We start from the raw sequence: 177,173 nt of genomic DNA, 5'->3' as shown, positions 1-177,173 counted from the left end.
CACCTTCAGCGGCACGGCAGGAGTCACCGGCACCTACCCCCTCGATGCCACCGGACAAGCCTGCGCACCCGCCAGCACCACCCTCACCAGCGGCACCATCACCGCCACCTACACCCCCACCAACGTCTGCTTCACCGCATCCACGGCAACCGACACCCTCACCGTCAACGCCGCCGCGACCACGACAACGGTCACCGCCACACCCGACCCCGCGATCTGCGGCGAGCCCGTCACCGTCTGCGCCACCGTCACCAACGACGACGTCCCCGCCAACACCCCAACAGGCAACGTCACCTTCAGCGGCACGGCAGGAGTCACCGGCACCTACCCCCTCGATGCCACCGGACAAGCCTGCGCACCCGCCAGCACCACCCTCACCAGCGGCACCATCACCGCCACCTACACCCCCACCGACGCCTGCTTCACCGCATCCACGGCAACCGACACCCTCACCGTCAACGCCGCCGCGACCACGACAACGGTCACCGCGACGCCCGACCCATCCGTCTGCGGCGACTCGGTCACCGTCTGCGCCACCGTCACCAATGACGACTTCCCGGGCAACACCCCTACAGGCAACGTCACCTTCGGCGGCACCGCGGGGGTCACCGGCACCTTCCCGCTGGTCGGAGGAGAGGCCTGCGCGGCGCCGAGCACGATGCTCGCCAGCGGCACCGTCATCGCCACGTACGACCCCGACGACGCCTGCTTCGCCACCTCCATCGACACGGAAGAGCTCACCGTCAACCCGGCGGCGACCTCGACCACGATCACGGCGACGCCCAACCCGGCCGTCTGCGGCGACTCGGTCACCGTCTGCGCCACCGTCACCGGCGGACCCTCCACACCCACCGGCAACGTCACCTTCGGCGGCACGGCAGGAGTCACCGGCACCTACCCCGTCGACGCCACCGGACAAGCCTGCGCACCCGCCAGCACCACCCTCACCAGCGGCACCATCACCGCCATCTACAACCCCACCGACAGCTGCTTCGCCCCATCCACGGCCACACCCGTCGACCTCACGGTGACTTCGGCCGCGACCACCACGACCATCGATCTGACACCGCCCGGGCCCTACACGTGCGGTGACTCCATCACCGTGTGCGCCACCGTCGCCAACGACGACGTCCCCGGCAACACCCCCACCGGAACCGTCACGTTCGGTGGTACGGCAGGACTCATGGGCACCTACCCCGTCGATGCAACGGGACAGGCCTGCGCACCGGCCAGCACCGCCCTCGTCAGCGGCACCATCACCGCCACCTACGACCCCACCGACGCCTGCTTCGCCGCATCCACGGCAACCGACACCCTCACCGTCAACGCCGCCGCGACCACGACCACCATCAGCGCGACACCCAACCCCGCGATCTGCGGTGAGTCCGTCACGGTGTGCGCCACCGTCACCAACGACGACGTCCCGGGCAACACCCCGACAGGCAACGTCACGTTCAGCGGTACGGCAGGAGTCACCGGCACCTACCCCGTCATCGCCGGACAGGCCTGCGCACCCGCCAGCACCACCCTCGACAGCGGCACCATCACCGCCACCTACAACCCCACCGACGCCTGCTTCGCCGCATCCACGGCAACCGACACCCTCACCGTCAACGCCGCCGCGACCACGACCACCATCAGCGCAACGCCCAACCCGTCCATCTGCGGCCAGTCGGTCACCGTCTGCGCCACCGTCACCAACACCGGCGCCCCGGGCAACACCCCAACAGGCAACGTCACCTTCGGCGGTACGGCAGGAGTCACCGGCACCTACCCCGTCGACGCCACCGGACAAGCCTGCGCACCCGCCAGCACCACCCTGACCAGCGGCACGATCACCGCCACCTACAACCCCACCGACGCCTGCTTCGCCACGTCCACCGCCACCCCGGTCACCCTCACGGTCAACGCGGCGGCGACCACCACGACGCTCAGCGCGACACCCAACCCGTCCACCTGCGGCCAGTCGGTCACCGTCTGCGCCACCGTCGCCAACACCGGCGTCCCCGGCAACACCCCAACGGGCAGCGTCACGTTCGGCGGTACGGCGGGAGTCACCGGCACCTACCCCGTCGTAGCCGGACAGGCCTGCGCACCGGCCAGTACGGCGCTCACAAGCGGCACCGTCACCGCCACCTACAACCCGGACACCGCCACCTGCTTCGCGACCTCGACCGCCACCCCGCTCACCCTCACCGTCAACCCGGCGCCCACCACCACGACGCTCAGCGCGACACCCAACCCGTCCACCTGCGGCCAGTCGGTCACCGTCTGCGCCACCGTCGCCGGCGGACCCTCCACACCCACCGGCACCGTCACCTTCACCGAGCCCAACGGCACCCTGCACTCCAACGTGCCGCTCACGGCCGGGCAGGCGTGCTTCACCAGCACCACCCTGACCAACGGCAACCTCCAGGCCACCTACACTCCCGACAGTCCCTGCTTCGCGACGTCCACCGCCGCACCGCTGGCGATCACCGTCAACGCCGCCGCGACCACGACCACCGTCGTCGCGACTCCCAACCCCTCCACCTGCGGCCAGTCGGTCACTGTCTGCGCCACCGTCGCCGGCGGATCCTCCACACCCACCGGCACCGTCACCTTCACCGGCCCCGGCGTCAGCACGACGGTTCCGCTCACGGGCGGGCAGGCCTGCTTCACCTCGTCAAGTCTGAGCAGCGGAACCATCACCGCCACCTACAACGGGGCCGCGTGCTTCGCCACGTCCTCGGGCACGGTGAACATCGTCTCGACCGCCGTCAACACCACCGTCACGGCGCCGCCCGCGCAGATCCGCAGGCGCACCAACGGGCAGTTGGTGATCCAGACGATGAACGCGACGCTCAGGAACAGCGCGACGATGGCCCCCATCGCGGGCCAGACGGTGGTCTTCACCGCCAACGCCGCCGGCGGCCCGATCGTTCTCGGCTCGGCGATCACCAACGCCAGCGGGGTCGCGACCCTCGCACCGCCGACGTTCACCGTCCCGGTGTCCATCGTGTCCGCCACCACGTATACGGCGTCCTTCGCGGGAGCGCCCTGCGTCAACCCGTCCTCGGCAACGGCCACTTTGACCTTCGTGCCGGTGCCGTCCGTGCCCTGATCCGTCTCTCCCTGCCCGCGCCGGGCCGCCTCGTGCGGCCCGGCGCGGCCCTGTTCCCGGCCCTGTCCCCGGCCGTGTTCGCGGCGCGCGCGACGGCGGGCCGCACCCCCGTCGCGAAGTCACCGGCGCCGCGCATCTTGCACGGGCGCATCAAAGGGCGTATATCCTTCATCGCATTCATTTCGCCCATGTCCGTCTCTTCGTTCAGGGCACACCAATCCACCGGTCTCTTCGTTCCTTTTGGTGGCGAACGCCGTAAGCGGTCGCTCGTCAACCGCGACTCACGAGTAGATTTTTACGTCGCATTGCGCCACAACCGTTTGCCAGGGCTACCGATTGCACTACGTTGTCAGTCGCGTACACCCCGCGAACCGGTCGGGTCAGACCAGCCCGTCTGACGGTTCTCCCGTTAGGGCAGATCTGCGCCGTGAGCGCCGCCCGTACGGAGGGCAGCCTGCGCTCGCTGAGGACGCCCGCCGCAAGCTCCAACCTTCGCGTGGCGACGGACAGTTGAACAGCGAGCACAAGCACCGCCCCGGACCAGGCGCCCCGCTGCTCCAAGCTCCTGACCCGCCGGCGGCTGCTCCGCGACAGCACTTCCGGCTCCACTGCGAATTGGTGGATCGGCGACTTCAGCACCCGCGTTAGCTGCCTTGAAAGAGAAATCATGAGAAGACCTCGCATTGCGGTATCACGCCTTGCGGCCGCCGCCGTCGCACTAGCCATAACGGCGACTGCGTGCAGCGGCCTGAACAACGCCTCCGGTGAACAGGAGTTCAGCGGCCAGACCCTCACGGTCGCCGGCACCTGGAACGGGGCGGAGGGGAAGAACTTCAGAAAGGTGCTCGACGGCTTCACCAAGAAGACGGGCGCCAAAGTGAAGTTCGCCTCCAGCCGCGCGCAAGGCCGTGACGATTTCGGCCTTTTCATCCGCGACATGCTCAAGAGCGGCAAAGCCCCCGATGTGGCCATGGTGCCGCAGGTGGGCGTGCTCCAGCAGTTCGCCCAGAAGGGCTGGCTCGAACCGCTGCCGCCGCGGGTCGAGCTCGAGGCCGCGCGCAACTTCGCGCTGGTGTGGCAGAACTACGGCAGCGTCCGGCGGATCTTCTACGGTCTCTACTTCAAGGCATCGCACAAGTCGACCGTCTGGTACAACCCGAAGACCTTCGACAAGGCGGACGTGCTGCCGCCGAAGGACTACAAGGAGCTGGTCGAGTCCGGCAAGAAGCTCGCGGACGCCGGCACCCCGGCCTTCTCGGTGGCCGGCAAGGACGCCTGGCCGCTCACCGACTGGTTCGAGAACATCTACCTCGCGCAGGCCGGGCCCGCCAACTACGCCAAGCTCGCCACGAACGAGATCGGCTGGACGGATCCCACGGTCATCAAGGCGCTGAAGACGTTCGGCAAGCTCTTCGAGGACAAGGACATGGTCACCGGCGGCGGGAACGAGGCGCTGCGCACCGACCTGAACGAGTCCGTCGGCGCCGTCTACGGCAAGGACCCCAAGGCGGCGATGGTCTACGAGGGCGACTTCGTGGCCGGGATCATCTCCGGCGAGTTCCACAGGAAGGTCGACGACGACGCCGACTTCTTCGAATTCCCGCCGATAGGCAAGGGGAAGCAGGCGCCCGTGATCAGCGGCGGCGACGCGGCGGTCGCCATGAAGGCCGGAAAGAACAAGGACATGGCCATGTCCTTCATCGAGTACCTGGCCAGCCCGAAGGCCGCCGAACTGTGGGCCAAGGAAGGCGGATTCCTCTCGCCCAACATCAACCTCGATCTCGACGCCTACCCGGACGAGACGACCCGCAAGGTCGCCAAGTCGCTCGTGGACGCGGGCGAGGCCGTGCAGTTCGACATGTCCGACCAGGCGCCGGGCGACTTCGGCGGCACCCCCGGACAGGGCGAGTGGCAGCTCCTCCAGGAGTTCATCCGCGACCCGTCGAACCCGGAGAAGACGGCACAGAAGCTCGACCAGGCGGCCGCGAAGGCCTACTTGGACGCGTCGGCCACGGGGACGTCGGGCTGACGCGTACGTACGGAGCGCGCACCGCGCGCGCCGCACACCACGCACCACCGCACTACGCATTACGCATTACCCGCACCACGCACCACGCACGAACCAAGCGAGAGCCCGCGGCAGACGACCGGAGCCGCGGCGCCCGGCTGACCGGCCGGGAGCGGATCTCCGCGGCCAGTGACGGGAAGACCACCCGCCCGGGCCGCGCCCGCTCCCGGCCGAGCCGTCTCCCGGAGCGCTCGCCGCGCGGGCACCCACCCCCGGCCCCGGCCCCGGCCCAACGGACGGACGCCGGCCGGTACTTCACGGTCACGGTCATGTCCGGGCGACCGTCAACCCGTCAACTGCCGTGAAAGGGGGCGGACGTGAAAGGGAGCGGAGTCGTGGAGCACACGCTGAACCTGTGGCGTCACCAGCTCGGAGAGGTGCCCCGGTCGGTCTGGGAGCGAACGGAGCTGCGTGTGCTGATCCTGGCGGAGAACGGGCTCACGTCCCTCCCACCGGAGATCGGGAGACTGGACCGGTTGCGCACCCTGGATCTGGGCCACAACGCGCTCACTTCGGTGCCTGACGAGCTGGGGGATCTGTCGGGGCTCCGCGACTGCCTCTACCTGCACGACAACCGCCTGAGACGGCTTCCGCGGACTCTGGGGCGTCTGGCACGGCTGCGTTACCTCAACGCCGGCGAGAACCTCCTGGCCGAACTGCCCGAAGCCATCGGCGACATGGTCGGCCTCGTCGAGCTGAGAGCACAGCACAACCGGCTGACCACGCTGCCCGGCTCGATCGGCCGGCTCCGCGGTCTGCGTGAGCTGTGGCTCCGCGGAAACGCCGTCGAGTGCCTGCCGCCGTCGGCCGCCGGCCTCCACGAACTGCGGCACCTGGACCTTCGGGAGAACGCCATCGCCGAGCTTCCCGAGCCTCTGGCCGGCCTTCCGCTGCTCCGGCAGATCGACCTACGGAGCAATCGGCTCGGCCGCCTGCCCGGCTGGCTCGCCCGCATGCCGTCGCTGGAGAAGCTGGATCTGCGCTGGAACGGGATCGACCCCTCCCTGCCGCTGCTGACCCGACTGGAACAGCGCGGATGCGTGGTCCTGGCGTGAAAGCGCTTCGCCGCACCGCACGAAGCGCGGCTGCCGCGTGTGACGTGTCACAGACAACGCGTACATGGATGTGGGAGCTTCAACTCCGTTACTCATCAGTAGAGTTGGTGGGATTCCGAGCGTGAGGCCCGGTCGGGACGCGGGCCACGCCGGACTCGGGACGGCCGGCCCGCAGGCGGGAGAGGATCGGATGAGCACTTCGGAAGCGACCACACTGGACGAGCTGGTCGACACGGACCGCTACCCCCTCGCGGACCTCGACGGAGCCGGAGGGCGGTCCGTCCTCTCCCAGGCCAGGAAGGGCTTGCTGGCCGAGGGGTGCACCGTGCTGCCGGACTTCATCCGCCCGTCGCTTCAGCGGACGCTCCAGCAGGAGTGCGCGGACATCGCCCCGCGGGCGCACTACGACGTCGCGACGGTCAACGTCTACAACATGGCCGTCGGCCCCGACCTCCCCGAGGATCATCCGGGCCGCACGGCCTTCGAGCGGGGCAACGCCTTCGTCGCCCGCGACCGGATCCCCGGCGGCTCCCTCATCAGCCGCCTCTACTCCGACGAGACCTTCCAGCGCTTCATCGCCCGCTGCTTCGACCTGGACGAGCTGCACGAGCTGGAGGACCGGCTCTCCGGACTCGTGCTCAACGTCGTGGAGCCGGGCATGGAGCACCCCTGGCACTTCGACACCAACGAGTTCACCGTCAGCATGCTCACGCAGGAGGCCGAGGAGGGCGGGGTCTTCGAGTACTGCCCCAACATCCGGTCCGCGCAGGAGGAGAACTTCGACGGCGTGCGCGACGTGCTCCAAGGCCGGGGCGACGCCCGCACGCGGCGGCTGCTGCTGCGGCCCGGCGATCTCCAACTGTTCAAGGGCCGCTTCTCACTGCACCGCGTGAGCCCCGTGCGGGGGCGCCTCGCACGCCATTCGGCGATCTTCGCCTACAGCGAGCGGCCCGGCGTGGTGGGGAGCGTCTCGCGTACGCGGCAGCTCTTCGGGCGTGTGCTGCCGCAGCACCTGCAGGCCGAGGGCCGCGCCGTGCGGGGGGACCGGCTGCTCGACTGACTCCGGCGGAGGCGGAGCCGGAAACGGGTGTGCCCCCGGGGCCCCGGTACCCCGTGCTCCGCCTCGCACGCCACGCCCCGCCACGCCCTCCGCACACGCCCGCCGTGAACTCCCCCGCCACCCCCACAGGAGCAGTCCGTGCGCTTCGACGCCACCGGAAAAGTCACGCTCGACCACATCTACAACCAGCCCGATCCGCGGGCCTACTTCAGGGAGTTGCGCAAGCTCGACTACTGCGTGCCGCAGCAGGCCAAGCCCTACTTCGCGAAGCTCGTGGAGGAGTACCGGGACACCCGGCAGGTCGCCGTGCCCAAGGTGCTGGACATCGGCTGCTCGTACGGCATCAACGCCGCGCTGCTGAAGTACGACGTGACCATGGACGCGCTCTACGCCCGCTACTGCGACGAACACCTCGCCCCCGGCGCCGGCCCGGGCCACCACGCCGAGGAGACCCCCGAGGCCCTGCTCGCCCGCGACCGCAGGCTGGCCCGCTCCCACCGGCCGGTGCGGCCGGTCCGATTCACCGGTCTTGACACCTCGTCCAGCGCGCTCTCGTACGCGCTGGAGGCCGGTTTCCTCGACGACGCGGTCCACGCCGACCTGGAGAAGGACGAGCCTTCGCCGCGCCAGCGCGAGCAGTTCGCCGGCACCGACCTGGTGATCTCCACGGGCTGCATCGGATATGTCACCGAGCGCACCCTTACGCGTATCGTCCGCTCCATGGGAGACCGGCGGCCGTGGATGGCGCACTTCGTGCTGCGCATGTTCCCGTTCGGTCCGGTCGAACGGGCCCTGGAGGAGCTGGGATACAGCACCGTACGTGCCGACGACGTCTTCCGGCAGCGCCGGTTCGCGTCGCCGCAGGAGCAGGCGCAGGTGCTGGAGACGATGAAGGAGGCCGGGGTCGACGCGGACGGGCTGGAGGCCGACGGCTGGCTGCACGCACGGCTGTATCTCTCCCGTCCGAACGGCACCGCCGGATGGCCCTGGTCACCGGAGCGCCTCGCGCGGGAGACCGCGCCCCCGCCCGTCGAACCCTCCGGGCCTGCCGCACCGTCCGTACCCGTCAGACCGTCGGCCCCTGCCACACCGTCCGCCCCTGCCACACCGTCCGTACCTGTCACACCATCCGTCGACGAGCCGAAGTGAGAGCGGAATTGAACACCAGTCAGCCCAGCGCGTCCCAGGAAAGCGGAAGCGCGACGACCACCCCCACCTTCGCGCTGGAGGACTCCCTGCCGCGCGTGCCGCTGCCCACGCTGGAGGCCAGCTGCGAACGGCTCGTCGAATGGTGCGCGCCACTGCTCTCGCCGGAGGAACTGGCCGCGACGGAGAAGGAGTTGACGGCCTTCCTCGCGCCGGACGGTCCGGGCCGTACGCTGCACGCGGCGCTGGAGGAGTACGACTCCTCGGCGGGCGTGCACAGTTGGCTCGACACCTTCTGGCCGTACCGCTACCTCGGGCGGCGTGACCGCATCGCGCTCAACGCCAACTTCTTCTTCCTCTTCAGGGATTCGGACGAGCCGCAGGTCGAGCGCGCGGCCGGACTCATCGCGGGCGCCCTCCACTTCAAGCGGCAGATCGACGAGGAGACGATCCCGCCCGCCGTGCAGCGCGGCAGGCCGCAGTCGATGCAGCAGCTGAAGTACCTCTTCTCCAGCACCCGGATCCCGGGGACCGAGCAGGACTTCTCCCGTACGCCGTACTCGGACGACCGGCCCGGCCCGTCCCGTGCCCGCCACATCCTGGTCTTCTTCCGCGGCAACACCTTCCGCATGGACGTCGTCGGCGAGGACGGCGCGCCGCACAGCCTGGAGGACCTGGAGGCCGGGCTGCGCGACGTGATGAAGGCCGGAGCCGAACCGGCCGCCGCGGACGCCCCGGTGGGCCACCTCACCACCATGGCCCGCGCGGACTGGGCGCGGGCGCGCGCCTCGCTGCTGGACGTGGACCCGGGCAACGCCGGGGCGATGCGCACCGTCGAGGACGCGCTGTTCTGCGTCGCCCTGGAGGACTTCGCGCCCGCCGGCATCCAGGAGGCGTGCGACGAGCTGCTGCACGGGGACCGCGGGAACCGCTGGTTCGACAAGTCCGTCTCGTTCGTCGTCTTCGAGGACGGCCGCGCCGGGCTGAACGTGGAGCACTGCGAGCTGGACGGCACCACCATCCTCACCTTCGTCGACGCGCTGCTGCCCGTACCGGCGCAGGTGCACTCCGAGCAGTCGGGCGCCCGCACCCAGGGCCCGCCGGCGACCGAGCCCGTACGGTTCCGGCTGAACGACGCGCTGCGGGAGCAAGTGCGGTCCGCCGCCGAGGAGTTCGCCCAGTACGGGCGCGACACCGCGACCCGCACGGTCACCTTCGACGACTTCGGCAGCAACCACGCGAAGGCGCTCGGCGTCTCGCCGGACGCCTTCGTGCAGGCGGCCTACCAGCTGGCGCACCGCCGCGCCAAGGGGCGTCTGGGCGCCACGTACGAGTCGATCGCCACGCGCCAGTACAAGCACGGCCGTACTGAGGCGATGCGCGTCGTCACACCGGAGATGTTCGCGTTCGTGGACGCGATGGAGGACCCGGAGGCGGACGCGGCGACCCGGCGGGCGGCCTTCCGCGCGGCGGCGGACCGGCACGTCCGGCGCGCGAAGGAGTGCCAGGAGATCGAGGCGCCCGAACAGCACCTGTGGGAACTGGAGTTGATCCAGCGCCGCCGCGGCGACGAGCTGGGCGTGCCGGAGCAGCCCTCGCTGTACCGCAGCCCGGGCTGGCTGACGATGCGCGACGACTACCTGAGCACGAGCTCGGCGCCGTCCACCAACATCCAGTTCTTCGGCTTCGGTTCGACGAGCAGCCGCTGCATCGGCGTGGCGTACGTGCTGCTGCCGGAGCGCTTCAACCTGTATCTGAGCACCCCCCGCGGGGTGGCCGGCCAGATGCACGCGTTCGCGGAGAGCCTGCGGGGGGCGGTCGCCGAACTGCGGGCGCTGCTCGCGGAGTAGCCCCCGCACCCGCCGCGCCCCCGGGCCCCGGCCTTACCCGGCGTCCGCACCCCGGGGGGCGAGGGCCCGGCGCAGGATCGACGCCCGGGACCGGCACCGGCACGACCGGTGCCGGTCCCGTCGTGTCTCCGGCGGTGTCTCCAGTGGGCGCGCCGCCTGACGGCTCGTCATGATGACCGCGGGTCACGGCAGCGTCCCGCCCGCGTGACGGAAGACCCCCGAAGAGCCGGTACTGTACGGGCAGTTCAGTTCGGGGGGGTTGTGACGGATGCCGGACTCTCAGCGTTCACGGGCGAGTCGTGGCCGGGTGCCGGATGAGTGCTGACGCCGACCAGGGCGTGGACCCGCACCGGGTCGCCGAGATCCTCGTCGACTTCCGCGGCGACGGCGCACGGCGCGGTTCCGGATACCGCATCCACGGGACGGCGGTGCTCACGGCGGCGCATGTCGTGGCCGGTGCGAAGTCGCTCCGCGTACGGTTCGACGCCGGCCTCCCCTCGGAGTGGAGCACCGAGGCCACGCTGCGCTGGTCCTCCGCCCGGCACGACCTCGCGGTCCTCCGGATCGAGCCGCGGGCCGGCGAGGGGCACGAACACCTCCCCGGCGCCCGCTTCGGCCGCGTCACCGACCGGGCGGCGGTGCTGAACGTACAGGCGGTCGGCTTCCCCAGGTTCAAGCTCAGGTTGACCGGCGACGGTCCCCGCCCGGACGGCCCGCATCCGCCGGAGGCGGGGAACTGCTATCGCGACACACACCAGGTGGACGGCTCGGTCGCGGTGCTGTCCAACCGTCGGGGAGGCACCTTCGAAGTCACCGTGCCGGTGCCGCCCGCCGACCCCGGCGGGCACGTGTCGCCGTGGGAGGGCATGTCGGGCGCGGCGCTGTGGTGCGGCAGCCGCATCATCGGCGTGCTGGCCGAGCACCACCCGGGCGAGGGTCCCGGCCGGCTGACCGCCCGCCGGGTCGACCGCTGCATCGCGGATCTGCCCGCCGAGGACCGGGACGGGCTGGACGCGCTCGGCCCGGCGGTGCTGGATCCGCCCGGCGACGGCCTTCCCGTCTCCGGGTCAACGGCGGCCTGGCGGGCCCGACTGGCCGCCGTACGCGAGCTGTTCGCGCCCGCGCGGCTGCTCGACCGGGAGGAGGAGCTCTCCGAGCTGGTGGACTTCTGCGCGGGCGACCGGCCCTATCTGTGGTGGCAGGCGGGTCCCTGGGCCGGGAAGACGGCGCTGATGTCGTCGTTCGTGCTGGACGCGCCGAGCGGCGTCGACGTGGTGTCGTTCTTCGTCACGCGGCGGCACGGGCCGGGTGAGGCGGACAGCACGGCGTTCACCGAGTCCCTCGCGGCGCAGCTCTCCGCGCTGGCGGACCAGGAGGCGCCGGAGTCCGGTGGGTCCGGGCCGCGGCCGGGGGACCTCCGGCTGCTGTTCCAGGCGGCGGCCGACCGCGTGCGCGAGGCGGGGCGCGTGCTGCTCGTGATCGTCGACGGCCTCGACGAGGACTCGCCCGCCGACCCGGCCTCGCCGAGCATCGCGTCGCTGCTTCCCCGGCGTCCTCCCGCGAACATGCGTGTGCTGGTCTCCAGCAGACCGCACCCGCCGCTGCCCGTCGACGTGCCCGGGGACCATCCGCTCCGGTCGTGCCCCGTACGGGAGTTGCCGCCCTCACCTCACGCGCGGGCCCTCCAGGACGCGGCGGAGCACGAGCTCGGCACGGTGCTGCGCGGTACGGGCGTGGAGCGGCGGGTGCTGGGTCTGATCGTCGTCGCAGGGGGCGGGCTGAGCCGTACCGACCTCGCACAGCTCACGGGACGCGCGCCGCTGGAGATCGCCGACGTGCTGAAGGGCTCCGTGGGGCGCAGCGTCTCCGGGCGGCCCGTGCCCGCCGGGCAGACCGTCTACTTCTTCAGCCACGACACCCTCCGCGACACGGCCGAGCAGAGCTTCCGGGACGAGGAGACCGACGAACTGCGGGCACGGCTCCACGACTGGGCCGGCGCCTGGCACGAGCGGGGCTGGCCGGAGGACTCCCCCGGTTACCTGCTGCGGGACTATCCGCATCTGCTGCTCGCCGGGCACGACCGGGACCGGCTCGCGCGCTGCGCCACCGACCGGCGGCGGCACGAGCGGATGCGGCTGCGCACGGGAAACGACTACCTGGCCCTCACCGAGATCGGCATGGCGCACGACGTCAACGTACGCGCGGACGCCCCCGATCCGTCCCTCGCCCTGCGGCTGGCGCTGCTCCGGGACGAACTGGCCCGCCCCTACGAGGACATGCCGGTCTGCCTGCCCTCCGCGTGGGAACTGCTCGGCGAGCACACCCACGCGGAGGCGCTCGTCCGCTCCGTCGGCGACGAGACCCGGCGGCTGTGGGCGATGGGCAGGCTCGCGGAGACCATCGCGGGCGGCGGCGACCACGAGCGGGCCGAGACGGTGGCGGGGCTCATCGAGTACCCGAGGACCCGTACGGACACCCTCGCCCGGATCGCCCTGCGCGCCGGGGACCACGAGCGGGCAGAGGCGATCGCCATGAGCGGCGGAGAGTTCCCCGGGGAGCTGCTCACCGGTCTCGCCGTGGACGCCGAGTCCTCGGGCGACTGCGCGCGCGTCGACAGGCTCGCCTCCCTGAGCCGCTGGCCGTATCTCAGCGGCCTGCTGGCCCGTTGCGCCGTGGCCGCCGCCCAACGGGGCGACCACGAGCGGGCAGAGGCGCTGGCCCTGTCCATCAGCGGGGAGGACGCGGCCCTTTACCGGGCGGAGGCGCTCGTGGACGCGGCGACGGCCGCGGCCGGGCGTACGGACCGCGCCGGACGGGAAGCGGCACGTTCGCTGCGTGCCACGGCGGCGGGTCTCGTGCGGTCCGTCGAGGACGAAGGACCGCGCCTACACGTGCTGGCGCGGCTCGCGGCGTACGACCACGACTGGGACCTGGCCGAGAGGTACGAGGAAGAGGCCGAGACGTACGAGCATCTGCCGGAGGGCGAGTTCGACTGGCTGGTGGAGCTCGCCGCACGGGCAGGCGACTACGAGCGCGCGGAGGAACTCGCCCACGCACACCCCTCGTTGACGTCCCCGAGGCCGTTCGGACCGGTCCTGGTGGCCGAGTCGATGGCCGCCAACGGTGACTACGCGCAAGCCGAGCGGCTGGCCGGAACCCTTCCGAAGCCGACGGCGGCCGAGGCCTTCGCGCAGATCGCGCTGCGCGCCGCGACGGCGGGCGATCACGGCGACGCACGGCGCTCCCTCGCGGCCTGCGAGGAGGCGATGACCCCCGCCACCGACCCCGTGCTGCACGCCGACGGGATCGTCTCCGCCCTGCGGGCCCTGGACACGCCCACGTCCGCGACCGGCCAGGACGCGACCGGCCGGGACGCGACCGGCCAGGACGCGACCGGCCAACGCCGGGCCCGTGCACGGTCGTTGACCGGACTGGCCGAGGAGAAGGTGCGGCAGATCGCGGACCGGGAGCGCAGGAGGGCCGTGCTCGACCGGCTCGTACCGGCCGCGTGCGCAGCGGGCGAGGGCGAGCGGATGGAGCCGCTGCTGAGGTCGCTGGCCGCGCCGGTCGACGTGGCGCGCGGACTGTGCGTGCTCGCGGAGGACGCCGCGCGCTCCGGCGACCCGGACCGCGCCAGGACACTGCTCGGCGAGGCGCGTTCTCTCGCTCACGCCGCACCGGGGTCGGGCGCGCGGGAGGACGCGCTCGGACGGCTCGTGCGGGCGGCCGCCGCGGCCGACGAACCCGGCCTGGCCCAGGAGGCGTTCACCGCCCTCAGCGACCCGGAGGTGATGCAGAGAGCCGTCTCCGAGCTGGCGGAGTCGGCGCCCGACGCGGGCGCCCGGCACCGGCTGGAACGCTTCGCACGCACCGTCCCCGACCCGTACCACCACGGCATGGCCCACGTCGCGCTGGCGCGGGCGGCGGTCCGCGGCGACGAGCCCGACAGGGCGCGGCTGCTCCTGGACACCGCCCAACGCTCGGCGCGCATCTGCCTGGAGCTGCTGCTCCCGATCACGGACCCGCTGGACCGGATCAGCCCCGGGGTGCGTTGCGAGATCATCCTGACGGAGCTGATCAAGGCCGCGGCGGAGCTCGGCGAACGCCGGCTGGCCCGCGGCTTCATGGCCGAGGCCATGGACCTCGCGGCGCAGAACGACAACGCAATCACGCGCAGCAGCGACATCCGAAGTCTGCTGGCGGCCACGGACGGTGTGTGCGACGAGAAGGAGATCGCCTCGATGACCCGCCAGGCCCGTGCCGTCCTGACCCGCGTGCATCCCGCCGACCGGGACCGCGAACTCTCCTTTCTCGTACGGGATTTGAGCCGCATCGGGCAGTACGGTCCCGCCAGGGAGCTGACGTACGCCGTGGAGAGCCCCCACGAGCACGCGTACGCGCTCGCCGAACTCGCCACGGCCGTGGCCACCGCGGGCGGCACCGGCACCGGACGCCAGCTCCTCGGCGAGGCACGGACCGCGCTGGACGCCCGTACGGTCACCAACCCGGCCCACGCGCTGAAGACCATGGCGAAGGCCTACGCGCTCGTCGGCGAGCACGAGCTGGCGGACGAGTCCGCGTTCGCGCTGCACTCACGGCACGACCGGGCGGCGGCCCTCGTCGAACTGGCCGCCTTGGACCTCCGCGCCCGCGACGAGAGCAGCGCTCCCGCCGTCCGCGACCGCTGCGCCCTCCGGGCCACCCGGCGAGCGGCCGAGGCCCTGGCCTTCGAGGTCTGGACAGAGATCCACTGGATCTTCCAGGACGGCAGCGGCCCACTCTCGTTCGCGGTGGGCCTGGACCCGCGCTGCGCCGACGTCCTCCTCGAACTCGGCTCCACGCCGGGGCGCTGACGGGCGCGGCCTGCCCCTCGTACCGCCGGGCACAGCCCCGGACTCCGCTCCGAACTCCGGTCCGGCCTGCGGACCGAACTCCGGTACGCAGGCCGGAAGTCGGCACCGGAAGACGGCAGGTCACGCCGTGTTCCAGTGCGCCGCCCAGCGACTCTTCCAGCGGTACGCCCAACCCGGCCGGCCACAGTAGTCAGGCAGGGGGAAGCGATCGTCTCCGCCGAGGACTCTCTTCGCCGAGCGAGGAGAGCGGTCGGGGGGCTGCCGAGGCGGAACGACGGTCGCGCCGGGCCTGCACCGCTGCGTAGAGCGGCACGATCAGCGAGTGCAGGCCCGGCAAGTCCCGCCTACGGTCCGCCCCTACGGGCGCCGCCCCGCCCGTCCCCCGCGGTCAACTTCGCGTGCAGCGGCTCGAGTCCGGCGAGCAGGCTGCCGAGGGCGAGTTCGAAGCTGTCGCTGTCGATCTCCTCGGCGTGCGCCGGGATCAGATGCGCCTGCACGAGGTTGGGGTAGCGCTCGAAGTAGACGCGGGTGTCGTCCGCGAAGCCGCTCGCGAACGGCGTGGTGGTGGCACCGACGACCAGGTACTTCACCGAGGCGGCGATCATCGTCGCGTAGCGCGGCGGCCAGCCGTCCCCCACCAGCCCGCCGTGCACCGCGTCGGCCATGGCCAGGAAGTCCTCGCGCCTGCCCGTGCCCGCCGCCACCACGGGTGCTGCGTTGGGGTGCCTGCTGAGCGCCGCGTGGTACGACCTGCCCCACGCCTCCAGCCCCGCGCGCCAGCCCCTGCTGAAGGCGGAGGTGTCCACCTGCCGCGTGAGCAGGTTGGCGACGGCGTCCAGGACGGCGTCCTTGTTGGGGAAGTGGCTGTAGAGGGAGGCGGCCTTCACATCGAGCCTCAGCGCGAGGTTCCGCATGGAGAGGGAGCCGATGCCTCCGGCGTCGATCAGCTCCAGCGCGGCGTCCCGGATGCGCTCGCGGCTGAGGAGGGGCGATTTCGGACGTGGCATCGGTCGTGGGCTCCTTGTGAAAACTAACGCCGTAAGGTTAGCGTGCGCGTACGAGGAGACCTGACGCCGTTCGCGAACACGAGGAGATCTCCGTGCCGCCCGTCACCCCACAGACCCCGCTCGGACTCTTCGGCACCGAGGCCCTGATCGGCGAGGAGGACCGCGCGATCCGGGACACCGTACGGCAGTACGTCGCGGACAAGGTGCGCCCGAAGCTCGCCGGCTGGTACGAGGCGGGCTCCGTCCCCGCGCGCGAACTGGCAAAGGAACTGGGCTCGTTGGGCGTCCTCGGCATGCACCTGGAGGGCTACGGCTGCGCGGGCACCAGCGCCACCGCCTACGGACTGGCCTGCATGGAGCTGGAGGCGGGCGATTCGGGGCTGCGCTCCCTGGTCTCCGTGCAGGGCTCGCTCGCGATGTTCGCGATCTGGAAGTACGGCAGTGAGGAGCAGAAGCAGCAGTGGCTGCCGCGCATGGCCGCCGGCGACGCCATCGGCTGCTTCGGCCTGACCGAGCCGGACTTCGGCTCCAACCCCGCCGGCATGCGTACGCGCGCGAGGCGCGACGGCTCCGACTGGGTGCTCGACGGCACCAAGATGTGGATCACGAGCGGCTCGGTCGCCGACGTCGCCGTCGTATGGGCCCGTACGGACGACGGCGCGGGCAAGGTCCGCGGCTTCCTCGTACCCGCGGGCACGCCCGGCTTCTCCGCGCCGGAGATCAAGCAGAAGATGTCGCTGCGCGCGTCGGTGACCTCCGAACTCGTCCTGGACGGCGTCCGGTTGCCCGAATCGGCGGTCCTTCCGGAGGCCTCCGGGCTCTCCGGCCCGCTGTCGTGTCTCAACGAGGCGCGCTACGGCATCGTCTTCGGCGCGCTCGGCGCGGCACGCGACTGCCTGGAGACGACCCTCGAATTCGCCCGGCAGCGGGAGATCTTCGACAAGCCGCTGGCCGCCTACCAGCTCTCCCAGGCCAAACTCGCCGACATGTCACTGGAGTTGGGCAAGGGCATGCTGCTGGCCCTGCATCTGGGCGCGCTCAAGGACGCGGGCACGCTGCGGCCCGAGCAGGTCAGCCTCGGCAAGCTCAACAGCGTCCGCGAGGCGATCGCCATCGCCCGCGAGTGCCGCACGCTGCTCGGCGCCGCCGGGATCACCCTGGAGTACCCGGTGATGCGGCACGCCAACAACCTTGAGTCCGTGCTGACTTACGAGGGCACCTCCGAGGTGCACCAGCTGATCGTGGGGCAGGCGCTCACCGGCGAGGCGGCGTTCCGCTGAGCCTGCCCCGCCCGGCACGCTCCGGCACCCCGGCACGGGTCCGGCACCCCGGCGCGCCCCGGCGCATGGCCCCGCATCCGCCCGGCGCGTCCCGCCTACCCGGCGGGCACCCGGCGGGCGATCACCTGCACGCTGCGGGTGGTCTCTCCCTGATGCAGCGTGGCGGTCGGCGTCGAGCGCTCCTCGACGGCCTCGAAGCCGTGCGCGTGCAGCAACTCCCGTAGCTCCTCGGGCCGGTGGTGCCGGAAGAGCCCGCCGTCGGGCGTGGAGAAGACGCCATAGGGACGGTTCGGGTCAGCGGCCGACGCCGCCTCGTAGCGCCGCACATGGTGCTCGTCGCTCTGCAACGGCACGTCGCTGAGGTAGAGCACCCCCGACGGCCGTACCAGACGGGCCAGTTCGGACAGGAGCACCTCCTGGTCCTCGTCGCCGGTGACGACGCCGAGGATGACGAAGAGCAGCGCGGCGTCGAAGCTGCCGGCCTCGAACGGCAGCGGCAGCCCGTCGATATGGGCGAGCGGCAGCTCCGGATGCTCCTGCCGTCCGCGCTCGATCAGGGCCCGGGACGGGTCCGCCCCGTGCACGTCGCGGTAGCCCAGCTCCACGAGCTGCGCCGTCAGCCGCCCGTAGCCGCATCCGTAGTCGAGGATCCGCGAGTCGCGCGGCACGTACTGCTCCAGCAGCCCGCGGTCGAGGGGATGGGTGAAGGTCTTCGTCGCGCCGGTGCCCTCCCAGAAGCGGTGCACGGCGGGGCGGGCGGATCGCTCGGATCGGGACATGCCGGAAGGCTACCGGGGCGGCTCGCCCCTCCGACGCGCGAAATCCGGCCTCGGCGGGACGGTGCAGTGCCGTGCAGTGCCGTGCAGTGCCGTGCCGCCCCCCGCCGCAACTGCCGCGGGCCGCACCCCCGTTGACGGGAGGCGCGGCCCGCGGCGTCGCTTCGGCCCGGGTGCCGGATCAGCCGAGCGCCGCCAGCGCGTCGTTGAAGGTCTTCGACGGACGCATCACCGCCGACGCCTTCGCCGCGTCCGGCCAGTAGTAGCCGCCGATGTCCGCCGGCGAGCCCTGCACCGCGATCAGTTCGTCGACGATGGCCTGCTCCTGCTCGCCGAGCGTGCGGGCGAGATCGGCGAAGGCCGCGGCGAGCTGCGCGTCCTCGCTCTGCCCGGCCAGCTCCCGCGCCCAGTACAGGGCGAGGTAGAAGTGGCTGCCGCGGTTGTCGAGGCCGCCGAGCCTGCGCGTCGGGGACTTGTTCTCGTGCAGGAACGTCGCGGTCGCCCTGTCGAGGGTGTCGGCGAGGATCTGCGCGCGTGCGTTGCCCGTCTTCTGCGCCAGGTGCTCGAAGCTCACGGCGAGCGCGAGGAATTCGCCGAGGCTGTCCCAGCGCAGGTAGTTCTCCTTGACGAGCTGCTGCACGTGCTTGGGCGCCGAGCCGCCGGCGCCGGTCTCGAAGAGCCCGCCGCCGTTGATGAGCGGCACGACCGACAGCATCTTGGCGCTGGTGCCCAGCTCCAGGATGGGGAAGAGGTCGGTCAGGTAGTCGCGCAGCACGTTGCCCGTCACGGAGATCGTGTTCTCACCGCGGCGGATGCGCTCCAGGGAGAACGCGATCGCCTCGACGGGCGACATGATCTCGATGCGCAGCCCGTCCGTGTCGTGCTCGGGGAGGTACTGGCGCACCTTCGCGATGAGGTTCGCGTCGTGCGCGCGGCCCTCGTCCAGCCAGAACACCGCGGGGTCGCCGGTCGCGCGGGCGCGGGTGACGGCGAGCTTGACCCAGTCCCGTACGGGCACGTCCTTGGTCTGGCACATGCGGAAGATGTCGCCGGCGCTGACGGCCTGCTCCAGTACGGCGTTCCCGGCGGCGTCGAGGACCCGCACGGTGCCGGTGGCGGGGATCTCGAAGGTCTTGTCGTGGCTGCCGTACTCCTCGGCCTTCTGCGCCATCAGGCCGACGTTGGGCACCGATCCCATCGTGGCCGGGTCGTACTGGCCGTTGGCGCGGCAGTCGTCGATCACGGCCTGGTAGATGCCGGCGTAGCTGCTGTCCGGGATGACGGCGAGGGTGTCCTGCTCCTGGTCGTCCTTGTTCCACATGTGGCCGGACGTACGGATCATCGCGGGCATGGACGCGTCGACGATGACGTCGCTCGGGACGTGCAGGTTGGTGATGCCGCGGTGGGAGTCGACCATCGCGAGGTCCGGCCCCTGGGCCAGCTCCGCCTCGAAGGACTCCTTGATCTTCGTGCCCTCGGGCAGGGACTCCAGGCCCTTGAAGATGCCGCCCAGCCCGTCGTTCGGGGTGAGGCCGGCCGCGGCGAGCGTCTGCCCGTACTCGGCGAACGTCTTCGGGAAGAACGCGCGGACGACGTGGCCGAAGATGATCGGGTCGGAGACCTTCATCATCGTGGCCTTCAAGTGCACCGAGAACAGGACGCCTTCGGCCTTGGCGCGGGCGACCTGCGCGGTGAGGAACTCCCGCAGCGCCGCGACGCGCAGCACCGCCGCGTCGACGATCTCGCCCGCCAGCACGGGCACCGACTCGCGCAGCACGGTGGTGGTGCCGTCGTCGGCGGCCAGCTCGATGCGCAGCGAGCCGTCCTCGGGGACGATCACGGACTTCTCGGTGGAGCGGAAGTCGTCGCCGTCCATGTGCGCGACGTTCGTCTTCGACTCCGCGGACCAGGCGCCCATGCGGTGCGGGTTGGAACGGGCGTACTCCTTCACGGACGCGGGCGCCCGGCGGTCGGAGTTGCCCTCACGGAGCACCGGGTTCACGGCGCTGCCCTTGACCTTGTCGTAGCGGGCGCGGATGTCGCGCTCCTCGTCGGTCTTGGGCTCGTCCGGATAGTCGGGCAGCGCGTAGCCCTTCTCCTTCAGCTCGGCGATCGCCGCCTTCAGCTGCGGGATCGAGGCCGAGATGTTCGGCAGCTTGATGATGTTGGCCTGCGGGGTGCGGGCCAACTCGCCGAGGTTGCCGAGCGCGTCCTCGACGCGCTGCTCGGGCTCCAGCCACTCGGGGAAGTGGGCCATGATCCGCCCGGCCAGGGAGATGTCGCGGCTCTCGACACCGACCCCCGCGGTCGAGGCGTACGCCCTGACCACGGGCAGGAACGAATACGTCGCCAGGGCCGGGGCCTCGTCGGTGTCCGTATAGATGATGGTCGAGTCAGTCACCGGTACTCCGCTCCACGTGCTCCATGTCTACATCGTCTCGACGTCAAGATATCCCGTTCCGGAGCGGGCCCGGAAACCAGCCCCCGGGACGGAGGGGCCTCGGCCGCCCCTCCTCGGCGGGCACGCCTGGCACGGCACGACCGGACACCGGCTCATCGAGGAAAGCAAGCGTGACCCCTTCGCGGGGATCGGCAAGCCGGAACCGCTCAAGGGCGATCTCAGCGGCTACTGGTCCCGGCGGATCGACGACGAGCACAAGCTGGTCTACCGGGCCGAGGGCGACGAACTCATCGTGGTCCAGGCCCGTTACCACTACTGAGCCGGGCGGCTCGTCCGATACGCACCGTCGCCATGGAGACCGTCGCGGCGAGCGGCGTGCGAGACAACTCGGCGGCGTCTCCGGCCGGTTGGCGTAAACGGTCCCGAAGTGGCCTGCGCGCGGGCCGAAACGGAGCGTGCAGCGGTCGAAACGGCTCCGCTCGGAAGTTGACAACTATCGCACTGGTACCTGACAGCACGGCTACATTGGTATCGACCAGCCGACTGCGCGCCCGGGAGCCGCGCGCGGGCGGCATCGCGAGGGAACACGTCGCGACGGATTCCACTGAGGGGGCCGGCGATGGCAGGACTGAGATGCTCCAGATGCGGTGCCCGCATCCAGGTGGACGGCACGTCGACGTGCTCGTGCGCGCCCATAGCCGCCGGCGACGTCGTGCCGGCGACCTTCGAACCCTTCCGTCCGCGTCCCGAGGACGCCCCGTCCGGGCACACCGTGGACGCCACGGACCCCAAGCGGGGAGGACTCCGGCACGGGACGGGCCGCCCGCGTGACAAACGGCGCGGCAGGAGCCTCGCCGTGGGAGTCGCAGCGGCGATGACGCTCGGGGCGGTGGGCTTCGCGCTGGATTCCATGGGCTCGGGCCACGAGGCAGGGGGAGGCGGCGGCCGGCCCGCGGTCTCGGTCTCGCCCGACCCGGACGTCGTGGCACGCAAGGTGACCGAAAAGGCGAACAAGACCCAGCCCGACGAGGATCCGGGCACGGTCCGGCCCTCGCAGTCCGGGGACCACGGCATGTGGCCCATGGGCAAGGGACACGGGAAGCACCCCGGGCCCGCGCCCCGGCCCTCCGCGCCGCACGGCGGCGGTCCCGCGCCGTCGCAGCCCGGCGACGAGGCGGCAGGCGGCGCCTCGCAGGGCGGTGGCACGGGCAACGGCGGTACGGCCGACGGCGGCAGCTCCGACGGCGGCTCCACCGGCGCCCCGGGCGGGGACGACGGCGGATCGTCGGACGGCGGCGGTGGCGACGACAACGGGTCGGGCGGGCTGCTCGGCGGACTCTTCGGCGCACTCTTCGGCGGCGGAGACGACGACCAGCACCAGGACGACGGCCACAGCGACGGCAACGGACACGGCAACGGACACGGTCACTTCCCGGGTCACGCCCCGGGCGGCGGCCACGGTCACGTCGGCCATGGCAAGGGTCCCGGCGGGGTCCACGGACATCACTGAGCCTGCCCGGTGAGGGCTACGGGGACGGGGCCCCGCCGTTCGGCGCCCACCAGTGCCGACCAGTGGCGTTCGGCGCCCGCCGGTGCCGTTCGGCGCCGATCAGTGGCGTCCGCTGCCACCCACTGCCGTCCAGTGGGCGTTCTGCCGCGTCCGCGGTTCCGAATCAGGCTGCGCGCACGGTGAGTTCGGCGGAGGTTCCGGCACGTGTGCGATGCGGCGCGGTCGCCCGCCCTCGCGCCCCCACGAACGTCACGGCCGGGCCCGGCCCGACTCCCTCCCGCACCCCGCGCACGTCATGGCCGAGCCCGGTCCTGCCCGTCTGCCCGCCGGGCACCTGCCCGTACATGGCATCCTTGCGCACTGGCCGGGCGGGCCCGCCACGCTCGACCACGGCCGCCGTTCCCAGCCCGAAGGACCTTCTGCCGGAGCCCGTATGACGTACGACATCGAATTGTTCCGAGCGCAGTTCCCCGCTCTCGCGACCGGAACGGCGTTCTTCGACGGGCCCGGCGGGACCCAGACGCCCCGCCCCGTCATCGAGGCGATGGCGCACGCGCTCGCGGGCCCGCTCTCCAACCGCGGCCACGGCAACCCGGCCGAGCGCAACGCGGAGACGATCGTCGCCGAGGCCCGGCACGCGCTCGGCGATCTGCTCGGCGCCGACCCTTCGGGCGTCGTCTTCGGGCGCAGCGCGACGCAGCTCGCCTACGACTTCTCCCGTACGCTCGCGAAGTCCTGGTCGCCGGGCGACGAGGTCGTGGTGACACGGCTCGACCACGACTCCAACATCCGCCCGTGGGTCCAGGCCGCGGAGCAGGCCGGGGCCACGGTGCGGTGGGCCGGATTCGACCCGGACGACGGCGAGTTGAGGGCCGAGGCGATAGCGGAGGTCCTCTCACCGCGGACCCGGCTGGTCGCCGTCACCGGCGCCTCCAACCTCATCGGCACGCGCCCGCCCGTCCCGGAGATCGCGCGGCTCGTCCACGAAGCGGGCGCGCTGCTGTACGTCGACGGCGTGCATCTCACCGCCCACTCCCTCGTCGATCTGGACGAGCTGGGCGCGGACTTCTACGCCTGCTCCCCGTACAAGTTCCTCGGCCCGCACATGGGCGTGCTCGCCGCACGGCCGCAGCTGCTGGAGACCCTGGCGCCCGACAAGCTGCTGCCCTCGACGGACGCCGTTCCAGAGCGCTTCGAGTACGGCACGCTGCCGTACGAGATGCTCGCCGGCGCCCGCGCGGCGGTCGACGTCCTCGCGGCACCCGGCGCACACCCGGAACGCGACCGCCGCGAGCAACTCGTCGCCGCCTTCGAGCTGTTGGGCAAGCACGAGGAGTCGCTGCGCTCCCGCATCGAGGACGGTCTGGCGGGGCTGCCGGCGGTCCGTGTGCACTCGCGGGCGGCCGTGCGCACGCCGACGCTGCTGCTGACCCTCGACGGTCGCGAAACCCGTGACGCCGCACACCACTTGGCGCAGCGCGGCGTCAACGCGCCCTCCGGGTCCTTCTACGCGCTGGAGGCCTCCCGGCACCTCGGCCTCGGCGACGACGGCGGACTGCGCGTCGGGCTCGCCCCGTACAGCAACACGGAGGACGTGGACCGGCTGCTGGAGGGGCTGGCGGACTTCCTGCGCTGACCTGCCGGGCCGGGATCCCGCGCCGGCGCGCTCCCCCGGCTCCTCCGGCTCCCCGACCCCTCCGACTCCGTTGGCTCGTAAGGCCGTTGCGCCGCCGGCGGCCCGGCTGCCAGCTTGGAGTGCAGGCGACGCTGTGCCCGCAGGGGGATTGGAGCCGCCGTGTTGCTTCGCAGTACGGGGAATACGGGGAGTACGGGGTGTACGGGTCCCGGCCGCACGCCACGCGTGACGGGAGCCCGGAGATGAGGCCGCACCGGGAGGCGGCGGGCGGCGGCGACCGCGACGGCGCCGGAGACGACGGGGACGCCCCAGGCGACGGGGACGGCAGGGACGGCGAGGGCGCCGGTGCGGGCGCCGGTGAGGGCGGGCCGGACCGGTCGGCACCCGAGGACACTCGCTACTCGGCGAAGGCCTCGGGACTGGCCCACGCCCAGCTCCTCCGCTATCCCGACGGCTCCCCCGTACCCGGCGACGGCCCCGGGATCGGGACCGGCAACGGCCCCGACGTCGGACACGGCATCGGCCGCGACGTCGGACACCGCGTCGGACACGAGCCCGAACGCATCCCCGTGACCGGCCACAACGTCTACGTCGACCTCGCCGCGAGCGGCACCGCCGAGCTCGTCATGGAGGGCCTGCGCGCCGAGGTGCTCGCACGCCGCCCCCTGGAACCCGGGACGGTGGGCCCGGCTCCCGGGCCCGCGTCCGCGCCGGACCGCTGCGAGCCCGTGGTCACCCCGGACGTCGAGGTGTTCCTCGACGAGGACCCGCCGCTGGTGCGCCGGGCTCTCGACGGAGACGGCGCCCCCGCGTGGCCCGAGTTCGGGCTTCCGCTGCGGCTGGGCCCCGGCCGGGAGACGCGCGTGGTGCTGGCCCCCCACACCGGCGACCGCGGACTGGTCGACTGGCGGCTCATCGCCGACGTCACGTGCGGCGGCCGCCGCAGCAGCCCGCAATGGGACTTCCAGGTGACCGCGGAGACCGGCCGCCGGTCCTTCCGTACGGACGGCGGCGAGGAGCCCGCGCCCGCGCACGACGCCACCGCGCACTGGAAACCGGCCTGGCCGCCGGGGAGTTCGCCCCGCCCGGGCGGCGACGGCCCGTACGGCGGTGAGACCTACGGCAGGGACCCGCACGAGGCCCGCTATCTGCGCTCGCGCCGCGAGGGGGACTTCGTACGGTCCGTGAGAGAACTGCTGGGCATGCGCGTCTGGTTGCCGCTCGGCGGGCACGGGCGGGACTTCACCGTGGCCCACCGGGACGGCGAGAGGCTCGTACGCGCCTATACGTCGGCGGACCGCGCCGGAAGGCTGCCGCGACCGCCGGACGAGCCCGCGACCGTGCAGGTGCGCCGTTTCGCAGATCTGGTGCGGCTGTGGCGCCATCCGGAGATCGGCCTGGTGATCAATCCGGACGGCGAATCGGAACTGCGGATCCCGCGGAGCCTGTTCCACCGCGTGATACGGATCCAGGACGGCGGCACCGGCTGAGCTCGCCACCGCGAGCGGCGCAGGGCGGGCGGCACAGGTCGGCGGAGACAGTGCGGTCGGCACAGAACAGTCGGCGCAGGACCGCGAAAACAGGGCGGCTGAGGTGATCCGGGTCGTGGTCCGGCTGACGTAGCGCATCGGCCCGGATGCCGGGCGTGACGCCCGGCCGCGGATCGTCGCTTTTCGCGGCGTCCGATCCGTCGCGATGCGCAGCCGCAGCTGCCAGGCTCCTGCCATGAGCAGACACACACCTTCCCCGCTCTCCTCCGGCTCCTCCGCCGGGACACCGGAAACGGAACGGGACTCGGAGCACGGCACGGAGCCGGACTCGGAGCCGGGCACGGAGCGGGACCGAGCCGGAGCCCGGCTCTGGCGCCGCCCGCACCCGCACCCGCGCCCGCACCTCCGTCCGCACCTCCGTCCGCGCGCCCGTCTCGGTGCGAGGATCGTCGCCGTCGCCGCCGGGCTGGCGCTGGTGCTCGGCACGGGCGGCGCCGCCGGGGCCCGTACCGCCGGGCCGCCGCCCACCTGGGACAAGGCCGTCGACCGGGCCCTCGCCGACAAGCGGCTGAAGGGCGCGGCGGCGAGCGTCGTCATCAGCGACGCGAAGAGCGGCCGGGTGCTCTACGAACGCGACCCCGGCAGGCGGCTGATGCCCGCCTCCAACACGAAGCTGCTGACCTCGGCGGCCGCGATGGACGTGCTCGGTCCCGGCTACCGCTACCGGACCGACGTGCTCGCCGACGGCGACCGGGACGGCGGACGCCTCGACGGCGACCTGTACGTACGAGGCACCGGCGACCCGACGCTGCTCGCGAAGGACTACGACGCTCTCGCCGCCGACGTCGCCGACTCCGGCATCGAGGAGGTGACGGGCCGGCTCGTCGCGGACGACACCCGCTTCGACTCGGAGCGGCTCGGGCGCTCCTGGGCCGCAGACGACGAGTCCGCGTACTACTCCTCGCAGATCTCCGCGCTGAGCCTCGCGCCCGATACCGACTACGACGCGGGCTGCGTCATCGTCGAGATCGTCCCGGGCAGCGGGCCGGGTGAGAAGCCGAAGGTCGAGGTCACGCCGTCCAATCGCTACGTCGACGTGGAGAACGCCGCCACCACCGTGGACAAGGACGGCTCGGACACGCTGACCGTGCAGCGTGAGCACGGCGGCAACAAGGTCACGGTCAGCGGCGGCATCCCCGCGGGCGCCGACCCGAAGAAGGAGTGGACGAGCGTCTGGGAGCCCACCGGCTACGCCGCCTCCGTCTTCGCGGACGCGCTGAAGCGGCACGGCGTACGGGTCGGGGGCCGCACCGAGCTGGGCAGGGCGACGCCCGCCGGCGCGCGCCGCGTCGGCCGCCATACGTCGATGCCGCTGGCCGAACTCAGCGTGCCTTTCCTGAAGTTGTCCAACAACAACCACGCCGAGGTCCTCACCAAGACCATGGGCCTGGAGACGAAGGGCAAGGGGCACGGCACGTGGAGCGCCGGACTCGCGGCGATCCGCGGCTTCCTGAAGAAGGAGGGCGTGGACACCCGGACGCTGCGCCAGGTCGACGGCTCGGGGCTGTCCCGCATGGACAACGTCTCGGCCGGGCACATCGCCACGCTTCTCCACTCGGTGCGGAAGAAGCCGTGGTTCAAGCAGTGGTACGACGCGCTGCCCGTCGCCTGCGCCGGGGACCGGATGAAGGGCGGCACCCTGCGCTCCCGCATGTGCGACACACCCGCCGAGGGCAACGCGCACGCCAAGACGGGCTCGCTGACGGGGGCTTCGGGACTGTCGGGCTACGTCACCGACGCCGACGGCCGCGAACTGGCGTACAGCATCGTCACGAACAACTATCTCGCCGAGTCGGTGAAGGACATCGAGGACGAGATCGTGGTGACGCTCGCGTCGTACGGCAAGGACGGCAAGGTCCGCGGGACCCCGGAGAAGCGAGGCGCGGGCCGGGACGACGGCGACCATGCGCCGTCGCCCACCTTCGGCCTGGAGTGCACCTGGACGAAGCCGGCGCGCTGCTGACGGCGGACGTACGGAGCGGGTGTCGCGCCCCCCGACGCGGCACCCGCTCCAGCTCCGCGGCCCCGGCGCCGCTCAGCCGGTGAACGCCTTCGTGAACGCGTCCGACTTCTCCTTCAGACCCGAACACGCCGCCTGCGCCTTGGACTTGGGGCCGCCGGGGCACGGCTGGTCGCGGGTCGCCGACCACATCGACAGGCCGCCCATCTCCTTCTGCTTCGCGAACTTCCGCAGCTCCGCGGCGTCTTGGGGCCGGAAGACCTCGCCCTTGACGTCGTTGACGCCGATCATCGGTGTGACGGAGAGGGAGTCCCATGCCTCCTCCTCGTCGCGGATGCCCAGCGCGGGCATGATCTGCTTGTGCGCGGCGGTGGCGGCGCTCACCGCGTACCGGCCCATGTCGCCCGTGAACGAAGTGCCGTAGTCCATCGCCATGATGTTGACCGATTCGATGCGCGCGCCGCTCTTCTGCGCGTTCACCAGCACCCCGCGGGCGTCGGCGCCGAGACCCGAGGGCATCACGGGCAGCGTGTAGGAGATCTTCAGGTTGGGCTTCTGCCGCTGGAGCCGGACGATGGCCTGGTTGCGCAGCCGGCTGGCCTTCCTGTCCTTGAGGGCGGGGCCTTCGAGGTCGAAGTCGAGCCGCGTCAGGCCGTATGCGTCGACGACCTTCGTGTACGCCTGGGCCAGCCGGTCCACCGAGCCGCATACGCGGGCGAGTTCGTTGCCGCTCTGGCCGCCGAAGGAGACCCGTACATCGCCGCCCTGGTCGCGCAGGTCGGCCACCTGACCGGCGACCGGGTCGGACTTCAGGGCCTGCCGGCCGCCCCAAGCGGGCGAGCACTTCCCCCCGTTGGGGGCTATGAAGGCCAGCGTGAAGTCCTTGATTCCGGTCTTCCCGGCGCTGTCGAGCAGGTCGTAGGAGGGCCTGAGCGAGGTGTCCACATACGGCGAGAAGCCCTCGGCTCCCGGCGGGGCGGGCTTCTGCGTCTGCTCGGGCGGGGTCGACAGCGGCGGCGGGGCCGTGGGGTCCGACGAATCCGGCTCCCCCGAGCACCCGGTGAGCAACGACGCCGCAACTGCCGCCGCGGCCAGTGAAGTCAGGGCGGGCCTCACGGTGCGGCTCGTACGGGAAGGCTGCGCTTCCGCGCGGTTCCTCATCGTCGGACTTCCTCCTTCGGAGGGAGAGAGGTGGGGAGTTGGGACGTCGGGGGGCGGGGTCTCGGGGAGTCGGGCAGCCGGGGCGGTGCGCTCGGCCGCCGGCTTGCGGGGTCGCGGTTCGGGGTGCGACAAAACTAGCGAGCCCGCCTCGGACAAACACCACGATTGAGGGTCACCGCCGATGGGACTTAGGCCACAGTTAAGGAAACGGAAGACCGCGGTTAAGAAAGCGGACCGGCCGCGACCCGCAACGCCACCGGCCTTCGCCGTGCGCCGCGGAACGCGGACCGTACATACGCCCCTATATATGGCCGAGGGCCGGGTTCATTCACCACCCGTGAGCGCGCTAGGGTCGGCAGTCGCCCTGCGGTGGGTCGCCGACCGTATACGGGGCGAAGGGGTTTCTAGCTAGGGGTAGCGTTGCGCCGACCGAACTGGTGGCACCGGAGTCGAGAGCTGAAACGGATACGCCGCGAAAGCGGAAAACTCTTCGCGAGTCTGGACCTCCCGGACCAGTGCGACATCGCCGACCTGTGCGACCAGCTCAGCCAGAGACGCGGGCGGCCGATCCGCCTCATGCCCGTCAACGTGCCCGGCTCGCACCCCTGCGGCGTGTGGATCATGACGCGGACGGTCGATTTCATCGTGTACGAGGCCGAGACCAGCAAGCCGCACCAGGACCACATCATCGCCCACGAACTGGCCCATATGGTCTGCGGCCACCGCAGCGGTGCGGGGACCCCGGTCGACGACGGCACGGCCCGGCTGCTCTTTCCCGACCTCGCCCCCGAACTCGTACAGAAGATTCTCGGCCGCGGAAATTACTCGAGCGTCGAGGAAAGGGAAGCGGAAGTGACCGCGTCCCTCATTCTCGAACGCATCAACCGCCCCGTGCTGGAGCCGGTCTCGGCCGTGCCTGCCGAGGACGCGGAAGCCATGGAACGCATCGAGCGTTCGCTGCGGCGCGCGGTCCCGCCGGTACGGCCGCCCGCCGACCACGGCGAGGACGACGAGGGCGACCAAGGCGACGAGACACGGGCCCCCGGCGCGGAGAGTCGATGATGGACCTGAAAAACGTCTTCTTCCCCGCGAGCGCCGGAATCTGCGCCCTCGCCTTCCTCTACAAGTCCCGCGATCTGCGGCCCGGCCGTCGTGATCCGGCGCTGCTGGCCCTTCTCATCGCCTTCCTCTTCAAGGGGATCTCCTTCACCCTGTCAACGGCCGTTGTCTCGGCGGCGGTCGACAAGTATTCGGGCGTGCCCAATCTCGGCGCCCTGGGCATTCACATCTCGGGCGGGGTCACTTCGAGCGCGGCCTTTCTCTCGGCCCTCGTCTTCTGGGTCTATCCCGCCGAGCTGGCCTGGCCGAAGGTCCGCAGGCGCATCGTGCTCTTCGGGCTGGTCGCCGTGACCATGTTCGTACTCTGGTACGCGGCCGGCAGCGGAGCCCAGGAACGGTCGCCCCACTATCTGCTCCAGAACGTCCACCGGCCCGTCGTCGCCGCCTACTTGCTGCTCTACGTGACGGCCTTCGCGGCGGGAATGGCCGAGATCGTACGGCTGGGCGCGAAGTACTCGAAGTCGGCGGGGCGCGCCTGGCTCCGGCGCGGCCTGAGGACGATGTCCGTCGGCGCGGCCATCTACATCGCGTACTGCGTCAACCGCGCCTGGGCCGTCATCGCCGTGCAGTTCGACCTGAACCCGCTGGAGTGGGAGTCGGTGACGCCGCTGTCGAACGGCATCGGCGTCCTCCTCGTCGCGACCGGCTTCACCATGCCCTCGTGGGGTCCGCGGCTGTCGGCGGCGCGCATGTGGGTCTCCAACTACCGTGCGTACCAGCGGCTTTATCCGCTCTGGAGCGATCTCTACCGGGCCGTGCCCGAGATCGCGCTCAGCCCGCCGGCGCCCTCGTTCGTGGAGCGGATCAGGCACGGCGACCTGCGGTACCGGCTCTACCGCCGGGTCATCGAGATCCGGGACGGGCTGCTCGCGATGCGCCCGTACATGACGGCCGAACCGGCCGCCGCGGCCGCGGGGGACTCACCCGGCGCGGAGCGGGCGGGCGATGCGAATCCGGCAGGGCAGGCGTGGCGCGCGGCCGCGGAGGCGGCACGGCTGAAGGCCGCCCTCGCCGCCAAGGCCGCCGCTGTCGGGGCGGCGCCCGCGAACGCGAACACGTCGTCGGCCGCCTCCGCCGCGGAGGCCGCTCCCCCTGCCGCGCCCGGCCAGGACACGGGCACACAGGACACGGACACGGGCGCGGGAGCGGGGGCGAGCGCGGGCGCAGGCACAGACGCAGACGCAGACGCAGACGCAGGCGAGGACGCAGAGCACGGCGCGGGCGCGGGCGCGGACGCGGACGCCGGCGACGACGGCAACGGCACGGACGCCGCCTCCGGCATCAGGGACGACTACGCCACCGAACTGGGCTGGCTGCTCCAGCTGGCGAAGGCGTACGCAGGCGTACGGCGCGGAAGCGGAAGGGCGCCTGACCCGACGCGCGATCAGGGCCGCCGGGAGGACCGCCGACGGGACCGCCGGCAGGCCCGTGACAAGGAAGAGGTGGCAGATGAAGTTCCGTCCGCTCGGTGACGCGGCCACGCAGGTGTCCGCGATCGGCCTCGGCTGCATGGGCATGTCGATCGCCTACGGCGCCGCCGACGAGCAGGAGAGCCTGCGCACGCTCGACCGCGCCGCCGAACTGGGCGTCACCCTCCTCGACACGGCCGACGTCTACGGCGTCGGCGCCAACGAGGAGCTGCTCGGCCGCTGGCTGCACGGCCGCGACCGCGAATCGGTCTTCCTCGCAACGAAGTTCGGCCTCAAGCGCAGCGCCGCCACCGGCAGGGTCGACGAGGTCGACACCTCAGCCGGGTACGTCCCGGCCGCCTGCGACGCCTCGCTGGCGCGGCTCGGCGTCGAGCACGTCGACCTGTACTACGCGCACCGCCGCGACCCGGCCGTACCCGTCGAGGAGACCGTCGGCGCCATGGCCGCCCTCGTCGAGGCGGGCAAGGTCCGCCACCTCGGCCTGTCCGAGGTGAGCCCGCAGACCCTCCGCCGGGCGCACGCCGTACATCCCATCGCCGCGATCCAGCTCGAATACTCGCTGTTCACGAGGGACGTGGTCGAGGGGGAGATGCTCGCGACCTGCCGTGAGCTGGGTGTGGCCGTCGTGGCGTACTCGCCGCTCGGGCGCGGCATGCTCGGCGGCGCGCTGGCCTCCCGCGAGGCGCTGTCCGAGGAGGACAACCGGAGGCGCTGGCCACGGTTCGCCGACGGCAACATGGAGGCCAATCTGGCCCTGGTCGAGGCCGTGAGGAGCGTCGCCGCCGAAATCGGCTGCACGCCCGCGCAGGCCGCTCTGGCCTGGCTGCTGGCCCAGGGCCCGGACATCCTGCCGATCCCCGGAACCAAGCGTGCGCGCTATCTGGAGGAGAACGTCGCAGCAGCCGACGTGACCCTGACTCCCGCTCAGGCGGCGCGACTTGGCGATGCGGTGCCGGCGCGGGCCGTGGCCGGAGGGCGCTATCCCGATCAGGCGCTGGCCCGCCTCGGCCACTGAACGTACGAAGCGGACGGGACCGGACGGGACCGGACGGGACCGGAGGCGACGGTCGGGAGCGGACGGGACCGCGAAGGGCGGTCAGGCTCGCCCCTGCGTCCCCTCCCCCGCCTCCCCGTCCGCCGTCGCCCCGTCCCCTGACTTCCCGTCCCCCGGCTTCCCGTCCTGCCGCCTGCCGTTCGCCGTGTTCGCCGCCCCCGTGCCGGACGACTGGAGCCCGGTGACCTCGGCGATGATGCGGAGCAGCGACGCGCGCCCCGCGTCGTCCATGCTCATGGCGCGGAGGGCGATGTCGCGGACCTCGGCGTTGCGCATCGCGGAGGCGAGGGCGATCTGGGTGTCGATGCGCTCGGCGGTGTCCTCGTCGAAGAAGTAGGCCACCGGCACGTGGAAGTACGCGGCGAGCGCCTCCAGATGCCGCTTCGTGGGGTTGTCCCGCTGCCCCGTGCGAAGCTGCCAGATGTACGTCTTGGAAAAGGTGCCGCCGGACAACTCGCTGCAACCCCGGGCGACTTCCTCGTAGGTGTACTCCCTACCACCTGGCGTGATGCTCTTGAAGAGCTTGTCGATCTTCTCGGCCAGTGAAGGCACAGGGACCCCTTCGTTCGCTGAGATGATCTCCAACTCAGGCTGCCGTACATCGTAGTTGACATGATCGGGCGCGGACGGTTACCTTCGTCATGTTCGCTGAGATGAACAGAGAGTACCTCATCGGCCATCCGAGCGGACATACTCAGGGAGCCAGGCCGTCGTGACGCAGGCAGGCAGCCAGAGGGGGCGCCTGCGGGACCGGCGGCCATGTTCAGCCGGTGCACCCGCCTTCCACGGGGGAAGGGCGGGCGCACCGGCTGACACCCCTTCCACGGAGCGCATGCCGCGGGGACGTCGTCCGGGCCCGGGCCCCGACCGTCAGGCGTAGGTCCAGCGCCAAGCCCTCGCGCTGTAGACGCACTTGATCTTCGTGCCGCTCGCATCACTGGTGACGGCCCCGTGGTCGCTCTTCCGGCAGAACTGTCCCGCCGAGTAGCAGTTCCCGGAGTTGGAGACGATCGTGCACGTGCCGGCCTGACCGCCGCTGCCGCTGCCGCTGCTACCACCGCTGCCGCCGCTGCCGCTGTCCGTGTCGGAGGACTCGGCGGCGGCGGTCTTGGTGACGGTGACCGTGGGAGCGGGCTTCCTCTTGGCCTTGACCGTCTCGGTGACGGTCGGCCCGGGCTCGGGCGTGGCCGTGACGCTCGCCGTGACGGTCGTCGCGGGCTTGACCCGGGCCTGCACGGGCTGCTGTTCGCCGTTCCCCGCGGTGCCGACGACGGTGCCCGCGACGAAGAGCGCCGCACCTCCGAGCCAGACGGACACCCGCTTGCGCAGCGGGCGTCCTCCGGGCGGGGGCGGCGTCGGCGGTATGGGAGCGGTGTACGGGTTGGTCATCTCGCCCTCCCGGGTTCTTCAAGAGGAAATGACCGTAGTACCGAACTCCATGACTTTTGAGAGGTTCGCCCGTTTTGACGCCCGTTCTGTGACCATTGCCCGCCTGCCGAACAAGCCGCGCCCAACCCGGAGTTGGCCCGGCGCCCGCCTCAGCCCCGCTCGCGGCCCGGCAGCGGGGAGCCGAGCAGGAACGCCTCGTAGGCCTCGCGGGCGTCGGCGTCGATCTCCGGCTCGGTGCGGCCGTACCGGCCGTCCGTGCGGTCCCGTTTCGGGCCGGAGACCCAGAACTCCTCCCCCGTGTCCACGTCTTGGAAGTTGGCGTCGGACATCCCCGGACCGCGGCGCAGCGTGCGGCCGCGGAAGTAGGCGGTCTTCCACGTCTTGGAGAACCGGATCCAGCCGATCCACGACGGACCCTGGTCGGTGTCATGGCCGGTCTTGAGCTGTACGTACATGATTCGCCGGGGCATGAAAGCCCATGGTAGTGAACTACCGCCGGAATCAAGGCAGTTACGGACCGAACGCCGGTCGCGGACGTTCGCGGCCGTTCCCGGGCAGGACGGGATCAGGACGACGCGACGGGATCAGCACGGGATCAACGACGGGATCGGGACGGGATCGGGACGGGGATCAGGACTCGGCCGCCTCCAGGAACCGCTCCAGTTCGGCACGCGTGTCCGGCCCGCAGGGCTGGAACACGATCTCGGTGACGCCCTGTTCGGCGAATTCGTCCAGCCGGCGGCGGATCTGGTCGCGGGTGCCGCTGACCGTCACGTCGTGGAGCATCCCGTGGCCGCCCGCCTCCCACGCCGCATGGTCGGCCTCGTTGAGTTCGACGCAGTGACCCTCGTGGACCGCGAGGTGCCGCCGGTTGTCGGGGGTGCGCTCCACGACGTCCATCCACTCCTTGCCGCCCGGGAGCTCCCGCACGGCGGCGGGACCGCCGAACTCATAGGCCCCGTGGTAGGCCAGGGCCCAGCCCGGTCCGCCGGACTCCCGTGCGTGCTCGGAGCCGGAGGCCTCCCCCTCGTCGAGCACCGTTCCCCACACGAGGTACGGCACCCAGTCGTACTCCTTCATGAACTCCGGCAGTTGGAGCGTGACGTAGAGCCCGTCGGCACCGAGCTGCTTGGTGACGCCGTGCCCCTTGGGCCCGAGGGCGCTGACCAGGACGGGAACGTCGACGGGGCGGGCGGGGGCGTGCCCGTCGGGGTGCAGCATCTGCATCTGCGCGCCCTCCCATTCGACGACCTCGCCCCGCAGCAGGGCGCGGAAGGCGCGTATGTAGGAGTCCATGTAGGACCAGGTGATCGCGCGGTATCCCATGGCGCGGCGGCCGGTGAACCCGGTGCCGAACGCGACGGCGACGCGGCCGGGGGCCAGTTCGGCGAGGGTGGCGGTCGCGGCGGCGTTGACCATCGGGTGGCGCAGGCTGGGGATCAGCACGCCCGGGCCGAGGCCGATCCGCTCGGTCCGCTCGGCCGCGAGCGCCAGGGTCATCCAGACGTCCGGGCTCTGCTGAGGCGTGTCGTACACCCACGCACGCGCGTACCCCAGCCGCTCGGCCAGGGCGATGTCGTCCGGGGAGTCGAGGGCGGTCGGGAAAGCACAGGACACCTCCACGGCCCCTCCATTTCTGAGCTGTTCGGATCGGATGGATCGGGCGGGCGGCCGTGCCGCGTGGACGGTTCGGCCGGGGGCCGCGGAACCTTCGGCAAAGCCGGAGCGGCGGAGCTTCCGGTCGGGGGGGGGACGGGACCCCAGGGCGTCTACGGCAGACCGGCGTGCGGGACTTCGACGCGTACGGCCAGCAACTGGGCCTCGCGCACGGGCCGGCGCTCGTGCTCGGGGAAGGAGGGCGCGGCGCACAGGAAGAGGGTGCGGCCGTCGTCGCCGCCGAGCATGCACGCGAAGACGCCGGTGCCGGTGGGTATCTCGTCCAGGATCGCGCCGCCCTCGGCGACCCGGATGACGCGGGAGTGGAGTGCGTCGGCCACCCATATCGCGCCGTCGGCGTCCGCGCAGATCCCGTCGGGGCCCACCTCCAGGCGCTCCACGGCCTCGCCCACGTCCTCGGTGTCGGGCGTGGGGCCGAACTGCGCCCATACGCGCCTGTTGTTCAGCTCGCCGTCCGGGCCGATGTCGAAGGCGGTCAGCCGCCCTGCGAACGTCTCGGCCACGACCAGCACTCCGCCGGGGAGGATCACCATGCCGTTGGGGAAGCCGAGGTCCTCGGCGACGGTCGTCACCGTGCCGTCCGGGTCGACGCGGGTGAGGGTGGTGTAGCGCAGCGCGGCGCCGCCCATGAGGTCGAAGCCGAAGTTGCCCACGAAGGCGCGACCGCGCTCGTCCACGACCATGTCGTTGAGCATTCCGGAGACGGCCCCGCTCAGGTCGGCGTGCTCGGCGAGCTCTCCCGTCTTCTCACGCACGAGGACGCGGTGATCGCGCATCGACACGATGAGGGCGCGCCCGTCGGGCAGGAAGCCGAGACCGGACGGCTGCCCGGGCACCTCCGCCACGACCTCGGTGCCGTCCCGGCCCCCGGTCGCCACGACCTGGTCGGTGTAGAAATCCGAGACCCACAGCCGGCCGTCGTGCCACCGCGGGCACTCCAGGTAGGAGTATCCGTCCAGTACGACCGTCAACTTCCCGGTCTGCGGCTGTCCTTCCTCCATCGTGACCTCGTTCCCGTACGTCGTTCCCGTACATCGTCGTCGGCAGTTCGGAAGGCCTGGCCCCGTGGCCGCTCCTCGGAGCGGCCACCTCCCCACGGCGCGAGGCTGTGTGTCGGCAGCCGCCGGGGGCGCAGTGACTAAGCGCATAGTCATTCCGTTTTCGAGCTCCCGTCAAGGGGTCGGAAGGCGAATTGAACGGACGCGGCTGCTGCCGCCCGGGGCGGCCGCCGCGGAGAGGGTGCGGCCGGTTCGCACTCGTCGCCGGACAGGGCCGGGAACTGTGCGTGGCCGGTACCCGATCGCCCGGTCGGACACCCGTGGTACACATTTGAGGGCACTCTTGGGACGGGGCGTCACCGGACGGTCGCCGGACCGTCGCCCGGCGGTCGCCGCATGCGAGCCCCAGCCGAGCCGGATGCGAGGCCAGAGGTTCAGTACCGGAGGGGCAGGAGGAGCGACTCGGCATGGCGAAACGGCAGGCCCGCTTCACGCCGCAGGAGATGGAGGACGATCCCCGCCTCCAGGACCAGTCGCCGGACCTGTGGAGCGGGGAGTTCAGGGACGTCACGCGCGGGCTGCTCGCCTCCGCCGTGCGCTGCTTCGCCGCCAACGGCTTCCACGCCACGACCACGCGCGACATCTCCGCCGGTGTCGGCCTCAGCCCCGCCGCGCTCTACGTCCACTTCCCGTCCAAGGAACTCGTGCTCTACGAGATCATGCGCATCGGCCACGAGCGCGCGCTGGCCCATGTGCGGGGACCGGAGATCGAGGCGGCAGCCGGCGCCGAGGAGCGGCTGCGCGTGCTGATGAAGCGTTACACGGCCTGGCATGCGCGGCATCATGTGGCGGCGCGGGTCTGCCAGTACGAGCTGAACGCGCTCACCGCGGAGCACTACGAGGAGATCCGGGAGCTGCGCCACCGGACGAACGAGGTGTTCCGGGACGCCGTCGCCCGCGGCGTCGCGGACGGCACCTTCCCACAGGTCGACGTGAACCGGGTCGTGCGCGGCATGCTCTCCCTCGGCATCGACCTGGTCCGCTGGTACCGGCTTGACGGGCCCGACTCCCCCGACGAACTGGGCGAGTTCTACGCCGGTCTGGCGCTGAGGATGGTGACGGGGACCGTGCCCGTACCGCGGCAGCCCGGTTCCGGGGAGAACGGCCGGTCCGGTCCGGGCGGGCGGACTCGTCCGGGCGGCCGGTCCAACTCCCGTTCGGGCACGTTCACATGACGCCGGGTCACGAAGGCGCCCCGAGCAGGGCCGGGCCGCGCAGGCCTTCGTGGGCCGGACGCAACTACACGCTGCTGACGACCGCCGCCGTGGTCACCGGCTTCGGAAGCTCGGGCGCCCTGATCGCGTCGGCGTTCGCGGTGCTGGAGGCAGGGGGCGACGGCACCGACGTCGGACTGATCGCCGCCTCCCGTACGGTCCCGCTGGTGCTGTTCCTGCTCATCGGCGGCGCGATCGCCGACCGGCTGCCCCGGCACCGCGTCATGGTCGCGGCCAATGCGCTCAACTGCCTTTCGCAGGGCGTCTTCGCCGTCCTCGTCATCTCCGGGAACGCGCGGCTGTGGCAGATGGCCGTTCTCTCGGCGATGGGCGGCGCGGGGCAGGCGTTCTTCGGACCGGCCTCCGAGGGCATGGTGCTGGCCACCGTCGGCGGCGAGCAGTCGTCGCGGGCCTTCGCGGTCTTCCGTATGGGCATGAACGGAGCGCAGATCGGCGGTGCCGCCCTGGGCGGTGCGCTCGTCGCCGCGTTCGGGGCCGGCTGGGTACTGGCCGTGGACGCCGCGGCGTTCGCGCTCGCGGGCTCCCTGCGGGGTCTTCTCGACCTGAGCGGCATGCCCGAACGGGCCCGCGGCGCCGGGCTGTTGGCCGATCTCCGCGACGGCTGGCGGGAGGTGACGGGGCGGCCCTGGCTGTGGTCGGTGATCGTGCAGTTCGCCGTGGTCAACGCCGTCGTCGCCGCGGCCGAGGCGGTGTACGGGCCGCTGGTAGCCGAGGAGCACCTGGGCGGTGCCGGGCCCTGGGGCATGGCACTGGGGGCGTTCGGTGCCGGCACGGTCTGCGGTGCCCTGCTGATGACCCGCTGGCAGCCGCGCCGGATCCTGTTCGCGGGCGTGCTGTGCGTCTTCCCTCTCGCGCTGCCTTCCGCGGCGCTCGCCGTGCCGGTGACGCCCGGCCCGCTGACCGTGGTGATGTTCGGCAGCGGGCTCGCCGTCGAGGTGTTCGCCATGACCTGGATGACGGCGCTGCACCAGGAGGTGCCGGAGGAGAAGTTCTCCCGCGTATCGGCCTACGACTGGCTGGGGTCCGTCGCGATGATCCCCGTGGCCACGGCCCTCGCCGGGCCCGCCGAGGCCCTGACCGGACGGTCCGCCGCGCTGTGGGGCTGCTCGGCCCTGATCGTGCTCCTCACCGCGGCCGTCCTGTGCGTCCCCGGGGTGCGGAACCTGGAGCGCCGCACGCCGGCTGCGCCGCTCGTGGTGCAGCCGGTGCGGAAGGACCCCGCGTCCCCGGAGGACGCCGCCCCGTCCCCGTCCTGAACGGCCACGCCGCCCGTCCCCAACGGCCCAGTACGCAGCGGGTTCCGCGATCGGCACGGCCCGGGGACGAGCCGCCGGATCAGTCGATCAGCGATTCGTACGCGGCCGTGAGGGAGCCGCCCGCCTCTCCGGTGTTGATCACTCCGCGCGGCTCGATGAGTAGGGCGCTGACCTCCTGATCGGCCTTCGGGCAGTGCTCGACGCCGCGTGGAACGGTGAACATCTCGTGCGCCCCGAGCACGACGTCACGGTCCCGCAGCTGGATGGTGAGTTCGCCGTCCAGGACGATGAACACCTCGTCCGTGTCGTCGTGCGTGTGCCAGACGAACTCGCCCTGGAGCTTGACCAGTTTCATCTCGTAGTCGTTCAGCCGGCCGACGACTTTCGGTGCCCAGTGGTCCGAGAAGCGGTCGAGCATCTCGTCGAAGTTGACTTTGCCGCTCATGCGGTCACGATGCCGACCGGACGGAACCGCACGCAAGGCCCGGCGAAAACGCTCCTCCGACCGTCGCCGCCTCCCGCTGGCGCTCCCTGTGCGCCCGGGCGGTCGCCATGACCTCGTCGAGCGTGTCCCGGGTGCGCATCAGCTCCGTGATGAACCGCGACAGCCGGTCGCGCTCCTGCACCATCCGCTCCAGGGAGGCCTCGGTGTTCTCCTCGCTGGGCGACTCGACGCAGGGCAGCAGCCCGGCGATGGTGCGGCTGGAGAGGCCCGCGGCGTACAACCGCTGGAGGAGCGCGACCCGTTCGGCCTCGGCGTCCGTGTAGTGCCGCTGCCCACTGGCGCTGCGGGTGCTGCTGAGCAGTCCCTGCTCCTCGTAGTACCGCAGGGACCGGACGCTGGCCCCGGTCCGTGACGCGAGCTCTCCGATACGCATCCGTACTCCTGACTGTGGCCCGGCGACTGTGATCCGCGACTCAGGCCTTGCCTCTGACATCGATGTGAGGTTTTAGCGTAACTGCCGTGCCCGGAAAGCCGGGCGCTTCGCTTCGGATGGAGTCCTGACGTGACGACGCTTTTCGACGGCTACCGGCTCGGAGACCTGAGACTGCCCAACCGGACGGTGATGGCGCCGATGACGCGGGTGCGGGCCGCCGCCGGTGGTCTGGCGACCGCCTCGATGGCCACGTACTACGCCCAGCGGGCCTCGGCCGGTCTCATCGTCTCCGAGGGCGTGCAGCCCAGCCTGATCGGGCAGTCCAACCCGGGGACGCCGGGACTGCACACCGAGGAGCAGGTCGCCGCGTGGCGCCCGGTGACCGCCGCCGTGCACGCCAACGGCGGCCGGATCTTCGCGCAGCTCATGCACGGCGGACGGGTCTCGCATCCCGCCACCACCGGCATGCAGCCCGTCGGGCCCTCGGCCGTCCCCGCCGTCGGGGAGGTCTTCACCCCGGCCGGGCTGCGGGCCGCACCGGCACCGCGTCCCCTGGAGAGCGCCGAAGTGCCCGAGCACGCCCGGTCCTACGCGGAGGCAGCACGCCGCGCCGTCGACGCCGGGTTCGACGGAGTGGAGCTGCACGGCGCCAACGGCTACCTGATCTCGCAGTTCCTCTCTTCGAACGCCAACCTGCGCACGGACCGCTACGGCGGCTCGGTCACCAACCGGATCCGCTTCGCCGTCGAGGCGGCGGCCGCGACCGCCGAGGCGGTCGGCGCGGCCAGGACCGGCATCCGCCTCTCCCCCGGCGGTACGTTCTGGGGCGTCGAGGAGAGCGATGTCCCCGCGCTGTACGCGGAGTTGCTGGGTGAGCTGACCCGCCTCGGGCTGGCCTACGTCCATCTCGAAGCCACCGCCGACGAGGAGGTGCTGGTGGGTCTGCGCCGCGCATGGCCGGGCACCCTCGTGATGAATCCGGTGGTTCCGATGGGACCGAAGCAGACGGGGCGGGCCGAGGCCGACCACTGGCTCGGGCTCGGCGCCGAACTCATCAGCTTCGGCCGCGCCTTCATGGCCAACCCCGATCTGGTCGAGCGGCTGCGCACCGGACTGCCGATCGCTCCCGTCGACGAGACCACGTACTACCAGGGCGGCGACGCGGGTTACCTGACCTACCCGGCGTACCAGCACACGGCCTGACGCCGGCTCGGGGCGTTCGCCGGCCGGGGTGGCCGGTGACCGCCCCGGGGCGCGGCGCCGCCCACCGGTTCCCCGCACGGCATGCGCCCCCCGCGAGCAGGAGGGGTGTCACCGCCCGGGAAGGTCCAGGTGCCGGGTGGTGACGAAGCCGCCGTCGTGGTGTACGAGTGCCGACCCCGGCGAGTCGCCGCCGGGCGCGCCCCCGGCGTCCACCTCCCCCACGACCAGCAGGTGGTCGCCGATCTGCTGGCGGTGCGTCAGCCGCGCGGTGAGCCAGGCCGGCACTCCGTCCAGCAGGGGCAGCCCGTCATCGGCTGCGGTCCAGGGGACACCGTCGAACCTGTCGATGCCGCTGCGGGCGAACTGCCGGGCGAGCGCCGTGTTTTCGGCACCCAGCACGTGGACGGCGAAGCGGTCGGCGCGGCGCACGGCCTCGGCGGTGGAGGCCGTGGTCCCGAGGTAGAACGACACCAGCGCCGGGTCGAGGGAGACGGAGGTGAACGACGTCGCCGTGAAGCCCGCGGGTCCCGGAACCGTGATCACGGTGACGCCTGCCGCGTGCTGCCGCAGCGTGCGGCGCAGGATCCCGTCAGGGGCGGCCGGGTTCTCGGCGTGGGCCTCGGCGTGGGGCTCGGCGTCGGGCTCGGCCTGGCTTTCGGCATGGGGCTCGGCGTGGGGCTCGGCATCGGTCTCGGCGTGGGTCTCGGCCCGATGCTCGGCGCCGGTTACGAGGGTCATCCCGCGTCCTTTCTCGGTGCGCAGTTGAGTGCCGGGCGAGCGTCCACGCCGCGTACGGCAGCGGTGGAGGCTCACAGGCTGGGATCGGACTCGACGGTCAGCAGCGGGCTCATCGAACGGTCGGTGCGCAGCCGTTCCAGCCACTGGACGACCGCCGCGGCGATGGTGCGGTGTGCGGCTTCGTTGAGGACGTCGTGCAGTCCGTCGTGCAGAACCGCCAGAGTCGCCCTGGGCAGTTGGTCCGCCAGTTCGCGTATCTGCTCCAGCGGTGTCACCGGGTCGCTGTCACCGTGCAGCAGGAGGGCCGGAAGCGCGGGGCGTGCCGCGGACAGCAGATGCGAGGGGACGGCCTCCTTCAACTGCCCCCGTACGAAGGCCGCGTCGTCGCTCAGGCGCCGGCGGTGAGTGGGGCAGGCGCTGCGGGCGGCGAGTTCGGACTGCCAGTCGTCCTGCGGCCCGGATCCGCCCTCGTGGTCCTGCGGCCCGGATCCGCCTTCGTCGTCCTGGAGTTGTGCGCCGGGCGATACGGCCGTCGGCGCGGTCCCCGCGAGGATGACGCCCTCGACGGGAAGGCCGGGGTCGGCGGTCGCCGCGGTCTGCAACGCCTGTAGGGCTCCGGTGTCGCTGCCCTCTGCACCAGGCCTCTGCACCGGGCCCTGCAAGCCCGCAAGTGCAACTCACCGTCGCAGCAAGCTCTATCTGTAAAGTTTATTGACGATTCCCGCGGGCCGTACTTAGAGTTGCCGCACTTTGGACCAGACCTGGCGAGTCCGGGTCCGGTCCCCTCCCCCACACACACGACTCTGAGCGCCGGAGGCCCCATGAAGTCCCGGTCCAAACTCATCGCCGCTCTCACCGCCGCGGGCATGGCGGGCACCCTCGCCGTTCTGGGCAGTGCCAGCGCCCACGCGGGCCCCGCGGCCGGCACGAAAGCCGCGCCGAAGGGCGCCACGAAGGCCGCCCCGGGCGGAAACTTCGACCTTTCGACCTGGGAGCTCCAGGAGCCGGTGGGCTCCCCCGGTTCGCCGACCACCATCCCCTCCTCGAAGCTCCAGGGCGCGGACGGCTTCCAGGACTCGTACTTCTACACCGACGACAAAGACGGTGCGATGACCTTCTGGGCGCCGGAGAAGGGCGTCACCACCCCCAACTCCAAGTACGCCCGCTCCGAGCTGCGCGAGACCAACAAGGACGGCAGCCCCGCCGACTGGTCGCTCGGCGGCTCGCATCGCCTCGATGCGAAGCTGCGCGTGGTGTCGGTGACGTCGAACGTGTGCGTGGGGCAGATCCACCTCGGCAGCGGCGGCCCGTCCACCAAGCCGCTGGTGGAGCTGTACTACCGCTCCAACGGCGACATCGCGCTCGGCACCGAGAACTCGCCCGACGGCGGCCAGACCCTGCACGACGTGGGCAACGTGCCGGTCGGCAAGACCTGGAGCTACTCGATCGGCGTCTCCGGCGGCGACACGATCGACCTGAAGGTCAACGACAGCACCACGCACTACAAGATCCCGTCGTCCTTCGACAAGTACAAGCAGTACTTCAAGGCCGGCTCCTACAACCAGTCCTCCTCCGACAGCACCGAGAAGGGCGCGCGCGTCGGCTTCTACGCCCTGGACGTCTCTCACGGCTGACCGCCCTCGGCGGCCCAACGGTCCTGCGCCCAGGACGAGTTGGAATCGCGGCGCGTTTCCGGCGCGCGAGTTTCCGACGCGCTCCAGGGTGGAAACAGACGGTGACCCGCGGCAGACACCGGAAGGTGTCTGCCGCGGGTCACCGCTTCACGCAGGCACGAGCCCGACCCGGGGCGTAGACGCCTTGTGGCCGGAGTCATCCGAGGGGGCGTCTTGGCACGCGGACGAGGACAAGGTCTCGCGAAGGCTCTACAGACGATGATGCGAGCGGTGCTTGCCGGAGTGGACCTCCTCAACTTCGGCCCGGCCGCGCATCTGCGCAGGTTCGGCCGGGGCGCAGGCGCGGCCAACGCGACGCTTCCCGACCGGCAGACCCCGGCCGCCGCACCGGACCGGCGCCTCCGGCCTCCCGTGGCCCGCCGGACGCATGCATGTCGCATGATGGCCTGGTGACAAGCACCGGCCCCGCAGTCCAGCGAACTGCATGCCCTCCGCACACCACGGGTCTGCCTACCCCCCCCCCCGTCTGTTTTGGAGTGGAGTCCGTATTTGGAGTGCCTGCCGCTTAGCGGCCCGGGAAGGGCCCGGTCGTGACGGCTCGGGACCGTCCGGAGGCCGCGTGGGACGTCTTCGTCAGTTACAGCAGCTCCGATGCGCAGAAGATCCGGGTGCTCGTGCCCGCCCTGGAGGCCGCCGGACTGCGCGTGTTCGTCGACGACACCGCTGTCGACGACTTCACGTCCATCACCGCCACGATCACCGAGGCCCTGGCCCGGAGCAAGATCCTGCTCGCCCTGTACTCGGCCGGCTACCCGCAACGGCGCGCCTGCCAGTGGGAGCTGACCTACGCCTACCTCACCGGCCAGTACGAAGGCGACCCGCGGCAACGCATACTGATCGTCAACCCTGAGCCGTCGGCCGACCACGTACACCCCGTCGAGCTCCGCGACGCCCGGCACTGGCACTGGTCCTCCGCTCAGTCCGCGGAACGCCTCGCCGAACGCGTGGCCTCCTACGCCGCCTCGGTCACCGCACCCATGGGGGACCTCGCCCACGAGCCCACCGTCCGGTGGCTGCCGGCACCGGCCCGCACCGGTTCGGTGCACTTCACCAGCCGTCTCGCGGAGCAGTGGCGCATCCACACCGCGCTCCACCGCCATCGGGCTCCCCTGATCGCCCAGGCGGGCACCGGTCGATCGGCACAGCTGCGGGGCATGCCCGGCATCGGCAAGACCCTGCTCGCGCAGGAGTACGCGCTCCACTTCAGCTCCGCCTACCCGGGCGGAGTGTTCTGGTTCGACCTACAGCACTGTGCGGGTGCGAGCCCGCCGGAGGTCATGAAGTCGTACGCGGAACAAGTCGCCACCGCCGCCTCCGCGCTCGGACTGGAAGTCTCCTCGGCCTCGCTGCCGGAGCTGCTCAGCCACCTCGCCGTCGCGCTGGGAGAGGGAAACGCGCACTGCCTGTGGGTGGTGGACGGCGTCCCGAACGGTCTGCCGGACGAAGAACTGCACCTTCTCCGCGGACCGCACCTGCTGAGCGCGACGCTGATCACCACACGGTCACAGCACTACGCGTCGTTCGCGGAGTGCGTCGATCTGCCGCCCCTCGGCGACGCGGAGGGCATCCGGCTGCTCACGGCCCACCGCAAGCCCGGGAACGAGCTGGACCGCGCGGCGGCGACGGCCCTCGTCCGCGACGTGGACGGTCATCCCCAGGCGCTCGGGCTTCTTGCGGAGTCGGCCGCGCACAGCGACTTCACCCACCTCCGCAACAGGCTCCACGCCCCCGGAGCCGACGTCCTCACCACCTGGCGGCCGCCCACCGGCAACGGCTCCACGACCCCACGCCCGTCATCGGCCGGGCTCCTGTCGCAGCCCCTGTCGGGCCACCTCCCCACCGACGACCTCCTCCGCTTGTTCGCCCTGTCCAGTCCGGCGCCGATGTCGCAGTCCGCGCTGGAGAACGTGCTGTCCGCGCTCAGCTCCTACGACCCCTGGGAAGTGACCGCCCTCGTCTCGGAGGCGATCGAGTCGCTGCTCGGTTCCGGCACGCTCCGGCCGGACCCGATGCAGTACGGGTCCTGGACCGTCCATCCCCTCACCGCCCGGGCGGTGCGCCGTCATGACACCGACACGGCCAGGCAGGAAGACCTCCGGCGCCTACTGCTGCACACGCTCACGCTCACACCCGTACCGCCGACTCCGGGCCCGGGCGGCCCGGGCCCGGTTCGATCCGCCACGGTGCTGTCCCCGGCCGCCCCGCGGCCCGCTCCGGTGGAAGCCTCCGCTCCACGGGACACCGCCGAACGTGCCGCGGCCTTCGACTTGCAGGTCGAACTGGTCACCAGGGTCGGAGTCCAGCCGCTGGCCGCCGATCAAGGTTCGCTCCGAGAAGCCCTCACGTCACTGCACTCGGTGTTCGCGACCACGCGCAGCGTGCTTCACCGGGTGGCGGGGGAAACGGCCGGCCCCATCACGCTGCCCGGAATCGCCGCCGGACTCGCCAACGAGCACCTGCGCCCCTTCCTGGCGACCTGGCATCCCGCACTCCAGGAGCACGAAGCCGGCCGCCCGCCCGGCATCAGCCCCATCGCACACGAACGACTGTGGGAACGAGCGGCAGAGATGCGCGCTGAACTGGCGGAACTCCGCGGCCCGCTCACCTCCGCGGCCAAAGAACTCGCCGCCCTGTGCGGAATCGATCTGCTCGCGGATCCCTCATCGGCTCAATGACCCATTGGGCAAACATCTGGGCAAACACCCGGACAAACACGTGCGCAAACACATGCGCAAACACAAAGGCGTCCCCGGCCCGGCCACGCGACGCTGAAACACGACCGCAATTCGATTGTCACGATCCCGGACCTGCTTCCGTGAGCGGGATTCCCGCGTACGCCTTCCGTTCCCGGACGGCAGAATGCGGGAGCGCCGATGAGCGGTGTCCAGTCCTGGACGACTGCCGGGGCATTCAGCGGTTCGTTATCCGGTCGCAACTCTTTCACCAGCGACAACGTCGGCGCGTGATGCAAGGATGCAGCGGAACTCGCCCTTTCGGGTGCGGCTTTGCCGAACAATGCTCCTGGAGGCTCAAAGGTGTCTGCGCGTATCCCGCTCCGTCCGGTCGCAGTGGCTCTCCCCTTTGTCCTGGCGTCCGGCCTGGTTGCCGGCTGCACCAGCACCAAGTCGTCCGGTGCGGGAGGCTCGGAGGTCCAGCTTGTCGCCAAGGGCAAGCTGACGGTGTGCACGCATCTGCCGTACGCGCCCTTCCAGTTCAAGAAGTCGGGCAAGATCGTCGGCTTCGACGTCGACATGATGGATCTCGTGGCCGACAAGCTCAAGGTCGACCAGAAGATCGTGGACACGCCCTGGGAGGGCATCCAGTCCGGCGAGGACCTCAACGCCAACAAGTGCGACGCGGCCGCCGCCGGCATGACCATCAACGACGTGCGCAAGAAGAACCTGGACTTCTCCGCGCCGTACTTCGACGCCACTCAGGCCCTGATCGCCAAGAAGGGCGCCAAGCACTCCTCGCTGAAGGACCTCAAGGGCAAGAAGCTCGGCGTCCAGGCCTCCACCACCGGTGAGGAGTACGCCAAGAAGAAGGCACCGAAGGGCGTCGAGCTCGTCCAGTTCGAGGATGTGGCCCTGCTGCTCACCGCGGTCAAGTCCGGCCAGGTCGCCGCGGGCATCAACGACAACGGCGTGCTCTACGACTACGTCAAGAAGAACCCGGACACGGACGTCACGGCCGAGTTCGACACCGGCGAGCAGTACGGCTTCGGCGTGCGCAAGGGGAACTCCGCCCTGCGCAAGCAGATCAACGAGGCGCTGAAGAAGGCCAAGTCCGACGGTACGTACGACAAGATCTACAAGAAGTGGTTCGGCACCGCGCCCGAGAAGAAGTAGGCCCCCGATCCGAAGACCGGGTGCCGAAGACCGGGTGCCGAAGACCGGGCCCCGAAGACCGGGCCCCGAACAGCGGGACCGGAGGACCGGGCCCCAAGACCGGGAAGTGCCGCCGAGCAGGCCGCAGTTGAGGAGTTGCACACCACATGTCCATGTCCCGCCGGCAGCGGACGCGGGCCGTCCGGGGCGTCCAGTACGGGTTGCTGGCTCTCGTCGTGGCCGCCGCCGCCTTCGGCGCGAACTGGGGCGAGATACGCCGCGCCTTCTTCGATCTCGACGTCGCGCAGGCCCAGTTCCCCGACATCATCACCACCGCCCTGGTCAACACCGTCGTCTACACCCTGCTCGGGTTCGGCTTCGGCCTGGCGCTGGGCCTGATCCTGGCGCTGATGCGGCTGTCGTCGGTGCCGCCCTACAGGTGGCTGGCGACCGCGTACATCGAGTTCTTCCGCGGCGTACCGGCGCTGCTGGTCTTCATCGCGCTCGGCTTCGGCGTCCCGATCGCCTTCCAGGTCGTCATCAACCAGTACGTCACGGTGATGCTCGCCCTCGGCCTCGTCGGCGCCGCCTACATGGCGGAGACGATCAGGGCCGGCATCCAGGCCGTGCCCAAGGGGCAGGTGGAGGCGGCCCGTTCGCTGGGGATGTCGCAGGGCCGCGCCATGCGCTCGATAGTCATCCCGCAGGCGTTCCGGATCGTACTGCCGCCGCTGACCAACGAGTTGATCCTGCTGACCAAGGACTCCTCGCTGGTCTATCTGCTCGGTCTCTCCCTCGGCCAGTACGAGCTGGCCAAGTTCGGCCGTGACGCGCTCAACGAGAACCGCAGCCTCACGCCGATCCTCGTCGCCGGGCTGTGCTACCTGATCATCACCCTCCCGCTCGGCCACCTGGTCCGGCGGCTAGAGGCCCGTACCGCGAAGGCCAGGTGAGCGCGGTGACCGAGCACAAGACGACGGCGGCCGGCCAGAAGACGACAGCAGCCGGCCAGAAGACGGACGAGGCCGCGATACGCGTCGAGGGGCTGCACAAGTCCTTCGGCGAGCTCGAAGTCCTCAAGGGCATCGACTTCACGGTGCGCCCCGGCGAGGTCGTATGCGTCATCGGCCCGTCCGGCTCGGGCAAGTCGACGCTGCTTCGGTGCGTGAACCTCCTGGAGGAGCCGACGGCGGGCACCGTCGCCCTCTCCGGCACCGAACTCACCGACCCCGACGTGGACATCGACGGGGTCCGGCGCCGCATCGGCATGGTCTTCCAGAGCTTCAACCTCTTCCCGCACCTGACCGTGCTGCACAACCTCACCATCGCCCAGCGGCGCGTCCTCGGGCGCACGAAGGACGAGGCCGAGCGGATCGGCCGGGCCAATCTGCGGCGGGTGGGGGTCTCCGAGAAGGAGTCGGCCTACCCCGTCCAGCTCTCCGGCGGCCAGCAGCAGCGCGTGGCCATCGCCCGCGCCCTGTCCATGGAGCCGGAGCTGATGCTCTTCGACGAGCCGACGTCCGCGCTCGACCCCGAACTCGTCGGCGACGTCCTCGCCGTCATGCGCCGTCTCGCCGACGAGGGCATGACGATGATGGTCGTCACCCACGAGATGAGCTTCGCCCGCGAAGTCGCTGACCGCGTGGTCTTCATGGACGGCGGCGTCATCGTCGAGGAGGGCACCCCGAGCCGCGTGATCGGCGACCCGCAGCACCAGCGCACCCGCACCTTCCTCTCCCGCGTACTCGACCCGGCCGCCGCGGCGGTCACCGAGGACGACGCCGCATCACCGTCCTGACGGATCCGGGGGCCGCGGGCCCGGGGCTGCGGCACGCTCAGCCGCCGCCTTCGACACCCCTCAGACGGCGGTCTCGGAGACCAGCGTCGTCCGCATGCGCCCGACGCGGACGGACTCGGCGGTGAATCGCAGCGATGAGCCTCCGCCCTCCGCCACCACGCTCACCCCGGCCGCGGCCGGGGTGAGTTCGAGAGTGGGCGCCGGGAGTTCCCAGCCGTTCAGCGCGACTTCCGCGATCTCCTCGCACACGAGGTAGAAGGTGAGGCTGTTGAAGGGCTTCGCTTCCCACTCCGGGAGGGGGTGGTCCGGCATGTCGCCGGTTGTGAGTCCGAGTGTGGCGGAGGTGCCGCGCTCGTCGAAGTGCAGGTAGTGGAGCTTGCAGCGGTCCAGCGCGGGGACGGTGGAGTACACGTCGGTCAACCCACTGGCGTCGGCGAGGAGTTCGGTCCAGTCAGCGGGCATAGAAGGTCTCCGTGGTCGTCGCGGGCTCGCTGGTGCCGTGCAGCTTGGTGTCCAACCGGCTCAGGTGGTGGTGTTCGGGCTCGTCGGCAGCGGCACGGCATGCGCTGATGTGGCGGATGAGGAACTGCGGGTGTGTCTGGAACGAGAGAGCAATTCCTGTGCCCATAACACGGACTTCGGTTGCCAGGCGGCTGACCGACCAAGCGTTGAAGCGAGCCTCTGCCGGAGGTTCCCAGCGGGACAGTGCGAGGTTCTCTACGGCCTGGAACTGAAAGTGGCACTGGAGGGTGTCGCACTCGGCAGCGGCCCATTCCTCCGGTGGTTCGGCGGGGAACTCCGGCAGATCGATTCGTAGCGTCAGCGTCGGCCCGTACGGGCTCGCGTTCACCGACCTGATCCGCAGGCGGTCGTAGCGGGGGAAGTGGCCGTACAGATCGGTCAGTTGCTGAGGGTTGGCCGGCTGGAGTGCGAGGGCGATGTCAGCGGGCATGGTGGTAATGCTCCAGGACGCCGCTGACCGCCGCTGACAGATTCAGCCTTCGTGCTACGGACGCGCGCGCAGGAAGCCGGCCGGGGGTGAGCAGGTCCCCCGTGTGGGGTCTGGCTCCCCGAGCAGTTCGCCGTAGAAGGCCAGGTGACGGGCGGCGGCGGACGGCCAGGTGTGGCGGGCCGCGAGGGCGTGGCCCGCCGCCCGCCTGCCGGGGTCGGGCGCGGCCATCGCCGCGGCCAGTTCGTCCGCAAGCTCGTGTGCCGTCGCTCCGAAGCGGGCGGCGGAGCCGAAGACCTCGCGCAGCACGGGGAGATCACGTACCACCAGCGGTACGCCCGCCGAGAGCGCCTCCATGGCGGCGAGCCCGAAGCCCTCCTTGGTCGAGGGGAAGGCGAAGGCGTCGGCTGCCGCGACGAGTGGGGGCAGTTCGCCGTCGGGTACGGCGCCGAGGACGACGGGTTCGACACCGAGCTGCGCCGCGCGTTCCTGCCAACGGGCCCTGTAGTCGCGGTAGTCGAAGAGGGTCTCGCCGCCCGCGATCACCAAACGCAGCCCGGGGAGCCGTTCTTGCAGCAGCGCGTACGCCTCCAGCAGGTCGAGGGAGCCCTTCCGGGGTTCGATGCCGCCGACCGTCAGCACGTAACGGCCCAGCCGCTCCCGCCAGTTCGCGCGGGCGGCGGGGTCCGTGGCGGCGAAACGTTCGTGGTAGACGCCGTTGGGGATGACCTCGGCCTCGATGCCCCAGCCGTCGGCCAGTTCGTCGGCGACGGCGCGGGAGACGCAGATGTGCGCGTACGGGTCGACGATGGCCCGCTCGTGGCAGGCGGCCAGTTCGGGGGTGGTGAAGCGGTCGAGATGGTGGACGGTGCGCACGCAGCGCCCGGCCGCGTTGGCGCTGATGCAGTCCTGCGCGTGGACGATGTCGTAGCCGCCGGGGTCGAACGCGTCGCGGAGCACGTCGATGGAGCGCAGGACGCGCTCGCCGACGGTCTCCTCCGGCGGCCCGTCGGGGAAGGGCACGATCCGCAGCTCCACGGAAGGGTCCACGGGCCGGAAGAAGCCCTCGTCGCCGTTCCGTCCGAGGGTCCAGACGGCGACCCGTGCTCCCGCGGCCGCCAGCGCCTCGGCGAGGGCGAGCGTGTGCACCACGCCGCCGCGCGGCTTGGTGGAGTAGCTGAGCAGCGCGACCGAGAGCGTCATGTGTGCTCCCCGTAGGCGCGGTAGGCGGGCGGCCTTCGCTCGTCGAGGTGGCGCAGTACGCGGCGGGCGGTGTCGATCTCAGCTGCGACGTCGAGTTCGGCGACCGCGACGCCTGCCTTGGACCAGGTGCGGGCGAGGACGTCGCCGCCGGGCCCGACGACCTTGGCCTGGCCGAGGAAGCGCATGCCGCCCATCGAGCCGGTCTGGTTGGACGAGGCGAGACAGACCTGGTTCTCGGCGGCACGCGCCATGTCGTACAGGTCGAACAGCTTCGCCTGGCGGTCCTGGTGCATGCGCGGCGCACGGTTGGTGATGCTCGTCGGCCAGGCGGACAGGCAGGCGAGGATCTGCGCGCCGTCGAGGGAGAGGCTGCGGGCGGACTCCGGGAAGGTCTTGTCGTAGTCGATGAGCATGCCGACGCGGCCCGCCGGGGTGTCGAAGGCGTCGAAGCGGTCGCCGGGCGCGTAGGCGGTGGTCTCGCCGGCGGGCAGGTGGACCTTGCGGTGCCGCCCGAGCACGCCGTCGCCGCTGACGCAGACGGCCGCGTTGTAGCGTTCGTCACCGCCGTCCTCGCAGTATCCGACGCAGACCACCATCTCGGCTGCGAGCCGGGCGACTTGGAGGATCAGCGGGTCGTCCGGCTTGAGCGCGGGGGGCAGCGCCTCCGGGTCGGGGTGGCGCAGGTCGGCCAGGTAGCCCCCGAGCGCGGCGTCGGGGAGGACGAGCAGCGCGGCGCCGCTGCTTCGCGCGTCGTCGATCAGCTTGGCGATCCTCGTCAGGTCGAAGTCCAGGTCGCGGCCGAAGTGCGCGGCGGCGGCCGCGATCCGGATCGTGCTCATCGGGCGGCAGCTCCCGTGGTTGCGGAGAGGGCGGCTCCCGTGGTTGCGGAGAGGGCAGCTCCCGTGTTTGCGGAGAGGGCCGGGTAGGCGTCGGGGCGGCGGTCCCTGAGATGGCCCATGGAGCGGCGGGCGGTCTCCAGGGCCTCGGCGACGTCGAGTTCGGCGGCGGCGATGCCCGCCTCGACGCCGGTACCGGCCAGGAGTTCGCCGCCGGGGTCGACGACCTTGGCGCTGCCCACGAACCGCAGCGAGCCGAACGTGCCCGACTGGTTCGCGGAGAGCCACACCATCTGGTTCTCCAGGGCGCGCGCCCGGTCGAAGAGGTCGAAGCGCCGCTTCCAGCGGTCCTCGGTGAGGTCGGGCGCGGGATTGGTGCGCGCCGCCGGCCAGGCCGAGACGCAGACGCCGATCTCGGCCCCGTCCAGGGCGAGTTCGCGGGCGGCCTCCGGGAACGCCTTGTCGTAGCAGATCAGCATGCCGATCCGGCCGACCGGGGTGTCGAAGGCCGCGAAGCCGTCGCCCGAGGCGTAGTCGGCGTCCTCGCTCAGCGGCTGGTGGACCTTGCGGTGGTTGCCCAGGACGCCGTCGCCGCTCACGCACACCACGCTGTTGTAGCGGGAGGTGCCGTCCGTCTCGCAGTAGCCCGCTATCACGGTCATGTCCTCGGCTAGGGCCGCCAGCCGCCGGATCTCGGGACCGTCGGGTGCGAGCGGCGGCGGCCCCGGGTCCGATCCCCGCCCGTCCGCGTCGCAGCTTCCGCCCCCGTCGAGGCTGAGGAGGTAGCCGCCGAGGCAGGCCTCGGGCAGCGCCAGGAGCTGGGCCCCGTCGGCGCGGGCCTCCTTGATCAGCCGCTCGGCGACCGCGAAGTCCTCCTCCAGGTCGCGGCCGAACTCCGCGGAGACCGCGGCCAGTCGTACGGTGCTCATGTCGTCTCCGTTCCGGTTGCCATGCCGGTCACCGCCCCGGTGACCGCCTCGGTGGTCTCTCCGTCCGGCCAGCGCAGTACGACGCCCGTCCCCGGCCGCAGGCTGCCGCAGGCGCGGCTGACGGCGGGCCCCGCGTCCAGTGGGGGCGAGCCGGGGGCGTCGGCGGTGAGCATGGCGAAGCCGGGGAAGCACGTCAGCCAGTCGCCGGCCGTGGCCCCGGCGGGACGCGGCACGTCGGCGACGTCGAGCACCGCCCCGCAGCCGCTCGCCTCGGCGAGCATGCCGAGGGTGCCGACGAGCCCGGCCATGGAGACGTCCTTCGCGGCGGCGGGCCGCGCGGCGGCGACCGCGCCGAGCATGGCCCGCAGTTCGTCCGTCCGGCGGCCGGTGGTCGAATCCCATTGGCTGCCGCGGTAGTTGGCGCGCCAGTCGCCTCCGAGGTCGGCGGTGAGCCGGACGGTGTGCCCGGGGCGTCCGCCCGCTCCGGGCACCGGGTTCCGTGTGTGTCCCAGTGCGGTGACGGACAGGGCGGCAGGGACGCCGAGTTGGGTGTGGCCGCCGAGGACCGGGACGCCGTACGCCTCGGACGCGGACCGGAGACCGGCGAGGACGCGGGCGGCGTGCGCGGCGTCCGGGGCGGCCAGGGCGTCGAGCAGTCCCGTGGGCGTGGCGCCCATGGCCGCGATGTCGTTGACGTTGACCAGGACCGAGCACCACCCGGCCCATTCGGGGTCGCGCTCGACCATGGACGGCACGATCGCGTCGCAGGCCGCGATCACATCGGAGCCGGGCACGGGCGCGCCGTCGTCTCCGACGAACCCCGGTCCGCCCGGCCGCAGTTGGGCGAGCAGCGGACCGAGGGACGACTTGACCGCGGTCTGTGCGGCGAACCGCCGGGTGGGCCGGCGCATCAGCACGTGCGGTGCGCCGCCGACGGTCACGGGACGTACGCGCCGCCAGCCCAGCCGCGTGAACATCCGCTCGTTGCCCTGCTGCACGGTGGCCTCGAACCGCAGCACGCCCTCCGCCTCGGCGCGGGCGTCGGCTGCCCGTACCAGCGCCCGGCCGATGCCGCCCGAGCCGCGTTCGCCACGGCGGACCGCGAGCCGTCCTCCCGTCCACCAGCCGATGTCGGGGCCGTCGACGGCGGGTGCGAGCCGGACGCCGCCGACGACGGCTCCGGAGTGATCGCGGGCGACGAGGACGACGGTGCGCGGATCGCTGTCCCGCTCGTCGAGGTCGTGTCGCGCGAACAGGCCCTGTTCGTCGACGAAGACGGCGTGCCGCAGCCGCCGGTAGGCGCTCAACGTGGCCGCGTCCTCGGCCTGTTCGATACGGAAGCGGGGCCGGGCGGCCAGCGTCGACCGGTCGCCGAGGAGCAGCAGGATGTCCGCGGGCGCCTCCGGTGCCTCGGGTGCGTGCGGTGCCTCGGCCGCGTGCGGTGCGTGCGGCGGCGCCGGTGCGTGGGGTGCGTGCGGTGCGCCGTGCCCGCGGTCGACGCCGTGCGCGGGACCGGCACCGTGCGCGGGACCGCCGTACCCGCCGTCCAGGATCGTCACCGTCCTCACCCGCCCGCCGCGGACAGGACGCTGCACGCTCCGCACGCGGCGCAGCCCGCCTGCTGATCGGCGCCGCTCATGCCCGCCGCGCGCAGCTCCGCCGCCACCGACTCGGTGACGTGGCGCAGCACTTGGGCGTCGGGAGCGCCGACCCCGTCGCGGGCGGCGAGGGTGCCGCGCATCGGACGGAAGGGCACGACGAACGGATACACACCTCGTTCGATCAACGCACAGGCGCCCGCGACGAGTTCGTCCGGGTCCTCGCCGAGGCCCACCAGCAGATACGTCGACACGCGGTTGTGGCCGAAGACTTCGACCGCCTCGTCCCAAGCCGCCTCGTACTCGGCCAGCGGCACGGTCGACTTGCCGGGCATCCAGCGGCGCCGTACGTCCTCGTCGAGGGATTCGACGTGGATGCCGATGGACACCGCCCCGGCGTCGCGCAGTTCGCGGATCCACGCGAGGTCTCCGGGCGGTTCGCACTGCACCTGGACGGGCAGTCCGGGGACGGTCTCCCGCACGGCCCGCACGCAGCGGGCGAGGTTGCGCGCGCCCCGGTCGGGACCGGTCGTCGTCCCGGTGGTCATCACCATCTGCCGTACGCCGTCGAGCCGTACGGCCGCCTCGGCCACCTCGGCGAGCTGCGCCGGGGTCTTGGCGGCGACGGTGGCGCCCGAGCGCAGGGACTCCTCGATGGTGCAGAAGCGGCAGCGGTCGGACTCGGCGTAGCGGACGCAGGTCTGCACGACGGTCGTGGCCAGCACGTCCGCGCCGTGCAGCCGCGCGATCTTCTCGTACGGGACGCCGTCGGCGGTGGTCAGGTCGTAGAAGGCGGGCCGTCGCACGGGGGTCAGGGTCAGTCCGGTGTCCTCGTCGCCGAGCCATACGCGGCCGTCGCGGACGGTGTAGGGGCTGGCCGGATTGCTGGGGAGCGCGGCGTTGGCACCGTCGACGAGCACATGGCCGTCGTCGCTGGGGCCCGCGCCGTCCGGCCGCCTGACCTCCGTGTCCGATCCGAGGCCCCGCAGGGCGAGTTCGGCCCTGGTGAGGAGCTTCACGTCCACCGCGGTGCCCTTCCCGGGACGTACGCGGTGCTCGTGCTCTCCGGTGCCAACGCTCACGTCACACCTCTCAGAGCTGGTAGGTCGAGTTGATGATGGCGCCCTTGCGCGCGTAGTGGATCAACGCGTCCTGGACGTCCAGCGGATGGGTGGGGATCACCCCTTCGATGAGGTCCTCCTCCCTGGCGCCGTGCAGCGAGAGGCCGAAGCGGCAGCAGTACGCCTTGCCGCCCTCCGCGATGAAGGTGGCGAGCTGGTTGTTGATGTTGTGCTCACCGGGGAACGCGGAGCTTCCCGTCGTCGGAAAGCCGCGGGTGGCAAGGCAGTTGAGGGATCCCGGCCCGTAGAAGTAGATGCCGGTCTCGAAGCCCTTGCGCAGTGCGCGCGTCGCCTGGAGGACGGCCACGAAGCTGACGGAGGACTCGTGGGCGATGCCGTGGACGAGGGTGAAGTACGACTCGCCGTTCTCTGCCTGGTAGTCGGGGAAGACCTTCGTTGACCCGTAGATGCTGGAGCCCTCGGGGAGCGAGGGGTGCGGGATCTCGCCGAGGCTCTTCTTCTCGACGTCGGTCAGTTCGGGGACTGTCTGGGTCATGGTGCTCTCCTGGGAAATCGCTGCGGTACGGCGTGAGTTGAGGGACGGGGACGGGATGGGGACGGGACGGGTACGGGGACGGGGCTCCGCGCGGGGGCGGGGAGCGTGGCCGGGACGACGGCGTACCGGCCGGACGTTGGCGCTCAGTCGTAGAGCGAGGCGAAGGTGTCCCGGAAGACGCGGTCGCCGAGTTCGCCGCCGCCGGCCGCCGCGCTCATCCGGGCGAACTCGCCCGCGAAGTCGCCCCACGGCTGGTCGCTGGCGAAGAGCACCCGGTCGTGTCCGAGACCGCGGCGCTCGATCTCCCGGGCCAGCCAGTACGGCGCGAAGCCGATCGCCCAGGAGAGGTCGGTGTAGACGTGCTTTCCGGCCTCGATCCAGTCGAAGAACCGGGAGCCCGCCAGTTTGATGTGGCCGCTCATGCCGCCGCCGAAGTGCACCAGGTGCACGGGCACGCGGTCGGCGTACCGCTCGACGAGGAGGCCCACCTCGTCGATGTCGGACGCCGCCCCCGGAGAGGTGTGCACGTGGACGACCAGGCCGTGCTGCTCGGCCGTACGGAAGATGGTGTCGAGCAGGGGCAGGCACTCCGGGTCGGTGGCGCGGCCGCCCAGCAGGAAGCTGAGCTTCAGCGCCCGTACGCCGCTCTCGCCCGCCAGCGCGAGCGCCTCGGCCGTGCGGACGGAGTCCGCGGGACGCGGCGAGACCCACAGGCCCGCCCGGATCCGGTCGTCGCTCTGCGCGGCCTCGATGACCAACTCGTTGAAGCCGAAGGAGACTTCGGGGTCGGGGACGCCGTAGTTCGGCAGTACCAGGGCGCGTTCGGTGCCCTCGGCGTCCAGGTCCTCGATGAGCTGCTTGACGCCGGCGCGGGCGCCGCCGCCCGGGTTGACGGGAGGCCCGCCGTAGTAGGGGTGATCGGGGAGCACGCCCAAGTGCCGGTGGGCGTCGAAGTGGTGACGGGTGGTCATCGGGTCGCTCCTTCCTCCTTCGGCGGGGCGGGGGCCTTGCCGGGCGGCCGGGGTACGGGGGTACGGGCCGGGGGATACGGGCCCGGGCGTACGGGCCGGGCGTCAGCCGACCGGGACCGCCGGGGACAGGTGCAGCGGAGTGCCGGTGAGGGTGTCGCAGACGTCGGCGAGCCGCCGCGAGGCGTCTATGTGACCCGCGAGGAACTCCGCGTCCCGGCCCACGCCCTCGAACCGCCCGGACCCCCACGTGTGCTGCCAGGGCAGGCCGAGGAAGTACAGCCCCGGACAGTTCGTCACGCCGCGCCAGTGCATGGGGTAGCCGCGTCCGTCGAAGACCGGCGCCCCGATCCACTGGTGATCGCGGACGAAACCCGTCGACCAGATGACGGTGCTGATCCCGGCCTCGCGCAGGTCGAGCGTGCCGGGCTCCTCGTCCGGCTCCCACACGGGCACGTAGCGCGCCTCCTCGGGGGCGTCGATGCCGTGGGCGTCGATGTGCGCGTCGATGGAGTCCTTGATGCCCTCGGCGACGGAGTCCGCATGGTCGAGATCGGCCTTGAGGCCGGCGGCGAACTCCAGGCGTGTGCCTGCGACTTCGGTGAGCCTTCCGTACAGGTGCATGCCGTCGCGGGCGAAGGCCCGCAGGTCGATGTCGCGTCCGCCGTCGCGTCCCGTGACGTAGTGGTTGACGCGCATCCGCACGGCCTCGCTGTCGGCGAACTCCCCGACCTCCTTCGCGTAGTGCCCCATCTCGTCCAGCCAGGCGACGCAGTCGCGGCCCCGGTAGAAGCGGGCGACGCGCGGGGCGCTGCCGACGGCGAGATGCACCCGGCGTCCGGCGAGGTGCAGGTCCTCGGCGATCTGGCATCCGGACTGGCCGGTGCCGATCACGAGTACGGCGCCCTCCGCGGGCTGGCCGGGGTTGCGGTACTGCGAGGAGTGCAGCTGCGCGACGTCCGCAGGGAGCCGCTCGGCGAGCCGCGGGACGGCCGGACCGTGGTACGGGCCCGTGGCCACCACGACCTGTTCCGCGGTGAAGTCCCCCGCGTCGGAGGCGAGTTCGAAGACGCCGGTGGCGGACCGCCGAAGCCCCGTGACCGTCACGCCCTCGGCGAGCGGCGGCCGGAAGTAGGAGACGTAGTCCTCCAGGTAGCGCAGGACCTCGTCCCGGACCATGAATCCGTCCGGGTCCGCTCCCGCGTACGGGAAACCGGGCAGCTTGCACTGCCAGTTGGGGGTGACGAGGCAGAAGGAGTCCCAGCGGCGCTCGCGCCACTCGCGTCCCACCCGGTCGGCCTCCAGGACGACATGTTCGATGCCGCGCTCGCGCAGGCAGTAGCTCATCGCGAGCCCGGCCTGTCCGCCGCCGATCACGGCCACCGGATGGTGCGTGCCCGAGAGGTCCCGCGGCGTCACAGCTCGCTCCCGGCCGCGTACGGGAGGGACTTGGCGGGGAGGGGCCCGTCCGGCGCGGGACGGCGGCCCCGCACCTCGCCCTCGGGCGGGCGCATCCGGCGACACACCTGTGGCATGAGAACCTCCATGCGGTACACAGGGGTTCGGGCCTCCGAACCCCGTCGTCGTGCATGAGGACCACTTCAGTCCGGCCTCGTTGCCGAACGAAGTCATCCGGAACAAGGCCTCGTTAGCGTGTCCTCACACCGGGTCACCGCGCCTGCCGTCCCGGCCGCCGCCGGCCTCCTCATGCCCGCCGCAGGCAGCGGGCCCGCGCTCGCCCCGCGCACCGGAGCCGTGCGGACCCCGCTCGCCTCCCGCCGTGCAACAGCCCCGTAACCGATGGCCGCGTCATGCAACAACTCGCCCACGCGGGCCTGTGCTCGCTCCCGGCGCTGTGCAATTGCCCGATGACGACCAACTACCAAGCCCCCCACCGCGGTTCGGGCCGTCTGCGACGCCTCCTGCTGGCCCTGAACTACGAGCCCCCTCGCCCCGAGACGCGCCGCCTGCGACTCGCCTTGCTGGCCCTCGCCGTCGTGGCGGGAACGACCGCCGCCGTCGCGTACTACTGGACGTACGTGCACAGCGAGGCGAAAACCGTCTTCCCCGCCTCCGACGCCGTCGAGAAGGCGGAGCAGAAGAACGCCGACCTCGACGGCGACGGTTCCCCCGACGTCGTCTACAAGCACGACCCGAGCGATACCTCGGACCCGTCGAGCGCCGCCTACCTGGTCGTGGTGTACGGGTCGAAGAACGGCCCCGACCCCGGGAAGCGCGTCGTGTTCAAGGAGAAGGACCTCGACCTGGGCCCCCTCAAAGGCAAGGTGCCCCCCTCGAACCGCTACGACCCGGACGACAACGGCCCGCTCAGGGGCGACGGTCAGCCCGCCGTCGCCGACCTGGACGGCGACGGCAACTCCGACATCCTTCTGGGCGGCAACGGCGTGGTGCTCTGGGGCAGCCCGAAGGGCCCGCAGCCGGGCAGCCCCGGCGAACTCGGCCTGGTGAAGCGTCCCGACGCCGGTGAGGAGTACGCGACGACCTCCCAGCCCGTCACCGGCGACTTCGACGGCGACGGGCACGACGACCTGGCCACGTACGACGGGAGCGCCGACGGGCTCTCCACCTCCCTCGCCGTCCTGAAGGGCCCGTTCAAGCGCGACGGTTCACCTGCGGCGACCGTCGAGCGGAGCAACCCCCTGGAGAATACGGAAGAGGGCTTCCTGACCACCGGCGACGTCAACGGCGACAGGGCCACTGACCTGGTCGTCCACGAGATGGCCGAGGAGGACGCACCCTCCGTCCTGCTCACCGGCGGCGCCAGAACCGAGACGGGACTTAGCAACAACGACCGGGAGCTCCCGGAGGGCAACGAGGTCGTGTTCGGCGACTTCGACGGCGACAAGCGCCGCGACATCGCCATCGGCAACTCCGGCATCCCCGACGACGAGGACGTGGACGCCCCGTCGGTCAGGGGCTGGGTCGACGTGATCTACGGCAAGGCCCCCGACAAGCCGAAGAGGATCGTGGGCGGCCGGGTCGGCCAGGGTTTCGGCTACGGCCTGGCCACGGCGGACGCCGACGGCGACGGCATCGACGACCTGACTGTGGAGCTCTCCACCCCCATCTCGCAGAAGTCGAGCTTCCAGGTGCTGCACGGCAGCGCCGACGGCCTGAGCAGCAAGCCCTGGCGCACCACGGAACGGAAGACGAAGTCGGACAAGCACAGCGCTTCCGAGATCTTCGGGGCGAGGAACTACGACACCGACGAGAACACCGAGATCGTGCTCGTCAAGAGCCTTACGGGCGCCCCGGAGAGCCACTGGTGGTTCACCGACGGCACGGACCGGAACGAACTCTCCTTCACGATGGGCGACTTCACCTGACGGGCTGAAGGGCGGACGGGCCGACGGCACAACCCCGGGTGTTCGACCCGTACTTCAGCGCCGGGCGAGGATGCGTCCGCCCCCAGCGAGGACCACGGCTCCCAGCCCGGCGCTGACGGCAGCGGTGATCAACACGAGCCCTGCACCGGCATCTTGGGCCTGCACTCCGGCCGGCATCGCTCCGAGGGCGATGCCGAGTTCTTCGCTGGAGACCATCCACATCAACGACGAGACCTCCGTGCCCCTCGGAGCATGCTGGTCCAAGAGCTCGAACAAGCAGATGGTGATCGGGGCGAAGGCTCCACCGGCGATGAGGAGGACACCCGCCAGCGGAAGTCCCATCGGCGCGACCGCTGCCACGGCGAGCACAAGACCCAGCCACGCGAAGCCGGCGATGTATCCGCGAACGGGTGCGCCCTGACGCCGGCTGCCGAACCAGATGCCGGAGAGGGCGCTGCCGAGGCCGAGGCAGGCGAGGAGCCAGCCGGAGCCGGCTGCGGACCCGTGCTCAGCAGCACGGGCGGGCAGCCCGACTGTCAGTGCACCGAGGCAGAATCCGAGTGCGGCATTGGCCAGAAGAAGCAGCCGCAGTGCGGGGCGGAGTTGCACTGCGGCCCGTGCGCCGGCGACGTTCGGCGGCGCCGGATCAGACGTGGCGGTGGGCCGTACGACGAGCAGCATCGCACCGAGGATCAGCAAGGTGCCGGCAGCGGCCACGCCGATCTGAGGAGACCAAGCAGCCGCACCTGCGGCAAGGAGCGGCCCGCAGATCTTGGCAGCCTCCGTGAGGATCGCATCCATGGCATACGCGGTACGCACAAGACCAGCGCGTACGGCGTGCTTCCACAGCGGCCGGATACTCGCAACGATCGGGGGAGCGCTCGCGCCGGCGACCGCCCCGAAAATGACCAGCGCAGTCGTGTCCGACGCGGTAGCCAGTCCCCCAACGGCAAGAAGCGTGACCGACGTAAGCACCGTCAAGGGGATACGAGGCCCGTGGCGATCGACCAGGAACCCCCGGACCGGCGCCGTCAACGTACCGCCGATGCCCCAGGCTCCAGCCGCCAGTCCCGCGTCCACGAATGAGCCCGACTCGCCGTGAGCCAGCAACACCGTCGCCAGCGGGAAGGCGGCGAAGCCGAACTTCCCTGAGCCGGTGGCGATGACGAGTCTGCGAGCCGCCGGGCTCCGCAGGACGTCGCCATAGGCGCTCATCTCAATACGTTCGCATCACGTTTGACCCCGCGGAAGCCACCGGCGCCCACGCCCACGACCGGCCCGCTGCCTAAGCGGGTGCCATCGTCGCCCTAGATCAGCTCCTTCGGCCCGTAGACCGCGCTGCCCGCGCCGACGGTGAACGCCCAGTACCGGTCGCCATAGGACCAATGCCACCATTCCGTCGGATAGTTGACCAACCCCATGCTGCTCAGGGCTTCGCCCATGACTGCCCGGTTCTGCCGCGCCGGCCGAGTAAGCCCTCGCGCGTTCGTGTAGCAGGCACCGCCGCTCTCCTCCGGCGTCGCGGCTTCCGGGCAGCCCATGTCGACCTCGGTCCCGCTCGCCGTGCACATCGTGAGATCGACTGCCGCTCCGGCCACGTGGCCTGCCGTTGCCAGTGGTGCGACCCAGCGCGTCGCCGCAGTCGTCAGCTCGCTCTCCGAGGCACCCGGGCGGAGCTCGCGCAGTGTCGCCAAATAGCCGTCGAAGATGCGCTGTTGCACCGCGGGCGGGCGATGCCCCTCCACCAGGAGCCACCGCCAGCCCGCCGGAAGCAGTTCCTCCGCGCGTACAAGGCGTTCCACGACACCCGACCGCAGATGCGCCCAACTGCCGGTCGTGTCCGAACGACGCTCGTCGACCCGGAGCGTGCCCCGGCAGTCCACCAGCGGTTCGCCGCAGTCTTCGACCGCGACGGCAGCCACCCTCGGATCCGACATCAGCACGATCTCCTCCACGAGCACCTCCCCTCGTCCCGGGCCTCCACGAAATGCGGCTTGCAGCCGATGCCGGTTCACTCTTGTCATCCTCTAACGCCATGTCAGTCAACTGGTGCCGTGTCAGGCCACGGGGTTGGGCCGGGGGGGGCTGGCATCAGCGGAGGCCGCAGCGCGGATCACGGTCCCGGTGGAGTTCCTGATGCAATGGGACGATGAGCGTGTGCCGCGGGCCCACGGCTTGGCGCTGTTCGACGCGTTGACCTCAGCAGAGAAGACCCTGCACGCCAACCCTGGCAAGCATTGCGAGATCCCGGCATTCGAACTCGACAGCACACTACGGTTCTTCACCCGGCACCTCGGCTGCCGGCTACGCCTGCGCTCCGCGATGCGCCGATCTCAGAGCCCACGGAACGCCGTACTCACTACCCGTCACCTAATCCGGCGCCCGGCCCCCGCCTCCTAGATGTCGAAGTAGGGCTCCGGAACGCCCTTGCCCCGGCGTACGAAGCTGGTGTGCGGTTCCGGTGCACAACGGGAGCACATCGCTGGCGAAGTCAACGATTGCGGGTCAGCAGCACCCGCAATCCGCTTCCGCAGCATTGCTGTTGACGGGGCCTCAGCCGTCACCGTGCCCAGGCCCAGCTCCATGGTCCGCAGATGTATGGCCTCCGCCATCTCTGGGAACGGCCTGGCGTGTGCCCGGATTAGTAGCACTCGCTGAGTGTTCCCGAGAGCCCGAATCGGTACCACCACTCAGCTCCTGCCGTACCCGCCGCCATGCACGGATTATCTCTGGCAGCTTCGACAACATCTCGTTGACCTGCGTCAACAGCAGCGTGACGCAACCAAATGCAGCGAGGATGGCGAGGGTCACTTCGTCCCACTTCATGGCGTGATCTCCGCGTTCTGCCGACCGGGGCGCGCTGCGCGGACGGACGCAAGCCTGTGCCACCAGGTTGGGTTCCGATGTGGGTCAGCCGAGTAGGGCATGGCGCGAGATCCAGTCGAGGACGTCTGCCCCCAGTCGGTCGGGCGCTTCGAGCAACGCGGCCTCTACCACCGCGAGATCGGTGAGCACCTCGGGTGCCTCTGAGGTATCCGTCAGAGCGAGACGCTCCATCGCCACGGCGACGGCGCGGGACCAGCCTGGCATGCCGAAGTGGTCGGGAGCCTTGAACGCGGCCGATAGGGCTCTGTGCAGCAGCCCCGCGCGCCAGCCCTGTTCACGCATCACCTCTGCGGTGAACCACGTCCGGTCGTCGACGTGCTGGACGAACTCCGCCACGGATTCGGACACTTTCCGCAGCGTGAAGGACGAGTTGCAGGCCCACGGAAGGTCCACATTCGAGGCGACCGCCGCGAACGCAAGCAGGACCTCGGGCCCGTCGTCCTGCGCGGCCACCAGCGTGGCGCGGGCCCTGCGGTACAGATCCACGCTCTGCGCGAAGATCTCCCCGTCGCTCGGCCCGTCGTCGGCCGCGTGGATGACGTCCATCGGTCCCTCGCGCCAGGCGTCAGTGACCAGACCGACCGCCGCCGCGCTTACCAGGACGTCCGTCTCGTCGGCGTCCATGCCGAAGTGGGCCAGGACAACGGGAGCCCGCTCGTCGATGCCCGGAAGCGGTGAGCGTTTCTCCTCGGTCTGCGTCATCCCCAAGAGCGACGCGAGCCGAGGTGAGAGAGGTTCAGGCTCCGGCCGCTCCACGGTTATCCCGTGCTCCGCCAGATCGTCGAAGACAGTGTCTGGCCCGCAGTCGATGTGGGAGGAGTCATGACGACCTGAGCAGCCTTCAGCGCAGTCAAACTCTTCGCACATCTCCGGTTCTTCGGGCTGCGCCTCGTTGATCAGGTGATAGGCGAGTCTGTCCGCCACTGCCTCTCGTGCCCTGATCATGGTCAGGTTGAGGTGGAACGCCGCTTCCTTCAGCCCCTGGTCCTCACGTCCCACAGAGGGAGGTGGTTCTGGCGCGTCTGGGATCCACGTGTACGCCGATTCCAGTGAGACCAGCAGCCAAGCGACTCGCAGTGCCTGGGTGCCATCGCTCTCGGCCAGTCCGGCCACGGCATCCGCCGCTTGCCGCACACTGTCGAGCCGGGCGAGATGCTGCTCCCGCTCCGGCAGCCAGGCCGCGGACTCCGCTCGGGCCTCCTCGGCGTTCTGGGCCAGAGCGACGTCGCGGATCCGCCGCGCGCGAGCGACCAACCGCGTCAGGCAAGGGTGGCAGCCAAACAGTCCCGACTCTGAGGTCGGGCCCAGCGATACGGGGAGCTGATCCCCGAAGGGCTTGTCGCAGAGACAGCAGTCCAGTACCCCCACGTGTCGGGCGGTGGGAACGGTCGGCAGTGCAGACCGAATCACTGCGCGGGCATAGTCAGGGATGTGCACGGCAACTCCTCGGAATATGGCTCCCGTTCACGCGTGGCGCTGGCTCCATACTCCGAGGCTTCTCTGCTGGCTTGCCGTGGTTTGACGCCATTACGGGGAAGTTGGCGCAATCTGACATGTACTCACCCCGCCTGGGACTTTTACGCTCTTGGCGATACTTGACGGTCCTTCGGGGACCGCGCCACCTGAAGGCCGAAGGGCGTGCCATGACCACCCACACCGCCCCTTCCCCGAACGAAGCCCACCGTGAGTTGGTACGGGCCCTCGAAGAACTCCATCGGGCCGCAGGCCACCCCGGCATGAGGAAGGTCAGCACTCTGATCGCTGACGGCGACCACCCGGCGCTCGTCAGCCACGAAGGAGTCCGTACGACCCTCAAGGGCTTGGCCGTCCCTCGCTGGGAGACCGTGCAGTCGATCGTGGCGGTACTCGCTGCCGCCTGTGTCAATCCGCCCCGGGACCCAGCGGCCGAGGTCGCGCGGTTCCTTCCTCTGTGGCGCGCGGTGCGGGAGGGAGAACCGGGTGGCATGAAGTCGGCCCGGGAATTGGCCCTGTCGCATGGCTGGACCCCGGACGACGGGCAGTGGACCGCCGAGGCGGTCATCGGCGTGATGATCAACCCGTTCAATGCCATCGAGATCGACCCCTCGCTCGCGGTACCGCACGAACCGATGGTCTCCGAGGACGAATGGGTGCAGGTTGGTGTCCACCTCATCGAGGAGCACGGCGCTGAGTTCGCTCTGCGTGCCCTCCTGCGGACCCTGAAGGGCGACTACCTGGGTGCCGAACAGGGCAGCCCTTTCGGCTACCACTATCCGGACCAGGAGGCGGTCGACGTGCACACCGCCTTCCGCTACGGCTGCGACCGGATTCTCCGGCGCCTGGCGGTCGAGCCGAACCTCCTCCAGCGGTCGATCAGCGCGATGCACGCCGACGAGTCCATGGACCGTGAGGACCGCATCGAGATACTGCGCGCCGAGTCGGACGCCTCCCTCATGCGGGAGATCATGACCGCGACTCCAGAGACCTGGGACAGGCTCTCTGAGGAGGCCCACCATCAGATCTTCGGCTACCTCATCAAGGAGATCGGCCCTGTGGGCAGATTCGGGCTTCCGCCGGAGCAACGGTTCCGCATCACATGGCGAATCCCCGAGCCGCCCACGAAGTAGCTTCGTCCGCTATAGCCCTGACGGCCAGGCCGCTGCCCGGAGCGGATGGCGGCCTCCGCCAGTCCGCTGCCCCAATCCCAAAGTCCGATTCACTGACTATTCTCAGTCTGCAGAATTCATCTGAGATTGATCAACTCAGCAGCGACGTAAGTGCGTTGGCGAGCGCCTCGCCTCCCTGCTGGACGACGGTTCCCGTGACCAGGGCTGGCAGCGCCTGGATAACCCTGTGCAACGCCCCGGCCTGGGCATCGGGAGCTGCAAGCGAGGTGTCAACAGTGTCGGCCATGGCACGCAGCGCCGCGACATGCTCCAGACTCGCCTCGTTCCGCTCCACGTCGGCGCGGAAGGAGGCGAGCAGATCACGCACTGTCTCGATATCGACAGCTCCCGCGACCGACGCGGACTGATTCACGTGAGAGATGTTCTGTCCCACGGTGTTCTGGACAGGGGCGTTGTTGTTGCCGCCTATGCTGATGCCCGAGCCTGGCCCTGGTTCCGGTTCGGGGCGGCGTCGTCCTACGGCCATCACTTGCCTCCCTGGCTGCCGTTGCTCTGACCCACACCGCGGATGTCACTGCCGGCGACGCTCTGGATGGGGGCGTTGTTATCTCCGTAGACCTGGATGTTGGTGATGACTGCGGCCACTTGTCGTTCGTAGGCGGCAGTGTCGACTCCCCGTTCGTCGAGATACGTCGCAACAGTCCGGAACACACAAGACTGCATAAGTACGACGTGCCGCTTGGCGTCGTCGCTCTGGTGCATGTCGGTGACCTCTTCAGCGGAGTACCGATCGCGCAGGCTCACAGGGTCCTTTTCTTCCACTCGACCGTCCTTGCCTTTCTCGCCCAGTCCGAGCCGAGCGGCGAATCGCCACAGTGCGAGGGGGCCCGCGGCAGCGTCCAGGAGGGATTGCGCACAGAGCCAGCCGAGAAGGCGCATTCCAGTTCTTGAGACTGGTGCGGCGGTGCCACGGAGTTCGTTGTACAAGGGCGTCGTCACGTGTGGCCGCACCGTCAAGCGCAGTTCGCCTGCCTCCAGCGCCGCATGCGCGAAGACACCGACCACGACCTGTCCATCCCAGCTAACGCACTGCGCTCGCAGATAGAGCCGGTCCGGCACGCTCGACGGCGAGCGACGACCCCGGCCACTCAGGTCCACAGAATCCAGCTTCGACTCGCGAATTCGCTGTAGCCACAGCGGTGACGGCAGCCCCTTCACCTCAGTGACAGAGAAGCCCGGCAACGGATCGGTCATCTCCCGGGCCCCGCGACCCAGTTCCCTCAGGGCCATGCCCACGCGACGCAGCAGCTCCACCTCCCCGAACTGTCTGACCGACTGTTCCGGGTCCTTCGGCTTCAATGGGATGTCGATGTCGGCGGCGCCCCACACGTCCCGCCCAGCTCCAACGAAGCATTCCCGAGAGTCGTATGGAAGCGCCAGATGCGTTTGTCCCTTGCCGATGACACCCATACGGCGCCCGGCCTTCCGGGAAACCCAGGGCAACCGATCGACCGAAACGTCCTCCCCGACGAGCCTGGCCAGCGCAGCCCGCGCGGCAAGCCGGTCCCCCGCACACACCAACGCCGCGGCCAGCACAACCACGCCCGGCAGCAAGACTAATGCGAGCCGGGAGTCGGCACCCACGCCACCGAACGGCTCGAAAGGCAAGAGTGCCAGGAACCACGGGAGACACAGCACGAGATACGCCACACGAGGCGAAGGGCCAAGCCGTTGTTTCTTGCCCTTGCGCAGTGCCCGAAACCCAAGCCAACGCATCGTCAGGGCCAGAAGAACAGCGCCGCCCCAGACGACGGCTGCCCAGGTTGCCAGGTACGCCGCGAATGCCGAGAGCAGCAGTATCCAAGTGCGCCGTGCCCACTTCCGTCGTCGCGCACGCAGACTGTGAGCCAGGACGGGTACGAGATCGAATCCGTACGACGGGACAGGCAGGCGGGGCCCACGCAGTACATGGTCCACGACCCACTGCGCCGCAGGTTCTCCCAAGGCAGGGCAGTCGTCGCTGCCTTCAAGAAGGACACGCCTTCGGGTACTGCGTCGCGGCTTGTTTGACTCTCCCTCCCGGCCGCGGAACCTGCGCCACCACGCCTTGACAGCGCTCACACGGTCGGGACGCGCATAAGCCGCCTGACACAGCAGCTTCGTCACCTCGGACAAGGTGGGATCTACCTCGTCGGGGCGACCGGTACCGGTACCCGCGGGGCTGCTCTGAACCGGCACCGCCGGCCCATCAACCATCCCTCGTTCGCTCTCCCAGACGCGCAAGCCCCGCCCGATGCCCATGTAACCCCCGACGACGAGTAGGCGGGCATCTTCAATGACGCACCGCCGAGAACACCAGACGACAAACACGACAAGAAGCCAACCGCCGCCTCATTGACTGAATTTCGCGCCCAGACAGAGACCGCACTGCGAGCGCGACCAGCACCCACGGGTCGAACATTCAAGATCACCTTTGGAAGGTGCGGCCTTCACCTCGCCGGACCCAGCGCTTTGCCATCAGATACCTACGAGGACCTGACCGCATATCAACCAATCCCCCTCCGGCCCACGGAAGATCTCTGACCGGAACAGAAGCAGGACCTTCAATGGGTGGTACGCATAGGGTGCACAACGGGGGGATCCCACTCCCGCTCTACGCAGCAGGCGGCCAGACGACACGGCCGGTTCCGTTGACCCTCGGAATTTCAACTCCTCGCGCGGGGCATCTGGTGGTTGGTGGGCGTTCCGGCTCACCGCAGGCGTTCAGGCCCGCCACCAGGGCGGCAAGGTTTCTGCAAGGCTCCCGCAAGCAATCCACCTGTGCCGTAGGGCAGTTCCCCGTCGGAGAAGGTGAGCCGACGCTCAGGGGGATGATGTGATCGCTGTCGGTAGGCATGTTGAAGCGATTCTGGCAAAGCGTACAGAAGGTTGGCGCTCCGAGCACACGACGGCCGGGCGGGAACCCGCTCCCGGGGAATCGCCCGACAAGTCCGCCCCCGATCCGAGGGGTGTTCAGTGATGGCAGGGGTTTCATGGCTGAACGGACCAGTCGGTTTGGGCGCACACAACCGGGTACTGCGCCAGGGATGTCGCACCGTGCTTGTAGTCGTGCCGTTCATGGTGGCCGGGATTCGCCTTATGGACGTTCTCGCACTACTGGAGTCCGATCACCGTGTCGTGGTGATGTTCACGGTGGCACCCGCACCGAATGGTGCGATGTGCCATGGCGCTGAAGAATTCGTGCGAGGTCAGGGTGGGTTGCTCTTGCCTTGGCAGCAGGCTGTGCAATGTGAGTTCGACCTCATACTCGCTGCCAGCGAGACGGCGGTCGAGCAACTGCACGGAAAGGTGATGCTCCTGCCTCATGGGGCGGGTGCGATGCCGTCCAGGCTGCGTGCCCGGACCGCCGGTCCCGAGGCATGCCCGACACATGGGCTGGACCGCGGTTCGCTGATGCACCGTGGGCGCTTGTTGCCGGCCTCGTTGCCGCTCGCGCACAAGGACGAGCTGACGCTGCTTCGCGAATCGTGCCCCGATGCGCTACCGGTGGCGGTCGTCGCGGGTGACGTCTCCTTCGACCGGTTGGTCACCAGCATGCCGTGGCGGCACGCCTATCGACGGGCATTGGGGCTGCTTCCGAGCCAGAAACTGGCGTTGGTGACGTCCACGTGGCAGCCGGAATCGGCTCTGGGAACGCACCCGGATCTGCTGGACCGGCTGATGGGCGAGTTGCCGCGTGACCGATACCGCGTGGCGGCAGTGCTGCACCCCAACGTCTGGGGTGTGCACGGGGCGTGGCAAGTTCGGGCATGGCTGGCCGACTCCCTGCGTGCAGGCCTTCTTCTGCTGCCGCCGGAGGAGGGCTGGAGAGCTGGACTGGCATCTGCCGACGTGGTCGTCGGCGATCACGGATCGGTCACCAGCTACGGTGCAGCGATCGGCTCTCCAGTGGTGCTGGCGTCCGCGAATCTCGAAGGCTTCCTACGTCCGGGCAGTCTTGCGAACATCGTCAGCAAGGAGGCTGCACGCCTGAGGATGGACAGGCCGCTGGCCAGGCAGCTGGAAGAGGTGGTGAACGGACATCACCCGGGCCAGCAGAGGCACATTGCGGGACTGATCACCTCCGAGCCGGGACGAGCGGCGCACATCCTCCGGCGAACGATGTATCGGTTACTGGACCTTCCGGAGCCGTGCAGGCCTCTCACCAACGAGCCGGCACCACTTCCGATACCTGTCACCGGCCCCAAGAGCCGGTCGTTCAGGGAGGCCGGATGAGTTCGTCCCCGTGCCGGCATGCGCTCCTGCGTGGCCGGATGAACCCTCGTACAGGCAGAGAGCTGACGGTTGGGCGATGTGACCTGCACAGTAGGCGCGCTGCCGGCGTAGAGGTGTGCTACTGGGATGGCGTGGGACGGCAGCAGAGCGGGTGTCCGTGTGTGACCGCCGACAGGTACCTGGTGGCCGCGGAAAGAGCGAGGGCAAACTGGCGACAGAGCGCTGATGTGGTGATCGTTCCCTTGCAACTGTCAGCCGGTCGTGCGGTGAGGGCCGCTCATGCCCAACTGGCAGCATCCCCAGGTTGCTCACTTGCCGCAGTGGCGGTGGCCGAGTTGGGGACGGTGCTCCGGACCAGGGACGCCGAGCAGGTCATAGTCCCTCATGACAGAACAGGGCAGGAACGAGTGTGCGGAGTATGTGCCTACCCGTGGATTGCTGTAGGAGGGGAAATCGCCGAGCTCGTCGAACCTCTCGCTCTGGGTGCCGCAACGCGGTCATGACGGTGAACTCCCCGGAGGACTGGACTGCTGCGCTTCAATTCTGGCAAGCGCACGGTCCACCCTCCCCAAGTCGGGGGCACCGGCTTGCCGGTAAAAGCCTCGTGACCGGCCGATCAGGCCGTGAGCGGTGGCCAGTTCCCCGAGTGCCTCCGCAGCTTCACCCCACACCATCAGTACCTGTGCCCGGTACTGGCTGGATCCCGAATCATCTATGAGCGGCCAGGCTGCCCGAGCGATAGTGACCGCTTCACCGGCACGGCCTGCACGCCTGTATGCATCAGCGAGCCAGACCATCGTCATCGCCTTGACCTTTTGGTCGGACAGTGACTCGGCCAAGTCCCGGCCCCGGACGAGCTGGTCGATCGCCTCGTAAGTCCTTCCGGCGGCCAACAGAGCTTGGCCGAGCCGGCGCCGACCGAGTGCCTCCCCCCGTACGCGTTCGGCCCGGTGGTCGAGTGCGACCGCTTGCCGTAACACCCCTACGGCTTCGTCGAAGCGGCCCTGGCTGCGGTACGCCATCCCCACAAGTCCCAGTGCTTCTGTTTCTGCCCGCTCGTGTCGCGCCTCTCGTGCCGAATCGAGAGAAGAGAGCCCCTGCTCAAGCGCTTCCTCCCTGCGGCCCAGGTTGTGGAAGGCGAAGCCCAGGTGGTGGTGCATGCGCGAGAGGGCAGCGGGATCGGCGCAGCGCGAAGCGGCCTTGATGCCGAGCCTGTAGGCGGCCATCCAGTCGGGGAAATGCTTGCGGTGGAGGAAGAACGACCACATCGCTTCAGCCAGTTGCCAAACCAGAGAGTCGAAGTGGCGCTCGTGGCCGGCGCGCATCAGAGCCATCAAATTCGGCAGTTCGCCCTCGAGCACCTTGAGAGCTTCGCGGCCGGTCCGGAAAGTGGTACGCGAATCGGCGGCCCTGTGGACAGGACCGAGTTGCCACTCCAGCGGCGTCACCACATGGTCGACCTCAGTGGCAAGGGCGAGGTGGTACTCCAGGAGACGCTGGATGACGCCGTCCCGTGCAGTGGCACCGTCGCGCGTCTCGGCACGCTGACGGGCGTGCAGGCGGATGAGGTCGTGAAAGCGGTACCGGCCGGACCCTCCGGGCTCCAGAACGCTGGCGTCTACCAAGCTCTCCAACAGCGCGATCGCGTCGTCTTCCGGTAACTCCAGTGCCGCTGCGGCGGCTTCGAGGGCGAGGTCCGGTCCCGGATGCAAACCGAGCCACCTGTACGCGCGTGCGGCATCCGGCGGCAGGCCGTCGTAGGAGAAGTCGAACACACTGAGTATGGACACGTCTTCCATAGCCAACCCTTGAAGTCGCCTCTGTTCGTCCTTCAGTTCCCGCTCCACCCGAGCGATGGACCACTGCGGACGCATCACGAGCCGTGCTCCCACGATGGACAGCGCGAGTGGAAGTCCCGCGCACAGGCGCACCAATCCGGCGACCGCCTCCGCTTCCGCAGATGTCCGGCGCTTCCCCACAGTGCTGGTCAATAGCTCTCTGCCCGCCTGCTTCGGCAAAGGCGTGACGGGCAGGAACTCGGCACCGTCCCTGGCCAGCCCGCCCAGTCGCCACCTCGTGGTCACCACGACAGTGCTCATCGCCGAAGAAGGCAGCAGTGACCGCACCTGAGCGGCCGACACCGCGTTGTCCAGCAGAATCGACAGGCGGCTACGGGCGGTGATCGAGCGGAAGAGGCTTGCCGCCTCCTCAGCTTCGGCGGGTACCTTCCCCCCTTCGACGCCCAGAGCCCGGAGAAATCCTCCGAGCACCGAGTCCGTCGGCTCCGGTACCCCGGCAGGGTCTGACGCCAGGTCAACGTAGAGCTGACCGTCCGGATAGCGATCAGCCACATCGTGCAACCACCGTAGGGCCAGCGTGGTCTTCCCGACCCCTCCAGGCCCGCTGATCACCGCCAACACGGGTCGGTTCTCCTGGTGGGACCCAGTGATGCGATCAAGTGCGAGAAGTTCCGCAGCACGGTTCGTGAAGTGCGCCGGTGCGGGCCTGAGTTGACGAGGTACCAACTTTTGGCGGAGGGCAGCCAGTTCGGCGTGGTGTACGTGTACGTCTCCGTGAATCGAGCCCGCCTGAAGGCTTGGTCCGTGCACGTGTGCTGATCCAGCGATGCTGTTGTTCGTCTCATGCAGTACTGCCTGGTGGTGCTGGAGCCAGGCGTCCAACTCTGCCCTGAACACTGCATCGGCGGCGGCGTACCGGGCCAAGAAACCGGACAGTTGCAACAGCGCCGGCAAGGGGTCCGGAGCCCGGCAGGCTTCGTCCCACTGCCGCGCCGACTCTTCTTCGGGTTCGAATCGTGCACACACAAGTTGGTGCAGATCCCTGCCGGCCGGTGATGTGTTCAGCGGCCTGTGGGCAATCATGGCCGATAAGAGTGCAGCGGCTATCTCTGCTTCCCCCACAGTGCATCTCCCCCGGATGTGTCCAGCCATCGCATCAGTTCGGGCACACGCTGCTGGGTTTCACTCACAGCCGCTCCCCCGGCCCTTCCCTACCCGGAGGGAGTGGAGATCGACCACCCCAAATCTCCATGAGGGCAATTTCAGACCTCGTATCAAATTGACATGGCCATAAAAATCACGCCATGCCATTCTCGATGGACGACAGTCGTACCGGCGGGAGGGGCGCTGGTGAAGCTCCGCATACTGCTACTGGGCACAGTCGCGTTGCGGGCCGAGGAGACACACAGCCCGCTCGGATCACCCAAGTCGGGCCTGACTCTTGCCGCGTTGGCGTGGGATGCCGGACGGACGGTCGGGGTGGACACCCTCGTCCACCGGGTCTGGGACGAGCATCCTCCAGCTAAGGCCCGCGATGCGCTGTATGTTCACATTCACCGAATCCGTAAGGCCCTTGTCGCGCTCGCGGGTCCACACGCCCCCGAAGTGATCAGCCGTACGCACACGTACAAGCTTCAGGCGGACCCGGACACCGTGGATCTGCGTCGCTACCTCACCCTTCTCGATCAGGGCCACGTTCTTGCCGACAGCGGCAGCGAACGGGATGCGCTCAAGGCGCTCAAGGAGGCTTCTCGATTATGGGCCGGTGAGCCGCTGGCCGGGCTGCCGGGGGCATGGGCCGCTGAGATTCGCAGCATCGTGAACGAGAAGAACCTTGGAGCCGTCTTACTGCAAGCAGACATCGCATTGCGACTGGGTCGCTTCGGGGAAGCCGTCGCTGCCTTGCAGCCCCTGGCGGAGCGGCACGCTCTGAAGCAACCCTTTGCCGGACAGCTCGCTCTTGCCCTCCACGGGTACGGGCGCACCGAAGAAGCAGCCCACCTGTTGCAGCGCACACTGCATCACCTGTGGCGGTCAGGCACTGAACCGAGTGATGAGCTCACCCGCATCCATAGGGGCATCCTGGCCGGCACACCGGTCACCGCCCTGCTGCCTGTACCTTCCGCGCCCCTCGCTTACAGCAGTACGAACAAGCCTGCCGACTCCCTCCCTCCCGAGGCGGTGTGGGTGGGCCGCGAAGCCGAGCTGAAACGGCTCACCACACTTTCGACCGGCGCGAACGGTGCGGTGCGTCCGACTGCCATCACCGGCATGCCCGGCTGCGGAAAGACTGCTCTCGCCGCCCATGCCGCTCGCCAAATGCGTGAACGCTTCCCCGGCGGAAGGCTCGTCGTGAACCTGCGCGGACATGCCCTCCACCAGTCCCCAATGACGTCCGCCGAAGCTCTGCGCGAGCTTCTGCGACACCTCGGCACACCAGTACAGGCACTGCCTCATGATCTTGACAGCTTGATAGCGCTGTGGCGGGCTGCGGCCCAAGACCGCAGCTTCGTAGCCGTCTTGGACGACGCAGCCGGCGCCGAGCAGGTCCGCCCTCTTCTGCCCGGGGATTCCTCTTCCCTGATCATCATCACGAGCCGTAACCAGTTAGCCGGCCTGCCTGGCGTCCAGCACATCGCGCTGGACGTACTCACCCCCGCGGATGCGGTCGCACTTCTCCGCCGTACGCTCGGCGAGGAACGGACGGCAAACTCAGCCGAAGCCGCCACCCTGGTCCGCTTGTGTGGGTATCTGCCGCTCGCGTTGGACATCACCGCCAGCCGGCTCCTGTCCCGGCCTTCCTGGAACATCTCCGACTTGGTTCAGCGCTTCAGCCGGACCAGAAGGCGACTGCCCGAGATCCGTGACCCGTACCGCGCGATGGCGCAGTCGCTGGAGGTCTCCTACCAAGCACTCTCACCCACGCAGCAGAAGGCCTTCCGTTGCCTCGGCCTGCACATCGGTTCTGAGTTCGGACCCGATACCGCCGCCGCGCTCACCGGCCTGCCACTTGCCGAAACCGAGCGCGTACTCGAGGAACTGCTGGCAGGGCATCTGATCATGGAGCCGGCCCCTCATCGCTATTTACTCCATGACCTGTTGCGCGAGTACGCGGCCACGCTTGCCGAGAGCGACCCGACCATCGATATCCAGAAAGTGCTTGGGCACCTCCTCAATCACTATTTGTACACCGCGGACCAAGTGGATCGCCGCGCCTACCCCCACCGTCTCCGCATCGATCTGCCGGAAGGCCCAGCCCCCTCAACGTGGCAAGACGACGACCCGCAGCGTTGGTTCATCACCGAAGGGGCCAACCTGCTGGCTGCCCTCGAGTACACCCAAACCCACAGCTCACAGGAGCAACTTGCCTTGACGGCCCACACTCTCGCGGGATTTCTGGGCAGTGAGGGCTATCTCAACACGGCAACTGCCCATCTCCACGGGGCCGTTGCGCACTGGCGGAACAGCGGAGACCACGAAGCCCTCGGTCGTGCTCTGATCGACCTCTGTACTGTCTGCGGCAACGCCGGCTCTTACGGAACAGCTGTGGAGAGTGCCCAGACCGCCTTGCAAATGGCCCAGGACGCGGGCGACGAAGCACTCGAGGCTGAAGCCCTCCACCAACTGTCGATCTCCTCCTGGCACACGGCCAAGCACGCCGAAGCTTTCGATTTCCAGCAACGCGCCCTACGGCTTCGGCTGGCCAGGACGGACCGGCTCCAGCAAGGCCGGAGCTTCAACATGCTTGGCACCATCTGCCTCAGCCTCGAGCGACAAAAGGACGCGCTCAAGTACTTCCTCGAAGGTCTCGCACGCTTCCGCGATGTCCAGGATCGGCGCGGACAGTTCACCACCCTCAACAACATTGCAGAACTCTACAGAGAGGTTGGAAACCTGGGGAGCGCCATCAACGCCTACCAACAAGCGATCAAGCTTTCCCAGGCCCACGGCAGCAAGGCCCCATACGCGATTCTCCAGACGAATTTGGCGGCCACCCTGCTCGCACACGGAAGGCCTGACGAAGCCCTGAAGCTGTACGAGGCGGCACTTCCCGCGTTGCGCAGCGCCGGGGACCGCCGCAGCGAAGCCATAGCTCGCAACGGGATCGGCCAAGTCCTCCATGCCACGGGGAGAAGTGAAGAAGCTCTGGCTCACCACACAGCTGCGCTCGCCATCGCCCGAACAATCCAGGCCGTCCTTGAAGAAGCTCAGGCCCTCCGAGCCCTGGGCAAGGCAGAAGCTGCTACAGGGCGGTTCTCCCAAGCCTCCGTTCACTTGGAAGCCAGTCTCGCCCGAAGTCGGAAGTTCAACTCTCGATCCGAGGAAGCCAAGACGTTAGAAACACTTCACCAGTTGCACAGCAAGCATCGAAAAGACAGCGGTGGCAATTAGCAACATAGGGCACATCAACGGCATAGGACCTCGTAGTTGACCCCTGGCCGGCGCATATTCACGACCGGCAGCGTCCGGCGCCCACCGTGCCGCAACTGACCTCATCGCCAGTCGCGGTCAGAGGCTCCTACGCGATCCAACAACCCCACTCAGTCACGCGCATGAGACGACGCTCCTGACTCTCGGACACGCGCATATGCCTTGACCACGTGCCTAGTGCAAATGTGGTTGCTATAGCGAATATAAATGTGATCATTATGTATTGATCTAAGGGTTGAACTGGCATGATGCCCGTCTGAGTTGCGTGTTAGCAACGTTCGCATGCAGGATGTCGAGCCTCAGGACCGAGACGACCGGTGGGAGCACTCCCACCCGGGCCGACGTGCACAACACGAGATGAGGAAAACTCTCGATGTACCGGATAGCCAAGAAGATCATCCTAGTGACGCTTGTATGCATCACATACATCATGAGTACCGGAGCAGAGCCGCCCACCTCAGCGTGAACGCACGTGCCGTTCGGCCAGCCCCCGCCACCACGGCTCGTCGGAAAGTTCTCTGACAACATTCCGGCACGACATACCAGCGCGCACTGCAAGCATGTTCTTCGCCCAATGCAGGAAAGACAGTCGCCCGTGGGAAACCGACAGCTGTCGGTTTCCCACGGGCGACTGTCCATACGCCGACTATGGCAACTCAGTAAGCCTGCCTCTCAGATGTCGAACTACAGGTGGGCAGGAGCTTTGACCTGTACAGAAGCAGGACGCTCGATGGGTCGGTGCACACGGGTGCACACGACACGACGTGCTCTCCGCGACGCGGATGCAGGAGGTTCACCGCGTCGCTGGCTCGCTCGGCGGCAGCTCCTCGCGTGGACCGTCCTCCCAGTCTCCTGCAGTGAAACAGCAAGAATCCGACAGACTTCAACTCGTTGTTCCTGTTCGCAGCCTTCAAGGAGGCGCTCCAGCCGACGAAGCACCGCGATGTCCGGCCCACAGCGCACGATGACACCCAGGGCCACGCACGCGGAAACTCCGAGGACCACCACGGACGGGGTCATGCCTCGTAGCCCTTCCTGGTGTACGCCGCGACCTCTTCCGCCTCAGCGGCCGTACATGCATGACCAGTGTCGATTCAAGATCACTGCGCGATTGCCAAAGTGAGCGGAGTGACGAGAGATCAGCTCGATCGCCTTCCCCCGCGGCAGTCCTTCCGCAAAGCCGTGTGCCAAGAGGTTCGCGCAGAAGGCTTCTACGGTGTCACCGCCCGCGAACACGTTCTGGGCGACTTGTACTGGGCCGCCTCTCAACTCGCCCTGCTCACCGGCCGCTGGCGCGCCCTGCGACACGTCACAACCAGCCCCCGCAAGACCAGCCACATCATCAAAGCCGCACTTGTACTCACCCATCTCGAACACGGCAAGCCCAACTGAAAGCTGGTGAGATCACTCGCGTCAGCTCAGGCTTTCCGCCACCGACAGGTAATCGGTGTAGATCTGCGGTGAGCCGGAGAACGAAGCCAGCTGCTTCCATTCCTCGTACATCTGCTTCGTGTCCCGATAGGCCTTGGCGAATTCAGCAGCCTCAGCAGTCGCGATGTCCGCATCAGGATAGAACGCATGGAGTGCCGCGAGGCTGGCAATCTCCATCAGCACTACATACTGATCCAGCCGGTTTCCGCGCTCGCCTTTCAGCAGGCGGAATTTCCAGTCGGGATAGTCCTCGATGCGATGATGATTCTCAGCGATGAAGCTTTCGAAGGTATCTGCCCGGACGTCGGGGCGCAGCGCGAGATTGTGGATGCCGATCACACGGGCGAGAGGTTCTTCTCCTGGGCCGCGCTCCTGATAACGGGGCCCATCGGCGACTGTGCTCTTCTTGTTTTCCGCCAGCAGGCGGTAGTCGGTATAGATCGTGGGCAATTCGCTGAATGTGCCGTATTTCTTCCATTCGCGGACAAGCTCCCGGGCCTCGGGACGATCGCGCCAGAACTGCCGCGCCAATTCTGTTTGATTGCCGTCAGCCGCCAGGTAACGGTCGCGCTGCCCGGCGTCATCGATTTCGAACAGCATCATGTATTGACCGGCTCGTTCGCCGCGCAGGCCGCGCAGCAGCGTCCAGCGCCACCCGGGGTAGCAGGGAATGTGCACGCCTTTGTTGCGAACAAAGGCTTCGAATTGCTCCGGCGTCACGCCGGCCTCGGTATCGATAGCGATGTAGTACAGACTGAAGACCGGCGCGTTTGACGTGTCATGGCGTGGCATTCAATGCTCCATGGGTCTCGACTGCTGTTGGGCGAATCTGCTGGCCTGAGTCGCATTTGGTTGTTCCGAAGCTGCGACAGAACGTTCGGAGGCCCTGGCCGACTTCCTCGACCGAGTCCACGCGAGGACTGCGACCACGACGGAGCCGAGGGCGATGGGGAGCGCAGCCAGGCGGGGAAGTTCCGAGAGTCATGGCGAGACGGTAATGGAGTCCGCTCAGCTACGGGAGAGCGCACACGGTGCCGCGCTTCACACTGCGAACATGATCACACTCAGCTCCTGCCCGTGCTCAAGCTGCCTTCGACTCAGGCGACTTACGGTGCCGAAGTCAGGGCGGGAGCTGATCTCGTCTTCGTCCAGGGATTCAGTTGCCCTGTCAGACACACGGACAGACACAGCTGTGCCTGACTACCCGTCAGCTACTTCGGCCGCGCCCGGTGCACATCCGGTGCACACGAGGGCGAAAACAGACGGTGGCCCGCGGAAGACGCCGAATGGCGTTTCCGCGGGCCACCGATGGCCGTGCCGCGAGGGTCAGTTGAGACCGACCGGCCCTGTCAGATGTCGAAGTACAGCTCGAACTCGTGCGGGTGCGGCCGCAGTTGCATCGGGGCGATCTCGTTCTCGCGCTTGTACTCGACCCAGGTGTCGATCAGGTCGGCCGTGAAGACGCCGCCCGCCTGGAGGTATTCGTTGTCCGACTCCAGGGCGTCGAGGACCGCCGGGAGGGACGTGGGGACCTGCGGGACTCCCGCGTGCTCCTCCGGGGCGAGTTCGTAGAGGTCCTTGTCGATCGGCTCGGCCGGCTCGATCTTGTTCTTGATGCCGTCCAGGCCCGCCATCATCAGGGCGGAGAAGGCCAGGTACGGGTTCGACGACGGGTCCGGCGCGCGGAACTCGACGCGCTTCGCCTTCGGGTTGGAGCCCGTGATCGGGATGCGCATCGCGGCGGAGCGGTTGCGCTGCGAGTAGACCAGGTTGACCGGCGCCTCGAAGCCCGGGACCAGGCGGTGGTACGAGTTGACCGTCGGGTTGGTGAAGGCCAGCAGCGACGGGGCGTGCCTGAGGATGCCGCCGATGTAGTAGCGGGCGGTGTCCGAGAGGCCGGCGTAGCCCTGCTCGTCGTAGAAGAGCGGGGAGCCCTCGTTCCACAGGGACTGGTGTACGTGCATGCCGGAGCCGTTGTCGCCGAAGATCGGCTTGGGCATGAACGTCGCGGTCTTGCCGTTGCGCCAAGCCGTGTTCTTCACGATGTACTTGAAGAGCATCAGGTCGTCGGCGGCGGCGAGCAGCGTGTTGAACTTGTAGTTGATCTCGGCCTGTCCGGCGGTGCCCACCTCGTGGTGCTGGCGCTCGACCTGGAGGCCGGCCTTGTTCAGTTCGAGGGTGATCTCGGCACGGAGGTCGGCGAAGTGGTCGACGGGCGGGGCCGGGAAGTAGCCGCCCTTGTAGCGGACCTTGTAGCCGCGGTTGCCGCCGTCCTCGATGGCGCCGGTGTTCCAGGCGCCGGCCTCGGAGTCGATGTGGTAGTACGAGCCGTTCGCCTTGGTCTCGAAGCGGGCCTCGTCGAAGATGTAGAACTCCGCCTCGGGACCGAAGAAGGCGGTGTCGGCGATGCCGGAGGAGGCGAGGTAGGCCTCGGCCTTCTTCGCCACGTTCCGCGGGTCACGGCTGTACTGCTCGCCCGTGATCGGGTCGTGGATGAAGAAGTTGATGTTGAGGTGCTTCTCGCTGCGGAAGGGGTCCAGCCTGGCCGTGCTCAGGTCGGGTACGAGCGCCATGTCCGACTCGTGAATGGCCTGGAAGCCGCGGATCGAGGAACCGTCGAACATCAGGTTCTCGTCCGGGTCGAAGGATTCCGCCGGCACCGTGAAGTGCTGCATGATGCCCGGCAGGTCGCAGAACCGGACGTCGATGAACTTCACGTCGTGGTCCGCGATGTATTTCTTGGCCTCGGCGGCGTTCTGGAACATCCATCCTCCTACTCCCGCCGCGGGGGGACGGGAATTGCTGGTACGCAGGCCAGTGCGGTGGCGCGCGGTGTGGCCGACGATAGGCAGGCGCGATTTCTCAAGCGTGACCCGGCTGTTTCGCTGATGTTAACCAGTGTGCTCCTGATCGCCGGTGACCTGCGAACAAGGTCGTTTCCAACGGCGCGATACGGTGGCCTGGTGGACAACAGGGATGCCATCGGCTCATGGCTTTCGGGCCCCCGCGCCGCGGCCGAGGACATGGGGGCGGATTTCGGCCACCGCGGCGAGCGGCTGGGGCTGCCCGCCGACGGACCCCGTTCCATCGCGCCGGTCGGACGGCGGCTGGGCGCGCTGTTCACCGACTGGGCGCTCTCCGTGCTCATCGCGTACGGACTCTTCGCGTCGGGTGATCTGCGCAGTACGGACAACTGGGCGCTGGCGGTGTTCCTCGTGATGAGCCTGCTGACGGTCGGCACCATCGGAAGCACCCCCGGGAAACGGCTGCTGCGGCTCCGGGTCGTGGCCCTGGAGGGTCTGGGGCGCCCGGCGCTGTGGCGGGTGGCGGTGCGTACGGTCCTGCTGGGGCTGGCGATTCCGGCGCTGATCTGGGACCGCGACGGACGCGGCCTGCACGACCGCCTCTCCGGGACCGTCCAGGTACGGATGTAAGGCGCGGACCGGCCACCCCACCCCGGCAACCGGCAACCGGCAAGAGCGGACCGGCCACCGGCAAGAACGAGAAGCGGGTACGGGCCGGAAGCGGAGCATCGCTTCCGGCCCGTACCCGTACGTGTATGTGCCGGACCCTGCACGTAGGCCGCTGCGCGTATGCCGCGCTCAGCGGCCGTTCTGACCGCCTCGCGGCATCCGCATGCCCTTCGGCATCGGCCCCTTGGGGATCGGCATGTTGCTCATCAGGTCGCCCATCGCGCGCAGCCTGTCGTTGGCCTGCGTCGTCTGCGGACCGGTGAGCACGCGCGGCAGCTTCAGCAGCTTGGTGCGGAGCTTCTTCAGCTCCACCTGGCCCTCGTCGTCGCCCACGATGAAGTCGTGCACGGGGATGTCCGAGACGACTCGGGCCATGCGCTTCTTCTCCGAGGACAGCAGCGAACGCAGCCGGTTCGGATTGCCCTCGCCGACGAGGACGATGCCGGCCCGGCCCACCGCCCGGTGCACGACGTCCTGACTGCGGTTCATGGCGACGGCCGGTGTGACCGTCCAGCCCTTGCCGATGTTCTCCAGCACGGCCGCGGCGGCGCCGGGCTGCCCTTCCATCTGACCGAAGGCGGCACGCTCGGCGCGACGGCCGAAGATGATCGCCATCGCGAGCAGGGCCAGCATCACGCCCAGGACGCCCACATAGACCGGGTGTCCGATCGCGAAGCCGACGGCGAGGAGTACACCGAAGGTGACAAGCCCCACACCGGCCAGGACCAGGCCGATCTTCCGGTCGGCACGCCGGGTCATCTTGTACGTCAGAGCGATCTGCTTGAGCCGCCCAGGGTTGCTCTCGGAGTCTGCCTTCCTCGCCATGCGGGGAAGTTTACGTGGCGGCCGGCCTTCGCTCGGCCGCGGCCTCCAGTACCCGCTGGGCCTCGGTGCGCGCCACCGCCCTCCGGCGGTCCTCCAGCACCGCTGTCCAGGCGTTACGGCGTGCGGTCATGTGGCCCCTGCGCATCAGCAGGCCCTCGAAGTTCTCCAGCGCGCGCAGTGTGGTCCGCAAGTCGATTCCCCTCTTCGTGAGGTCACGTGGCCGTCCTGAGCGTCGTGATCCGTACGCCGTGAGCGGCCGCCACGTCATGGGCGCCACATCGGCGCCGGGTCATGAGCGATGGCCGTGGACGGTATGTGCAGCCATCGTCACCGTCAGGTGTTACCAGCGGATGACCAGCGCGTCAAAGCCTGGAGAACCGATGCGGCGGAGATCACGCCGCCGCTCCGCCGCGAAGTGGCCCCGGTCACGCGGCCCGGGCGTCGCGGGCCTCGATCGCCTGCTTGTACAGACGGCCCGCACGGTACGAAGAGCGCACCAGCGGACCGGACATGACGCCCGCGAAGCCGATCTCCTCGGCCTCCTGCTGGAGTTCGACGAACTCCTGCGGCTTCACCCAGCGCTCCACGGGGTGATGACGGGCCGAGGGCCTCAAGTACTGGGTGATGGTGATGAGTTCGCAGCCGGCGCCGTACAGGTCGCGCAGCGCCTCACTGACCTCCTCGCGGGTCTCGCCCATGCCGAGGATGAGGTTGGACTTGGTGACCAGTCCGTCCTCGCGGGCGCGGGTGAGCACCTCGAGGGAGCGCTCGTAGCGGAAGGCGGGACGGATGCGCTTGAAGATGCGGGGCACCGTCTCGACGTTGTGCGCGAGCACCTCGGGGCGCGAGGAGAAGACCTCGGCCAGCTGCTCCGGTACGGCGTTGAAGTCGGGGATCAGCAGCTCGACGCCGGTGCCGGGCATCAACTCGTGGATCTGGCGCACGGTTTCGGCGTAGAGCCAGGCGCCGCCGTCGTCCAGGTCGTCGCGGGCGACGCCGGTGATCGTGGCGTAACGCAGCTGCATCTGCTCGACGGACTCGGCGACGCGGCGCGGCTCGTCGCGATCCAGCTCGGCGGGCCTGCCGGTGTCGATCTGGCAGAAGTCGCAGCGGCGGGTGCACTGTTCGCCGCCGATGAGGAAGGTGGCCTCGCGGTCCTCCCAGCATTCGAAGATGTTGGGGCAGCCGGCCTCCTGGCACACCGTGTGCAGGCCCTCGCGCTTGACCAGGTCCTGAAGCGCGTTGTATTCGGGGCCCATCTTGGCCCGGGTCTTGATCCACTCGGGCTTGCGCTCGATCGGGGTCTGGCTGTTGCGTACTTCAAGGCGGAGCAACTTGCGACCGTCGGGTGCGACAGCGGACACGTCCGGCTCCCTACGTGCTTTCGATTCCTCGGCGAACTTCAGGGTACGCCCACCGCTCGCGTGCCTCCCACCCGCCGGTGGCCTCGCAGACGCAGGCCGCGCCCGCGGCGGCAGTAGGAGCGTCGCGGCTGGGAACTACACGGCGCGGGGCAGGGCTCATACGGCGCGGGGCAGCGGCTCCGACGACTCCAGCACCTCGCGCAGATGCTTCTCCATCACGGGCAGCACGTCGGCCACGGGCACGTCGCGGCCGAGTTCACCCGAGAGCGACGTCACGCCCGCGTCGCGGATGCCGCACGGCACGATGCGGTCGAACCAGGTGTTGTCGGGGTCGCAGTTGAGCGCGAAGCCGTGCATGGTCACGCCCTTCGCGACCCGTACGCCGATCGCGCCGAGCTTGCGGTCCTCGCCGCGCTGGCCCGCGTTGGACGGCGCGTACTCGGGACCCTTCAGGCGCGGGTCGTAGTCGTCGTCCTCGTCGTCGCCCCGGCGGGCGTCGAAGTCCAGGGAGAGACCGCCGAGATCAGCGCGGGGCCGCTCGGCGGCGTCGCCGAGGACCCATGCGCCGCTGCGGCCCTCGATACGGGTGGCCTCCAGACCGAAGTCGGCGCAGGTGCGGATCATGGCCTCTTCGAGGCGCCGTACGTGCGCGATCACGTCGACCGGGCGGGGCAGCTTCAGGATGGGATAGCCCACCAGCTGGCCCGGACCGTGCCAGGTGATCTTCCCTCCGCGGTCGACGTCGACGACGGGAGTGCCGTCGACGGGGCGCTCGCTGGGCTCGGTGCGGCGGCCCGCCGTGAAGACCGGGGTGTGCTCCAGGAGCAGGCAGGTGTCGGCGATCTCGTCGGCGAAGCGGGCGGCGTGCACGCGGCGCTGCTCCTGCCATGCCTCTTCGTAGTCCACGGCTTCGGCGCCGAATCCCAGACGGACAAAGCGCAGCTCGCTCACGGCTCCTCCAAAGTTCCGCCGGACTGTGCCGGGCGGGCCGCGCCGACGGCGGGCCCGCAGAAAACTCTACGGCCGCGGCGGCGCTTTCCGGCAGCCGGGCAGCTCCTCACACGTATGGATGAAAAGGACAGCGATGCAGGCGAGCCGCACCGGCGGCAGGGCTAAATTCGCGCCATTCCGCAGGGTGCCAACGACGCCTGCCGCAAGCCGCAGCTCAGGAGCCCGTAAAGCTGATGACCACCGAACGTTCCGGGGACTCCCTCGCCCAGTCCTCACCTTCCGCCGGCCGCTCCGCCGCGTCCTCCCCCTCCGCCTCGCCGTCGTCACCGTCCTCGGCGGCCCGGCCGGGCCCGTCCCAGCCGCCGGGGTCGCACTCCGCCGCGTCACAGCCGTCGGGGCAGTCGGCGGCCCAGTCCGCGCAGCGCGTCCCCAACCGCCAGCTCGCCTCGCTCATCGCCGAGGCGGGCTTCTCCAACGCCGGACTGGCCCGGCGCGTCGACCAGTTGGGCCTGGAGCACGGCCTCGACCTGCGTTACGACAAGACGTCCGTGACGCGCTGGCTGCGCGGCCAGCAGCCGCGTGGCACGACCCCCGCACTGATCGCGGAGGTCTTCACGCGCCGGCTCGGCCGCCGGCTGAGCGCCCAGGACCTGGGGCTCGACGCGTGCGCCCCGGTGTATGCGGGGCTGGAGTTCGCGGCGACGCCGTCGGAGGCGGTGGACATCGTCAGCGGCCTGTGGCGCAAGGACTCCGGCAGCCACGCCGAGCTGCGGAAGATCGCCTTCACCCCGGCCGGGCTGGTCGTGCCGAGCCGTGACTGGCTGATCGGCCGGCCCGACGAGCGGGTGGCGCGTGGCGTCGACTCCGAGCCCGTGCCGGGCGCGGGAGGTGGCCCGGCGGGCGCCGGACCGGACGCCCGCGGTCTCCACGGCAGGCCCGGCAGACCGGGTGCCGTGGGCGGTGCCGCACGGGGCCAGGGCCCCGGCGGCGCGCGCGTGCCCTCACAGATGCGGGGCGGACCGCTGCCGGTCCCCTCGGTGGCCTCCCGTACCGGCGCGGGAGCGGGTGCCGCCGCGGGCGGACTGCCGCGGACCGCCGCGGGGGGCGTTCCCGGCGCGTTGCGCACGGACCGGCCGGACCGGCCCGACCGCACGGAGCGCGGCCCCGGCCAGCGCGTCACCGCCGGGGACGTCAACGCGCTGCGCTCCGTCGGCGAGCTCTTCCGCGCCCTCGACCACGCGTACGGCGGCGGCCACGCCCGCCAGGCCCTCGTCCGTTATCTGGAGCACGAGGCGGAGCCGATGCTGCGCGGGGTGTACGGCGAGCAGCTCGGGCGGCGCCTGTTCGCCGCCGCCGCGGACCTGACGCGGCTCGCGGGCTGGACGTCGTACGACATCGCGGCGCACGGCCTGGCCCAGCGCTACTTCGTGCAGGCGCTGCGGCTGGCGCAGGCGGCGGGCGACCGCGGCTACGGCAGCTATGTGCTGGTGACGATGAGCAGGCAGGCGGTGTATCTGGGGCACGGCCGGGAGGCGGTGCAGCTGGCGCGCGTGGCGCAGCAGGGCGTGGGCACGGCGGCGCCGCCGCTGGTGCAGGCGCTGCTGCACGCGGCCGAGGCCCGCGGGCACGGCGTGCTCGGCGAGGTGCGGGCGTGCACGTCGTCGCTCGCGCGTGCCGAGAGGGCGCTGGAGGCGGCCAAGTCCGGTGAGGACGTGCCGCCTTGGGCCCGCTTCTTCGACGAGGCGCAGCTGGCGGACGAGAGCGGGCACTGCCACCGGGACCTCCAGCAGTACCGAGCGGCGGCGCAGCACGCCGAGCGCTCGCTCCAGCTGCGCGGCACGGGTTTCGCCCGCAGCCGCCTCTTCTGCCGCGTGGTGCTGGCGACGGCGCGGCTCGGGCTGGGCGAGGTCGAGCAGGCGTGCCAGCTGGCCGCGGAGGCGGCGCAGCAGGCGGCGGAGATGCGGTCGGTGCGGGCGCACGAGTATGTACGGGACTTCGAGCGGCGCCTGGAGCCGTACCGCGACGCGGCGCCGGTACGGGGCTATCGGGAGCGGGTGGCGGCGCTGAACTAGCGCGGCCGCCGCCGCCCGGGAGGGGCCGGTCTCACCAGCCGGTACGGCCGTCGATGTGCTCCCGCAGCAGATCGGCGTGGCCGTTGTGCCGTCCGTACTCCTCGATCAGGTAGACGAACAGCCAGCGCAGATCGGCGAGTTCGCCGTTGGGGCGGCGGAAGGTGTCGTCAAGGGAGCGCCCCGCCACGGCGGCACGGGCGGCGGCCACCTCCCGGTGATAGATCTCGAAGTCGCCCTCGGCACTCTCCGGGGTGCCGTCCTCGAAGTCCCCGTCCATGTTGTCCTCCGTGAAGAAGACCCACGGGAGATCGCTCTCGCCCGCGAAGTGGTTGCGGAACCACCAGCGTTCGACCCCGGCGAGGTGCCGGGCCAGGCCGAGCAGCGACATCGTGGACCGGCCGACGCTGCGCACGATGAGCTGCGAGCCGGTCAGTCCGCCGCACTTGTAGAGAAAGGTCGCCCTGCCCAGGTCGAGCGCGCTCTCCAGGGCGACCCTCTCGTCCGCCACGGAGATGCGCTCGGGGCGCTGCACTTCGGGACTCGTCCACGTCATGGGCGAACGCTAGCCGCAGCCACTGACAGCGGGTGCCGGTCGAGGGCGGCCCTGGCCGGAGCGGGCGGGTTCGGGCCGAGCGGATGGGCCCGCCGGGCCGGGCCCATCCGCTCGGCCCGAACCCCGTGCCGTACGGGGGCCTCGCGCCGGCCCGCCCCCCGCGCGGGCCGGTGCGAGGCACCCGCCTCCCCCTCCCCCTCGTATGCGTACGCGGCATGACCGTGCGCAACGGCATCCGTATGCGTACGCGGCTCAGCAGGCGGCCGTACCCGGGGCGGCTCCGGGCGGGGCGGCCACGGGGAACAGCCGCACCCCGTCCCGGCGCAGCCCGTGCCGGCGCAGGCAGGCACGCCCGTAGACGCGCTGGAAGAGCAGCAGTACCGCGAAGGTCACGACCAGCAGCACGTCGTCGAGGACCGGCACGAGGTCCACGGGCAGGGTCATCGCCATCACGATCCGGAGCGACGCGTCGACGAGACAGGCGGCTCCCCAGAAGGCGCTGCACATCCACAGCAGCCGCCGGAAGGCGGGATAGCGCTCCCAATTCCCTTCCCACGTACGCTGCTTGGGCTCGTCCAGTACGACGCGGGCCGCCTCGTAGAGGAACGGCCGCCGGGAGACCAGCGTGACCAGCATCCACACGCCGAGCGCGGCCATGCCCCAGGCGCTGCGGATCAGCAGCACCCGCGGGCTGCCCGAGACGAACGACACCGCGACCGTCAGCGCCATCGCCCCGAGCATGAAGAGCTGCAAGCCGCCCGCGCGCCCCCGGGTGAGGAGACCGCGCACCGCCTCGGCCGCGGGGATGGCGGCACCGGCCAGCAGCGCCAGGAACTGGTTCGCACCGGCCCAGCGCAGCCCGTAGAACAGCGCCAGCGGGGCGATCACGTGTATCAGCAGCGCACTGCCGAACTTCCCCCCGCCGCGGGCGGGTTGGCCCGGTCGCTCGGGCCGCGGGTCGTCGGGTCGGTGTTCTCGCGGGGTGTCTCGCGGGGTGTCTGTCACGGCCACGGCCTTCTTCGAGGAGTGCGAGGGGTGCGAGGGGTGCAAGGAGATCGAAGTGTTCGGGGAGATCGAAGTGCTGGGGAAGTCGGGGGAGTTCACTCGGGCCGGGTGGCGCGCGTGAAGACGGCGACCAGTTCGCGGGTGTAGGCCTCGAAGTCCAGGCCGGGTTCGCCGCGCAGCCGCCTCGCGGCGGTGTCGACGGCCGCGCGGATCATCACGGCCACGGAGTGGGTGTCCAGGTCGCGGAACTCGCCGCTGCTCCTGCCCTCGGCGAGGATCCCCTCCAGCCCCCGCACGCTGCCCTCCTGGGCGCTCTGCGAGGAGTACGGCTCACCGCCCTCGTCGCGCAGATGAGGTCCGATCTCGGTGAGGGCGGCCATCTCCTGCGGATGTCCGCGCAGGAACTCCATGTTGGCCTCCAGGTAGGCGCGCAGCCTGCCGGCGGCCGTCTCCTCCTGCCCCATACGGGAGTTGATCTGCTCGGCGGCCTGGTTGAAGACCTCGTGGAGGATCTGGTGGATCAGGTCGTCCTTGTCCTTGAAGTGGTACGAGATCATCCGCGGGCTGCTCAGCCCCGCCCGCTCGGTGATGCGGGCGAACGAGGCCTTGGTGTAACCGAGTTCGGCGATGGTGTCGATCGCCGCCCGCACGATCTGCGCTCTGCGCGCCTCGTTGGTGAATGTCCGCTCCATGCCCATGGCTTCCGTGATCCCCGTCCGTCGTCCGCCTTGTTCGCTACGCGGCGTGATTGTTATCTGCTCGAATAAAAGCTACCGCATGCGAATCACATCTGCCAGTCCATCGGAAGCGCGGACTCGCTACGCGATCCGCGGGCTCAACTCCAGCCGTACGTACGGCGGTTCAGGACGCGCGCCGCCGGGGCCGTCGGGATCCGCAGGGCCGGGAACCCGGGGCGTGGGGCTCATCGGTGGCGCAGGGGTTCGCAGGGGATCTCCATCGTCACCATCGTCGGACCGCCCGGCGGGCTGCTCACCGCGAGGATGCCGTCGAACTGGGCCAGTCGCCGCTCGATGCCCGCCATCCCCGAGCCCTTCGCGGGGTCCGCGCCGCCGCGGCCGTCGTCCGTGACCGCGATCCGCAGCATGCCCTCACCCGTCGGGGGCACGGCCTCGCTGTAGTGGACGTCGAGCCAGACGCGTTCCGCCCGCGCGTGCTTGGCGGCGTTGGTCAGGACCTCGCTGACGGCGAAGTACGCGGCGGACTCGACCGGTTCGGCGAAGCGCCCGTCCAGTTCGACATCCGTCTCGACGGGGACCTGCATGCGCAGGGCAAGGGCGCGTGCCGCGTCGCCGAGGCCGCGCTCGGCGAGGACCGGGGGGTGGATTCCCCGTACGAGATCGCGGAGTTCGGTCAGCGCCTCCGCGGAGTTCCGCCGTGTCTGCGCGATGAGCCTCTTCGCCTGTGCGGGGTCCTTCTCGACGAGCGCTTCGATGGTGCCGAGGCTCATGCCCATGGAGACCAGGCGTGCCTGTGCGCCGTCGTGCAAGTCCCGTTCTATCCGGCGCAGTTCGGCGGCGGAGGAGTCGACGGCGTCGTGGCGCGTCTCGTAGAGCCGCTCCACGCGCTCCTCCAGCCGCGAACCGCGGCTGGGCGAGATCATGCCCTTGACGATCAGGAAGTGCCCCCGCACGAAGTAGGGGTTGACGCCCGCAGCGAGCACGAGCAGCACGGCGCCCAGGCCCGCGCACAGCGTGGCCGTACCGAAGCCCTCGACCGGGATGAAGGCGTACCAGTAGTCATGGCGTACGGCACGCCAGACGCCCGCGCAGATCACGAAGCCCTCGATGCCGTACGCGATGAGCGCGGGCGGGAAGAGCGCCGTGACGAAGCCGAAGACCGCGTCCGTCAGCAGCCAGACCAGGTCCCGCCATGTCGCCGGGTCGCGCAGCAGCCGCGTGCAGCGCGTGACGGTGCCGCCGAGGCCGTCGGCGGGCGGCAGCGGCCGGTAGGGCGGCGGGACGGCGAGACCGGCCCAGTCGAGGGCCAGTTGGCGCCGCTGGTTGGCATGCATGCGTACGAGGTGCGTCACCGCGGGAGTGGTGACGAGGCCGACGCCCAGCACGACGAAGGCGATCGAGACGACGCTGAGGATGAACAGCGTGAGCGACACCCCGAGCGAGAGCAGGCACAGCGCGAGACCGCGAACTGCCGCGAGCAGGGCCGCACTTGCCCGCTCACGCAGCGCCGGTCCGCCTTGCGGCGCCGCTCCGCCTCGCGGCACCGCTCCGCCTCGCGGCGCCGGTCCGTCCCGCCCCGCCGGTCCGGTGTGCTCTGCCCGTCCGTCCTCCCCCGCAAGCCCGCCCCGCCGCGCGGCGGGACTCCCCGCGAGTGCCCCTTCGCCTGCTGCCCGCTGACTCACCGCTGCCGCTCCTTCTCCCGGTCCCCCGGGGCGCTCCCCGCCGCCCGCACATGCCCTCGTACGCCCAGGGCACGGTCATCAGTCTGCGCCGCCCGGGGCCGTACGGGCAGGGGGACCGGCCCCCCTCCGGGGGTGTAGCTGACACCACCCCCGCACTCCTCCCGCCGCTCTCCCTGTCCCGGCAGCGGAACCACACGGCGCCCGGGACGCGCTCCTGATCAGCCGCGGTCGCCGCACACCCCCACAAGCCGCAAGACCCCACCAGGACAGGCATATTCGCAGGTCGGAGCCGCCTGCCGCGCGGAATCCGGCCGCCTGTCCGCGCATGCCACGATCCGGCGAGCTTCTCTCGTGGGCCACAGCTCCAGCCCGTACGCTGCCCCCATGCCGCACATCACCGTCGACTACTCCGACGCCCTTGCCGACACATTCGACCGCCGCGGCTTCGGACTCGCCCTGCACCCGCTCCTCGCACGCACCGTGACGGGTTCGGTGGCCGGCTGCAAGACCCGCTTCCGGCAGATCGAGGAGTGCGTGATCGCCGACGGTTCGGACAAGGTCGCGATGCTCCACGTCGAGGTGGCGCTGCTGTCCGGCCGTACGCCCGAGGCGAAGGCCCGGCTCTCGCGTGCCGTGCTCGGGCTCGCACGCGACCACGTCAAGCCGACGCCGGGCGTCACGCTGCACACCTCCGTCGACGTATGCGACCTCTCCCGCGGCAGCTACGCCAGTCACACGGATGAGGACCACTCATGAGATTCGGACTGCTCGGCACCGGCCCCTGGGCGCTCAGCACCCACGGCCCGGCACTCGCCGCACACAAGGACGTACAGCTCACGGGCGTGTGGGGACGCCGCTCCGAGGCGGCGGCACAGCTCGCCGACGGCCTGGGGACCCGCGCCTACGACGACGTCGACGCGCTGCTGACCGACTGCGACGCGGTCGCCGTCGCGCTCCCCCCGGACGTGCAGGCGCCGCTCGCGGTGCGCGCCGCCGAGGCCGGCTGCCATCTGCTGCTGGACAAGCCGGTGGCGACGACTCCCGGGGCCGCGCGGCAGGTCTCCGCCGCGGCCGACGCCGCGGGCGTCGCGTCCGTCGTCTTCTTCACGCTGCGCTTCAGCGATACGACCGCCGCGTGGATCGCCGAACAGGCCGCGGAGGAAGGGTGGTTGACGGGCCGCGCGGACTGGCTCTCCCCCGTGTTCGGCGGCGCCGACTCCCCCTACACCGCCTCGCCGTGGCGCCGCGAGAAGGGCGCCCTGTGGGACGTCGGACCGCACGCGCTGTCGGTGCTGCTGCCCGTGCTCGGCGACGTGGACGATCTGGACGCCGTACGGGCCGCGCGCGGTCACGGCGACACCGTGCACGTGATCCTCCGGCACACCAGCGGCGCGTCCAGCTCGTGCACGCTCTCCCACTCCGTGCCGCCCGCGGCGGCCGGTGTCAGCGCCGAAGTGAGGGGCGCAGCCGGGGCGGCGGCGATGCCGGTCCGCGACGAGTCGCCGGTCGACGCGTTCACGCGCGCCGTCGACGCCCTCATGGAGTCGGCGCGTACGGGGGTGCCGCACGCGTGCGACGTGCGATTCGCCCAGCGGGTGACGGAGATCCTCACGGCGACGGAGGCGGCACTCCCGTAAGCGGCACCCGTGACGGCCGTTGCTCCCGTGACCGGCGGCACCCGTGACGGCCGTTGCTCCCGTAGCCGTCGTACCGCCGTGACGTGACGGCACCACCGCCTCGACGCCCGGACCGCCGCCCCCGCACGCCCACGCACGCTCCCGCGGCGGGCGGTCCGGGCGCGCCCGTGCCCCCTGCCGGTAGATTCGGTGAGCCTCAGACCGCCCGGCCTGCCCGGCCTCCGGCCACCGTGGAGAGAACCAGTGCGCGTCGTCATCGCCGAAGACCTCTTCCTGCTGCGCGACGGCCTGGTGCGGATGCTGGAGGCGTTCGGCTTCGAGATCGCCGCCGCCGTTGACAACGGGCCGGAGCTGGCCAGGGCGCTGAAAGAGCTGGAGCCCGACGTGGCCGTCGTCGACGTGCGGCTGCCGCCGTCCTTCAGCGACGAGGGACTCCAGTGCGCGCTTCAGGCGCGCCGCCGGCGCCCCGGGCTGCCGGTGCTGGTGCTCTCCCAGCACGTGGAGCAGCTGTACGCGCGTGAACTGCTCGCGGACGGCTCGGGCGGCGTCGGCTATCTGCTCAAGGACAGGGTGTTCGACGCGGACCAGTTCGTCGACGCGGTCCGGCGCGTGGCCGGCGGCGGCACGGCGATGGACCCGCAGGTGATCCAGCAGCTGCTCTCGCGGCGCTCCGGTGAGGCGCCCATGGCGAAGCTCACAGATCGCGAGCGGGAAGTGATGGATCTCATGGCGCAGGGCCGTTCCAACGCCGCGATCGCCTCCGCGCTCGTCGTCACGGAGCGGGCCGTGGCCAAGCACACCTCAAATATCTTCGGGAAGTTGGGGCTTCCGCCCTCCGACGACGACAACCGTCGCGTGCTCGCGGTGCTGGCCTATCTCGACGGGTCCGACCGGGGCTGACCAGCATCATCTTGCCGCGCCCTCTCGTATAAGCACACAAGCCTCCATTAGCGTGCCCACCACATGTGACAGCGGTGAAAGCGATGTTTCGACGAAGTGGAGCCCGCCGTGGAGGACATCAACAGACGCACACTTCTGGGTACGGCGGGAGCTCTCGGCGCGGGTGTGGCACTGGGCCCGAGCGCCGGCCCGGCATCGGCACAGGCGCCGGCCGTCCCCGGATTCCACAGCGCGGCCCCGGCGGACATGAAGAACGCCGAGGCCGCCGTGCGCCGCCTCCTCCCGGACCACGACGACCAGATCGCCTTCCGGCTGCTCGACGGCGGCGACGAACGCTTCGAGGTATCCGGAAGCGCGGGCGCCGTCGAGGTCGCCGGCACCACGCCGGCCGTGGCGCTCGCCGGACTGCACTGGTACCTCAAGTACACGTGCGACGCGCACATCTCCTGGGCGGGCAGCCAGACCACGTTGCCGAAGCAACTTCCCGCACCGGGCAGCAAGTACGGGCGCAGCGCCACCGTGCCGCACCGCTTCATGCTCAACGACACCCACGACGGCTACACGGCCCCGTACGCGGACTGGGACCACTGGGAGCGCTTCATCGACGTGCTGGCGCTGCACGGCTGCAACGAGGTGCTGGTGACGACCGGTTCCGAGGCCGTCTACCACCGTCTGCTGAAGGACTTCGGCTACTCCGACGACGAGGCCCGCCACTGGATCCCCGCGCCCTCGCACCAGCCGTGGTGGCTGCTCCAGAACCTCTCCGAGTACGGCGGGCCGATCTCCTCCGCCCTGCTGAACAGGCGGGAGGAGCTGGGCCGCCGCATCGTGACGCGGCTGCATGAACTGGGCATGCACGCCGTGCTGCCCGGCTACTTCGGCACCGTCCCCGACGACTTCTCCGACCGGAACGCCGGCGGCCGCACCGTGCCGCAGGGCGACTGGAACGGCCTCACGCGGCCCGCGTGGCTCGACCCGCGCACGTCCGTCTTCCGCAAGGTCGCCGCCGCGTACTACAAGCACCAGAAGGACGTCTTCGGCGAGATCCGGCACGTGAAGATGGATCTGCTGCACGAGGGCGGCAAGGCCGGGGACGTGCCCGTGCCGGACGCCGCGCAGGCCGTGGAGAAGGCGTTGCAGACGGCGCTGCCCGGTGCGACGTGGGTGATCCTCGGCTGGCAGAAGAACCCGCGCCGCGAACTGCTCGACTCCCTCCAGCACAAGGACCGCGCGCTCGTCGTGGACGGCCTCTCCGACCTGGAGAAGATCACCAGCCGGGAGACCGACTGGGGCGGTGTGCCCTACGCCTTCGGCACGATCCCCAACTTCGGCGGCCGTACGACGATGGGCGCCAAGACGCAGATGTGGACCGAGCGGTTCACGCAGTGGCGGGACAAGTCGGGCAGCAAGCTCGCCGGAACCGCGTACATGCCGGAGGCGACCCACCGCGACCCGCTCGCCTTCGAGCTGTTCAGCGAGCTGGCGTGGCGGGAGGAGGCCGTGGACCGCAAGCAGTGGTTCGCGGGTTACGCGAAGCTGCGGTACGGCGGGGACGACGCGCAGGCACGGGCCGCGACCGCGGCCCTGCAAAGCACCGCGTACGAGATCAGCAGCACCGACGGACGGCCGCACGACAGCATCTTCGCCGCGCGGCCCAGCCTCGACGCACGCTCCGGCGCCCACTACGCCACCCACACCCCGGCCTTCGACCTCGCCGACTTCGATGCCGCGCTGACGGCGCTGCTGGACGTGCGCGAGTCGCTGCGCGGCAGCGACGCCTACCGCTACGACCTCGCCGACGTCGCACGCCAGGCGCTCGCCAACCGTTCGTGGCTGCTGATCGGCAAGCTGAAGTCGGCCTACGAGCAGGAGGACGCGGCGGCCTTCCGCAAGCTCGGCAACCTGTGGCTGTCGCTGATGAAGCTCAGCGACGAGATGACCGGCACGCACAGCTCCTTCCTGCTCGGCCCGTGGCTGGCCGACGCCCGCGCGCTGGCGGGCGACGACGCCGCCGAGCAGGACAAGCTCGAACTCACCGCGCGCACGCTGATCACCGCGTGGGCGGACCGTCCCGCGGCCGACAAGGGCATGCTCGCCAACTACGCCAACCGCGACTGGCAGGGCCTCATCGGCGACTTCCACGAGCCGCAGTGGCGCGCCTATCTGGAAGAGCTCCAGGACGCCCTCGCCGACGGCAGCACGCCCAAGACGTTCGACTGGTACGAGCTGGAAGAGGCCTGGACGCGGGAGAAGAAGACGTATCCGCAGCGCCCCTCCGGCGACGTGTACCGGACGGCGAAGCGCGTCCACGACGCCCTCGCCAAGGCGCCGTTCCAGGGCAGCCTCACGGCGGAGTCCGACCCGGCGACGCTCGCTCCGGGCGCGACGGGGAAGTTCAAGGCCGTCTTCCGCAACGAGAGCGGGCTGCGCCCGACCGGCACCGTCGACTTCGCCCTCACCGGGCTGAAGGACGCCGAGCCGCAGGGCTCCACGTCGGTGCTCCGCGTCGAGCAGGGCAGCCGTGCCACCGTGCGCTGGCATGTACGGGCCCCGGAGGACGAGCTGAAGGACCCGCTGAAGCCGCTGGAGTACGAACTCACCGTGGAGTACGGCCCGGAGGGCGAGCGCCGCGTCCGGATGCCCCAGCCCGGCAAGCTCTACGTGGCGGGCCCGCTGGACGACGGGCTGTCGACGATCAGCACCAACGAGGCCGTCTTCGGACAGCTCGGCGAGCGCTTCGCGATCGAGGGCGCCGGGGACGACATGTGGAAGGGCACCTCGCACTTCGGTTCCGTATACCGCGAGGAGGCCCTTCGGGACGGCGTCACGGCGACCGTGCGGGTCACCGCGCAGGAGGACACCGGGCCTTGGGCGCGGGCGGGCATCGTCGCCCGCAACCAGCTGCCCGGGGCGGCCTCGCCGGGGTTCGTCGCCCTGTCGGCGACACCGGGCAACGGCGTGGTCCTCTCATACGACTCCGACGGCGACGGCGCCCTCGACCGCTACGCGCGCGTCACCGGCGTCAAGGCTCCCGTGACGCTGCGGCTCAGCCGCGACGGGCTCTCCTTCACCGGCGAACTCTCCACGGACGACGGCGCCAACTGGCGCTCCGTGGCGACCGTCACCGTGCCCGGAACGGTCTCCCGGCAGGACGTGGGGATCTTCATGTCGGCGACGAACGGCGGTACGGGAGCCCGGGGCACGGTGGAGTTCGAGGACTGGGACGTGCGCTGACGCTGCCGCCGCGGGCCGCCGCGGGCCGCCGCCGGCCGCCGCGTAAGGGCAGCGGGCGGGGCGCCTGTCCCGGCGGCCCCGGGCCGGGCCCAGGTGACCAAGCCTCCGGTCGTTCGTTCTCGTGGACGTGGCCCTCTCCGAAGCGACTTCGCACAATTCACGCACATCGTCCGGCTTCGTCGACGTGGAGCAGGCGCAGGCCGCGCTCGTCGAGCACTATCCGCGGCTGGTGCGGCTGGCCTATCTCGTGCTGCCGCCATCGCTCGACCGGCACCGGCGGGTGCTGACGGCTCACTCGCTCGTACAGCGGGCGCTGCCGCGCGGGCGGGGCTCCGCGGAGGTGGGGCCGCTGCCGGCGCAGCGCCACGGCGACGCCCCCACCGGTGCCGGTGCGGGCGGTACGGCGGGCACCGGCAAGGCGGGCAAGGCGGCCAAGGCCGGGGACGCCGGTTCGGCCCGGGACTCCCGTGACGCCTCCGGCGCACCCGGTAGCGGCGAGCACTCCGGGGAGCACTCCGCGGGGCACCGCCCCGGCGGGCCGCACGGCGGCGCCTACGGCTACCTCACGGCGCAGGTCCTGCGGGCCGCGCTGGGCGGCGAGCGCCGGCGGCTGCTCGGTCCGTGGCGGCTGCCCGCGGTGCCGGTGCGGCCCGGCCTCCTCCCGCTGGTGCTGGGGCTGCGGCTCTTCCCGCGTTCCGGCGGCGCATACGAACTCGCCCTGGAGAAGGCCCTGTCGGAGGTCTCCGGCGCGGCGCGCGCCGCGTGCGCGCTGCGCGGCTGGGAGGACATGACGGACGCCGAGGTGTGCCGCATGCTCGCCGCCGCCGGTGTGGAGGATCCGGAGGCGGCTCTCGCGGAGGGCGCCGCCATCCGCCTGCCCGCGGGCAGCAACGACCGTCCGCTGCTGGGCCCTTCGGAGTTCGACCCCTGCTCGCTACAGGCGCGTCCCACCGATCTGCTGCGCCGCCGCCAGCATCTGCGCGCCGTGCTCGCGGCGGTCGCCGCGGTCGCCGTGTGCTGTGCGCTGCTCGGTCTGCCCGGGGACTCCTGGGGTCCCGACGGTGCGGCCGCCCCGCCCTACGCCCGTAATCCGGCGGCCGAAAAGGCCCTGGATCCGGGCTCGTTGACCCGGGTCCCCGCGGGCGCGTGGAAGCGGGCCTCGCGCGCCGACCTCTCCGTCTGGCCCGCACGCGGCGACCTGACCCGGGACCGGGATCTGCTGCGGCGCGCGCTGACGGTGTGGGCCCGTCCCGGCGGGGAGGTGCGGGTGTCGGTGACGCGCGGCACCTCCGCCGGTCCTCCCTCCGGCCCGCCCCAACTGCTGTACGCGGGCCGGGTCGACGGCACGCGGGTCGTCATGCTGCACGACGGGCTGCGGGTGGCGCGCTATTCGGAGCCCGAGGGCGCGGACAGCGGCGGCGCGACGCTGGACCTCGCCCGTACGGACGGGGCGGACACCGCCGGTTCCGGTGCGCTGGTGGTCTCCCGCAGCGACTCCAACGTCCGCTATCTCACGGCGCCTTGGGTCTCGAAGGCGGCCGAGGTCGACCTGCTCCAGGCGGACGACGACGGCCGCCCGCTGAACCGCGAGGACGACGGGGTGCTCACATCGCTCACGGGTCCCGGGAGCGATCCGGAAGAGTGCCACCGCTGGCCCGGGCTGCTGCTCTCCACGCCCTCGCCGTCCCCCGGCTCGACCCGTACAACGCGTCATCTCTACACGGATCTGGGCGAGTTGACGCCCGTACGGATCACCAGCGGCAATCCGCGGAAGAAGCCGAAGGACGCCATCGGCGAGGGCGCGCGGGCACGGCTGGCGCACACGGCATGCGGGCTGCGCTCGATGCTCGGCGGCGGTGTGCGTACGGTCAACTCCTGGAAGTTCGCCACGCAGTCGCTGCCGGGCACCGCGGGTTCGGCGTACTGGACGTGCACCCGCGGGGAGACCTGGCGCGGCAGGGGCGCACGGATCTTCACGGCCTTCCGCCGGCCGGGCACCGAGCCGGACGAGCAGGCGCCCGTCACCTCGCGTGCGGTGGACACCCCGGCGTGCGGGCCGCGGGAGCCGTACGCGCTGAGCGGCGCGCTGTGGAAGTCCGACACGGGCGACAGATATCTGCTCGCCGCGGGCAGCCGGAAGGTGACGGGCATCAGCGTGACGGGCCAGGGCAAGTCGCGGAACATGAGCGGTACTTGGCCGGGGCGCAAGCTGATGCTGTCCGCGAAGAAGGGCGCGAAGGCAAAACTGACGGCCAGGCTGTCGAACGGGGAGACGCTCGGCGAGACGCGCTGACGGCAGGGCGGCGCCGCACCGGCACCGCGCGCCCACCAGGCAGTGCGCCGCACCGGCACCGGGAAACCGGCTCCGCCGCAACGCAACTCCCCTGAAAGCGCAGGCAGTTCGCAAGCCCGGCCGGGCGCCGCAGCAGCGACCACGGCAGCCGCGTAGGGGACCGGCCCGACCGGCCGGGCGCGTGCGGCCCGCCTGAGGCGGACCACCGGCCGGCCGGACCGGAGAGCGGGACGGGCACGGAGCGGGGCCGGGACGTCACCCGCTCCGTGCCCGGGACCTTCCGGGCCCCTGCGCGGGGGCCTGGCCCGTGGACCCTCGTACGACGAGCTCCGGCTGGAAGACGAACTCCGAGTGCGGCACGGGGTTTCCGCGGATCTCCTCCAGCAGCGTGTGCACCGCCGCGTTCGACATGGCACGCACCGGCTGGCGCACGGTCGTCAGCGGCGGGTCGGTGAAGGCGTTCAGCTCCGAGTCGTCGTAGCCCACGACGGAGACGTCGCGCGGCACGTCGAGACCGCGCTGCCGCGCGGCACGCACCGCACCGAGGGCCATCAGGTCGCTTCCGCACACGATGCCCGTGCAGCCCTCGTCGAGGAGGGCGCCGGCCGCGGCGTGGCCGCCCTCCACCGTGAACAGGGTGTGCCGTACGAGCCCGGACGCCGGGCCCGCACCGCCCGGGCCGCCGGCCTTCAACTCCTCGGCGAAGCCCTGCGCCTTGCGCCGCACCGGCACGAACCGGTCCGGGCCGACGGCGAGTCCGATCCGCCCGTGGCCCAGGTCGCGCAGATGCCGTACGGCGATGCGGGCGGCGCCCCGGTCGTCGGGTGAGACGAAGGGCGCGGCGATCCGCTCGTTGTAGCCGTTGACCAGGACGTACGGCACACCCCGCCCGGCGAGCCGGGCATAGCGGCCGGGGTCGGCGGTGAGGTCGGCGTGGAGCCCGGAGAGGAAGATGATGCCGGTGACGGAGCGCTCCACGAGCTGGTCGACGAGTTCGTCCTCGGTGGCTCCGCCGGGCATCTGCGTGCCGAGTACGGGCGTGTATCCGTAGCCGGTGAGGGACTGCTCGATGACCTGGGCGAAGGCCGGGAATATGGGGTTGGTCAGCTCGGGGATGACGAGGCCGACGAGTCCGGCGCTGCGCGGACGCAGCCGTACGGGCCGCTCGTAGCCGAGCACGTCGAGCGCGGCGAGCACCCGCTGCCTGGTCGAATCGGCCACGCCCGCCTTGCCGTTGAGCACCCGGCTGACGGTGGCCTCGCTGACCTGGGCCTGCCCGGCGATGTCGGCGAGGCGGGTCGCGGGGAGCGCGGAGGCGGGAGCCGTCATGCGGCCGGTCCCGTGGCGGGCGCGGTGCCGTTGCCCGTGCCCTCGCCCGCGCCGTGGCCGGCGTCCTCGCCGTGGCCGGTGCCGGTGCCGTCGCCGTGGCCCGTGCCGTCGCCGGTTTCGTCGCCGGTCAGGGCGCCGGTTCGGTGGCCCGTGCCGTCGCCCGCTCCGTTCCCCAGGGTCCACCAGGCCGTCGTGTCGGCCGGCAGCGGCCCGGTGCCGTCGTACGGGCCGCTCGCGAGGATCAACTCCCCCTGCACACCGTGCAGTTCGGCGGGCCCGTCGCCCGTGTTGGCCGTGCACACGAAGTCGCCGCGGCGGAAGGCGAGCACCCCGCCGGGCGCGGGCAGCCACTCGACGGAATCGCCGGCGCCGAGGTCCGGGTGCTCGCGGCGCAGCCGCAGCGCGGTGCGGTACAGCTCCAGCGTGGAGTCCGGGCGTCCGGACTGCGCGGCGACCGACAGCTCGCCCCAGCCGTCCGGCTGCGGCAGCCAGCTGCCGCCGGCGCCGAAGCCGAAGGAGCTGCCCTTCTGCTCCCACGGCAGCGGCACACGGCAGCCGTCGCGCAGGCCGTCCTGCCCGTTGTCGCGGAAGAACGAGGGGTCCTGCCGTGCCTCGTCGGGCAATTCGGTCACCTCGGGCAGGCCCAGCTCCTCGCCCTGGTAGACGTACGCGGAGCCGGGCAGCGCCAGCATCAGCAGCGTCGCGGCGCGCGCACGGGGCAGGCCGCCGCCGAGGCGGGTGCGGTGCCGTACGACGTCGTGGTTGGAGAGCACCCAGGTGGTGGGGGCGCCGACGGGACGCATCGCATCGAGGGACTCGCCGACGGCCGTGCGCAGCGCATCGGCGTTCCAATCGGTCTGTAGATAGTGGAAGTTGAAGGCCTGGTGCAGCTCGTCGCCCCGTACGTAGCGGGCCGTGCGCCCGGAGTCGGGCGTCCACGCCTCGGCGACGCCGATGCGCTCGCCGGGATACTCCTCCAGTACGCGCCGCCAGTCGCGGTAGATCTCGTGCACCCTGTCCTGGTCGAAGAAGGGCAGCGGCGCGCTGCCCAGCAGCCGCAGCTGGCCGGTGCCGCCGGCGTCGGGCAGGCCGTCCGCCTTGACGAGGCCGTGGGCGACGTCGACGCGGAAGCCGTCCACGCCGAGGTCGAGCCAGAAGCGCAGCACGGTGCGGAACTCGTCCCGCACGGCGGGGTGTTGCCAGTCGAAGTCGGGCTGCTCGGGTGCGAAGAGGTGCAGATACCACTCGCCGTCGCCGCCGTCGGGGTCGGCCGTGCGCGTCCAGGCGGGGCCGCCGAAGACCGACTCCCAGTCGTTGGGCGGCAGTTCGCCCGCCGCTCCCCTGCCGGGACGGAAGTGGTAGCGGGCGCGTGCCGGGGAGCCGGGACCCTCGCGCAGCGCGCGCCTGAACCAGTCGTGCCGGTCCGAGGAGTGGTTGGGCACGATGTCGACGATGACGCGCAGGCCCAGTCGGTGTGCGTCGTCGATCAGCGCTGCGGCGTCGGCGAGTTCGCCGAAGCGCGGGTCGACTGCGCGGTAGTCGGTCACGTCGTAGCCGCCGTCGGCCTGCGGCGAGGCGTAGAAGGGGCTGAGCCACACCGCGTCGACGCCGAGGGCGGCCAGATACGGCAGCCGGGAGCGTACGCCCGGCAGGTCGCCCATGCCGTCGCCGTCGCCGTCTGCGAAGGAGCGCGGATAGACCTGGTAGATGACCGCGTCGCGCCACCAGCCGGTGCGCCGCCGTCGCGTCTCCCGGGCGTCGTCGGGGGCCGGTGTGCCGGCGGGTACGAGATGCTGGGTCATGTCATCCCTGATGAGAGTAGGGGCGGTCCGTTCGCTCTGCTGGTCCCGATTCCCGCTGCGCGCTCAGGACTTCGTCGCCCCCGCCGTCAGCCCGGCGACGAGGTGGCGCTGGGCGAAGCCGAAGACGACCGCCGCGGGCACGGCGACGATCACGGCGGCGGCCGTCATGGAACCCCAGTCGGAGCCGTAGCGGTTGACGAAGGTCTGGAGGCCGCCCGCGAGGGTGAGGTTCTCCTCGCCGGTCATGAAGGCCGTGGCGTAGGCGACTTCGGCCCAGGCGGTCACGAAGGTGTAGAAGCCGGTGACGGCCAGGCCCGGCCTGGCCAGCGGCAGCACCAGCCGCCAGAACGTGCCGAAGGGCGTGAGCCCGTCGACGCGTCCCGACTCGTCGATGTCGACGGGGACGGTGTCGAAGAAGCCCTTCATCATCCAGGCGCAGAACGGGACGGCCACCGTCAGATAGGTGACGATCAGTCCGGCGGGCTGGTTGAGCAGCCCGAGGCTCGCCATCGTGTTGTACAGCGGCACGATCAGCACCGCCATGGGGAACATCTGCGTGATCAGTAGCACCCACATCAGCGGCCGCATCCCGGGGAAGCGGAAGCGGCTGAGGGCGTATCCGGTCGTCGCCGCGACGAAGACGCCGATCACCGTCGTACCGAGGACGACGAGCAGCGAATTGCCCAGCCACGTCAGGAAGTACGTGTCGGCGACCACGTGCGTGTAGTTGCCGAGGGTGAAGTCCCGGACCAGCGCGGTGGTGAACGACTCGCTCTTCGGCTTGAAGGACGTCACCAGCAGCCACAGCGGCGGGAAGAGCGCCACGGCCGTCGCCGTCAGCAGACCCGCGTGCAGCCCGAACGCGGCCAGCGGCCCGCGCTCGCCGCGCCTCCTCGGCGCGGCGGCCGTCTTCGCGAGGGCCATCGTCACCACACCTCTCCCTGGCGGCGCAGCGTCCGCCTGTAGACGACCGTGAAGAGCGAGAGCAGCACCAGGATCAGCACGCCCCAGGCGGCCGAAGTCGCGAACTGCCGTGGGCTGTTGACGAACGACAGCCGGAACGCGTACGTCACGAGGATCTCCGTGGAGTCCTCCGGGCCGCCCCTGGTGAGCAGGTAGATCACCGGGAACATGTTGAAGGTCCAGATGGTGGAGAGCAGGACCACGGTGCTGCTGACGCCGCGCACGCCGGGCAGCGTGATGTTGCGGAACCGCTGCCAGGGCCCGGCGCCGTCCATCTCGGCCGCCTCGTACAGCTCACCCGGTATGCCCTGGAGCGCGCCCAGCATCGCGACGATCATGAAGGGGACGCCGAGCCACACGTTGACGGCGATGACCGCGACCTTGGCCCACACCGGATCGCCCAGCCACGGCACGGCGTCGATGCCGCCGCCGTCGAGCACCTTGTTGAGCAGTCCGTTCTTCTCGTTGAAGAGCATCTTCCAGGCGAAGACCGAGACGAACGCCGGTATCCCCCACGGCACGATCATGCCGACGCGGTAGAACGACCGGCCGCGCACCTGCCTGTTGAGCATCACCGCCAGCGTCAGACCCAGCAGGAACGTGACGCCGACGCAGGCGACCGTCCACGTCACGGTCCAGCCCAGGCGGTCCCAGAAGACGCTGTCGCCCAGGATCTCCCGGTAGTTCTCCAGGCCGGTGAACCGGTACGTCGCGGGCAGGTGGTTGACGCCGATGGTGCGCTCGACATTGGCCTCGTCGGCGTCGGTCAGCGACAGATAGACGCCCCGCAGCAGCGGATAGCCGATGATCACGCCGATGACGGCGACGACCGGGGCGACCATCGCCCACGCGTACCAGTGAACTGCGGCCGCCCTGCGCAGCCTTCCGGCGGCTCCCCTCTTGCTCTGCTTCCCCTTGCTCTGCTTCCCCTTGCTCTGCTTCCCCGTACCGGTGCCGGTCCCCGTCCCGCCGGCGGGAACGGCACTCGCGCCGCCGCCCCCGCCGCCCGTGGCCGGCCGGCTCGTGGTCTCCACAGCCATGGCCCCTCGGCCGTCCCCTCCGCCCCGCGGGCTTACTTGTAGTCCTCGTCCTTGAGCAGCTTGCGGAAGTCGTCGCCGACCTTGGCCGCGGCGTCCTTCGGGCTGCGCCCGCCGGTGAGCACGGCGTCCATCTGTCCCCGTACCGGCTCGAAGAGGGAGTTGCCCTCCGCGATCCAGGGCCGCTGAACGGCCTTGTCGACGGCGGGCTTGAAGAACTTCACCATCGTGTTCTTCGCGACCGACGGCTCGTCGTAGACGGAGCGGCGCGTGGGCAGCAGGCTCAGCTTCTCGGTGGTGCGCTGCTGCACCTCGGCGGAGCTCATGTACTTGGCGAACTCCTGCGCCGTACGCAGGTTCTTGCTGCCCGCGTACACGGAGAGGTTCCAGCCGCCCTGCGGGGAGCCCCTGTCCTTGCTGCCGGCCGGCACGGGCGCCACGCCGAGGTTGTCCTTGTCGTCCTTGAACTCCTTGCCCTGCAAGGCGCCCGCGATGTCCCACGGACCGTCGACGATCATGGCGACGTCGCCGTCCTGGAAGGCCTTGAGGCCGTTCTCCTGCCCGTCGCTGCTGTCGGTGACGGCGGCCTTCGAGTCGACGAGGTCCTTCATCCTGGCGAAGGCCTTCGCGCCGGGCCCGTCGTCGACGGTGACCTTCTTCGCGGTGGGGTCGACCAGGTCGCCGCCCTCGCCGTAGAGGTAGGGCAGGAACCAGTACGGGTCGTCGCCGCGCAGATAGAGGCCGGTGCCGCCGGTCTTGCTCTTGATCCTCTTCGCGGACCTCTTCAACTCGTCGAAGGACTCCGGCACTCCGACGCCCGCCTTCTTGAGCATCTTCTTGTTGTAGAAGAGGCCGAGGGTGTCGGTGACCTGCGGCACGGCGTACGTACGGCCCTTGAAGCGGGTGCTGCCCGCGGCGTTCTCGATGTAGTCGGAGGGCTTGTCGAGCGCCGGCGTCCCGTCCAGCGGAGCGAGATAGCCGAGGTTGGCGAAGTCCGCGACCCAGGCGACCTCGGTGCGCATCACGTCGGGGGCTCCGGAGTTGCCGCCCGCGGCGTTCTTGAACTTCTGGTTCGCGTCACCGAAGTTGACGTGCACGTACTTCACATCGACCTTCGGATGCTTCTTCTCGAAGTCCTCGGCGATCTTCTTGTACGTGCCCTTCTCGGCGTCGTTCGAGGTGTCCCAGTAGGTGACGGTGCCCCCGATCCCGCCCTTGCCGGCGCCGTCGCTGCCGTCGTCCCCGCCGCAGGCGGTCGCCGTCAGCGCGAGCACCGCCGCGGCCGCGCAGAGCGTGAGTCCTGTGCCACGCCGCATGTCCATCCCCTCCCACCTGTCCGCCCCCGAAGCACTCGACGGGGGCCCGGGCGCCTGGGCGGCGCCGGACTGCCGAGGAACGTAACGGCGGCACGGAAGCTTGCGCAAGACCTTGCGGCAAATTGCAGAATGGACTTTCGGACGGGCTCTGGAGGCTTCGGGGCCCGGAGTCCTCGGACCTGCCTGCGGCGCCGGTCACCCGTCACCCGCCGCCGGTCGCCCGTCGCCCGTCGTCCGTCGTCCGTCGCGCGAGCCGGGATCTCTTGGGCCCCGCGCCACCGCGCGGTGTGCAGTGATTGCCGCGCCCGGTACAGTCCAGCCCTGTGACCGCACGGCTAGCTGACATCGCAGCACAGGCGGGGGTCAGCGAAGCGACGGTCAGCCGCGTGCTCAACGGCAAGCAGGGCGTCGCCGCGGCCACCCGTGAATCCGTCCTCGCCGCACTCGACGTGCTGGGGTACGAGCGGCCCGTGAAGCTGCGCCAGCGCAGCGCCGGGCTCGTGGGCCTGATCACGCCCGAGCTGGAGAACCCGATCTTCCCGGCCTTCGCGCAGGTCATCGCGCAGGGCCTGACCCGGCAGGGATACACGCCGGTGCTCGCGACGCAGACGCCGGGCGGATCCACGGAGGACGAGCTGACGGAGATGCTCGTCGACCGCGGCGTCGCCGGCATCGTCTTCGTCTCCGGGCTGCACGCCGACACCACCGCGGACATGCAGCGCTACGAGCGGCTGCGCGGCCAGGGCGTGCCCTTCGTGCTCATCAACGGCTACTCCGACAAGGTCCGCGCACCGTTCGTCTCCCCCGACGACCGTGCGGCGATGGGCCTGGCCGTCACCCACCTCGTTGCGCTCGGGCACCGGCGCATCGGACTGGCCCTGGGGCCCGAGCGTTTCGTGCCCGTGCAGCGGAAGATCGAGGGCTTCACGTACGCAGTGCGGGAGCAGCTCGGGCTCACGGCGGCTCAGATCCGGCAGCTGGTGCAGCACTCCCTCTACACGCTGGAGGGCGGACAGGCCGCCGCGAGCGCCCTGTTGGAACGTGACTGCACGGCGGTGGTGTGCGCGAGCGACATGATGGCGCTCGGGGCGATCCGCGCGGCACGGCAGCGCGGGCTCACGGTCCCCGGCGACGTCTCCGTGATCGGTTTCGACGACTCACCGCTGATCGCGTTCACCGATCCCCCGCTGACGACGATCCGTCAGCCGGTGCCCGCCATGGGGCAGGCGGCGGTCCGCGCGCTGCTGGAGGAGATCGGCGGCACGCCCGCTCCGCACAGCGAGTTCGTCTTCCTTCCCGAGCTGGTCGTACGGGGTTCCACGGCGTCCGTACCCGCGTCGGTCCCCTCGGTCGCAGGGAGGACGGAAGAGGCCGGATACCCGACCGCAGGATGATCGACGGGTTGTCCGCTTCTGGCACACTGTCCCCTCATGGGGGCATCGACGACGAGGGCCGAACAGGCAGACAAAACGGCAGCGGAACCGCAGACCGACGACCGTGGGACCGGCGGTCGCAAAGCGGACGGAGCGGAGCCCGCCGGAGAGAGCGACAGAGGCAGAGCGGCGAGGCGACCGCGCGCGGCACGGCGGCCCACCATCCTCTTCGAGATCGTCCTCGTCCTGGTCTTCTACGCCGTCTACTCCTCCATCCGCAACGCCGTGCCGGAGCAGCGCCTCCAGGCCCTCGACAACGCCGACCGCGTCTGGCACGCGGAGCATCTGCTCGGCATCGCCGTCGAGGACTCCGTCAACCGCGCGGCCGACGGCGTCACCTGGCTCATCCTCACGATGAACTACTACTACGCGACGCTGCACTTCGTCGTCACGGTGCTGGTGCTGGTCTGGCTCTACTGCTCCCACCCGGGCCGCTACGCCGCGACGCGCCTCGTCGTCTTCGCCACCACCGCCATCGCGCTGCTGGGGTACTACCTCTTTCCGCTGGCGCCGCCGCGGCTGATGCGCGGCGACCAGTTCGTCGACACCGTGCAGGTGCACCAGACTTGGGGCTCCATGGCGTCCGGCAACCTCGCCGACATGTCCAACCAGTACGCCGCGATGCCCTCGATGCACATCGGCTGGTCGGTGTGGTGCGGCATCACCGTCGCGGCGCTCGCGAAGCCGCTGTGGGCGCGGGTGCTGGGGGCGCTCTATCCCTTGCTCACGCTGACGGTGATCGTGTGCACCGCCAACCACTTCTGGCTCGACGCGGTGGGCGGGGTGCTCTGCCTCGGCTTCGGCTTCGCGCTCTCCTTCGGCTGGTACGGGCGGATCGCGTACCGGTTGCCGAAACTGGCCGCTACGCCCGCGCGGGCGTAGCGGCGGGCGGGCGCAACGGGCGGCTCACACGGCACTGCTGAGGGCGCGTCAGCTTCCGTTCGACAGGCCGCATACCGGAGCCGCGCACCGGCCCTCGCAACAGCAGCCCACGTATCAGCGGCCCTCGCGCCGGCGCCCGCACCGGCCCGCGTATCAGCCCTCGTAGAAGAGCCGTTCCGCGACGGCGCGGGCCCGGCGCGTCACACGCCGGTAGTCGTCCAGCATCTCGCCGCTGCCGCCGGCCTCCGTCGGGCGCGGGCCCGGACCGGCGGACTCGTATCCGAGATAGCGCCCGACGGCGCCCAACTCCCGTGCCTCGGAAGGAAACGTGTCACCCGCCCTGCCGCGCACCAGCATCACCGCGTTGCGCACGCGGGTGGCCAGCAGCCACGCGTCGTCCAGGATGCCGGCGTCCTCCTCGCCGATCAGGCCGGCCTCCAGGGCGGCGGCCAGCGCCACCCGCGTACGCGTCGTGCGCAGCCCCGGCACCGACGCGGCGTGCCGCAACTGGAGGAGCTGCACGGTCCATTCCACGTCGGCGAGCCCGCCGCGGCCCATCTTGGCGTGCGTGGTGGAGTCCGCGCCGCGCGGCATCCGCTCGGCCTCCATGCGGGCCTTCAGCCGGCGGATCTCGCGCAGCGACTCCTCGCTCAGCCCGTCCGCGGGATACCGCAGCGGACCGATGAGTTCGGTGAAGCGGCGGCCGAGTTCCTCGTCGCCCGCGACGGGCGCGGCACGCAGCAGCGCCTGGCTCTCCCAGGGCGAGCCCCAGCGCCGGTAGTACGTGGCGTACGAGTCGAGCGAGCGCACCAGCGGGCCCGACTTGCCCTCGGGGCGCAGATCCGCGTCGACGACGAGCGGCGGGTCGGTGGTGGGCAGTTGCAGCAGCCGGCGCAGCTCGGTCGCGACCGCCAACGCCGCCTTGCCCGCCTCCTCCTCGCTCACGCCCTCGCGTGCCTCGTGCACGAAGAGGACGTCGGCGTCGGAGCCGTAGCTGAGTTCGGCACCGCCGAAGCGGCCCATGCCGATCACCGTGAAGCGCGTGGGCAGTTCGTCGCCCCACCCGCTGCGCACGGCGGCGCGCAGCGCGCCCGCGAGGGTGGCGGCGTTGAGGTCGGTGAGCGCGGTGCCGATGCGGTCGACCGCCTGCGCGGGCTCCTCCGCGGGCAGGTCCTCGGTGCCGTACGCGCCGATCAGGTCGCCCGCCGCCGTACGGAACAGCTCGCGGCGGCGCACCCCGCGCGCCACCGCCACCGCCGACTCCGCGTCGCCGGCGCGGCCGACGGCGGCCAGCACCTCCTGTGTCAGCGCCTCGCGCGAGCGCGGCAGCAGCCCGTTCTCGTCGCCGAGCAGCGCGACCGCTTCGGGCGCCCGCAGCAGCAGGTCGGGGGCGAAGCGCCCGGCGGAGAGCACCCGCGCGAGGTTCTCCGCGGCGGCGCCCTCGTCGCGCAGCAGCCGCAGGTACCAGGGGGTGTTGCCCAGCGCGTCGGAGACCTTGCGGAAGCCGAGGAGGCCCGCGTCGGGGTCGGCGGAGTCCGCGAACCAGCCGAGCAGCACCGGCAGCAGGGTGCGCTGGATGGCGGACTTGCGGCTGACGCCGCTGGCAAGCGCCTCCAGGTGGCGCAGCGCCCCGGCCGGGTCGGCGTAGCCGAGCGCCTCCAGCCGCTGCCGGGCGGCGCTCGGCGAGAGCCTCGCCTCGCCGATCTCCAGCTGGGCGACGGCGTCCAGCAGCGGCCGGTAGAAGAGCTTCTCGTGCAGGCGCCGTACGGCCGCGGCGTGCCGCCGCCACACGCGGTGCAGCTCGGTGACGGGCTCGCTGCGGTAGCCGAGGGAGCGGCCCAGGCGCCGCTGGTCGGCCTCGTCCTCGGGCATCAGATGGGTGCGCCGCATCCGGTAGAGCTGGATGCGGTGCTCCATGGTGCGCAGGAAGCGGTAGGCGGCCTCCAGCGCGGCGGCGTCCTGGCGCCCTACGTAGCCGCCGCCGGCGAGCGCGTCCAGCGCCGCGAGCGTGGTGGGGCTGCGCAGCGACGCGTCGGAGCGCCCGTGCACCAACTGGAGGAGCTGTACGGCGAATTCGACGTCCCGCAGCCCGCCCGGGCCCAGTTTCAGCTCGCGTTCGACCTGCGCTGCGGGGATGGCGGCGACGACGCGGCGGCGCATCTGCTGCACGTCGGGGACGAAGTTCTCCCGCTCGGCGGCCTGCCACACCAGCGGGGCTACCGCCTCCGTGTACGCCTCGCCCAGCGCCGCGTCGCCCGCCACGGGCCGCGCCTTCAACAGGGCCTGGAACTCCCATGTCTTGGCCCAGCGGTTGAGGTAGGCGAGGTGGGAGTAGAGCGTACGGACGAGCGGCCCGTTGCGGCCCTCGGGGCGGAGGTTGGCGTCGACCGGCCAGATGGTGCCCTCGACCGTGGTGTCCGAGCAGATGCGCATCAGGCGGGAGGCGAGCCGCGTGGCGGCCTGCAACGCCGCGGACTCCTCGGTGCCTTCCACGGGCTCCGCGACGAAGATGACGTCCACGTCGGAGACGTAGTTCAGCTCGCGGCCACCGCACTTGCCCATGCCGATGACGGCGATGCGGCACGCGGCCGCGTCGTCGGGCGCCTCCGACTCGGCGACGGCGAGCGCGGCGCGCAGCGTCGCCGTGGCCAGGTCCGCCAACTCCGCAGCGGTACGGGCCAGATCGCTGGTGCCGCACACGTCGCGTGCGGCCACGGACAGCAGGCTGCGCCGGTAGCGGTGGCGCAGCTCGTCGGGGTCGCGCGCGGCGCCGACGACCGCCTCGAACTCCTCGACGCCCGGATGCAGATCGGCCGCCGCCTCGTACCTCACGAGGGCCTCCCAGTCGTCGGGGTGGGCGGCCAGGTGGTCGCCGAGCGCCTCGGAGACGCCGAGCACGCCGAGCAGCCGGTCCCGCAGCGGCTTGCTGGCGCGCAGGGTGTCCACCAGTCGCTGCGGGTCCTCCTGCGCCTCGACGAGGCGTACGAGCCCGCGCAGCGCGAGGTCGGGGTCGGCGGTGGCGGCGAAGGCGTCGAGCAGCCCGGTGTCGGAGCGCACCTCCTCCAGGCCGGGGGCGGCGAGCAGCTCCTCGGCAGCGGCGGGTTCGGTGAAGCCGCGCCTGATGAGTTGTCCGTACCGGCTGTCCCGGCGCCCGCCGCCCTGCACCTGACCGTCCTCCGTCGTCTCGCCCTCCGGGTCTCCCGGCGTCCGGCCACGGGCACGCACGGGTGCCGGCGCAACCCGGCTGCGGCCCGTGCCCGGCCCGTCGCCGCGGCCCCACGGCGGGGGCCGCCGCGGCGTCAGAGCACCGGCAGGCTCTTGCGCAGCTCGAAGGCGGTGACCTCGCTGCGGTACTCCTCCCACTCCTGCTTCTTGTTCCGCAGGAAGAAGTCGTACACGTGCTCACCGAGCGTCTCCGCGACGAGTTCGCTGCGCTCCATCAGCGTGATCGCCTCGCCCAGGTTCTGCGGCAGCGGCTCGATGCCCATGGCCCGGCGCTCGGCGTCGGAGAGCGCCCACACGTCGTCGTCGGCGCCCGGCGGCAGCTCGTAGCCCTCCTCGATGCCCTTGAGCCCGGCGGCCAGCAGGGTCGCGTACGCGAGGTAGGGGTTGGCGCCGGAGTCGAGGGAGCGCACCTCGATGCGGGTGGAGCCCATCTTCCCCGGCTTGTACATCGGCACGCGGATCAGCGCGCTCCGGTTGTTGTGGCCCCAGCAGATGTACGACGGGGACTCGCCGCCCTCGCCCGCGGTGCGGTTCGCGCCGCCCCAGATGCGCTTGTAGGAGTTGACCCACTGGTTGGTGACGGCGGAGATGTCGCCCGCGTGAGTGAGCAGGCCCGCGATGAAGGAGCGGCCGACCTTGGAGAGCTGGTACTCGGAGCCCGATTCGTAGAAGGCGTTGCGGTCGCCCTCGAACAGCGACAGGTGGGTGTGCATCCCGGAGCCGGGGTGCTCGGAGAACGGCTTGGGCATGAACGTGGCCTGCACGCCCTGCTCCAGTGCCACCTGCTTCATCACCAGCCGGAACGTCATGATGTTGTCCGCGGTGGACAGCGCGTCGGCGTAGCGCAGGTCGATCTCCTGCTGGCCGGGGGCGCCCTCGTGGTGGGAGAACTCCACCGAGATCCCCATCGACTCCAGCATCGTGATCGCCTGCCGCCGGAAGTCCATGCCGACGTGCTGCGGTGTGTGGTCGAAGTAGCCGGAGGAGTCCGCGGGCACGGGCCGGGTGCCGTCCACGGGCCGGTCCTTGAGCAGGAAGAACTCGATCTCGGGGTGGGTGTAGAAGGTGAAGCCCAGATCGGAGGCCCTGGCGAGGCTGCGCTTGAGCACGTAGCGCGGATCGGCGTAGGACGGTGATCCGTCCGGCATGAGGATGTCGCAGAACATCCGGGCGGTGCCGGGCGCCTCTGCGCGCCACGGCAGTATCTGGAAGGTGCCGGGGTCCGGCTTGGCGATCATGTCCGACTCGTAGACGCGGGCGAAGCCCTCGATCGCGGAACCGTCGAAGCCCATGCCCTCGTCGAAGGCCTGCTCCAGCTCGGCGGGCGCGACGGCGACGGACTTGAGAAAGCCGAGGACGTCGGTGAACCACAGCCGTACGAACCGGATGTCGCGCTCCTCGAGCGTACGGAGCACGAATTCCTGCTGCTTATCCATAGTCACCCATCCTCGCTGGTCGGGGTGGCCGCTCGCACCCGGTGGACTCCCCCCGCGCCCGGATACGGGACGGACCGGGTGAGCGTCCCACCACAAGGTTTCCGAAGCGTTGCCTGCGCGCTCCGTCTCCTCACGCCGCTCCCAGTAGACCACGGGAGGGGTGCGGCGGGGCGAGCCGGGAACGGGGGCCGCGCAGCGGGCGGCGGGACGGGGAGTGAGCGGGCGGAGAGGGGGCCGCGCCGGGGCCCGGAGGGGCCGCACCCGGGGGCCGGACCGGCGACCCGGACGGGCGCCCGGAGGGCCGCACCGAGGACCCGCGCCGGAGGCGGGCCCGAGACGGGCGTAGGGCGCCGGGACGGGCGTAGGGCGCCGGGACGGGCGTAGGGCTCCGGGAAAGATGGAAGCCGCGGTCCGGCAGTGGGGGATACCGGACCGCGGCTGGGTGTTGCTGGCCGGAGCGCCGCGGGTGGCGCACGGCCGTGTGGTCGTCGTGAGCCGTCCTGCCCGGCGACGTCACGCATTGAAGTTCGCACACGGCCGCAGCGGAGAACAAGAGTTACCGGTGAGTGTGCCAATCGCCCTCTTGTGGGGCGTACTTCGCGGGTCGGACACCCCTTCGCGGGCCTCTCCGAGGGCCCTTCGACGGGCCTCTCCCGCACCCGCGGAACCCCCTCAGGCGGTCTCTCCGGCGCCCGGCCCCGGCCCGATCCGCACGGCGCCCTCGGCCGGCTGCGAGACCCAGCCGAGGCTGGCCGCGCGCATTCCGAGCTGGAAGCGCGTACCGGCGCCCAGCCGCTCCATCAGACCGCTCAGCCTGCGCTGGAACGTGCGGTAGCTGACGCCGAGTTGGCGCGCCATGACCTGGTCGGTCAGCCCCGTCGTCAGCAGCGCCAGCAGCCGGGCCTCGTCCGGTGTCGGGGCGTCGCCCGCCCCGTTCGGGCGGCCGGCGAGATAGGCGGAGAGCGGCAGCGCACGCGCCCACAGCACCTCGAAGAACTCGCAGAGCGCGTCCAGCAGACCCGACGGGTGCACCACCACGCTGCTGGCCATCTCGTGCGGCGCGGAACGCAGCGGCAGCAGGGCCACCCGGTCGTCCGCGACCAGCAGCTTCGTGGGGGTGTCGGCCATCACCCTTGCGTCCTCGCCCAGTTCGGCACAGGCCTCGATGTCGGTGTTGATCCGGTGAAAGGTCTCCAGGCCGTGGGTGTCGTAGATGACGCGGTAACTGATGCCGCGCCGCATCGTCTTGGCCTGCACGGGCATCATGCCGGTCTTCGGATCGAGCCGGTCCGGGTCGCTGTTGGCGTACGGCGGCCGGTCGATGCCGCGTATCTCGCTGGTGGCGCTGTGCTGGAGCTGGTCGACCTGCTGGATCACGGCGGCCCGCCCCGTGACGATCTCGACCAGGTCGACGGGGTCGCGGGCGGCGGCGTTGGCGCGGAAGCGGGTGGCCAGGAGCTGGATGTGGCGGCGGGTGCGGTGGATGGCCTCCTCGCGGGCCAGCAGCAGCGACTCGAAGGCGGCCTCGGGTGCCACGGGCAGGAACCGCTGCTCGCCGCGCCGCTCCCCCGGGTAGCGGCCGACCAGGCCCAACTTCTCCAGCGCGTCGAGGGTTTCGCGTACTCTCGCGGCGCTCAGGCCCAGCGCCGTGCGCAGCTCCGCGACGGTGACCGCCCCGTCGACGAGCGCTTCGTACGCCTGCTGCTGAACCGGTTCGAGCCCGAGCGATTCCAGCATGTCGATCCCCCTGTGCGGTGGCGAGTTCACGTCACTGACCGATGCCCGCCAGGCGGGCACCGAATCCAGTACACCAGGTATCGAAATCCTGCGGATACCCTCGCGTAGGGGTAGCCACATGCTGGATACGGTTGTGAAGTTAGCGTGAACACCTTGTGATGGACAACATCACAAACCGCCCGGAACTGCCGGTTCCGCGGCCGTGACCTCCCACTGGGCACACCCCGCCGCATCGTGTCAGAGAGACGATTACAGTTGACCGCGTGCCTCAACTACGCCTCGCCCTGAATCAGATCGACTCGACCGTCGGCGACCTCGAAGCCAACGCCGAAGCGGTCCTGCGGTGGACCCGCCACTCGGCCGGGCGGGGAGCGCATCTCGTGGCGTTCCCCGAGATGATGCTGACCGGCTATCCCGTGGAGGACCTGGCGCTTCGCGGCTCGTTCGTGCACGCCAGCCGCGCCGCGCTGCGCTCGCTCGCCCGCCGGCTCTCCGACGAGGGCCTGGGCGAAGTCCCGGTCGTCGTCGGCTATCTCGACCACGCCGAGCACGCGCGGGCCGCCCTCGGCAGCCCCGCGGGCGCCCCGCAGAACGCCGCGGCCGTACTGCACGGGGGCGAGGTGGCGCTGACCTTCGCCAAGCACCATCTGCCCAACTACGGCGTCTTCGACGAGTTCCGCTACTTCGTGCCGGGCCAGACGCTTCCGGTGGTGCGGGTGCACGGCGTCGACGTCGCGCTCGCCATCTGCGAGGACCTGTGGCAGAACGGCGGCCGGGTGCCCGCGACGCGCACCGCCGGCGCCGGACTGCTGCTGTCCGTCAACGCCTCGCCGTACGAGCGCGACAAGGACGACACGAGGCTCGAACTCGTGCGCAAGCGCGCCCAGGAGGCCGGCTGCACCACCGCGTATCTCGCGATGATGGGCGGCCAGGACGAGCTGGTCTTCGACGGCGACTCGATCGTCGTCGGCCCGGACGGCGAAGTCGTCGCGCGCGCACCGCAGTTCGAGGAGTGCTGCGTGGTGCTCGACCTGGAGCTGCCGGCCGCCGCGGCGAAGCCGCCCTCGGGATCGGTCGACGACGGGCTGAGCGTGGAGCACGTGGTGCTCTCCGAGACGCCTGTGGCGCCCTACGAGCCGGACGCCCACGGCAGCGAGGCCCCGCGCATGGAGGACGACGAGGAGATCTACACGGCGCTCGTCACGGGCCTGCGCGCCTACGTCTCGAAGAACGGCTTCCGCTCCGTGCTGATCGGCCTCTCCGGCGGGATCGACTCGGCGCTCGTCGCCTCGATCGCCTGCGACGCGCTGGGGCCCTCCAACGTGCACGCCGTCTCGATGCCCTCGCGCTACTCCTCGCAGCACTCCCGCGACGACGCGGCCGAGCTGGCGCACCGCACGGGCCTCGACTACCGCAGCGTGCCGATCGGGCCGATGTTCGACGCCTTCCTCGACGGCCTGGAGCTCACGGGCGTCGCCGAGGAGAACCTCCAGTCCCGGCTGCGCGGCGTCACGCTGATGGGCATCTCCAACCAGGAGGGCCACATCGTGCTCGCGCCGGGCAACAAGTCCGAGCTGGCGTGCGGCTATTCGACGCTCTACGGCGACTCGGTCGGCGCGTACGGACCCATCAAGGACGTCTACAAGACCAACGTCTTCCGCCTCGCGAAGTGGCGCAACCGCGCCGCGGAGGAGCGCGGCAAGACGCCGCCCATCCCGGAGAACAGCATCGCCAAGCCGCCGAGCGCGGAGCTGCGCCCCGGGCAGGTCGACACCGACTCCCTCCCCGACTACGGCGTACTGGACCGCATCCTGAAGCTGTACGTGGACGGGGACGTCGGCCGCGAGGGCATCGTCGAGCGCGGCTTCGACCCGGAGGTCGTCGGCCGCGTGCTGCGCATGACGGACGCCGCGGAGTACAAGCGCCGCCAGTATCCGCCGGGCACGAAGATCTCCGCCAAGGGCTTCGGCAAGGACCGCAGGCTGCCGATCACCAACCGCTGGCGGGAGAACGGCCGTTAGCCGGTGCAGCGGGGGCGGCCTTGCCGCCCGGGCACCCGAAACGGGAACCGGCGCAGCCGGAACGGACTCCGGGACGGAAGCGGTGTGGCCGGGACGGGAACCGGCGTAGCCGGAGCGGGCTCCGGGACGGAACCGGTGAAGCCGGGACGGGCGCCCCTCCCGGCCACGACATCGTGCGGCTGCGAAAGCCCGTCGCAGCCGCGGCTCGCCACCCGCGTCCCGACGGTGCGGGCGGGCGCCGGGACGACCCCCGCCCGGTCACGGCATCGCGCATCGCGCATCGCGCATCGCGCGGCCGCGGAGGCCCGTCGTGGCCGCGGCTCGCCGCCGGTGTCCCGACGTTCGCGGGCCCGCGCCGGAGCGCGGGCCCGTGAGCACGAGTACGGGATACCAGTACGCGATGCGCGTACGAGGCGCGGAGCGGAGCGCAGAGCGCGCCACCGCCCCGCGGCCCGTCACCCGGAGACGCTCTCCGCGGCCCGCGCCCGGCGCAGCCGGGGCACGCCGCGGGCGACGATCCGCGAGCGCGACGGCGTACCGCGATCCAGCGCACCGGCCAGCAGCGCGATGCCGAGCCCGGCGAGTGCCAGCACCACGCCCACGAGCATGGGCGAGCGCCAGCCCCAGCCCGCCGCGACGGCGACGCCGCCGAGCCAGGCGCCGCCCGCGTTGGCCAGGTTGAACGCGGACTGGTTGCCCGCGGAGGCCAGCGTCGGCGCGTGCCGGGCCTTCTGCATGATCAGCATCTGGAGCGGCGTGGTCGTCATGAAGCCGAGTCCGCCGAGCACCACGACCATCGTCATCGCCGCCCACTTGATGTCGACGACGGCGTGGAAGACGAGCATCGCGGCGGCGAGCGAGCCGAGCCCTCCGTAGAGGGTGGGCCGCAGCGCGCGGTCGGTGAGCGGCCCCGCCACCAGTGCGCCCAGCGTCATGCCGATGCCGAACAGCGCCAGCACGATCGTCAGGGACGACTCGGCGAGACCGGTGACCTTCGTCATGATCGAGGCCAGGTAGCTGTAGACGGCGAAGACGCCGCCGAAGCCGAACACCGCGGTGAGCAGCCCGAGTACGACCTGGCGGTGGCCGAGCGCGCGGACCTCGTGGCCGACTCCGCGCTGGTGCTCCACCGGCAGGTGCGGAACGAGCGCCGCGAGGCTCGCCATGGCGATCACGCCGATGGCGCCGACGAGGAGGAAGGTGGCGCGCCAGCCGAGTGCCTGGCCGATGGCGGTTCCGGCGGGCACGCCGACGATGTTGGCGACGGTCAGCCCGAGGAACATCGTGGCGACGGCGCGGGCCCGGCGGTCCTCCGTCACCAGGCGTGCGGCGACGACGGCGCCGACTCCGAAGAACGCTCCGTGCGGCAGTCCGGACAGCACACGCCCCGCGAGCAGCCAGCCGTAGCCGGGCGCGAGCGCGGAAGCGAGATTGCCGACCGTGAACAGGCCCATGAGCAGCACCAGCATCCGCTTGCGCGGTGTGCGGGCGCCGACGGCGGTGAGCAGGGGTGCGCCGATGACGACGCCGATGGCGTACGCGGAGACGAGGTATCCGGCGGTGGGCACGGACGTCCCCATGTCGGCCGCGACGTCGGGCAGCAGACCCATCATCACGAACTCGGTGGTGCCTATTCCGAAGGCGCTGATCGCCAGGGCGAGCAAGGCCAGAGGCATGGGCGGGAAACCTTTCAGGGCAGGGTCGACCGCAGGGTCGATCAAGGCGTCGGCAAGAGGTTCAGGGGAGGTGCGTGCTCGGCGTGCGCGGTGGTGGCCCTGCTGAGGCGTTCGGCGCACTGACACGGCTTCTTATGTTCTCGGACTGAACAAAGTCTCTCAGACGCCGGACCGCCGCGGACGACATCCGTGTTTCAGGACGGCAACAGGCCGTCGAAAGCGGCGTGATTCGCGCCACGGAGCACGGCGGACCGCGGCGGACCGCCGTGCCGGCGAAGAGTTCCGAACGCCGGGAACGGCGACCCCGGGGGCCTCCCGTGCCTCGGGCGCAGCCCCGACACCCGGGCCGCAGCCCCGACACCCGGGCGCCCGGGCCCCGTTCACGTACTCACGGGCGGCCTCAGAAGTCGATGCGCGCCGCCACCGGCAAGTGGTCGCTGCCCGTCGACGGCAGGGACCACGACGAGACCGGCTCCATGCCCTTGACCATGATCTGGTCGATGCGGGTCGTCGGGAACGACGCGGGCCAGCTGAACCCGGGGCCGTCCCCGGCGGCGCCCTGCGTGGAGCGCATCTGGGAGGTGACGGGCGCGAGCGCGCGGTCGTTCATGGTGCCGTTGAGGTCGCCGAGCAGCACCTTCTTCTCCGTACGGTCCTGCTCTATGGCCCTGCCCAGCGCCTGCGCGCTGTCGTCCCGCTGGCCCGCCGTGAAGCCCGACGCGAACTGGAGGCGTACGGACGGAAGATGGGCCGCGTACACCGCCACGTCGCCCTTCGGTGTGGCGACCGTGGCGCGCATCGCCCGCGGCCAGCCCATCTTGATGTCGACGGTCCCCATGTCCCGCATCGGGTACTTGCTCCACACGCCGACCGTGCCGACCCGCTTGTGGTGCGGGTACGCCGCCGCCAGGCCCTTGTCGTAGCTCGCGGCCTGCCCGCCCGCGACCTCCTCCAGGGCGACGATGTCCGCGCCGGAGCCGGAGAGTTCACGTGCGGTGCGCGCCGGGTCGGGGTTCTCGGCGTTGACGTTGTGCGTGACGACGGTCAGATCGCCGCCCGTGCCGGACTTGCTGGTCAGCTGGCTGCCGAAGAGGTTGAGCCACACCAGGACCGGCAGCAGCAGCGCCACCAGCGTCAGCACGGACCGGCGCAGCAGCGCCAGCAGCGCCAGCACGGGAACGAGCACGCCGCCCCACGGCAGGAAGGTCTCCCACAGCGAGCCGAGGTTGCCCACGGCGTTGGGGATCTCGGAGTGCCAGAACAGCGCGAGCCCCAGCAGCACCGCCAGCAGGGCGAGGAACCAGCCGCGCCGCCACGCGCCGGGTCCGCCCCAGCCCGCGAACATCCGGGGCACGCGACCGCCTTCCCGGCGAGTGCGGGATCCGGCCCCGTGCCACTCGCCCGAAGTCTTCGCGGCTTCCGACATGTACGCGCGTGCCATCGGCTGTCCTCACTCGCCTCGCTGGTGCTTGTCGAACGATAGGTGATCCGGAACGGGGACTTTCCGTACGACGAATGTCCCGCACAACCACCCTTACCGCCCGGGTGTCTTGGGGGGTTCCCATGTGTCGAGCAGGACGAACACCCAGGCAGGTGAGGTTCCTGGCTGCGCCGGCCGGCGGGCGGCTGTGACGGAAGACGCACACGGGCGGCGGCGCGGACGGGGCTCAGCCGCGGGCGCGCACCCCGTCGAGCACGGAGTCGACGATCTGCTCCGGAAGGCCCGGCGGCAGGTCCTTGTCCTCGTGCAGCACGGTGCGGACGAGCATCGGTCCGGTGAACAGCTCGCCCAGCAGCTCCACATCGAGATCGCCGCGGAGTTCGCCGCCGGCGACACCGCGCCGCAGCACGCAGTGCAGCATCTCCCGGCGGGCCTTGATCACGTTGTCGTGGTACTGCCGCCACAGCTCCGGGTGGCTCTTCACATGGCTCGTCATGGTCCGCAGCACGGCCGACTGGCGCTTGGCCATGCCCACCCGCCTGTGCCACTCCAGGAGCGTGACGAGGTCGTCCCGCACGGACTCCCCGGACGGCTCGGCCGGCGGCTCCTCCAGCGCCTTGACCACCGCGAGCAGCATCTCGTCCTTGCCGCCGGGCCAGCGGCGGTAGACGGTCGCCTTGCCGACGCCCGCGACGCGCGCGACCCGCTCCACCGAGAGGGCGTCGATGGACGTGCCCTCTTCGAGCAGGCGGAGCGCCCCCTCGATGATGGCCTGCTCCACGGCCTCGCTGCGCGGGCGGCCGCGCCGCGCGGGCGATACCGCGTCCTCGGGCTCCGCCGGCCTCGGGTTCATCCTGGCGCTCCTCCTTCGCGGGCCGCCCTCGTGGGGCGTGCCGCAGGGTCGGCGGCCCGGGTCGGGGGCCGCGGTTCCGGGGGCCCGGTCAGGGGCCGCGCCGGGGCACGGGACCGGCCGCCCGTGGTTACGCCCGTGGTGACTCCCGTGGCCTCGGGCCACGCGAACTCGGCCTCGGGCCGCGCGGGCCGGAAGGGCCCAACTGCCGCCGCGACAGGCCGTGTCGGAGTCCGAGGCGGAGTACCGGCCCGCTCCGCGGCGCCCCGCGGGCCGCCCGATTCTGTCACGGTCCTCCCTTCGGCTCCCCCGTGCTTCCGGCCCTGCTTCGGCGGACGCGCGGCACCCGCGCGAACCCCGGCGCCCGGCCGCCCGGGGCCGGATCCCGCTCGGCCGGATCGCCCCCGGCCGGATTCCGCTCACCCGCGGCCCGTACGAGCGGATCCCGTACGAGCGGATCCCGTACGCCCCCGGTCCGCTCGGCCGGATCCCGTACGCCCCCGGTCCGCTCGGCCGGATCCCGTACGCCCCCGGTCCGCTCGGCCGGATCCCGTACGCCCCCGGTCCGTACGGCCGGATCCCGTACGAGCGGATCCCGTACGCCCCGGCCCGTACGTCCGGATCCGTACGGTCCGGATGCCGCCAGGACGCCTCCGTCCCACGACCCCGGTCTCCGGTCAACGACCGGCCCCCACGGGCGGTTTCACGACGTCCTGCTCCGGCGGACCCGCCGGCCCCGCGCCCGTCTTCGCCTTGCCGGGCAGCCATACGCCCACCACCACCGCCCCCAGCAGCGCGACCGCCGCCGAGCCGAGCACGGTGACATGCATCGCGTCGATGAAGGCGTCCTTGGCGGGGCCCACCAACTGCCGTCCCGCGGGCCCGAGTCGGGCCGCCAGCCCGAGGGTCGCCTCGATCGACTCCCCCGCGGCGTGCCGCGCGCCCTCGGGCAGCGGCAGCTGCGCCAGCCTGCCCTCGACGCCCTCCCGGTAGCGCGCGGAGAGCAGCGAGCCGAGGACGGCCACGCCCATGGCCCCGCCGACCTGCCGGAAGGTGTTGTTGACCGCGGAGCCGGAGCCCGCCTTCTCACGGGGCAGCGACTGCATGATCGACACGGTGGCGGGCGGCATGATGTGCGCCATCGCCGTGCCCTGCACGAAGAAGACGATCTCCAGCGTCCAGATCGGCGTCGTACGGCCGAAGAGCAGGAACGCCGCCATCCCCGCGCCCACCAGCACCATTCCCGCCGCGCATACCGCCTTCGCGCCGAACCGGTCGACGACCAGCCGCGCACGCGGCGCGAAGATCAGCTGCGCGAGCGCGAGCGGCACCATCAGCAGCCCCGCCTCCAGCGCGGAGAAGCCGCGCACGCTCTGCATGTAGAACACGGCGAAGAAGGTCACGCCCATCAGCGCGAAGAAGACCAGGGCGATCGCGGCGACGGCCGCGGAGAACGCGGGGTTCTTGAAGTACGTGACGTCGATGGCGGGATGGTCGCTGCGCCGCTCGTGGATCACGAAGCAGGCCAGCACGGCCACGCCTCCGCCCCCGGTCAGCAGCACCTCGGGGTCGGTGAAGTCCGCGAGCTGTCCGCCCTTGATGATCCCGTAGACCAGCAGCACCAGACCGGCGACGGACAGCAGCACGCCCAGCGGGTCCAGCCGCCCGGGGGCCGGGTCGCGGGAGTCGGGCACGAGCAGCACCATCGCGGCCAGCGCCACGAGCACGATCGGGACGTTCACCAGGAAGACCGAGCCCCACCAGAAGTGCTCCAGGAGCGCGCCGCCGGTGATCGGGCCGATGGCTATGCCGAGGCCGACGCCGCCCGCCCAGATGCCGATGGCCTTGGGCTGCTCGTCCCGTTCGAAGACGTTCATCAGGATCGCCAGCGTCGACGGCATGACGAAGGCGCCGCCCAGGCCCATCACGGCCCGGAAGGCGATGAGTTGGCCCGGCGACGTGGCGAGCGCCGCGAAGACGGAGCCCAGTCCGAAGACGACGAGGCCGAAGAGGAGCACGCGCCTGCGCCCGAGCCGGTCGCCCAGCAGGCCCGCGGTGAACAGGAGTCCGGCGAAGACGAGCGTGTAGGAGTTGATCGACCACTCCAACTCGCTCTGCGCGGCGCCGAGTCCGGTCGGCGCGGGCTGGGCGATGGTCTTCATCGCCACGTTCAGGATCGAGTTGTCCAGCACGACGATCAGCAGGCTGAGCATCAGAACGCCCAGGATCACCCAGCGCCGCCGGTGCACGGTTTCGGACACGGAAGAACTCATGAGCCGCAGCCTACCCCATTTCCGATACGAGGCCGTCTCGTATCGAAATGGCAGGGACGGGCCCCGCCAGGCGGCCCCTGGACCCCCGGCCGCCCGTACCCGCGCCGGAGGCCCGGGCCCCGGACCTCCGGGCCCGTCGTCTCCCTTCCTCAGACCACCGGCACCGTGCCAGCATGGAGGGGTCTCCCCATGCGAAGCCATGGGGACGTATCCGGGGACGCCGTCAGGGCGCCTCGAGACGACGAACACACAGGAGCGTTCAGCCATGTCTGATGCTGCGCAGAAACAGGACGGGCCCTCCGGAAAGCAGCCCGGGGCCCTCTACGGCGGTGTACGCAACCGACGCGTCACCGTCCGCGATCTAGGAGCCGCCAAGGAGCGGGGTGAGCGCTGGCCGATGCTCACCGCCTACGACGCGATGACGGCCTCCGTCTTCGACGAGGCGGGCATCCCCGTCATGCTCGTCGGCGACTCCATGGGCAACTGCCACCTCGGCTACGAGACCACCGTGCCGGTCACCCTGGACGAGATGACCATGCTCGCGGCCGCGGTCGTACGGGGCACCAAGCGCGCCCTGATCGTCGCGGACCTCCCCTTCGGCACGTATCAGGAAGGGCCCGTGCAGGCACTGCGCAGCGCCACCCGGCTGGTGAAGGAGGCCGGGGCGGGCGCGGTGAAGCTGGAAGGCGGCGAGCGCTCGGCGCACCAGATCGAGCTGATGGTGCAGTCGGGCATCCCGGTCATGGCCCATGTCGGGCTCACCCCTCAGTCGGTGCACGCGATGGGCTACCGGGTGCAGGGCCGCGGCGAGGAGGCGGCACAGCAACTGCTGCGGGACGCCAAGTCCGTTCAGGACGCAGGGGCGTTCGCGGTCGTGCTGGAGGCGGTGCCCGCGGAGCTGGCCGCCGAGGTCACGCGCTCGCTGCACATCCCCACCGTCGGCATCGGCGCCGGAGCGGACACCGACGCGCAGGTGCTGGTGTGGACGGACATGGCGGGGATGACGGCGGGGCGCATGCCGAGCTTCGTCAAGCAGTACGCGCAGCTGCGCGAGACGCTCGGCGACGCCGCGAAGGCGTTCGCGGAGGACGTGATCACGGGCGGCTTCCCGGAGGAACGGCACAGCTTCGCCTGACAGTTGACAGTTGACAGGTGACGGATGGCCGATGGCCGATGACAGGTGACGCCTGACAGATGACAGGTGGCAGATGGCCAATGACCGATGGCCGGTGACACCTGACACCTGACACCTGACAGATAACGGATGACGGATAACGGGCGGCCGGCGGCTGGTGGACGACCGGCGGCCGGCCGCCCACCGGCATCCGGTCCGGCTCCGGCACCCCGCTCCGGCATCCGGTCCGGCTCCGGCATCCGCCCCGCCGCGCGGCCCGTCCGCCCTGTGCCCGTATAGGCGGGCTGTCGGCCGTTTGTCGGTGCCTGGTGGCATCTTGTGACGCATGACGCAGGACAACGCCACCAGACGCGGCACCCACGCCGTCGAAGTCCGCGGACTGGTGAAGCACTTCGGGGAAACCAGAGCAGTCGACGGCATCGATCTGGACGTGCACGAGGGCACCGTGATGGGAGTGCTCGGGCCGAACGGCGCGGGCAAGACCACGCTCGTACGCATCCTCTCCACGCTGCTGCTGCCGGACGCGGGCCGCGCGACGGTGGCCGGGTACGACGTGGTCCGCCAGCCGCGCAGGCTGCGCGGCGCGGTCGGGCTGACGGGGCAGTACGCCTCCGTCGACGAGAAGCTCTCCGGCTGGGAGAACCTCTACATGATCGGGCGGCTGCTCGATCTGCCGCGCGCCCGCGCACGTCAGCGGGCGGACGAGCTGCTTGAGCGGTTCTCGCTCTCGGAGGCCGCCAAGCGCGCGGCCGGAAAGTACAGCGGCGGGATGCGCAGGCGTCTCGACCTGGCCGCGTCCATGATCGGGCACCCGCGTGTGCTGTTCCTGGACGAGCCGACGACCGGTCTCGATCCGCGCACCCGCAAGGAGGTGTGGGCGGAGGTGCGGAGCATCGTCGCGGAGGGCAACACCGTGCTCCTCACCACGCAGTACATGGAGGAGGCCGAGCAGCTCGCCGAGGAGCTGACCGTCATGGACCGCGGAAGGATCGTGGCCGAGGGCCGCGTGCCCGAGCTGAAGGCCAAGGTCGGCGGCCGGACCCTGGAGATACGGCCGGTCGACCCGGGCGAGGCCGCGGCCGTCGCCGAGGCGCTCGCGCAGGCCGGTCTCGACGGAGTCGGCGGCGCCACCGCGGACGGACGGACGGGCGTCGTGAGCGTGCCCATCCTCAGCGACGAGCAACTGACGGCGGTCATCGGGCTGTTGGGGTCGCGAGGCTTCGCCGTCGCCGACATCTCCACCCATCTGCCCAGCCTGGACGAGGTGTTCCTGGCCATCACGGGTCAGAAGGCCACGCATCAGGGCGAGGAGATCCGGGCCGAGGCCGAGGAGGTGGCCGCATGACCACCGCAGCCTCTCCCCGCACCGCCGCCGGTGCGCCCGTCCCCGGGCCCGCGGCGCACCCCGAGGGCGACTCCCGTACGAGCCTCCGGTCCGGCCTGCGCCACGTCGGCGCCCTGGTCCGGCGCAACGCCCTCCAGATCAAGCAGGATCCGGAGTCGATGATGGACGTCCTGCTGATGCCCATCGTCTTCACCCTCCTGTTCGTGTACGTCTTCGGCGGCGCCATCGGGGGCGGCTCCGGCGGTGGCCGCGACCAGTACACGAACTATCTGGTGCCCGGCATGATGGCCATGATGAGCATGAACATCGCCATGGCGGTGGGCACGGGGGTCAACGAGGACTTCCGCAAGGGCGTGATGGACCGCTTCCGTTCCATGCCCATCAGCCGCTCCTCGGTGCTGATCGCCAAGGTCGTGGTGGAGATCGGCCGGATGCTGGTCGCCATGGCCGTGCTGCTGACCGTCGGCTTCCTGGTCGGCCTCGACATCCATGGGCACTGGGCGGGGCTGGCGGCCTCGGTCGGGCTCGCGACGGTCTTCGGCGCCTCACTGATGTGGATCTTCATGCTGCTGGGTCTGAGCATGAACACCGCGCAGGGCGTTCAGGGTGTCTCGTTCCTGGTGCTGATGCCGCTTCAGTTCGGCTCGTCGATCTTCGTCCCGACGAGCACGATGCCCGGCTGGCTTGAGACGTTCACGCACGTCAATCCGCTGACGCATGTCGCCGACGCGGCACGCGGCCTGATGCTCGGGCACGGCGCGGTCGCCGGCCCGGCGCTGTGGACGCTGGTGTGGTCGGCCGCGCTGACGGCGGTCACGGCACCGGTGGCGATCGCGAAGTTCCGCAGGAAGACCTGAGCGAGCCGCTGTCCGGCGGCGGACCGCCGTCGCGGCGAGCCGGCGGCGTCCCAACGCGCCCGGCTCACCGCCCGGTTCACCGCCCGGTTCGGCCCGGTTCGCATCAGGCCGGCGTCCTGGGCCGGGCCCGGCGTACCAGAGCGGCGGCCTCGTCGACGGAGAGCCCGCCGCCCTCCGCGTACGCCTCCGCGTAGGCCTGCGCGTACCCGGCCCCGGCGTCCGGGGCGCCGTCGCCGCGTTCCGCGAAGGCGTCCCGGACCGCCTCCCCTACGGTCTCCCGCCACTCCCGCTCCGCCGGGTTGGCGTGGTGCCCCTCCGGCAGCCGGGTGTGCACGTCGTACGCGCCCAGCAGGCGTCCCGCGGTCTCCGGGTCGCCCAGCCCCGCCAGCGCCCGGGCGGCGGTCATGCACTGAAGCATCACCAGTCCCGGCGCGATCGTCTCCGCCAGCTTGTCGCGCGTCTTCTCCGTCGCGTCGGCCGCCTTGGCCAGTCCCTGCTCGTACTCGCCCTCCAGGCAGTCCAGCCAGGCCAGTTGGCCCTGCACGACGCCTTGGAACATCCGCGGCAGTCCGCCGGGCACGCTCTTCTCGACCGCGGTCAGGATCTCGCGGGCCTCGTCGACGGCGCCCTTCCGGCCGAGGTGCTTGGCGTACTCGAGGGTGGCGAATCTGGGTTCGTCCCGGCCGTCGTGCTCGGCGTCCTCGTAGGCCTGCCGCAACAGCGCCTCGCCCTCCTCGGCGTCCGCGGGGTCCCCGTTCTCGAGCAGCGCCATGCCCAGCCTGGCCAGCAGGAACGGGATCTGGCCGTGCGAACCCAGTTGCCGGGCACACGAGATCGCCCGGCGGTAGTCCGCGGCGGCCTCCGCGAACTCGCCGCGCGTGCAACGTCCTTCGGCGCGGCCGGCGAGGGCGTCGGCCATGCCCCAGCAGTCGCCGATCCGCGAGTAGATCTCCAGGCTCTCGTCGGCGTCGAGCGCCGACTGCACCATGCCGTCGGCACGGTCGTTGGTGAGCCGACCGCGCAGCTGGAGCACGAAGGCGAGTTCCCACTCGTAGCCGTGCCTGCGGCAACCCTCGACGGTGGCCTCCACCGTCTCCATGAGTTCGCTGTACGGCCTCGTGACCATCCACGCGAAGACCCACATGCAGCCGGGCATCCGGCAGGTCTGCGGCGATCCGGGCGTGTACGCGCTGGTGACCCGGCGCAGCCTCGCCATCCGCTCGGCGTCCTCCAGGAAGCTGCGGTCGCCGTCATAGCCGGTCAGCTCCATCAGCCGCACTCCGCGGCGTGCCTCCCACAGCACGTCGGGAGCCATGGGCGGCGGGGAGTCGGTGCACCGCTCCGGCATCGGCGGAGCCGGGACGAGGGGCTCGGCGAACGGGTCGGGTCCGAGCGCGGCGGCAGCCGCGGTCCAGGTACGGGCGTCGGCCCGGTGGTCGCGCAGCTGCCAGAACCAGCTCATGCTGGTCACCAGGCACAGGGCCTCGTGCTCGTCGCCCGCGGCGACGGCGCGGGCCAGTACGGCACGGATGTTGTCGTGGTCGCGCTCCAGCCGCTCGAAGTGCTGCGACTGGTCCGGTCCGCGCAGCAACGGGTCGGTGGTACGGGCCAGTTCGCGGTACGCCACCAGGTGCCGCCGCTCGACCAGCGCCCTCTCGCCCGGCACCTCGTCCAGCCGCTCGGCCGCGTACTCCGCGACGGTCTCCAGCAACGCGTAGCGCATGCCGCACACACCGGGCGCCGCCACCACGAGCGACTTGTCGACGAGCGACCCGAGCAGCGCGGCGACGTCCCGGGGCGAGACCGCACGGGCGGCGACGCCCGGCGCCGCCGCCGTGTGCGCGTCGGCGCGCGCGGCGGTGTACTCCTCGCTATGCGCCTCGGTCTGCGCGTCCGTGTGCGCGCCCGTGTCTTCCTTCGCTCCCGCGCCCGAGGCGGTCTCCGCGTCCGCGTCGCCGCACACCTCCTCGGCCTCGACCAGCTCGCAGCCGCCCGAACAGACCGACAGGCGGCGCAGCACGGCACGTTCGGCCTCGTCCAGCAGCTCCCAGGACCAGTCGACGACGGCGCGCAGGGTCTGCTGCCGGGGCAGCACCGTACGGCTGCCGCTGGTCAGCAGCCGGAACCGGTCGTCGAGCCGGTCCGCGACCTGACGCGGCGACAGCGCGCGCAGCCTGGCGGCGGCCAGTTCGATGGCGAGCGGCAGCCCGTCGAGGCGGCGGCAGATCTCGGCGCACGCCTCCGGATCGTCGCCCGTACGGAATCCGGGTCTCGCCGACGCCCCCCGCTCGGCGAGGAGTCGCAGCGCCATGGGACCGGACAGCGGCTCGACCGGCCGTACGGACTCGCCCGGCACGCCCAGCGGCTCCCGGCTCGTGGCCAGCACGGTGACGTGCGGGCACTCCAGCAGCAGGGTCTCGGCCAGCTCCGCGGCCGCTTCGATGAGGTGCTCGCAGTTGTCGAGGACGAGCAGCATGCGCCGCGTCGCGCAGCGCTCGGCGAGCTGGGCGAGAGGGTCTAGCGCGCCGGGGTCGGTGGCCGCGCGCAGGCCCTCGGCGGTGGAGCCGTGGATCACGGTCTCGCGGCCGCCGAGCGCGGTGAGCACGGTCTCGGCGAGGTGCGCCGGGTCCCGTACGGGCGCCAGCTCCGCGATCCACACGCCGTCGGGCCACAGCTCGGGGGCGACCGTGCCGGCGGTCTCCTGGGAGAGGCGGGTCTTGCCGGCGCCGCCCGGCCCGGTGAGCGTCACGAGCCTGGAGACGGCGAGTTCCGCGCGGAGGGCCTCGATCTCGGAGTCACGGCCGACGAAGGAGGTGAGCCGGGCCCGCAGATTGCCGCGCCGGGCGGTGCCGGCGCTCCCGGCGCGCTCCGGCTCCGGTTCCGGCAGCGGTGACGGTTCCGGCGGCAGTGTCGGCTCCGGCTCCGACCGCGGCTCCGGCGGCGCCAGGGGCGCGCGAGCGGGACGCGCCGGTGCGGACTGCTCCCGCTCAGGCGCCGTCACACGCTCGGGGGCGAGCAACTCGGCGTGCAGCGCCCGCAGTTCGGGTCCGGGGTCGGTGCCCAGCCGGTCGGCGAGCGAGGTCCGCACCTCCTCGTAGGCGGCCAGCGCCTCCGCAGGGCGGCCCGCGTCGCGCAGGGCGCGCAGGTGCAGCACGTGCAGTGGCTCGTCGAGCGGATGTTCCGCGAGGAGTTCGCGCAGCCCGGGCAGTGAGGACTCGGCCCGTCCGAGCGCGAGTTCGGCCTCCAGCCTGCCGCGGCGTGCGGCGAGGGCCCGGGTGACCGCGCGTACGCCCGCGGCGCCACCTCCGCCCGGCAGGTCCGCCAGCGCGGGGCCGCGCCACAGTGCCAGTGCCTCGTCCAGCAGCCGGGCGGCGGAGGCGGCCTCGCCGTCGGAGAGTGCCGCGGCTCCCTGGTCGGCCAGCCGCTCGAAGCGGAACAGGTCGATGTCGTCGGGGCCGGCCGCGAGCCGGTACCCGGTGGCGTCCGAGACGATCGCGTCCCGCCCGAGCGCACGCCGCAGCCGCCCGACGAGCGCCTGCACGGCGGCCGTCTCGTCGGCGGGCGGTCCCGCGTCCGATCCGTCCGGGCCCTCCGCCCACACCTCGGCCGCCAGGGCGCCCGTACGGACCGGGCGCCCGCCCGCGGCGGCCAGCGCGGCCAGCAGCGCGCGCAGCCGCGCCCCGCCGAGCGGCACCGCCGTACCGTCCTCGCGGAGAACCTGCGTGGTGCCCAGAACGAGATATCTGTAGCGCACCAGTTCATGCTGCCAGGTCGCGCCGGCAGGCGGCGGGCCGAGCGACGAGCGCCCCCGCACCGGTCGACGACGGCCCGCAGGGATGTGCCCCCGGCCGTATGGACCGGCCGTGTGGACCGGCCGTGGACCGGGCGGCCCGCGGGCGGGCGCCGGGCCCCGGACGGCACCGGAACCATCGGTAACCCGGGCGGTAACCCAGTCGGTAACCCCCGTCAGTGCCAGGGCCGTTGGCCCGCACCAATCCGCTGCCGGTACGGTCTGAAGCCATGACCAGCGCCGCCACCCACCCCGATCACCACCGCATCAGTCCCGTATTCCTCGCCCTGGCCGCGACGATGGCCGCGTCCGGGTGGGCGGTGTGGTCGGGACTGGCCGAGGTGACGGGCGTCGCGGTCTTCTTCTTCGTCGTCTCCGGCTGGATCGTCTCGCTCTGCCTGCACGAGTACGCGCACGCCGTCACGGCGCTGCGCGGCGGCGACATCTCGGTGGCCGCGAAGGGCTATCTCACGCTTAACCCGCTGAAGTACACGCACGCCATGCTGAGCATCGTGCTGCCCGTCGTCTTCGTCGTGCTGGGCGGCATCGGACTGCCGGGCGGCGCCGTCTACATCGAGCGCGGCCGTATCAAGGGCCGCTGGAAGCACAGCCTCATCTCCGCGGCCGGGCCCGCGACCAACGCCCTGTTCGCGGGAGTGCTCACCGCACCGTTCTGGCTGGACGCGATGGGGAACGTGCCGTTCGCGTTCCGCTACGCGCTGGCGTTCCTCGCCATGCTCCAGGTGACGGCCGCCTTCCTCAACCTGCTGCCGGTGCCCGGCCTCGACGGCTACGGCGTGCTGGAGCCGTGGCTCTCACACGCGGCACGGCGGCAGGCGGAGCCCTTCGCGCCGTTCGGGCTGCTGGTGGTCTTCGGCTGCCTGTGGATCCCGGCGGTCAACGGAGTCTTCTGGGACGCCGTCGGGCACCTGATGCACTTCCTGAACGTCTCGGACCTGGACGTGAGTTACGGCTACGACTACTTCCGCTTCTGGCAGGGAGAGCCCGAACTGTCGGTCACTCCGCGGCAGTAGGGCCCGCCCCGGGGAAAGAGCGTGCCCGGGGCCCCCGGGCCCCGCGCCCCCGGGTCCTAGGACGCGGCGCCGGAGGACGACGGCCCGGAGGCGGTGTCCGGGTACGACGGGCCGGAGGAGGAGCCCGTGGCAGAGGAGCCCGTGGCGGAGGTGCGGCGCGCCCTGCGCCCGTAGTACCAGGCCATGTTCGAGGCGAGACCCGTCAGCAGCACCCACACCGTCCCGGCGATCCAGAACCCCTTGACGAAGGAGACCACCGCCGCGATCACGGCGAGCGCGCACAGTACGGCGGTGCAGCGGGCCATCACACGGGACGAGCTGAGGGAGGCGGCGGGGGCGGGCATGACGGGCGGCTCCAGTAGGACGGTGCGGGCACGGAGGCTGCGCACAAGCGGTGTACGGACGGCATACCGGCCGCATGCCGACGGCGTACGCACGGTATGCGGCACACCCGCACGGTATGCGGCATACCGCGGACAGGGCGGCGAGGGTGCCTCCGCGCCATTCTCCCCCACCCCGCCACGGCGCCCGGCGGGCCCGGCGGGGGCGCCCTGCGGTCCCCGGCGGGCCGTGGCCCCGCTCACACGTCCTCACACGTCGGTGAGCCGGATGCCCGCGTGCACCTTGTAACGGCGGTTCACGGAGACCAGGTTGGCCACCAGCGACTCGACCTGGTGCGCGTTGCGGAGCCGCCCGGAGAAGACGCCGCGCATGCCCGGGATGCGTCCGGCGAGCGCCTGCACGACCGCGCAGTCCTCCCGGTCCTCGCCGAGCACCATCACATCCGTGTCGATCTTCTCGACGGACTCGTCCGCGAGCAGCACCGCCGAGAGGTGGTGGAAGGCGGCGGTCACCCGCGACTCCGGCAGCAGCGCCTCGGCCTGCTGTGCGGCGCTGCCCTCCTCGGGCCGGATCGCGTACGCGCCCTTCTTGTCGAAGCCGAGCGGATTGACGCAGTCCACGACGAGCTTGCCGCGCAGCTCCTCGCGCAGCGATTCGAGGGTCCTGGCGTGGCCGTCCCAGGGCACCGCGATGATCACGATGTCCGAACGGCGTGCGCACTCCGCGTTCTCCGCGCCTTCGACGCCGAGGCCCAGCTCCCCGGCGGCCTGCTGCGCGCGCTCCGCGGCACGCGATCCGATGACGACCCGCTGACCGGCCCTGGCCAGCCGGTAGGCGAGACCGCGGCCCTGGTCTCCGGTGCCGCCGAGCACGCCGACCGTCAGTTCCGAGACGTCGGGCAGGTCCCAGGGGTCCTTCCTGGGCGCGGGGGAAGAGGACGCGGAGGCGGATGCGGAGGAAGTCATACGCAGGATCCTGCCACCCGGTGCCAGGGCCGCGCCTCCGTGGCGGCCGTGAAGGTGATCACGTACGGACCGGGTACGGGGCGTGCCGCGCGTCCTCCGGACGGGCGCCCGAAGGGGCCGCCGGGCACCCGCCTCCGCGCATCACCGGGAGCGCACCGGCGCACCGCCTCCGTACAGCGCACCGGCACTCCGCCTCCGTACAGCGCACCGCGCACACCTCACCGGCACACCGGCGCACCGGCCTCCGCAAAGGCTCAACTCGCCCGCCCGGCGCCCCGCTTCGCGCCGCCGCCCCCGCCGAGCGTCCGGCAGAGGTCCTCATACGGTCCGCGCAGGTCGAGAAGTGTCCGTGCCGTCGCCCCGTCCCGGGTCGTGATCTGCACGGACATGGAACCGCGGCTGATGATCCACTTGTTGTGCACCGGCCGGTCCGCGGTGTGGAAGCCCGCGCCCCAGTCGCCGCCGCTGAGGATGTACGAGCCGTCGTCGAGGTAGGTGACGGTGCCCGAGCCGGAGATGTCGCGGGTGACCGTACGGCCGGTGGCGAGGTCGGTCACGTCCATCACCAGCGGTCCGCTCTCCGTGGCGAAGACGGGCCGGTCCTCGTCGTCGTACCAGGTGCGCAGCGTCAGGTCGTTCACGGGGAAGACGGCGTGCGACGCGAACTCGCAGACCTCGCCCGCCGGGTAGTCCACCGGCTCCTGTACCGGGTGCGTGACCACCGGCCCGTGCACTCCCCCGGGAAGCGGCCCGCCGGAACGGACCGCCGCCGCGGTCTCCTTCCCCAGCGAACCCGCCGTGGACTCCGCCGCGTACTCCCCCGCGGTCCGCGGCACCGCCCCCGCACTGCCCGCCGGGGCCGCCACCGTCAGGGCGCCCAAGGCGCACACGGCGAGCGCCACGGTGACGCCTCGCCGCACCGGCCACCGCACTGGCCACCGCGCCCGCCGCCGCAACGGCCGCCGCCGCAACGGCCGCTGCAACGTCCGCCACCGCCGCGGCCCCCCGTACATACGCCTCCCCCGCGTACTCATCCGCGCCCCGGGCCCGCCCGGCTTCCCCTGCCGCCGCATCCGTCTCCGTGTCATCCCGGTCCGCCTCCGTGTGCCGGTGCCGGCTCCATGCCGGTCCCCCTCCTCGCGGCGGGCAGCGCCGCGCGCCAACCGTGGCGCCCACCGCTCCCGCCCCGTAAGCCGATTCGGCCACGCCCGAAGGGTCCGCATACGCGGCTGACGACCGGTGCACGCCGGGGTACCGCTGTGCTCGGGGCCGCCGGTGCGGCATCCTGGCCGAGGTTCGGAGCACCGCTCCGCAGGGGCACGCACACCCGGGGGAAGCCGCATGACGTTACGCATCCACTTCACCCTCACCGACCTGGCGCGGGTACGGTTCGCCGGGCCTTCGAGCCCGCTCGCGACCACCGCCTTCAGCACCGTACGGCTCGCCCACTGCCCCGGACCGCCCCAACTCGACCTGTGGCGGCGGGCGGTGAGACCACGGCTCGCGTGCGGCCCCACGCCGTTCAGCGAGCTGCTGCCCACGGCGCCCGACCACCCGCTGCCCGGCTTCCTCCGCCCTTGGCGCGGACTGCACACGCTGGACGAGGAGTTGGAGCGGCTGCGGGCCACGCCCCGCCATGTGCTGCGCGCCGACCTCGACTACCTGGCCACCCGGCGCGACCTGCCCCGCTGGACGCACCGGCTCGCGGACGGCGACCGGGGCGCCGTGACCGGGCTCGCCGAGTCCGTGCGGGACTACCACCGCGCCGCGGTCGCGCCCTACTGGCCGGGCCTGGCCGCCGTGCTCGCGGCCGATCTGGCGTCGCGTACGCGGCAGCTGCGCGACGGCGGGATCGAGGCGGTGCTCGGCACGCTCCACCCGCGGATGCGCTGGCGCCCGCCGGTGCTGGAGATCGAGGTGCCCGGCGGGGAGTCCGACTACCACCTCGGCGGACGGGGCCTGCTGCTCGCTCCGACGGCCTTCGCCTCGTACCTGCCGTGCGACCCGGACGACGAACAGCCCACGCTGTACTACGAGGTGACCCGCAATCCGCTGCCCCGCACCCGGGTGTCCGGACCGCAGAGCGGCCTGGCGGCGCTGCTCGGCCACAGCCGCGCCGCCGTGCTCCAGGTGATCGCCGAAGGCGTGTCCACGGGCGAGCTGGCGCGCCGTACCGGCCTCTCCCCCGCCTCCGCGAGCGAGCACACGACGGTACTGCGCGGCGTCGGCCTGGTGCGCACCGAGCGCCGGGGCAGGGGCAGCCACCACAGCCTCACACCGCTGGGCGCCGAGCTGCTGCTGGAGTCGTCGCCGCCGTCCGGCGGCACGGGCGACAGAGGCGGCACGGCCCGCGCTGCTGCCCCGCGCCCCGCTACCCGTCCGCCAGTTCCGCGACGGGGATCCGCCTGAACGTCACCGTGTCGTACGGCCCTTCGGCCCCCGTCTCGTACAGCAGCCCCAGCGTGTGGCCGTCGGCCATTACGAGGTCGGAGTACGCGGCGGGCCGCTCGTCCACCGTGTGCACCGCCCACCAGGATCCGCCGCCGTCGAAGCTCGCGCGCAGCGTCATCCGCCGGCGCTCCTCCGGGTCGCCCGGTGCGGAGAAGAGCAGCACGTCGGGGTCGTGGAGCTGGAGCACGCTCGCCTCGACCACGGGAGCGGTCAGCAGCGGCTGCGGCTCGAACGGCGCGACGAGGGACTCGCCGCCGTCCTCGGAGTGGGCGTCGGCACGGCGCTCGGGTGCGGTCCCTTCGGTGCGGGTGTTGAAGTAGAGGCGGCCGTCGGGGAGTTCGGCGGCGGTGGTCTCGTTGACGTTGACCCACCCGTCGGGGTTGTCGTCGGTGTAGCCGATGCGCCAGGTCCCGCCGCCGTCGTCGCTGAGCAGGTCGTGGCCGCCGTTGTAGCGGCCGTCGGTGCCGTCGTCGTCGCCCTCCGGGGGCAGCGAGTGGTTCGCCGGCACGACGAGGCGCCCCTCGTGAGGGCCGCGGGTCAGCCGCAGCGCGTGCCCCGGCGTCGTCGCGTACCAGCGCCACTGCGGCAGCTTCGCCGACGCGGTGATCTCACGGGCCGCGGACCAGCTCACGCCCGAGTCCTTGCTCTCCTGGACCCAGACGCGGCGGCCGTCCTCCGCGGAGACCTCGCCGCGGCGGATGCGCTCCTCGGTGGCCTCGGCGGCGTTGGTGACGAAGACAAGCACGATGCGACCGCCGGCTTTCCCGTCCTCTCCCGCCGGGATCACGACGGGAGAGGGGTTGCCGGCGGTGCCCGTGCCGTAGGAGGCGACGACGCTCAGCCCGCCCCAGCTGCGGCCGCCGTCGCCCGACCGCCGGGAGACGATCTCGATGTGCCCCGTGTCGCCCGAGGAGTTCACCCGGCCCTCGGCGAACGCGAGCAGCGATCCGTCGGGCGCCCGCACGCAGGCGGGGATGCGGAAGCTCGCATAGCCGTCGCTTCCCGCGCTGAACGGCACGGAGGTCTCGTACGGCATGAGCGGCTCCCAACTCCCCTGCACGGAAAAGCAGTCGACCGGTGTCCGAAAGTAAGCAGACGGCAACAGAGCGTCAATGAAACGGGAGATGAACATCCTCGCTCGCGACCCGCGAGCGCGCATCCTCCCGCACTGCCGCATCCGTACGGGTGACCACTGCCGAAACGCCCGTCACGCAAGGGGTGTTGAGGCATCATGCCGGGCAATGGATGCAGTACGAGTCGCACATCTTCGGGAAGCGCTTGCAGGCACGGAGTGGGTGACGTCCGCCCGCCGGTTCGCGGGATCGCTGCGCACGGCGGTCGCGCCGAACGGCGGCGGTCTGCTGCTGGTCGGCTCCGAGACGTACGAGCCGTGGCATCTCGCGGCACACCTCGACGACGAGGCCGCCTGGTCCGGGCAGCCGGAGCTCACGCCGACGCTCGTACGGCACCGCGTACCGCCGGCCGCTCCCGCTCATCTCTCCGCCGGGCTGGGCCGGATCGAGGCGGCGGGACGCAGGGAGACCGTGCTGGTGGTGGCGCCCGACGACCCCGGCCCGGCGCTGCTGGAGCGCGTGCACGACGCGCGCCGCGCGGGCGCCACGGTGCTGGCCCTGGACGACATGGGCGCCGGCGGCCGGCCGAGCGAGCTGCGCGACCTCGCACACGACGCCCTGAGCGCCGACGCCTCCGAGGTCGACCTGGAGACGGTGCAGCATCTGGTGAGCGCCGCGGCCGGTGAGACCTTCCACGGGGCGGGCGGACCGCCGGGAGCGCCGGGGCTTCCGGCCGCCGCGGGATCACGGCGTCCGGCGCTCCGCGACCGGCTCTCCCGTCTCGCGGACCAGCTCTCCGCGCCGCCGCCGACCCGCTGGTGAGCGGAGCGCGGGACGCGGGCCGAACGGCCCTCTGGCGCCACGGCCCCGCAGCGGGCAGGCTCTGACCACAGCCGCCCCGCGGGCCACGTACGCCCCGGACACCGGGCCCGTACGGCCAGGCCGCATGCACGGGACCGGCACGCACCGGAGCGCATGCACCGGACCGCGTGACGGCCCGCACGCAGAGAGCAGGAGGAGCCGAAGAGCGATGCCCCCTTCCCCTCCTCCTTCCCCTCCTCGCCGTCCCCCTTCTCAGCGTGCCCCCTCCCGGCGTTCCTCTCCTCACCGTCCCCGCGCCGCCCTCGCCATGGGGCACGCCGCCGCCCGTGACGTACTCGACGACGACGTGCTGACCGCGCTCGCCACGCACACCGAACTCGCCCCGCCGCCCGTACTCGACGACTTCGGCACCGAGCGGGCCCGCACGGTCCTGGCGGAGACCGAGCTGCTGATCACCGGCTGGGGCTGCCCTCCCGTGGACGGGAAGGTGCTCGCCGCGGCCCCGCGCCTGCGCGCCGTCGCGCACACGGCGGGCAGCGTGCGCGGGCACGTCACGGACGCCTGCTGGGAACGCGGCATCGAGGTCTCCTCGGCCGCCGCCGCCAACGCCCTGCCGGTCGCCGAGTACACCGTCGCGATGATCCTGCTGAGCGGCAAGCACGTGCTGGAGACGGCCCGCGACTACGCCGCCGCCCGCGCCCGCACCGAGGAGCTGCACCACCGGCCCGGCACGGGCAACTACCGCCGCACGGTGGGGATTCTCAGCGCCTCCCTGATCGGCCGCCGCGTGATCGAGCTGCTGCGTCCGTACGACCTGAGAGTGCGGCTGTACGACCCGTGCATCGGCGACGAGGAGTTCGAGGCGCTCGGAGTGCCGCGCACCGGCCTGCGCGAACTCTTCGCGGACAGCGACGTGGTGAGCGTCCACACGCCGCTGCTGCCCGCGACCCGCGGCCTGGTGGGGGCGGAACTCCTGGGCGCCATGCGGCGGGACGCCACCCTGATCAACACCTCGCGCGGCGCGGTCCTCGACCAGGACGCGCTCACCGAGGCCGTGTGCGCGGGCCGCATCCGCGCCGTGCTGGACGTCACCGAACCCGAGGTGCTGCCGCCCCAACACCCGCTGTGGGACTGCGAGAACGTCCTCGTCACCCCGCACGTCGCCGGCTCCCTCGGCAACGAGCTGCGCCGCCTCGCCGACCTGACCGTCTCCGAAGTCGCCCGCTGGGCACGGGGCGAGGGCTTCGCCCATCCCGTACGACGCGAAAGGCTGGCGTTCCTCGCATGACCGAGACCCCCGGCGCCCGGATGCCGAACACCCGCGCCCCGCACGCCCCGCACGCCCCGCACCCGCCGCACCCGCCGCACCGACTCCAACTGCCCCCGGAAGACCGGGAGTCGAGCCCGTACACCGGCTGGACCCGCGCCCACTGGGAAGCCGTCGCGGACGGCCTGCTGAAGGCCGCGTGGCGTTACGCCACACCCCGCGGCGCGCTGCTCGACCTGCCCGGCCGCCCCTCCCGCACCGGTGTGCGCTCCGACGGCCTGGAGGGCTACGCACGCACCTTCCTCGCCGCCGCCTTCCGCGTCACGGGCGCGCGCGGCGCCGACCCTGACGGCCTGCTGGAGCGGTACGCCGACGGCCTGGCCGCGGGCACGCGCTCGCCCGGAAGGGACGACGCGGAGTCGTGGCCGCCGGTACTCGACCACACCGTGTACGGGCAGCCCATGGTGGAGTCCGCGTCCGTCGCGCTCTCGCTGCGGCTGACACGTCCCTGGCTGTGGGACCGGCTCGACGCGGACGTACAGGACCGGGCAGAGGAATGGCTGCGCGGCGCGCTGCGGCACGTGCCCGCGCCCAACAACTGGTATCTCTTCCCGCTCACCGTCGCCGGCTTCCTGGAGTCGGCGGGACGGGGCGACCGCGAGACCGCGCGGGCGGTCGAACGCGGACTGGAGCTGCTGGAGGGCTGGTACAGCGGCGAGGGCTGGTACTCGGACGGCGACGGCCGCGCCTTCGACCACTACAACGGCTGGGCCCTGCACCTCTATCCGCTGCTGCACGCCCGACTCGCCCAGGACACCGGCCTGTTGAAGCACCTGAGTGCCCGGCTGCACTCCCATCTGGAGAGCTTCGGCCTGCTCTTCGACGCCGACGGCGCCCCCCTGCACTTCGGCCGCTCCCTGACGTACCGCTTCGCCGCGAACGCCGCCGTGGCGCTAGGCGCGCTCACCGGCCACACGCCCCTCGCGCCGGGCGTCTCCAGACGGCTGCTGAGCGGCTGCCTGCGCTACTTCCTCGACCGCGGGGCGCTCGACCGCGACGGCCTGCTCACCCTCGGCTGGCACGGCCCGCACGAGGCGACGCTCCAGGACTACTCGGGCCCGGCCTCCCCTTACTGGGCGTCCAAGGGCCTGCTGCCCCTGCTCGTACCGGCCGGCGACCCGCTCTGGACGGCACGCGAGGAGCCGGCCCCCAGCGAGGGCACGGCCCGCGCCGTTGCACTGCCCTCCGCCGGGCTGCTGATCCAGACGGGCGGCGACGGCGCGGTACGGCTGCACAACCACGGCAGCGACCACGTGCCGCCGCACGAGGGCGAGAGCGCCCACGCCGCCGATCCGCTGTACGCACGGCTCGCCTACTCCACGCGCACGGGCCCCACCGCCGGCGGCAACGTGCCCGACAACCACTTCGCCGTCGAGGTACCGGGACCGCGGGGAACTCCCGTGCGCAGCGCCCGCGTCCGCATCCACCCGATGGGCGCCGCGGCCGGCCCCGGCGGCTCGTGGGGCTGGGCCGCGTCGTGGCACACGCCGGTCTTCCCCTCGGGCGGCCCGATGGTGCCGGGGCTGCGGGTGCAGAGCCTGACGTATGTGCGGGGCGGGCTCGAACTCCGGGTGCACCGGGTGCTGGGCGCGCCCGCGGGCGCCCGCGTACGCCTCACGGGCTGGGCGACGGGCGAGCCGGACGCCGCGCAGGACCCGGGATCGGAGCCGTACGGTCAACTGCCCACGCCGGACGCCCGGTTGAAGCGCGGCGCCCCACAGCACCCGCCAGGCCCGCACGGGCTCCACGGGCTCCACGGCTGGGACGAGAACACCCCCTCACCGTTGCGCGCCCCGCAGGGCACCGCCTTCACCCGCTGGGCCGAGGTCCCCGCGCTCCACGGCGCCGCGGAAGGCACCGCGCTGTTCGTCGCCCTCGCCGCCCTCTCCCCCGGCGGCGAAGCCGCCACCGACGGCCCGCCGCACATTCCGCTCGCGGACGCCGCCCGCCTGCTCTCCGCCGACGCCGACGCCGGCTCCGGCTCCGGCTCCGCCCGCGTCCGCTGGACCGCGGACGGCACGGTCACGCAGATCGCCTTCACCGCCCACGCGGCCGAAGTCACGCATCCCACGAACGTCACAGGTGTCACGGACTGACCGCACCGGCAGGCGCCGTGCGGTCACGCACATTGCGATCAGGCGCCGGGCGATCAGACCCCGTACGGTCAGGCGCCGGAGGACCCGCCGTCCTCGCTCCCGTCACGCCGCGGGCCGTCCCCCCACCGGGGATCGTTGTCCCACGCCTCGTTCCGCTTGTGCACCGTCTCGATCGCGCGGGAGGCCTCGGCCTGGGTGGCGTACGGTCCGAGACGGTTCTTCGCCGGGCACTCCGGACCCTCCTCGACCTTGCCGTGCTTGACGCAGTAGTACCACTCGCCCGGTTTGCCCGTGCTGTTGCGCTTGAAGAGAGCCATGCGGTCATGCTCCCCCCTGAGCCCTGCTCGTACCACAGCTAGACTCGCGCACATGTCTGGCCAGTCTTTGCTCTCTCCTGGTGAACTCTCCCCGCACCGCACGGTCCCCGCGTCCATTCCCCGCCCCGAGTACGTCGGCAAGGACGCACCCACTCCGTACACCGGACCCGAGGTGCAGGACGACGAGACCATCGAGAAGATGCGCGCGGCCGGCCGCGTCGCCGCCCGCGCCATGGAGGAGGCCGCCCGGCACATCGCCCCGGGCGTCACCACGGACAAGCTCGACGAGGTGGCCCACGCCTACATGTGCGACCACGGCGCCTACCCCTCCACCCTCGGCTACCGCCACTTCCCCAAGTCCCTGTGCACGTCCGTCAACGAGGTCATCTGCCACGGCATCCCGGACTCCACCGTCCTGAGCGACGGCGACATCGTGAACCTCGACGTGACCGCCTACCTCGACGGCGTGCACGGCGACAACAACGCCACCTACCTGTGCGGAGACGTCGACGAGGAGTCCGCGCTGCTGGTCGAGCGCACCCGCGAGGCGCTCAACCGCGCCATCAAGGCCGTACGGCCCGGACGTCAGCTCAACATCATCGGCCGCGTCATCGAGTCGTACGCCAAGCGCTTCGGCTACGGGGTGGTGCGCGACTTCACCGGTCACGGCATCAACACCTCGTTCCACTCCGGACTGATCGTCCCGCACTACGACGACGCCCGGGCGACGACAGTGATGAGGCCCGGCATGACCTTCACCATCGAGCCGATGCTGACGCTCGGCACATACGAGTGGGACATGTGGGAGGACGGCTGGACGGTCGTCACCAAGGACCGGCGGCGCACGGCCCAGTTCGAGCACACCCTCGTGGTCACGGACTCTGGCGCGGACATCCTCACGCTGCCCTGACCGCCCGGCCCCCTGCGGCCGCTCCCACCGCTCCGGCCGTCTCCGGCATCCCGGCACGCTCCCGGGGTTTTCCCGACAGTCCGTCGGTAAAGAATGCCGTCATGACCTCACGGCCGCCGGCGCATCTGCCCTTCTCCACCCTCATCCGGGACGCCACGAAGGCGCAGCACACCCGGGCGGAGGGTTCGACGTTCATGAGCGACATGCTCAGCGGCAGGCTCGGCGTGGAGGCGTTCACGCGCTACACCGAGCAGCTGTGGTTCGTCTACCGCGCCCTCGAGGAGGCGGCGGTCAGGCTCGACGGCGATCCGGTCGCCGGCCCCTTCCTGCGCAGGGAGCTGTTCCGCCTCCCCTCCCTGGAGCGCGACCTGGACCATCTGCACGGCAGCGGCGCATGGCGCGGCACGCTCACGCCGCTCGCCGCGACGGAGAGCTACGCGGAGCGCATCGCACAGGTCGCGTCGGACTGGCCGGGCGGCTATGTCGCCCACCACTACACGCGCTATCTCGGCGACCTCTCGGGCGGCCAGGTCGTACGCGGGACCGCGGAGAAGAACTGGGGCTTCGCGCACAAAGGCGACGGGGTCCGGTTCTATGTCTTCGAGGACATTCCGAACCCCGCCGCCTTCAAGAGGGGGTACCGAGAACTGCTGGACTCGGTACCTGCCGACGACGAGGAGAAGTGGCGCATCGCCGGCGAGTGCGGGCGCGCCTTCTCGCTGAACACCGCGGTCTTCGAGGAGCTCGCGGCTCCCGCTCCGGCCGGGGGCTAGTCAGCGGCGCGCCCGCGGCGTCAGCCCATGGCCTTCTCGGCCTTGGCCGTGCCGTTCAGGGCCGAGGTGTGCACGTCCTTGCACAGCTTCACGTGGCCGACGTTGTGCACGTACCGGGCGCTGATCCAGTAGTTGCTGTCCCGCAGCTTGTACCAGAACGGGTTGCCCGCGATGACCTGCGCACGGATCTTGCAGTCGAGGCCGCGCTTGGCGCCGTAGGGGAGGACGTACTTCACGGAGGAGTCGGTGCTCGGGTACTGACGTACGTTCAGGCCCGAGTGGGCGGTGACGATGCCGTACGGCTTCTTCGGCACCGCGACGGTGCCGGCGCTCATGGACGCCTCGGCGGTGCTCGCTCCCAGGAGCGAACCGCCCAGGAGGACGGCGGAGGCCGTGGCGGCGATCCGTACACGACGAGCAGTAGTGGCAGCCATGCAGCTGCCTCCTTTCCGTATGCCGTGAGCGGGTGGGGCGGCCCTCGTACGCGGAAGGAAAGGCTCTGCGCGGACTGCCACACGCCGGATCACGGGGCTACTGGGACGTTCTGCCCGATTTTATGCAGCTCTGTGACGGTCTTTCGGCTTTCACACGCGCGATCCGGCGCTTCTGTTCATCAGTGCGGAAGGGCGGCCCGACGGCCGGTCAGAGGCTCCAACACCCCTGGGCGGCGCGGTCGGTGACCCGGCGTCCGGCGCGGAAGGCGCCGGGGCAATGCGGTACGGAACCTCCCCGCGGGCTCCACCAGGCCCCCTGAGAACTGCGACGAGGGCCGCGCATGATTGCATACGGGCGCCCGGCTCTGGGAGACGAACGCCCTGGGCGGGGCGATAAGGTGCTATACCGCAAGCGGGGCGGGGAGGACACAGATGAATGCGGGACAGGCGCGGCGGAAACGGCCGGCACGGCTGCTCGCGGCGGCGACGGCCACGGCGGCGCTGTCGTCGGCGCTGTCGGGATGCGTGACGGTGCACGGCGAGACGGCCGTGATCCCGGCGGTGTCCAAGCCCGACGCGGAGAAGGTCCTCAAGGAGTTCAACACCACCAGCAACAGGGCCAACTCCTCCCTCGACCCCGGGCTGAACTCCACCATCGAGACCGGGGCGCTGGGCGCGATAGACCAGGCCGGGCTGAAGTCGCGGAAGAAGCTGTCACCGAAGGGCAACCCGGGCTACGAGCCGCTGCGGCTATCCGACGCGCGCTTCCTGATCCCCCGGCAGGCGGGCTGGCCCAAGTTCTTCGTGGCGAACACGCGCAGCAACCGCACGGACGACGGGCGCTGGCTGCTGGTCTTCCAGCGCGACGACGCCGACTCGGACTGGCGGGCCTCGTATCTGGCCGTGATCCAGGACTCCGAGATGCCCGGCTTCGTCATCGGCGGGAACGGCTATGCGAAGGCCGTGCGGGGCGGCTCCGGTTCCCGGCTCGTGGTCCCTCCGGACGAGCTGAGCGCCGCGTACGTGAACTACCTCAAGGAAGGCACCGGCGAGTTCGCGTCGGGCGACCAGACCAGCAAGCGCCGCGAGCAGCGCGAGGGGTCGGCGAACCGGCCGGGCAAGCGCACCGAGTTCGCCGACGTGGCCACCGGGGCGCCGCAGTACGCGCCGTTCGGGCTGCGTACGAAGGACGGCGGTGCGCTCGTCTTCTTCACCTCGCAGCACCACACGAAGGAGACCTACGCGGAGGGCTACAAGCCTCCGGTGAAGGATCCGCTCGTGAAGGCGCTGATGAAGGGGACGCCGCAGCAGTCGGTGACGTACGTGCGGGTCTCGGAGCAGGCGGTGAAGGTGCCCGCGGAGAAGAACGGCGGCGAGGTGGAGTTCCTCAACCGCATCGACGGGCTGACGTCGGTCAAGGGCGAGTGAGCCCGGTGAGCGCGCGGACCGTCGCGCGGCGCCGACTGCCCTGATTCCGGGGGCTGTTGGGCCGGGCGGCGGGTGGCGGGCGGCGCGGTGCGCTGGGGGCGGTGCGGTTCGGTGTAGTGCGGCGCGGGCTGCACGGTGCGGCGCCGGGGCGCGGACCCCGCGGTCAGCGCACCGGCCAGGCGGCCGTCTCCTCGCCCGCGTACGCCGCGCACGCGTCGGTGAGCGCCTCCAGCAGCGTCAGCGGCTCGGGCAGCGCGCCCGCGGCGGACCCGGCCGCGCCTGCCGGACCCGTACCGGCCGCGTCCTCGGTACCGGGGGTGGCGGGGGTGCCGGAGGTGCCGGGATCCGTACCGCCGGCGGGCGCGTCAGCCCCCGTCACCGGCGGACGCACCCAGCGCACCTCGGCCTTCTCGCCCGTACCGGGCAGCGTCGCGGGCGGCACGAGCACATAGCTGCCGCGGCAGTGCCAGCGCAGACCCGGGTGCTCGTCCATGGTCTCGGGGTGGCAGTCCAGTTCGCAGGGCCACCACTCGTCCTCGTCGTCGGGGGTGCCGCGGGTGGCGGTGAAGAAGAGCATCCGGTCGCCGCCGGACAGCGCCACGGGCCCGAGCGGCGCCCCCTCCGACTCCAGCCGCTCCAGGGCCGCCCAGCCGGCCTCGGCGGGTACGTCGAGCACATCGTGGTCGCGTCCGGTGGCGGCGACGAAGTTCGCCTGCGGCTGGCTCTGCGCCCAGCGCTCGATCTGTGCCGCGTCGGTGGTGGCCTGGGTCTGCCATCCGAAGGAGACCGGGTGGCGTCCCGGGGTGGGACAGCCGATGCGTACGCACGAGCAGCCGTACCCCGAGGGGTGCGCGGCGGGCGCGAGCGGAAAGCCCGCCGCGGCGGCGGTCAGCAGGAGCTCCGTGCGGACGCGGGCGGCGTCCGCCTGCTGGGCGGCGCTCCTGGACCTCGCCGACTTCGTCCGGCCGCTCCGCGGGAAGTGCCGCAGCCACCGGTCGAACCTGCTCTCGCGTTCCATCTACCGCCTCGCTCCGCATTCTCCGCGACACTTTCCGCGACCACAGCCGCGGATCTCCGAGGGTACGCAGCACACGGCACGCTCCGGGCCGAATCCCGGGATCGATACTGACCCGTCGTCATACGTGTCCGGATCCCCCCGGGGGCGTCCGGGACATGTCCCTCCGGTCCGCTCCGGCTCGTACGTCTGCTCCCGCCGCGTACACCCGGCTGCCGCGCGGCCGGGGTCTCCGGGCGGCATCTTCCGTTCTGCGGGCCTAGCTTGAGACTCATGGTCATGATCACGGTCAGGGCCGCACGGGCCGTCCGAGCCGCTGGGGCCCTTCTCCTCCCGCTCCTGCTGCGGCTGCTGCTCCCGCTCCTCGTTCTCGCGCCCGCCGCGCTGGTGCAGGGCTGCGCCCCGGCGCCCGCCCGGATGCGGGAGTCCGACGGGCCGCGGGCCGCCGGACTCCCGGAGACCGTCTACGCCGCACACCGCGGAGGCGCCCTGGAGGTGCCGGAGAACAGCATGGCGGGGCTGACGTCCGCCTACCGGCGCCGCTCCGCCGACGTGCTCGACGTGGACGTACGTGCGCTGCGCGACGGGACGCTCGTCGCGATGCACGACCGCACGCTGGACCGCACCACGGACCACAAGGGCGCGGTCGCCGACCTGACGCCGCGCCAGTGGCGCCGCGTGCGCCTGCGCCCCGACCCCGGGCTGCCGGGCAGCTGGCCGCGCGAGCATCCGCCGACGGCGGCCGCGGTGCTCGATCGCTTCGGCGGGCGGATCGTGCTGAACGTCGAGCTCAAGGACGGCGGCGGGCTGAGGCGTCTCGCCGGGCTGATCCGCGGAAGAGGGCTCGACGACTCGGTGTACGTGCAGTCCAACGACTGGCACACGGCGGCGAAAGCACATCGCATGGGCCTGCTGACCTCGGTGTGGAGGTCGGTGCGGCAGGCGCGCACGGACGACTTCGAGCGCTGGCGCGGCACGGTCGACATGCTCAGCGTCGACCACGGCGCACGCGACGCCGACATCCGCAGGGCCGTGCGCTCCGGCATCCGCCGGGTGTGGTCGCACACGGTCCGCACGCCCGAGCAGCGGGACCGGGTGCTCCGGCTGGGATGCGACGGCGTGCTGACGGACGCTCCGCGGCTGCTGGAACATACGCGGCGGGCATCCCGGGAGGCGTCCCGGGCGTCCGACAGGTCACACGCGCAGGCTTCGCGGGGAGCACAGCGGGACAAGGCGGACGGCCCGGGCGCCGGGCGGGACCGCTGAGCGAACATTCCGTTCACATCCCGGCGAAGAGAGGCCCCCACAGCGCACCATGGGCGCAGCACTGCGCGTCGACCCCGTAAAGGAGCCTTCGTTGTACGGACCCGGCTACGCCCCGCGCCGCTTCCTGATGTGCCCACCGGCACACTTCCGCGTGACGTACTCCATCAACCCCTGGATGGATCCCGCCAAGCCCGTGGACATCCCGCTGGCGCTGGCCCAGTGGGAGGAGCTGCGCGACCGCTACCGTTCGCTCGGCCACACCGTCGAGGAACTCGAACCGGTCGAGGGGCTGCCCGACATGGTCTACGCGGCCAACGGCGCGACCGTCGTGGACGGCCGCGTGCTCGGCGCCCGCTTCGCACACCGCGAGCGCGCAGGAGAGGCGGAGGTGCACCGGGCCTGGTACCGGGCCAACGGCTTCACCGACGTGCACGAGCCTGAGCACATCAACGAGGGCGAGGGCGACTTCGCGGTGACCGGCACCTGGCTGCTGGCCGGGCGCGGCTTCCGCAGCAGCCCGCTCTCGCACGGCGAGGTGCAGGAGTTCTTCGGACGGCCGGTGATCGGTCTCGATCTGGTCGACCCGCGCTACTACCACCTCGACACGGCGCTGTGCGTGCTGGGCGGCGACGAAGTCATGTACTACCCGCCGGCGTTCTCCCCCGGCAGCCGTGCCGTGCTCGCCCGGCTCTTCCCGGACGCGGTCGTCGCCTCCGGGCCGGACGCCGAAGCCCTCGGTCTGAACGCGGTCAGCGACGGGCACCACGTGATGCTGCCGCAGGCCGCTGTCGGGCTGCTCGGACCGCTGCGGGAGCGGGGCTACGAGCCGGTGCCCGTCGACCTGACGGAGCTGCTGAAGGGCGGCGGCAGCGTCAAGTGCGTGACGGCGGAGCTGCGTCCCGCGGCCTGACGACGACTCGGGCCCCCGGGTGCCGGGACCCGGGGCCCCGGCTCGGTACGTCCATCGGCACGTGCCCGGGGAGTCCCCGGCAAGTCCGCGCCGTCGTGCGGCCCATGGGCCCTCCGCCCGTGGGCCGCACACCCGGGGAGCTGCCGCGATCCCGTCCCCCCGGGAGCTGCCGCGACCCCGTCCCTCCGTGACCGGGTCTCGAAGCCTCCGGACGGGCTGAGGATTCACGCATTGCTGAGTTCACGAATTCCTGTACCGTGATGGCGTGCTGACCGTTGCCTCCGACATCGAAGTGCTGGCCCGCTTCGGCCGCGCGCTTGCCGACCCGATTCGCTGCCGCCTCCTGCTTGCGCTCCGCAAAGCGCCGGCATACCCCGCCGACCTGGCCGACGCGCTGGGGATCTCCCGCACCCGGCTGTCCAACCACCTTGCCTGCCTGCGCGACTGCGGCTTGGTCGTCACCGTCCCGGACGGCCGCCGCACCCGGTACGAGTTGGCCGACGACCGGCTCGGCCACGCGCTGGACGACCTGCGCACGGCCGTGGTCGCGGTGGAGGGCGACCGCAGCTGCCCTGAGGCTGCCGATAAGGGCTGCTGCTGATGGCTGCGCTGTCACTTGGACCGCCCCCTGATCGGCGAGAGGGCCTGACTCGCCGCGTACGGCTGCTGGTCGCCGCGACCATCACCTACAACGTGATCGAAGCCGTCGTCGCTCTCTTTGCCGGGGCCGTCGTCTCGTCGGCCGCACTGACCGGATTCGGGCTGGACTCCACCATCGAGGTCTCCTCCGCCGCCGCCGTCGCCTGGCAGTTCTCCGCGAAGGACCACGCGGTGCGGGAAGCGCGGGAGAAGGCCGCACTGCGGTTGATCGCCGTCTCCTTCTTCGCACTCGCCGCGTACGTCGCCTTCGACGCCGTACGCGCGCTGAGTGGAGCGGGGGAGGCCGAACGCTCCGTCACCGGGATCGTCCTCGCGGCCGTCTCGCTGGCCGTGATGCCGTTCCTGTCCGCTGCTCAACGCCGTGCCGGGCACGAGCTCGGCTCTGCCTCCGCGGTGGCCGATTCCAAGCAGACGCTGCTGTGCACGTACCTGTCGGCCGTCCTCCTGGTCGGCCTGGTTCTGACCGCCACCCTGGGCTGGTCCTGGGCGGATCCCGTCGCCGCCCTCGCCATCGCGGGACTTGCGGTCAGGGAAGGCCGGAACGCCTGGCAGGGCAAGGGATGCTGCACTGCCCCGACAGTGGTGACGGACCGCCCGGCAGTGGTTACGGACCGCCCGGCGGTGGTGACGGGGCACAACTCGGCTGAGGGCGCCTGCGGTTGCCGTCCCGAAGGCGCCTGCTGCAACTGACCCCACTCGCGCACGTCGAGCGGCTCGTGGCCGTCCGGACCCGGGAAGTGCCGTGCGGGGACGGAGGCGCTGCCGGACGGGCTGACCGTGCAGGCGGTGCGGGGAAGTGACCGGGACCGGCGGCGGGCGGCGGTGATGTCAGGGCGTCGGCGTCAGCCCGGTCGGCCCGCCGCGTCGCCGCCGGGGCCGTCCCCGCCTCCGGTGCGGGTTCCGGTCCTGGTACGGGTTCCGGTCCCGGTACGGGTTCCGGTCCCCGTGCGGGTTCAGGTCCCGGTACGGGTTCCGGCTCCGGCGCCGGTTCAGGTCCCTGTCCCGCCGGTTCCGGCGGTGCCGTGGGTCCCGTCGGGGCCGGCGTCCGGGTTCGGCGGCCACGCGTCGCCCCACTTCGCGTCGCGTGCACGGCGGTAGTCGGCGCCGTGCCTCTTGGTGACCGTCGAGGCGCGCAGGCCGTCGTCCGCGGTGCACAGGTCCAGCAGCACCTGGCCCTTCCGCTTCTGCGGCCTGCGCACGATGCGACCACCGGCCGGGTCCCCGGCGATCACCGGACGCACCGCGGCGACGTAGCTGAACTTCTCGTCCTCGTACGGCAGTGAGCCGCCCTTGACCTGCCGGTGCAGCGAGGAGCGGTTGACCCGGGCGGCGAAGTGGCACCAGTCCTCGCCGGGGACCATCGGGCACGCCGCGCTGTGCGGGCAGGGCGCGAGTACGCGCAGGCCCGCGCCTAGGAGCCGGTCGCGGGCGGCGATCGTACGGGCGTAGCCGCCGGGGGTGCCGGGCTCGGTGATCACCACCGCACGGGCGGCGCGGGCCGCGGCGTCGACCAGCGACTGCCGCTCGGGCTCGGCCAGTTCGCCCAGTACGTACGAGATCGTGACGAGGTCCGCGTCCGGCAGCGCGCCCGTACCGGCGCCCTCGCGGTCCGGGTCCTCCCCGTCGGCGTCCGCCCGGTCGGCGTCCGCCCGGTGCGGTCGCTCGTCCGGGTCCGTCAGCGAGCGCCGCCGCCACTCGGCCGCGCGCAGCGCCTCCGCGTCCGGGGTTCCCGGGGCGCCCAAGGGGCCCGGGGCGCCCGCCAGTTCGCGGCCGAGGGAGAGCGCGGGCTGCGAACGGTCGAGCACGGTGGTGCGGCGCGGGCCGCCCTCGGGGCCGTCGCCCGCCGCGCCCCATACCCGCGCGGCGGCCCAGACGGCGGCGCCCGTACCGCCGCCGACGTCCAGGTGGCTGCCGGGCCGCCACTCGCCCGTGCGTACGGCCAGGGCGCCGAGCGCCGCGGAGACGGCGGCGAAGGTGGCGGGCATCCGGTACGCGGCGTAGGCCACCACGTCCGCGCGGTCGCGCAGCACGGGGGCGGGGCCCTCGCCGGGCGCCCGGTAGCCGGCCATCAGCCGCTCGACGGCGCGGGACGCCTGACGCGGCGGCAGTCCGTCGACGAGCGCGGCGAGGGCGCGGCGCAGTTCTTCCTCGATCACCACGGCAGTCTAGGGAGCGCGCGTACGGGCGGCGCGGGCGAGCCTCGTGGCCGCGGCGGCGCGCGGGCCGTTGTCCGCGGGGCGGCGCACGGGGTGCACGGTGTTGGCGAGCAGCACCAGGAAGGTGCCGGTGGCCGGGTCAAGCACCAGGCTCGTACCGGTGAATCCGCAGTGGCCCGCGGGAGCCCCGTACGTCCCGTAAGCCCCGTACCCGCCGCACTCGGTCGGCCCGCCCCGCCCGGCCGCATCCGCCATGCCGCCCGGCTCTCCCGTGAAGCCCTGCTCTCCCGTCCCGACCGGCTCTCCCGCCCCGGCCGGCTCCCTCATCCCGGCCAACTCCCCCATGAAGTACGGCCGGTCGACGGCGAAGCCCAGTCCGGGCGGTGCCAGCATCGCCTTCACCGTGGCGGGTTCGAGGATCCGCGCCCGGCCGTACGCGCCGCCCGACAGCAGCGTGCGGCACAGCACCGCCAGGTCGGAGGCCGTGGAGAAGAGCCCCGCGTGGCCCGCGACGCCGCCGAGGGCGAAGGCGTTCTCGTCGTGGACGGTGCCGCGCAGCATCCCGCGGTCCGCCTTGGCCCAGGACCTGCGCTGGTCCTCGGTCGCGGCGGCTGAGGCGGCGGGCACGGGTCCGTACGAGGTGGCGTCCATCCCCAGCGGGCCGGTGATCCCGTCCCTGATCAGGACGTCCAGACCGAGACCGGAGGTGCGTTCCAGGACCTGCTGGAGAGCGATGAGGTTGAGGTCGGAGTAGCGGTATGCGCCGCCGGGTGCCGAGACCGGTTCGTCGTCCCAGAGCTGGGCGAGGAGATCGCCGGAGCCCCGGCCGCGGACGGGCCGCCCGCCGCGAGGCCGCTCGCCGAAGGGCCACCTGCCGCCGGGCGCCCCCTCGTGGCCGCGCCGCTCGCCGAAGGGCCGCTCCGGCCGCAGCCCCGACGTGTGCGTCAGCAGTTGCCGCACGGTGATGCGGTCCTTGCCGCGGGGCGCGAACTCCGGTACGTACGCGGCGACTTCGCGGTCCAGCTCGACGGCGCCACGCTCTTACTGCCGCATCGCCGCGAGAGCGGTGAAGACCTTGGTGAGCGACGCGAGGTCGAAGAGCGTGCGGGGCGTCACCGGCTCCCACCGCTCCCGCGGCAGCTCGACTCCGGCGTCCGCCTCCGGGTCGTACGCCGAGTACCGCACCGCCCAACCGGCGGCGTGCTCCAGCGCGAGCCACGGGCCACGGCCGGCGGCCACGACCACGCCGGAGCACCAGCCCCGTACGGGCAGGGCGTCGACGTCGTCGCGCAGCGCCGCCAGTTCCGCCGGGCACAGTCCCGCGTGCCCGGCGGAGGGGGCGCGCCTCAGCTTCGCGGCGTCCGCCACGGACGGCACAGGCCCACGAACGCGACGGCAGCGATGGACAGCGCGCCCACCTGCACCAGCGCCATCGGTACGGCGGTGCGCTCGCCCGCGACGCCAACGAGCGGCGAGGCGACGGCACCGATCAGGAACTGCGAGGTGCCCAGCAGCGCCGAGGCCGATCCGGCGGCGTGCGGGGCGCGCATCAGGCCCTGGGAGTTGGAGTTGGGCATCACGAAGCCCATGCCCGTCATCAGCACGCACAGCGCGGCCGCGACGGGGAACAGCCCCGCCTTCCCGAAGACTCCGCCGGTCATCAGCAGCAGCGCCACCGCGGCCGTACCGGTCATGCACAGGCCGAACGCCAGCACCCGGTCCAGCGGCACCCGGCCGACGAGAAGCTTGCCGTTGATCTGGCCCGCGGTGACCAGGCCGATGGAGTTGACCATGAAGAGGAGGCTGAAGGTCTGCGGGCTCGCGCCGTAGATCTCCTGCATCACGAACGGCGAGGCGGAGACGTACGCGAAGAGCGCCGCGAAGCTGAGGCTGCCCGCCAGCAGATAGCCGGTGAAGGCGCGGTCGGCGAAGAGGCCGCGCATGGTGCGCAGGGCGTCGGGGACGCCGCCGCTGTGCCGCTTGTCGTGCGCGAGGGTCTCGGGCAGCCACCGCGCGACGACCGCCGTGAGTACGACGCCGACGCAGGTGAGGACGAGGAAGACGCCCCGCCAGTCGGTGAAGCGGAGTATCTGCCCGCCGAGCACGGGGGCGAGGATGGGCGCGAGGCCCGATATGAGCATCAGGGTGGAGAAGAAGCGGGCCATGGCGAGGCCGTCGTACAGATCGCGGACGACGGCCCTGGCTATGACGATCCCCGCGGCCCCGGTGAGGCCCTGCACCAGCCGGAAGAGGATCAGCGTCTCGATGCTGGGGGCGAACGCGCAGGCGGCTCCGGCGATCACGTAGCCGGACATGCCGATGAGCAGCGGCCGGCGGCGTCCGAACTGGTCGCTCATCGGGCCGACGACCAGCTGTCCCACGGCGAGGCCGAGCAGACAGCCGGTGAGCGTGAGCTGAGCGGTGGCGGCCTGGGTGTGCAGGGTGCCGCTGACGGCGGGCAGCGCCGGCAGATACATGTCCATCGACAGCGCGGGCAGCGCAGTGAGGCCGCCGAGGACGAGGGTCATCAGGAGGCCCGCGCGGCGGCGCCTGCTCAGCTGCGGTACGGACCGGTGCTTGTCGCCGGCGCCGGACCCGTTGACGGGAGATCCGGCGACCGCGGACCCGGCGACGGGAGATCCGGTGGCGGACGATCCGGCGACCGGCGATCCGGTGGCGGCCGGGGCCGCACGCCCCGCCGAGGAAGGGGACGGAGGCGGAGACGCGGCCGGGATTCCGGTGCCGTCGTATGCCGCGATGTCGGAGTCGGGGGTGGCGACGGAGTCGCCGACGGGGGCCGTGGCTGCGGCAGTTCGGGCAGAACCGGGGTCGGACATGCACCTCTCCAGGAGATTGTTGACGACGGGCACATTCTCCCAGACATTTCGGCCCCCGGCCCAACCGGTTTTCCGCACCGCGGACCCGTGAGAGCGGCCGCACGACCGGTCCGTACGACATCTGTACGGGCCGGTGCGCAGCCGCCTCATACGGCTGTCCGACATTGTCCGACGATTGTCCGGCGGATCTCTCTGCGGATTCCCGGCGGCCGTCAGAGCGGCTTGAGCCCGGGGTCGCCTGCCTGCGAGACGAACGACGCAGCAGTCACGACGGGTGCCCCCGGCCGGGTGACCAGGTCCACCGTCCGGTAATCCGCGCGCAGTCGGTGCTGGTCGAGGGTGAGCATGACGTAGCCGCGGCGCCCGTCGTAGAACTTCATGTGCGGGTTGGCGTCCATGAAGGCCTGCCAGTCGCCCGGCTTGGCGACCCCGTCGCCGCCACTGGCGACCGACGTGGTGACGAGTTCCACACCGGCGGTGCGGGATCCGGTGTCGTCGAAGTCCTCCTTGATGTCCATGGCGTAGTGCACGTGCACGTCGCCGGTGAGCACCGCCAGGTTCTTCACCCCTGCCGTGCGCGCGGCGTCCAGGAGGCGTCCGCGTGCCGCCGGGTAGCCGTCCCAGGCGTCCATGGACAGCGGATACGGGCCCGTCGTGCGGTTGCGGCGGCGGGAGAGGACCGTCTGCTGCGGCACCAGGTTCCACACCGCGCTCGAACTCTTCCAGCCGTCCGCGAGCCAGCGTTCCTGCGCGGAGCCGAGCATCGTGCGGTCCGGCCGCTCCGTCTCGTCGGTCGGCACCTTCCAGCCGTCGCCCTCCGACTGGTCGTCGCGGTACTGGCGGCCGTCGAGGATGTCGAGCTGTGCGAGGCGCCCGAAGTCCAGCCGCCGGTAGAGCTGGAGCGAGGAACCGGAGGGCTGCTGCGGCGGACGCAGCGGCAGATTCTCGTAGTACGCGCGGTACGCCGCGGCACGGCGGGCGAGGAAGGCCTCGGGCGGTGAGCCGTCGGGGGTCTCGTCCGCGTAGTTGTTCTCCACCTCGTGGTCGTCCCAGGTGACGATCCAGGGGTGGGCGGCGTGCGCGGCCTGGAGGTCGGCGTCGCGGTGGTAGAGGGCGTACCGCAGGCGGTAGTCCTCCAGCGTCGTCGTCTCCTTGTTGAAGGCGTCGGGGAGCTTGAGCGAGGAGTCGGCGCGGTCGCCTCCGTTCGCGTCGACCGCGTACTCGTAGAGGTAGTCGCCGAGGTGCAGCACGGCGTCGACGTCCTCCTCCCCCGCGAGGTGCCGCAGCGCGGTGAAGTAGCCGTCGTGGTACGCCTGGCAGGAGATCGCGGCGAAGCGCAGCGAGCCGGACCGGTCGGCCGCCGAGGGAGCCGTGCGGGTGCAGCCCGTGGGGCTGGTCCAGCTGCCCACGCGGAAGCGGTAGTAGTAGCGGGTCCGCGGCTCCAGGCCGTCGGGTACGACGTGCACCGCGTGATGGAACTCCGGGTGCGCGGTGACGCTCCCGCGGCGCACCCCGCGCGTGAAGCGCTCGTCGTCCGCCAACTCCCAGCTGACGGTGACGGGTTGGGGGTCGAGGCCGCTGTCCGGCTGGTACGGCTCGGGGGCGAGCCGCGTCCACAGCACGACGGAGTCGGGCCGGGGGTCGCCGGAGGCCACACCCAGGGTGAAGGGGTCTTTGCCGATACGGGCAGGGTCGAGCTTCGCTGCGGCGTGTGCGGGTCGGGGAAGGTTGACACCGAGGGCGAGCGACACCGTCGCCGCCGTACCGGTCAGCAGTCTGCGACGGCACAATTGCCGTGCGGCCGCACGGTATTCGCTGTCTGCGCTCGAATGCTGCGTCATACATGTGATTGCACAGTCCGTGAGCGTCCGTCAGCGGGCGGACACGCGACCGCCGGGTGACCTCTCAGTGGCAGTCGGGCGGAGGCGTCGCTTCCGGCTCGGGGCCGGGCCGGTGGTCCGGCTTCCGTGGCCGGACGGTACGAGCCCTCAGGCCGGACTTCCGACTTCCGCCTCGGACTTCCGCCTCGGACTTCCGGGCCCGCCCGGCGCGGGACGCCGCCCGGGCTCCCCGTTACTCTGCGCGCATGACGACACAGGGCGAGAGGGCGCGTACGGCGCTCGTGACCGGCGCGGGCTCGGGCATCGGACGGGCCGTCGCCGTCGAACTGGCCGCAGCGGGGCGGCGTGTGACGCTGTCCGGCCGCCGGGCAGGACCGCTGGAGGAGACGGCCCGGCTCATCGGTGAGCGGCCGGGCGCACCGGACGCGGCGGTCGTGCCCACGGACGTCACCGACCCGGAGGCGGTCACCGCGCTCTTCGCGTCCGTACGGCGCAGCAGCGGCAGGCTGGACCTGCTGTTCAACAACGCGGGCGCGTTCGGCCCCGCCGTACCGCTGGAGGAGCTGTCGCCCGAGGAGTGGCGGGGCGTCGTGGACGTCAATCTGACGGGCGCCTTCCTGTGCGCGCAGGCCGCGTTCCGGCTGATGAAGGATCAGCGTCCGCAGGGCGGCAGGATCATCAACAACGGCTCGATCTCGGCCCATGTGCCCAGGCCCGGCTCGATCGCCTACACGGCGACCAAGCACGCGGTGACCGGGCTGACCAAGTCCCTTTCGCTGGACGGCCGCCCGTACGGCATCGCCTGCGGCCAGATCGACATCGGCAACGCGGCCACCGAGATGACGGCCCGCATGGAGACCGGTGTGCCGCAGGCGGACGGCACGACGAGGGCGGAGCCGGTGATGGACGCCGCGGACGTCGCGCGCACGGTGCTTCACATGGCGGAGCTGCCGCTGGAGGCGAACGTGCAGTTCGCGACCGTGATGGCGACGACGATGCCGTACATCGGGCGCGGCTGAGTCCGGCTGACGGCGGCTCAGGCCGCCGCGCCGCCGGACCGGTGCCGGACCGGTGCCGTACCGGTGCCGTACCGGTGCCGGACCGGTGCCGTACCGGTGCCGCGCACCGCTGCCGGACCGGGCTCCGGCGAAGGGCGGCGAGGATGAGGATCGGGACGGGGCGGGGCGGGGTCGCGACGGGGTAGCCGCGGCGCCCCTGCGCAGCGCAGACTCTGTGTCCCGCCGAGAGAAGGGTGCGTGTGCGATGAGTGAGGCTTCAGGGACTTCCGGGGCTGCCGGAACCGAGGGGACGGACGGTACCGAGGGGACGGACGGGCCGCCGCCCGCGCCGGGCTTCGGCAACTACCAGAACGACATCTACCTCAACGGTCTCGACGACCGGCTGCCGCCCTTCACCACGGACCTCACCCTCCTCGGCTCCTCCGCCCGCGAGCACCTCGACCCCGGTGCCTTCGGCTACGTCGCCGGAGCGGCGGGCTCCGGCTCGACGCACCGCGCCAACCGCGAGGCGTTCGACCGGCACCGCCTCGTCCCGCGGATGCTGCGCGGCTCCGCCCCCCGCGATCTGCGTACGACGGTGCTGGGCACCCCGATGCCCGCGCCCGTACTGCTGGCACCGGTCGGCGTGCAGTCGATCATCCACCCCGACGGCGAGCTGGCGACGGCCCGCGCCGCCGCCTCCGTCGGCGTCCCGATGGTGCTCTCCACGGCCTCGTCGCACACCATCGAGCAGGTGGCGGAGGCCGGCGGGCCGGACGGTCAGCGCTGGTTCCAGCTGTACTGGCCCAACGACGACGACGTGTGCGTCAGCATCCTGGAGCGCGCGCGCAAGGCCGGTTTCACCACCCTCGTCGTCACCCTCGACACCTGGACCCTCGCCTGGCGCCCCCAGGACCTGGACCAGTCGTACCTGCCGTTCATCCGCGGCATCGGCACCGCGATCCCCTTCTCCGACCCCGCCTTCCGCGCCGGCCTGGACAAGCCGCCGGAGGACGATCCGATCCCGGCGGTGCTGCGCTGGGTGCCGATGTTCACCGGCACCGACCACTCCTGGGACCAACTGCCGTTCCTGCGGGAGCACTGGGACGGCCCGATAGTGCTGAAGGGCGTGCTCCACCCTGACGACGCACGCCGCGCAGCCGACGCCGGCATGGACGGCGTCGTCGTCTCCAACCACGGCGGCCGTCAGGTCGACGGCGCGATCGCCTCCCTCGACGCCCTCCCCGGGGTCGTCGAGGCGGTCGGCGAACGGATAGAGGTCCTCTTCGACTCCGGCGTGCGCACCGGATCCGACGTACTGAAGGCGCTGGCTCTCGGCGCGCGCGCCGTGCTCGTCGGGCGCCCCTACGCATACGGGCTCGCGCACGGCGGCGAGGAGGGAGTGCTGCACGTACTGCGCAGCCTCCTCGCCGACCTGGACCTCACCCTGGGCCTCTCCGGGCACCGCACGCCCGCCGATCTGTCGCCGGACTCGCTGCAAAGCGGGGTGTGAGCCGCGGCTACCATGGGCCGTACGGCGGACGAGCCGGCCGGGCGGCCGCGTCGGGACCCGGCCCGAGGGCCTGGTTCCGCCGAGGAACGTCCGGGCTCCACAGGGCAGGATGGTGGGTAACTCCCACCCGGGGTGACCCGCGGGAAAGTGCCACAGAAAGCAGACCGCCGGTCCCGTATCCGTACGGGACCGGTAAGGGTGAAACGGTGGTGTAAGAGACCACCAGCGCCCAGGGCGACCTGGGCGGCTCGGTAAACCCCATCCGGAGCAAGGTCAAGAGGGGCCGTCGGCTGACGGCTCTGCGCGGACGACCGAGGGCTGCCCGCCCGAGTCCGCGGGTGGACCGCACGAGGCCGGCGGTGACGCCGGTCCCAGATGGATGGCCGCCTCCCCCGGCGCCGCGAGGCACCGGGGAGACAGAACCCGGCGTACAGGCCGACTCGTCCGCCGCCGCCTCTCGGCCCGCACCGGTAGGGCGGGCGCGAGCGCCGATTTATTGACGCGATCACGCGGCCCGGCGGAAAATGCCCCATGTTCTCCCGCTCGCAGGTGACGCAGAACAAGATTGTCGCGAGGCGCATGCGCCGCTTCTTTCGGGACCTGCCACCGGGCCTCGACCCGAGCGCGGTCGCAAAGGCATACGGGCGCCACCTGTGGGATTCGGGTGCCGACAGCCTGGCCGACGAAAAGAAGCTCTCCCGGTCCCGCTTCTACGTGGGACTGTCCGTCGAGAGCACCGGCCTGTCGGAATTCACGAAACGCGCCGCGCTCATATCCGACACATTACTTCTGTCGCACGACCATCGGTCGGCTTTCCATGAAATCGAGAGCTACGCCAAGCACGGCATCCCATTCGATTCCGCGTCCGCCATGTCCGAGTCACTCACCGATCCCTTCTCGCTGCGTTACGGCATGCGCTGCCCGAGCCTCGACGTGCTGGGCCGATGGATTCTGGATTCCGAGCCACTGCTGAAAGCCGGCCTCGCCTGGTACCTGCCGAGTTACTCGACGATCAAAAAGGGCGGGCCGAAAACTCCCCAGCCGGTCGAGGCGATCGACTATCTGATCCGGGACGGACGGGTCATAGACGCCTCGGGCGGTGAGCCGGTCAAGGACCGTCTGGTGCGGCCGGTCTGCCGGATGGACCTGCCGTTCATCGACGGGGTCGACCTCGCGGACTTCAGCCGGATCACCGTCGACGAATTCAGCTCCTACTCGGCGTTCCGCGATTTTCTCCGTCTCAGTTTCCTGAACATCGACGACGCTCTGAACGACGTCCAGTCGGACCGGGAACTGATGAAGATCGGCCTGGAGATCAAGGACCAGGTGCGATCCGTCCGGTCCGAGATGAAGAGAGTCAAGGGTCAGCGGGCGGTGGCCGCCGGCGGTGCCGTGGTCGCAAGCGTGTCGGCGGCGCTCGTGGCCGTGTACGGTCCGGCGCTCGAATGGGTCGCAGGCGTGATCGGCGGTGCGACTCCCGGTCTGTGGGGGTTACTTCAGGCCAGAGGGGAGAACAGCACCCGGCCGCTGCGCGAGGACAAGTGGCACTACGTCTGGACGCTCTCCAAGGAGAGCAACACCGACGTCTTCTGAGCCAGTGGGGTCAGGGCCCTTCGCGGCGCGTGAGCCTTCGCGGCGCGTGAGCCTTCGCGCCACCCAGTGCCCGGAGTCCGGAGCCCCGGAGCGGGGCGCACCGGAGCCCGGCGCACCGGAGCGGGGCGCAGCGTCGCCGTGACGTCTCGGCTCCGCGTGCGCCCCGCCGCCGGTCACCAGGAGGACTTGGTCACTCCGGGCAGATATCCCTTGTGCGCGAGTTCGCGCACGCGCACGCGTGAGAGCCCGAACGCCCGCAGATGCCCGCGCGGCCGTCCGTCGACCGCGTCGCGGTTGCGCACGCGCGTGGCGCTGGCGTCACGGGGCTGACGGCGCAACTCCCGCAGGGCGGCCGCCCTTTCGGTCTCCGAGGACGAGGGGCGGCGAAGGATGTCCTTCAACTCGGCCCGCCGGACCGCGTACCGCTCCACCACGGCCTTCCGCTTCTCGTTCTTGACGATCTTGCTCTTCTTCGCCATCAGACCTTCCCTCCCTTCGCGCGTATCCGGGCCACGGCGGCCTCGACGCCGATGGCGTCGACCGTCTTGATCCCTTTCGCGCTGAGGGTGAGCCGCACATGGCGGCCTTCGCTCGGCAGCCAGTAGCGCTTGCGCTGGACGTTGGGGTCGAAGCGCCTCCGGGAGCGGCGGTGGGAGTGGGAGACGGTGCGGCCGAAGCGGGGCTCGGCGCCGGTCAGTTGGCAGCGGGCGGACAAGGGGTGACCTGCCTCTCGTGGTCAGCGGTTTTGTTAATGGAAATCATTTCCATATACTACACGCATGCCGAAGACCGACCAACGCCCGATCATCAAGCTCCGGTCCACAGCCGGCACCGGCTACACCTACGTGACCCGCAAGAACGTCCGGAACGACCCCGACCGCCTGACCCTGCGCAAGTACGACCCGGTGGCCCGCCGCCACGTCGACTTCCGCGAGACCCGCTGACGCCCACGCGACCGAGACCCCACGCAAAGGACACCGCCGCCATGAAGCAGGGCATACACCCCGCCTACGGTCCCGTCGTCTTCCGCGACAAGGCCGCCGGCTTCGCCTTCCTCACCCGCTCCACCGCGACCAGTGACGCGGTGATCGGCTGGGAGGACGGCAACGAATACCCCGTCGTCGACGTCGAGATCTCCTCCGAGAGCCACCCCTTCTACACCGGCACGGCCCGCGTTCTGGACACCGCCGGGCGGGTGGAGCGCTTCGAGCGCCGCTACGGCCGCCGCGGGGCCCGCTGATGGAGGGGCAGCCGAAGCTTCCCGTCGTCATCGTGTGCGGGCTGCACTCCGAGGCACGTACCGAGGTCGTGGAGCGTCTGCTGCGCGCCGTGCCCGGCAGCGTCGCTCTCCACCACGACCACTCGACGGCCGCGCACGGAACGGTACGGCGCACCATTCGCAGCGACGCCGGTGAACTGAGCGCCGGCGAGACGCCGTTGGTCAACGACTGCGCCTGCTGCGCCCTGCGCGAGGACCTGATCCCCGAACTGGAGAGGCTGGCCGCGGACGGCCTGACCCGGCTCGCCGTCGTGGAGCTGTGGGATTCGGTGGAGCCCAGGGCCATGGCCGAAGTCGTGGCCGCGCACGGCGAAGAGACCGTCCTCACCGGTGTGTTCACCGCTGTCGACCCCGCGCTGCTGCTGCCCTGCCTCGGCAACGGCGACGACCTGGCCGACGCGGGGCTCGCCGCGGCTCCCGCCGACCGGCGCACCGTCGCCGACACCTTCGCCCGGCAGCTGGAGTACGCCTCCGTACTCGCCCTCGTGGACAGCCCCGAAGCGGACGAGGAGGACGCCGCGCTGCTCGGCCAGCTGCATCCCACGGCCTGGCACGTGCATCCGGCGTCCGGCGAGCTGGCGGAGGCGGCGTTCGCCGGTTTCGACGTACGTGCCGCCGCCGCGGCCCAGGACCCCTCCTGCGCGCTGCTGCCGCAGGAGGCGGACGAATGCGGAGTGAGCACCTACGTCTGGCACCGCGACCGGCCCTTCCACCCGGAACGGCTCTACCAGGCGCTGGAGGACCTGACCTGTGCCGCGGCCCGCAGCCGAGGGCGCTTCTGGCTCGCCGACCGGCCCGACACCCTTCTGGCCTGGGACGCGGCGGGAGGCGCACTCAGCGTCGAGCAGGCGGGCCCCTGGCTCGCCGCGCTGCCGGACGCCGCCTGGGAGATGGTGCCGCCGGAACGCAGGGCCGCCGCCGCGATGGGATGGCACCCCGTACACGGCGACCGCTGCCAGCACCTCGTCTTCACCTCGCCGGACCTGGACCGGAAGGGCCTCCGGCAGCTCCTCGAGTCCTGCCTGCTGACCGACGCCGAATACGCGGACGGCCCCGACGCCTGGCGGCACCTGTCGTCGGCGTTCGCTCCGCTTCTCGACCACGCGACCTGACGTACCGGGAGCACCGGGAGCACCCGGCACCCGGCACCTGCTCAACACCCGTCCAACGCCCGCCCAACACCCGCCCAACACCCGCACCGCACCCTGGAGATCACATGCCGCGCAACAACGCTCCCCGCAAGCCCCCCAAGCCCCGCCGCAACCCGCTGGACGCAGCCGGCATCACGTACATCGACTACAAGGACACCGACCTGCTGCGGAAGTTCATCTCCGACAGGGGCAAGATCCGCAGCCGCCGCGTCACACGGGTCTCCGCCCAGCAGCAGAGGCAGCTGGCCCGAGCGATCAAGAACGCCCGCGAGATGGCCCTGCTGCCCTACGGCACCCGGTGACCCGGACGTCACGCGCCCGTTCCCCGGCGGCGGTTGGTGGCCGAACGCTTCACCCGGCGCGCCGCGCGTTGGCGAGCATCGCGCGCAGCGCCGCCATGTCGTACGGGGTGAGCCGGCCCGCCGAACTCGCGCTCTTGTAGCCGCCGTTGGGCGAGCACATCACGGGTCTGACGCCGCCGGGGCCGGTGACGCACTCGTAGGCCCCTGCCTTGCCGTCGCCGTCCAGGTCCCGGTTGGGGTGGTCGAGGCCGAAGGTGTGCAGCATCTCGTGGACGAAGGTGTTGCGCAGCTGGTACGGGGCTATGTGCCAGGTCCCGTCGAAGTACTCGCTGTCCATCGTCACGATGCCGCCCGCGGCGACGCCGCCCGCGGGCCCCGGGCACGGCATGCCCCGGCTGTAGCCGCCGCGGTTCAGCGGCCGGTAGGTCTGGGTGTACTGGATGTGCCCCCACGGCGGGCATCTGCCCGGGTCGACGCTCTCCGTACCGCCGATGCCGATCCGCACCCCGGCCGCTCTCATCTGCGCGACGGCGGCCGTCAGATACGGGGTGTAGCGCTGCTTGAGCCCGTCCGAGGCGAAGGTCACCGTGTACGGGCGCGAGGGGCTGACCGAGGTCACCCCGAGCCGTGCGGCCACCTGGAAACCGGGGCCCGCGAGGGTCGGGGGCCCCGGCGAGGAGCGGGCGGGCGTCACGCCGAACGCGCACGTGACGACGAGCGCGGCACCGACTGCGACACCTGTCCTCAGCATGTGGCTCCTGTGAAGTTGTACGGGGAGGGGGGTTCGGGGGCCCGGGCAGACTCGGTCCGGGCCGGTGCGGGTCCGGGCCGGTGCGGGTCCGGGCCGGTGCGGGTTCGGGGTGTGCGGGTTCGGGGTGCAGGGGCGGAAGGCCTTGGGACGCGCGGATCAGCGAGAGGCGCCGGGGCGCACCGGGAGGCACGGAGGTGCGGCGGGGCGGTCCGGGGTGCGGGCAGCTCGCCGGGTCAGAGGCACCGACGGCCCTTCGGCCACGTATCGCCCGGTTTCGGCCCGATCGGTTGATTGCTGCCCACCGCTCCTGCCCGTCATGCCCGCGGCACCTCTGCCCCGGCCGGAGGCGCAGCACAGGCGGCGTCCCGCGCGGATCCTTAGATTGGAGAGGACAGCCGACAGCGAACTTGGCAGGAGCCGGTGACGGGATCGGAGATCGACTACTCGGTGCTCTTCGCGGCCTTGCCCAGCCCGAACCTGGTGCTCGACCCGGAACTGACCATCCGGGACGTCAACCGGTCCTATCTGCGGGCGACGGGGCGCTCCCGTGCGGACCTGATGGGCCGGTACTTCTTCGACGCCTTCCCGCCCAATCCGCAGGAGGCCTACTCGGAGGGCGTGCAGAAGCTGTCGGCTTCGCTGCACAGGGTGCTCGACCTCGGCAGGGTCGACACGATGGCGCCGGTGAAGTACGACATCCCCGTCGTCAGCCGGCCCGGCACGTTCGAGGAACGCTGGTGGTCGCCGATCAACACCCCGGTGCTCGACGACGACGGCCGTGTCGTGTGGATCATCCACCGGATCGAGGACGTGACGGGATTCGTGCAGGCCCGCCGTCCGGAGACCCGCCCCACGGGAACACGCGTCGGGATGCACCAGGAGTCGGAGGCCGAACTCCTCACCCGGGCCCAGGAGTTGCAGGATCTCAACGAGGAGCTGCGGCTGGCGCACGGCCGCGAGAGCCGGGTGGCGCTCTCCCTCCAGGAGGCGATGCTGTACTCGCCGGACCTGCCGCGCCCCGGCGTCGCCGTCCGCTACCTGCCGGCGGTGGGCACGCTCAACGTGTGCGGCGACTGGTACGACGTGACCGACGTGCCGGAGAGCGGCGGCTTCACGGCGGCGGTCGGAGACGTCGTCGGCCACGGCCTGGAGGCGGCCGGCGTGATGGGCATGCTGCGCAGCGCCCTGAGCGCGGCGATGCGCGCCACCGCGAGCCCCGCCAGGGCGCTTCAGATCCTGGGGCTCTACGCGAACTCCGTGGAGGGGGCGCAGTCCGCGACCGCCGTGAAGGTCAGGATCGACACCGGGAATCGGACGATCACCTACAGCAGCGCGGGCCATCTGCCGCCCGTACTGCTGCACCCGGAGGGCGACTGCGAGCTGCTGGACCGTGCCACCGATCCGCCGCTGGCCGCCCGCTCCGAACAGGCACCGCGGCCCGAGGCCCGCGCGCCCTACCGCCACGGGGACTGCCTGATCCTCTACACCGACGGGCTGGTGGAACGGCGCGACCGGGACATCGACGACGGCATCGCCCGGCTGACCACCGTCCTCGCGGCGAGCGCGGGGCACGACGCCGAGCAGGTCGCGGACGAGCTGCTGTCGGGCATGGGCGTGCACGAAGGCGCCGCCGACGACATCGCCCTGGTCGTCATCGACCTCTGAACCGGGGTCTGCCTCACGGGGGCGTCCGTACGGACGGGGACGGGGCGGGACAGGATGGGGCCGGACGAGATGGAACACGGCGGGGCGGGGCGGAACGGGGCGGGACGGGCGGCTGCGGTCCCTTCCGGCGGCGCCGGGCAGAACGAGCCCTAGCGGGTGGGGCGTTCCAGCAGCGGCGGTGCGGTACCCGCGGGCAGTCCCACGAGCGCCTCCGCCTCTCCGGGCTCGAACGGGGCCGAGCCGTGCCACTCCAGTACGAGCACGGTGGCGTCGTCGCTCAGGTGCCCCTGGTGGTATTCGAGATGGTGGCGGATGAGCCGGCGCAGCGTCTCCGGTACGGGCAGGCCGTCGGCGTGGTGCCTGATGAGGAAGTCGGTGAAGCGGTCGATGCCGAACTCCTCGCCGTCGGGGTTGCGTGCCTCCGTGATGCCGTCGGTGTACAGCAGCAGCCGGTCGCCGGGCTCCAGCTGCGCGTGGCAGAGGGTCGCCGTGATCCCCAGCCCGGTGCCCATGGGCGGCGCCGGCGCGCACTCCAGCGGGACGGCGGACCTGCCGCCCCTGATGACGACCGGCGGATAGTGTCCGCAGCTGATCCACGTCAACTGCCCGGTGGCCACGTCGAAATCGGCGAGGATCCCCGTGGCGTAGCGGCTGTCCTCGAACTGGTCGAGCAGCGCCTGTTCCACCCCGTTCGCCGTCTCCACCAGGCCGCTGCCCTGGCGGCGCTGGTTGCGGCAGGCGGCGACGGCGAGGTTCGCGGTCAGGCCGGCCGCGGTGTCGTGGCCCATGGCGTCGAAGACGCACAGGTGGGCCAGGTCCTCACCGAAGGCGTAGTCGAAGGCGTCCCCGCTGACCTCGTACGCGGGCTCCATCAGCGCGGAGACCACCACCCTGTCCGTGGCGAAGGTGCGCGGCGGCATCAGGCGCCACTCCATCTCGGCGGCCACGTTCATCCGGCGCCGCCGCACCAGCCGGGCGTAGGCGTCGCTGGTGCCGCGCTTGGCGACCAGCAGCAGGCCCACCAGACCGCCCAGTTCGCGCATGTCCCGCATGGAGTTCTCGTCGGTCTCGGGGATGGTGATCCGCATCAGCCCGATCCGCTCGGTGCCGTTGAGCACCGGCACCCACCACTGCTGCCCGCCCGCGGAAGTGGGCAGGATCTCGCCGAGCTGGAACGCGCGCCCCGGCGCCGTACCGTCGATCGGGAGCTCGGCCGGAAAGTCGCCCGCGTGCCTGGCGCCGTCGGCTCCGCGACCCGTCATCAGCGTCAGCACGGTCTGCTGGATGTCGGAGATGTACAGCAGCACCTCCGGCCAGCCGAAGCGCTCGGCCTGCTCGCTCACCACGTCGGGCAGCTGCGTCAGCGTGCTCAGGTGGCTGACGGCGATCAGCTCGCCGATCAGCCCGCTCCGGCCGGATGCCCTGGCCATGGCGTACTCACGCTCCTTCGGCCACCGTCGCGGTCCCCCTGGCCCGCTCCCGTCCCCTTCCAGGCTGCACCCCGGGCCGCGGGGCCTGCCAGCGCAGGCCCTCCGGTGGGGGTGCGGGGGTCACGGCCGGTGGCGGTGCGGGACCGTGTCCGGTACCGGGTACGGGACCCGTCCGGTACCGGGTACGGGACCGGGTCCGGTGGCCGGGCGGATGTGCTTCGCGGGCGCCGTACGCCATACGCTGCTCGGCGTCCGTTCCCGCCGCCGTACCCGCGAGGAGACCGCCGTGCTTGTGCTGCTGCCACCGTCCGAGGGGAAGGCCGACCCGGGCGGCCGAGGACGCCCCTTCCAGCCGGAGGCGCTGTCGCTGCCGGAGCTGGCACCCGCGCGCGAGCGGGTGCTGGAGGAGCTGATCGGGCTCTGCTCCGCCGACGAGGAGAAGGCCCGCGACGTGCTGGGCCTCAGCGAGGGGCTGCGCGGCGAGGTCGCCAGGAACGCGGGGCTGCGTACGGCGCCCGCACGGCCCGCCGGGGAGATCTACACCGGAGTCCTCTACGACGCGCTCGGCCTGGCCACGCTCGGCACGGCGGCGAAGCGGCGGGCGGCACGGTCGCTGCTCGTCTTCTCGGGGCTGTGGGGAGCGGTCGGGATCAAGGACCGGATCCCCTCCTACCGCTGCCCGGGCGGCGTGCGGCTGCCCGGGCTCGGCGCGCTGAGCGCGCACTGGCGGGAGCCGCTGGCGCAGGTGATGCCCGTGGCCGCCGGGAAGGGACCGGTGCTCGACCTGCGTTCGACGGCGTACGCGCAGATGTGGAAGCCGAAGGGCGAGCTGGCCGAACGCACCGTCACCGTAAGGGTGTTGCAGTCATCCGTCGTCGACGGCGTGGAGAAGCGGACCGTCGTCAGCCACTTCAACAAGGCGACGAAGGGGCGGATCGTACGCGCCCTGCTGGAGAGCGGCGCGGCCCCCGCGACACCCGCGGCGCTGATCGAGGCGCTGCGCGGCCTCGGCCACACGGTCGAGGAACCGGCGGACGGCGGGAAGCCGGGCAGGCCGCGGGCGGTGGACGTGGTGGTCTCCGAGCTGTAGGGGTATCCGCGGGGTCCTCAAGAGCGCCCGGCCCGCGCCGTCCGCGGGGCTCGCGGGGCCCCCGAAGTCCGCCAGGCCCGCCAGGCCCGGGAAGCCGCGAGGCCCCGGAGGCCGCGAAGTCCGCGAAGCCCCCGATGCCCGCGAAGCCCGGGAAGCCGGGGAGGCCCGCGAGATCCGCGAAGCCCGCAAGGCCCGGGAAATCCACGAAGCCCGAGGGGCCCGCGACGCCAGCGAGATCCGAGGGGCCCGGGGCCCGCGAGGCTCGGGAAATCCGCGAGACCCGCGAAGCCCGGGAGATCCGGGAGGTCCACAGGGCCCGAGGGGCCTCGCACGGCGGGCGTCGCACGGCCGACCTTGTGCCGCAGGCACCGCAGCGCGGGCACCGCAACCCGGGCGTCCATCACAGGCACCCTCAGGCGCATTGCACGATACGCAACGCGCGTTGCGCATACCGGTGTTGCGGGGAGAGGATGCCGCCATGGCTCCCTCTCCGGCTCCGCCCCCGGCCGGTTCCGAACCGGCGGCCGCACCGGCCTCCCGATCGCTTCTGGACCTGGCCCCCGTGATCCCCGTCGTCGTGCTCGACGACGCCGCCGACGCCGTGCCCCTGGCGCGGGCCCTGGTCGCGGGCGGACTGCCGGTCGTCGAGGTGACGCTGCGTACGCCCGCGGCGGGCGACGCGATCCGGGCGGTCGCCGCGGAGGTGCCGGAGGCCGTCGTCGGCGCGGGCACCGTCCTCACGCCCGCGCAGGCGCGGGAGTCCGTGGACGCGGGTGCAGGTTTCCTCGTCAGTCCCGGGTGGACGGAGCGGCTGCTGGAGTCGATGCTCGGCTGCGGCGTGCCCGTGCTGCCCGGCGTATCGACGGCGTCGGAGGCGATCGGACTACTGGAGCGCGGCGTGACGGAGATGAAGTTCTTCCCCGCGGAGGCGGCCGGCGGCGTCGCGTATCTGAGGTCCCTCGCCTCACCGCTCCCCCGCGCACGCTTCTGCCCGACCGGCGGCATCGACGAGAAGCGGGCGCCCGGGTATCTCGCGCTGCCCAACGTCGGCTGTGTGGGCGGCACTTGGATGGTGCCGGGTGAGGCGATCGCCGCGCGGGACTGGCCCCGTGTGCAGCGCCTCGCGGAGGGCGCGGCGGCGCTGCGCGGCCGGGACCGGGGCCGGAACCGGGGCCAGGGGCAGGGCCAGGGCCGGGACTGACGGCCCGGCGTTCGCGACGGCGGACCGCCCCTCCGCCCCGCCCCTCTCTCAGCGTCCGCCCCGCCCCTCTCTCAGCGCAGGTGGCTCGTGTCGTTCAGCAGACGCAGCGACGCGTTGCCGTCTGCGTAGTACGCGATCGCCGACAGGCAGGCCGCCGACAGCTCCATGCGGAACAGCGCTACGGGCGGGGCGCCCAGTGCCAGCCGTACGAGCGTCTTGACCGGCGTGACGTGCGTGACGAGCAGCACCGTCCTGCCGGAGTAGCGGGCCAGCAGCCGGTCGCGCGTCACGGCGACGCGGTCCGCGACCGTCGCGAAGCTCTCGCCGCCGCCGGTCGGCCGTGCCTCCGTCGAGTCGAGCCACTTCTCCAGGTCGTCGGGGTAGCGGTCGCGCACCTCGGCGAACGTGAGACCTTCCCAGGCGCCGAAGTCGGCCTCCCGCAGGCCCTCGTCGACGCGGACCTTCATGCCGGTGAGCTCCGCGACGGCGGCGGCCGTCTCCTGGCAGCGGCGCATGGGCGAGCTGACGATCGCCTGGAGCGTGCCGCGGGCGGCGAGCAGTTCACCGGCCGCACGGGCCTGGCGCAGGCCCACGGGAGAGAGTTCGGGATCGGTGCCGCCGCTGCCCGAGAAGCGCTTCTCCGGGGTGAGCGCCGTCTCGCCGTGGCGCAGCAGCACGAACGTGGTGGGGGCGCCGAGGTCCGGGCCCCAACCGCTTTGCGGGGCGGCCGTCTCGGCCGCGTCGTCGCTGACGGGCACGGACCGTATCGATCCCCCGCCGGGCCCCTCGCCCGGCCCCTCGCCGGCCCCGGCCCCGGCTCCGGCCACGGCTCCGGCTCCGGCCGCACGCGCCGCCGCACGCGCCGCCTCGTCCGCCGCCTCCAGCTCCGCCGTGGAGGCGCCGGGCGACCACTCCTCGCCCCGCTTGCCCGCGTCCATCGCCTCGTTGGCGAGCCGGTCGGCGTGCTTGTTCTCCGCGCGGGGGATCCACTCGTAACCGGTGACCGACCCCGGCGGATAGACGCGCTGCGCCTCGGCGGCGAGCGGACGCATGTCCGGGTGCTTGATCTTCCAGCGCCCCGACATCTGCTCCACGACGAGCTTGGAGTCCATGCGCACCCGCACCGGGGCGCCCGGGTCCAGCTCGTACGCGGCACGCAGGCCCGCGATCAACCCCCGGTACTCGGCGACGTTGTTGGTCGCGATCCCGATGAACTCGGCCGTCTCCCGCAGCACTTCACCGCTCGCCGCGTCCTTTACGACCGCGCCGTAACCGGCCGGCCCCGGGTTGCCGCGCGAGCCGCCGTCCGCCTCCACGACGAAGCCGCTGCCGCCGCTGCCGCCGCGGCCTCCGCGCCCGGCCGCCATCACAGCCCGGACTCGGGCGTACGGACCAGGACCCGGCGGCAGTTCTCGCAGCGCAGCACGGCATCCTCGGGCGCTCCGCGCACATCGTTGAGCTCGGTGATGTTCAGCTCCAACTGACAGCCCTCGCAGCGCCGTTGATACAGCCGGGCCGCGCCGACGCCGCCCTGCTGCTCGCGGATCTTCTCGTACAGCTTCAGCAGGTCCGCGGGCACCGACCCCGCCGCGGACTCGCGCTCCTCGCGCACCGTGCCCGCCTCGGCGTCGAGCTCCGCCAGCGCCGCGTCGCGCCGTGCGACGGCGTCCTCGGACTTCGCCTGCACGGCCTCGACGCGCTGCGCGAGCTCCGACGCCCGCTCGGCGGCGGCCTCGTGGCGCTCCATGACCTCCAGGACCACGTCCTCGAGGTCTCCCTGACGCCTGGCGAGCGAGGCGATCTCGCTCTGGAGGTTCTCCAGGTCCTTCGGGTTGGTGACCTGGCCCGAGTCGAGCCGCTTCTGGTCGCGGGCGGCGCGCTGGCGCACCTGGTCGACGTCCGACTCGGCCTTGGTCTGCTCCCGTTCGGTGTCGCTCTCCTCCGTACGGGACGCGACGAGCAGGTCCCGCAGCTGGGCGAGGTCCGCCTCCAGGGACTGGATCTCCTCGTGCTCGGGCAGGTTCTTGCGCTTGTGTGCGAGCTGCGTCAGTCGCGTGTCCAGGGCCTGGACGTCCAGCAGTCGGATCTGATCGGCGGGCGCGGCGTTCAGTTGGGGGCTCCTGTGGTGATGTCGGCGTAGGCGCTGCGGTCGGGCGGGGTCGCGGCGTCCGACGACGCCGCGTGTGCTGTCCAGGGGTCGGTGACCGTACGCGAGACGTGCGTGCGCAGGCCCCAGCCGTGCCGGTCGGAGACCTCGTCGAGCTGGGCGGCGGCCTGCTCGCACCACGGCCACTCGGTGGCGAAGTGCGCGGCGTCCAGCAGCGCGAGCGGCGAGTGCTCGCGGGCCTCGGAGGCGGGGTGGTGGCGCAGGTCGGCCGTGAGATAGGCGTCGGCGCCGGCGGCGCGCACCTCGTCGAAGAGCCCGTCCCCGGAGCCGCCGCAGACGGCGATCGTGCGGATCGTACGGTCCGGATCACCGGCTGCGCGCACGCCCTGCGCCGTGACGGGCAGCCGCGCGGCGGCCCACTCCGTCAGCTCCGACAGCCGCATGGGGCGGGGCGGTTCGCAGACGCGGCCGAGCCCGCGGCGTCCCGCGGGGTCGGAGGCGTCCGGCACGAGGGGGCGCAGCACGCGCAGGTCGAGCGCGCCGGCGAGGGCGTCGGAGACCCCGGGGTCGGCGGTGTCGGCGTTGGTGTGGGCGACGTGCAGCGCCACGCCGTGCCGGATGAGCGTGTGCACGACCCGGCCCTTGAAGGTGTCGGCGGCGACGGTCGTCGTGCCGCGCAGATACAACGGATGGTGTGTGACGAGGAGTTGGGTGCCGAGCGCGACGGCCTCGTCGGCGATCTCCTGCACGGGATCGACGGCGAAGAGGACCCGGTCGACCCGGGCCCCGGGATTGCCGACGTCCCCGCAGACGGTGCCGACGGCGTCCCACTGCTCGGCCCGCTCGCGCGGCCAGAGGGCGTCGAGCGCGGCGATGACTTCGGAGAGTGCTGGCACGCGTGAAAGGCTACCTTCCGCCTCACCCGCACCGACCGGTCACCGCCCCACCGGGGGACGCGGGGGACAAGCGGCCGACACCGGCCCGTCCGGTGACGGCGGCACGCGGGTCCGGCCACGCGGTCCGGCTCCGCGGGCGCCGCCCGCCGGTAGCCGCGCGGGACGCCCGTGCCCGGCACGAAGCGAGACCCGCCGCCCGCCTTTACGGGCCACCGCTCCGCCGGGGGGGACAGAGGGGGCACGCGGCCGACGGACGGTGCGGGGCCGGCGGTGCCGCCGGGGCCCGAACGGCGGGGACCACCGCGGTGGTTGGAGGGACCGCGGGCGCGCGCCGGTTCGCGGTGCGGCTGCCGCGGGGCGGCGCCGGGGCGCCGCAGACGTACCCACTACCGACGTCCGGACCGGAGACCGGCGAGCCCGAGGGCTCGACCGCACAGCCACGCGGCACGCAGCGCGCATCCGGCCTGGCCCGCCCGAAATTCCGCCTCAACCGGCCGCAGGCCGCGGCCGAGCAGCCGTACACGCGCAGAGCGCGTGGCGCCGCGGGGCGACTTCGCAGCCGTATCCGGTACAGGCATCCGGCCGGGGACCGGCGGTCCCAAGGGCTCGACCGCACAGCCACGCGGCCACGCGGGCCTGCGGCGCGCAGCCCTGACCGGTCGACCTGACCCGGCCCGTCCGACGCTGCGCCTCGACCGGCCACTGGCTGCGGGCCGAGCGGCCGAACACGACGCGAAGCCCGCGGCGCCGCGGGCGTATCCGGTACAGGCGTCCAGCCGGGGACCAGCGGTCCCAAGAACTCGACCGCACAGCCACGCGGCACGCGTCCGGCCCGGCCCGCCCCGGCCGACACTGCGGCTCAACCGGCCACAGGCCGCAGACGGCGCGGCCGTACACGGCCAGAGCGCGCGGCGCCTCGGGGCGACTTCGCAGACGTATCCGCTACAGGCGTCCGGCCGGGGACCGGCGGTCCCAAGGGCCCGACCGCATGGCCACGCGGCCACGCGGCCCGCGGCGCGCAGCCCTGACCGGCCGACCTGACCCGGCCCGGCCCGGCCCGACATTCCGCCTCAACCGGCCACAGGCTGCGGACGGAACGGCCGTTCACCGCACGGCACCCCTTGGAGCACCGGGCCCTGCGCGGGCCGGAGCGCGCGGGACCGCGGGCGTGGAGGGCGCCTCCCGGGCGGTGCCCGGGAGGCGCGCGGAGGGGTGCGGAGCACAGTCGTGGGGGCTCGCGCAGACGATTCGTACTTCGGCCACTCATCCGCGTGAACGGTCCGAACTCTCGTTGTTGGGGCGGGAGTACGGCGCCTAGGTTCCTCACTGGAGGTGATCGACCCATGACCGCCTGTGCCCCCGAGAGCATCGCGGCCGCCGGACGGACGGCAAGGCACTCCACGTTCACGATCGCGGCGGACGGCGCCTACGCGGCGCGGCTCAACGCGTCCGCGGAGGGCGGCTGGTTCCCCGAGCGCTGGACTCTCGACGGCCCCGAGCCGTATGCGGTCCCGCTGCCCGGCGCCCGCCCCGAGGAGGCCGGCAGCCAGGTGCTGCCGCTCACCGACGGAAGGGTCCTGATCGCCCGGCGTGAGAGCGGCGTGCACAAGCTCGCCCTGCTCTATCCGACGGGGCCGTCCACCGGCGAACTCGCCCTGGGCGCCGTCGAGTCCGAGCGGCTGACGCTGCTGCCCCCGGCGCCTTGCGGGCGCAGGGCGTACGCGCTGACCGCCGGGGAGCGCTCCAGCGGCGTGTGGCTCGTCGCGGGCGGCGGTGACGGGGGGCCTCAGCTGGTCGCCGAGGTCCCGGGCCGCTGCGGAGGCGGCGCCTGGCTGGACCGCGAGGGCCGGCTGCTCGCCGTGGACCGTACGGACACGGGCGGCACGGGCCGTACGAAGACGGTCGCCGTCGACCTGGGCCGCGGCGGCGAGGTCAGCCCGCTGCTCCAGATCACCGACGAGAGCGACGACCGGCTGCTGCTGGCCGACGCGGACAGCGGCCTGCTGATCGTGCGGTCGGACGCGCCCGGTGAATCCCGGCTCGGCTGGGGCGTGCTGGGCTCCCACCGGCCGGTCCGCTTCCCCGAGTCGCTGCATCCCGAGGACGCCCTGCTGACGCCCTTCGCCGTTCAGCCGGGGCAGATGCTGCTGCCGGAGAGCTGCGCCGTCGCGCTGCACGGGCAGACGACGGGGGCGCGTGCCGGTGGTGCGTGGCTGGGCGTATGGCGGCCGATGCAGCGGGAGTTGAGGCGGTTCCGCGCTCCGGGAGGCTGGCTGCCGGGCAAGGGGGTGTGGACGCGCGAGGGCGAGCTGCGGCTGCCGTGCGCCACCGCGCACGCGCCGTGCGGGCTCGCACGGCTGCGGATGCGCGGCAGGAGCCCGGACACCGGCCCGGGAGCGACGGTCACCGGCACCGGTACGGGCGAGAGCCTGGGCGCGGGCGTGGACGTGAGCACCGTCGTCGGAGGCGACGCCGGGACGGCTCGGGGCGGCGGCGCCCAGGGCACCGGCGGGGCGGGGCCGTTCCCGCAGCGGGCTCACCGGGACGAGGGTGCGGCCGACGGTGCGCAGGCCGGTGCCGAGCGGGCGCCCGCGCCCGAAGAGGACGCCGGCACAAGGGAGTCGGCGTCCGCGGCACCCGCCGCACCCGCTGCACCCGCTGCACCCACAGCACCCCCGGCGCCCGCACCCGTTCCCGAGGCCTCCCCTTCCCCCGTACCGCCCGGCGCGCTGCCCCCGGAGGTCCCGCCCCGCCGGGCGAGAGCGCTGCGGCTGCCGGCACCGGCGGCGCCCGCCCACGATTCCGACGGCGTACGCCATGTCCAGGGCGCGCACCATGCACAGGGCGCCCCCGGCGCCCATGACACCCGCGCCGGGCATGACGGGCGCGCCGGGGGTGACGGGCGTGAGGCTCACATGGATGCGGGCGGCGGCACGGAACCGGCGGGCGCCGGAGACGGCGAGGACGCGGGGCACTTAGTGGGCGCCGCCGAGCAATGCGTACGCCGCAAGCCGGTGCCGCTCCAGGACGCCCCGCTGGCAACGGCCCTCCATGACGCGGTCGTTCGCGCGCGGACGGCCTGAGCAGCACGGGGACGCGCGTGAGACCCTGACCGGGTACCAAGCAGCAACGTGATCCACGGAGTTTTCCCGCGATGTCCGAGACCCAGACCGGGACCGAAACGTCGAGCAGTCAGGCATCGAACGCCTCAGGCAGGCACAGAGGGCGGGCCGCCGGTGCGGAGGAGCCCGCTGAGCACGCCCACGGCCGCCACCGGCGTCCCCAGCAGAGCGACTCGGACTGAAGCGAGGCGACTCGGACTGACCCGCGAGACGACGGACGGCGCCGCGGAGCGCGATAGCGACCCTGCGAACAGCCTTTGTTCGCAGGGTCGTTCAGCCCGGCGCCCCTTCCCCGGCGTCTCTTCGGCCCGTGAGGAGGAGTCCGCGTCCCGTCGGTCAGCAGCGCTGAGGCCCCTCAGGAGTGCGACTCAGGAGTGTGCCCTTCAGGAGTGTGCGACGACGGCGCCGGTCAGCACCGGGGCGTCGTCCCGTTCCGCCGCGGTGACCTGAAGCAGTACGCGCCCTGCTTCCCCGGCCCCGCCCGCGTCGCCCTGCCCGCCCGCGGCCCCGTGCCCGTCCGCCGGCTCCCGCCACATCCGCACGCGCAGCGTCTCGCCGGGGTAGACCACACCGGCGAAGCGCGTGCCGTAGCTGCGCACGCGCGTCACGTCACCGCCGAGCACGGTGTCGACGACGGCCTTCAGCACGATTCCGTACGAGCAGAGCCCGTGCAGGATGGGCCGGTCGAAGCCGGCGAGCGCCGCGAACTCGGGGTCGGCGTGCAAAGGGTTCCAGTCGCCGGACAGGCGGTAGATCAGCGCCTGGTCCTCCCGTACGGCGCGGCTGACCTCGGAGTCCGGCGCACGCTCGGGCGCACCGGTCCGTGACGAAGGGCCGCGTTCACCGCCGAAGCCGCCCTCGCCCCGTACGAACAGCTGCGCCTGCGACGTCCACAACGGGCCGTCCCCGTCGGCCACTTCGGAACGCAGCACGATGACGGCCGCCTTCCCCTTGTCGTACACGGCGGCGACCGACGACGTCTGCGTCGCGCTGCCGCCGGACGGCACGGGCCGGTGCGTCTCGACGGTCTGCGCGCCGTGCAGCACGGCCGCGAGATCGACGTCGATGCCGGGCGCCGCGAGCCCGTCCAGCACCCCGAGGCCGCCGCCCGCCACGGTCGCGAAGCTCGGCAGCACTTGCAGCCTGTCCTCCAGGGTGTAGCGCAGCTCCTGCGGGTCGGTCGCCGGTACGCCCGCGCCGATCCCGAGGTGGTACAGCTGAACGTCCTTGTGTCCCCAGGTGATCCGGCTGCTGACGGGCTCGGCGGACAGTGCCCGCTCCACGTCGATCGGCATCGCTGGTCAGCTCCTTTCCACGCCGGAGAGGATAGTCAGGCGGTCCTCTCAGGCCTCCGCGCCCTCGCTGCGGGAAGGGCTCGGCAGGACGAAGGCCGTGAGCACCGCGCACAGCAGCAGTACGGCGGCGGCGCTGCGGAAGGCGAGCCCGTATCCGGCGGCCAGCGTGGCGGGTCCGGTGGCGTCCCCTATGCGGGCGGCGGCGATCGTCGAGAAGACCGCGAGCCCCAGCGAACCGCCCATCGTCCGCGCCGTGTTGAACAGTCCGGAGACCAGCCCGGCGTCCGCGTGCGCCACCCCCGACATCGCCACCGACGCCAGCGGCGTGCCGGCCAGGCCGCTGCCGAGCGCCATCAGCACGCCGGGCCCGGTGACCGTGTCCAGGAAGCCGCCGCCCGCGTGCATGCCGCTCTGCCACAGACATCCGGCGCCCGCCAGCACGACTCCCGTCACCGCGACGGCTCGCGCACCGCAGCGTGCCATCAGACGGGGCGCGGTCTTCGCGCCGATCACGATGCTCAGCGACTGCGGCAGGAAGCCGAGACCGGCCTGAAGCGGCGTGTAGTGCAGCACGTTCTGCATGTAGAGCGACAGGAAGTACCACATGCAGAACAGGGCGCCGCCGCACACGAACATCGTCCCGTTCGCCGCCGAGACGGCTCTGCTGCGGAAGAGCCGCAGCGGCACCAGCGGGGCACGCGTACGCGCCTCGACGGCGGTGAACAGCGCCAGCAGCACCGCCCCCACCGCCAGCGGCCACAGCACCGAGGGCGCCGACCAGCCCGCGTCCTGCGTACGTACGATCCCCCAGGCCAGCGCGCCCAGTCCCAGCGTGACCAGCAGCGCGCCGGGCAGGTCGAGGCGGCGCGGGGCCGCGGCGTCCCGGCGCTCCTCGACCCACACCGCGGCGGCCAGCAGCACCAGGGCGCCCACGGGCACGTTGATCAGCAGCACCCAGCGCCACGAGAGGGCGCCGGTGAGTACCCCGCCGACGAGGCCGCCCGCCGCGCCGCCGCCGGCGCCGACCGCGCTCCAGGTGGCGATCGCGCGCGTACGGGCGCGGCCGGGCGGAAAGGCCGTGGTGAGGATGGTCAGGGTCGCCGGGGCGAGCACGGCGGCTCCGGTGCCCTGGAGCGCGCGGGCGGCCAGCAGATGCCAGGGCTGCTGGGCCAGGCCGCCGAGGAGGCTGGCGGCGGTGAACAGGGCGAGCCCCACCAGGAACGTCCGCTTCCGGCCATAGACGTCGGCCGCCCGTCCGCCGAGCAGCATCAGGCCCGCGAAGGCCAGGGTGTAGCCGTTGAGTACCCATTGCAGGCCTGCGGCGTCCATGCCGAGGCCGGCGCGCATGGACGGCAGCGCGACGTTGACCACGGAGACATCGAGCACGACGAGGAACTGACCGGCGCACGCGGCGAGTAGGACGATCCACAGGCGGGCGGGGGCGCCGGGGCCGCCGGAGGCGGCGGCAGTGTCGGAGCCCGGGCCAGGGCCGCGGCCGGAGGCGGGGCCGTGGCCGCCGGTGGCGTCGGAGCCGGTGCCGGTGCCGGTGCCGGTGCCGGGACCCGGGCCCGGGCTGCGGCCGGGACCCGGGCCGCGACCGGAGGCGGGGCCCGCGCCGCCGTCGGCGGCCGTAGCGTCGGAGCCCGGGCCGCCGTCGGCGTCCGGAACGGGAGCGGTCTTGTCTGCCATCGCCGTCATGCTCGCAGCTGCCCGCACGGGCACCCACCGGACATCCCGGCGTCGAGGACGGTGCGGGACCTCAGTGGCCCGCGCCCGCCCCTCGTCCGTCCCCTGGCCCTTCCGCCTCTCCCGTCCGCGCAGGCCCCGGGCCCGGGCCCGAGTCCGACCCCGGCCGCACGGACTCCGGACGCACGGACTCCGCCCGCTCGCGCTCCGACTCCGGCTCCCACAGCGCGTGTTCGCGGCGCGCCCAGGCGCGGCCCGCCCGCCCCGTACGCATCGCACGGCGCGCCTCGGGCTGTGCCCCCGCCATGGCGAGGTGCGCGGCGAGCACGACGCCGACGGTCAGCGCGAGCCAGTCGTGCACGAACGTCGCACTCGTACGCCACACCAGCGGCGTGAGCCCGGTGAACCACATCAGCAGCCCGGTGCCCGCCATCACCAGCACGGCGCCCGCGATCCAGGCGGCGAAGACCTTCTGCCCGGCGTTGAACTTCCCCGCGTCCCGGCCCCAGTCCTCTCCGGGCGGCGGGTACGGGCGGCGGGCGCGCCGGGCCCTTCGCAGCCAGCGCCGGTCGTGCGGCCCGAAGCGGTTGAGGCGGCGCAGATCGGCACGGAGGGCGCGTGAGCCCAGGCCGAGCAGCACCGGCACGGGCAGCAGCAGACCCGACCACTCGTGGAGGGTCACCATGAGGGCGCGGCGTCCCGCGAGTTGGGCGAAGCCCGGTACGTACAGACAGAGCGCGGTGGCCACGCACATCCCCATGAGCACGGCCGTGGCCCGGTGGCACCAGCGCACGGACCGCGCGAAGCGCACCACGTCGGCGGACGGCGCCCGCCCCTCGGACACCTGCCCCTCGGACACCTGCCCCTCGGACACCTGCCCCTCGGACACCTGCCCCTCGGACACCTGCCGCTGGGACACCTGCCGGTCAGGCGGCTGTCGGAGCATCGTCCCGCCCGTTCGACCTGCCGACCCAGCCGTCGACCGAGTAGCCCCGCTCCTCCCAGTAGCCGGGCTGCACTTCGCGGGTGAGCGTGATGCCGGAGAGCCACTTCGCGGACTTGTAGAAGTACATGGGCGCGACGTACAGCCGTACGGGGCCGCCGTGTTCATGGCCGATGTTCTTGTCCTGCATGCGCAGCGCGACCAGCACGTCGTCCCTCAGCGCCTGCTTCAGCGTCAAGCTCTCGCTGTAGATCCCGTCGAAGCAGGTGAAGCGCACGGCCGTGGCCTCCGGCCGTACTCCTGCCAGTTCGAGGACGTGGGAGAGGCGGACCCCTTCGAAGGGCGTGTGGGGCACCCGCCAGCCCGTGACGCACTGCACGTCGCGCACCATGCGCTGTTGCGGCATCGCGCGCAGGTCCGCCAGGGAGTGGTGGGCGGGGCGGTCGACGAGGCCGCCGACGGCCAGTCCGTAGTCGCGGGGCCCGCGGTGCGGTACGGAGGGGGCGACCGAGTAGTAGCGGAATCCGCCGCCGTTGGGCAGCAGTCCCGTGACGCCCGTCGGGTCCTTGCCGGATACGGCACCGAGCACGCTCTCCGTGCCGCGCTGAACGT

At 71.6% G+C, this 177,173-nt stretch carries 137 protein-coding genes, 1 other RNA gene and 3 pseudogenes (1 of these 141 only partly in view); 67 read left to right on the top strand and 74 right to left on the bottom strand.

The genetic code is table 11. The features are described from left to right. From HCC61_RS04005 to HCC61_RS03975, 7 genes are all read left to right on the top strand, one after another. Positions 1 to 3,103 (top strand): Ig-like domain repeat protein (locus HCC61_RS04005; RefSeq protein WP_169133769.1); only part of this gene is annotated, 3,103 nt, incomplete at its 5' end. Between the two features lie 667 nt (positions 3,104 to 3,770). Continuing rightward, entirely contained in the window at positions 3,771 to 5,132 is a 1,362-nt protein-coding gene (locus HCC61_RS04000; protein WP_169133768.1) for an ABC transporter substrate-binding protein, read from the top strand. Between the two features lie 374 nt (positions 5,133 to 5,506). After that, positions 5,507 to 6,226 carry a leucine-rich repeat domain-containing protein gene (locus HCC61_RS03995; RefSeq protein WP_169133767.1) on the top strand — a complete coding sequence of 240 codons (720 nt, stop codon included), beginning with the start codon at positions 5,507 to 5,509 and terminating at the stop codon, positions 6,224 to 6,226. A gap of 190 nt (positions 6,227 to 6,416) precedes the next feature. Next, positions 6,417 to 7,286 carry an arpA protein gene (locus HCC61_RS03990; RefSeq protein WP_169133766.1) on the top strand — a complete coding sequence of 290 codons (870 nt, stop codon included), beginning with the start codon at positions 6,417 to 6,419 and terminating at the stop codon, positions 7,284 to 7,286. A 138-nt stretch (positions 7,287 to 7,424) separates the two neighbouring features. Next, entirely contained in the window at positions 7,425 to 8,435 is a 1,011-nt protein-coding gene (locus HCC61_RS03985) for a class I SAM-dependent methyltransferase (RefSeq protein WP_240968371.1), read from the top strand. An 8-nt stretch (positions 8,436 to 8,443) separates the two neighbouring features. Further along, positions 8,444 to 10,282, top strand: coding sequence for a choline/carnitine O-acyltransferase (locus HCC61_RS03980; RefSeq protein WP_206321961.1), 1,839 nt, complete (start codon positions 8,444 to 8,446; stop codon positions 10,280 to 10,282). Between the two features lie 314 nt (positions 10,283 to 10,596). Next, complete coding sequence (locus tag HCC61_RS03975) at positions 10,597 to 15,135, top strand: trypsin-like peptidase domain-containing protein (protein ID WP_169133765.1); 4,539 nt, start codon at positions 10,597 to 10,599, stop codon at positions 15,133 to 15,135. A 344-nt stretch (positions 15,136 to 15,479) separates the two neighbouring features. On the opposite strand, the gene HCC61_RS03970 is transcribed toward HCC61_RS03975, so the two are convergent. Continuing rightward, entirely contained in the window at positions 15,480 to 16,142 is a 663-nt protein-coding gene (locus tag HCC61_RS03970; protein ID WP_169133764.1) for a TetR family transcriptional regulator, read from the bottom strand. Between the two features lie 86 nt (positions 16,143 to 16,228). Between HCC61_RS03970 and HCC61_RS03965 the strand changes: the two genes are divergently transcribed. Next, positions 16,229 to 17,422, top strand: a complete 1,194-nt coding sequence (locus HCC61_RS03965; protein WP_346777019.1) for an acyl-CoA dehydrogenase family protein — start codon at positions 16,229 to 16,231, stop codon at positions 17,420 to 17,422. Positions 17,423 to 17,517: 95 nt separating this feature from the next. On the opposite strand, the gene HCC61_RS03960 is transcribed toward HCC61_RS03965, so the two are convergent. Together HCC61_RS03960 and HCC61_RS03955 are read right to left on the bottom strand one after the other, a co-directional pair. Beyond that, positions 17,518 to 18,201 (bottom strand): class I SAM-dependent methyltransferase, encoded by a 684-nt coding sequence (locus HCC61_RS03960; RefSeq protein WP_169133762.1) that lies wholly within the window; start codon positions 18,199 to 18,201, stop codon positions 17,518 to 17,520. Between the two features lie 178 nt (positions 18,202 to 18,379). Then, a complete protein-coding gene (locus HCC61_RS03955) occupies positions 18,380 to 20,599 on the bottom strand; it encodes an NADP-dependent isocitrate dehydrogenase (RefSeq protein ID WP_169133761.1) in 2,220 nt (739 codons plus the stop codon). A 16-nt stretch (positions 20,600 to 20,615) separates the two neighbouring features. Between HCC61_RS03955 and HCC61_RS31420 the strand changes: the two genes are divergently transcribed. From HCC61_RS31420 to dacB, 5 genes are all read left to right on the top strand, one after another. Beyond that, positions 20,616 to 20,918, top strand: coding sequence for a Txe/YoeB family addiction module toxin (locus HCC61_RS31420; RefSeq protein WP_346777005.1), 303 nt, complete (start codon positions 20,616 to 20,618; stop codon positions 20,916 to 20,918). 300 nt (positions 20,919 to 21,218) lie between these two features. Continuing rightward, positions 21,219 to 22,109, top strand: coding sequence for a hypothetical protein (locus HCC61_RS03945; protein WP_169133760.1), 891 nt, complete (start codon positions 21,219 to 21,221; stop codon positions 22,107 to 22,109). A 433-nt stretch (positions 22,110 to 22,542) separates the two neighbouring features. Further along, complete coding sequence (locus HCC61_RS03940) at positions 22,543 to 23,745, top strand: cysteine desulfurase-like protein (RefSeq protein WP_169133759.1); 1,203 nt, start codon at positions 22,543 to 22,545, stop codon at positions 23,743 to 23,745. Positions 23,746 to 23,987: 242 nt separating this feature from the next. Then, positions 23,988 to 25,235 (top strand): SseB family protein, encoded by a 1,248-nt coding sequence (locus HCC61_RS31160; RefSeq protein WP_169133758.1) that lies wholly within the window; start codon positions 23,988 to 23,990, stop codon positions 25,233 to 25,235. Positions 25,236 to 25,470: 235 nt separating this feature from the next. Beyond that, positions 25,471 to 27,258, top strand: a complete 1,788-nt coding sequence (gene dacB / locus HCC61_RS03930; protein ID WP_169133757.1) for a D-alanyl-D-alanine carboxypeptidase/D-alanyl-D-alanine-endopeptidase — start codon at positions 25,471 to 25,473, stop codon at positions 27,256 to 27,258. Positions 27,259 to 27,330: 72 nt separating this feature from the next. Here dacB and HCC61_RS03925 read toward each other — a convergent pair whose 3' ends face one another. After that, a complete protein-coding gene (locus tag HCC61_RS03925) occupies positions 27,331 to 28,416 on the bottom strand; it encodes a chitinase (protein WP_169133756.1) in 1,086 nt (361 codons plus the stop codon). Between the two features lie 576 nt (positions 28,417 to 28,992). Between HCC61_RS03925 and HCC61_RS03920 the strand changes: the two genes are divergently transcribed. The 3 genes from HCC61_RS03920 to HCC61_RS03910 are packed head-to-tail and all read left to right on the top strand — an operon-like array spanning position 28,993 to position 31,980. Further along, positions 28,993 to 29,478 carry a hypothetical protein gene (locus tag HCC61_RS03920; RefSeq protein ID WP_169133755.1) on the top strand — a complete coding sequence of 162 codons (486 nt, stop codon included), beginning with the start codon at positions 28,993 to 28,995 and terminating at the stop codon, positions 29,476 to 29,478. Beyond that, positions 29,475 to 31,007, top strand: coding sequence for an MAB_1171c family putative transporter (locus tag HCC61_RS03915; protein WP_169133754.1), 1,533 nt, complete (start codon positions 29,475 to 29,477; stop codon positions 31,005 to 31,007). The genes HCC61_RS03920 and HCC61_RS03915 overlap by 4 nt, the downstream gene beginning before the upstream one ends. After that, positions 30,985 to 31,980, top strand: coding sequence for an aldo/keto reductase (locus tag HCC61_RS03910; RefSeq protein WP_169133753.1), 996 nt, complete (start codon positions 30,985 to 30,987; stop codon positions 31,978 to 31,980). Before HCC61_RS03915 ends, HCC61_RS03910 begins: the two co-directional genes overlap by 23 nt. Before the next feature lie 81 nt (positions 31,981 to 32,061). Here the strand turns inward: HCC61_RS03910 and HCC61_RS03905 are convergent, their stop codons facing one another. The 5 genes from HCC61_RS03905 to HCC61_RS03885 form a co-directional block, all read right to left on the bottom strand. Beyond that, positions 32,062 to 32,571: a helix-turn-helix transcriptional regulator gene (locus HCC61_RS03905; RefSeq protein WP_169133752.1), complete on the bottom strand. Its 510-nt coding sequence runs from the start codon at positions 32,569 to 32,571 to the stop codon at positions 32,062 to 32,064. A 318-nt stretch (positions 32,572 to 32,889) separates the two neighbouring features. Further along, positions 32,890 to 33,408: a hypothetical protein gene (locus HCC61_RS03900; protein WP_169133751.1), complete on the bottom strand. Its 519-nt coding sequence runs from the start codon at positions 33,406 to 33,408 to the stop codon at positions 32,890 to 32,892. Between the two features lie 149 nt (positions 33,409 to 33,557). After that, entirely contained in the window at positions 33,558 to 33,878 is a 321-nt protein-coding gene (locus HCC61_RS03895) for a hypothetical protein (RefSeq protein WP_169133750.1), read from the bottom strand. A 160-nt stretch (positions 33,879 to 34,038) separates the two neighbouring features. Next, positions 34,039 to 35,025 (bottom strand): LLM class flavin-dependent oxidoreductase, encoded by a 987-nt coding sequence (locus HCC61_RS03890; RefSeq protein WP_346777004.1) that lies wholly within the window; start codon positions 35,023 to 35,025, stop codon positions 34,039 to 34,041. A 152-nt stretch (positions 35,026 to 35,177) separates the two neighbouring features. Then, positions 35,178 to 36,086, bottom strand: coding sequence for an SMP-30/gluconolactonase/LRE family protein (locus HCC61_RS03885; RefSeq protein WP_169133748.1), 909 nt, complete (start codon positions 36,084 to 36,086; stop codon positions 35,178 to 35,180). A 464-nt stretch (positions 36,087 to 36,550) separates the two neighbouring features. Here HCC61_RS03885 and HCC61_RS03880 point away from each other — a divergent pair, with 464 nt between their 5' ends. Together HCC61_RS03880 and HCC61_RS03875 are read left to right on the top strand one after the other, a co-directional pair. Beyond that, complete coding sequence (locus tag HCC61_RS03880; RefSeq protein ID WP_169133747.1) at positions 36,551 to 37,318, top strand: TetR/AcrR family transcriptional regulator; 768 nt, start codon at positions 36,551 to 36,553, stop codon at positions 37,316 to 37,318. Beyond that, positions 37,315 to 38,634, top strand: coding sequence for an MFS transporter (locus HCC61_RS03875; protein WP_169133746.1), 1,320 nt, complete (start codon positions 37,315 to 37,317; stop codon positions 38,632 to 38,634). Before HCC61_RS03880 ends, HCC61_RS03875 begins: the two co-directional genes overlap by 4 nt. Before the next feature lie 79 nt (positions 38,635 to 38,713). Here the strand turns inward: HCC61_RS03875 and HCC61_RS03870 are convergent, their stop codons facing one another. Both HCC61_RS03870 and HCC61_RS03865 read right to left on the bottom strand, forming a co-directional pair. Beyond that, a complete protein-coding gene (locus tag HCC61_RS03870; protein ID WP_169133745.1) occupies positions 38,714 to 39,079 on the bottom strand; it encodes a cupin domain-containing protein in 366 nt (121 codons plus the stop codon). A gap of 4 nt (positions 39,080 to 39,083) precedes the next feature. Continuing rightward, positions 39,084 to 39,512 carry a MerR family transcriptional regulator gene (locus HCC61_RS03865; RefSeq protein WP_169133744.1) on the bottom strand — a complete coding sequence of 143 codons (429 nt, stop codon included), beginning with the start codon at positions 39,510 to 39,512 and terminating at the stop codon, positions 39,084 to 39,086. Positions 39,513 to 39,641: 129 nt separating this feature from the next. Between HCC61_RS03865 and HCC61_RS03860 the strand changes: the two genes are divergently transcribed. Next, positions 39,642 to 40,715 carry an alkene reductase gene (locus HCC61_RS03860; RefSeq protein WP_169133743.1) on the top strand — a complete coding sequence of 358 codons (1,074 nt, stop codon included), beginning with the start codon at positions 39,642 to 39,644 and terminating at the stop codon, positions 40,713 to 40,715. 108 nt (positions 40,716 to 40,823) lie between these two features. Here HCC61_RS03860 and HCC61_RS03855 read toward each other — a convergent pair whose 3' ends face one another. Both HCC61_RS03855 and HCC61_RS31415 read right to left on the bottom strand, forming a co-directional pair. Then, positions 40,824 to 41,453 carry a flavin reductase family protein gene (locus HCC61_RS03855; RefSeq protein ID WP_240968370.1) on the bottom strand — a complete coding sequence of 210 codons (630 nt, stop codon included), beginning with the start codon at positions 41,451 to 41,453 and terminating at the stop codon, positions 40,824 to 40,826. Positions 41,454 to 41,524: 71 nt separating this feature from the next. Beyond that, entirely contained in the window at positions 41,525 to 42,103 is a 579-nt protein-coding gene (locus HCC61_RS31415) for an alpha/beta hydrolase (protein WP_169133742.1), read from the bottom strand. 171 nt (positions 42,104 to 42,274) lie between these two features. Here HCC61_RS31415 and HCC61_RS03845 point away from each other — a divergent pair, with 171 nt between their 5' ends. The 5 genes from HCC61_RS03845 to HCC61_RS03825 all read left to right on the top strand — a co-directional run bounded on the left by HCC61_RS03845 (position 42,275) and on the right by HCC61_RS03825 (position 48,772). Beyond that, positions 42,275 to 43,087: a polysaccharide lyase family 7 protein gene (locus tag HCC61_RS03845; protein ID WP_206321959.1), complete on the top strand. Its 813-nt coding sequence runs from the start codon at positions 42,275 to 42,277 to the stop codon at positions 43,085 to 43,087. A gap of 590 nt (positions 43,088 to 43,677) precedes the next feature. Next, positions 43,678 to 45,822: a TIR domain-containing protein gene (locus HCC61_RS03840; RefSeq protein WP_169133741.1), complete on the top strand. Its 2,145-nt coding sequence runs from the start codon at positions 43,678 to 43,680 to the stop codon at positions 45,820 to 45,822. 393 nt (positions 45,823 to 46,215) lie between these two features. Continuing rightward, the gene (locus tag HCC61_RS03835) at positions 46,216 to 46,995 is read left to right on the top strand and encodes a basic amino acid ABC transporter substrate-binding protein (protein ID WP_169133740.1); all 780 of its coding nucleotides are present in this window, start codon (positions 46,216 to 46,218) and stop codon (positions 46,993 to 46,995) included. A gap of 146 nt (positions 46,996 to 47,141) precedes the next feature. Continuing rightward, a complete protein-coding gene (locus HCC61_RS03830; RefSeq protein ID WP_169133739.1) occupies positions 47,142 to 47,927 on the top strand; it encodes an amino acid ABC transporter permease in 786 nt (261 codons plus the stop codon). A gap of 77 nt (positions 47,928 to 48,004) precedes the next feature. Further along, on the top strand, positions 48,005 to 48,772 hold the full coding sequence (locus tag HCC61_RS03825; RefSeq protein WP_169133877.1) for an amino acid ABC transporter ATP-binding protein: 768 nt from the start codon (positions 48,005 to 48,007) through the stop codon (positions 48,770 to 48,772). Between the two features lie 60 nt (positions 48,773 to 48,832). Here the strand turns inward: HCC61_RS03825 and HCC61_RS03820 are convergent, their stop codons facing one another. The 10 genes from HCC61_RS03820 to HCC61_RS03775 all read right to left on the bottom strand — a co-directional run bounded on the left by HCC61_RS03820 (position 48,833) and on the right by HCC61_RS03775 (position 58,291). Then, positions 48,833 to 49,234 carry an Imm50 family immunity protein gene (locus tag HCC61_RS03820; protein ID WP_169133738.1) on the bottom strand — a complete coding sequence of 134 codons (402 nt, stop codon included), beginning with the start codon at positions 49,232 to 49,234 and terminating at the stop codon, positions 48,833 to 48,835. Then, positions 49,224 to 49,724 (bottom strand): Imm50 family immunity protein, encoded by a 501-nt coding sequence (locus HCC61_RS03815; RefSeq protein WP_169133737.1) that lies wholly within the window; start codon positions 49,722 to 49,724, stop codon positions 49,224 to 49,226. The genes HCC61_RS03820 and HCC61_RS03815 overlap by 11 nt, the downstream gene beginning before the upstream one ends. Positions 49,725 to 49,778: 54 nt before the next feature. Then, positions 49,779 to 50,924, bottom strand: a complete 1,146-nt coding sequence (locus HCC61_RS03810) for an MSMEG_0565 family glycosyltransferase (RefSeq protein ID WP_169133736.1) — start codon at positions 50,922 to 50,924, stop codon at positions 49,779 to 49,781. Further along, on the bottom strand, positions 50,921 to 51,763 hold the full coding sequence (locus tag HCC61_RS03805; protein WP_169133735.1) for a carbon-nitrogen hydrolase family protein: 843 nt from the start codon (positions 51,761 to 51,763) through the stop codon (positions 50,921 to 50,923). Before HCC61_RS03805 ends, HCC61_RS03810 begins: the two co-directional genes overlap by 4 nt. Next, positions 51,760 to 52,689, bottom strand: coding sequence for a carbon-nitrogen hydrolase family protein (locus tag HCC61_RS03800; protein ID WP_169133734.1), 930 nt, complete (start codon positions 52,687 to 52,689; stop codon positions 51,760 to 51,762). The genes HCC61_RS03805 and HCC61_RS03800 overlap by 4 nt, the downstream gene beginning before the upstream one ends. Further along, positions 52,686 to 54,248, bottom strand: a complete 1,563-nt coding sequence (locus tag HCC61_RS03795) for an MSMEG_0567/sll0787 family protein (protein ID WP_346777003.1) — start codon at positions 54,246 to 54,248, stop codon at positions 52,686 to 52,688. Before HCC61_RS03795 ends, HCC61_RS03800 begins: the two co-directional genes overlap by 4 nt. 5 nt (positions 54,249 to 54,253) lie before the next feature. Next, positions 54,254 to 55,369 carry an MSMEG_0568 family radical SAM protein gene (locus tag HCC61_RS03790; RefSeq protein ID WP_346777002.1) on the bottom strand — a complete coding sequence of 372 codons (1,116 nt, stop codon included), beginning with the start codon at positions 55,367 to 55,369 and terminating at the stop codon, positions 54,254 to 54,256. A 10-nt stretch (positions 55,370 to 55,379) separates the two neighbouring features. Then, the gene (locus HCC61_RS03785; RefSeq protein ID WP_169133733.1) at positions 55,380 to 55,904 is read right to left on the bottom strand and encodes an MSMEG_0572/Sll0783 family nitrogen starvation response protein; all 525 of its coding nucleotides are present in this window, start codon (positions 55,902 to 55,904) and stop codon (positions 55,380 to 55,382) included. Between the two features lie 143 nt (positions 55,905 to 56,047). Further along, positions 56,048 to 56,875: an amidohydrolase family protein gene (locus HCC61_RS03780; protein WP_169133732.1), complete on the bottom strand. Its 828-nt coding sequence runs from the start codon at positions 56,873 to 56,875 to the stop codon at positions 56,048 to 56,050. 102 nt (positions 56,876 to 56,977) lie between these two features. Further along, entirely contained in the window at positions 56,978 to 58,291 is a 1,314-nt protein-coding gene (locus HCC61_RS03775) for an MSMEG_0569 family flavin-dependent oxidoreductase (protein ID WP_346777001.1), read from the bottom strand. Between the two features lie 449 nt (positions 58,292 to 58,740). Here HCC61_RS03775 and HCC61_RS03770 point away from each other — a divergent pair, with 449 nt between their 5' ends. Continuing rightward, the gene (locus tag HCC61_RS03770) at positions 58,741 to 60,219 is read left to right on the top strand and encodes a VCBS repeat-containing protein (protein ID WP_169133730.1); all 1,479 of its coding nucleotides are present in this window, start codon (positions 58,741 to 58,743) and stop codon (positions 60,217 to 60,219) included. A gap of 54 nt (positions 60,220 to 60,273) precedes the next feature. Here HCC61_RS03770 and HCC61_RS03765 read toward each other — a convergent pair whose 3' ends face one another. Continuing rightward, a complete protein-coding gene (locus HCC61_RS03765; protein WP_169133729.1) occupies positions 60,274 to 61,434 on the bottom strand; it encodes an MFS transporter in 1,161 nt (386 codons plus the stop codon). Between the two features lie 92 nt (positions 61,435 to 61,526). Then, on the bottom strand, positions 61,527 to 62,174 hold the full coding sequence (locus tag HCC61_RS03760) for a M15 family metallopeptidase (protein WP_346777000.1): 648 nt from the start codon (positions 62,172 to 62,174) through the stop codon (positions 61,527 to 61,529). 112 nt (positions 62,175 to 62,286) lie between these two features. On the opposite strand from HCC61_RS03760, the pseudogene HCC61_RS30490 reads away from it, so the two are divergent. After that, positions 62,287 to 62,619: pseudogene (locus HCC61_RS30490) on the top strand (hypothetical protein); the annotation flags it as partial. 510 nt (positions 62,620 to 63,129) lie between these two features. On the opposite strand, the gene HCC61_RS03750 reads toward HCC61_RS30490, so the two are convergent. Then, positions 63,130 to 64,359, bottom strand: a complete 1,230-nt coding sequence (locus tag HCC61_RS03750) for a hypothetical protein (RefSeq protein WP_240968369.1) — start codon at positions 64,357 to 64,359, stop codon at positions 63,130 to 63,132. 389 nt (positions 64,360 to 64,748) lie between these two features. Between HCC61_RS03750 and HCC61_RS03745 the strand changes: the two genes are divergently transcribed. Continuing rightward, positions 64,749 to 65,711 carry a hypothetical protein gene (locus HCC61_RS03745; protein ID WP_169133726.1) on the top strand — a complete coding sequence of 321 codons (963 nt, stop codon included), beginning with the start codon at positions 64,749 to 64,751 and terminating at the stop codon, positions 65,709 to 65,711. Positions 65,712 to 65,841: 130 nt separating this feature from the next. Here HCC61_RS03745 and HCC61_RS03740 read toward each other — a convergent pair whose 3' ends face one another. Both HCC61_RS03740 and HCC61_RS30485 read right to left on the bottom strand, forming a co-directional pair. Further along, a complete protein-coding gene (locus HCC61_RS03740) occupies positions 65,842 to 66,237 on the bottom strand; it encodes a hypothetical protein (protein WP_169133725.1) in 396 nt (131 codons plus the stop codon). Next, complete coding sequence (locus HCC61_RS30485; RefSeq protein WP_346776999.1) at positions 66,237 to 67,877, bottom strand: hypothetical protein; 1,641 nt, start codon at positions 67,875 to 67,877, stop codon at positions 66,237 to 66,239. The genes HCC61_RS03740 and HCC61_RS30485 overlap by 1 nt, the downstream gene beginning before the upstream one ends. A gap of 930 nt (positions 67,878 to 68,807) precedes the next feature. Between HCC61_RS30485 and HCC61_RS03730 the strand changes: the two genes are divergently transcribed. Beyond that, entirely contained in the window at positions 68,808 to 69,986 is a 1,179-nt protein-coding gene (locus HCC61_RS03730; protein WP_206321958.1) for a hypothetical protein, read from the top strand. A gap of 497 nt (positions 69,987 to 70,483) precedes the next feature. On the opposite strand, the gene HCC61_RS03725 is transcribed toward HCC61_RS03730, so the two are convergent. Beyond that, on the bottom strand, positions 70,484 to 72,868 hold the full coding sequence (locus HCC61_RS03725; RefSeq protein ID WP_206321957.1) for a tetratricopeptide repeat protein: 2,385 nt from the start codon (positions 72,866 to 72,868) through the stop codon (positions 70,484 to 70,486). A gap of 267 nt (positions 72,869 to 73,135) precedes the next feature. On the opposite strand from HCC61_RS03725, the gene HCC61_RS03720 reads away from it, so the two are divergent. Continuing rightward, positions 73,136 to 76,177, top strand: coding sequence for a tetratricopeptide repeat protein (locus HCC61_RS03720; RefSeq protein WP_169133722.1), 3,042 nt, complete (start codon positions 73,136 to 73,138; stop codon positions 76,175 to 76,177). Positions 76,178 to 77,344: 1,167 nt separating this feature from the next. Next, positions 77,345 to 77,608 (top strand): hypothetical protein, encoded by a 264-nt coding sequence (locus HCC61_RS03715; RefSeq protein WP_169133138.1) that lies wholly within the window; start codon positions 77,345 to 77,347, stop codon positions 77,606 to 77,608. 21 nt (positions 77,609 to 77,629) lie between these two features. On the opposite strand, the gene HCC61_RS03710 is transcribed toward HCC61_RS03715, so the two are convergent. Together HCC61_RS03710 and glnA are read right to left on the bottom strand one after the other, a co-directional pair. Next, positions 77,630 to 78,439 carry a hypothetical protein gene (locus HCC61_RS03710; RefSeq protein ID WP_169133721.1) on the bottom strand — a complete coding sequence of 270 codons (810 nt, stop codon included), beginning with the start codon at positions 78,437 to 78,439 and terminating at the stop codon, positions 77,630 to 77,632. A 557-nt stretch (positions 78,440 to 78,996) separates the two neighbouring features. Next, positions 78,997 to 80,412 (bottom strand): type I glutamate--ammonia ligase, encoded by a 1,416-nt coding sequence (glnA, locus tag HCC61_RS03705; RefSeq protein ID WP_169133720.1) that lies wholly within the window; start codon positions 80,410 to 80,412, stop codon positions 78,997 to 78,999. Between the two features lie 198 nt (positions 80,413 to 80,610). Here glnA and HCC61_RS03700 point away from each other — a divergent pair, with 198 nt between their 5' ends. After that, the gene (locus HCC61_RS03700) at positions 80,611 to 81,081 is read left to right on the top strand and encodes an RDD family protein (protein ID WP_169133719.1); all 471 of its coding nucleotides are present in this window, start codon (positions 80,611 to 80,613) and stop codon (positions 81,079 to 81,081) included. A gap of 168 nt (positions 81,082 to 81,249) precedes the next feature. Here HCC61_RS03700 and HCC61_RS03695 read toward each other — a convergent pair whose 3' ends face one another. From HCC61_RS03695 to lipB, 4 genes are all read right to left on the bottom strand, one after another. Next, a complete protein-coding gene (locus tag HCC61_RS03695; protein ID WP_169133718.1) occupies positions 81,250 to 81,945 on the bottom strand; it encodes a DUF4191 domain-containing protein in 696 nt (231 codons plus the stop codon). Between the two features lie 10 nt (positions 81,946 to 81,955). Further along, positions 81,956 to 82,141: a hypothetical protein gene (locus tag HCC61_RS03690; protein WP_346777018.1), complete on the bottom strand. Its 186-nt coding sequence runs from the start codon at positions 82,139 to 82,141 to the stop codon at positions 81,956 to 81,958. Positions 82,142 to 82,370: 229 nt separating this feature from the next. Then, positions 82,371 to 83,309, bottom strand: coding sequence for a lipoyl synthase (gene lipA / locus HCC61_RS03685; protein ID WP_169133716.1), 939 nt, complete (start codon positions 83,307 to 83,309; stop codon positions 82,371 to 82,373). A gap of 156 nt (positions 83,310 to 83,465) precedes the next feature. Next, the gene (lipB, locus tag HCC61_RS03680) at positions 83,466 to 84,260 is read right to left on the bottom strand and encodes a lipoyl(octanoyl) transferase LipB (RefSeq protein ID WP_169133715.1); all 795 of its coding nucleotides are present in this window, start codon (positions 84,258 to 84,260) and stop codon (positions 83,466 to 83,468) included. A 233-nt stretch (positions 84,261 to 84,493) separates the two neighbouring features. Here lipB and HCC61_RS03675 point away from each other — a divergent pair, with 233 nt between their 5' ends. Next, entirely contained in the window at positions 84,494 to 86,332 is a 1,839-nt protein-coding gene (locus tag HCC61_RS03675; protein WP_240968366.1) for a regulator, read from the top strand. 31 nt (positions 86,333 to 86,363) lie between these two features. On the opposite strand, the gene HCC61_RS03670 is transcribed toward HCC61_RS03675, so the two are convergent. The 4 genes from HCC61_RS03670 to HCC61_RS03655 all read right to left on the bottom strand — a co-directional run bounded on the left by HCC61_RS03670 (position 86,364) and on the right by HCC61_RS03655 (position 90,093). Then, positions 86,364 to 86,885 carry a DinB family protein gene (locus HCC61_RS03670; protein ID WP_169133714.1) on the bottom strand — a complete coding sequence of 174 codons (522 nt, stop codon included), beginning with the start codon at positions 86,883 to 86,885 and terminating at the stop codon, positions 86,364 to 86,366. Between the two features lie 252 nt (positions 86,886 to 87,137). Next, the gene (locus tag HCC61_RS03665; protein WP_346776998.1) at positions 87,138 to 87,890 is read right to left on the bottom strand and encodes a VC0807 family protein; all 753 of its coding nucleotides are present in this window, start codon (positions 87,888 to 87,890) and stop codon (positions 87,138 to 87,140) included. Positions 87,891 to 87,985: 95 nt separating this feature from the next. Next, positions 87,986 to 88,582, bottom strand: coding sequence for a TetR/AcrR family transcriptional regulator (locus HCC61_RS03660; protein WP_169133713.1), 597 nt, complete (start codon positions 88,580 to 88,582; stop codon positions 87,986 to 87,988). A gap of 230 nt (positions 88,583 to 88,812) precedes the next feature. Next, positions 88,813 to 90,093 carry a histidine kinase gene (locus HCC61_RS03655; protein ID WP_169133871.1) on the bottom strand — a complete coding sequence of 427 codons (1,281 nt, stop codon included), beginning with the start codon at positions 90,091 to 90,093 and terminating at the stop codon, positions 88,813 to 88,815. 561 nt (positions 90,094 to 90,654) lie between these two features. Between HCC61_RS03655 and HCC61_RS03650 the strand changes: the two genes are divergently transcribed. The 5 genes from HCC61_RS03650 (at position 90,655) to HCC61_RS30480 (ending at position 98,334) form a co-directional block, all read left to right on the top strand. After that, positions 90,655 to 91,026 (top strand): isomerase, encoded by a 372-nt coding sequence (locus tag HCC61_RS03650; RefSeq protein ID WP_169133712.1) that lies wholly within the window; start codon positions 90,655 to 90,657, stop codon positions 91,024 to 91,026. After that, entirely contained in the window at positions 91,023 to 91,907 is an 885-nt protein-coding gene (locus tag HCC61_RS03645) for a Gfo/Idh/MocA family oxidoreductase (RefSeq protein WP_169133711.1), read from the top strand. The genes HCC61_RS03650 and HCC61_RS03645 overlap by 4 nt, the downstream gene beginning before the upstream one ends. Before the next feature lie 243 nt (positions 91,908 to 92,150). Beyond that, positions 92,151 to 92,807 (top strand): response regulator transcription factor, encoded by a 657-nt coding sequence (locus HCC61_RS03640; RefSeq protein WP_169133710.1) that lies wholly within the window; start codon positions 92,151 to 92,153, stop codon positions 92,805 to 92,807. Positions 92,808 to 92,915: 108 nt separating this feature from the next. Beyond that, complete coding sequence (locus HCC61_RS03635; RefSeq protein WP_169133709.1) at positions 92,916 to 96,041, top strand: alpha-N-acetylglucosaminidase; 3,126 nt, start codon at positions 92,916 to 92,918, stop codon at positions 96,039 to 96,041. 127 nt (positions 96,042 to 96,168) lie between these two features. Further along, on the top strand, positions 96,169 to 98,334 hold the full coding sequence (locus HCC61_RS30480) for a hypothetical protein (protein WP_346776997.1): 2,166 nt from the start codon (positions 96,169 to 96,171) through the stop codon (positions 98,332 to 98,334). 255 nt (positions 98,335 to 98,589) lie between these two features. On the opposite strand, the gene HCC61_RS03625 is transcribed toward HCC61_RS30480, so the two are convergent. The 5 genes from HCC61_RS03625 to HCC61_RS03605 form a co-directional block, all read right to left on the bottom strand. Continuing rightward, positions 98,590 to 99,663 carry a LacI family DNA-binding transcriptional regulator gene (locus HCC61_RS03625; RefSeq protein ID WP_169133708.1) on the bottom strand — a complete coding sequence of 358 codons (1,074 nt, stop codon included), beginning with the start codon at positions 99,661 to 99,663 and terminating at the stop codon, positions 98,590 to 98,592. Next, positions 99,660 to 101,465 (bottom strand): glycoside hydrolase family 13 protein, encoded by a 1,806-nt coding sequence (locus tag HCC61_RS03620; protein ID WP_240968365.1) that lies wholly within the window; start codon positions 101,463 to 101,465, stop codon positions 99,660 to 99,662. The genes HCC61_RS03625 and HCC61_RS03620 overlap by 4 nt, the downstream gene beginning before the upstream one ends. A 63-nt stretch (positions 101,466 to 101,528) precedes the next feature. Continuing rightward, positions 101,529 to 102,389 (bottom strand): carbohydrate ABC transporter permease, encoded by an 861-nt coding sequence (locus tag HCC61_RS03615; protein ID WP_169133870.1) that lies wholly within the window; start codon positions 102,387 to 102,389, stop codon positions 101,529 to 101,531. A gap of 2 nt (positions 102,390 to 102,391) precedes the next feature. After that, entirely contained in the window at positions 102,392 to 103,270 is an 879-nt protein-coding gene (locus HCC61_RS03610) for a sugar ABC transporter permease (RefSeq protein ID WP_240968456.1), read from the bottom strand. 230 nt (positions 103,271 to 103,500) lie between these two features. Continuing rightward, on the bottom strand, positions 103,501 to 104,781 hold the full coding sequence (locus tag HCC61_RS03605) for an extracellular solute-binding protein (protein ID WP_169133869.1): 1,281 nt from the start codon (positions 104,779 to 104,781) through the stop codon (positions 103,501 to 103,503). 323 nt (positions 104,782 to 105,104) lie between these two features. Here HCC61_RS03605 and HCC61_RS03600 point away from each other — a divergent pair, with 323 nt between their 5' ends. Beyond that, on the top strand, positions 105,105 to 106,175 hold the full coding sequence (locus HCC61_RS03600; protein WP_169133706.1) for a LacI family DNA-binding transcriptional regulator: 1,071 nt from the start codon (positions 105,105 to 105,107) through the stop codon (positions 106,173 to 106,175). 36 nt (positions 106,176 to 106,211) lie between these two features. Beyond that, positions 106,212 to 107,096, top strand: a complete 885-nt coding sequence (locus HCC61_RS03595; RefSeq protein ID WP_169133705.1) for a phosphatase PAP2 family protein — start codon at positions 106,212 to 106,214, stop codon at positions 107,094 to 107,096. Between the two features lie 153 nt (positions 107,097 to 107,249). Here the strand turns inward: HCC61_RS03595 and HCC61_RS03590 are convergent, their stop codons facing one another. The 3 genes from HCC61_RS03590 to HCC61_RS03580 form a co-directional block, all read right to left on the bottom strand. Further along, positions 107,250 to 110,261 carry a bifunctional [glutamine synthetase] adenylyltransferase/[glutamine synthetase]-adenylyl-L-tyrosine phosphorylase gene (locus HCC61_RS03590; RefSeq protein WP_169133868.1) on the bottom strand — a complete coding sequence of 1,004 codons (3,012 nt, stop codon included), beginning with the start codon at positions 110,259 to 110,261 and terminating at the stop codon, positions 107,250 to 107,252. A gap of 134 nt (positions 110,262 to 110,395) precedes the next feature. Next, positions 110,396 to 111,757: a glutamine synthetase family protein gene (locus tag HCC61_RS03585; RefSeq protein WP_169133704.1), complete on the bottom strand. Its 1,362-nt coding sequence runs from the start codon at positions 111,755 to 111,757 to the stop codon at positions 110,396 to 110,398. Between the two features lie 672 nt (positions 111,758 to 112,429). Then, positions 112,430 to 113,494: a helix-turn-helix domain-containing protein gene (locus tag HCC61_RS03580; protein WP_169133703.1), complete on the bottom strand. Its 1,065-nt coding sequence runs from the start codon at positions 113,492 to 113,494 to the stop codon at positions 112,430 to 112,432. Positions 113,495 to 113,757: 263 nt separating this feature from the next. On the opposite strand from HCC61_RS03580, the gene HCC61_RS03575 reads away from it, so the two are divergent. Then, positions 113,758 to 115,515: an NAD+ synthase gene (locus HCC61_RS03575; RefSeq protein WP_169133702.1), complete on the top strand. Its 1,758-nt coding sequence runs from the start codon at positions 113,758 to 113,760 to the stop codon at positions 115,513 to 115,515. Between the two features lie 455 nt (positions 115,516 to 115,970). On the opposite strand, the gene HCC61_RS03570 is transcribed toward HCC61_RS03575, so the two are convergent. The 4 genes from HCC61_RS03570 to HCC61_RS03555 form a co-directional block, all read right to left on the bottom strand. Further along, positions 115,971 to 117,191 carry an MFS transporter gene (locus tag HCC61_RS03570; protein ID WP_169133701.1) on the bottom strand — a complete coding sequence of 407 codons (1,221 nt, stop codon included), beginning with the start codon at positions 117,189 to 117,191 and terminating at the stop codon, positions 115,971 to 115,973. A gap of 400 nt (positions 117,192 to 117,591) precedes the next feature. Continuing rightward, the gene (locus tag HCC61_RS03565) at positions 117,592 to 118,632 is read right to left on the bottom strand and encodes an endonuclease/exonuclease/phosphatase family protein (RefSeq protein ID WP_169133700.1); all 1,041 of its coding nucleotides are present in this window, start codon (positions 118,630 to 118,632) and stop codon (positions 117,592 to 117,594) included. Between the two features lie 226 nt (positions 118,633 to 118,858). Continuing rightward, positions 118,859 to 119,485, bottom strand: coding sequence for a TetR/AcrR family transcriptional regulator (locus HCC61_RS03560; RefSeq protein WP_169133699.1), 627 nt, complete (start codon positions 119,483 to 119,485; stop codon positions 118,859 to 118,861). 674 nt (positions 119,486 to 120,159) lie between these two features. Beyond that, a complete protein-coding gene (locus HCC61_RS03555; protein ID WP_169133698.1) occupies positions 120,160 to 121,755 on the bottom strand; it encodes an MFS transporter in 1,596 nt (531 codons plus the stop codon). A 265-nt stretch (positions 121,756 to 122,020) separates the two neighbouring features. Here HCC61_RS03555 and panB point away from each other — a divergent pair, with 265 nt between their 5' ends. The 3 genes from panB to HCC61_RS03540 all read left to right on the top strand — a co-directional run bounded on the left by panB (position 122,021) and on the right by HCC61_RS03540 (position 125,092). Beyond that, positions 122,021 to 122,890 carry a 3-methyl-2-oxobutanoate hydroxymethyltransferase gene (gene panB / locus HCC61_RS03550; RefSeq protein WP_169133697.1) on the top strand — a complete coding sequence of 290 codons (870 nt, stop codon included), beginning with the start codon at positions 122,021 to 122,023 and terminating at the stop codon, positions 122,888 to 122,890. A 325-nt stretch (positions 122,891 to 123,215) separates the two neighbouring features. Further along, complete coding sequence (locus tag HCC61_RS03545) at positions 123,216 to 124,235, top strand: ATP-binding cassette domain-containing protein (RefSeq protein WP_169133696.1); 1,020 nt, start codon at positions 123,216 to 123,218, stop codon at positions 124,233 to 124,235. Then, the gene (locus HCC61_RS03540) at positions 124,232 to 125,092 is read left to right on the top strand and encodes an ABC transporter permease (protein WP_169133695.1); all 861 of its coding nucleotides are present in this window, start codon (positions 124,232 to 124,234) and stop codon (positions 125,090 to 125,092) included. The genes HCC61_RS03545 and HCC61_RS03540 overlap by 4 nt, the downstream gene beginning before the upstream one ends. Positions 125,093 to 125,195: 103 nt before the next feature. Here HCC61_RS03540 and HCC61_RS03535 read toward each other — a convergent pair whose 3' ends face one another. Then, the gene (locus HCC61_RS03535; protein WP_169133694.1) at positions 125,196 to 128,846 is read right to left on the bottom strand and encodes a BTAD domain-containing putative transcriptional regulator; all 3,651 of its coding nucleotides are present in this window, start codon (positions 128,844 to 128,846) and stop codon (positions 125,196 to 125,198) included. A 266-nt stretch (positions 128,847 to 129,112) separates the two neighbouring features. Here HCC61_RS03535 and HCC61_RS03530 point away from each other — a divergent pair, with 266 nt between their 5' ends. Next, positions 129,113 to 129,916 (top strand): site-2 protease family protein, encoded by an 804-nt coding sequence (locus tag HCC61_RS03530; protein WP_169133693.1) that lies wholly within the window; start codon positions 129,113 to 129,115, stop codon positions 129,914 to 129,916. A gap of 56 nt (positions 129,917 to 129,972) precedes the next feature. Here HCC61_RS03530 and HCC61_RS03525 read toward each other — a convergent pair whose 3' ends face one another. The 3 genes from HCC61_RS03525 to HCC61_RS03515 form a co-directional block, all read right to left on the bottom strand. After that, positions 129,973 to 130,260 (bottom strand): hypothetical protein, encoded by a 288-nt coding sequence (locus HCC61_RS03525; RefSeq protein WP_169133692.1) that lies wholly within the window; start codon positions 130,258 to 130,260, stop codon positions 129,973 to 129,975. Positions 130,261 to 130,506: 246 nt separating this feature from the next. After that, positions 130,507 to 131,223 (bottom strand): NADPH-dependent F420 reductase, encoded by a 717-nt coding sequence (gene npdG / locus HCC61_RS03520; RefSeq protein WP_169133691.1) that lies wholly within the window; start codon positions 131,221 to 131,223, stop codon positions 130,507 to 130,509. A gap of 254 nt (positions 131,224 to 131,477) precedes the next feature. Next, positions 131,478 to 132,125: a hypothetical protein gene (locus HCC61_RS03515; protein WP_169133690.1), complete on the bottom strand. Its 648-nt coding sequence runs from the start codon at positions 132,123 to 132,125 to the stop codon at positions 131,478 to 131,480. Between the two features lie 439 nt (positions 132,126 to 132,564). Here HCC61_RS03515 and HCC61_RS03510 point away from each other — a divergent pair, with 439 nt between their 5' ends. Beyond that, positions 132,565 to 133,632 (top strand): winged helix-turn-helix domain-containing protein, encoded by a 1,068-nt coding sequence (locus tag HCC61_RS03510; protein WP_169133689.1) that lies wholly within the window; start codon positions 132,565 to 132,567, stop codon positions 133,630 to 133,632. Here the strand turns inward: HCC61_RS03510 and HCC61_RS03505 are convergent. Then, a complete protein-coding gene (locus HCC61_RS03505; RefSeq protein ID WP_169133688.1) occupies positions 133,595 to 134,710 on the bottom strand; it encodes a sialidase family protein in 1,116 nt (371 codons plus the stop codon). The two genes, HCC61_RS03510 and HCC61_RS03505, sit on opposite strands and share 38 nt — an antisense overlap. Before the next feature lie 205 nt (positions 134,711 to 134,915). Between HCC61_RS03505 and HCC61_RS03500 the strand changes: the two genes are divergently transcribed. The 3 genes from HCC61_RS03500 (at position 134,916) to HCC61_RS03490 (ending at position 138,992) form a co-directional block, all read left to right on the top strand. Then, the gene (locus HCC61_RS03500; RefSeq protein WP_169133687.1) at positions 134,916 to 135,569 is read left to right on the top strand and encodes a hypothetical protein; all 654 of its coding nucleotides are present in this window, start codon (positions 134,916 to 134,918) and stop codon (positions 135,567 to 135,569) included. Positions 135,570 to 135,876: 307 nt separating this feature from the next. Continuing rightward, positions 135,877 to 136,857 (top strand): hydroxyacid dehydrogenase, encoded by a 981-nt coding sequence (locus HCC61_RS03495; RefSeq protein ID WP_240968364.1) that lies wholly within the window; start codon positions 135,877 to 135,879, stop codon positions 136,855 to 136,857. After that, positions 136,854 to 138,992 (top strand): DUF2264 domain-containing protein, encoded by a 2,139-nt coding sequence (locus tag HCC61_RS03490; RefSeq protein ID WP_240968363.1) that lies wholly within the window; start codon positions 136,854 to 136,856, stop codon positions 138,990 to 138,992. Before HCC61_RS03495 ends, HCC61_RS03490 begins: the two co-directional genes overlap by 4 nt. Before the next feature lie 68 nt (positions 138,993 to 139,060). Here HCC61_RS03490 and HCC61_RS03485 read toward each other — a convergent pair whose 3' ends face one another. Further along, a complete protein-coding gene (locus HCC61_RS03485; protein WP_169133685.1) occupies positions 139,061 to 139,309 on the bottom strand; it encodes a hypothetical protein in 249 nt (82 codons plus the stop codon). Between the two features lie 52 nt (positions 139,310 to 139,361). Here HCC61_RS03485 and map point away from each other — a divergent pair, with 52 nt between their 5' ends. Together map and HCC61_RS03475 are read left to right on the top strand one after the other, a co-directional pair. Further along, a complete protein-coding gene (map, locus tag HCC61_RS03480; RefSeq protein WP_169133684.1) occupies positions 139,362 to 140,219 on the top strand; it encodes a type I methionyl aminopeptidase in 858 nt (285 codons plus the stop codon). Positions 140,220 to 140,320: 101 nt separating this feature from the next. Further along, a complete protein-coding gene (locus HCC61_RS03475) occupies positions 140,321 to 140,992 on the top strand; it encodes a biliverdin-producing heme oxygenase (RefSeq protein ID WP_169133683.1) in 672 nt (223 codons plus the stop codon). A gap of 20 nt (positions 140,993 to 141,012) precedes the next feature. Here HCC61_RS03475 and HCC61_RS03470 read toward each other — a convergent pair whose 3' ends face one another. Continuing rightward, a complete protein-coding gene (locus tag HCC61_RS03470) occupies positions 141,013 to 141,426 on the bottom strand; it encodes an SH3 domain-containing protein (protein ID WP_169133682.1) in 414 nt (137 codons plus the stop codon). Between the two features lie 432 nt (positions 141,427 to 141,858). Between HCC61_RS03470 and HCC61_RS03465 the strand changes: the two genes are divergently transcribed. Further along, positions 141,859 to 142,854: a hypothetical protein gene (locus HCC61_RS03465; protein ID WP_169133681.1), complete on the top strand. Its 996-nt coding sequence runs from the start codon at positions 141,859 to 141,861 to the stop codon at positions 142,852 to 142,854. A 163-nt stretch (positions 142,855 to 143,017) separates the two neighbouring features. On the opposite strand, the gene HCC61_RS03455 is transcribed toward HCC61_RS03465, so the two are convergent. Beyond that, positions 143,018 to 143,872, bottom strand: coding sequence for a bifunctional DNA primase/polymerase (locus HCC61_RS03455; protein WP_206321952.1), 855 nt, complete (start codon positions 143,870 to 143,872; stop codon positions 143,018 to 143,020). Between the two features lie 270 nt (positions 143,873 to 144,142). Between HCC61_RS03455 and HCC61_RS03450 the strand changes: the two genes are divergently transcribed. The 4 genes from HCC61_RS03450 to HCC61_RS03435 all read left to right on the top strand — a co-directional run bounded on the left by HCC61_RS03450 (position 144,143) and on the right by HCC61_RS03435 (position 147,395). Next, on the top strand, positions 144,143 to 145,135 hold the full coding sequence (locus HCC61_RS03450) for a glycerophosphodiester phosphodiesterase (RefSeq protein WP_169133680.1): 993 nt from the start codon (positions 144,143 to 144,145) through the stop codon (positions 145,133 to 145,135). A gap of 127 nt (positions 145,136 to 145,262) precedes the next feature. After that, positions 145,263 to 146,045: a dimethylargininase gene (ddaH, locus tag HCC61_RS03445; protein ID WP_169133866.1), complete on the top strand. Its 783-nt coding sequence runs from the start codon at positions 145,263 to 145,265 to the stop codon at positions 146,043 to 146,045. A 265-nt stretch (positions 146,046 to 146,310) separates the two neighbouring features. Continuing rightward, the gene (locus HCC61_RS03440; RefSeq protein WP_169133679.1) at positions 146,311 to 146,646 is read left to right on the top strand and encodes a metalloregulator ArsR/SmtB family transcription factor; all 336 of its coding nucleotides are present in this window, start codon (positions 146,311 to 146,313) and stop codon (positions 146,644 to 146,646) included. Continuing rightward, positions 146,646 to 147,395, top strand: a complete 750-nt coding sequence (locus HCC61_RS03435; RefSeq protein ID WP_169133678.1) for a cation transporter — start codon at positions 146,646 to 146,648, stop codon at positions 147,393 to 147,395. Before HCC61_RS03440 ends, HCC61_RS03435 begins: the two co-directional genes overlap by 1 nt. Positions 147,396 to 147,694: 299 nt before the next feature. Here HCC61_RS03435 and HCC61_RS03430 read toward each other — a convergent pair whose 3' ends face one another. The 4 genes and pseudogenes from HCC61_RS03430 to HCC61_RS03410 all read right to left on the bottom strand — a co-directional run bounded on the left by HCC61_RS03430 (position 147,695) and on the right by HCC61_RS03410 (position 153,539). Then, a complete protein-coding gene (locus HCC61_RS03430; protein WP_346776996.1) occupies positions 147,695 to 148,861 on the bottom strand; it encodes a small ribosomal subunit Rsm22 family protein in 1,167 nt (388 codons plus the stop codon). A 9-nt stretch (positions 148,862 to 148,870) separates the two neighbouring features. Continuing rightward, positions 148,871 to 150,133: pseudogene (locus tag HCC61_RS03425) on the bottom strand (serine hydrolase domain-containing protein). A 74-nt stretch (positions 150,134 to 150,207) separates the two neighbouring features. Then, a complete protein-coding gene (locus tag HCC61_RS03415) occupies positions 150,208 to 151,698 on the bottom strand; it encodes a multidrug effflux MFS transporter (RefSeq protein WP_169133676.1) in 1,491 nt (496 codons plus the stop codon). Between the two features lie 212 nt (positions 151,699 to 151,910). After that, positions 151,911 to 153,539, bottom strand: a complete 1,629-nt coding sequence (locus HCC61_RS03410) for an alkaline phosphatase D family protein (protein WP_169133675.1) — start codon at positions 153,537 to 153,539, stop codon at positions 151,911 to 151,913. 245 nt (positions 153,540 to 153,784) lie between these two features. On the opposite strand from HCC61_RS03410, the gene HCC61_RS03405 reads away from it, so the two are divergent. From HCC61_RS03405 to HCC61_RS03390, 4 genes are all read left to right on the top strand, one after another. After that, complete coding sequence (locus HCC61_RS03405; protein ID WP_169133674.1) at positions 153,785 to 154,558, top strand: SDR family oxidoreductase; 774 nt, start codon at positions 153,785 to 153,787, stop codon at positions 154,556 to 154,558. 244 nt (positions 154,559 to 154,802) lie between these two features. After that, the gene (locus HCC61_RS03400; protein WP_169133673.1) at positions 154,803 to 156,050 is read left to right on the top strand and encodes a lactate 2-monooxygenase; all 1,248 of its coding nucleotides are present in this window, start codon (positions 154,803 to 154,805) and stop codon (positions 156,048 to 156,050) included. 29 nt (positions 156,051 to 156,079) lie between these two features. Then, an RNA gene (gene rnpB / locus HCC61_RS03395) (RNase P RNA component class A) lies at positions 156,080 to 156,497 on the top strand. A gap of 84 nt (positions 156,498 to 156,581) precedes the next feature. Further along, entirely contained in the window at positions 156,582 to 157,643 is a 1,062-nt protein-coding gene (locus HCC61_RS03390) for a hypothetical protein (protein WP_169133672.1), read from the top strand. Between the two features lie 173 nt (positions 157,644 to 157,816). On the opposite strand, the gene rpsN is transcribed toward HCC61_RS03390, so the two are convergent. Both rpsN and rpmB read right to left on the bottom strand, forming a co-directional pair. Then, entirely contained in the window at positions 157,817 to 158,122 is a 306-nt protein-coding gene (gene rpsN, locus HCC61_RS03385; RefSeq protein ID WP_169133671.1) for a 30S ribosomal protein S14, read from the bottom strand. After that, a complete protein-coding gene (gene rpmB / locus HCC61_RS03380; protein ID WP_169133670.1) occupies positions 158,122 to 158,358 on the bottom strand; it encodes a 50S ribosomal protein L28 in 237 nt (78 codons plus the stop codon). Before rpmB ends, rpsN begins: the two co-directional genes overlap by 1 nt. A gap of 64 nt (positions 158,359 to 158,422) precedes the next feature. On the opposite strand from rpmB, the gene rpmG reads away from it, so the two are divergent. The 4 genes from rpmG (at position 158,423) to rpsR (ending at position 160,375) form a co-directional block, all read left to right on the top strand. Further along, positions 158,423 to 158,587, top strand: coding sequence for a 50S ribosomal protein L33 (rpmG, locus tag HCC61_RS03375; RefSeq protein WP_169133669.1), 165 nt, complete (start codon positions 158,423 to 158,425; stop codon positions 158,585 to 158,587). A gap of 41 nt (positions 158,588 to 158,628) precedes the next feature. Beyond that, entirely contained in the window at positions 158,629 to 158,883 is a 255-nt protein-coding gene (locus tag HCC61_RS03370) for a type B 50S ribosomal protein L31 (RefSeq protein WP_169133668.1), read from the top strand. Next, positions 158,883 to 160,034 (top strand): GTP-binding protein, encoded by a 1,152-nt coding sequence (locus HCC61_RS03365; protein WP_169133667.1) that lies wholly within the window; start codon positions 158,883 to 158,885, stop codon positions 160,032 to 160,034. The genes HCC61_RS03370 and HCC61_RS03365 overlap by 1 nt, the downstream gene beginning before the upstream one ends. 104 nt (positions 160,035 to 160,138) lie before the next feature. Beyond that, positions 160,139 to 160,375 carry a 30S ribosomal protein S18 gene (rpsR, locus tag HCC61_RS03360; protein WP_169133666.1) on the top strand — a complete coding sequence of 79 codons (237 nt, stop codon included), beginning with the start codon at positions 160,139 to 160,141 and terminating at the stop codon, positions 160,373 to 160,375. Positions 160,376 to 160,424: 49 nt separating this feature from the next. On the opposite strand, the gene HCC61_RS03355 is transcribed toward rpsR, so the two are convergent. Beyond that, positions 160,425 to 161,126: a hypothetical protein gene (locus tag HCC61_RS03355; RefSeq protein WP_169133665.1), complete on the bottom strand. Its 702-nt coding sequence runs from the start codon at positions 161,124 to 161,126 to the stop codon at positions 160,425 to 160,427. Between the two features lie 420 nt (positions 161,127 to 161,546). Between HCC61_RS03355 and HCC61_RS03350 the strand changes: the two genes are divergently transcribed. Next, complete coding sequence (locus HCC61_RS03350; protein WP_169133664.1) at positions 161,547 to 162,791, top strand: SpoIIE family protein phosphatase; 1,245 nt, start codon at positions 161,547 to 161,549, stop codon at positions 162,789 to 162,791. Between the two features lie 149 nt (positions 162,792 to 162,940). Here HCC61_RS03350 and HCC61_RS03345 read toward each other — a convergent pair whose 3' ends face one another. Beyond that, positions 162,941 to 164,221 carry a PP2C family protein-serine/threonine phosphatase gene (locus HCC61_RS03345; RefSeq protein WP_240968362.1) on the bottom strand — a complete coding sequence of 427 codons (1,281 nt, stop codon included), beginning with the start codon at positions 164,219 to 164,221 and terminating at the stop codon, positions 162,941 to 162,943. A 286-nt stretch (positions 164,222 to 164,507) separates the two neighbouring features. Between HCC61_RS03345 and yaaA the strand changes: the two genes are divergently transcribed. Together yaaA and eda are read left to right on the top strand one after the other, a co-directional pair. Continuing rightward, positions 164,508 to 165,311: a peroxide stress protein YaaA gene (gene yaaA, locus HCC61_RS03340; RefSeq protein ID WP_169133862.1), complete on the top strand. Its 804-nt coding sequence runs from the start codon at positions 164,508 to 164,510 to the stop codon at positions 165,309 to 165,311. Positions 165,312 to 165,789: 478 nt separating this feature from the next. Beyond that, positions 165,790 to 166,512 carry a bifunctional 4-hydroxy-2-oxoglutarate aldolase/2-dehydro-3-deoxy-phosphogluconate aldolase gene (gene eda / locus HCC61_RS03330; RefSeq protein ID WP_169133662.1) on the top strand — a complete coding sequence of 241 codons (723 nt, stop codon included), beginning with the start codon at positions 165,790 to 165,792 and terminating at the stop codon, positions 166,510 to 166,512. A gap of 71 nt (positions 166,513 to 166,583) precedes the next feature. Here eda and HCC61_RS03325 read toward each other — a convergent pair whose 3' ends face one another. Genes HCC61_RS03325 through HCC61_RS03315 form a run of 3 tightly spaced genes read right to left on the bottom strand, consistent with a single transcriptional unit; the run spans position 166,584 to position 169,515 of the window. Next, complete coding sequence (locus HCC61_RS03325) at positions 166,584 to 167,879, bottom strand: bifunctional RNase H/acid phosphatase (protein ID WP_169133661.1); 1,296 nt, start codon at positions 167,877 to 167,879, stop codon at positions 166,584 to 166,586. Then, entirely contained in the window at positions 167,879 to 168,622 is a 744-nt protein-coding gene (locus tag HCC61_RS03320) for a C4-type zinc ribbon domain-containing protein (protein ID WP_206322082.1), read from the bottom strand. The genes HCC61_RS03325 and HCC61_RS03320 overlap by 1 nt, the downstream gene beginning before the upstream one ends. Continuing rightward, the gene (locus HCC61_RS03315) at positions 168,619 to 169,515 is read right to left on the bottom strand and encodes a Nif3-like dinuclear metal center hexameric protein (protein ID WP_169133660.1); all 897 of its coding nucleotides are present in this window, start codon (positions 169,513 to 169,515) and stop codon (positions 168,619 to 168,621) included. The genes HCC61_RS03320 and HCC61_RS03315 overlap by 4 nt, the downstream gene beginning before the upstream one ends. 1,343 nt (positions 169,516 to 170,858) lie before the next feature. Here HCC61_RS03315 and HCC61_RS31410 point away from each other — a divergent pair. Then, complete coding sequence (locus HCC61_RS31410) at positions 170,859 to 172,598, top strand: hypothetical protein (protein WP_346776995.1); 1,740 nt, start codon at positions 170,859 to 170,861, stop codon at positions 172,596 to 172,598. A 422-nt stretch (positions 172,599 to 173,020) separates the two neighbouring features. Here the strand turns inward: HCC61_RS31410 and HCC61_RS03305 are convergent, their stop codons facing one another. From HCC61_RS03305 to HCC61_RS03290, 4 genes and pseudogenes are all read right to left on the bottom strand, one after another. After that, complete coding sequence (locus HCC61_RS03305; protein WP_169133659.1) at positions 173,021 to 173,932, bottom strand: MaoC/PaaZ C-terminal domain-containing protein; 912 nt, start codon at positions 173,930 to 173,932, stop codon at positions 173,021 to 173,023. 48 nt (positions 173,933 to 173,980) lie between these two features. Continuing rightward, a complete protein-coding gene (locus HCC61_RS03300; RefSeq protein WP_169133658.1) occupies positions 173,981 to 175,621 on the bottom strand; it encodes a DHA2 family efflux MFS transporter permease subunit in 1,641 nt (546 codons plus the stop codon). A gap of 211 nt (positions 175,622 to 175,832) precedes the next feature. After that, positions 175,833 to 176,432: pseudogene (locus HCC61_RS30470) on the bottom strand (cytochrome b/b6 domain-containing protein); the annotation flags it as partial. Between the two features lie 112 nt (positions 176,433 to 176,544). After that, a protein-coding gene (locus HCC61_RS03290; RefSeq protein ID WP_206322081.1) for a molybdopterin-dependent oxidoreductase crosses the window boundary here: on the bottom strand, positions 176,545 to 177,173 show its 3' portion. Its footprint extends 40 nt past the window's final position; 629 of the gene's 669 nt are visible here — the last part of the coding sequence; the start codon falls outside the window, past its right edge; its stop codon occupies positions 176,545 to 176,547.

Source organism: Streptomyces sp. HNM0575 (assembly GCF_012726265.1).
GTDB lineage: Bacteria > Actinomycetota > Actinomycetes > Streptomycetales > Streptomycetaceae > Streptomyces.
This window is presented reverse-complemented; position numbering and strand designations above follow the sequence as displayed.

Coding starts and splice junctions, on each gene's coding strand:
- HCC61_RS03945 (WP_169133760.1), top strand. CDS start 21,219: ATGGCAGGACTGAGATGCTCCAGATGCGGTGCCCGCATCCAGGTGGAC.
- HCC61_RS03820 (WP_169133738.1), bottom strand. CDS start 49,234: ATGCCCGCTGACTGGACCGAACTCCTCGCCGACGCCAGTGGGTTGACC.
- HCC61_RS03870 (WP_169133745.1), bottom strand. CDS start 39,079: ATGAGCGGCAAAGTCAACTTCGACGAGATGCTCGACCGCTTCTCGGAC.
- HCC61_RS03865 (WP_169133744.1), bottom strand. CDS start 39,512: ATGCGTATCGGAGAGCTCGCGTCACGGACCGGGGCCAGCGTCCGGTCC.
- HCC61_RS03540 (WP_169133695.1), top strand. CDS start 124,232: ATGACCACCGCAGCCTCTCCCCGCACCGCCGCCGGTGCGCCCGTCCCC.
- HCC61_RS03555 (WP_169133698.1), bottom strand. CDS start 121,755: ATGAGTTCTTCCGTGTCCGAAACCGTGCACCGGCGGCGCTGGGTGATC.
- HCC61_RS03910 (WP_169133753.1), top strand. CDS start 30,985: ATGAAGTTCCGTCCGCTCGGTGACGCGGCCACGCAGGTGTCCGCGATC.
- HCC61_RS03940 (WP_169133759.1), top strand. CDS start 22,543: ATGACGTACGACATCGAATTGTTCCGAGCGCAGTTCCCCGCTCTCGCG.
- HCC61_RS03805 (WP_169133735.1), bottom strand. CDS start 51,763: ATGAGCACGATCCGGATCGCGGCCGCCGCCGCGCACTTCGGCCGCGAC.
- ddaH (WP_169133866.1), top strand. CDS start 145,263: ATGTGCCCACCGGCACACTTCCGCGTGACGTACTCCATCAACCCCTGG.
- HCC61_RS03370 (WP_169133668.1), top strand. CDS start 158,629: ATGAAGCAGGGCATACACCCCGCCTACGGTCCCGTCGTCTTCCGCGAC.
- HCC61_RS03740 (WP_169133725.1), bottom strand. CDS start 66,237: ATGGCCGTAGGACGACGCCGCCCCGAACCGGAACCAGGGCCAGGCTCG.
- HCC61_RS03615 (WP_169133870.1), bottom strand. CDS start 102,389: ATGGCCCTCGCGAAGACGGCCGCCGCGCCGAGGAGGCGCGGCGAGCGC.
- HCC61_RS04000 (WP_169133768.1), top strand. CDS start 3,771: ATGAGAAGACCTCGCATTGCGGTATCACGCCTTGCGGCCGCCGCCGTC.
- HCC61_RS03305 (WP_169133659.1), bottom strand. CDS start 173,932: ATGCCGATCGACGTGGAGCGGGCACTGTCCGCCGAGCCCGTCAGCAGC.
- HCC61_RS03645 (WP_169133711.1), top strand. CDS start 91,023: ATGAGATTCGGACTGCTCGGCACCGGCCCCTGGGCGCTCAGCACCCAC.
- HCC61_RS03785 (WP_169133733.1), bottom strand. CDS start 55,904: ATGACCCAGACAGTCCCCGAACTGACCGACGTCGAGAAGAAGAGCCTC.
- HCC61_RS03800 (WP_169133734.1), bottom strand. CDS start 52,689: ATGAGCACCGTACGACTGGCCGCGGTCTCCGCGGAGTTCGGCCGCGAC.
- HCC61_RS03695 (WP_169133718.1), bottom strand. CDS start 81,945: ATGGCGAGGAAGGCAGACTCCGAGAGCAACCCTGGGCGGCTCAAGCAG.
- HCC61_RS03495 (WP_240968364.1), top strand. CDS start 135,877: ATGGGGCACGCCGCCGCCCGTGACGTACTCGACGACGACGTGCTGACC.
- HCC61_RS03580 (WP_169133703.1), bottom strand. CDS start 113,494: ATGCTGGAATCGCTCGGGCTCGAACCGGTTCAGCAGCAGGCGTACGAA.
- HCC61_RS03485 (WP_169133685.1), bottom strand. CDS start 139,309: ATGGCTCTCTTCAAGCGCAACAGCACGGGCAAACCGGGCGAGTGGTAC.
- HCC61_RS03365 (WP_169133667.1), top strand. CDS start 158,883: ATGGAGGGGCAGCCGAAGCTTCCCGTCGTCATCGTGTGCGGGCTGCAC.
- HCC61_RS03595 (WP_169133705.1), top strand. CDS start 106,212: ATGGGGGCATCGACGACGAGGGCCGAACAGGCAGACAAAACGGCAGCG.
- HCC61_RS03830 (WP_169133739.1), top strand. CDS start 47,142: ATGTCCATGTCCCGCCGGCAGCGGACGCGGGCCGTCCGGGGCGTCCAG.
- HCC61_RS03345 (WP_240968362.1), bottom strand. CDS start 164,221: ATGGCCAGGGCATCCGGCCGGAGCGGGCTGATCGGCGAGCTGATCGCC.
- HCC61_RS03885 (WP_169133748.1), bottom strand. CDS start 36,086: ATGGAGGAAGGACAGCCGCAGACCGGGAAGTTGACGGTCGTACTGGAC.
- HCC61_RS03990 (WP_169133766.1), top strand. CDS start 6,417: ATGAGCACTTCGGAAGCGACCACACTGGACGAGCTGGTCGACACGGAC.
- HCC61_RS03770 (WP_169133730.1), top strand. CDS start 58,741: ATGACGACCAACTACCAAGCCCCCCACCGCGGTTCGGGCCGTCTGCGA.
- HCC61_RS03880 (WP_169133747.1), top strand. CDS start 36,551: ATGGCGAAACGGCAGGCCCGCTTCACGCCGCAGGAGATGGAGGACGAT.
- HCC61_RS03560 (WP_169133699.1), bottom strand. CDS start 119,485: ATGAACCCGAGGCCGGCGGAGCCCGAGGACGCGGTATCGCCCGCGCGG.
- HCC61_RS03490 (WP_240968363.1), top strand. CDS start 136,854: ATGACCGAGACCCCCGGCGCCCGGATGCCGAACACCCGCGCCCCGCAC.
- HCC61_RS03780 (WP_169133732.1), bottom strand. CDS start 56,875: ATGACCACCCGTCACCACTTCGACGCCCACCGGCACTTGGGCGTGCTC.
- HCC61_RS03960 (WP_169133762.1), bottom strand. CDS start 18,201: ATGTCCCGATCCGAGCGATCCGCCCGCCCCGCCGTGCACCGCTTCTGG.
- HCC61_RS03500 (WP_169133687.1), top strand. CDS start 134,916: ATGGATGCAGTACGAGTCGCACATCTTCGGGAAGCGCTTGCAGGCACG.
- HCC61_RS03900 (WP_169133751.1), bottom strand. CDS start 33,408: ATGACCAACCCGTACACCGCTCCCATACCGCCGACGCCGCCCCCGCCC.
- HCC61_RS03435 (WP_169133678.1), top strand. CDS start 146,646: ATGGCTGCGCTGTCACTTGGACCGCCCCCTGATCGGCGAGAGGGCCTG.
- panB (WP_169133697.1), top strand. CDS start 122,021: ATGTCTGATGCTGCGCAGAAACAGGACGGGCCCTCCGGAAAGCAGCCC.
- HCC61_RS03725 (WP_206321957.1), bottom strand. CDS start 72,868: ATGATTGCCCACAGGCCGCTGAACACATCACCGGCCGGCAGGGATCTG.
- HCC61_RS03920 (WP_169133755.1), top strand. CDS start 28,993: ATGCCCGTCAACGTGCCCGGCTCGCACCCCTGCGGCGTGTGGATCATG.
- eda (WP_169133662.1), top strand. CDS start 165,790: ATGGCTCCCTCTCCGGCTCCGCCCCCGGCCGGTTCCGAACCGGCGGCC.
- HCC61_RS31160 (WP_169133758.1), top strand. CDS start 23,988: ATGAGGCCGCACCGGGAGGCGGCGGGCGGCGGCGACCGCGACGGCGCC.
- HCC61_RS03325 (WP_169133661.1), bottom strand. CDS start 167,879: ATGGCGGCCGGGCGCGGAGGCCGCGGCGGCAGCGGCGGCAGCGGCTTC.
- HCC61_RS03410 (WP_169133675.1), bottom strand. CDS start 153,539: ATGACGCAGCATTCGAGCGCAGACAGCGAATACCGTGCGGCCGCACGG.
- HCC61_RS03390 (WP_169133672.1), top strand. CDS start 156,582: ATGTTCTCCCGCTCGCAGGTGACGCAGAACAAGATTGTCGCGAGGCGC.
- HCC61_RS03915 (WP_169133754.1), top strand. CDS start 29,475: ATGATGGACCTGAAAAACGTCTTCTTCCCCGCGAGCGCCGGAATCTGC.
- HCC61_RS03625 (WP_169133708.1), bottom strand. CDS start 99,663: ATGACGGCTCCCGCCTCCGCGCTCCCCGCGACCCGCCTCGCCGACATC.
- HCC61_RS03675 (WP_240968366.1), top strand. CDS start 84,494: ATGACCACCGAACGTTCCGGGGACTCCCTCGCCCAGTCCTCACCTTCC.
- HCC61_RS03610 (WP_240968456.1), bottom strand. CDS start 103,270: ATGGTCGCCCCGGTCGTCGCCGTCATCGGCGTGATCATCGGCTATCCG.
- HCC61_RS03970 (WP_169133764.1), bottom strand. CDS start 16,142: ATGCCACGTCCGAAATCGCCCCTCCTCAGCCGCGAGCGCATCCGGGAC.
- HCC61_RS03670 (WP_169133714.1), bottom strand. CDS start 86,885: ATGACGTGGACGAGTCCCGAAGTGCAGCGCCCCGAGCGCATCTCCGTG.
- HCC61_RS03450 (WP_169133680.1), top strand. CDS start 144,143: ATGGTCATGATCACGGTCAGGGCCGCACGGGCCGTCCGAGCCGCTGGG.
- HCC61_RS03605 (WP_169133869.1), bottom strand. CDS start 104,781: ATGCGGCGTGGCACAGGACTCACGCTCTGCGCGGCCGCGGCGGTGCTC.
- HCC61_RS03765 (WP_169133729.1), bottom strand. CDS start 61,434: ATGAGCGCCTATGGCGACGTCCTGCGGAGCCCGGCGGCTCGCAGACTC.
- HCC61_RS03405 (WP_169133674.1), top strand. CDS start 153,785: ATGACGACACAGGGCGAGAGGGCGCGTACGGCGCTCGTGACCGGCGCG.
- HCC61_RS03525 (WP_169133692.1), bottom strand. CDS start 130,260: ATGCCCGCCCCCGCCGCCTCCCTCAGCTCGTCCCGTGTGATGGCCCGC.
- HCC61_RS03895 (WP_169133750.1), bottom strand. CDS start 33,878: ATGCCCCGGCGAATCATGTACGTACAGCTCAAGACCGGCCATGACACC.
- HCC61_RS03570 (WP_169133701.1), bottom strand. CDS start 117,191: ATGCCTCTGGCCTTGCTCGCCCTGGCGATCAGCGCCTTCGGAATAGGC.
- rpsN (WP_169133671.1), bottom strand. CDS start 158,122: ATGGCGAAGAAGAGCAAGATCGTCAAGAACGAGAAGCGGAAGGCCGTG.
- HCC61_RS03470 (WP_169133682.1), bottom strand. CDS start 141,426: ATGGCTGCCACTACTGCTCGTCGTGTACGGATCGCCGCCACGGCCTCC.
- HCC61_RS03620 (WP_240968365.1), bottom strand. CDS start 101,465: ATGACCCAGCATCTCGTACCCGCCGGCACACCGGCCCCCGACGACGCC.
- HCC61_RS03925 (WP_169133756.1), bottom strand. CDS start 28,416: ATGAGGAACCGCGCGGAAGCGCAGCCTTCCCGTACGAGCCGCACCGTG.
- HCC61_RS03400 (WP_169133673.1), top strand. CDS start 154,803: ATGAGTGAGGCTTCAGGGACTTCCGGGGCTGCCGGAACCGAGGGGACG.
- HCC61_RS03745 (WP_169133726.1), top strand. CDS start 64,749: ATGACCACCCACACCGCCCCTTCCCCGAACGAAGCCCACCGTGAGTTG.
- HCC61_RS03585 (WP_169133704.1), bottom strand. CDS start 111,757: ATGGATAAGCAGCAGGAATTCGTGCTCCGTACGCTCGAGGAGCGCGAC.
- HCC61_RS03660 (WP_169133713.1), bottom strand. CDS start 88,582: ATGGAGCGGACATTCACCAACGAGGCGCGCAGAGCGCAGATCGTGCGG.
- HCC61_RS03475 (WP_169133683.1), top strand. CDS start 140,321: ATGACCTCACGGCCGCCGGCGCATCTGCCCTTCTCCACCCTCATCCGG.
- rpmG (WP_169133669.1), top strand. CDS start 158,423: ATGCCGAAGACCGACCAACGCCCGATCATCAAGCTCCGGTCCACAGCC.
- HCC61_RS03565 (WP_169133700.1), bottom strand. CDS start 118,632: ATGGCACGCGCGTACATGTCGGAAGCCGCGAAGACTTCGGGCGAGTGG.
- HCC61_RS03455 (WP_206321952.1), bottom strand. CDS start 143,872: ATGGAACGCGAGAGCAGGTTCGACCGGTGGCTGCGGCACTTCCCGCGG.
- HCC61_RS03810 (WP_169133736.1), bottom strand. CDS start 50,924: ATGACGCTCTCGGTCGCGCTGCTCAGCTACTCCACCAAGCCGCGCGGC.
- HCC61_RS03415 (WP_169133676.1), bottom strand. CDS start 151,698: ATGTCCGACCCCGGTTCTGCCCGAACTGCCGCAGCCACGGCCCCCGTC.
- npdG (WP_169133691.1), bottom strand. CDS start 131,223: ATGACTTCCTCCGCATCCGCCTCCGCGTCCTCTTCCCCCGCGCCCAGG.
- dacB (WP_169133757.1), top strand. CDS start 25,471: ATGAGCAGACACACACCTTCCCCGCTCTCCTCCGGCTCCTCCGCCGGG.
- rpsR (WP_169133666.1), top strand. CDS start 160,139: ATGCCGCGCAACAACGCTCCCCGCAAGCCCCCCAAGCCCCGCCGCAAC.
- HCC61_RS03465 (WP_169133681.1), top strand. CDS start 141,859: ATGAATGCGGGACAGGCGCGGCGGAAACGGCCGGCACGGCTGCTCGCG.
- HCC61_RS03510 (WP_169133689.1), top strand. CDS start 132,565: ATGACGTTACGCATCCACTTCACCCTCACCGACCTGGCGCGGGTACGG.
- HCC61_RS03875 (WP_169133746.1), top strand. CDS start 37,315: ATGACGCCGGGTCACGAAGGCGCCCCGAGCAGGGCCGGGCCGCGCAGG.
- HCC61_RS03855 (WP_240968370.1), bottom strand. CDS start 41,453: ATGACCCTCGTAACCGGCGCCGAGCATCGGGCCGAGACCCACGCCGAG.
- HCC61_RS03545 (WP_169133696.1), top strand. CDS start 123,216: ATGACGCAGGACAACGCCACCAGACGCGGCACCCACGCCGTCGAAGTC.
- HCC61_RS03505 (WP_169133688.1), bottom strand. CDS start 134,710: ATGCCGTACGAGACCTCCGTGCCGTTCAGCGCGGGAAGCGACGGCTAT.
- HCC61_RS03975 (WP_169133765.1), top strand. CDS start 10,597: ATGAGTGCTGACGCCGACCAGGGCGTGGACCCGCACCGGGTCGCCGAG.
- glnA (WP_169133720.1), bottom strand. CDS start 80,412: ATGTTCCAGAACGCCGCCGAGGCCAAGAAATACATCGCGGACCACGAC.
- HCC61_RS03530 (WP_169133693.1), top strand. CDS start 129,113: ATGACCAGCGCCGCCACCCACCCCGATCACCACCGCATCAGTCCCGTA.
- HCC61_RS03710 (WP_169133721.1), bottom strand. CDS start 78,439: ATGCCACGCCATGACACGTCAAACGCGCCGGTCTTCAGTCTGTACTAC.
- HCC61_RS03845 (WP_206321959.1), top strand. CDS start 42,275: ATGAAGTCCCGGTCCAAACTCATCGCCGCTCTCACCGCCGCGGGCATG.
- HCC61_RS31410 (WP_346776995.1), top strand. CDS start 170,859: ATGACCGCCTGTGCCCCCGAGAGCATCGCGGCCGCCGGACGGACGGCA.
- HCC61_RS03815 (WP_169133737.1), bottom strand. CDS start 49,724: ATGCCCGCTGACATCGCCCTCGCACTCCAGCCGGCCAACCCTCAGCAA.
- HCC61_RS03300 (WP_169133658.1), bottom strand. CDS start 175,621: ATGGCAGACAAGACCGCTCCCGTTCCGGACGCCGACGGCGGCCCGGGC.
- map (WP_169133684.1), top strand. CDS start 139,362: ATGTCTGGCCAGTCTTTGCTCTCTCCTGGTGAACTCTCCCCGCACCGC.
- HCC61_RS03650 (WP_169133712.1), top strand. CDS start 90,655: ATGCCGCACATCACCGTCGACTACTCCGACGCCCTTGCCGACACATTC.
- HCC61_RS03355 (WP_169133665.1), bottom strand. CDS start 161,126: ATGCTGAGGACAGGTGTCGCAGTCGGTGCCGCGCTCGTCGTCACGTGC.